The 227,527-nt window shown below is 66.5% G+C and carries 208 protein-coding genes, 11 pseudogenes and 2 CRISPR repeat arrays (1 of these 221 cut by a window edge); of the genes and pseudogenes, 125 read left to right on the forward strand and 94 right to left on the reverse strand.

Annotated elements, in window-relative coordinates:
• The first annotated feature begins 51 nt into the window (after positions 1-51).
• Positions 52-1,003: direct repeats of the CRISPR family, unit length 30 nt; unit sequence GTTTCAGACGAACCCTTGTTGGGTTGAAGT.
• A gap of 103 nt (positions 1,004-1,106) precedes the next feature.
• A CRISPR array of direct repeats spans positions 1,107-1,731; the repeat unit is 30 nt; unit sequence GTTTCAGACGAACCCTTGTTGGGTTGAAGT.
• A 103-nt stretch (positions 1,732-1,834) separates the two neighbouring features.
• Entirely contained in the window at positions 1,835-2,893 is a 1,059-nt protein-coding gene (locus tag C441_RS17035; protein WP_007276204.1) for a glycosyltransferase family 4 protein, read from the reverse strand.
• 182 nt (positions 2,894-3,075) lie between these two features.
• A complete protein-coding gene (locus tag C441_RS17040; protein ID WP_007276205.1) occupies positions 3,076-4,155 on the reverse strand; it encodes a DUF354 domain-containing protein in 1,080 nt (359 codons plus the stop codon).
• A gap of 475 nt (positions 4,156-4,630) precedes the next feature.
• On the opposite strand from C441_RS17040, the gene C441_RS17045 reads away from it, so the two are divergent.
• The 10 genes from C441_RS17045 (at position 4,631) to C441_RS17090 (ending at position 15,560) form a co-directional block, all read left to right on the forward strand.
• Complete coding sequence (locus tag C441_RS17045; RefSeq protein WP_004967751.1) at positions 4,631-5,218, forward strand: metal-dependent hydrolase; 588 nt, start codon at positions 4,631-4,633, stop codon at positions 5,216-5,218.
• A 182-nt stretch (positions 5,219-5,400) separates the two neighbouring features.
• Positions 5,401-5,976 carry an acyltransferase gene (locus C441_RS17050; protein WP_007276206.1) on the forward strand — a complete coding sequence of 192 codons (576 nt, stop codon included), beginning with the start codon at positions 5,401-5,403 and terminating at the stop codon, positions 5,974-5,976.
• Positions 5,973-7,076, forward strand: coding sequence for a DegT/DnrJ/EryC1/StrS family aminotransferase (locus C441_RS17055; RefSeq protein WP_007276207.1), 1,104 nt, complete (start codon positions 5,973-5,975; stop codon positions 7,074-7,076). Before C441_RS17050 ends, C441_RS17055 begins: the two co-directional genes overlap by 4 nt.
• The gene (locus C441_RS17060; RefSeq protein ID WP_007276208.1) at positions 7,073-8,140 is read left to right on the forward strand and encodes a Gfo/Idh/MocA family protein; all 1,068 of its coding nucleotides are present in this window, start codon (positions 7,073-7,075) and stop codon (positions 8,138-8,140) included. Before C441_RS17055 ends, C441_RS17060 begins: the two co-directional genes overlap by 4 nt.
• Complete coding sequence (locus C441_RS17065; protein WP_007276209.1) at positions 8,137-9,567, forward strand: nucleotide sugar dehydrogenase; 1,431 nt, start codon at positions 8,137-8,139, stop codon at positions 9,565-9,567. The genes C441_RS17060 and C441_RS17065 overlap by 4 nt, the downstream gene beginning before the upstream one ends.
• On the forward strand, positions 9,564-10,649 hold the full coding sequence (wecB, locus tag C441_RS17070) for a non-hydrolyzing UDP-N-acetylglucosamine 2-epimerase (protein ID WP_007276210.1): 1,086 nt from the start codon (positions 9,564-9,566) through the stop codon (positions 10,647-10,649). Before C441_RS17065 ends, wecB begins: the two co-directional genes overlap by 4 nt.
• A gap of 37 nt (positions 10,650-10,686) precedes the next feature.
• Positions 10,687-11,652, forward strand: coding sequence for a polysaccharide deacetylase family protein (locus C441_RS17075; RefSeq protein WP_007276211.1), 966 nt, complete (start codon positions 10,687-10,689; stop codon positions 11,650-11,652).
• Positions 11,653-11,748: 96 nt separating this feature from the next.
• The gene (locus tag C441_RS17080) at positions 11,749-13,062 is read left to right on the forward strand and encodes a hypothetical protein (protein WP_007276212.1); all 1,314 of its coding nucleotides are present in this window, start codon (positions 11,749-11,751) and stop codon (positions 13,060-13,062) included.
• A gap of 295 nt (positions 13,063-13,357) precedes the next feature.
• Entirely contained in the window at positions 13,358-14,446 is a 1,089-nt protein-coding gene (locus C441_RS17085) for a lipid II:glycine glycyltransferase FemX (RefSeq protein WP_007276213.1), read from the forward strand.
• Positions 14,447-14,522: 76 nt separating this feature from the next.
• Positions 14,523-15,560 (forward strand): lipid II:glycine glycyltransferase FemX, encoded by a 1,038-nt coding sequence (locus tag C441_RS17090; RefSeq protein WP_007276214.1) that lies wholly within the window; start codon positions 14,523-14,525, stop codon positions 15,558-15,560.
• Positions 15,561-15,599: 39 nt separating this feature from the next.
• Here the strand turns inward: C441_RS17090 and C441_RS17095 are convergent, their stop codons facing one another.
• Together C441_RS17095 and C441_RS19745 are read right to left on the reverse strand one after the other, a co-directional pair.
• Entirely contained in the window at positions 15,600-15,896 is a 297-nt protein-coding gene (locus C441_RS17095; RefSeq protein ID WP_007276215.1) for a winged helix-turn-helix domain-containing protein, read from the reverse strand.
• Positions 15,893-16,171, reverse strand: coding sequence for a hypothetical protein (locus tag C441_RS19745; protein ID WP_161618827.1), 279 nt, complete (start codon positions 16,169-16,171; stop codon positions 15,893-15,895). Before C441_RS19745 ends, C441_RS17095 begins: the two co-directional genes overlap by 4 nt.
• A gap of 165 nt (positions 16,172-16,336) precedes the next feature.
• Here C441_RS19745 and C441_RS17100 point away from each other — a divergent pair, with 165 nt between their 5' ends.
• Entirely contained in the window at positions 16,337-17,263 is a 927-nt protein-coding gene (locus C441_RS17100; RefSeq protein WP_007276216.1) for a DUF6920 family protein, read from the forward strand.
• A gap of 30 nt (positions 17,264-17,293) precedes the next feature.
• A complete protein-coding gene (gene surE / locus C441_RS17105) occupies positions 17,294-18,169 on the forward strand; it encodes a 5'/3'-nucleotidase SurE (protein WP_007276217.1) in 876 nt (291 codons plus the stop codon).
• A gap of 26 nt (positions 18,170-18,195) precedes the next feature.
• Here the strand turns inward: surE and C441_RS17110 are convergent, their stop codons facing one another.
• Complete coding sequence (locus C441_RS17110) at positions 18,196-18,600, reverse strand: CBS domain-containing protein (RefSeq protein WP_004967766.1); 405 nt, start codon at positions 18,598-18,600, stop codon at positions 18,196-18,198.
• 185 nt (positions 18,601-18,785) lie between these two features.
• On the opposite strand from C441_RS17110, the gene msrA reads away from it, so the two are divergent.
• The 3 genes from msrA to C441_RS17125 all read left to right on the forward strand — a co-directional run bounded on the left by msrA (position 18,786) and on the right by C441_RS17125 (position 21,404).
• Entirely contained in the window at positions 18,786-19,319 is a 534-nt protein-coding gene (gene msrA, locus C441_RS17115) for a peptide-methionine (S)-S-oxide reductase MsrA (RefSeq protein ID WP_007276218.1), read from the forward strand.
• Positions 19,320-20,005: 686 nt separating this feature from the next.
• Positions 20,006-20,830: a ParA family protein gene (locus C441_RS17120; RefSeq protein WP_007276219.1), complete on the forward strand. Its 825-nt coding sequence runs from the start codon at positions 20,006-20,008 to the stop codon at positions 20,828-20,830.
• Complete coding sequence (locus tag C441_RS17125) at positions 20,823-21,404, forward strand: hypothetical protein (RefSeq protein WP_007276220.1); 582 nt, start codon at positions 20,823-20,825, stop codon at positions 21,402-21,404. The genes C441_RS17120 and C441_RS17125 overlap by 8 nt, the downstream gene beginning before the upstream one ends.
• A 665-nt stretch (positions 21,405-22,069) precedes the next feature.
• Here the strand turns inward: C441_RS17125 and C441_RS17130 are convergent.
• On the reverse strand, positions 22,070-23,320 hold the full coding sequence (locus tag C441_RS17130) for an orc1/cdc6 family replication initiation protein (RefSeq protein ID WP_007276221.1): 1,251 nt from the start codon (positions 23,318-23,320) through the stop codon (positions 22,070-22,072).
• Between the two features lie 972 nt (positions 23,321-24,292).
• Here C441_RS17130 and eif1A point away from each other — a divergent pair.
• Positions 24,293-24,577 carry a translation initiation factor eIF-1A gene (eif1A, locus tag C441_RS17135; protein WP_013035036.1) on the forward strand — a complete coding sequence of 95 codons (285 nt, stop codon included), beginning with the start codon at positions 24,293-24,295 and terminating at the stop codon, positions 24,575-24,577.
• A gap of 246 nt (positions 24,578-24,823) precedes the next feature.
• Here the strand turns inward: eif1A and C441_RS17140 are convergent, their stop codons facing one another.
• From C441_RS17140 to C441_RS17165, 6 genes are all read right to left on the reverse strand, one after another.
• Positions 24,824-25,300, reverse strand: coding sequence for a YbaK/EbsC family protein (locus C441_RS17140; protein WP_007276222.1), 477 nt, complete (start codon positions 25,298-25,300; stop codon positions 24,824-24,826).
• Between the two features lie 62 nt (positions 25,301-25,362).
• On the reverse strand, positions 25,363-26,478 hold the full coding sequence (locus C441_RS17145) for an aminotransferase class V-fold PLP-dependent enzyme (RefSeq protein WP_007276223.1): 1,116 nt from the start codon (positions 26,476-26,478) through the stop codon (positions 25,363-25,365).
• 9 nt (positions 26,479-26,487) lie between these two features.
• Positions 26,488-27,837 carry a M20 family metallopeptidase gene (locus C441_RS17150; protein ID WP_007276224.1) on the reverse strand — a complete coding sequence of 450 codons (1,350 nt, stop codon included), beginning with the start codon at positions 27,835-27,837 and terminating at the stop codon, positions 26,488-26,490.
• Between the two features lie 158 nt (positions 27,838-27,995).
• The gene (locus C441_RS17155) at positions 27,996-28,433 is read right to left on the reverse strand and encodes a type IV pilin (protein WP_007276225.1); all 438 of its coding nucleotides are present in this window, start codon (positions 28,431-28,433) and stop codon (positions 27,996-27,998) included.
• A gap of 239 nt (positions 28,434-28,672) precedes the next feature.
• Complete coding sequence (locus tag C441_RS17160) at positions 28,673-29,104, reverse strand: type IV pilin (protein ID WP_007276226.1); 432 nt, start codon at positions 29,102-29,104, stop codon at positions 28,673-28,675.
• Between the two features lie 431 nt (positions 29,105-29,535).
• A complete protein-coding gene (locus C441_RS17165) occupies positions 29,536-29,904 on the reverse strand; it encodes a hypothetical protein (RefSeq protein ID WP_007276227.1) in 369 nt (122 codons plus the stop codon).
• A gap of 182 nt (positions 29,905-30,086) precedes the next feature.
• Between C441_RS17165 and C441_RS17170 the strand changes: the two genes are divergently transcribed.
• Positions 30,087-30,503 (forward strand): VOC family protein, encoded by a 417-nt coding sequence (locus tag C441_RS17170; protein WP_007276228.1) that lies wholly within the window; start codon positions 30,087-30,089, stop codon positions 30,501-30,503.
• A 79-nt stretch (positions 30,504-30,582) separates the two neighbouring features.
• On the opposite strand, the gene C441_RS17175 is transcribed toward C441_RS17170, so the two are convergent.
• The gene (locus C441_RS17175; protein WP_007276229.1) at positions 30,583-32,238 is read right to left on the reverse strand and encodes a PAS domain-containing sensor histidine kinase; all 1,656 of its coding nucleotides are present in this window, start codon (positions 32,236-32,238) and stop codon (positions 30,583-30,585) included.
• A 191-nt stretch (positions 32,239-32,429) separates the two neighbouring features.
• On the opposite strand from C441_RS17175, the gene C441_RS17180 reads away from it, so the two are divergent.
• From C441_RS17180 to C441_RS17200, 5 genes are all read left to right on the forward strand, one after another.
• Positions 32,430-33,494, forward strand: a complete 1,065-nt coding sequence (locus C441_RS17180; RefSeq protein WP_007276230.1) for a DUF7350 domain-containing protein — start codon at positions 32,430-32,432, stop codon at positions 33,492-33,494.
• Positions 33,495-33,592: 98 nt separating this feature from the next.
• Positions 33,593-33,850, forward strand: coding sequence for a hypothetical protein (locus tag C441_RS17185; RefSeq protein WP_049920693.1), 258 nt, complete (start codon positions 33,593-33,595; stop codon positions 33,848-33,850).
• Entirely contained in the window at positions 33,847-35,256 is a 1,410-nt protein-coding gene (locus tag C441_RS17190; protein ID WP_007276232.1) for a hypothetical protein, read from the forward strand. The genes C441_RS17185 and C441_RS17190 overlap by 4 nt, the downstream gene beginning before the upstream one ends.
• Before the next feature lie 95 nt (positions 35,257-35,351).
• Positions 35,352-38,027 (forward strand): heavy metal translocating P-type ATPase, encoded by a 2,676-nt coding sequence (locus tag C441_RS17195; RefSeq protein ID WP_007276233.1) that lies wholly within the window; start codon positions 35,352-35,354, stop codon positions 38,025-38,027.
• Positions 38,028-38,192: 165 nt separating this feature from the next.
• Positions 38,193-38,669: a high-potential iron-sulfur protein gene (locus tag C441_RS17200; protein ID WP_007276234.1), complete on the forward strand. Its 477-nt coding sequence runs from the start codon at positions 38,193-38,195 to the stop codon at positions 38,667-38,669.
• Positions 38,670-38,703: 34 nt separating this feature from the next.
• Here C441_RS17200 and C441_RS17205 read toward each other — a convergent pair whose 3' ends face one another.
• Positions 38,704-39,162: a hypothetical protein gene (locus C441_RS17205; protein WP_007276235.1), complete on the reverse strand. Its 459-nt coding sequence runs from the start codon at positions 39,160-39,162 to the stop codon at positions 38,704-38,706.
• A gap of 38 nt (positions 39,163-39,200) precedes the next feature.
• Complete coding sequence (locus tag C441_RS17210) at positions 39,201-39,773, reverse strand: hypothetical protein (protein WP_007276236.1); 573 nt, start codon at positions 39,771-39,773, stop codon at positions 39,201-39,203.
• Between the two features lie 110 nt (positions 39,774-39,883).
• Here C441_RS17210 and C441_RS17215 point away from each other — a divergent pair, with 110 nt between their 5' ends.
• The 8 genes from C441_RS17215 (at position 39,884) to C441_RS17250 (ending at position 46,780) form a co-directional block, all read left to right on the forward strand.
• The gene (locus C441_RS17215; RefSeq protein WP_049920676.1) at positions 39,884-40,495 is read left to right on the forward strand and encodes a hypothetical protein; all 612 of its coding nucleotides are present in this window, start codon (positions 39,884-39,886) and stop codon (positions 40,493-40,495) included.
• A 1-nt stretch (position 40,496) separates the two neighbouring features.
• The gene (locus C441_RS17220) at positions 40,497-41,855 is read left to right on the forward strand and encodes a hypothetical protein (RefSeq protein ID WP_007276238.1); all 1,359 of its coding nucleotides are present in this window, start codon (positions 40,497-40,499) and stop codon (positions 41,853-41,855) included.
• Positions 41,856-41,987: 132 nt separating this feature from the next.
• Entirely contained in the window at positions 41,988-43,415 is a 1,428-nt protein-coding gene (locus tag C441_RS17225; protein WP_007276239.1) for an FAD-dependent oxidoreductase, read from the forward strand.
• Positions 43,416-43,655: 240 nt separating this feature from the next.
• Entirely contained in the window at positions 43,656-44,573 is a 918-nt protein-coding gene (locus C441_RS17230) for a DMT family transporter (protein WP_049920694.1), read from the forward strand.
• A gap of 211 nt (positions 44,574-44,784) precedes the next feature.
• Complete coding sequence (locus tag C441_RS17235) at positions 44,785-45,096, forward strand: hypothetical protein (protein WP_007276241.1); 312 nt, start codon at positions 44,785-44,787, stop codon at positions 45,094-45,096.
• Positions 45,086-45,961 (forward strand): FAD:protein FMN transferase, encoded by an 876-nt coding sequence (locus C441_RS17240; protein ID WP_007276242.1) that lies wholly within the window; start codon positions 45,086-45,088, stop codon positions 45,959-45,961. Before C441_RS17235 ends, C441_RS17240 begins: the two co-directional genes overlap by 11 nt.
• Positions 45,951-46,241, forward strand: coding sequence for a hypothetical protein (locus C441_RS17245; protein WP_007276243.1), 291 nt, complete (start codon positions 45,951-45,953; stop codon positions 46,239-46,241). The genes C441_RS17240 and C441_RS17245 overlap by 11 nt, the downstream gene beginning before the upstream one ends.
• Positions 46,241-46,780, forward strand: a complete 540-nt coding sequence (locus C441_RS17250) for a hypothetical protein (protein ID WP_007276244.1) — start codon at positions 46,241-46,243, stop codon at positions 46,778-46,780. Before C441_RS17245 ends, C441_RS17250 begins: the two co-directional genes overlap by 1 nt.
• A gap of 49 nt (positions 46,781-46,829) precedes the next feature.
• Here the strand turns inward: C441_RS17250 and C441_RS17255 are convergent, their stop codons facing one another.
• Together C441_RS17255 and C441_RS17260 are read right to left on the reverse strand one after the other, a co-directional pair.
• The gene (locus C441_RS17255; RefSeq protein ID WP_004967794.1) at positions 46,830-47,345 is read right to left on the reverse strand and encodes a winged helix-turn-helix transcriptional regulator; all 516 of its coding nucleotides are present in this window, start codon (positions 47,343-47,345) and stop codon (positions 46,830-46,832) included.
• 3 nt (positions 47,346-47,348) lie between these two features.
• Entirely contained in the window at positions 47,349-47,645 is a 297-nt protein-coding gene (locus C441_RS17260; protein ID WP_049917719.1) for a hypothetical protein, read from the reverse strand.
• Positions 47,646-47,955: 310 nt separating this feature from the next.
• Between C441_RS17260 and C441_RS17265 the strand changes: the two genes are divergently transcribed.
• The 11 genes and pseudogenes from C441_RS17265 (at position 47,956) to C441_RS17315 (ending at position 57,894) form a co-directional block, all read left to right on the forward strand.
• The gene (locus C441_RS17265) at positions 47,956-48,162 is read left to right on the forward strand and encodes a cold-shock protein (protein ID WP_004040969.1); all 207 of its coding nucleotides are present in this window, start codon (positions 47,956-47,958) and stop codon (positions 48,160-48,162) included.
• Positions 48,163-48,413: 251 nt separating this feature from the next.
• Positions 48,414-49,454, forward strand: coding sequence for a metal ABC transporter substrate-binding protein (locus tag C441_RS17270; RefSeq protein ID WP_007276246.1), 1,041 nt, complete (start codon positions 48,414-48,416; stop codon positions 49,452-49,454).
• Positions 49,451-50,248, forward strand: coding sequence for a metal ABC transporter ATP-binding protein (locus C441_RS17275; protein WP_007276247.1), 798 nt, complete (start codon positions 49,451-49,453; stop codon positions 50,246-50,248). Before C441_RS17270 ends, C441_RS17275 begins: the two co-directional genes overlap by 4 nt.
• A complete protein-coding gene (locus C441_RS17280; protein ID WP_007276248.1) occupies positions 50,245-51,231 on the forward strand; it encodes a metal ABC transporter permease in 987 nt (328 codons plus the stop codon). Before C441_RS17275 ends, C441_RS17280 begins: the two co-directional genes overlap by 4 nt.
• A 290-nt stretch (positions 51,232-51,521) precedes the next feature.
• Positions 51,522-52,565: a methyl-accepting chemotaxis protein gene (locus tag C441_RS17285; protein WP_007276249.1), complete on the forward strand. Its 1,044-nt coding sequence runs from the start codon at positions 51,522-51,524 to the stop codon at positions 52,563-52,565.
• Positions 52,566-53,003: a chemotaxis protein CheW gene (locus tag C441_RS17290; RefSeq protein ID WP_007276250.1), complete on the forward strand. Its 438-nt coding sequence runs from the start codon at positions 52,566-52,568 to the stop codon at positions 53,001-53,003.
• Between the two features lie 67 nt (positions 53,004-53,070).
• Positions 53,071-54,381 (forward strand): MFS transporter, encoded by a 1,311-nt coding sequence (locus tag C441_RS17295; RefSeq protein ID WP_007276251.1) that lies wholly within the window; start codon positions 53,071-53,073, stop codon positions 54,379-54,381.
• Positions 54,382-54,528: 147 nt separating this feature from the next.
• Positions 54,529-55,170, forward strand: a pseudogene (locus tag C441_RS17300) (NADPH-dependent F420 reductase).
• Positions 55,171-55,346: 176 nt separating this feature from the next.
• Positions 55,347-55,661, forward strand: a complete 315-nt coding sequence (locus C441_RS17305; RefSeq protein ID WP_007276252.1) for a HalOD1 output domain-containing protein — start codon at positions 55,347-55,349, stop codon at positions 55,659-55,661.
• Positions 55,662-55,839: 178 nt separating this feature from the next.
• A complete protein-coding gene (gene glmM, locus C441_RS17310) occupies positions 55,840-57,165 on the forward strand; it encodes a phosphoglucosamine mutase (RefSeq protein ID WP_049920677.1) in 1,326 nt (441 codons plus the stop codon).
• 117 nt (positions 57,166-57,282) lie between these two features.
• Positions 57,283-57,894, forward strand: coding sequence for a nitrous oxide reductase accessory protein NosL (locus C441_RS17315; RefSeq protein WP_007276254.1), 612 nt, complete (start codon positions 57,283-57,285; stop codon positions 57,892-57,894).
• Between the two features lie 54 nt (positions 57,895-57,948).
• On the opposite strand, the gene C441_RS17320 is transcribed toward C441_RS17315, so the two are convergent.
• Positions 57,949-58,368 (reverse strand): hypothetical protein, encoded by a 420-nt coding sequence (locus C441_RS17320; protein WP_007276255.1) that lies wholly within the window; start codon positions 58,366-58,368, stop codon positions 57,949-57,951.
• 575 nt (positions 58,369-58,943) lie between these two features.
• Complete coding sequence (locus C441_RS17325; RefSeq protein ID WP_004967808.1) at positions 58,944-59,222, reverse strand: PadR family transcriptional regulator; 279 nt, start codon at positions 59,220-59,222, stop codon at positions 58,944-58,946.
• Between the two features lie 347 nt (positions 59,223-59,569).
• On the opposite strand from C441_RS17325, the gene C441_RS17330 reads away from it, so the two are divergent.
• From C441_RS17330 to C441_RS17350, 5 genes are all read left to right on the forward strand, one after another.
• Entirely contained in the window at positions 59,570-60,103 is a 534-nt protein-coding gene (locus C441_RS17330; protein WP_007276256.1) for a DUF7344 domain-containing protein, read from the forward strand.
• Positions 60,104-60,574: 471 nt separating this feature from the next.
• Positions 60,575-61,222 (forward strand): DUF7344 domain-containing protein, encoded by a 648-nt coding sequence (locus C441_RS17335; protein ID WP_007276257.1) that lies wholly within the window; start codon positions 60,575-60,577, stop codon positions 61,220-61,222.
• Positions 61,223-61,661: 439 nt separating this feature from the next.
• A complete protein-coding gene (locus tag C441_RS17340; protein WP_004967814.1) occupies positions 61,662-62,831 on the forward strand; it encodes a sugar phosphate nucleotidyltransferase in 1,170 nt (389 codons plus the stop codon).
• Positions 62,831-64,648 (forward strand): glutamine--fructose-6-phosphate transaminase (isomerizing), encoded by a 1,818-nt coding sequence (glmS, locus tag C441_RS17345; RefSeq protein WP_007276258.1) that lies wholly within the window; start codon positions 62,831-62,833, stop codon positions 64,646-64,648. Before C441_RS17340 ends, glmS begins: the two co-directional genes overlap by 1 nt.
• Before the next feature lie 192 nt (positions 64,649-64,840).
• Complete coding sequence (locus tag C441_RS17350) at positions 64,841-65,401, forward strand: helix-turn-helix domain-containing protein (RefSeq protein WP_004967816.1); 561 nt, start codon at positions 64,841-64,843, stop codon at positions 65,399-65,401.
• A 39-nt stretch (positions 65,402-65,440) separates the two neighbouring features.
• On the opposite strand, the gene C441_RS17355 is transcribed toward C441_RS17350, so the two are convergent.
• Complete coding sequence (locus C441_RS17355; RefSeq protein ID WP_007276259.1) at positions 65,441-65,674, reverse strand: hypothetical protein; 234 nt, start codon at positions 65,672-65,674, stop codon at positions 65,441-65,443.
• A gap of 162 nt (positions 65,675-65,836) precedes the next feature.
• Here C441_RS17355 and C441_RS17360 point away from each other — a divergent pair, with 162 nt between their 5' ends.
• The 3 genes from C441_RS17360 (at position 65,837) to C441_RS17370 (ending at position 67,563) form a co-directional block, all read left to right on the forward strand.
• Entirely contained in the window at positions 65,837-66,616 is a 780-nt protein-coding gene (locus C441_RS17360; protein WP_007276260.1) for a DICT sensory domain-containing protein, read from the forward strand.
• A gap of 90 nt (positions 66,617-66,706) precedes the next feature.
• Entirely contained in the window at positions 66,707-67,063 is a 357-nt protein-coding gene (locus C441_RS17365) for a hypothetical protein (protein ID WP_004967819.1), read from the forward strand.
• A gap of 128 nt (positions 67,064-67,191) precedes the next feature.
• On the forward strand, positions 67,192-67,563 hold the full coding sequence (locus C441_RS17370) for a winged helix-turn-helix transcriptional regulator (protein WP_049917703.1): 372 nt from the start codon (positions 67,192-67,194) through the stop codon (positions 67,561-67,563).
• Positions 67,564-67,588: 25 nt separating this feature from the next.
• Here the strand turns inward: C441_RS17370 and C441_RS17375 are convergent, their stop codons facing one another.
• The 3 genes from C441_RS17375 to glmU all read right to left on the reverse strand — a co-directional run bounded on the left by C441_RS17375 (position 67,589) and on the right by glmU (position 71,132).
• Positions 67,589-68,032, reverse strand: a complete 444-nt coding sequence (locus C441_RS17375) for an Rrf2 family transcriptional regulator (RefSeq protein WP_007276261.1) — start codon at positions 68,030-68,032, stop codon at positions 67,589-67,591.
• A gap of 212 nt (positions 68,033-68,244) precedes the next feature.
• Entirely contained in the window at positions 68,245-69,756 is a 1,512-nt protein-coding gene (locus C441_RS17380) for a response regulator (RefSeq protein ID WP_007276262.1), read from the reverse strand.
• Positions 69,757-69,851: 95 nt separating this feature from the next.
• Positions 69,852-71,132, reverse strand: coding sequence for a bifunctional sugar-1-phosphate nucleotidylyltransferase/acetyltransferase (gene glmU / locus C441_RS17385; RefSeq protein ID WP_007276263.1), 1,281 nt, complete (start codon positions 71,130-71,132; stop codon positions 69,852-69,854).
• A gap of 418 nt (positions 71,133-71,550) precedes the next feature.
• Here glmU and C441_RS17390 point away from each other — a divergent pair, with 418 nt between their 5' ends.
• The gene (locus C441_RS17390) at positions 71,551-72,639 is read left to right on the forward strand and encodes a guanosine monophosphate reductase (RefSeq protein ID WP_083874951.1); all 1,089 of its coding nucleotides are present in this window, start codon (positions 71,551-71,553) and stop codon (positions 72,637-72,639) included.
• Between the two features lie 695 nt (positions 72,640-73,334).
• On the opposite strand, the gene C441_RS17395 is transcribed toward C441_RS17390, so the two are convergent.
• The 9 genes and pseudogenes from C441_RS17395 to C441_RS17435 form a co-directional block, all read right to left on the reverse strand.
• Entirely contained in the window at positions 73,335-74,105 is a 771-nt protein-coding gene (locus C441_RS17395) for an IclR family transcriptional regulator (protein ID WP_007276265.1), read from the reverse strand.
• A gap of 69 nt (positions 74,106-74,174) precedes the next feature.
• Positions 74,175-75,548: an MmgE/PrpD family protein gene (locus tag C441_RS17400; RefSeq protein ID WP_049920678.1), complete on the reverse strand. Its 1,374-nt coding sequence runs from the start codon at positions 75,546-75,548 to the stop codon at positions 74,175-74,177.
• 42 nt (positions 75,549-75,590) lie between these two features.
• Positions 75,591-76,918: pseudogene (locus C441_RS17405) on the reverse strand (MmgE/PrpD family protein).
• A gap of 1 nt (position 76,919) precedes the next feature.
• Positions 76,920-77,624, reverse strand: coding sequence for an ABC transporter ATP-binding protein (locus C441_RS17410; protein ID WP_007276268.1), 705 nt, complete (start codon positions 77,622-77,624; stop codon positions 76,920-76,922).
• Positions 77,617-78,408, reverse strand: a complete 792-nt coding sequence (locus tag C441_RS17415; RefSeq protein ID WP_007276269.1) for an ABC transporter ATP-binding protein — start codon at positions 78,406-78,408, stop codon at positions 77,617-77,619. The genes C441_RS17410 and C441_RS17415 overlap by 8 nt, the downstream gene beginning before the upstream one ends.
• A complete protein-coding gene (locus tag C441_RS17420; protein ID WP_007276270.1) occupies positions 78,408-79,484 on the reverse strand; it encodes a branched-chain amino acid ABC transporter permease in 1,077 nt (358 codons plus the stop codon). The genes C441_RS17415 and C441_RS17420 overlap by 1 nt, the downstream gene beginning before the upstream one ends.
• Complete coding sequence (locus tag C441_RS17425) at positions 79,481-80,446, reverse strand: branched-chain amino acid ABC transporter permease (RefSeq protein ID WP_007276271.1); 966 nt, start codon at positions 80,444-80,446, stop codon at positions 79,481-79,483. Before C441_RS17425 ends, C441_RS17420 begins: the two co-directional genes overlap by 4 nt.
• Before the next feature lie 94 nt (positions 80,447-80,540).
• A complete protein-coding gene (locus tag C441_RS17430; RefSeq protein ID WP_049920679.1) occupies positions 80,541-81,863 on the reverse strand; it encodes an ABC transporter substrate-binding protein in 1,323 nt (440 codons plus the stop codon).
• A gap of 162 nt (positions 81,864-82,025) precedes the next feature.
• Positions 82,026-83,459 carry an FAD-dependent oxidoreductase gene (locus C441_RS17435; protein ID WP_007276273.1) on the reverse strand — a complete coding sequence of 478 codons (1,434 nt, stop codon included), beginning with the start codon at positions 83,457-83,459 and terminating at the stop codon, positions 82,026-82,028.
• A 233-nt stretch (positions 83,460-83,692) separates the two neighbouring features.
• Here C441_RS17435 and C441_RS17440 point away from each other — a divergent pair, with 233 nt between their 5' ends.
• The 8 genes from C441_RS17440 (at position 83,693) to C441_RS17475 (ending at position 91,352) form a co-directional block, all read left to right on the forward strand.
• Entirely contained in the window at positions 83,693-84,100 is a 408-nt protein-coding gene (locus C441_RS17440) for a nuclear transport factor 2 family protein (protein ID WP_007276274.1), read from the forward strand.
• A complete protein-coding gene (locus C441_RS17445; RefSeq protein WP_007276275.1) occupies positions 84,097-85,074 on the forward strand; it encodes an LLM class flavin-dependent oxidoreductase in 978 nt (325 codons plus the stop codon). The genes C441_RS17440 and C441_RS17445 overlap by 4 nt, the downstream gene beginning before the upstream one ends.
• 66 nt (positions 85,075-85,140) lie before the next feature.
• Complete coding sequence (locus tag C441_RS17450; protein WP_004967836.1) at positions 85,141-85,800, forward strand: isochorismatase family protein; 660 nt, start codon at positions 85,141-85,143, stop codon at positions 85,798-85,800.
• Positions 85,797-87,203 (forward strand): dihydroorotase, encoded by a 1,407-nt coding sequence (locus C441_RS17455; RefSeq protein ID WP_007276276.1) that lies wholly within the window; start codon positions 85,797-85,799, stop codon positions 87,201-87,203. Before C441_RS17450 ends, C441_RS17455 begins: the two co-directional genes overlap by 4 nt.
• 142 nt (positions 87,204-87,345) lie before the next feature.
• A complete protein-coding gene (locus tag C441_RS17460; protein ID WP_004967838.1) occupies positions 87,346-88,551 on the forward strand; it encodes a CaiB/BaiF CoA transferase family protein in 1,206 nt (401 codons plus the stop codon).
• A complete protein-coding gene (locus C441_RS17465; protein ID WP_007276277.1) occupies positions 88,548-89,507 on the forward strand; it encodes a hydroxymethylglutaryl-CoA lyase in 960 nt (319 codons plus the stop codon). Before C441_RS17460 ends, C441_RS17465 begins: the two co-directional genes overlap by 4 nt.
• Before the next feature lies 1 nt (position 89,508).
• The gene (locus C441_RS17470) at positions 89,509-90,822 is read left to right on the forward strand and encodes a 3-isopropylmalate dehydratase large subunit (protein ID WP_007276278.1); all 1,314 of its coding nucleotides are present in this window, start codon (positions 89,509-89,511) and stop codon (positions 90,820-90,822) included.
• Positions 90,819-91,352: a 3-isopropylmalate dehydratase small subunit gene (locus C441_RS17475; RefSeq protein ID WP_007276279.1), complete on the forward strand. Its 534-nt coding sequence runs from the start codon at positions 90,819-90,821 to the stop codon at positions 91,350-91,352. Before C441_RS17470 ends, C441_RS17475 begins: the two co-directional genes overlap by 4 nt.
• Positions 91,353-91,449: 97 nt before the next feature.
• Here C441_RS17475 and C441_RS17480 read toward each other — a convergent pair whose 3' ends face one another.
• A complete protein-coding gene (locus tag C441_RS17480; RefSeq protein WP_049920680.1) occupies positions 91,450-92,583 on the reverse strand; it encodes an MFS transporter in 1,134 nt (377 codons plus the stop codon).
• Positions 92,584-92,952: 369 nt separating this feature from the next.
• On the opposite strand from C441_RS17480, the gene C441_RS17485 reads away from it, so the two are divergent.
• Positions 92,953-93,354 carry a VOC family protein gene (locus C441_RS17485; RefSeq protein ID WP_007276281.1) on the forward strand — a complete coding sequence of 134 codons (402 nt, stop codon included), beginning with the start codon at positions 92,953-92,955 and terminating at the stop codon, positions 93,352-93,354.
• Between the two features lie 7 nt (positions 93,355-93,361).
• On the opposite strand, the gene C441_RS17490 is transcribed toward C441_RS17485, so the two are convergent.
• A complete protein-coding gene (locus C441_RS17490; RefSeq protein ID WP_007276282.1) occupies positions 93,362-94,012 on the reverse strand; it encodes a helix-turn-helix domain-containing protein in 651 nt (216 codons plus the stop codon).
• A gap of 88 nt (positions 94,013-94,100) precedes the next feature.
• Between C441_RS17490 and hutU the strand changes: the two genes are divergently transcribed.
• Genes hutU through hutH form a run of 3 tightly spaced genes read left to right on the forward strand, consistent with a single transcriptional unit; the run spans position 94,101 to position 98,672 of the window.
• Complete coding sequence (gene hutU / locus C441_RS17495) at positions 94,101-95,855, forward strand: urocanate hydratase (RefSeq protein WP_007276283.1); 1,755 nt, start codon at positions 94,101-94,103, stop codon at positions 95,853-95,855.
• Positions 95,852-97,093, forward strand: a complete 1,242-nt coding sequence (gene hutI, locus C441_RS17500; protein WP_007276284.1) for an imidazolonepropionase — start codon at positions 95,852-95,854, stop codon at positions 97,091-97,093. The genes hutU and hutI overlap by 4 nt, the downstream gene beginning before the upstream one ends.
• Positions 97,086-98,672 (forward strand): histidine ammonia-lyase, encoded by a 1,587-nt coding sequence (hutH, locus tag C441_RS17505; RefSeq protein ID WP_007276285.1) that lies wholly within the window; start codon positions 97,086-97,088, stop codon positions 98,670-98,672. The genes hutI and hutH overlap by 8 nt, the downstream gene beginning before the upstream one ends.
• Positions 98,673-98,723: 51 nt before the next feature.
• Here hutH and C441_RS17510 read toward each other — a convergent pair whose 3' ends face one another.
• On the reverse strand, positions 98,724-99,959 hold the full coding sequence (locus C441_RS17510) for an ABC transporter substrate-binding protein (RefSeq protein WP_007276286.1): 1,236 nt from the start codon (positions 99,957-99,959) through the stop codon (positions 98,724-98,726).
• Between the two features lie 95 nt (positions 99,960-100,054).
• On the opposite strand from C441_RS17510, the gene C441_RS17515 reads away from it, so the two are divergent.
• Positions 100,055-101,311, forward strand: a complete 1,257-nt coding sequence (locus tag C441_RS17515) for an ABC transporter substrate-binding protein (RefSeq protein ID WP_007276287.1) — start codon at positions 100,055-100,057, stop codon at positions 101,309-101,311.
• A 25-nt stretch (positions 101,312-101,336) separates the two neighbouring features.
• Here the strand turns inward: C441_RS17515 and C441_RS20080 are convergent, their stop codons facing one another.
• From C441_RS20080 to C441_RS17525, 3 genes are all read right to left on the reverse strand, one after another.
• Entirely contained in the window at positions 101,337-101,480 is a 144-nt protein-coding gene (locus C441_RS20080) for an HVO_A0556 family zinc finger protein (RefSeq protein WP_007276288.1), read from the reverse strand.
• 255 nt (positions 101,481-101,735) lie between these two features.
• Positions 101,736-102,392 carry a lactate utilization protein gene (locus C441_RS17520; RefSeq protein WP_007276289.1) on the reverse strand — a complete coding sequence of 219 codons (657 nt, stop codon included), beginning with the start codon at positions 102,390-102,392 and terminating at the stop codon, positions 101,736-101,738.
• 105 nt (positions 102,393-102,497) lie between these two features.
• Positions 102,498-104,090: a cobyric acid synthase gene (locus tag C441_RS17525; RefSeq protein WP_007276290.1), complete on the reverse strand. Its 1,593-nt coding sequence runs from the start codon at positions 104,088-104,090 to the stop codon at positions 102,498-102,500.
• 192 nt (positions 104,091-104,282) lie between these two features.
• Between C441_RS17525 and C441_RS17530 the strand changes: the two genes are divergently transcribed.
• From C441_RS17530 to C441_RS17545, 4 genes are all read left to right on the forward strand, one after another.
• Positions 104,283-105,899 (forward strand): long-chain-fatty-acid--CoA ligase, encoded by a 1,617-nt coding sequence (locus C441_RS17530; RefSeq protein WP_007276291.1) that lies wholly within the window; start codon positions 104,283-104,285, stop codon positions 105,897-105,899.
• Between the two features lie 166 nt (positions 105,900-106,065).
• Complete coding sequence (locus C441_RS17535) at positions 106,066-108,717, forward strand: PAS domain-containing protein (RefSeq protein ID WP_007276292.1); 2,652 nt, start codon at positions 106,066-106,068, stop codon at positions 108,715-108,717.
• 163 nt (positions 108,718-108,880) lie between these two features.
• Positions 108,881-109,468 carry a nitrous oxide reductase accessory protein NosL gene (locus C441_RS17540; protein ID WP_007276293.1) on the forward strand — a complete coding sequence of 196 codons (588 nt, stop codon included), beginning with the start codon at positions 108,881-108,883 and terminating at the stop codon, positions 109,466-109,468.
• A gap of 145 nt (positions 109,469-109,613) precedes the next feature.
• Positions 109,614-110,102: a TQO small subunit DoxD gene (locus C441_RS17545; protein ID WP_007276294.1), complete on the forward strand. Its 489-nt coding sequence runs from the start codon at positions 109,614-109,616 to the stop codon at positions 110,100-110,102.
• A gap of 121 nt (positions 110,103-110,223) precedes the next feature.
• On the opposite strand, the gene C441_RS17550 is transcribed toward C441_RS17545, so the two are convergent.
• A complete protein-coding gene (locus C441_RS17550; protein WP_007276295.1) occupies positions 110,224-111,207 on the reverse strand; it encodes a DUF1028 domain-containing protein in 984 nt (327 codons plus the stop codon).
• Positions 111,208-111,270: 63 nt separating this feature from the next.
• Positions 111,271-111,870 (reverse strand): TetR/AcrR family transcriptional regulator, encoded by a 600-nt coding sequence (locus tag C441_RS17555; RefSeq protein WP_049920695.1) that lies wholly within the window; start codon positions 111,868-111,870, stop codon positions 111,271-111,273.
• A gap of 109 nt (positions 111,871-111,979) precedes the next feature.
• Between C441_RS17555 and C441_RS17560 the strand changes: the two genes are divergently transcribed.
• From C441_RS17560 to C441_RS17585, 6 genes are all read left to right on the forward strand, one after another.
• Positions 111,980-113,260: an ABC transporter substrate-binding protein gene (locus C441_RS17560; protein WP_007276297.1), complete on the forward strand. Its 1,281-nt coding sequence runs from the start codon at positions 111,980-111,982 to the stop codon at positions 113,258-113,260.
• Positions 113,261-113,427: 167 nt separating this feature from the next.
• Positions 113,428-115,641: a PAS domain S-box protein gene (locus C441_RS17565; RefSeq protein ID WP_007276298.1), complete on the forward strand. Its 2,214-nt coding sequence runs from the start codon at positions 113,428-113,430 to the stop codon at positions 115,639-115,641.
• Positions 115,642-115,771: 130 nt separating this feature from the next.
• Complete coding sequence (locus C441_RS17570) at positions 115,772-116,317, forward strand: ribbon-helix-helix protein, CopG family (protein ID WP_007276299.1); 546 nt, start codon at positions 115,772-115,774, stop codon at positions 116,315-116,317.
• Between the two features lie 186 nt (positions 116,318-116,503).
• Positions 116,504-117,721 (forward strand): Nramp family divalent metal transporter, encoded by a 1,218-nt coding sequence (locus C441_RS17575; RefSeq protein WP_049920681.1) that lies wholly within the window; start codon positions 116,504-116,506, stop codon positions 117,719-117,721.
• Positions 117,721-119,736: a hydantoinase/oxoprolinase family protein gene (locus tag C441_RS17580; protein ID WP_007276301.1), complete on the forward strand. Its 2,016-nt coding sequence runs from the start codon at positions 117,721-117,723 to the stop codon at positions 119,734-119,736. Before C441_RS17575 ends, C441_RS17580 begins: the two co-directional genes overlap by 1 nt.
• Positions 119,733-121,340: a hydantoinase B/oxoprolinase family protein gene (locus tag C441_RS17585; RefSeq protein WP_007276302.1), complete on the forward strand. Its 1,608-nt coding sequence runs from the start codon at positions 119,733-119,735 to the stop codon at positions 121,338-121,340. The genes C441_RS17580 and C441_RS17585 overlap by 4 nt, the downstream gene beginning before the upstream one ends.
• A 102-nt stretch (positions 121,341-121,442) precedes the next feature.
• Here C441_RS17585 and C441_RS17590 read toward each other — a convergent pair whose 3' ends face one another.
• Together C441_RS17590 and C441_RS17595 are read right to left on the reverse strand one after the other, a co-directional pair.
• Positions 121,443-122,378 carry a hypothetical protein gene (locus tag C441_RS17590; protein ID WP_167321015.1) on the reverse strand — a complete coding sequence of 312 codons (936 nt, stop codon included), beginning with the start codon at positions 122,376-122,378 and terminating at the stop codon, positions 121,443-121,445.
• Positions 122,379-122,488: 110 nt separating this feature from the next.
• On the reverse strand, positions 122,489-123,103 hold the full coding sequence (locus C441_RS17595) for a class I SAM-dependent methyltransferase (protein ID WP_007276304.1): 615 nt from the start codon (positions 123,101-123,103) through the stop codon (positions 122,489-122,491).
• Positions 123,104-123,205: 102 nt separating this feature from the next.
• On the opposite strand from C441_RS17595, the gene C441_RS17600 reads away from it, so the two are divergent.
• Together C441_RS17600 and C441_RS17605 are read left to right on the forward strand one after the other, a co-directional pair.
• Positions 123,206-123,574 (forward strand): rhodanese-like domain-containing protein, encoded by a 369-nt coding sequence (locus C441_RS17600; RefSeq protein WP_007276305.1) that lies wholly within the window; start codon positions 123,206-123,208, stop codon positions 123,572-123,574.
• Between the two features lie 111 nt (positions 123,575-123,685).
• Positions 123,686-124,153 (forward strand): FKBP-type peptidyl-prolyl cis-trans isomerase, encoded by a 468-nt coding sequence (locus C441_RS17605; RefSeq protein WP_007276306.1) that lies wholly within the window; start codon positions 123,686-123,688, stop codon positions 124,151-124,153.
• A 51-nt stretch (positions 124,154-124,204) separates the two neighbouring features.
• Here C441_RS17605 and C441_RS17610 read toward each other — a convergent pair whose 3' ends face one another.
• The 3 genes from C441_RS17610 to C441_RS17620 all read right to left on the reverse strand — a co-directional run bounded on the left by C441_RS17610 (position 124,205) and on the right by C441_RS17620 (position 126,989).
• Positions 124,205-124,978, reverse strand: a complete 774-nt coding sequence (locus C441_RS17610; RefSeq protein ID WP_007276307.1) for a hypothetical protein — start codon at positions 124,976-124,978, stop codon at positions 124,205-124,207.
• Positions 124,979-125,039: 61 nt separating this feature from the next.
• The gene (locus tag C441_RS17615; RefSeq protein ID WP_007276308.1) at positions 125,040-126,179 is read right to left on the reverse strand and encodes a DUF7118 family protein; all 1,140 of its coding nucleotides are present in this window, start codon (positions 126,177-126,179) and stop codon (positions 125,040-125,042) included.
• Between the two features lie 123 nt (positions 126,180-126,302).
• Positions 126,303-126,989: a hypothetical protein gene (locus C441_RS17620; RefSeq protein WP_007276309.1), complete on the reverse strand. Its 687-nt coding sequence runs from the start codon at positions 126,987-126,989 to the stop codon at positions 126,303-126,305.
• Positions 126,990-127,113: 124 nt separating this feature from the next.
• On the opposite strand from C441_RS17620, the gene C441_RS17625 reads away from it, so the two are divergent.
• The 8 genes from C441_RS17625 (at position 127,114) to C441_RS17660 (ending at position 135,627) form a co-directional block, all read left to right on the forward strand.
• Entirely contained in the window at positions 127,114-127,986 is an 873-nt protein-coding gene (locus C441_RS17625) for a universal stress protein (protein ID WP_007276310.1), read from the forward strand.
• Between the two features lie 141 nt (positions 127,987-128,127).
• A complete protein-coding gene (locus tag C441_RS17630; RefSeq protein ID WP_007276311.1) occupies positions 128,128-128,766 on the forward strand; it encodes a helix-turn-helix domain-containing protein in 639 nt (212 codons plus the stop codon).
• A 323-nt stretch (positions 128,767-129,089) separates the two neighbouring features.
• Positions 129,090-130,328: an ABC transporter substrate-binding protein gene (locus C441_RS17635; protein ID WP_049920696.1), complete on the forward strand. Its 1,239-nt coding sequence runs from the start codon at positions 129,090-129,092 to the stop codon at positions 130,326-130,328.
• A complete protein-coding gene (locus C441_RS17640) occupies positions 130,325-131,254 on the forward strand; it encodes a carbohydrate ABC transporter permease (RefSeq protein WP_007276313.1) in 930 nt (309 codons plus the stop codon). Before C441_RS17635 ends, C441_RS17640 begins: the two co-directional genes overlap by 4 nt.
• Before the next feature lies 1 nt (position 131,255).
• Positions 131,256-132,122, forward strand: a complete 867-nt coding sequence (locus C441_RS17645; RefSeq protein WP_007276314.1) for a carbohydrate ABC transporter permease — start codon at positions 131,256-131,258, stop codon at positions 132,120-132,122.
• Positions 132,122-133,273: an ABC transporter ATP-binding protein gene (locus tag C441_RS17650; protein ID WP_007276315.1), complete on the forward strand. Its 1,152-nt coding sequence runs from the start codon at positions 132,122-132,124 to the stop codon at positions 133,271-133,273. The genes C441_RS17645 and C441_RS17650 overlap by 1 nt, the downstream gene beginning before the upstream one ends.
• Entirely contained in the window at positions 133,270-134,535 is a 1,266-nt protein-coding gene (locus C441_RS17655) for a CaiB/BaiF CoA transferase family protein (RefSeq protein ID WP_007276316.1), read from the forward strand. The genes C441_RS17650 and C441_RS17655 overlap by 4 nt, the downstream gene beginning before the upstream one ends.
• On the forward strand, positions 134,536-135,627 hold the full coding sequence (locus C441_RS17660; RefSeq protein ID WP_007276317.1) for a LeuA family protein: 1,092 nt from the start codon (positions 134,536-134,538) through the stop codon (positions 135,625-135,627).
• 53 nt (positions 135,628-135,680) lie between these two features.
• Here C441_RS17660 and C441_RS17665 read toward each other — a convergent pair whose 3' ends face one another.
• The 3 genes from C441_RS17665 to C441_RS17675 form a co-directional block, all read right to left on the reverse strand.
• Positions 135,681-136,409: a cob(I)yrinic acid a,c-diamide adenosyltransferase gene (locus C441_RS17665; RefSeq protein ID WP_007276318.1), complete on the reverse strand. Its 729-nt coding sequence runs from the start codon at positions 136,407-136,409 to the stop codon at positions 135,681-135,683.
• Between the two features lie 69 nt (positions 136,410-136,478).
• Positions 136,479-137,807: a cobyrinic acid a,c-diamide synthase gene (locus tag C441_RS17670; protein ID WP_007276319.1), complete on the reverse strand. Its 1,329-nt coding sequence runs from the start codon at positions 137,805-137,807 to the stop codon at positions 136,479-136,481.
• Between the two features lie 168 nt (positions 137,808-137,975).
• On the reverse strand, positions 137,976-138,989 hold the full coding sequence (locus C441_RS17675; protein WP_007276320.1) for an AIR synthase family protein: 1,014 nt from the start codon (positions 138,987-138,989) through the stop codon (positions 137,976-137,978).
• A gap of 90 nt (positions 138,990-139,079) precedes the next feature.
• Between C441_RS17675 and C441_RS17680 the strand changes: the two genes are divergently transcribed.
• Entirely contained in the window at positions 139,080-140,135 is a 1,056-nt protein-coding gene (locus C441_RS17680) for a pyridoxal-phosphate-dependent aminotransferase family protein (RefSeq protein WP_007276321.1), read from the forward strand.
• Positions 140,136-140,451: 316 nt separating this feature from the next.
• Here C441_RS17680 and C441_RS17685 read toward each other — a convergent pair whose 3' ends face one another.
• Entirely contained in the window at positions 140,452-143,382 is a 2,931-nt protein-coding gene (locus C441_RS17685; protein ID WP_239640854.1) for a GLUG motif-containing protein, read from the reverse strand.
• 368 nt (positions 143,383-143,750) lie between these two features.
• Between C441_RS17685 and C441_RS17690 the strand changes: the two genes are divergently transcribed.
• Both C441_RS17690 and C441_RS17695 read left to right on the forward strand, forming a co-directional pair.
• Positions 143,751-144,512: a helix-turn-helix transcriptional regulator gene (locus C441_RS17690; protein ID WP_152420745.1), complete on the forward strand. Its 762-nt coding sequence runs from the start codon at positions 143,751-143,753 to the stop codon at positions 144,510-144,512.
• 42 nt (positions 144,513-144,554) lie between these two features.
• Positions 144,555-145,196 carry a hypothetical protein gene (locus C441_RS17695; RefSeq protein ID WP_007276324.1) on the forward strand — a complete coding sequence of 214 codons (642 nt, stop codon included), beginning with the start codon at positions 144,555-144,557 and terminating at the stop codon, positions 145,194-145,196.
• Between the two features lie 273 nt (positions 145,197-145,469).
• On the opposite strand, the pseudogene C441_RS20715 reads toward C441_RS17695, so the two are convergent.
• A pseudogene (locus C441_RS20715) lies at positions 145,470-145,679 on the reverse strand (site-specific integrase); the annotation flags it as partial.
• Between the two features lie 7 nt (positions 145,680-145,686).
• Positions 145,687-146,217: pseudogene (locus C441_RS20375) on the reverse strand (site-specific integrase); the annotation flags it as partial.
• Between the two features lie 26 nt (positions 146,218-146,243).
• On the opposite strand from C441_RS20375, the pseudogene C441_RS19275 reads away from it, so the two are divergent.
• Together C441_RS19275 and kdgK2 are read left to right on the forward strand one after the other, a co-directional pair.
• Positions 146,244-146,402 (forward strand): annotated as a pseudogene (locus tag C441_RS19275) (IS6 family transposase); the annotation flags it as partial.
• A gap of 208 nt (positions 146,403-146,610) precedes the next feature.
• Positions 146,611-147,147: pseudogene (gene kdgK2 / locus C441_RS19280) on the forward strand (2-dehydro-3-deoxygalactonokinase KdgK2); the annotation flags it as partial.
• Between the two features lie 41 nt (positions 147,148-147,188).
• On the opposite strand, the gene C441_RS17700 reads toward kdgK2, so the two are convergent.
• From C441_RS17700 to C441_RS17710, 3 genes are all read right to left on the reverse strand, one after another.
• Positions 147,189-147,917 (reverse strand): alpha/beta hydrolase, encoded by a 729-nt coding sequence (locus tag C441_RS17700; RefSeq protein WP_007276326.1) that lies wholly within the window; start codon positions 147,915-147,917, stop codon positions 147,189-147,191.
• Entirely contained in the window at positions 147,917-148,915 is a 999-nt protein-coding gene (locus C441_RS17705) for a ring-cleaving dioxygenase (RefSeq protein WP_007276327.1), read from the reverse strand. Before C441_RS17705 ends, C441_RS17700 begins: the two co-directional genes overlap by 1 nt.
• 86 nt (positions 148,916-149,001) lie before the next feature.
• A complete protein-coding gene (locus C441_RS17710; RefSeq protein ID WP_007276328.1) occupies positions 149,002-149,754 on the reverse strand; it encodes a pirin family protein in 753 nt (250 codons plus the stop codon).
• 209 nt (positions 149,755-149,963) lie between these two features.
• On the opposite strand from C441_RS17710, the gene C441_RS17715 reads away from it, so the two are divergent.
• Complete coding sequence (locus C441_RS17715; RefSeq protein ID WP_007276329.1) at positions 149,964-150,185, forward strand: hypothetical protein; 222 nt, start codon at positions 149,964-149,966, stop codon at positions 150,183-150,185.
• Positions 150,186-150,222: 37 nt separating this feature from the next.
• On the opposite strand, the gene C441_RS17720 is transcribed toward C441_RS17715, so the two are convergent.
• The 4 genes and pseudogenes from C441_RS17720 to C441_RS19750 form a co-directional block, all read right to left on the reverse strand.
• Complete coding sequence (locus tag C441_RS17720; RefSeq protein ID WP_007276330.1) at positions 150,223-150,912, reverse strand: hypothetical protein; 690 nt, start codon at positions 150,910-150,912, stop codon at positions 150,223-150,225.
• An 880-nt stretch (positions 150,913-151,792) separates the two neighbouring features.
• A pseudogene (locus C441_RS20640) lies at positions 151,793-151,966 on the reverse strand (oxidoreductase); the annotation flags it as partial.
• A pseudogene (locus C441_RS20645) lies at positions 151,949-152,254 on the reverse strand (alpha/beta hydrolase); the annotation flags it as partial. The pseudogenes C441_RS20645 and C441_RS20640, both read right to left, overlap by 18 nt.
• Before the next feature lie 46 nt (positions 152,255-152,300).
• Positions 152,301-152,438 (reverse strand): hypothetical protein, encoded by a 138-nt coding sequence (locus C441_RS19750; RefSeq protein WP_161618828.1) that lies wholly within the window; start codon positions 152,436-152,438, stop codon positions 152,301-152,303.
• Positions 152,439-152,707: 269 nt separating this feature from the next.
• On the opposite strand from C441_RS19750, the gene C441_RS17730 reads away from it, so the two are divergent.
• Positions 152,708-153,049, forward strand: coding sequence for a hypothetical protein (locus C441_RS17730; protein ID WP_007276332.1), 342 nt, complete (start codon positions 152,708-152,710; stop codon positions 153,047-153,049).
• Here C441_RS17730 and C441_RS17735 read toward each other — a convergent pair.
• Complete coding sequence (locus tag C441_RS17735) at positions 153,043-154,272, reverse strand: FAD-dependent monooxygenase (protein ID WP_083874952.1); 1,230 nt, start codon at positions 154,270-154,272, stop codon at positions 153,043-153,045. The two genes, C441_RS17730 and C441_RS17735, sit on opposite strands and share 7 nt — an antisense overlap.
• Before the next feature lie 215 nt (positions 154,273-154,487).
• Between C441_RS17735 and C441_RS17740 the strand changes: the two genes are divergently transcribed.
• Together C441_RS17740 and C441_RS17745 are read left to right on the forward strand one after the other, a co-directional pair.
• Complete coding sequence (locus C441_RS17740) at positions 154,488-155,213, forward strand: ABC transporter ATP-binding protein (protein WP_083874953.1); 726 nt, start codon at positions 154,488-154,490, stop codon at positions 155,211-155,213.
• A complete protein-coding gene (locus C441_RS17745; protein ID WP_004967914.1) occupies positions 155,210-155,902 on the forward strand; it encodes an ABC transporter ATP-binding protein in 693 nt (230 codons plus the stop codon). The genes C441_RS17740 and C441_RS17745 overlap by 4 nt, the downstream gene beginning before the upstream one ends.
• Positions 155,903-156,077: 175 nt before the next feature.
• Here C441_RS17745 and C441_RS17750 read toward each other — a convergent pair whose 3' ends face one another.
• The 3 genes from C441_RS17750 to C441_RS17760 form a co-directional block, all read right to left on the reverse strand.
• A complete protein-coding gene (locus tag C441_RS17750) occupies positions 156,078-157,103 on the reverse strand; it encodes a branched-chain amino acid ABC transporter permease (RefSeq protein WP_007276334.1) in 1,026 nt (341 codons plus the stop codon).
• The gene (locus tag C441_RS17755) at positions 157,100-157,960 is read right to left on the reverse strand and encodes a branched-chain amino acid ABC transporter permease (protein WP_007276335.1); all 861 of its coding nucleotides are present in this window, start codon (positions 157,958-157,960) and stop codon (positions 157,100-157,102) included. The genes C441_RS17750 and C441_RS17755 overlap by 4 nt, the downstream gene beginning before the upstream one ends.
• A gap of 85 nt (positions 157,961-158,045) precedes the next feature.
• Positions 158,046-159,329, reverse strand: coding sequence for an ABC transporter substrate-binding protein (locus tag C441_RS17760; protein WP_007276336.1), 1,284 nt, complete (start codon positions 159,327-159,329; stop codon positions 158,046-158,048).
• 283 nt (positions 159,330-159,612) lie between these two features.
• Here C441_RS17760 and C441_RS17765 point away from each other — a divergent pair, with 283 nt between their 5' ends.
• From C441_RS17765 to C441_RS17775, 3 genes are all read left to right on the forward strand, one after another.
• Entirely contained in the window at positions 159,613-160,074 is a 462-nt protein-coding gene (locus tag C441_RS17765) for a MaoC family dehydratase (RefSeq protein ID WP_007276337.1), read from the forward strand.
• 59 nt (positions 160,075-160,133) lie between these two features.
• Positions 160,134-160,979, forward strand: a complete 846-nt coding sequence (locus C441_RS17770; RefSeq protein WP_007276338.1) for a thioesterase family protein — start codon at positions 160,134-160,136, stop codon at positions 160,977-160,979.
• A gap of 139 nt (positions 160,980-161,118) precedes the next feature.
• On the forward strand, positions 161,119-162,759 hold the full coding sequence (locus C441_RS17775) for an acyl-CoA synthetase (RefSeq protein WP_188424349.1): 1,641 nt from the start codon (positions 161,119-161,121) through the stop codon (positions 162,757-162,759).
• Positions 162,760-162,837: 78 nt separating this feature from the next.
• On the opposite strand, the gene C441_RS17780 is transcribed toward C441_RS17775, so the two are convergent.
• The 4 genes from C441_RS17780 to C441_RS17795 form a co-directional block, all read right to left on the reverse strand.
• Positions 162,838-163,617, reverse strand: a complete 780-nt coding sequence (locus C441_RS17780) for an SDR family NAD(P)-dependent oxidoreductase (RefSeq protein ID WP_007276340.1) — start codon at positions 163,615-163,617, stop codon at positions 162,838-162,840.
• 4 nt (positions 163,618-163,621) lie between these two features.
• On the reverse strand, positions 163,622-164,443 hold the full coding sequence (locus tag C441_RS17785) for an enoyl-CoA hydratase/isomerase family protein (protein ID WP_007276341.1): 822 nt from the start codon (positions 164,441-164,443) through the stop codon (positions 163,622-163,624).
• A gap of 438 nt (positions 164,444-164,881) precedes the next feature.
• Complete coding sequence (locus C441_RS17790; protein WP_007276342.1) at positions 164,882-165,166, reverse strand: 2Fe-2S iron-sulfur cluster-binding protein; 285 nt, start codon at positions 165,164-165,166, stop codon at positions 164,882-164,884.
• 1 nt (position 165,167) lies between these two features.
• Positions 165,168-165,653 (reverse strand): GNAT family N-acetyltransferase, encoded by a 486-nt coding sequence (locus C441_RS17795; protein ID WP_007276343.1) that lies wholly within the window; start codon positions 165,651-165,653, stop codon positions 165,168-165,170.
• Positions 165,654-165,852: 199 nt separating this feature from the next.
• Here C441_RS17795 and C441_RS17800 point away from each other — a divergent pair, with 199 nt between their 5' ends.
• The 5 genes from C441_RS17800 to C441_RS17820 are packed head-to-tail and all read left to right on the forward strand — an operon-like array spanning position 165,853 to position 168,340.
• Entirely contained in the window at positions 165,853-166,728 is an 876-nt protein-coding gene (locus C441_RS17800; protein ID WP_007276344.1) for a Phenylacetic acid catabolic protein, read from the forward strand.
• Between the two features lies 1 nt (position 166,729).
• Positions 166,730-167,104, forward strand: coding sequence for a metal-sulfur cluster assembly factor (locus C441_RS17805; protein WP_007276345.1), 375 nt, complete (start codon positions 166,730-166,732; stop codon positions 167,102-167,104).
• Positions 167,105-167,142: 38 nt separating this feature from the next.
• Positions 167,143-167,304: a phenylacetic acid degradation PaaB family protein gene (locus C441_RS17810; RefSeq protein ID WP_229722690.1), complete on the forward strand. Its 162-nt coding sequence runs from the start codon at positions 167,143-167,145 to the stop codon at positions 167,302-167,304.
• On the forward strand, positions 167,301-168,080 hold the full coding sequence (locus C441_RS17815; RefSeq protein WP_007276347.1) for a Phenylacetic acid catabolic protein: 780 nt from the start codon (positions 167,301-167,303) through the stop codon (positions 168,078-168,080). The genes C441_RS17810 and C441_RS17815 overlap by 4 nt, the downstream gene beginning before the upstream one ends.
• A complete protein-coding gene (locus C441_RS17820) occupies positions 168,077-168,340 on the forward strand; it encodes a PaaD-like zinc ribbon domain-containing protein (protein ID WP_007276348.1) in 264 nt (87 codons plus the stop codon). The genes C441_RS17815 and C441_RS17820 overlap by 4 nt, the downstream gene beginning before the upstream one ends.
• A 36-nt stretch (positions 168,341-168,376) precedes the next feature.
• On the opposite strand, the gene C441_RS17825 is transcribed toward C441_RS17820, so the two are convergent.
• The 7 genes from C441_RS17825 to C441_RS20545 form a co-directional block, all read right to left on the reverse strand.
• On the reverse strand, positions 168,377-168,808 hold the full coding sequence (locus C441_RS17825) for a pyridoxamine 5'-phosphate oxidase family protein (protein WP_004967931.1): 432 nt from the start codon (positions 168,806-168,808) through the stop codon (positions 168,377-168,379).
• Positions 168,809-168,817: 9 nt separating this feature from the next.
• Positions 168,818-169,972 (reverse strand): acyl-CoA dehydrogenase family protein, encoded by a 1,155-nt coding sequence (locus C441_RS17830; RefSeq protein WP_007276349.1) that lies wholly within the window; start codon positions 169,970-169,972, stop codon positions 168,818-168,820.
• 56 nt (positions 169,973-170,028) lie between these two features.
• Entirely contained in the window at positions 170,029-171,006 is a 978-nt protein-coding gene (locus C441_RS17835) for an MBL fold metallo-hydrolase (protein ID WP_007276350.1), read from the reverse strand.
• Positions 171,003-172,508: a UbiD family decarboxylase domain-containing protein gene (locus tag C441_RS17840; RefSeq protein WP_049920683.1), complete on the reverse strand. Its 1,506-nt coding sequence runs from the start codon at positions 172,506-172,508 to the stop codon at positions 171,003-171,005. Before C441_RS17840 ends, C441_RS17835 begins: the two co-directional genes overlap by 4 nt.
• Complete coding sequence (locus C441_RS17845) at positions 172,508-174,019, reverse strand: UbiD family decarboxylase (RefSeq protein WP_007276352.1); 1,512 nt, start codon at positions 174,017-174,019, stop codon at positions 172,508-172,510. Before C441_RS17845 ends, C441_RS17840 begins: the two co-directional genes overlap by 1 nt.
• A complete protein-coding gene (locus C441_RS17850; RefSeq protein ID WP_007276353.1) occupies positions 174,016-174,519 on the reverse strand; it encodes a hypothetical protein in 504 nt (167 codons plus the stop codon). The genes C441_RS17845 and C441_RS17850 overlap by 4 nt, the downstream gene beginning before the upstream one ends.
• Before the next feature lie 341 nt (positions 174,520-174,860).
• Positions 174,861-175,370, reverse strand: a complete 510-nt coding sequence (locus C441_RS20545; RefSeq protein WP_007276354.1) for a gamma carbonic anhydrase family protein — start codon at positions 175,368-175,370, stop codon at positions 174,861-174,863.
• 116 nt (positions 175,371-175,486) lie between these two features.
• Between C441_RS20545 and C441_RS17860 the strand changes: the two genes are divergently transcribed.
• The 7 genes from C441_RS17860 (at position 175,487) to gdoA (ending at position 183,836) form a co-directional block, all read left to right on the forward strand.
• Positions 175,487-176,365, forward strand: coding sequence for a fumarylacetoacetate hydrolase family protein (locus C441_RS17860; RefSeq protein ID WP_007276355.1), 879 nt, complete (start codon positions 175,487-175,489; stop codon positions 176,363-176,365).
• A 398-nt stretch (positions 176,366-176,763) separates the two neighbouring features.
• Entirely contained in the window at positions 176,764-179,790 is a 3,027-nt protein-coding gene (locus C441_RS17870) for an FAD-binding and (Fe-S)-binding domain-containing protein (protein ID WP_007276357.1), read from the forward strand.
• Positions 179,791-179,878: 88 nt separating this feature from the next.
• Positions 179,879-181,294 (forward strand): acetate--CoA ligase family protein, encoded by a 1,416-nt coding sequence (locus tag C441_RS17875; protein ID WP_007276358.1) that lies wholly within the window; start codon positions 179,879-179,881, stop codon positions 181,292-181,294.
• Entirely contained in the window at positions 181,287-181,988 is a 702-nt protein-coding gene (locus tag C441_RS17880) for an acetate--CoA ligase family protein (protein WP_007276359.1), read from the forward strand. The genes C441_RS17875 and C441_RS17880 overlap by 8 nt, the downstream gene beginning before the upstream one ends.
• Positions 181,985-182,395: an acyl-CoA thioesterase gene (locus C441_RS17885; RefSeq protein ID WP_007276360.1), complete on the forward strand. Its 411-nt coding sequence runs from the start codon at positions 181,985-181,987 to the stop codon at positions 182,393-182,395. Before C441_RS17880 ends, C441_RS17885 begins: the two co-directional genes overlap by 4 nt.
• 70 nt (positions 182,396-182,465) lie before the next feature.
• The gene (locus tag C441_RS20085) at positions 182,466-182,642 is read left to right on the forward strand and encodes a hypothetical protein (protein WP_007276361.1); all 177 of its coding nucleotides are present in this window, start codon (positions 182,466-182,468) and stop codon (positions 182,640-182,642) included.
• A 117-nt stretch (positions 182,643-182,759) separates the two neighbouring features.
• Positions 182,760-183,836 carry a gentisate 1,2-dioxygenase gene (gene gdoA / locus C441_RS17890; protein WP_188424359.1) on the forward strand — a complete coding sequence of 359 codons (1,077 nt, stop codon included), beginning with the start codon at positions 182,760-182,762 and terminating at the stop codon, positions 183,834-183,836.
• A 98-nt stretch (positions 183,837-183,934) separates the two neighbouring features.
• Here the strand turns inward: gdoA and C441_RS17895 are convergent, their stop codons facing one another.
• The 6 genes from C441_RS17895 to C441_RS17920 all read right to left on the reverse strand — a co-directional run bounded on the left by C441_RS17895 (position 183,935) and on the right by C441_RS17920 (position 189,541).
• Entirely contained in the window at positions 183,935-184,456 is a 522-nt protein-coding gene (locus C441_RS17895) for a helix-turn-helix domain-containing protein (RefSeq protein ID WP_049920684.1), read from the reverse strand.
• Positions 184,457-184,606: 150 nt separating this feature from the next.
• Positions 184,607-185,314, reverse strand: coding sequence for an ABC transporter ATP-binding protein (locus C441_RS17900; protein ID WP_007276364.1), 708 nt, complete (start codon positions 185,312-185,314; stop codon positions 184,607-184,609).
• Positions 185,311-186,093 (reverse strand): ABC transporter ATP-binding protein, encoded by a 783-nt coding sequence (locus tag C441_RS17905; RefSeq protein WP_007276365.1) that lies wholly within the window; start codon positions 186,091-186,093, stop codon positions 185,311-185,313. Before C441_RS17905 ends, C441_RS17900 begins: the two co-directional genes overlap by 4 nt.
• Positions 186,094-186,129: 36 nt before the next feature.
• Complete coding sequence (locus tag C441_RS17910) at positions 186,130-187,257, reverse strand: branched-chain amino acid ABC transporter permease (protein WP_007276366.1); 1,128 nt, start codon at positions 187,255-187,257, stop codon at positions 186,130-186,132.
• Positions 187,254-188,276, reverse strand: a complete 1,023-nt coding sequence (locus C441_RS17915) for a branched-chain amino acid ABC transporter permease (RefSeq protein WP_007276367.1) — start codon at positions 188,274-188,276, stop codon at positions 187,254-187,256. Before C441_RS17915 ends, C441_RS17910 begins: the two co-directional genes overlap by 4 nt.
• A gap of 5 nt (positions 188,277-188,281) precedes the next feature.
• Positions 188,282-189,541, reverse strand: a complete 1,260-nt coding sequence (locus tag C441_RS17920) for an ABC transporter substrate-binding protein (protein WP_083874954.1) — start codon at positions 189,539-189,541, stop codon at positions 188,282-188,284.
• 361 nt (positions 189,542-189,902) lie between these two features.
• Between C441_RS17920 and C441_RS17925 the strand changes: the two genes are divergently transcribed.
• Genes C441_RS17925 through C441_RS17935 form a run of 3 tightly spaced genes read left to right on the forward strand, consistent with a single transcriptional unit; the run spans position 189,903 to position 193,560 of the window.
• Complete coding sequence (locus C441_RS17925; RefSeq protein ID WP_049920685.1) at positions 189,903-191,849, forward strand: 3-hydroxyacyl-CoA dehydrogenase/enoyl-CoA hydratase family protein; 1,947 nt, start codon at positions 189,903-189,905, stop codon at positions 191,847-191,849.
• 2 nt (positions 191,850-191,851) lie between these two features.
• Complete coding sequence (locus C441_RS17930) at positions 191,852-193,048, forward strand: thiolase family protein (RefSeq protein WP_007276370.1); 1,197 nt, start codon at positions 191,852-191,854, stop codon at positions 193,046-193,048.
• Positions 193,045-193,560, forward strand: a complete 516-nt coding sequence (locus C441_RS17935; RefSeq protein ID WP_007276371.1) for a Zn-ribbon domain-containing OB-fold protein — start codon at positions 193,045-193,047, stop codon at positions 193,558-193,560. The genes C441_RS17930 and C441_RS17935 overlap by 4 nt, the downstream gene beginning before the upstream one ends.
• 131 nt (positions 193,561-193,691) lie before the next feature.
• On the opposite strand, the gene C441_RS17940 is transcribed toward C441_RS17935, so the two are convergent.
• From C441_RS17940 to C441_RS17950, 3 genes are all read right to left on the reverse strand, one after another.
• Positions 193,692-194,579 carry a haloalkane dehalogenase gene (locus C441_RS17940; RefSeq protein WP_007276372.1) on the reverse strand — a complete coding sequence of 296 codons (888 nt, stop codon included), beginning with the start codon at positions 194,577-194,579 and terminating at the stop codon, positions 193,692-193,694.
• 1 nt (position 194,580) lies between these two features.
• Positions 194,581-196,179, reverse strand: coding sequence for a long-chain-fatty-acid--CoA ligase (locus C441_RS17945; protein WP_049920686.1), 1,599 nt, complete (start codon positions 196,177-196,179; stop codon positions 194,581-194,583).
• Between the two features lie 233 nt (positions 196,180-196,412).
• Positions 196,413-196,898 carry a VOC family protein gene (locus C441_RS17950; RefSeq protein ID WP_007276374.1) on the reverse strand — a complete coding sequence of 162 codons (486 nt, stop codon included), beginning with the start codon at positions 196,896-196,898 and terminating at the stop codon, positions 196,413-196,415.
• Positions 196,899-197,016: 118 nt separating this feature from the next.
• Between C441_RS17950 and C441_RS17955 the strand changes: the two genes are divergently transcribed.
• From C441_RS17955 to C441_RS17970, 4 genes are all read left to right on the forward strand, one after another.
• Positions 197,017-198,153 (forward strand): acyl-CoA dehydrogenase family protein, encoded by a 1,137-nt coding sequence (locus C441_RS17955; protein ID WP_007276375.1) that lies wholly within the window; start codon positions 197,017-197,019, stop codon positions 198,151-198,153.
• 440 nt (positions 198,154-198,593) lie between these two features.
• Positions 198,594-199,463, forward strand: coding sequence for an SDR family oxidoreductase (locus tag C441_RS17960; protein WP_007276376.1), 870 nt, complete (start codon positions 198,594-198,596; stop codon positions 199,461-199,463).
• 304 nt (positions 199,464-199,767) lie between these two features.
• Positions 199,768-200,325 (forward strand): iron-containing alcohol dehydrogenase, encoded by a 558-nt coding sequence (locus C441_RS17965; RefSeq protein ID WP_083874955.1) that lies wholly within the window; start codon positions 199,768-199,770, stop codon positions 200,323-200,325.
• Between the two features lie 448 nt (positions 200,326-200,773).
• Positions 200,774-201,637 carry an MBL fold metallo-hydrolase gene (locus C441_RS17970; protein ID WP_007276378.1) on the forward strand — a complete coding sequence of 288 codons (864 nt, stop codon included), beginning with the start codon at positions 200,774-200,776 and terminating at the stop codon, positions 201,635-201,637.
• 255 nt (positions 201,638-201,892) lie between these two features.
• Here the strand turns inward: C441_RS17970 and C441_RS19285 are convergent, their stop codons facing one another.
• The gene (locus tag C441_RS19285; RefSeq protein ID WP_007276379.1) at positions 201,893-202,294 is read right to left on the reverse strand and encodes a VOC family protein; all 402 of its coding nucleotides are present in this window, start codon (positions 202,292-202,294) and stop codon (positions 201,893-201,895) included.
• Between the two features lie 153 nt (positions 202,295-202,447).
• On the opposite strand from C441_RS19285, the gene C441_RS17980 reads away from it, so the two are divergent.
• The 4 genes from C441_RS17980 (at position 202,448) to C441_RS17995 (ending at position 207,404) form a co-directional block, all read left to right on the forward strand.
• On the forward strand, positions 202,448-203,836 hold the full coding sequence (locus tag C441_RS17980) for a sugar ABC transporter substrate-binding protein (protein WP_239640855.1): 1,389 nt from the start codon (positions 202,448-202,450) through the stop codon (positions 203,834-203,836).
• 132 nt (positions 203,837-203,968) lie between these two features.
• Positions 203,969-205,507: a sugar ABC transporter ATP-binding protein gene (locus C441_RS17985; protein WP_007276381.1), complete on the forward strand. Its 1,539-nt coding sequence runs from the start codon at positions 203,969-203,971 to the stop codon at positions 205,505-205,507.
• Between the two features lie 103 nt (positions 205,508-205,610).
• Positions 205,611-206,516 carry an ABC transporter permease gene (locus C441_RS17990; protein WP_007276382.1) on the forward strand — a complete coding sequence of 302 codons (906 nt, stop codon included), beginning with the start codon at positions 205,611-205,613 and terminating at the stop codon, positions 206,514-206,516.
• Between the two features lie 168 nt (positions 206,517-206,684).
• On the forward strand, positions 206,685-207,404 hold the full coding sequence (locus C441_RS17995; RefSeq protein WP_007276383.1) for a cyclase family protein: 720 nt from the start codon (positions 206,685-206,687) through the stop codon (positions 207,402-207,404).
• 438 nt (positions 207,405-207,842) lie between these two features.
• Here C441_RS17995 and C441_RS18000 read toward each other — a convergent pair whose 3' ends face one another.
• The 4 genes and pseudogenes from C441_RS18000 to C441_RS18005 form a co-directional block, all read right to left on the reverse strand.
• Complete coding sequence (locus C441_RS18000) at positions 207,843-209,297, reverse strand: amidase (protein WP_049920698.1); 1,455 nt, start codon at positions 209,295-209,297, stop codon at positions 207,843-207,845.
• Between the two features lie 512 nt (positions 209,298-209,809).
• Positions 209,810-210,013: pseudogene (locus C441_RS19290) on the reverse strand (transcription initiation factor IIB family protein); the annotation flags it as partial.
• Positions 209,989-210,294 (reverse strand): SWIM zinc finger family protein, encoded by a 306-nt coding sequence (locus tag C441_RS19295; protein ID WP_338041848.1) that lies wholly within the window; start codon positions 210,292-210,294, stop codon positions 209,989-209,991. The gene C441_RS19295 and the pseudogene C441_RS19290, both read right to left, overlap by 25 nt.
• A 148-nt stretch (positions 210,295-210,442) precedes the next feature.
• Complete coding sequence (locus C441_RS18005; RefSeq protein ID WP_007276385.1) at positions 210,443-211,054, reverse strand: HD domain-containing protein; 612 nt, start codon at positions 211,052-211,054, stop codon at positions 210,443-210,445.
• A 204-nt stretch (positions 211,055-211,258) separates the two neighbouring features.
• Here C441_RS18005 and C441_RS19300 point away from each other — a divergent pair.
• From C441_RS19300 to C441_RS18015, 3 genes and pseudogenes are all read left to right on the forward strand, one after another.
• Positions 211,259-211,557: pseudogene (locus C441_RS19300) on the forward strand (helix-turn-helix domain-containing protein); the annotation flags it as partial.
• A gap of 85 nt (positions 211,558-211,642) precedes the next feature.
• Positions 211,643-212,527 (forward strand): annotated as a pseudogene (locus C441_RS18010) (aldo/keto reductase).
• An 83-nt stretch (positions 212,528-212,610) separates the two neighbouring features.
• Positions 212,611-213,207, forward strand: a complete 597-nt coding sequence (locus C441_RS18015; RefSeq protein ID WP_007276388.1) for a SprT-like domain-containing protein — start codon at positions 212,611-212,613, stop codon at positions 213,205-213,207.
• Between the two features lie 32 nt (positions 213,208-213,239).
• On the opposite strand, the gene C441_RS18020 is transcribed toward C441_RS18015, so the two are convergent.
• Positions 213,240-213,434, reverse strand: a complete 195-nt coding sequence (locus C441_RS18020) for a hypothetical protein (RefSeq protein ID WP_007276389.1) — start codon at positions 213,432-213,434, stop codon at positions 213,240-213,242.
• 374 nt (positions 213,435-213,808) lie between these two features.
• On the opposite strand from C441_RS18020, the gene C441_RS18025 reads away from it, so the two are divergent.
• On the forward strand, positions 213,809-214,498 hold the full coding sequence (locus C441_RS18025; protein WP_007276390.1) for a DUF1028 domain-containing protein: 690 nt from the start codon (positions 213,809-213,811) through the stop codon (positions 214,496-214,498).
• Positions 214,499-214,538: 40 nt separating this feature from the next.
• Here the strand turns inward: C441_RS18025 and C441_RS18030 are convergent, their stop codons facing one another.
• From C441_RS18030 to C441_RS18045, 4 genes are read right to left on the reverse strand one after another with little or no spacing between them, the layout of a single operon-like run.
• Entirely contained in the window at positions 214,539-216,692 is a 2,154-nt protein-coding gene (locus C441_RS18030; protein ID WP_007276391.1) for a dipeptide ABC transporter ATP-binding protein, read from the reverse strand.
• On the reverse strand, positions 216,689-217,588 hold the full coding sequence (locus C441_RS18035; protein WP_007276392.1) for an ABC transporter permease: 900 nt from the start codon (positions 217,586-217,588) through the stop codon (positions 216,689-216,691). Before C441_RS18035 ends, C441_RS18030 begins: the two co-directional genes overlap by 4 nt.
• The gene (locus C441_RS18040) at positions 217,588-218,547 is read right to left on the reverse strand and encodes an ABC transporter permease (RefSeq protein ID WP_007276393.1); all 960 of its coding nucleotides are present in this window, start codon (positions 218,545-218,547) and stop codon (positions 217,588-217,590) included. The genes C441_RS18035 and C441_RS18040 overlap by 1 nt, the downstream gene beginning before the upstream one ends.
• 15 nt (positions 218,548-218,562) lie before the next feature.
• Positions 218,563-220,236 (reverse strand): ABC transporter substrate-binding protein, encoded by a 1,674-nt coding sequence (locus C441_RS18045; RefSeq protein ID WP_007276394.1) that lies wholly within the window; start codon positions 220,234-220,236, stop codon positions 218,563-218,565.
• Positions 220,237-220,565: 329 nt separating this feature from the next.
• Here C441_RS18045 and C441_RS18050 point away from each other — a divergent pair, with 329 nt between their 5' ends.
• Both C441_RS18050 and C441_RS18055 read left to right on the forward strand, forming a co-directional pair.
• Positions 220,566-221,813 (forward strand): Zn-dependent hydrolase, encoded by a 1,248-nt coding sequence (locus C441_RS18050; RefSeq protein WP_007276395.1) that lies wholly within the window; start codon positions 220,566-220,568, stop codon positions 221,811-221,813.
• Positions 221,814-222,245: 432 nt separating this feature from the next.
• Positions 222,246-223,061: an IclR family transcriptional regulator gene (locus tag C441_RS18055; protein WP_007276396.1), complete on the forward strand. Its 816-nt coding sequence runs from the start codon at positions 222,246-222,248 to the stop codon at positions 223,059-223,061.
• A gap of 902 nt (positions 223,062-223,963) precedes the next feature.
• Here the strand turns inward: C441_RS18055 and C441_RS18060 are convergent.
• Positions 223,964-224,728, reverse strand: a complete 765-nt coding sequence (locus C441_RS18060) for a universal stress protein (protein WP_049920688.1) — start codon at positions 224,726-224,728, stop codon at positions 223,964-223,966.
• On the reverse strand, positions 224,721-226,190 hold the full coding sequence (locus C441_RS18065) for an APC family permease (RefSeq protein ID WP_007276398.1): 1,470 nt from the start codon (positions 226,188-226,190) through the stop codon (positions 224,721-224,723). Before C441_RS18065 ends, C441_RS18060 begins: the two co-directional genes overlap by 8 nt.
• Before the next feature lie 207 nt (positions 226,191-226,397).
• Here C441_RS18065 and C441_RS18070 point away from each other — a divergent pair, with 207 nt between their 5' ends.
• Positions 226,398-227,527, forward strand: the 5' portion of a protein-coding gene (locus C441_RS18070) for a tyrosine-type recombinase/integrase (RefSeq protein ID WP_007276399.1). The gene runs 121 nt beyond the window's last position; only the first 1,130 of its 1,251 coding nucleotides appear in the window; its start codon is at positions 226,398-226,400; the stop codon falls past the right edge of the window.

Genomic DNA, 227,527 nt, shown 5'->3' on the forward strand with positions numbered 1-227,527 from the left:
TTGTTGGGTTGAAGTGATCCGGAGCTGACCGTCGACGAGCACCGCGACCTCGTTTCAGACGAACCCTTGTTGGGTTGAAGTCGCTCGGCCGCGAGGTCCGACAGGACGCCAGCGGTGTGTTTCAGACGAACCCTTGTTGGGTTGAAGTGAGTTGCTCGCCTTCGGCGTTGAGGCCGCCCGTGTGTTTCAGACGAACCCTTGTTGGGTTGAAGTGACGTGTCGTGAACGGGAACGTTGTGACGCTCGCAGTTTCAGACGAACCCTTGTTGGGTTGAAGTTGCTCGCGCGACGGCGTCTCGAACTCGGACCCGCCAGTTTCAGACGAACCCTTGTTGGGTTGAAGTTCATGTCACTCACGCAGACCACACAGAGTGCCGACCGTTTCAGACGAACCCTTGTTGGGTTGAAGTCTGGAGCGATGCTCGCAGCGACGACCGGACGTTCTTGTTTCAGACGAACCCTTGTTGGGTTGAAGTGCGTCACCGCTGGGAGCCGTGGTGGTAGTCTGGCTGGTTTCAGACGAACCCTTGTTGGGTTGAAGTTGAGCGAGGTTGATGCCTTCGAGGACCTCGACCGCGTTTCAGACGAACCCTTGTTGGGTTGAAGTAGGATCTCCAGTTCGAGGCCGGTGGCGGTCTCGACAGTTTCAGACGAACCCTTGTTGGGTTGAAGTTGCGGCTGGCCACTGGGAAGCCGTCGAGATCGAAGGTTTCAGACGAACCCTTGTTGGGTTGAAGTGACTGACCGCGCGGCGAACGTCATCGGCACCTGCGTTGTTTCAGACGAACCCTTGTTGGGTTGAAGTATCACGGAGGACTAACATGAGCGAAGCCACCACGAGTTTCAGACGAACCCTTGTTGGGTTGAAGTCTCCCACGTCTCCGACGGTACGAACCGGTACACGTGTTTCAGACGAACCCTTGTTGGGTTGAAGTGACTACCTCGTCGCTGACCTCCTCGACGTCACGGGCGGTTTCAGACGAACCCTTGTTGGGTTGAAGTCCATTGCGACACGAGCTTTATGGGCGTGGTCATCGGCGTTTCAGACGAACCCCTTGTTGGGTTGAAGTTTTGATGCTCAACTCCGAGTCGCTTCTGTAACTCAAGTTTCAGACGAACCCTTGTTGGGTTGAAGTTGTTATCCGACCTAACGCTTCGTAACGGAGTGAGCAAGTTTCAGACGAACCCTTGTTGGGTTGAAGTGGACAACACGCTCTACGAGGTACTGGAGCGCGATAGTTTCAGACGAACCCTTGTTGGGTTGAAGTACGGTCGGGTCGCCGCGGCCGGTCTCAACCAATCCGAGTTTCAGACGAACCCTTGTTGGGTTGAAGTACGGAAGACAACACAAACGAGGAGCTCAAGATCAAGGTTTCAGACGAACCCTTGTTGGGTTGAAGTCGCCTCTGTCTTGGGACTCCCCAAGCCGGGCGGCGGCGTTTCAGACGAACCCTTGTTGGGTTGAAGTCCGTAATTCGGACGCCCGAACATCGTCCCGATGAACGGTTTCAGACGAACCCTTGTTGGGTTGAAGTAGTTGCGTGACCGTCCCACTATCAACACGCTGGAGTTTCAGACGAACCCTTGTTGGGTTGAAGTCTGGTTACTCTCGTCGTGGCGTTCGCTGCGTCCGATAGTTTCAGACGAACCCTTGTTGGGTTGAAGGCCCGGCCACCAACTCCCGAAGGAAATCAAGCACTATTTTCAGACGAACCCTTGTGGGATTGAAGCGTCAGCTGAGCTACCGTCCGCTTGAACCGAGCGCGACTCAAACAATCGGGGCGGTCGACGGTCAGCGGCGAAAAAACCGACGCGAAAGAAACAGACCCCGACGCTACGCCGCCTCGGCGTACATCGCCACCAGCTCGTCCGCGTTCGACTGCCACGAGTAGCGCTCTTCGATGGCCGCCCGGTTCGTCCGACCCATGCGGACGGCTTCCTCGGGGTCGGAGACGAGTCGCGCGAGCGCCCGCGCCAGTTCCTCGGCGTCGCCGGGCGTGACGAGAATCCCGCGGTCGTCGGTGATGACCTCGGGGATACTGCCGACGGGCGTGGTCACGATGGCGTTTCCGCCGGCCATGCCTTCGAGCATGGCGATGGGAAGCCCCTCGGCGTAGGTCGGGAGGACGAACACGGTGCCGCGGCTGAGGAGGTCGCGCTTGTCTTCCTCGGAGAGGAAGCCGAGGTACGAGACGTTGTCGTGGGCGGCGGCGACCGCCTCGGCGCGGTCGGCGTGGGGGCCGCGGCCGCCGATGCTCACTTCGAAGTCGAGCCCCGGCGTCGATTCGAGTCTCTCGACGGCGTCGAGGAACTCGCGGATTCCCTTGCGCTCGATGAGGTTCGAGACGAAGACGAGGTGGACGGGGTCGGTCGGGTACGTCGGGTCGTACTCCGCGGGTTCGACGGCGTTGGCCATGACGTGGACCTTCTCCTCGCCGGCGAGGCGGGAGACGAGGCCGCGCCAGTACTCCGAGAGGACGACCACGTCGTCGACGGCGTCGAAGACGAGCGACTGGAGTCGGCGGACGACCCGCGAGTCGGTGGCGAGGAAGTCGTCGAACGACGAGCCGTGGATGTGGAAGACGACGGGGACGCCCCAGACGTACTTCGAGAACAGGGCGAAGAACGCCGCGCGGTAGAACGAGTAGGTGTGCGACGAGTGGACGTGGACGATGTCCGGGCGTCGCTGGAAGGGAAACAGCGCGATTGCGACGAGCGACGAAAGGAGCATTCGCGCGGCGAGTTCGAGTCCCTCGCCCTTCGGCGCGGTGTAGCGCGTGTAGACGCGCACGTCCATCCGGTCTTCGAGGTAGCGGCGCTGTTCGGTGATGTATCGGTCGATGCCGCCGGTGCCTTTCGGGCCGACGATGAGGAGTGTTTGCTTGGGCTTCATGTGTTGGTTTTCGGGTCGTGGTCGGGAATCGCGGGCCGGGGAATCGCGGCTTCCGAGTCGCGGGACGCGTCGAGGCGGGCGCGCGCTCGCGCCGGTCGATACGCGAAAATTGGGCGGTTCGGCGGTTAGTTATGGGTCGATTGACCGTCTTCGGGGGAGAGGGGAGTGCCGAGCGGCATCGACTACGCCGGCACGGTGTGTCGCGTCAGCGAGTCGACCCTCTCGACGGAGCCGTAGTTCAGCGCCACCTGGACGATGACGTCGGTGAGGTTGACTTTGTCCGCGAGGAACGCGTCGCGCTTGTCGGCCCAGCGGGCCTTCGCGCCGTCGTCGGCGAGGAGTTCCTCGGCGCGGGCCATCACGTCGTCGAACGACTTGAGGTTGGAGATGAGCCCCTGCCGTTCGAGTTCGACGAAGTTGCCCATGTCGTCGTCGCCGACGAAGGAGTTCGACCGGATGGCGGGCGTCCCGAGGAGCGCCGCCTCGGTCACCATGGTCTGGGTGTCGGCGACGAGCAGGCTCGCCTCGGCGAGCACGTCGTGGACGAGCGCGGGGTGGAAGTCGAACGGCCGGGTGTCGAGGTCGCCGTCGCGGCGCTCCTCGCTCTCGTCGAGGACGAAGACGGTCGCGCGCTCGCCCAGCATCTCGATGAGTTCGCGGCGGCGCTCGGGGGTAAAGCCGCCGTGGCCCACGTCGTGGTGCGAGCCGAACGCGTTGAACCGGACGACGACGAACTGCTCGTCGGGGTCGAGGCCGAGTTCGGCCCGGATATCGACCGAGGGCTCGTACACGTCGGGGTGGAGATACGCCGTCTCTTTGAACCCGCGGAACTGGTAGTGGTTGTCCGCGAGGTCCTTCCCGAAGGTGTGGGGCGTCAGAATCGCCTTGGCGAACGGTCGGGAGACGACGTGGTCCAGCGAGGTCGGCTCGGAGTCGAGGAGAAGGACCACGGGCGTCCGCGAGACGGCCCCCGCGTGGGCCGCGTAGCCGCCCATCCCGAAGATGAGGTCGGGCTTGAACCGCCGCACGGCCCGGAAGATGTTGACGTAGTGGAACGGGAGCGACTTGAAAAGCGAGTACTTGGTCGTCCCGCAGGAGCCGTAAATCTCGTGCGGGAGGTCGTAGTATTCGAGGAGGTCTTTGGTACAGCCGTAGTCGCGGCCGAGGACGAGCACGTCGTGGCCCATCGCCTGAAGCTCTCTGACGGCGTACTTGTAGAGGTGCACGTGCGCGGGCGTGTTGGTGAAGAACAGGTATCGCATACTCTCTGGCGATTCCACGCGCCCCGCGAGAGTAGTTATACGGCGTCTACCCGACTCGTTCGGTCGAATCGACGCCCGTTCCCGGCCGCGAAAATCGCCCCGGAGCCGTTACGGTCGCCATAACAAAACCCGGACGAGCACTCGGGTTCCCTGACCGGGCGCTCGCGCGCCGTTTCGCCTACCTCCGCACCCGACGCGGACAGAACATCCGCACCCGACGCGGACAGAACATCCGCACCCGACGCGGGAGGACGTCTCACCCTCCACGACCGACCGCGACGCGCCCCACAAACCAGATGTCCCAGACGCCTATCCCCACACTCACCCCGCGACGACGGCCCGCCGACACGGACGCGACGACGCGGGGTCACTCGACCGGAGCGACGAGCCACCGACACGCGACGGCGGCTCGACCGACCGCAACGATGGCTCGACTGACCGCAACGACGAGCCGACCGACCGGGAGCGACCGCTGATGTTCCCGTGGGAACACGCCGCCGTCGGCTACATCCTCGTCTCGCTGTGGGCGCGGGTGACCGGCCGGAAACTCGATGGCTGGGCCGCGCTGGCGGTGCTCGTCGGAACGCAGTTCCCCGACCTCGTCGACAAGCCGCTGGCGTGGTCGTTCGGCGTCCTCCCGAGCGGTATCTCGATGGCGCACTCGATTCTCGTCTCGGTTCCGTTCTCGATAGTCGTCGTGGCCGTCGCGCGGCGCTACGGGGCGACGACGGTCGGGGTCGCGTTCGCCCTCGGCTACCTCTCGCACATCCCCGCGGACCTGCTGTACAACGGCTTTTTCTTCGGGAACTACGACGTGATTCGGGCGTTCCTCTGGCCGCTGTCCCACGGGAGCGAGTCGTCGATGGGCGGCTTCTTCGCCCAGACGTGGTTCTACCTGCGGCGCTTCGTCGTGTTCCTCCGCCGGCCCGAGGCGTGGATTCTGGTCGCGTTCGAACTCGCGTTGCTCGGGAGCGCCGTCTGGCTCTGGCTCGGCGACGGCGCGCCCGGCGTGGGGCTTCTCAAGCGGTCCGTGACCGGAATCCGCCGCGGCGTTACGAAGTGACTGCGACCGGAATCCGGGCGGCAATCACTCCATAACAAAGCCCTCACCGAGACTGAATTTCGCTAAGGCAGGCAGACTCCCCGCCGACATGATATGAGATTCCAAATTTTCCAGTCGACCCGGCCGACCGCCGAGTCGACACGGACGGCCGACGGAGCGCGACCGACGCGAGGTGGAAGCAGATGAGCGCCGAGGTGGGCGTCGAGTCCCACGTCGACGACGGCGTCACCATCGGCTACGGCGACGGCGACGACCCGGTCATCGGCGACCGGGCGCGAATCCGCGCCGGCACCATCGTCTACGACGACGTGACCATCGGCGACGACTTCGTCACCGGCCACAACGTCCTCGTCCGCGAGCACACGACCATCGGCGACCAGGTGCTCCTCGGGACCGAGACGGTCGTCGACGGCACCACGACCATCGGGTCGCGCGTGAGCATCCAGACGAACGTCTACATCCCCACCAACACCCGCATCGGCGACGACGTGTTCGTCGGGCCGGGCGTGGTGATGACGAACGACCCCTATCCGGTCCGCACCGACGCGGAACTGGTCGGGCCGATAATCGAGAACCACGCCTCAATCGGCGCGAACGCGACGCTCCTCCCCGGCGTGACCGTCGGCGAGGGCGCGTTCGTCGCCGCGGGCGCGCTCGTCGTGAACGACGTGCCGCCGCGGACCCTCGCCGTGGGCGTCCCCGCCGTCCACCGCGACCTTCCGGAACAACTGCGGGGAGAAAACAGGATACGACGATGAGTTCAGACCACATCCCCATCGCCGCGCCCCAGCTCGGCGCGGCCGAACGGGACCGAGTTGCCGCCGTCCTCGAAAGCGGCATGATAGCCGACGGCCCCGAGGTTCGGGGCTTCGAACGGGAGTTCGCCGACTACTGCGGGGCCGACCACGGCGTCGCCACCTCGAACGGGACGACGGCACTCCACGCCGCGCTCCACGCGCTCGGCGTCGGCCCCGGCGACCGCGTCCTGACGACGCCCTTCACGTTCATCGCGACGGCCAACGCCGTCGCCTTCGCGGGCGCGGAGGTGGACTTCGTCGACATCGACCCGCGGACGTACAACATCGACCCCGACGCGCTCGAAGCGCGACTCAGAGCCGGCGAACGGGTGGACGCGGTCATCGCGGTCCATCTCTACGGCCTCCCGGCGGACATGACCCGACTCGCGGAACTCGCCGAGGAGTACGACTTCCTGCTCGTCGAGGACGCCGCGCAGGCCCACGGCGCGGACGTCGAGGGGCGGCGCGTCGGCTCCCTCGGCGACGCCGCGTGCTTCTCGTTCTACCCGACGAAGAACATGACCACGAGCGAGGGCGGCATGATTACGACCACCCGCGCGGACGTCGCCGAGCGCGCCGCCCGGTTCGTGGACCACGGCCGCGTCTCCGGCTACGAGCACGCCGAGGTCGGCCACAACTTCCGCATGACGAGCATCGCCGCGGCCATCGGCCGGGTCCAGCTCGAACGCCTCCCCGAGTTCACTCGCGCGAGACAGGCCAACGCCGCCGCGCTCACCGAGTACCTCGAAGACTCGCCGGTCACGACGCCCTACACGCCGCCGGACCGAACTCACGTCTTCCACCAGTACACCGTCGCATGCGACGGTATCGAGCGCGACGCCCTCAAGTCGTATCTCGACGCGAAGGGCATCGCCACGGGCGTCTACTACCCGAAGCCCGTCCACGAGCAACCCGCGTACGAACACCTCGCGGTGTCGGCCCCCGTCGCTGAGGAAGCCGCGGAACGGGTGCTGTCGCTCCCGGTCCATCCCGGACTCAGCGAGGCCGACGTGGAGCGCGTCGGGACTGCGGTCGCCAACTACGCGGAGGTGGCGAGGTGAGCCGAGAACCCGCCGGACTCCGCACCGACGGCGGCCGCGAGCGCCCGGTCCGCGCAGGCGTCATCGGCGTCGGGTCGATGGGGACCAACCACGCGCGAGTGTACGCGGAGCTTCGCGGCGTCGAACTGGTCGGCGTCGCCGACGCGGACGTAGACCGCGCCGCAGAGGTCGCCGCCGACTTCGGCACCGACGCGTACGGCATCGAGGACCTGCTCGACCGCGTGGACGTGGTGACGGTCGCGGTGCCGACGCCCTACCACGCGTCGGTCGCCCGGCAGTGCATCGACGCCGGCGTCCACGCGCTCGTCGAGAAGCCCTTCGTCGACGACCTCGACGCGGGCGCGGAGTTGGCCGCGCTCGCCGCAGAGCGCGGCGTCGTGCTCCAAGTGGGCCACATCGAGCGGTTCAACCCGGCCGTCCGCGCCCTGCCCGACCTCCTCGACGGCGTCGACCCCATCGCCATCACCGCGAACCGGCTCGGCCCGCCGCTGAACCGCGAGATGGGCGACGGCGTCGTCATGGACCTCATGATTCACGACATCGACGTGGTGCTGTCGCTGGTGGGCGCGGAGGTCGACCGCGTGGCCGCGACCGCCACGCCCGACGAGCAGTACGCGACGGCGCAGTTGACCTTCGAGAACGGCGTCATCGCCTCGCTCACGGCGAGTCGGCTCACCCAGCAGAAGACGCGGACGCTCGATATCACCGCGCGCGACCGACTCATCCGGGTCGACTACCTGAACCAGTCTGTCCAGATTTTCCGCCAGTCGCGGCCGGACTACCTCCGGGACAACGGGGGCGTCCGCTACCGCCACGAGGTGGTCATGGAACAGCCGATGATTTCCACCGGCGAGCCGCTGAAGCGCGAGCTACAGGCGTTCGTCGACGCCGCCACCGACGGCGGCCCGGTCCTCGTCTCGCCGGCCGACGGCCTGCGCGCCATCGACCTCGCCCGGCGCATCGAGGCCGACGCCGAATCGACGGTTCGGAGCGTCGAGACCGCTGAGAACGCGGAGGCTGCGGAGACCGCGGAGACCACGGACTCCTCGGAGGGCCGGCAATGAGCCGCGAGCGACCCGGGCTGTACGGCTCCGACCGCTCGCCCGACGAACAGACGCGGGCCCTGCGCGCCGGCGAGGTCCCCGTCGCGGTGTACGGCCTCGGCAAGATGGGCCTCCCGCTGGCGGCCGTCTACGCCCGCGCGACGGGCAACGTCACCGGCGTCGACATCAGCGAGGACGTGGTCCGCGGCGTCAACGACGGCGAGTGCCACGTGGCGAAGGAACCGGGACTGCCCGAACTAGTCGCCGAGCAAGCCGAACGCGGCGCGCTCCGGGCGACCACCGACGGCGTCGCCGCGGCCGAATCCGCGGCGATTCACGTCATCATCGTCCCGACCCCGCTGACCGACGACCGCGAGCCCGACCTCGCGGCGTTCGAGGCCGTCCTCGACAGCATCGCGCAGGGACTCGCTCCCGGCGACCTCGTCGTCGTCGAGTGCACCGTCCCGCCGGGGACGAGCAAAGACCTCGTGGTCCCGTACCTCGCGGACCGAAGCGGCCTCTCGGCCGGCGAGTTCGGCGTGGCGTTCTGCCCCGAACGGACCTCGTCGGGCCGGGCGCTCCGCGACATCACCGAGTCGCACCCGAAAATCGTCGGCGGCGTCGACGCCGAGAGCACCCGCGTCGCGGCGCTCGTCTACGGCGAGCTAACCTCGAACGAGGTGATTCCCGTGCGCGACGCGACGACCGCGGAGGCCGTGAAGCTGTTCGAGGGCGTCTACCGCGACGTGAACATCGCGCTCGCCAACGAACTCGCGCGGCTCCGCGACGACCTCGGCATCGACGTGGCCGAGGCCATCGACGCGGCCAACACCCAGCCGTACTGCGACATCCACGCGCCCGGCCCGGGCGTCGGCGGCCACTGCATCCCGTGGTACCCGTACTTCATCACGAGCCGAGTCGAGGCCGAGACGCCCCTGCTCCTGACCGCCCGCGAGGTCAACGACAGCATGCCGGCGTTCACCGCCGACAAGCTCCGCGACGAGTTGGCCGCGGCGGGCCGAGAGATTCGGGGCGCGACCGTCGCCGTCCTCGGCGTCACCTACCGCCCCGGCGTCGCCGAGACGCGCGCGACGCCCGCCGCGGGCGTCATCGACCGGCTGAACGAACTCGGCGCGACCGTCCTCGCGGTCGACCCGATGCTCTCCGACGAGGTGGTCGCCTCGTTCGGTGCGACCCCCGTCTCGCTCGCCGACCTGCCGGCCCGCGCTATCGACGCGGCCGTGGTCGTCACGCCGCACGAGGAGTTCGACGACATCGACTGGGCCGCCTTCGACGACCTCGTCGTCGTCGACGGCCGCGGCACCCTCGGCGACATCGGCCACCGCGTGTACGAAATCGGCGGCGGACCGCGGGGCGAGTCGTCGGCCGACGCCGACGCCGGCCCCGAGGTGGCGGCCGACGCGCCGCACGGAGGGCCGAACCGATGAGCCGCCTCAAGGTGCTCTCGGTCGTCGGCGCGCGCCCGCAGTTCATCAAGGCGTTCCCCGTCTCCGACGCGCTCAGACGCGACCACGACGAGGTGCTCGTCCACACCGGCCAGCACTACGACGAGTCGATGTCGGGCGTGTTCTTCGACGAACTCGACATCCCGGAACCGGACTACAACCTCGGCGTCGGCTCGGGCGGCCACGCCGCCCAGACCGCCGAGATGATGACCCGGCTGGACGCCGTCGTCGCCGACGAGGCCCCCGACGTGGTGCTCGTCTACGGCGACACCAACTCCACGCTCGCGGCGGCGCTCGTGGCCGCGAAGCGCGACCCCGCGCTGGCGCACGTCGAGGCCGGCCTGCGGAGCCACAACTGGGAGATGCCCGAAGAGGTCAACCGCGTGCTCACCGACCACTGCTCGGACCTGCTTTTCGCGCCCTCCGAGTCTGCCGCCGAGACGCTGGCGGCCGAGGGCATCCGCGACGGCGTCTCCGTGACCGGCGACGTGCAGTACGACGCCGTCCTCCGGGTCCGCGAGGCCGCCCGCGAGCGGTCGACGATACTCGACGGACTCGACCTCCGAGACGGCGAGTACGTCCTCGCGACGGTCCACCGCGCCGCCAACACCGACGACCGCGGCCGCCTCGAAGGCATCGTGGAGGGGCTGGCGTCGTCGGAGCTTCCGGTCGTCTTCCCGGTCCACCCGCGGACCGAGGGGGCGCTCGAAGCAAGCGGCCTCTGGTCGCGGCTCGCCGACGCCGAGAACGTCGTCCTCGTGGAGCCGGTCGGCTACCTCGATTTCGTCCGCCTGCTCGACGGCGCGGAGCGCGTCGCCACCGACTCCGGCGGCGTCCAGAAGGAGGCGTTCTACCTCGACACCCGGTGTCTCACGCTCCGCGACGAGACCGAGTGGACCGAGACCGTCGACGCCGGCTGGAACACCCTCGTCGGCGCGGACGCGACCGCGATTCGAGCGGCGCTGGCCGACGACGACCCGCTCCCGGAGAAGCCCTCGCTGTACGGCGACGGGAGCGCCGCCGAGCGAATCGTCGCCGCGCTCTCGGAGTACGAGCATGCGTGAGAGGAAGGAAGATGCGGATGCGCGAGATGACTTCCGTGTGACCGCCGGAGAGCCGAGCGAGTCCGGCGAACCCGGCCCCGGCTTCGCGGTCTGTCTGACCCACGACGTGGACCGCCCGTACAAGACGTATCAGGGGCTGTACTACGCGGCGAAGTCGAATCCGGGCTACCACCTCCGGACGCTCCTCCGGCGGGAGAACCCCTACTGGCAGTTCGAGGACATCATGGCGCTGGAACGCGACCTCGGCGTGCGCTCGTCGTTCTACTTCCTCAACGAGCCGAGCCTCCTCGAAACGGGGTCGCTGTCGGACTGGCTCGAACCGAAGAACTGGGTCGAACACCTCGGACGGTACGACCTCGATTCGGCGTCGATAGCCGACGCCGTCCGCGACCTCGACGGGGGCGGCTGGGAGGTCGGCATCCACGGCTCGTTCCGGTCGTGCGACGACTTCGACCGCCTCCGGACCGAAAAGCGCGAACTCGAAGCGGTGCTCGGCCACGAGGTCGTCGGCGGCCGCCAGCACCACCTCAAACTCGGGCCGAACACGTGGCGCTACCACCGCGAACTCGGCTTAAAATACGACGCCAGTCCCGGGTCGAGTTCGGAAAACGGCTTCCAGCACGGCTACCGGCCGTTCAGACCCTTCGGCGACGACTTCGTCGTCTTCCCGCTGACGCTGATGGAAGTGTCGCTTCCCGACCCCGGGTCGGCGTTCGACGAGGCGTGGGCCGAATGCGAGCGCCTCCTGGACGAGGCCGAGGCGAACGACGCCGTGATGACGGTGCTGTGGCACCCGCGGTACTTCAACGAAGACGAGTTCCCCGGCTATCGCCGGCTCTACCGCCGCATCGTCGAGCGGGCGCTCGACCGCGGCGCGTGGGTCGGCCCCGTCGCCGACTACTACCGGACGTTCCTGGCCGAGCGCGATTCCGGTGAGGAATCGAGCGAGACGGAGACCGAAAGCGCGACCGCCGGCGGCGCGGGTCGCTCGCCGTCGCCGTAGAATCCGGCGTCGTCGGTCGGTATCGGCCCCATAACAAAGCCGCCAGCGGGCTTCCTCTCGGACAGCCAATACCCCTCAGAGAGGCTATTCTGTATCATGAATCCATCACCGAAGCAGTATCACCGCGACGGCGACGCCGACACGGAGCGACTCCAACGGTACGTCGACGTGCTCGACGACGTGCTCGACTACGCCCGCGAACGCGACTACAAGGGCTGGGACTACGGCGACGGCATGAGTAGCAGACTCTTGCTTTCGGTCCCCATCGACAACCGCTGGTTCAACCTCGCGGTCCAGGAGTTCATCAAGCGCTCGCCCGTCAACGTCCGCCCGCTGTTCCTCGTCGAACAGCGCCGGAACTTCAAGGGCATCACGCTGTTCGCCATGGCGAACCGGACCCGCGCCCAGTTGGCCGAGTGGTTCGACGGCGACCGCCCGGCGGAGACGTACCGCGACGACGCGGCGGCGCTGACGGAGTGGCTCGTCGAGAACCAGGCGAAGGGCTACAGCGGCTTCGCCGGCAGTCACCGCCACGTCATCCAGCACATCTCCGGTCGCAACGGCCCGCGGTCGGGGATTCCCCACTCGCCGAACATCGTCTCGACGTCCTACGGCGTCAAGGCGCTCCTCGCCGGCCGGGAGTTCGACCCGGACTACCCGGACATCGCCAAGACCGCCGTGGACGTGATGCTCGAGGACCTCAACTACCGGCCGAAGGACGACGGCGCGGTCATGGACTACTACCTCTCGCACCCGAAGGACAGCTACACGCTCAACGCGCTGGCCATCGGGGCGCGGCTGTTCGTCGAGCTGTACGACCACTTCGGCGACGAGGAACTGCTCGAACGCGCCGAGAAGGTGTACGACTTCGTCGCGTCGAAGCAGACCGACCGCGGCGGCTGGTACTACCGCGAGCCCGCGAGCGCCTCGCACCTCTCGATGGACAACCACCACAACGGCTTCATCGTCGAGTGCTTCCAACGCTACGAGCAGGTCGTCGGCAGTGGCCGGTACGACGAGACGCTCGAACGCGGCCTCGACTTCTACGCCCGCGAGCTGTTCGACGAGGACGGCGCGCCGAACTTCGACGAGGAAAACCCCTACCCGCGTGACATCCACGCGACGGCGCAGGGCATCCTCGTGTTCACCTACGCGGGGCAGTACGACCGCGCCGAGCGCGCCATCGACTGGGCGCTGGCGAACATGTACGTCCCGTCGGAGGGTCGGTTCTACTTCCGCAAACACCGCTTTTACACCAAGCGCATGACGCTCATGCGGTGGTGTCAGGCGTGGATGGCCTACGCCATCGCCGAGTACGTCGCCACCAGAATCGCCGGGGAACCGACCCACGGCTACGGCATCGACGCCGACGGTATCGAGCGCCTACGGGCGGCGGCAGAGACTCCCTGAACGGCGGGCAGGCCGGCGCGAACGCCGGCTAGTCGCTTCATAACAAATCCCCGTCCTCCCGTCACAGTAGTTCGAGAATGTCTTTTCGAATGATACACGCCGACGCGGCCCGACCGGACCGCGGGTCGATTTACGGGGCCGCCGCGTCGGCCGGGGAATCAGCTGATTTCGGGCTGTTCGAGCGGTTTGAACGGGGAATCGGAAGCAGTCGAGTCGAGCGAGACGGTCGGGCCAGCCCCGCACCGTGTTGTCGAGGGTCACGGACGCAGTACGAACACCTGACGGCCCCCAGCCCATGACCATCGAAATCGCCGAGTTCGACCACCGCGACCGCGACGAGTGGGACACGTACGTCGAGCGGTCGAGTCAGGCCAGCCTCTTTCACCAGTACGAGGCGCTTCGGCTCCAGGCGAAGTACTCGAACTCGAAGCTCCACCTGCTGGTCGGCTACAAGACCGAAGAGCCGGTCGGCCTGTTCCCCGTCTTCGAGATTCGAAAGGGGCTGGTCAAGACGGCGTTCTCGCCGCCGCCGCACATCGGCGTCCCCTATCTCGGACCGGTGATGCTCGACGCCGGCAACATCAAGAGCCGCAAGTTCGAGCGCCGCCGCAACCAGTTCATCGACGGCTGTACCGAGTGGATAGGCGAACACATCGGTCCCAACTACACGCACGTCCGCGTGGGCGACTACTACACCGACATGCGGACGTTCCTCTGGGGCGGCTGTGACGTGTCGCCGAAGTACACCTACAACGTCGACCTGACCCGCGGCGAGGAGGACCTCCTCATGTCGTTCAGCCGGAGCGCCCGGCGGAACATCCGCGACGGGCGAAAGCTCGTCTCGGGAATCGAGGAGGGCGACCGCGACGACATCTGTTCGATTCTCACGCTGGTCGAAAACCGCTACGAGGAACAGGACATGTCGTTCGACGTGCCGCCGCAGTTCGTCATGGACCTGTACGACTCGCTCCCGGCGGGGCAGGTCCGCCCCTACGTCTTCCGGTACGACGGAACGTTCGTGAGCGGGATTCTCGTCCTCCAGTACGGGGACACGCTCTACCGCTGGCTCGGCGGCGTCCGCCCCCAGCGGGACTTCGGCATCGACGTCAACGACCTGCTGGACTGGCGCATCATGCGCGACGGGATGGACGCCGGGATGCGCCGCTACGACCTCGTCGGCGCGAACAACCGCCGGCTCAACCGCTACAAGAGCAAGTACAACCCCGAACTCGTCACGTTCTACCAAATCGAACACGGCGCGCTCCCGGTCAGAACCATCGCGCACCTGTACAAGAGCCGACTCGGCCCCGGCATCGAGATGCTGTCCCGGGGAAACGGGACGAGCTTCCCGTCGCGGCTCGTCTCGGGGTTCCTCCACCGATGACGACCCGCCCGCCGCGCCGACCGACGCACCGACCGATGCACCGACCGACGACCACCCAACCACACGACCACGACACATGTCACAACTCCGTATCGAACCCCTGAGCCTCGACGAGTGGGGAGCCGCGCTCCCCCCGTCGGGAACCGAAGTCTTCCACACCCCCGCAGTGCTCGCCGCAATCGACGAGCACTTCGACGGCGAAATGCACCTATTCGGCGTCTTCAAGGGCCAAGAGCCTGTCGCGCTGTTCCCGACGTTCGTCCGCCGGAACCCCCTCGGACGGGTCGTCGTCTCCCCGCCGCCGTCGATGGCGATTCCATACATCGGCCCGGTGATGATGCCGAACAGCCCGAAACAGAGCGCCTACGAGTCGGTGAACCGCGAGTTCGCCGACCTCGTGGTCGAGGAACTCGGCATCCGCTCGAACCGGACGTTCGTCCGCCTGCTCTGCTCGCCGGCGTATCTCGACCCCCGCCCGTTCGAGTGGACCGGCTTCGCGGTCAAGCCCTCCTTTACCTACCGGCTCGACCTCGACGGGCGCTCGCTCGACGAGATACAGGCCCAGTTCAGTAGCAGTCTCCGCCGCGAGATTCGGCAGGCCAGCGACCTCGACATCACCATCGCGGACGAGGGGCTCGACGGCGCTCGCGTCGTCTACGACGACGTGGTCTCGCGGTACGACGAGCAGGACGAACCGTTCGGGATGCCGTGGGAGTTCGTCGAGTCGCTGGTCGAGAACCTCGGCGACCGGTGTCGGGTGTACGTCGCCCGCGACCCCGACGGCGAGTACCTCAGCGGGATGATCGTCCCCTTCTCCGCCGAGGTGGGCTACTTCTGGCTCGGCGGCGCGCGCGGGGAGTACGACGGCGTCAGCATCAACAGCCTGCTCCACTGGACCATCATCGAAGACATCGTCGAAGACGAGGCGCTCGCGTCTGTCACGAAGTACGACCTCGTCGGCGCGAACACGGAGCGGCTCTGCAACTACAAATCGAAGTTCGGCGGCGAGCTCGTCCCGTACTACGTCGTCGAGTCGACCGGCGTCGGGATGAACCTCGCCAAGCGGACCTACCAGCTCCTGAGCAAGGGGTCCGAGCGAATCGCCACGAAGTGAGTCGTCCGGGTCGGCTCATCGGCCGCGAGACGACCGCAGTCACGCCATCTGCTGTGTTTGGATGACGTGCCAGATGTTCTCGGCGTCGTCGGTGATGCCGTACACCCGCCCTTTTCGGCGCTGTTCCGGGACGAGGAGTTCCACGAGCGAGCGGTCTCTGAGTTCCTGGAGCGCCCGCGAGACGTGGGCGACCGCGCTCTCCGAATCGGTGGCGATCTGCGTCGGCGTCGCCGGGCCCTCGGAGAGCCGCTCAAGCACGGAGACGCGGTAGCGAGAGCTGATGACGAAGCCCACGTCGTCCCACGGCACGTCGTCGCCCCCGTCGACGGAGCTCACGCAACGCCCACCTCGCTCGCGGAGACGGGTCGGAGCGCAATCGAGTCGGAGCGTTCTCTCGGGGCCGTTCGGCGGCGAGCGGAGACGGCGGCCCGGTGGCGGCGGTCCGTATCGCCCGCGGCGGTCGCGGCGGTCGCGGCGGTCGCGGCGGTCGGCGACGGGAGGACCACCGACGGTGGCGGAGACGTATCTTCCGAAAACAGGCGCATTAACGGGAGATTAACCGCGATGTCGGCGGGTGCCCGGCGTGCCGGCCGCATCGGTTCGGTGCGCATTCGTTCGTTAGTACGAACTTAATTACATAAAGTCGTCGTTTGAATTATATTCACGCGTTCGTGAGAGTCTCGGATGTTTGAACGTCTCGTTGACAGGAGTTTGGTCGATACCGACTCGCGAGAACGACGACGAGGCTCATATCCGTCTCACTCGTATCGGCCGGTATGGAACGGAATCGAACGCTCGGACGACTCGGCATCGCGGTTGCCGGCGGCGCACTCGCCGTCGGCGTTCTCCTCGCCGCAGTCCGGGTCCTGACCGACGACACGGCCGCCCGACTGCTGGATACGCTCCGGCGGGAGCGCGCCGAATCGGCCTCGGACGTCGCCGGGACGGGGGCTGACACACCGGATACCACCGACCTTCCCGCCCCAGTCCGGCGGTATCTCGAACGCGTGCTTCCCGACAAACCTCCGCTCGTTCGGTCGGTTCGGCTCCGTCAGACGGGCGAGTTCAGACTCGGCGACGCGGACTCGCCGTGGAAGCCGATGACGGCGACCCAGCACTACACGGTCGACCCGCCGGGGTTCGTCTGGGACGCCCGAATCGACCTCGTGCCGTTCCTGTCGGTTCGAGTCGCCGACGCGTTCGTCGGTGGCGCGGGGACGCTCGAAGCGACGCTCTTCTCGGTGGTCACCGTCGCGGACGCCCCGCGGTCGCCCGAGTTGGACGAGGGCGAACTCTCCCGATACCTCGCCGAGATGGTCTGGTTTCCGACCGCGTTTCTCCCCGGCCACGGCGTCAGCTGGGAGCCGAGAGACGACCGTTCGGCCCGCGCGACGCTCTCCCACGGCGGGTCGACCGCGACCGTCGTGTTCCACTTCGACGAGATCGACGAGATAGCGCGGGTCACCGCGGACCGGTGGCGCGAGACGGGGCACGGCGAGTACGAGCGGCGTCCGTGGACGGGACGGTTCCGCGACTACCGCGAAGTGAACGGGATTCGGGTCCCCGCGGCGGCCGAAGTGGCGTGGACCCTCCCGACGGGCGACCTGCCGTACTGGCGGGCGACCATCGACGACGTGGAGTACGACCCGTTTGCGACGGCGGGACGGGAGTCGGCGACGCCGTCGGCTCAGAATCCGGAATAGCTACGGCGACCGGCGGAAATTCACGACCCGATGACCGACTCCCCGTCTCCGCTTCGAATCCTCCTCACCAACGACGACGGCATCGACGCGCCCGGCATCGCCGCCATGCGCGAGGAACTCAGCGCCGTCGGCGACGTGACCGTCGTCGCGCCCGCCGAGAACCAAAGCGGGGTCGGCCGCGCCAGAAACGAACGCGCGGTCCGCCGCGACCACCCGTGGGGGTACGCCCTCGAAGGCACCCCCGCGGACTGCGTCGCCTACGGCCTTCGCGGCCTCGACGCGGACTTCGATATCGTCGTCTCCGGTATCAACGACGGCCCGAACGCGGGCAACTACGTCGTCGGCCGGTCGGGCACCGTCGGCGCGGGCGTCGAGGCCGCGTTCCTCGGGACGCCGGCCATCGCCGTCTCCAGCTACCACGCGCGGGACTTCTTCTGCCACCCGCCCGAGGAGTACGACTTCTCCCGCCCGGCGCGAGTCGCCCGCGCCCTGACCGAGCGCGTCTTCGGCACCGACGTGTTCGACGAGGTCGACCTCCTGAACGTCAACGCCCCGGCAGACGTGCCGAGCCCCCGGATGCGCGTGACCCGACCCTTCGCGGACTACGACCAGCAGGTCGACCACCACGCCGACGCCGCCGCGCTCCCGGACGGCGACCGCGAACACGACCTCGACGACGGCGAAGTCTACGTCCGACTGCAGGACATCTCGTGGCCGGACGCCGTCGGCTTCGAGAACCCGTTCCCGCTCGACGACGAACACCGCGACCGCTATCCGGTCGGGAGCGACCGCCGCGCGATGGTCGACGGCGAGGTGAGTGTCTCGCCCCTCGCGGTCCACCACGGCCACGCGACGGACCCGCGGCTGGCGAGCATCGTCGAGAGCCTCTCCGAGCAGGTGGAGTAGCGCGGAGTCAGGCAGAAGAGACTGCGTTACGACCGCGCCAACTGTCCGGTCTGCGAGAGGTACGCGGCGAGGTCCGACGTGGCTATCATCCCGATGACGCCTTCCTCCTCGTCGACGACGGGCATGTGGTGAAAGCCGTGTTCGGTCATCGACTCCGCGACGGAGAGAATGGAGTCCTGTGCGCCCGCGGTAATCACGTCGGTGGTCATGTACCGCTCGACGGTCGTCTGCGCTTTCGGCTGGCTCTTGGCGACGATGTCGACGAAGTCGGTCGTCGTCAGGATGCCTTCGAGCCGGTTGTCCTCGTCGACGACGATGACCGAACTGATGTTGTTGTCGAGAATCAACTGCGCCGCGTCTTCGACGAGCGTGTCTGGGGTGACCGTGTGGAGGTTCGTGGACATGAGCCTCGCGACGAATACGTCTTCCATGGTAATTGCTGACAGACAGAGCGGATAAATGTTGGCTTCGCGTACAGTTTGGTCGGGAAAACTCGCGTACGTGTCCGGGACTCGCTCGTCAACCACCGCTGGGTTCGCGGTCGTCGGCGAGGGCGGGCCCCGGCCGCGACTGCCCCCGCCGCGGGGCTTAATTCCTCGGCGGCGTAACCGGGGCTATGGGAAGCACACAGACTGCGACGTTCGGCGGCGGCTGTTTCTGGTGCGTCGAGGCCGCGTTCAAGGAACTCGACGGCATCAGCGAGGTCACGTCGGGCTACGCCGGCGGCGAGACGGAGAACCCGAGCTACGAACAGGTCTGTTCGGGGAACACCGGCCACGCCGAAGTCGTGCAGGTCGAGTACGACCGCGCAGTCGTCGGCTACGACGAACTGCTCGACGTGTTTTTCGCGGTCCACGACCCGACGCAACTCAACCGACAGGGGCCGGACGTGGGGACGCAGTACCGCTCTATCGTCCTGTTCCACGACGACGAACAGGAGCGGCAGGCGTCGGCCTACATCGAGGCGCTCGACGAGGAGTACGACGACGACGTCGTCACGGAGTTGGTCCCGCTGGGGACGTTCTACGAGGCCGAAGAGTACCACCAGGACTACTTCGAGAAGAACCCCAACGACGCGTACTGCCAGTTCCACGCGAGCCCGAAAGTCGAGAAGGTCCGCGAGAAGTTCGCCGACAAACTCGCCAACTGAGTCGGACGCGACCGCCGAGAGGTACACCACTATGTCCGCAGTATCCTCGGTCGAGCGACACTGAATACCCATTTTCTTCGGTGCCGGGCGAATCGGATACCGGCCGGCGACGACGTCCGAACAGTGGAAACCGGACGGACTGTGAGGGCGGCGCGGACAGTCAACGCAGTCTCGACAGTCAGAGCAGTTCAGACGGCGCGAACAGCGGAGGCAGTCGAAACCGCCCACGCGGCGTGCACCGCTCGCGAGGTTCGCACGGTTCCCGAGTTTTAGAATCCACAGACATTCTGCAAATTGTAGAAATTGTGGAATCTATAGACGGTCTGTACCGCGAGAGATTCGTGCACTGCGAGAACATCAAAGAGTTCTGACGATGTTCGAGAATCGGACACGTCGAACGAAGCGGAGACTGTTCAGGTCGGAACGGAGACGAGTCACTGGGCGTGAATAGGCGGTTTTACAATTTTTAGAAATTTTGAAAATTATAGAATGTATAGAATGTAGAAGCAGTCCTAACGGTTCAAAAGTCGTGGATAAAATTATGTGGCACGCCGCGGAAGGTCAGTTCGAGCCCTCAAATGTCCGCACAGCTCGCAATTCAAACGGAGTTTGCACCGCTCAGACAGCAGACACAGCGTACACTGTGTACAATTTGTGGAAATCGCTCCTCGACGGGGGGCCGATAAGTGTCGCGAGCCGTGAGCGTCTCCCTCCAGAAGGGAGGGGTTGGAAAGACGACGATTGCCATCAACCTCGCGGACGCGCTCGCCGCGCGGGGCAACGACGTGCTGTTGGTCGACCTCGACCAGCAGGGGAACGCGACCGAGGGCGTCGGACTGAAAGACGCCTACGAGTCGTCGGAGCCGAACATCGGCGACGTGCTGACCGACGACGACCCCATCGACGTACACGAGGTGATACGCGACCGCGAGAGCTTCGACGTGCTTCCCTCGCACGTCGACCTCGACGACATCGAAGACCGCGTTCGGAACTCGACGTTCGGCGTGCTCTGGGTCCGCCGCCGAATCGTCGACCCGCTTCTCGGCGACGACTACGACTACATCGTCATCGACTCGCCACCGAGCCTCGGCCCGCTGTCCGACGCGGCGCTCATCGGGACCGGGAACGTCGTCGTCCCGCTCCTCATGAGCGAACCGAGCGTGAGCGGCTTCGAGCGGATGTTCGAACAGCAGATCGGGCCGATTCGCCGCGAGGTCGACCTCGACATCCTCGCCATCGTCCCGAACGACCTCACGGGGAACAACGAGGAAAAACGCATCATCCGCGACCTCGAAGACTCCCCCTTCGAGCGGTTCATCCCGCCGTTCGCCCACTCGGACCTGTTCGACGACCCCGACTCGAAGGGACCGGGAATCAGACACCGAATCGCGTTCAGTCGCGCCTGGCGCGACGGGAAGACGCTCCGGGAGTACGACCCGTCGAACGACATGTTGGACCGACTCGACCAGCTCGCGGAAATCGTCGAGCGCGGAGGGACGAACGATGCCTAAGGAGAACCGATTCGCCGGCCTCGGCGAGGCGATGGAATCTGAGTCAGAGTCCGACGACGAGGAGATTCCGGACGAAACCGCGTCCGACGCGCCCGAGACGTCAGATGCCGAACCGGTGGTCGAGTCTGAGACCGCGGACGAATCCGAGTCGGAAGGCGCGAGCGAGGAATCGGATGGCGGCGACGAGAAGCAGGGTGACGGCGAAAGTGACGAAGGCGAAGAGCCAGACGAAAGCGACGAACTAGGCGAAAGCGAGAAACTCGACGAGGCCAAGGAAGCGGCCGAGTCGGACACGGGAGAAGAGAGCGCAGTCGCCGACGAGACGAAACAAGCGACGAAAGCGGAGGGCGGCCCGGCGTTCGAGTTCGAGGCGACGACCGCAAAGAGCATCTACGTCCGAACCGCGACGCTCGACCGACTGGACGACGCCGAGTTCGAAGTCGAGTCGCTCCTCCGCCGGGAACACGACGTGCGCGACCTGACCGGCCGCGAGTTCCACGACGCACTCGTCCGCGTCGCCGCCGAGTACCCCGAGGAAATCGCCGACGCCGTCCTCGAAACCCGCGACGAGTGACGCGCGGCGGCCCAGCGAGCGAGACGGGTAAACGGGGAACGGTTCGGGGCAACGATTCCGCGCGCGAAGAGCGCGAGGAAGGAAAGCCGAGTAGCTGTTCGAACACCCGAAGAACAGCGGACAACGTGGTGTTCCAGACGGGAGGCTCCGACCGAGTATCGGGACAGTCGGTGACGAGTGAGTTCGGAGCTGAGACGAACGACAGTCGAACACCGTCGCGTCCGCTGTTGTCGCAAACGCGATTTCACGGGCAGATTACGCGCGTCGAAAGGCGCGACGCCGAACACCAGCATGTCCGCTGTTATCCCGATAGAAGCCACGAATAGAGGCGCTATCGCTGAGATAGGACGTCGTGGACGGATTGGTACACCACAATGTCCGCTGTTCTAGTAAGCGGCGAAAATAGCCGATTACCGCGGACATGGTGGTGTTCAAAGCGGTCGGAAACTGGTCTCAAAGAGAACTCGGCGCGTCCGACGAACGCTCGTTTCGAGACGCGCGTTACGAGAGTTACTCAATTAGTAGTCAGTTCCGCGCGGAACAGGCAGTGTCACAACGCGGGGGAGAACCGTTTTGTCAGTCCGTAACGCGCAGGAGAGCACCGCTCCGGCGACCGGACGCGAAACCGACACCACGATGTCCGCAGTAATCGCAGTCGATGTCGCCTACTGCTCGATGAAGTCGTCGAGCGTGCTCGTCTTCTCTCCGTCGAGGAAGGGTTCGACCGTCTCGTGGACGCCCACGAGTTCGATGGTATCGCGCATGGCCGAGACGATGAGCCCGACGTCCATATCGAGGGCGTACTCGCGGTACGTTCCGCCGCGACGGCCCTCGTTTCGCTCGGTGACCGAGACGATGCCGAGCATCGCGAGTTCGCTGAGGTGGTCGCGCATCCGTCGCGGGACGAGCGGGTCGCGGTTGGCGAGTTCGGTAAAGCGGGTGTAGCGGGGGCGAACGTCGCGGGAGCGAATCGGCGTCTCGTCTTCCAGTTCGAGCGTCAAAAGCGAGTAGAGGACGAGATGGCCGTGTTCGGTCAGACCGTTGATGCCCTCTTTGATGCGGCCGCGTTCGAGGGCGCGCCGACCGCGCTTGACGTGTTCTTCCTCGATGCGGTCGGTGTCGTCGTCGCGGGCCAAGTCGCCGGCTTTCATCAACAGGTCGATGGACTGGCGGGCGTCACCGGCGTCTTTCGCGCCGTAGGCGGCACAGAGCGGAATCACCTCGTCGGCGAGCACGCCCTCGCGGAACGCCACTCTGGCGCGCTGTTCGAGGATGGCGCGGAGGTTCTTCGCGTTGTACGCGGGGAAGTGAATCTCCTGTTCGCACAGGGAGCTTTTGACCTTCGGCGAGAGGTCGTCGCGGAACGAGAAGTCGTTGGAGATACCGATGAGGCCGACCTTCGCCGCGTCGAGGTTCCCGTTAGCCCGCGCTCGCGGGAGTTGATAGAGGATGCTGTCGTCGTTGACGTGGTCGATTTCGTCGAGGACGATGATTATCGTCCCGCCGCAGTCGTCGAGTTCCTGCCAGAGCATCTCGTAGACGGAGCCGAGCGGGTAGCCCGTCGTGCTGATCTGGTTCGACTCCGACCGGAACTCGTTGACGAGTCGAGTGGCGATCTGATACGAGCTCGTGAGTCCGTCGCAGTTCAGAAAGACGACGGTGAGGTGGATGTCGTCGTAGTGGCTCGCGTCCTCGCGGAGGTGACCGAGTAGGTACCGCGACGCGGCGGTCTTGCCGACGCCGGTCTTCCCGTAGAGGAAGATGTTGTTGGGCTGTTCGCCGTTGATGACCGGCTGGAGTGCGGCCTGAAACGTGCGGAGTTCTTCGTCACGCCCCACGAGTTCCTCGGGCTGGTAGTCCTCCCGGAGGGCGTCCCTGTCCCGATAAATCTCGGTGTCCCGCTCGAATAGGGGCATACAACCACGGTTCGACCACTTCATTGATAAAACCACCGCGTCCGCAGTGTCCGCTGTTCTCGTCCTTTATATAGATTGGCGGAGACACACCCCCTCCACTTTGTCCGCTGTTCTGGGAGACGAGGGTGACAAGTGGTTCAACTGGACGCTTCCGCTTGTTTTTAATTAGAGAAAGATTTATTATACTATAATTTAAACTAAGTCCGTAATACGGGCAATTATTATAGTTGTATGGGGGCTGTCTGCGGACCGCTCTTTTCGTTCACGGCTTCAGAGCTATAAACTAACCCGACTGGTCGGAACCCGACGGTAGAGAACCGACTCACGACGATGGGGGGTACCGCCCCTCACCGAGAACAGCGGACAAAGTGGTGTGAGTGTTCCTCGTCTCACGCCGTCTCGTCCCCTCGTTCACACTCGCCGAGAACAGCGGACAACATGGTGTCTGTGTCAACACTCACCGAACGCTTCTCGACCGCTCGTTGACACGGGCCGTCACACAACCGCGCGGTTAGTCTCGTCCGGTCGAGTCGATCGACTTCTTCGCTCGCCTTCGACTCCCGACGGAATCTGTTCTCCGTGACTCTGCGAAACTCTGTGAATCGGTGAAAGCGCCTTCTCAGGAGATGAGACGTCGAATAACTGCGGACAAAGTGGTGTTGTAGGGGAACCATCGAGACTCTCGTCGCACCCGCCCTCGCTCTCAGCGACGACCCAGCGATGCCCGACCTCTAACATGACTACCCTCACATGGCTCTCCGCTAACATGATTCGCCACGAACGAGACCTCCAACGGAACTCGGACGACCCGTGTGGGTTGTACCCATGAACCACTCTCCCTGCTACCGGCCAATCTGTCGAAAAACAGCGGACAACGTGGTGTTCGAAACTACAGTCTCCCAGTTTCAACGCCGTGACATTTGGTATCACGAGTATCCGATAAGTTATCCGTCTCCGTCCCCGAGCAAGACTGTGAGTGAAAATCAAGGGCGTCGAAACCTTCGAATGCCCAACGACAACGAGCTGTTCGCAGTCGTCACAGAGCACAACGGTGGCAACCACGTCCGAATCCGCTGTGAAGACGGAAAGAACCGAATGGGCCGCATCCCCGGCCGCATGAAGTACCGCACGTGGATTAACGAGGGCGACGTCGTGCTCGTCGAACCGTGGGACTGGCAGGACGAGAAAGCCAACATCGAATGGCGTTACACCGGCGAGGACGCGGACCAGCTTCGGCGCGAAGGCCACATCCAGTAATCATTTTCTCCGAAAGGAGAGTTTATCTTACTCGACGCACCAGCCGCGGCGCTCCGGTCGTCTCGCAGTAGTTCTGCGGCAGTTTCACCGTTTCTCTCCGGCGATGCGAACTCCGTTCCGACGGTGAAGAACAGCGGACATAGTGGTGTTGTGCTCGTCGCGGTCGGTGGTGGAACGTGCCGGGTGTCGGCCTTGATACCGCTCCTGTCTCGGAAGTACGGCTGGATGCCGCATGCCGCTCTTGTCTCACTCGAACACGTCGATGAACCGCGGTTCGGAGAGCGCTCGTAGGTCGTCCGGCGTGAGCCGGAACACCGCCTCGGGCGTCCCCGCGGCGGCCCAAATCCGGTCGAACGACTCGAACGTCGGGTCCGCGAGGACGGGACAGTCCGTCGCGTGGCAGGTCGGCGGTACGCCGCCGATGCTCCAGCCGGTCGCCTCTTTCACTTCGTCGGGGTTGGCGCTTCGAACCGAGCCCTGTTCGACGCCGAACTCGGAGCCGAGCGAGCCTTCGTCGACGCGGTTCGCACCGCTCGTGAGGACGACGACCGTCTCGTCGCCCACGCGCATCACGATGCTCTTGACGATTTGGGCGACGTCACAGCCGACAGCCGCCGCCGCGTCATCGGCCGTCTTGGTTCCCTCGGGGAACTCCTCGATGGTCGCTTCGAAGCCGTGAGAATCGCGTATTTGGTCGGCGAACTTGCGTGCCGTGGGATGCATGCCCAGGGCTTCCGCGTCGGTGGATATGAACGTTTACCGCCGTGGCAGATACTGCGCTGAACCTACCACTCCCCGTCGAGTCCGTCGCGAAGCGCCGCCACGTCTGACTCGTCGTTGAAGTTGTGGAACGACGCGCGGACCGCCGTCGGCTCGGGAAGCGTCCGGACGACCACTCCCGCCGACTTGAGGCGTTCGACCGTTCCCTCCGGGTCGGAGACTTCGAACGAGACGAGCCCCGATTCGGGGTCGTGCGGACTCAACAGCCTGCCCTCGGGGACGGTTTCGATAAACTGGCTCGCGAGGTCGCGAACGTGTTCTTCGGTCCGGTCGAGGCCGAGGCGCTCGGCGATATCGATAGCCTCCCTGAGCGCGACGTGCGGCGCGGGATTGGTGGTCCCGACCTCGAAGCGCTTGGCCCCCGGCGCGAAGTCGAGGCCGTCGGCGTTCGGCTCCGTGACGCCGCGGTAGCCGACGGCGTGGGGTTCGATGTCTTCTGCGACCTCGCGTCGGACGTAGAGGAAGCCCGCGCCCCACGGTCCGAGTAGCCATTTGTGACCCGCGCCGGCGACGATGTCTGCCCCCCAGTCCTCCACGTCGACGGGGTACTGGCCGAACGACTGGACCGCGTCGACCACCGACAGCGCGCCGGCGTCGCGGGCGATATCGGCGAGTTCGGCCACGGGGAGTCGCGTCCCGTAGTTCCACGTCAGAGCGCTGAAACAGACGAGTTTGGCGTCGGCGACGGCCTCGGCGTACTGGTCCATATCGAGCCGCCCCGCCTCGCTCTCGACGACGCGGACCTCGACGCCCTCGCGTTCGAGTCGTCGCCACGGGAGGATGCCCGCCGGGTGTTCGAGGTCGGTCCGGACGACCACGTCGCCCGGCTCCCAGTCGAGTGCGGTGGCGATGCGGTTGATGCCGTCGGTGGTGCTCTGGGTCAGCGCCACCTCTTCGGTCTCGGCACCGATGAACGCGGCCACGTCCTCGCGGACGGCCTCGTAGGCGTCGAACGCGGCCGGGTAGGGACCGTCGTCGCCCGGCGACTCGTACTCGTGGTATTCGAGGAACTCGGTCGCGCGCTCCACGATGGGGCGCGGACTCGGGCCGTGCGCGCCGGTGTTGAGATACGTGACGTCGTCGAGGGCCGGAATCGTCGTTCGGAGTTCGTCGGGTGTCATGGTGAATTATCAGGTGTTTGTGGAGTTATCTTCTCGTCGGTCCCACCGCGAAGGAGTCGTGTCTGCTGGTGTCGCGTCCGTCGAATCAAACGTTCCGGTACCACTATCGAATTGCCGCAATAGCTCGTCGGGCAGGCGGGCGTACACCTCGGCGTTGCCGACGAGCGCGTCGACCGTGGTGAACTCGTCGGCCGCGTGGGCCGTCTCGGTCCCGAGTCCGAACTCGACGGTCGGAACGCCGGCGTTCCGCATCCGTTTCGCGTCGCCGCCGCCGGTCGCGCTCCGGCGGTAGACGCGCCCGCCGGTGACGCTCTCGGCGACCGAGACCACGGCGTTCGCCAGCGGCCCATCGGGGTCTTCGAACGTCCCGACCGACCAGTCGGCGTCCGAAATCTCGACGCCGTCGTGACCGGCGACCACGTCCCGAACGGCGTCGAGCACCGCCGCCGTCTCGACGCCCGCCGTCACGCGAATATCGAGGTTCGCCCGCGCCGCGGCGGGAACGACGTTCACCCGGTCGCCGCCCGAGAGGACGCCCAGATTGGCCGACGGCCGCTCGAACAGCTCTCGCGCCGCGTCCGCGCCGAACCGCGGCGCGTAGTACTCGACGGACTCGTCGACGAGCGCCCGCACCGCGGGGTCGAGGTCGAACCGGACGTCGGCGAGCGTCGATTCGATGTCGCTCACGGCGCGGTAGAGTCGGTGAATCGCGTTCTCGCCGAGCATCGGCCGGGAGCCGTGGGCGGCGGTCCCCGTCGCTTCGAGTTCCAGCCAGATGCTCCCCCGGTCGGCGACGGTCACCGAGTGGCGGTCGCTCTCGCAGGTCGTCTCGCCGATGACGCAGGCGTCCGCGTCGAGCCCGCGCCGGTCGAGAAGCGTCGGCATCCCCGCGCTCCCGGCGACTTCCTCGTCGCTCACGAACGCGAACACGAGGGTCGTCGCCGGCACCGTGTCGGTTTCGACGTACGCCTTCGCCACCGCGAGCATCGCGGCGACTGCCCCTTTCATGTCGGTCGCGCCGCGCCCGTAGAGCCGGTCGCCCTCCCGCTCGCCGAGCGGGTCGCGCGTCCACTCGCCAGCCTCGAACGGGACCGTATCGAGGTGCCCCAGCAGGACGAGCGTCCGGTCTGTCGCACCGGGGAGCGTCGCCACGAGATTCGGCTTCGTCGGGGCCGAGGCGACGCGCTCGGTCTCGATGCCGAGCTCCGAAAAGAACGATTCGACCCACGACGCGAGTTCCCGCGTGTCTCCCGGCGGGTTCTGCGTGTCGTGGCCGACGAGCCTCGACGCGAGGTCGACGACGTCCTCGCGGTGCTCGCGGAGGGAGGCGACGACGGCTGTCGGCTCTGGTTCGGACATGGGAGTTCTATCCGAACGTACGTACCGCGGACGAATAAGTTTGTGCTAAAAATACAATACTGATGGGAGATGCGGATCTCCTCTGTAGCGTGGTTCCGAAAGAAATCAGTGCTCCGGGCCGGGGTTGATAGAGTTCGTTGCCGATTCTGCCATCCGGCTTAGGCGTTGTAGGTCCACCGCTGGAGGGTCGCGGAGTTGGAGCCGGATTCGGAGGTCCAGACGACGCGGACGGTTTCACCAGATTCGAACGAGTCACCTGTCGCTCCAACGGTAACCGAGCTCCCTGCCGATATCTCAGTCGCAGTCGTATCGATTTCGTTCCAGGCGTCTCCGTCTTCATCGATCGGTCCTGCGATGGTCACGCGAGCCGGGTCGATTGAAGCGCCGCTCTCGTGGGTGATGACGAGATCCCCATTGCTACTGTTGTGGGCGAACGCGAAGCTCACCTGCGGAGCGGTGTCGCCGACTTGGTCGCCGAGACCGAGGACGAAGGTGCCGATGACGGCCGCGAGGATGACGGTGATGGCGACCATGAGGATGACGCCGATGACCGGCGAGACTGCGCGGGACTCCGTGAACATTGTCTTGATTTGCATAGTTGTGTTTCTCCTAGGTGTGCCGGACGAGAGGCGACCGTTGAGAAAAATTCGAATCGGTCCTCCAACGCCTGCGTTCTAACCTAACAGATAGTCTGACGTTCTCCGAAGCTATAAACTAGTACTGAGAAGGTGTTTCACGTCTCATGCGTGTTCCGTACCACCATCGGAGCGCGCTGTCGCTCTCGGGGGAACGTCCGGAAAAATCGAGGTTCGGTTGGCTGTGTCGCCGCGGACCTTCAGCGCGTGTACGTCTGCAGGGTCGCGGAGTTCGAGCCGGACTCGGAGGTCCAGACGAGGCGCACTTCGTCGCCGTCGTCGAGGGTTTCACCGGTGTCGAGTTCGACAACGATGGTCTCACCGGCGTTCATGTTGTCGTCGGAGCCATCATTCTTCGAGATGACTGGCGTCGATAAGTCCGACGGGATGACGACGCTCAGTTGGTCGCTGGCGATGGAGTCACCGCTTTCGTGCGTGATTGTGATTTCCTGTGCACCGTCGTAGTCGAAGCTGAAACTCGCCTGCGGGGCGGTGTCGCCGACTTGGTCGCCGAGACCGAGGACGAAGGTGCCGATGACGGCCGCGAGGATGACGGTAATCGCGACCATGAGGATGACGCCGATGACCGGCGAGACTGCGCGTGATTCGCTAAGGAATTTCTTGATATCCATTGTTCTACCCAGGACCGGCCTCAGACCCACCTCGTGCCCACCTGCACGGGACCGCGAGCGGCCACATGTTCCGGCTCCTGTTGGCCTTCCGTATGTTCCGGATATATTTAATTTCGCAGTGGCTTACCGGTCTATTCGAGGGGTTAGGACGCTCCTAACGCCCGAATTCTGGATTTAAGCCATTCCATCCCATCTGCGTACCACCGGGGGATGCGGTCGGTGGCGAATCGGTCCGTTGGCGCTCGATACCCCGAATCAGACTCTCCCGCCCGCGTGACACGCCGGTTCGAACCGTCACGCCTCGGGTTTCTGCGGACACGGTGGTGTGGGGTGCGGGCGGGTCGTCGGCCGCGGCGGCGCGCACGCGCGTTTCACACGCGCCGCTCACGGAGTTGGGACCGTCGAACCGGCCGAAAGAGCCGCCTGTGCCCCTATTGCGAGGCGTTCCAGAACCGCGGCGTCGACTCGAAGTCTATCTCCGCGTCGGAGGGCGCGCGCTCGTAGAGCGCGTCGTGGACGGCCTCGTAGGCCGCCCGCGGGCCTTCCTGTGCGAGTTTCGGGTGCTCGCGGGTGTCGAAGACGACGCGCCACGTGCCGTTCGTGAGGTGAAGTCCGAGGATGTACTTCCCGCGGACGTTCACGACCAGTTGGTAGGCGTGTTGCACCGTCTCGCCGTCGCGTTCGAGGTTGTAACCGCGGACGGCGACGGCCTGCTGAATCGCCTCTTTCGTTTCGAGCTCGGCGACGAACGACTTGGGGACCGCCCGTCCGGGGAGCGATTCGACGAACGGTTCGCTCACGGTCGCACCACCTCGCGTCGCGCACCTCTCGGTTCCATCGTATACCTACGTGGGCGGCCGAGCGGGTATATGCGATACGGTCTCCGGCGGCGGCGCGGAATCGGACGTTCCGTCGACGCCGCCGCCCCGCGTCCCGCGTTCCGAGCGAAGCGCCTTTGAGGCTCTGCGCGCGCAGACGAACCGTGAACACCAACGCCCACCACGTCGGCATCACCGTTTCAGACCTCGATTCGACGCTCGCGTTCTACCGCGACGCGCTCGACCTGCCGGTCGTCTCCCGCTTCGAAGTCGGCGGCGAGGAGTTCGCCACCGCCGTCTCCGTCGACGGCGCGTCGGCGCGGTTCGCCCACCTCGACGGCGGCGACGTGCGCGTCGAACTCGTCGAGTACGACCCGGTCGGCACCGACGCCGACGAACCGACGCTCAACCGTCCCGGCGCGACCCACCTCGGACTCTCGGTGGACGACGTCGACGCCGCGGTCGCCGAACTCCCGTCGGACGCCGAGACGCTCAGCGAACCGCAGACGACCGAAAGCGGCACGCGAATCGCGTTCGTCCGCGACCCCGAGGGGAACCTCGTCGAACTCCTCGACGCCTGACGCGGCCACTCCGCTCGACGGGCGTCACCGCTCGGAGTTCGACGTTGGGATTGTTCTGACATCGCAATACCGGCGGTGGTCAATCGTCGTTCGGGAACCACGCCCGCGGCCGCTCCGACCCGACCGGAAGCTTCAGCATCACGGCCGTCCCCCCGAGGGAAGACGGTTCCAACTCCATGCTCCCGCCCGCTTTCTTGACGACCCAGTGGACCAGCCACAGGCCCATCCCGGTCCCGTGTTCGAGCGGCGTCTCCTCGCCGCGCTTGATAACTCGCCACTCCTCGTCGGGGATGCCCGGCCCGTCGTCGGCGACTCGCACGATGAGTTTGGAGTCGTCGTCTTCGGCTCGACACACGTCGATGTGAACGGTCTCGCCCCCGTGTTTGAGCGCGTTCGCGATTAGCTCGTCGAGCGCCGCGCCGACGCGGCTGTCGACTCGCTCGCGGAGCCCCGTCTCGATGTCCGTCCGCATCGTCGCCTCCGGATACGCCGATTCGGCTCTCGACACGGCGTCCTCGACGAGCGTCGAGACGCGCCGCGGCGACCCCTCGGATTCGAGGGCGTCCGAGACCGTCTGTGCCTTCTCGGAGAGCGACGCGAGGTCGCCCGCCGCCTCGACGATGGCCTCGGCGGCATCGGCGAGTTCCTCGTCGGCGACCGCGGCCTCGTTCTGGCGAATCAGCTCCGCGTAGCCCTCGATGACGTTCATCCGGTTTCGGAGGTTGTGCCGGAACATCCGGTTGAGGACGCCGAGCCGCTGTCTGGTCAGCTCCGACTCGGTGACGTCGGACTGGATGGCGACGTAGCCGTCGATGTCGCCGTTGCTCTCGATGGGCGCGATAGTCTGTATCGCGGTGTAGAGCTCGCCGCCCTTCCGTCGGTCGATGATTCGCTCCTGCCACGTCTCGCCGGACTGGACGGCCCGCCACAGCCGCTCGTAGTACGTCTCGGGCATCTCGCCCGAACTGAGTATCGACGCCGGTTCGCCGATGACCTCCGCGGCGTCGTAGCCGGTCGTCTCCTCGAACGCCGGGTTGACGTACGTAATCTCTCCGTCCGGCGTGGTGAGGTAAATCGCGTGGCCCGCCTGCTCGACGGCCTGCTCGAACTCGCGGAGTCGCCGCTCCCGGCGCTGTTGTGCCGTCACGTCGACCAAGACGCCGACGATTTCGGAAACCTCGCCGTCGGCGTCGCGGATGACCGCCGTCGAGAGGCGGAACTCTCCGTGGTCGCCGTTCGCGCGTCGTCGCTCGACCGCGACGTTCGAGAGGCCGTCTTCGGCGATGGTCCGCCGGATAATCTCCTCGACGCTTTCGCTGTTCTCACCGCCTTCGCTCGCGCCGTAGGGGATTAGCTCGCCGAGCACCTCCTCGCGTTCCCAGCCGAACGTCTCCGTGGCGGCGTCGTTCCACCTCGTTACGCGCCCCTCGGGCGTGACCGCGGTAATCGGCACCGGCGACGCGGCGACCACGGTTCGAAGGTGCTCCAGCGACGACCGAACTGACGCCTGTTGGCGTTCGATTCGGCGGTCCTTCCGGGCGACGAGCGCCCAGACGAACGCGGTGGAGACGGCGACGAAGGACAGCCCGCCGACGACCTTGGCCGCGGGAGTCGGGGTCGAACCCAACACGGTCGACAGCAGTAACTCGCCGCCGAGGATGCCGGCGGTCCCGAAGCCGAGGTACGCCAGCGCGATGGCGCGGGCGTCGAGACCGTCGAGCGGCGAGTCGTTCATCGTTCGAACGGAGTGCGAGCGGAGATATAAACGTGATGCGGCGAACCGGCAGTTGATAACGACGACACGCCCCTCGAAAGCCGAGCGGGAAGCGCAACCGACATTGGCACCGGGCCGCTAGCGGAGCCAATCACCGTCTCGCGGGTTCCGCGCGGCGGCACGCCACACGGGCCGACGAGGTCCGAGATACCATGAAACGACGAGACGCAATCAAGACGCTCGGAATCGGAACCCTCGCGGCGACCGCGGGGTGTCTCGGCGGGTTCGAACGACAGTCGGCGTGGCGCGACCCGCCGCTCGTCGAAGACCGGCCGGCCGCGGTCTATCTGCCCGCCATCACCGAGGGGATGAAGATGTACGGGGAGACGACTGCCGGACCGTACGGCGTCGCGCTCACCTACTCGTATCCCCACCGCTTCTGGACGGCCGCCGGTTCGGAGCTTCAGAAGACCGTCGTCGAGGCCGACGACTCGATTCACCTCATGGCGTCGCTGTGGGACGCCGAGACGGGGACCGTCCTCCCGCTGGATGCCGGCGTCTCAATCGAGATTCTCCGCGACGGCGACCTCGTGAGCGAGGAGGTCGCCTACCCGATGCTCTCCCAGCAGATGGGGATGCACTACGGCTCGAACTACGTCCTCGACGGCGAGGGCGACTACGAGGCCCGCGTCCACGTCGGCGGCACCTCGCTTTCCCGGACCGGCTCGTTCGCCGGGCGGTTCGAGTCGGCCGAGACGGCGACGTTCGAGTTCGCGTTCGAGACCGACGACCTCTACGACGTGGAACTGCGGCGCCTCGGCGACGAGGCCGGGTCGCGCGGCGCGGTCCCCGCGATGGAGATGATGGGCGTCCCGACCGGGAAAGCGCCCGCAGTCGCCGACCTCCCCGGTCGCCACATCGGCCGGCAGACGAGCGCGGACGCCCTGTTCGACGCCTTCGTCGTCGACGACGGCTCCCGGTTCGGCGTCGACGGCGCGTACCTCTACGTCTCGGCGCGGACGCCGCACAACGAGTTCGTCCTGCCGATGATGGGCGTCAGAGCCACGCTCGACCGCGACGGAACGACGGTCCTCGACGGCGCGCGACTCGCCCGGACGCTCGACCCCGACCTCAGCTACCACTACGGCGCGGGCGTCGAGGGCGTCGAATCCGGCGACGCGCTGACGCTCTCGGTGGACGTGCCGCCGCAGGTCGCCCGCCACGACGGCTACGAGACGGCGTTCATGACGTTCGAGCCGATGCGGTTCGAGGTCTGAGACGGCGCTTCGATGTTTTCGACCCTCACCGCCCGACGCGGACGCCCGCGATGGAAACGTTCAGAAGCCAACCCCTCCGAACTTCGAGTGACTATCGGATGACCACGGACACAGACGCGACGCGCGACCGCCACACCTGCACAGCGTGCGGCGAGGCGTATCCGACCGAGCGACTGCTGGTCCTCCATCGGGGCGCGAGACACCCCGACGACCTCGACGCCGCGGAGGTCGAGGCGTATCGAGAGGCGTACTACGAGGAGGAAGGCGAACTCAAGTCGTTCCGAATCCGGGCGCTCGGCGTCCTCGTCCTGCTGTACTTCGGATTCCTCATGCTGTTTATCGTCTTCGCATCATGACCCGACTCCGACCCACCACTCTCAGGCGATTCGGTCTCGGCCTCCTCGTGGCGAGTCTGCTGTCGCTCCTCGCCGACCCGGCGGCCGCGAGCAACGCCGCGGTCGGCCTCGCGGGCGCGTCGCAGGACAACCTCGCTGTCCCGCGGTGGCTCTATCTCGCCACCGGCGGCGCGACCGTCGGTGCGTCCGCGCTCCTCGCCAGTTTCGTCACCGACCGCCGGTTCATCGAGCGCGTCCACCTGTGGCAGACCGGCCCCGAAGCGGGCGTCTCCGACGGCGTCCTGCGCGCGCTCCGGGTCGCGGGCGGCGTCCTCGGCCTCGCGGTCCTCGCGCTTGCGGTCTACCTGGGCTACGCCGGCCCGCAGATTCCGACCGTCAGCTTCGCCGTCATCGTCGTCTTCGCCGGACTCCGCGCCGGCTACACGATGCTCTCGTACCTCGTCGCCGACACGTGGCGCGCGCTGAACCCGTGGCGAACCGTCGTCTCGGCGGTTCCGAACGGCTTCGTCTCGTACCCCGAGCGGCTCGGCCGCTGGCCGGCAGTCGTGGGGATTCTCACGCTCGTCTGGGTCGAGACCGCGACCGCCGTCACGACTCGGCCGTCGGTCCTCGCGACGGCGCTCGTGGTCTACTCGGTCGTCACCCTCGTCGGCGCGGTCGTCGTCGGCGCGGACGCGTGGTTCGACAACGTCGACCCCGTCTCCGTCTTCCTGCACTTCTACGGCCGGGTCGCGCCGGTTCGCCTCGACGGCGACGGCCTCTCGTTCCGCCTGCCGGGGATGCGACTCGTCACCGACGACGACCTGACGGACCTCGGCGACGTGGCCGTCGCGGTCGTCCTCGTCTGGGAACTCACCTTCAGCGGCTTCGTCACGACCGAGCAGGGCGCGGCGGCCGTCCGGTCGCTGGCGGGTGTCGGTCTCCCGCCGCTTTTCGTCTACGGCCTGCTCTACCTCGGCGGCTTCGGGGTCTTCCTGGGACTCTACGTCCTCGCGGCGCGGGTGACCGCCAGCCGCATCGACACCTTCGAGACGCCGCTCGACCTCGCGGTCAAATTCGCCCCCCCGCTTCTCGCCATCGCCGCCGGCTACCACCTCGCGCACTACTTCGGCTTCTTCGTCTCGCTGTCGCCGATGCTCGTCCACGCGCTGTCGTCGCCGCTGTCGTCGCCGGCGAACCCGGTCGTGCTCACGCTCCCCGCGTGGTTCGGCGGTCTGAACGTCGGGTTCGTCCTCCTCGGCCACCTGCTCGCGGTGTGGGTGGCGCACTCGCAGGCCTACCGGACCTTCCCCAGCAGACTGCAGGCCGTCCGGAGTCAGTTCCCCTTCGTCGCGGTGATGATTCTGTACACGATTCTCAGCCTGTGGCTCATCTCGCTGCCGACCGCGTCCCCGCCGTTCCTCTGATTAATAACTAATCGCCTCCAATTTGTGAATTTACAATATCAAACCCCCCGTTTCTAACAGGTGGATTATTAATCCGTCACCGGCTACTGCCGAGTATGAGCGAACACGACGGGCGCGACCCCGACTCCGACCTCGATGAGGGTGCGGACGCGTCCACGGACTCGCAGGAGGGCGACGAATGCGGGTGCGGCGACGCCTGCGAGGTCGAGTCCGCGTCGGCGTCGGGAGCGCCCGGCGAGACGGGCACCGGCGACCCCATCGGCGGGTCCGACGGTTCGGCCCGCGCGGAGTTCGGCGTCCCGGAGATGGACTGCGCCTCCTGTGCGAGCAAGGTCGAAACGAGCGTCCGGAAACTCGACGGCATCGGCGACGTCGACCCGCGGGTGACGACCGGCCGGCTCGTCGTCGACTACGACCCCGACCGGACCACGACCGATGACATCCGGGGAAACATCGAGGGCGCGGGCTACGCCGTCGAAGGCGGCCCCTCGACGCGCGAGGTGTCGCTTTCCGTCCCGGACATGGACTGCGCCTCCTGCGCCGGGAAGGTCGAGAACGCGCTCCGGGGCGCGCCGGGCGTGCTGTCGTACGAGACGCGCCCGACGACCGGGACTGCGCTCGTCACGCTCGCGGCCGACGCGGACCTCGATTCGGTCGTCTCGGCCGTCGAATCCGCCGGCTACGAGGTCACCAGGACCGACGCCGACGACGGCAACGAGGGTCACGGTCACTCTCACGGCGGTTCCGACGCGGACCGCGAGAGCGTCTGGCGCAGTACGCGCGCGGTCAAAACGTGGGTGAGCGGCGGCTTCCTCGCGGCGGGCATCGCCGCCGAGTACCTGCTCGGGCTGGAACTCGTCGTCGCCAGCGTTCTCGGCGTCTCGTTCACGGTCGCCGAACTGCTGTACGTCCTCGGGGCCGCGGTCGGCGGGCAGGCCATCCTCCGCAACGGCTACTACTCGGCGAAGAACCGCAGTCTCGACATCGACTTCCTCATGTCGGCGGCGATTCTCAGCGCCGTGGCCGCGAGCCTCATCTCCGGGCCGACGAGCCTCTACTTCGAGGCGGCGACGCTCGCGTTCCTCTTCAGCGTCTCCGAACTCCTCGAACGCTACTCGATGGACCGCACGCGCGACTCCCTCCGCGAACTGATGGACCTCTCGCCCGACGAGGCGACGGTCCTCCGCGACGGCGTCGAGACGGTCGTTCCCGTCGAAGAACTCGAAATCGGCGACGTGGTCGCCGTCAAGCCCGGCGAGAAGATACCCGTCGACGGGACGGTGGTCACGGGCGACAGCGCGGTCAATCAGGCCCCCATCACCGGCGAGTCCGTCCCGGTCGACAAGACCGCGGGCGACGAGGTGTTCGCGGGCACCGTCAACGAGGCTGGCTACCTCGAAGTCCGCGTCGAGTCCGCCGCGGGCGACGACACCCTCTCGCGCATCGTCTCGATGGTCGAGGACGCTCAGTCCAACAAGACCGAACGCGAGCAGTTCGTCGAGCGCTTCTCGTCGTACTACACCCCCGTCATGGTCGTCGTCGCGGTCGCGGTCGCGGCGATACCGCCACTCGCGTTCGGCCTCGACTGGGTGACGTGGTTCGTCTACGGCATCACGATGCTCGTGCTCGCCTGCCCCTGCGCCTTCGTCATCTCGACGCCCGTCTCGGTCGTCTCGGGCATCACGTCGGCCGCGAAAAACGGCGTGCTCATCAAGGGCGGCACGCACCTCGAAGCGATGGGCTCGGTCGAGGCCATCGCCGTGGACAAGACGGGCACGCTCACGAAAGGCGAACTCACCGTCACCGACGTGGTTCCGCTCAACGGCAACTCCGAAGAGGACGTGCTCCGGTGCGCCCGCGGCCTCGAATCCCGGAGCGAACACCCCATCGGCGAGGCCATCGTCTCCCACGCCGAGGGGACGGGCGTCGCCGGCCGCGAGGTCGACGACTTCGAGAGCGTCACCGGCAAGGGCGTCCGCGCCGACCTCGACGGCGTCCCGCACTTCGCCGGCAAGCCCGGCTTCTTCGAGGAGCTCGGCTTCGACCTCGAACACGTCCACGTCACCGGCCCCGGCGAGGAGCTTTCGGCGGACGTCCGAGAGCTCTGTGACCGCCACGGCTGTCTCAACCTCGTCGAGGACACGATTCCGCGCCTCCAGTCCGAGGGCAAGACGGTCGTCGTCGTCGGCACCGAAGACGACCTCGAAGGCCTCGTCGCCGTCGCCGACGAGGTCCGCCCCGACGCCCGCGAGACGGTCGCGAAGCTCCGGGAGGCCGGCCTCTCGGTCGTCATGCTCACCGGCGACAACGAGGGGACCGCCCGCGCCATCGCCGAGCAGGTCGGCGTCGACGACGTCCGCGCGGGCCTCCTCCCGGAGGACAAGGTCGCCGCCGTCGAGGGACTGCTCGACGAGTACGGCTCGGTCGCCATGGTCGGCGACGGCATCAACGACGCCCCGGCGCTCGCCACCGCCACCGTCGGCGTCGCCATGGGCGCGGCCGGCACCGACACCGCCCTCGAAACGGCCGATATCGCCCTCATGGCCGACGACCTCTCGAAGCTCCCGTACCTCTACGAACTCTCCCACCGGGCCAACGGCGTCATCCGGCAGAACATCTGGGCGTCGCTCGCAATCAAGGCCGTCCTCGCGGTCGGCGTGCCCTTCGGCTACGTCTCGGTCGCGCTCGCGGTCCTCGCGGGCGACGCCGGGATGACCATGGGCGTGACGGGCAACGCGATGCGACTCGCACGGATTCGCCCGGACGAGTGAGGTTCACGGGGCTCGTCACCTCTCACTTCCCGATTTTCGCTCTCTCGCGGCCCGATTCGCGCATCCGTGTTACTTAGTGGCGTGACACCATCAACGCGTCCGCAATTCTTGCCACGCGAGAAACGGCTGGCTCGGTTTTCCCGACGCCGCGCGTCAGAGACTGGCATGGCAGATGACGAGCGGACGCCACGCCGTGACGCGACCGACCGACCGGACCGACCGACGCGCGGTCGGGACGCCGGCGAGACCGCCGAGACCGACGCGGGACGCACCCGGAGACGGTTCATCTGGCTCACCGGGACCGCCGCGATGGCGGGGCTGGCCGGCTGTTCCGGCGGCGGTGGCGGCGCGGCCGAGACGACCGCGACCGCGACGACGACGCAGTCGTCGGGGTCGACCGGGGGCGTCCCCGCGGAGTACGCGACCGCCACGTCCCTCGGCGGCACCCAGCGCAACCCCGATAGCCTCTCGTCGCAGGAGGCCGTCTCGTATCAAGAGGAGCCGAGCGAGGGCAGGCAGTGTTCGACCTGCCGGTACTACATCGAGGACAAAAACGGGGACGGCGTGGGCGCGTGCGCCATCGTCGCGGGCGAGATTTCGCCCGAGGGCTACTGCGTCTCCTACGTGGAGTACGAGGGGTAGCGCTCGGGGACGGCTCTCGTGGGCGGCTCTCCGGTCAGGAGTCGTCGCCGGTCGGCCCGACGGCGGTCTGTATCCGACAGCGGATGGACTCCTCGACGCCGTCGCGCTCGACCGGAATCACCCATTTCTCCCCGCAACCGAGGACGGTCACCAGCTCGCCGTCCTGTCGGTGTTTCACCGAGACGAACACCTCGCCGCGCTCGGGGTCGTAGTCCACGAGCTCGACGAGCACGTCCTCGCCGGCGATGAGGAGGTTCTTCGCGCCGTTCAACTCGGTGACGTACGACTCGGTGTGCCCGGTCGGGTCGGTGACGAACAGTTCGACCACCGGCACGTCCTCGCCGTCGGGGTAGCTCGCCTCGACTTCGATTGCCCCGTCTTCGAGCCGGATGCCGTGTATCTCCACGAGCGACGCCGCGACGCCGAAGCTGTCAGCGACCTGCTGACGGAGGTCCCCCAACGGGATTCGAACCGACTCTCGAATCGTTCCCATGCCCGCCCCTACGAACGGGGGGTGTATGAGCGTGTCCGCTAGTCGTCGCCCCAGAGGGCGTCAGCGAGGCGCGACCCCGACGGGACGGCCTCGCGGAAGGCGACCGAGTCGAACGCGAGCGGCCCGTTGAGAGAAAGGAAGCCGAGTTCGCCCTCGGGCGCGCGGTCGAGATTCGTCAGAAAGGCCACCTTGCGGACGGCCTCGACGCCCTCGACGGTCGCCTCGGGGTCGACCGACTCGTACAGGGCGGCGTGTTCGCGGACGTGCTCGACACAGCGCCTCGTCGGCGCGAACAGCAACAGCGCGTGGACGCCCGGCCCCTCGCGGCCGAGTTTCGTCCGGATGGCGTGTTCGTCGTCCTTGTAGAAGTAGCGCTCCATGCGGCGGTACTGGCGGAGTATCTCGTTCGCGCCGGTGGCGTGGCGGACGGCGGCGTCGGCCTTGAGTTCGATGAGGTAATCCACCGGCTCGGGCGTCCGCACCCGGACGTACACGTCGGCGACGCCGCGGTTCCCGTAGTGGTCGTACGGCTCTTCGAGGTGAATCTCCACGTCGTCGAAGGCCGCCCGGAAGTGCTCGACCACCCGCGTCGCCAACTCGTCCTCGCGCATCTGTCGGTCGAGACGAGGCGACCGTCGGGGAAATGTCCCGCGGTTCGGCCGGCGGCGACCCGGTGTATCGGAACACCCATACCGCCGGCGTTCGGTTGGAAAATCGACACATGTCCCTGCCGACTCGCAGACAGGTCCTCCGCGCCGGCGGCGCGTCGCTCGTCGCCGCGCTCGCCGGGTGTTCCGGCGAGGGGTCCAGTTATAGTTCGGACGTGCCGTCCGGTCCCTCCCCGGACGAACTCGTCACCGACTACGACCACCTCCAACTCCGCAACGACGCCGAGAGCGCGATTTTCCGGAACGCCGCCCGCGACGACGAACAGACGGAGTCGTCGTATCCCGACGATTTCCTCGTCACCACCGACGAGGAACGCGCCGACGTCGAGTTCGCGGCCGAACCCGACGGCGTCGACGAGGCCCGCGCGTTCATCGACCAGACGGACTTCGACGAACAGACGCTCGTCATCACCCAGCACCGGACGGACGCCTGTCACCGCGTGAAACTGCTGTACGTCACGCACCCGCCGGACAGCGTCGTCCATCTCGACTTCTGTCGCTCGCTGCGCGCCGCGTCGGTCGAGTGCTCCGTCGAGGACCGCCACGTCGTCGCCTCGCTGGTGCGACTGCCCTACTCCTCGGAAGGCGAATCGAGTTGGGGACACGGCGGCGGAAGCAGTTGTCGCCTCCCGCCGTCGCTCCGAACCGAGACGGAGGACGCCTGAGATGCCCCGGACGCGACGCGACGTGCTCGCCTCGCTCGCCGGGGTCGGCGTCGCCGGACTCGCGGGCTGTACCGCGCTCGATTCGAGCGGGTCCGACTCCGATAGTCCGACGCTCGACCCGGCGACGCTCCGAGCGGTCATGGAACTCGGGTCGCCGGCGTTCCCCGCCCGCGTCCCGGCCCCGATTTTCGAGTCGTTCCTCGAACGGGGCCGCGCTCGCGCCCGCGAACTCCTCGATTCCTGTCCCGAGACGATGTCCCCGGAAGAAGTCCCGAACGAGGCGGTCCGGGAAATCTACGCCGAGGCGTACGCGGACGCCGCAGAGGCCCTCGCCCCCTCGGACACCGACGAGTCGCCCTTCGAGACGCTTCGGGGACTGCGCTACGCCCGCGGGGCCGCGGCGATGGCGAAGGGGACCTACGACGCCGCCGTCGGCGACCTCACCGAGGCCGACGTGCGCGACGAGGCCGCGGCGGTCCGCGCCGATATCGAGTCGTTCAGGCTCGGCACGCGCTACCTCGGCGACGAACCCGACCGGGCGCTCGTCGTGTACGACGCCGTCGAGGACTTCGTCGCGGGTGCGGCCCGGCGTCTCGACAACGCCGACGAGTACGGTCGCTACGCCGACAGCGCCCCGCGAGTCGGCGAACTGCTCGACGCGGTGGAGTCGGCGCGGGCGTCGCTCGACGGCGCGCGCCACGTCCGCGACCGCTATCTGGCGTCGATTCACGACCCGGTGGACTTCACCGACGCGTTCGAGTCGACCGCGTCCTCGCTCGGCGCGGTCGTCGAGGACCGCCGGGCCGAGTACCCCGAGGAGGGCGGGCTCGAAGCCGTCATCGAGGGCGAGGGGTTCGACACCGAGGAACTCGAATCCACGCCGGCCAAAGACCTGCTGGTGGAGACGTTCGTCGAAGTCGAAAGCGGGCTTCGGGACGCCCGCGAAGCTCTCCGAAGCGGGCGATTCGCCACCGCGCTCGTGGGCTCGCACACCGCCGAGACGCACCGCCGCGCGTTCGAGGAGGCAGTCACGGCGGTCAAGCGAGGCCGGTACGAGTCGGTCGAGTCCGCGGCCGCGGTCAGAGACGCGAAACTCGGCGCGCTCGAAGCCCTCGAAGCCGCCCGCTCGGACGAATCGAACCCGCACCTGACGCGGCGCGCGCTGGTCGATATCGCCTATATGGTGGGCAACGGGGACGACTACCTCGGCGACGACTACTACGAGGACGGCGACCCTCGGTCCGCGCGAAACGCGGTCTCGGAGTACGCGACCGCCGAGTTCGCCGCGCGCGAGACGCCCGCCGTGAGCGCGTGGGTGCTCGGGACGCTCGCGGCCGAGCGCGGCGGCGTCGGCCACTGACGGGCCGGTTCGCTCGTTTTCGCCTCGCTTCCGGCCGCCGTCGCCGGCCCCTCGACCGTCCCCGGCGCGTCCGTGCGCCCCCTCCGTCCGGCCGGGGAAATTACGTGTCGGCGGGCGTACCACTCTCTCACGATGTCTGCCGAACCATTCGTCGTCGTCGGCGGCGACGCCGCCGGACTCTCCGCCGCGAGCAAGTTCGCCCGCGCCGACACCAACCGCGACGTCGTCGTCTTCGAGAGGGGCCGGTGGGTCTCCTACGCCCACTGCGGCACGCCCTACTTCGTCAAAGGCGAGGTCGAGAAACTCACCGACATGCTCTCGCTGTCGCCCGAGGCGGCCGCCGACCGCGGTATCGACCTCCGGCGCGAACACGAGGTCGTCGCCGTCGACACCGACGAGCGGGTCGTCACGGTCGAGGGCCCCGAGGGGACGTTCGAACAGCCCTACGGCGACCTCCTCGTCGCCACCGGCGCGCGGGCGCTCCGCGAGCCGATAGACGGCATCGACCTCGACGGCGCGTTCACGCTCCACGGGCTGGACGACGCGGCGGCGATTCGGTCGTTCCTCACTGACCCGGACGAGGCGTCGGTGGCCGACCTCGGCGGGGGCGGGTTCGTCGACGAGGCGCGCGCGGCCCGCTTCGGCGCGATGGAACCGCCCGAGTCGGTCGCCATCGTCGGCGGCGGCTTCGTCGGCGTCGAGATGGCGGAGGCGTTCACCGCCCACGGACTCGACGTGCACCTGTTCCAGCGGTCCGGCCACGTCCTCGGCACCTTCGGCGAGGCGGTCGGCGAGCGAGTCGAGGAACACCTCGAAGCCCACGGCGTCACGCTCCACCTCGGCGCGTCGGTCGAGCGACTCCGCGGCGGCGACGCGGGCCGGGTGGAGGCCGTCGTCTGCGAGGACGGCGACCTCGCGGTCGACGCGGCGATGGTCGGCATCGGTCTCCGGCCCAACTCGGACCTCGTCGCCGACGCGGTCGACCTCGGCGAGACGGGCGCTATCGCGGTCGACGACTACGGGCGGACGAGCGCCGACGGCGTCTACGCCGCGGGCGACTGCGCCGAAATCGACCACGTCGTCACCGGCGAGCCGACGTGGAACACGCTCGGCCTGCCCGCGAACCGCGCCGGGCGCGCCATCGGTCAGACCGTCGCCGGCGACCCCGAACCCATCGGGACCGTCGCCGACACCTCGGTCGTGAAGGCGTTCGACCTCGAGTGCGGCCGCGCCGGCGTGACCGACCTCGACGTGGCGCGCGACGCGGGCTTCGACCCCGTCTCGGAGACCATCACCGCCGGCTCGCGGTCGGGCTACTACCCCGGCTCCGCCGAGACGACCGTCACGCTCGTCGCCGACCGCGACACCGGGCGACTGCTCGGCGGGACCATCGTCGGGGCCGACCGCGCCGCCGTCAGAATCGACACCGTGGCGACCGCGCTCGCTTCCGAGTTGACGGTCGCCGAGGTGGAGCGACTCGACCTCGGCTACGCGCCGCCCTTTAGCCCCGTCTGGGACCCGATTCTGACCGCGGCGAAGGTCCTCCGCGGCTCGCTATAAGCCGCGAGCGGTTCGAAATTCGAACCGAACAAAACGACTATTATCGATTGTGTGGTAACGATACGCTCACGTGCTGGATATTACTGCAACTGAACGCGGACGTCTCGAATCCGGGCCGGCGGGGCCGGAACGGCTGACGCGGCCTAAACGGCTGACGGGGCCGGAACGGTCGGCGGAATCGATGGAGCCGCCGAGTCGGACGCGGTCGCATCGGCGGCCGCCGAGCGGAGCGTGGTGTCGGTGAACGGCCGGGTCGCCGCCGGGCTGTTCGTGCTTCTGGGACTCCTCTGGGGGAGTTCGTTCGTCGCCATCGAAATCGGCCTCGCGTACTTCCCGCCGCTCCAGTTCGCGGCGCTTCGGTTCTTTCTCGCGGGACTCATCGTCCTCGGCTACGCCGCCGTCTCGACCGACTACTGGCGGCCGCACAGCCGGACCGACTGGACGCTCGTCGGCGTCTCCGGCGGTCTCCTCATCGGCGCTCATCACGCGTTTCTCTACCTCGGACAGGAGCACGTCCCCGGCGCGGTGGCGGCCATCGTCATCAGCCTCGGGCCGGTCCTGACCGCGCTGTTCGCGACGGGCATCCTCGGCGACCGCATCTCCCCGCTCGGCGTCCTCGGCTTCGGCTTCGGCTTCCTCGGCGTCGGTCTCGTCGCCCGACCGGACCCGAACGCGCTCCTCTCCAGCGACGTGGTCGGCGTCGCCACCGTCCTCGTCGCCTCGGCGTGTTTCGCCCTCGGTGCCGTCCTGACGCGGCCCTTCTCGTCGGACATCCCGGCGCGAACGCTTCAGGCGTGGGCGATGCTGTTCGGGGCCGCGCTCCTGTCGGTCGCGGGCGTCGCCACCGGCGAATCGCTCGCGGCAATCGAGTGGTCCGGCGTCGCCGTCGGCTCCCTGCTGTATCTCGCCGTCGTCAGCGGCGCGGGCGCGTTCCTCATCTACTTCGAACTGCTCGGTCGCTTCGGCCCGACGCAGATAAACCTCATCGGCTACCTCGAACCCGTCTCCGCGACGCTCCTCAGTTGGGCGTTCCTCGGCCAGCTCATCGACGCCGTGACCGCGCTCGGCTTCGTCTCCATCTTCGCCGGCTTCGCGCTCATCAAGCGCCGGGCCCTCGGCGAGTCGGTCGCGAAAGCGCGCGGCGGAGCGGCAGACTGAGGCGAGGGCGCTCGTCCCGCCGCGTCCCGGCCAGCCTCAGTCCCAGCCCGGTCAGCCCCGGTCAGCTCCAGCCCGCCCCAGCCAGCCCCGACCCGTTTGGTGCCCCCGCGAGCCGACGATTCGACGATTGGACGAACATTCGATGATTGACCGAGTATTCGAGCGTTGGACGCGAACCCGTTTATCCGCCCTCCGCGACCGCTTCGACACGATGCGAATCCCGCTTCCGAAACACACCCTCGTCGCGCTGGCGCTCGTCGGCGCGCTCCTGACGACCGTCGTCGCGGCGGGGCTGGTCTCGCCGACGCTCCTCCCCGGAACCGACACGCAGACGCCGACCGACCACGCCGCGACGGCGTCCGCCGACGATGCGCCGACGCCGAACCCGGACTTCACGCCCGCGGTCCAGTCGAACGGCGACGGCGACGGTGACGAGGAACACGAGGAATACGATGGCGACGAGGAGCACGGGGAGTACGACGACGAGGAACACGAGTACGAACACGAGGGCGATGACGACTGACCTCGCCTCGCGGGCCCGCTCGGCGCTCGGCGAGTCGACGGTGACGTTCGACTGCTGTGACACGGCGTTTCTGGTCCGCGCGGCGGGTCGGAACGCGTCCGCGGCGACCCGTCGCGCCCGCGACACCGCCCTCGACCTCGAACGCGTGCTCGACGCCTTCGACTCCCGAAGCGCCGTCTCCCGGCTCAACCGGACCGGCCGAATCGACGACGCGACCGTCGCGGCGGTCGTCCGTCGCGGCCTCGAATACCGCGAGCGAACCGACGGCGCGTTCGATATCGGTGCCGGCGCGACCGAGGCCCGAGTCAAGGAGTACATCGCCGGCGAGTCCGACGCCCGCCCCCGCGGTGCCGACCCCACCCAATCGGCGCGGGTCGCCGTCGACGGGACGACGGTCGAGACCGACGGGCGACTCGACCTCAACGGGCTCGCTAAGGGGTTCATCGTGGACCGGGCCGCCGCGGAACTCGACGGCTTCGCCCGGACCGGCTTCGTCGACGGCGGCGGCGACATCAGCGCTCCGACCGGCCCCGTCGCCGTCGAGAGCCCGTTCGGCGGCGACCGCCCGCTCCGCGTCCTCGACACCTCGTGGAACGTCGCGACCTCGTCGGGACACCGGCGAGGCCGCGGCGGCGTCGACCACATCTACGACCCGCGGGGCGGGCGCGTCGGGGCGCGACACGACCTCGTCACGGTCGTCGCCCGGCGCGACTGCACCGAGGCCGACGCGCTGGCGACGACGCTCGGGGCCCTGCCGCTCGCGGACGCGCTCTCGCTCGCCGAGGACTGGTCGGGGCTCGAAGCGTTCGTCGTCCACGACGGCGTGTTCCACGCGACGACGGGGTTCTCAGACCATGTCGCGTAGGGAGCGGACGAACCGCCTCGTCGCGCTCGCGGCGGTGTTCGTCCTCGTCGCGTCGATGGCGGCGGTCTGGGCCGTCGCCGACGCCCGCGCCGACCTCGAATCGCCGACCGTCGCGGACCACCCGGCCGCCTCGGTCGTAGAGCGACAGGCCCCCGCGGATTACGACGGCGACGGCCTCGCCGACGACGCCGACGCGTGCCCGACTCGCCCCGAGACGCAGAACGGCTTCCAGGACGGTGACGGCTGTCCCGACGCGGTCGCGACGACGAGGGCCTCCTGATGGCGCTCGTCTGGTATCTCGACCGGGCGCTGGCGCTCGTCTCGTACCCGGCGCTGTACCTCGCCGTCCTGACCGGCATCCTGTACAACGCGGAGGCGTTCGGCCCGCTCCGGGACGCCGCGAGGCGAATCCACGTCGAGGTGTCCGCGTTCGCGATGATGCTCGTCGTCGCCCACGGCGTCGTCGGTATCGCGGACGTGTGGAGCGTTGTCGACGGTGCCGCGCCGGTCCCCGACTACGGCCTGCCGTACCTGCTCGCGGGGTCGGCCGTCGGCGTCGGTGCGCTCGTCGTGCTCGTCGTCGCGGTTCTCGGGTTCCTCGACCCGCGGCGGTTCGCCCGCCCGTGGTCGCCCCGCGTCGTCCACGCGTTCGCCTACGCCGGCTTCGGCTTCGCGACCCTCCACGCCGCCGCGGTCGGGACCGACCTCGCGGGGTTCGCCGTCCCCGGACTGGTCGCGCTGGTCGGCTTCCTCGCGTACGTGCTGGCGCTCAGAGCCCTCAGCCACGCGTCGGCGCGAGTGACCGCCCGAGAGTCCTGAGTCGGGGCGGACCGGGTCGGACGGGGTCGGACGGGGTCGAACCTCGGTCTCAGTAGGCGTCCCACAACCCGAGCAGTCGGTCGACCACGCCGTCGGTGAAGCTCCGCCGGTGAACCACGTACAGGTAGCGGACGCGGTCGGGGTCTCGAACCGCGTAGTAGACGCGTTGGCCGTCGCGCCGCCGGCTGACGAGGTCAGCGTCGTCCAGTTTCGACAGGTGCCACGATATCGTCGAGGCCGACCGTTCGAGGCGGTCGCTCAGCTCTGACGTTGTGAGCGGGCCGTCGGCGAGGAGGTGCGCGATGATGCGCCGGGAGTACTCTCGCCGGAGCGCGTTCATCCGGCGCTGGTCCTCGTCGTCGAACTCGCCGGCGGGGTAGTAGCGGGTGAACTTCCCGTCGTCGGAGACGTCCACGAGGCCGGCGTCCGCGAGCTCCCGAAGGTGGTACTGGAGCGTTCCCTGCGCGACGTCGAGCCGGTCCAACAGCCCGCGGAAGTGGACTCCGGGCCGGTCGGCGACCGCGGCGTAGATGTCTCGCCGGGAGTCGAGTTCGAACTCGTCCATGCGTCAGTCCCGCGAGAGCGCGGCGAAGAAGCCGGCCAGCCCGACGAGGATGAGCGCCGCCGACCCGTGTTCGAGGAGTTCGACGGTCGCCGCGGTCGCCACCCCCCAGTCGATGAGATGGTATTCGAGAAACACGGCGAGCCCGTACAGCGAGAACATCGCGTAGGACGCCGAGACGATGGCCATCCGCGTGTCGCGCTCCCGCCGCCACGCGAGCAGACTGAGCACCGCGAGCGTGGTTCCGAGGAGGAAGATTCCGAGACTCGTCGCCTGCTCGACCTGTTGTGCGAGGGTGGCCATGATGGAGTGTCCCGCGGGCGACCGCCCGACGGTGTCGGGACGACGGGCCGTTCGGACAAAGCCGTTTTCGTACACCAGTCGAATCGTCGTCGCCGTCGCGGAACTTCGCTCCCGCGCGCCGCACAACGAGACGCTCTGCGGACCACTGCTCAGGCTGGACGCCACAGTTTCGGCGTCATCGCCGACTGCCGTCCGGTCCGGCACATTCCCGCCGAATTGGGCGTTGGTAGTGGACGAACGTCTGCCGAAGGGTCGTGGTACCTCGACCCTCGGAAGGGTTATCCGTCGCCCGACTCTCGATCTGTACGTAATGGCACACGGCAAAGTTGATTTCTTCAACGACACTGGCGGCTACGGTTTCATCTCTACTGACGACGGCGACCTCGACGACGACGAAGACGTGTTCTTCCACATGGAAGACGTCGGCGGCGACGACCTCACGGAAGGTACCGAAGTCGAGTTCGACATCGAGTCCTCGCCCAAGGGCCCCCGCGCGGCGAACGTCGTCCGACAGTAACACCGAGACGCGACTGCTGTTTATCGCGGCAGACACCATCTCGACTTTTCAGACAGTTGCCCGCTGAGCCGCGGCGCTCCGTATTCACCGCGCGTCTCGGGTCGACGCTTCCGTCCGCAGAGCGATATCACGGCTCTCCGCATATCTTCGGGGTCGACGGCGCTCCCCGGCGACCGCGACGCCACCACGAAATAATAAAAAACACATTCAAAATAACAGCACTTATTATCTCGAACAAACTTTCTATTAACATGCGAACGAAGACCCGACGCAGGTTCCTCGCGACAGTCGCCGGAAGCGCCGCCGTCGGCCTCGCGGGTTGTCTCGGCGGTGACGACTCGTCCGATTCGACCGGCTCGACCGACTCGTCGGCCGACTCGGAAACGACGGCGACGGCCTCCTTTTTCGTCTTCGGCGACGTAGCGCGCCACGTCGCTGGCGACGCCGCCTCCGTCGACACGCTCGTCCCCATCGGCCAGCACGGCCACGGCTGGGAGCCGGGTCCGGACGTGCAGGGCCGGGTGCTCGAATCCGACCTGTTCGTCCACGGGATGCCCGGTTTCCAGCCGTGGGCCGACGACATCCGCGCCTCGCTCGACGCCGACGACTCGGGTGTCGCCGAAGTCGACGCGTCCGCCGACGTGGAACTCCACGAAATCGGCGCTGACGGCCACGTCCACGACGACGAGTCTCACGACGAGACGGAACAACACGACGAGGAGACGCACGCAGACGAGACAGAACAGCACGACGGCGAACTCGACCCGCACTTCTGGCTGGACCCCACGCGGGTCGCCACCGCCACCGGGACGCTCCGCGACGCCTTCCAGTCGGTCGATTCCGCGAACGCCGACGCCTACGCCGCGAACGCCGAGTCCTACCGCGAGACGCTCTCGGACCTCGACGCGGCGTTCGAAGACGGCCTCGCGGACCGCGAGCGCGACGTGCTTCTCGTCGCCGGCCACGACGCCTACGGCTATCTCGCCGACCGCTACGACCTCGAAATCGTCGCGCTCACCGGTATCTCACCCGACGAGGAGCCGTCGCCGCGGGACATAGAGCGGGCGCAGGCGACCATCGCGGAACACGACATCCGACACGTCCTCGCCGACCCGCTTGAGTCCGACCGCGCCGCACAGCAACTCGTCGCCGAGACGGACGCCGAGGACGTGCTTCCGCTCACGCCGCTTCCGGGCGTCATGACCGAGTGGGAGGAAAACGACTGGGGCTACGTGGACATCATGCGCGAGGTGAACCTCCCGTCGCTCCGGACGGCGCTCGGTGCGCAATGACGGCCGTCTCGCTGTCCGACGTGGCCTTCTCGTACGGCGACGTGCCCGTCATCGACGGGATTTCGCTCGACGTGCCCGAAGGCGAGTTCCTCGGCCTCGTCGGTCCGAACGGGTCGGGAAAGAGCACGCTCCTGACGCTGATGCTCGGTCTCCAGCGACCGACGCGCGGCGAGGTGCGGCTGTTCGACCGGCCCGCCCACGACTTCGCCGACGGCGAGCGCGTCGCCTACGTCGCACAGGACGTGACGAAGACCGCTCGCGACATGCCCGTCACCGTCCGCGAAGTCGTCCGGATGGGTCGCTACCCGCGGAACCTGTTCGGCCGCTTCTCCGCAGACGACCGCGAGGCGGTCGCCGCGGCGCTCGACCGAGTCGGCATCGCGGACCTCGCCGACCGCCGGGTCGGGGCGCTCTCCGGCGGCCAGCGCCAGCGGGTCTTCGTCGCCCGCGCGCTCGCGGCCGAAGCCGACCTGCTCGCGCTCGACGAACCGACGGTCGCCCTCGACGCCGAGTCCCGCGAGGCGTTCTACGACCTCCTCGGCGACCTGAACGACGGGGGGATGACGGTCGTCCTCGTCGAACACGACATCGGCGTCGTCACGGCTCGCGCGTCCCGAATCGCCTGTCTCAACAAGCGGCTGTACTTCCACGGCTCTCCCGACGACTTCGCCGACAGCGACGCGCTCGCCGCGGCCTACGGCGCGAATCAGCGCGTGCTGGACCACGACCACCAGCACGGCCGCCACGCGGGGTCTCACGGGCGCGCCCGCGACGAACCGGAGGACGAGCAGTGACCGGTCCCGTCGCGCTCGCGGCGACCGACCTCTTCGCGGTCGGTTTCTCCGCGGCCGACTCCCTCGCGCCGCTCCTCGTGGTCGACGCGTTCACGGGGGTTTTCGACTGGTTCCTGACGGCGGTCGTCGGCGGCGCGTTCTCGTGGCTCGCCGGCGTCACCGGCCTCGACTTCCTCGGCTACCCCTACATGCAACGGGCGTACGTCTCGGTGCTGTGCATCGGCGTCGTCGGCCCGCTCGTCGGGTCCTTTCTCGTCTATCGCGACCTCTCGATGGTCGGCGACACGCTCGCCCACACCGCCTTTACCGGGGTCGCACTCGCGCTCTTTCTCGACGCGACGCTCGGCCTCGCAGTTCCGCCGCTCTTGGGCGCGCTCGTCGTCGCGGTCGTCGCCGCGCTCGTCGTGCAGGCGCTCATCGAGTACACCGACGCCCGGAGCGACGCCGCGCTGGCGATGGTCTTGACCGGTGGGTTCGCCCTCGGGAGCGTGCTCATCTCGCTGACCGGCGGCGGCATCTCGGTCGGTATCAACCAGTACCTGTTCGGCTCGCTGGCGACCGTCTCGCGGGCCGACGTGGGACTTCTCGTCTCGATGGGGCTCGTCGTCGTCGGCTCGGTCGCGGTCGCCTACCGGCCGCTCGTGTACGTCACGTTCGACGAGACCGCCGCCCGCGCGTCGCGGCTCCACGTCCGCGCGGTCAACACGCTCCTGTCGGTCCTCACCGCGTTCGTCGTCGTCAGCGCGATGCGAATCATGGGCGTCATCCTCGTCGCGGCCCTGCTCGTCGTCCCTGTCGTCACCGCGTCACGGCTCGGCCGGAGCTTCAAGCAGTCGCTCCTCTACGGCGTCCTCGCGGGCGAACTCGCCGGTATCGTCGGCGTCACCGTCGCATATCTCTACGGGCTCGCCGCCGGCGGCTCCATCGTCCTCGTCGCGCTCGCGGGCTTCGTCGCCGTCGCCGCCGGCCGCCGACTGGCCTGAACGCGCCCCGTTTCGGCCCTCCCATCGAACCCCGGCCGCGGCGACTCCGGAGCGACTCCGGAGCGACGCCGGGGAGAAGCCGTCGCGACCGCGACCTTGACCGGACAAGTGGTTTTTAAACGACCCGATGATTTCCGGCTCTGTCGGCGTCGGTAGTATGGTATCTATCCTGCAATATCTACTCCGAATCGCTTATTTCTGGCCGTTTCGAAGCGAATACCGGCAATCTGTAGTTATTTATTTTGATATTCTCCACGAATACTTATCACTTTACTCCCACACTCGTTCGTATGGCAATCGAGCGAAACAAACGGGACCCGACGCCCGGTGACGGCGGTACCTCCCGACAGCACGACGCGTATTCCGGTCCCGGTGCCGCCGGCGCGGCGGCCGACGAGGTCCTCGACGACGTGGACGACGTCGACGACGCGACCGACGAAATCGGCACGGCGGTCGCCGAACTCTCCAACGCCTCCGAGAGCGTCGCCGTCAGCGCACAGGAGATAAGCGACCTCGCGGGCGACCAGTCGACCAACATGCAGGAGGTCGCCGGCGAGGTGTCGAACCTGAGCGCCAGCGTCGAGCAGATAGCCTCCAGCGCCGACCAGACGAAGGCGATGAGCGACCAGGCGCGCGATCTCGCCGCCGAGGGTCGAAGCTCCGCCGACAACGCCGCGGACGCGATGGAGACCGTCGACGACGTGACCACCGACGTGTACGACGAAATCACCGACCTCCGCGCGAAAGTCGACCAGATCGACAACGTCGTCGAGGTCATCAACGACATCGCCGACCAGACGAACCTGCTCGCGCTCAACGCCTCCATCGAGGCCGCCCGCGCCGGCGAGGCGGGTGCCGGCTTCGCCGTCGTCGCCGACGAGGTCAAGAGCCTCGCCGAGCAGTCCCGCGACAGCGTCTCCGAAATCGAGGCGGTCGTCGGCGACATCCAGGAGACGACCGAGACCACCGTCGGCAACATCGAGGAGGCCAACGAGGAGGTCAACGACGGCATCTCGGAGGTCGACGCGGCGGTCTCCGCGCTCCGGAACATCGACGCCGCGGTCGGCGAGGCCGCCGCCGGCGCGGAGGAGGTCGCCCGCGCGACCGACCAGCAGGCCGCGAGCACCGAGGAGGTGGCGAGCCTCGTCGACGAGACCGCTCGGGGCGCGGAGGAAGTCGCCGGCGAAATCGACCAGGTCGCCGCGGCTACCGAAGAGCAGACGGCGAACATCTCGGAGGTCGCGCTCCTCGTCGACCACATCGACGACGAGGTGGACGACCTCGAAGACGGACTCGACGCGGCCGAAGACGGGCTCCCCGCCCGGGGCGCGTAGATGTCGCTCACCGACGCGCCCGACGGCGCGCTCGCGGAGCCGACGCAGGTGCTCGAATTCGAACTCGGCGAGGAACGTTACTGCGTCGTCCTCGACGCCGTCACCGAGATTATCGACCGCAAGTCGGCGCGCTCGCTCCCGGACACGCCGCCGCACGTCGTCGGCGCGATGGACTACCGGGGCGCGACGACGATGCTCGTCGACACGGCCTCGCTCCTCGGCGTGGGCTCGAACCCCGACGCCTCCCGCGTCGTCGTCTTCGACGCCGCCGACGAGGACGCGACCGTGTTCGGCTGGCTGGTCGACGAGGTCGACCGCGTGACGGAGGTCGACCCCGAGACCGTCGACGACGCGCCGTTCGGCGACGAGCTCACCCGCGGCATCGTCAGGGCCGACGACGGCCTCGTCGTCTGGGTCGACCCGCCGGTCGACGCGTAGGCCGACCGCCCCGCGGTGGCCCGACCGCTCCGTACTTTCTTGGGCGCTCCCGCGAACCACTCGGACGATGGATACGCGTCGGGACGCCGTCGACAGCTTCGATTCCTTTCGGCAGTTCATCGGACTCGAACGCGACGTGCTCGTCCTCTCGGTGGCGATGTTCGCGTTCAGCCTCTCGTTCCAGATGACCGGCCGGTACGTCCCGGAGTACCTGCGGGTGCTCGGCGCGGGCGCGACCGTCGTCGGCCTCTACGGGAGCGTCGGTAACCTCATCGGGGCCTTGTACCCGTATCCGGGCGGCGCGCTCTCCGATCGACTCGGCTCGCGCCTCTCGCTCACGCTGTTCGGAACCGTCTCCTCTGCGGGCTTTCTCTTCTGGTTCGTCGCCCCGCAAGTGCCCGAGGTGACGCTCGCGGGCGTCTCGCTCGAACCGTGGCTCTGGATTTTCGTCGGCCTCTTTCTCACGCAGGCGTGGAAGTCGTTCGGCCTCGGCGCGACGTTCGCCATCGTCAAACAGAGCGTCCCGCCGGAGCGGCTGGCGATGGGCTTCGCCAGCACCGAGATTTTCCGCCGCGTCGGCTTCCTCCTCGGGCCGCTCATCGCGGCCGCGCTGTTGGCGGCGACGGCGACGTTCGTCGAGGGCTTCCGGTACGTCCTCGTCGTCGCCGCGGCCTTCGGCATCGTCGCCACCGTCGCCCAACACGTCCTCTACGACGCGCGCGAGGACTCGCTGGGCAAGTCGTTCGAGGGGCTCGCACAGCTCCGCGACGACCTCCGGTCGCTCCCACCGACGCTTCGGCCGCTCCTCGTCGCGGACACGCTCGTCCGGTTCGCCAACGGGATGGTGTACGTCTTTTTCGTCATCGTCGTCACGGAGTTCCTCGCCGTCGGCTTCACCGGCTTCGGCGTCTCGCTCCGCCCGGACGCCTTCTTCGGCGTCCTCCTCGGCGTCGAGATGGTCGTCGCCCTCCTGACGAAGCTCCCCGTTTCGAAGCTCGCCGAGCGGACCGGACTCAAGCCGGTCGTCGGACTCGGATTCGCGGTGTACGCCGTCTTCCCGGTCCTCCTCATCTTCGCGCCGGCGGACCAGTGGGTCGTCGTCGCCCTCTTCGCCTTCTCCGGGCTCCGGTTCGCCGGCCTGCCCGCGCACAAGGCGCTCATCGTCGGCCCGGCGGAGCGCAACGCCGGCGGGAGGGTGACGGGCGCGTACTACCTCCTGCGGAACACCGTCGTCATCCCGAGCGCGGCGCTCGGCGGCTGGCTCTACGCGAGAGACCCGACGCTCGCGTTCTCGGTCGCGTCGCTCGTCGGGGCTGTCGGCGTGGCCTACTTCGCCCTGCGCGGCAAGGAGTTCGCGGCGTACGCCGGCGGGGCCTGACGCGAAATCACCGGGAGAAATCCGAGATAGAGGCGTCCTTCTCCGTGAATACGGCATTTAACGGCATTGTAACCCGTCTGGCTGGTGGCCGGTCGCCTCGCCGCCGACCACGCAAAGATTCAACTTGAATAACATACATCTTTGTTCATGGACATAGGGATACTCGGCGCTGGCCGACTCGGTGGGACGTTGGCCCAACTCCTCGTGGAGGCGGACCATGAGGTGGCGATAGCCAACGACAGCGGGGTCGAGTCGATGGCAGACCTCTCTGAGACGCTCGGCCCGCAACTGCGCCCGGTGGAACCGTCGCGTGCGATTCGGTTCGGCGACGTGGTCTTCCTTGCGATTCCGTTCCGAAAGCGCGACTCGCTTCCCGACGCGGACCAGTTCGCGGAGAAGGTTGTCGTCGACGCGATGAACCCCTACACGGAGAACTTCCACGTCATCGACCTCGGCGACGACACCTCTTCGGAGCTCGTCGCGACCCAACTCCCGGACGCGAAGCTGGTCAAGTCGTTCAACACCATCCACTAGGAGACGCTCCGTGACCTCGGGCACCCGGACCTCCCCGAATCGGAGCGCCTCGCGGTGTTCCTCGCCGGCGACGACTCGGACGCCAAAGCGCGCGTCGCCGGCCTCATCCGTGATATCGGTTTCGGTCCCGTCGACGTCGGCGGCCTCGTCTCCGGCGGCGAACTGCTGGAACCCGGTTCGGCGCTCTACAAGCGCGAAATCACGGTCGACGAGGCGCGAGAGACCGTCCGAACGCTTCGTGCCCGACGGGGCTGACCGTCGTCTCCACACAATCATCACGGTTTTTGATTTTGTATGTCCGGTACCAGATTGCGCTCGCGGAGTACCACGGCCGTACCCGTCCGTTTCCGTGACGTTCACGGATTACGACTGTTCACAAATAGCATGGATTTAAGGGCCACCGTCGCACACAGACGGCTGTTAAGGCACCCATGATGGCACAGACGAACGACTGGAAGGACTCGCACGTGACGTACGACGAGGCGACTGGGTCGTACCGTGTCGACCGCGATTCTTCCGAGCTTCTAAGCACGAACGTTGTATTGAGTATTGCGGCGATCGAGGGCGTCCGACCGACGCAACTCCCGCCGCTCGCACAGACCATCGACCCCGACGCCCTCGAAACGGTGTTCGGCTGTTCTGAAGACGCGATTCTTTCTTTTTCGTACGCGGGCTACCGCGTGACGCTCGACGCGCTCGGTTCTATCGAAGTGGTCCCCATCGGCGACACCCAGCCCCTCCAGTGAGGCGACGCGCCGCCTAACTATCGACCACTCTCCGCCCACTCGTCCCGTCGAGTGGCGACGCGGCGAGAACGCCGACGCGGTCCGCGGTTCGTTCGCGCTCCCAGTAGGTGCCGCCTGACTCCCCGTTCGTGACAGTAGGCCAAACATACCAAAACGTCCCGTCACCCTCTCCCACGGTATGTTCGGAACGAGTGGAATCAGAGGTCCGGTTGGCCGAACCGTGACCGCCGAACTCGCCCTTCGAATCGGCCGCGCGGTCGGCTGTGACGCCTGCACCGTCGTCGTCGGACAGGACGCGCGACTCAGCGGCGACGTCCTCGCGGACGCCGTGAGCGCCGGCGTCCGCGAGTGCGGCGCGAACGTGGTCCGACTCGGCGTCGCCTCGACTCCCACGGTCGCCCGCGCGGTCGGTTGGACCGGCGCGGACGCCGGTATCGGCATCACCGCGTCTCACAACCCCGCCTCGGACAACGGCCTGAAGCTCTGGACGCCGAGCGGCCGTGCCTTCGACAAGGCCCAGACGCGCGACATCGTCCACCGGCTCAACCGCGACGAGGTGTCGCTCGCCGCGTGGGACGAACACGGCGAAGAGCGCGAGTGGCCCGACGCCGCGGCCCGCCACGTGAGCCACCTCGTCTCGTCGTTCGACGACCTCGACGACGTCTCCGTCGCGTTCGACCTCGGCAACGGGACGGGCCGCGTCTCGGTCGACGCGCTCTACGAACTCGGGGCGACGGTCAACACAATCGACGGCCAGCAGGACGGTCGGTTCCCCGCGCGAAAGAGCGAGCCGAACGCCGAGACGCTCACGGCGCTCCGCCGGACCGTCCCCGCGCTCGGCGCGGACGTGGGCCTCGCTCACGACGGCGACGCCGACCGGCTCGTCGCCGTCGACGAGACCGGCGCGTACGTCCCCGGCGACGCGCTCCTCGCGCTGTTCGCGCGGGACGCCGTCTCCCCGGGCGACGCCGTCGCCGTCCCCGTCGACACGAGCCTGCTCGTACAGGACGTGGTCGAGGCCGCCGGCGGGCGCGTCACCTACACCCCGGTCGGCGACGTCCACGTCGCCGAGGCGGTCGCCGAACCCGGCTACGTCTTCGGTGGGGAGCCCTCCGGCGCGTGGATTTGGCCCGACGAGACGCTCGCGCCCGACGGCCACTACGCGGCGCTCACGCTCGCCGACCTCGTGGCCCGCGGCGAACCGCTGTCCGAACAGGTCGCCGACCTCGGCGGGGCGGGCTACGCCACCCGCCGCGCGAGCCTCTCGTTCGACGACAAACACCAGGCGATGGACCGCATCGCCCGCGACATCCACGCCGCCTACGACGACGTCGACACCATCGACGGCATCCGCGTCGACACCGACGACGGCTGGTTCCTCGTCCGCGCCAGCGGGACCGAACCGCTGGTCCGAATCACCGCCGAAGCCCGCGACGAAGACGACGCCGACCGCCTGTTCGAGGACGTCCGCTCGCTCGTCGAGGGCGCGCGGGTCGTCGCCTGAAGCACTCGCTTTTGCGACCCATCCGCCTCCTCGTCGGAGGGTAGTTCAGTTCGCGCACGCGAGCGACCGTTCTCACGGTTTATGTACCATGACGCCCGACCCCCGCGTAGAGCGACGATGCACGACGACTCTCCGCCGGGCGACTCCCCGCCGGTCGCGCTCACGCGCCGCGCCGCGACGAAAGCCGCTTCTCTCGGCGCCCTCGCGGCCCTCGCGGGCTGTCTCGGCGGCGGTTCTCGACGGGAACGGGTGCCCGACCCGGTCGACCTCTCGGGCGGAAAGGAGGACGACCGAGGCGGGATGGTCATCGGCCTCCACGCCGGTCCGAACGGACAGATTTTCTACCGCGACAACGCCCCCGAGGGCCGCGACAACCCGGCGTGGTTCCACACGCTCGGCATGGGGCTGTTCCCGTACCACTTCGAACGTCGAGAGCTGGGCTGGGAGGCGACGGCGGTGTACGTCACCGACTACTCGACCGTCGACTACGAGCTCTCGACCGAGGACGGCGACACGTTCATCTCGACGCACACCGCCGCGGACACGTTCGGCGACGCCGCCGAGATGGCCTACGTCGTCGGAAGCGAGGTGCTCGGTGGGATGGGACGGGACCTGATTCCGTTTTCGTCAGACGCCGACGCCGACGGGTTCGTCGCCGAACACGGCGGGGAACTCGTGTCGTTCGACGACGTGACGCCCGAGTGGCTCCGCGGCTACATGCGCTCGTAGCACTCCCGTGTCGCCACTGCCGGTCGGGTGAAAACGACGAACGCTCGGCGGCGCTCAGAAGGAGTCGCCGGGGACGCGGACGCCGTCGACGTACACCGACACCGCGTCTGTCGACTGGAAGTTGGTGACGTCGCCCGCGAACTGGTAGCGCCGCGAGTCGTCGCTGACGGTCCCCTCGGCGGCGGGGCCGACCGTCCCGGTCGTGCTGAGCGCACCGTTCGGCTGGAGTGGTGAGATGGACCCGCTGACCGTCACTTCGAACGACGAGACGGAGCCGGTGCCTGCGACGACGAGCGTGTGCCCGTCGGCGTCGGCTGACTCGTCTGCCTGTTCTGTCGCCGAGCCGACCCCAGAGAACCCCGCGAGCGCACCGGCGGCCGATACCGACCCGCACAGCGCGAGGTACTTGCGTCTACCGACGTCGTCGTCAGTCGTCGTCTCTGGGTCCTGCCCGGTGGACCGTTCTCTTACCATGTCTCAGGGGTTGCGGATTATCCCCATAAATGTTGCGATAATTACATTAGTAGGAATACATGAATGTCTATCGATGATATTATTGCCGCCGTTACTGTTCGAATTCTCGACGAGTCCCCGTCGTTCAGTGAACGCACAAAAACGCAAGACAGCACCTACTTATTCTCGAATTAATCCGTTTCTTATGGGTGCATTAATCTCGGGTTCGAAGCGCCGACTCGACTATCTTGAATCTGATATTTTTGACGGCTCTTGAGTGTACCGACATCTGATATGATTCCCGACGGTGTGCGCCGCGACCCTCCTGTCCACGGCCCACACGTCGGCTCATGCTTCGAAACCCGGACGGACCAGACGGGACGCTCGGTGCCGAGCGCGGTCGGCTTCCGGTTCAGCGCCGATGCGGTCGCTCGGGTCGAATCGTCGGCGGAAGGAGGAGGGGCCGAACGAGACCGCGGGGACCGATGCGGCCACCAGCGACGAGTCGTTCTCGCCTTCGGCTTTCCCGGGGCGAGCGTCCCACTCGCGCCCGCGGGGTGTTCGAACGGACGATGCGTCTCTCCGTCAGAGTGATGCTATCCGAGGAACTCGACGCGCCGGTCTTCCCACTCTCGGCGTTCGACGATGGATTCGCGGCCCTTTTCGGACATCTCGTAGAAGTTCGTTCGACGGTCGTGTTGTCCCTTGTTGACGTACCCCTGTTCGACGAGGGCGTCGAGGTTCGGGTAGAGGCGACCGTGATTCACCTCCCCGACGTCTTTGCTGATCATCTCTTTAATCTCCTGCCCGGACGGGCGCTCTGCCCCGGCGATCACGTACAGCAGGTCGCGCTGGAAGCCAGTCAGTTCGAACATGTAGTCTCGAATCTAAGTATCGCCGTCATCGGGTATTGTTAGCCACCTCTATACTGGACAATTGGGTTCCTTACCGCCGTTGCCGCGAGTTTGCTCCCGTTTCGCCCCGAGGGTTTTTCTCGAAACTGCTGAGATGTGGAATCATCTCTGAGACCGAGATAACTCCCTCCCGCTGACGGTCTGTGCCCCGGTGACAATCGCGTGAAGATGAGCTTAATATCCGGTAGCGACCGACTCGGTGCCTCCCGGAAACGTCACGATAACAAAGGTCGGGTGTGGTGTAGTACGACCCAACCGGGTCGGGTCCCTCTTTCACACCGCGTGCGGGACCACCCCCGCACACGACGATGACAACGCTATCAAAAGACGAGCTATTCCGAATCCTCAGCAACTCCCGGCGGAGGCAGATTCTCTACTTCCTCCATCGGGCGGGCGAGGCGATCTCGCTGAAAGAACTCGCGGCGATGGTCGCCGCGCGGGAGAACGGAACGGCGGTCGAGGACGTGACCGACGAAGAGCGACAGCGGGTGTACATCTCGCTGTACCAGACGCATCTCCCGAAACTCGAGAGCGCCGGACTGGTCGATTACGACGACGAAGAGCGGTCCGTCGAGCTCGTTTCGAACGTCGCAAAGCGGGGGTTCTTCTGGATGCAATCCGAGACGAACGAGCCGTGGAGCCGGTATTACGCGCTCCTCGGCGCGCTCAGTTGGGCGCTCATTCTCGGCCTGTGGGCGGGCCTCCCCGGGTTCGCGCTCGTCTCGTGGAGCGCCGTCGCGGTGTTCGTCTCCGCGGCGCTCCTCGTGTTGGTGTTCGCGCAGTACCGCTCCGAGCGGCGGGCGGGGACATCGGCCGACGCCTTCGAAGCGCTCGTGGAATAACCGCGGAATAATTCGTCTCCTCGCGGCCGTCGCAAACACCCGCTCCGAAGCGCTCGCGTATTCTCAACGGATGCTACTGCTGAATCGACGTATCCGTGAACCTAACTACCAACTGTGTTTTATATATTTCTCAGAACCGAGATAAATGAGAGTGAAAACGGCGTCCCTCGCGGCTCTCTGGTAGGGTTCTCTTACTGTCGGAACTATTGAAAGTCTGAGTTAGTATAGATTGTTACAGTCACTTTACTCGCAGATTTTGCAACCCTAACAGTCGGAGAAATCAGAGTGTGGGATTGTCAGACAAGTATATATCCTCGTTTAACCTATTAGCTCACTGACCCTCTGTATCTGGGGCGCGCTTGGTGGGGCGCATCCAAAGGTTGTGGTCTGTGCAAACGCCTCGTGGTCTTCCCTCTCGACCGACCACGTGACACGGTAGCACCCGACCACACAGTGGGGGAGGAAGGAACAATGGTTACCGATTCACTACAAGCCGATACCGGCGTTGTCGACCAGACGACGAATGAACAGCCCGCGGAGACGACTGGTGGGTCTCACGCGCTCGCAGAACAGCAACAACAACCCGAAATCGAAGCGCTCTCGAAGGACGTCGTCTTCGAGATTCTGAAGAACCAACGCCGGCGCGACGCGCTCCGGTACCTCAAGGAGAACGACGGCGAGGCGAAGCTCGGCGACATGGCCGAGTTCATCGCCGCGAAGGAAAACGGCATCGAGATCAAGGCGCTGTCGTCGAGTCAACGAAAGCGCGTGTACATCGGTCTGTACCAGTGTCACCTGCCGAAGATGGACTCGGCGGGCATCGTCGACTTCGAGAAGAACCGCGGTGACATCACGCTTCTCGACACCGCGAAACAGCTCGACCAGTACCTCGACGGCGACATCGTCAGCACCGAGGACGACGAGCAGTCGGCGTCGCTCGCCGCGGCGCCGAAGCGGAACCTCGCTATCGCCGCCGGCGTGGCCGCGACCGTCTCCGCCGGACTGCTCGGCGTCCCCGGACTCGAACAGGTCCCGGCCGCCGGCTGGGCCGTGTTGAGCACCGCGACGCTCATGGCCATCACCGCGATGGAGTCGTACAAGAACCGCCTCGACCTCTGAGTCGGTCGGTTCTCACGCGTCCGCGACGATACCGATTTCCAACGACTGCACCCGGATTTTACTTCGCTCCGCTTTCGAACAGCCGCGGCACTCGGTCCCTCCCTTCTTTCCGCCCGCCGGCATCTGCTCTCCTCGGCTCCTCCACCGAGGTCCGTTCTCACCCCGCGGTGTGGTTCGCAGTCCGTGCGACCGACGCGGCGGCTTCGCCGCGCCGCGACACTGTCGGGGGAGCGCCCCCCGATTAGGCGCGTCCGAACCGTCTACTCCGCCGATTTCGGACTGCGGTCTCCGCTTGCAACAGTCTCACACGCGACCCTAACGCGAGACCGGTTCGGGGAACGCGCTGTATAACAATCCCCGTCGCCCTCCCTGTTTCCTTCATGACTTACATACCGTCACGGTCACGTTCCGAACGCCTGTCGCTCGCGGGAGGGCGCGAATGAACGACCGCATCACCGAGGCGGTCGTCCTCGCGGGCGGAGAGGGGCGACGGCTTCGCCCGCTCACCACCTTCCAACCGAAGCCGATGCTCCCGGTCGCCAACCGGCCGGTGGTCGAGTACGTCCTCGACGCGCTGTTCGAGTCGGGCATCGAGCGCGCGGTCGTCGTCGTCGGCCACCGCGCCGACCGCATCCAGTCGCACCTCTCTGCGACGTACCCCGACGCGAACATCGAGTTCGTCCACCAGGACGCCCGACTCGGAAGCGGGCACGCGCTCCTCCTCGCCGAGGAACTCGTCTCCGGCCCGTTCGTCGTCTGCAACGGCGACAACGTCATCGACGCCGACATCGTCACGACAGTGCTCGAACGCTTCTCGACGACCGACTCGGTGGCGACCGTCGCGGTCGCCGAGTCGGACACGCCCGAGGAGTACGGCGTCGTCGTCGAGGACAACGGCCGCATCGCCGACATCGACGAACACGCCGTCGACAGCGAGGGCTACCTCGTCAACGCGGGCGTCTACGTCTTCGACGACGCGGTGTTCGAGGCGCTCCGGCTCACCCCGCCGCACGACGGCGAGACGCGGCTTCCCGACGTGATTCACTACCTCGACGGGAACGTCACGTCCGTCCTCGTCAACGGCGGCTGGCTCGACCCCTCGCACCCGTGGGGACTCCTCTCCGTGACGGAGACGCTCCTCGCGCGCAGGCACGGCTCGGCCGTCGCCGGTTCGGCGCGAATCCACGAGCGCGCGGTCGTCGGCGACCACGTGGTCGTCGGCGACGACTGCGACGTGGGACCGGGCGCGGTCATCAGCGCCGGCTCGTGCCTCCAGAACAACGTCTCGGTCGGCGCGAACAGCGTCATCGAGCGCTCCATCCTCTCGACCGACGCGCGGGTCGGCGCGGGCGTCGTCCTCCGGGACTCCGTCGTCGGCCCCGGCGCGACCGTCGGCGACGGCGTCGTCTCACCCGGCGGCCGGGCGGACGTCATCCTCGAAGGCCGGCTGTACACCGACCGCCGCCTCGGGAGCATCATCGGCGACCGCGCCGAGGTGGGCGCGAACGTGACGCTCACGGCGGGCAGTCGCGTCGGCGCTGAGGCCGTCGTCGGGGCCGGCACGGTCTTACACGGCGACGTCCGCGAGCGCGTGGAGGTGACCCACTGATGTGCGGAATCACCGCCTGCATCGGCGCGGACAACTCGGTCGATTCGCTCGTCGAGGGACTCCAGCGGCTGGAGTACCGCGGCTACGACTCGGCCGGTATCGCCGTGAAAAACGGGTCGGGCATCTCGCTGACGAAGCGCGTCGGCGAGGTCTCCGAACTCGTCGCGGCCGTCGAGCGGGACCCCATCGCCGGCGACTACGGCATCGGTCACACCCGCTGGGCGACCCACGGCGGCGTCACCGACGGCAACGCCCACCCCCACACCGACGAGTCGGGCCGTATCGCCGTCGTCCACAACGGCATCATCTCGAACTTCCAGTCGCTCCGGAGCGACCTCGAAGCCCGCGGTCACGTCTTCAGTAGCGAGACCGACACCGAGGTCGTCCCGCACCTCATCGAGGAGAACCTCCGCGACGGCGCGACCCCCGAGGAGGCCTTCCGCGCCGCGGTCGGCAGTCTTTCGGGGAGCTACGCCCTCGCGGCCATCATCGGCGACGAGGAGGCCATCTTCGCGACCCGCTCGGGGTCGCCGTTGGTCCTCGGCGTCGGTGACGGCGAGTACTACCTCGCCAGCGACGTGCCCGCGTTCATCCAGCACACGGCGCGCGTCGTCTACCTCCACGACGGCGACTTCGTCGTCACTCGCTCGGACGGCTACGAAATCACGGACTCGGCCGGCCGCGCGGTCGACCGTCCCGTCGAACGCGTCGAGTGGGACCCCGAGACGGCGACGAAGGGCGGCTACGAGCACTACATGTACAAGGAGATTCACGAACAGCCCGGCGCGCTCCGGCGGACCACCCAGAGCCGGCTGAACACCCACGCCGGCGGCGTCGAATTAGAGGAGTTCCCGCCGGAGTCGTTCGCCGACGTGAAGCAGGTCCACCTCCTCGCCATGGGCACCTCGCACCACGCCGGGATGTACGCGGCGTCGTTGCTCAACTCCCGGGGCATCCCCGCCTACGCGTTCATGGCCGGCGAGTACTCGGTCATCAAGCCGCCGGTGACGCCGGACACGCTCGTCGTCGCGGTCAGCCAGTCGGGCGAGACCGCAGACACCCTCGACGCGGTGCGCCGCGCCCGCGCCGCCGGCGCGCGGACCCTCGCGGTCACGAACGTCGTCGGCTCGTCGATAACCCGCGAGTGCGACGACGAACTGCTCATCCGCGCCGGCCCGGAAATCGGCGTCGCGGCCACCAAGACGTTCTCGTCGCAGGTGACGGCGCTGACGCTCCTCACCGAGCGCCTCGTTGAGGACGTGACCGGCGCGAAGTCGCCCGAAGCGCGCACCCTGATGGAGGCGCTGTCGCGGCTCCCCGGCGACGTACAGGAGGTGCTCGACACCTCGATGGCCCGCGAAATCGCCATCGAGTACGAGGGGAGCGACGCCTACTTCTTCATCGGCCGCGGGGTCGCCCACCCCGTCGCCCTCGAAGGCGCGCTGAAGTTCAAGGAGATATCCTACGAGCACGCCGAGGGCTTCGCCGCCTCGGAGCTCAAACACGGCCCGCTGGCGCTCGTCACACCCCTGTCGCCCGTGTTCGCCATCTTCACCGGCCACGAGGACGAGGCGACGCTGAGCAACGTCAAAGAGGTGCAGGCCCGCGGCGCGCCGGTCATCGCCATCACGAGCGACCGCACCGGCGAGGTGACCGAGTTCGCGGACCACGTGCTCAGGATTCCGGACACCCATCCCGACATCGCCGGCGTCCTCGCCAACGTCCAGCTCCAGCTCGTCGCGTACCACGCGGCGGACCTGCTCGAACGACCCATCGACAAGCCGCGCAACCTCGCCAAGTGCGTCACCGTCGAGTGAGCGTGAGCGAGCGCCGCGGTGGGTCTCACCGCCGCGTTCCGACGTTTCGCACCCGTTAATTCGCCGCGGTCGTTCGGTTTCGGTCCGAGGGCCGCCGTTTTTCGGGGATTCGAGACTGTTCGGAGGTAATCGAAGATTATCTCGATTGTAGGCACCGATTACATATTACCCGCCCGCGTCAGGTAACACGCGATGACCCGACGCGACCTCGTGGACGACGTTCTCTCGGCCTCGGACGAGCCTCCCGGACCGCTGACCGACGAGAGCGCCGCCGCCGAGACGACGGACGAGACCGATATCCCCCCGGAGTCGTCCGACGACGACCTCCTCGACGCGCTCGGAGACGACGTCTCCCGGGACGTACTGCTGGCGTGCAACCGCGCGCCGATGACCGCCGAGGAGCTCGCCGAGACCTGCGACGTCTCCGAATCGACCATCTACCGCCGGCTCGAAACGCTGTCGAGCCTCGGGCTGGTCGAACGGACCCAGCGGGTCGACGCGCCGAGCAAGACGTGCTACGAGACGGCCGTCGACGGGCTCTCGATTCACCTCGGCGACAGCCTCCGCGTCGAGGCGGGGTCGAGCAACTACGTCGTCGACGCGATGCGCACGCTTCTGGCCGCCATCGACGTCCAACAGCTCGCGTACGACCGCGAGCAAAACAGCGTGGACGTTCGGTTCCGACTGGCTCCGCACCTGCTCGACTCGCTCGTGGAACTGTACGTCAGAGACACGAGCTCCCGCGAGAAGTAGTCCGTCGGCCGTCGATTCGGTGGCGCTCGTCGCGCCGTCTCACCGCCGCCACGACTCGTCGACTTCGCCGAGGACGAGCGCGAGCGCGTCTCTTGCGCGGCCGACCGCGATGAGTTCGCGCGCGGTCGCGGCGGTGAGGGGACCGATGGACTGCGAGGACGCGAGCCCTTCGACGATGTCGGGCACCTCGGTGGCGAACCACGAACTGGCGTCAGTCCCGGATTCGTCGTCGACCCCCGCGGACGACCGAGAGTGGGGTGCGTCGGAAATCATACTGAATGTACACGCTCGCGGGGCATAGTTAGGAATCTGAACACCTTCGGTAACGACCTCCTTACTCGTCGGAGTCTCGGGGTCACGAGCCGATTGCCGGCTCTCTCATACCACATTATTGCAAAGAATAATAACCCGCTGGAGCGTTCCGTGTAACCGGTAATGTCTCTCAGCGAACTCATTTCCGGCGTCGCCGCCGCGGAGCGAACGCTGACGGTGTTCAATCCGACGCCCGGCGTCGCCGAGCGACTCGCCGAGCACTTCGCGGACCGAAACGTCTCGGTGGAGTCTGCGAGTTCCGACGAGGGTCCCTCGAACTACGCGGTGTTGGGTACCGGCGACACGTTCCACACGGCCGTCTCGATAGACGACCTCCTCAGACGTCCCGAGGACGTCGAACCGGGCTTCGAACGCGACTCGTACGCGCCGATTCTCGACCATCTCGACGAGACGCTGTTTACCTCCTACGACCGCCGGCAGATGCTCAACGCCACCCGCGAAATCGAAGACCGCGCGTGGCGCGTCGGCGCGGGCGAACTCCACTCGGGCTTTCAGTCCGGCGGGAACCTCCGCCCGCAACTCGCCGCGTACCGCCGCCTCGGCGGCCGCGACGACCTCTCGGTCCACGCGTACATCTATCCGAACGGCGAGGTCCCGCAGGCGGACCAGTTCCAACTCCACCTCGCGCGCACCGACGAGATTCGCCGCTCCTGGTTCGTCGCCTACGACGGCAACGGCGTCGGCGACTACAAGTGCGCGCTCGTCGCCGAGGAGCCCGAACCGGGGTTCGGCTTCACCGGCTTCTGGACGTACGACCCCTCGACGGTCGACTACATCGTCAACCACCTCGTCTCGTCGTACCCGATTATCGAACCCGATGGCTCGGGCGACGACGCGGACGGCCGCCGCCGGATGACCGTCCGACCGAAAGGCTGTCGCTGACGCGGCTCTCCTCGTCGGCGCGCCGCTCGCAGAATCAATTCGGAGAACCGGGCGCGAATACTTAGGAACGCCCGCCCGGAACCGTGCGGTATGGTTGACGGAATCCTCCTCGACGCCTCGCACCTGAAGGGCAAAGTCAAGGGCGGCCGCGCCGGGGCCGAAATCGCCGGGATGAGCTACATCGGCTACGAACTCGCGGTCACGGAGCGGAGCATCCACGTCTACGGCGACCACTGTAACGCCGACATCCAAGACGAGGAGTACCGCTATCTCGTCGTCCCCCTCGACTCGGTCCGGGGCATCGAACTGAAGGACCTGTCCGACCGCGGTCGGTGCCTGCAGATTCACGCACTCGACGACGAGGTGGTGCTGTTCTCGGAGAACCAGACGAGCCTCTCGAAGAACCTCAAGCGCGTGTTCCTCCTCCTCTCGCGTCTCCTCGCCTGAGCGGACCGGCGCTCAGGTCGGCGACTGGTCGGCCGGTCGGTCCGTCGGCCCGGATCCGAATCAGGTAACGTTTCGAAAGCAGGTGTACTAACCGAACCGCTAAAGAGGGACGGAGCCGATATGGGGGTATGGCCACGGATATGAACCTCGACGACGCCCCCTGTCCCATCATCGACTCGCTGAAGCAGATCGGGTCACAGTGGCGTCTCATCGTCCTCCACGACCTCCAAGACGGTGAAAAGCGGTTCAACGAGCTGAAGCGCTCGACCGGCGCGAGTTCGCGGACGCTCTCTCGCGTCCTCGACGACCTGCAGGAACACGGCTTCGTCGACCGCCGGATGGAGGAGGACGCGCCGGTCGCGACGTACTACTCGCTGACCGACAAGGGCGTCTCGCTGTGCCCGGTGTTCGACGAGATACAGGAGTGGGCCACCGAGTGGCTCGACGCTGAACACGACGAGGACGCGGCCGAGGCCGAGACGGTGCAGTCGACGGTCTGAACGCGCTCTACGGTGCGGTGCCGCGCTACGCTTCGAGCGGGTCGCCGTCCGCCGTCTCGACGATTTCCGCGTGGACGTCCGCGACGGTGACCGAGTCGAGTTCGTCGAGCATCGCCTGAATCGCCGGTTCGAGCAGTTCGACGAGCACCGGCTGGATGTGTTCGCCGACGGTGCACTCGTCGTTCGGTTCGTTCGTGTGGAAACAGAACGGCTCGGCGTCCTCCACCGCCTCGTAGATGTCGCGAAGCGTGATGGCGTCCGGCTCGCGGGACAGCGTGAAGCCGCCGGTCGGGCCGCGCTTGGAATCGACGAGGCCCGCCTCGCGGAGCGAACACAGGAGCTGACGGATGACCACCGGGTTCGTGTTGACGCTCCACGCGAGACGGTCGGAAGACAGCCGCTCGTCGCTCTGCACCGCCAAGTGAGTCAACACGTGCGTCGCGACGACGAATCGGCTGCTGTTCGACATACACGTTCTTTGGTGCTACGGGCATTTTAGATTTCACGGTGATGCGCCGATTTCGCCGGATTCCCGCGGAACTGCCGTTTTTCAACTCCCGGCTCGGAACGGGGGTTCGGTGTCCGAATCAGATGGCGAGAACCGACCGGATGGGGTTCGGAACGGCCGAAAAGTAGACTCCAGATTGAGCAGGTCGGCCGCGGCGACGCGCCCCGACCGATTCACTCCTCGCTTTGCTCCGCCCGCGGTTCCGCGCGGCTCCCTCGTCGCTCCTCTCTCGGTCGCGTTCCGTCTCCGCGCTCGTTTCCTTCGGAGTCGCCCGTTTTCGCGTCGCCCACTCCCGTATCGTCCGCTTCCGCGTCGCTTGCTTCCGCATCGCCCGTCTCGTTCCCGCCGGCGCGCGCCGGGAGCGCCTCGACGTCGGTCGCCCGCATGAGCGCGATGACCACGTTGTCGGCGACCTCCGCGGCGAACCTGCGCTCGTCGGTCCGCCACTGTCGCGGCTCGCCGACGTGTTCGTGACAGACGACGCCGACGACCTCGCCGCCCGACCTGACCGTCGCGTCGAGCATCGACGCGATGCCCTTCGGCCCGAGGTAGCCGTCCCGAAGCTCGGCGGTCGCCGGGTCGGTCCGAACGTCGTCGACGCCGAGCGACCGGTTCGCCGCCAGCGCCTCGAAGTACGACGGGTAGTTCGACGCGGTCAGCGTCGTCCCGGCGTTGTGCTCGCCCGACGACCGGTCGTACTGGTCGACACAGCGGAGCGTCTCGGCGTCGTCGAACAGCCAGACGCTCGCCCGCTCGACGTTCAGCACCGTCGCCATCGTCTCCGTGATTCGCGGCAGTGCGTCCTCGAACGACCCCCCGATGACCGCCTCGTCGGTCGCGAGGCCGACGAGCGCCCGCTGTTGGCGCTCGCGTCGCTCCCGCTCGCGGTAGGCCTCGGTCACGTCGCGGAAGACGGCGACGACGCCTTCGACCGCCCCGTCGTCGGTCCTGATGGGCGACATGCTGTCTTCGATGTAGCGCTCGCCGCCGTCGCTGGTGACGAGTTTCGTTCCCGCGGCGAGTTCGACCGGCCCGTCCGCCTCGGCGACGCGGCGCATCGGGTCGATGCGTTCGCCGGTCTCGCCGTCGACGAGGACGAGCACGTCCGAAAGCGGCTCGCCGACGGCGGCGTCGGCGTCGTAGCCGGTTATCTCCTCGGCGGTTCGGTTCAGTTGGACGACCGTCCCGTCGGCGTCGGTGGCGACGACGCCCTCGGCGATGGAGTTGAGGGTGACGCGGAGGTACGCCTCGCGCTCGCGGAGTCGCCGTTCCGCGCGCCGGTGGTCCGTGATGCGGACGAGCGTCTGTCGGAGGACGCCGTACTGCGTCGTCGGGTCGCCGCCCTTCTGGAGATAGCTGTCGGCGCCGAGGTTCAGCGCCTCGATGGCGACTTCCTCGCGGCTCCGCCCGGTGAAGATGACGAACGGCACGTCGGAGCCGCGCTCCTCTCGGAGCACCGACAGCAGTTCGAGTCCGGACATCTCCGGCATCTGGTAGTCGGAGACGACCGCGTCGAACGACTCCGACGCGAGCAGTGCCAGCGCCCGCCGCGGCGAGTCGGTCGTCACGACCTCGATTTCGTCGTCCGTCGATTCGAGAAACCGCTTTGTCAGCGCCAACAGCCCCTCGTCGTCGTCGACGTAGAGCACGCGCCTCGACGCCGACTCCCCCTCGCTCACGTCCATGTACTGTCGTGCCGATTCGCCTTGTGTCTGATAACTGTTTGGTAGGTTAACTGTCGTCAACGTGATGCGTGTCGCGGGTCGAGGCGGCCCTCGCGTCAGTCCTCGCCGGCGGTCGCCTCGTCGTCGGTCGCCGCGTGGCCGGTCGCCCCGTGGTCGCTCGCTTCGTCGCCCGCGTCGGTCTCGTCCACGCGGTCGTAGAGGACGGACTCGCCGGGTTTGACCGTCCCGCCGGTCGGGATTCTGACGCCCGCGTTCAGCGAGGCGTTGATGCCGGTCTTCACCCCGTCACCGAGGACGACGCCGTACTTCCGACGACCCGACGAGACGAGTTCGCCTTTGAGCATCTGCCGGACGGGCTCGCCGTCGTGTCGGAGGTTCGCCACTTTTGTCCCCGCGCCGAAGTTCACGTCGCGGCCGAGGAGGCTATCGCCGACGTACGAGAGGTGGCCGACCGTCGCGCCCTCCATCAGGACGCTGTTTTTCACCTCGACGGCGTGGCCGACCTTGGCGTGCTCGCCGACGAGCGTGTGCCCGCGGACGTAGGCGTTCGGGCCGACGGTGGCCCCGCTCCGGACGAGCACCGGCCCCTCGATGACCACGCCGGAGCGGACCGTCGCGCCCGCCTCGACGACGACCGGCCCGTCGAGTTCGGCCCGCTCGGACACGTCGCCGTCGATTCGCGGTTCGAGTTCGCCGAGCTTCCACTCGTTGGCTTCGAGGAGTTCCCACGGCCGCCCCACGTCGAGCCAGCGCTCGAAGGCGACGCCGCGCACGTCGTAGGCCTCGCAGGTCGCCGCGAGCACGTCGGTCAGTTCGAGTTCGCCGCGGTCGCTCTCGTCCACGTCGAGCCAGTCGTGGGCCTCGGCCGGGAAGACGTACGCGCCGGCGTTGACGAGGTCAGACGGCGGGTCCGCGGGCTTCTCGACGACGCCGGTGACGAAGCCCTCGTCGTCGGTGTCGAGGACGCCGTAGGAACTCGGGTCGTCGACGCGGAACGACCCGACCGCGGGCGTCCCCTCGTACAGCGTCGACAGCGTCGGCACGTCGTACAGCGCGTCGCCGTTGAGGACGACGAACGGCTCGTCGGGGTCGAGATGGGGGGCCGCGGCGCGGACGGCGTCGGCCGTCCCGCGCTGTTCCGACTGGACGGCGAACTCGACGGGGACGCCCCCGCGCTCGTCGCCGAAGTAGTCGCGCACGTCTCCGGCCTCGTAGCCGACGACGAGAGTGATGTCCGTCGCGCCCGCCTCGATGGCCGCGTCGGCGGTGTGTGCGACGAGCGGCCGGTCGGCCACGGGGAGCATCGGCTTCGGTCGGCGGTCCGTGAGCGGACGCATCCGGGTGCCGCGGCCGGCGGCGAGAATGACAGTCTGCATACCTCCCTAAGGGACTGCGCGGAAGAAATTTCTTCGGTCCGGACGATATCGAGGCGGGGACCAATCGTCGTGCTGTGGGTTGCCTCTGATCCACCTACCGATACCGACTCGAGGTGGGACGGCCGGCACGGCAACTATCTGTCAATATCAGTCTGACAAAACGCTTGCGAACTCCGCGCCGGATTCGACTCCGAGACTCCGCCGTCGCGCGGCGCGGTCGCTCCGGGGCGGTTCGAACCACACGGCCCGCGAACGGCGAGTACGTTGGGGTTACGATGGGTTGGAGATTCGCACGAGACGCGGCGCCGTGTGTTAGTGAACGGACGAACGCCAGCGTGTAATAGTTTCGTTCCGCGGCGACGCGAACCGCGTTCGTGGGCGTTATTACCATCCCACCCTTCGGCTGTGGAGGGTTACGATGGAGATTCGCACAGGACTCTCTTACGGAGACGTATTGCTGGTTCCACAGCGCTCGCCGGTCGACAGCCGGAGCGACGTGGACCTCTCGACCAACGTGACGCCCGACTTGCGCCTCGACACGCCGCTCGTCAGCGCGGCCATGGACACCGTCACCGAAGCGGACCTCGCGGCGACGCTCTCGGGCCTCGGCGGCCTCGGCGTCGTCCACCGCTTCCTCGACGTGGACGAGCAGGCCGAACAGGTCCGCCGCGTCGCCGAGGCGGGCGGGACCGTCTCGGGCGCGGTCGGCATCAACGAGGACTACCTCGACCGGACCGAGGCGCTCCTCGACGCCGGCGCGGACGCTATCGTGATGGACATCGCTCACGGCCACATGGAGCGGTGTCTCGACGCCGTCGAACGGATTCGCGACGAGTTCGACCCCGAAATCGTCGCGGGCAACGTCGTCACGCCGGCGGCCGTCGAAGACCTCTGGGAGGCCGGCGCGGGCTGTGTGAAAGTCGGTGTCGGGCCGGGTTCGCACTGCACGACCCGCGAGGTTGCGGGCGCGGGCTATCCGCAGCTCACGGCCGTCTCGGAGTGCGCCGAGCGGGCGCACGACCTCGGCATCCACGTCATGGCCGACGGGGGGATTCGGACCTCCGGCGACGCCGCGAAGGCGCTCATGGCCGGCGCGGACACCGTCATGATGGGGAGCTTCTTCGCCGGGACCGACGAGGCACCGGGCCGGGTCGTCGAGGTCGACGGCGAGACGTACAAGCGCTCCCGCGGGATGGCCTCCACGGAGGCCGCAGACGACCGCGAGGACAAACAGAGCGACGTGGACGCCGGTGAGGGCGTCGAGGCGCTCACGCCCTACAAGGGGCCGGTCGAACCGCTCGTCGAGGAGTTCCTCGGCGGGGTTCGCTCCGGGGTGAGCTACTGCGGCGGTCACACGCTCGCCGACGCCCGCGAGAAGGCCTCGTTCGTCCGCGTCGCGGCGAGCGCGAAGGAGCGAGAAGGCGCACACGGCGTCGTCTTCGCCGAGGGCCCCGTCGAGGTCGACGAGGAGGCCGAACGCGAGTTGCAGGCTCCGATGGCCGACTGACTCCGAGGTCGGGGAACCGACTCCCGACGCGACACCGCGCGGTGACTCACGACGCGACGCGAGACGACGCGGACCGCCACGCCGGCGACCGCGCCCTCGCCGAGCGACGGCGTTCGCGCTGACACACCGGCGTCATCGCGCTCGAATAACATCTCAGATTCGATAGTATTCGACTGTTATTTTTGAATATTGGTAGTTATTTAGTTCGAGCACATGGCTTCGATTCGAGTTCGAACACTCGGCAATCGGGTCCACAGCGAGCCGACTGATCGATTTCTCTCGTCACCCCTAACACCGAAATTTCGCTCGAATAGCGCGTCAATCGCGCGAAAAACGCACCGTTCGTCCGCTTTGAATCGCCGCGCCGCGCTCGCATCTCGGACGGAGGAACTCGGCCACCGAATCGAGTTCGTCGCGCTCGTGACCCTCTCCGACGATGACTTATCAAGCCAGATTAGAACTATATATACTGATACGTTTGCCGACGGACACCGCCGAACTCGACCGGCTCGCCTGACAACCGTATCTGTGTCACGAGTCGCGGAAGTCGACTCGCCCCATCCGTGACAAACATAATTCTGTAATCTCTTTGGTGTCGGCCGGCTCGCGTCCGAACGACTCCGGGAACGGGCCGTCCGGCGTCAAACATCCGCGAAATACAGCTATGCCGAACCGTTGTTTTGCATCACTGGAGACTACGAGTAGGTCGCGCGGATGCCGATGACCCGAGCGGCCTGCGTCACCATCTCGGGGACCTCCGTGTGGTACCACTCGCCTTTCATCCGGGTGGTTGGACCGGAGACGCTAATCGCGCCGAGGATGGTCTCGTCGTCGGAGAGAATCGGCGCGCCGACCGCTCGCATCCCGGTGATGCGCTCTTCGTCGTTGAAGGCGTAGCCGCGCTCGCGAATCGTCGCCAACTCGGCTTCGAGGGCGTCGCGGTCGTCTATCGTCTTCGTCGTCAGCCGCGTCAGTTCGCCGTCGAGAATCTCCCTTCGGCGCTCCTCGTCGCAGAACGCGAGGTAGGACTTGCCGACCGACGTGGTGTGGAGGTCGACGGTCGTGCCGATGTGCGAGTCGGTCTGGGGGCCCTGTTCGGATTTCACCTGATAGATGTAGACGCCGCGGCCGTTCTCCTCGACCATCACTTGTCCGCGCTCGCCGACGGCCTCGACGAGGTCGTCCATCTCGCCGATGGAGGCGTGGTACAGCGCGTGTCGCGTCCGGGCGTGGTCGCCGAGGTCGAGGAACTTCAGGCCCAGCGCGTACTCGTCGCCCTGCCTGACGACGTAGCCGAGTTCCGCGAGCGTCTTGAGGTGGTTGTGGGCCGTGCTCTTCGAGATGCCGAGGTCGTTCGCTATCTCCGACACCCCGCTCGCGTCGTGGTCCCTGATGTGTTCGACGATGCCGAACGACGTTTTCGTAGCGCCGATTGTTCCCGTCGCATCGTTCCCGTTCGTGTTCATAGTTAGCAATCAGGCAGTGAGGTAATAATTGTTGGCGTTTTGTTCGGGTAAGCCGAACGAGTGTTCGCCTCAGTACCGAGTCAGCGCGGCGACGGTCTCGCGGACCGGCCTCGAACCGACCGCCGAGAGCGCGTCGAGCGCCGCGTCCGCGGCGTCCTCGCCGAGACCGAACGCGAGCAGGTCGCGGTTGCGCGAGTCGAGGTCGGCCGCCGACAGCGGGTCGCGGTAGTCGCCGCGGGGGTACTCGCGCTCGCCGACGTAGCGGCTCCCGTCGCGGGCGGTCACCTCGACGCGCGCCCCCCAATCGTCGGGGAACGCCCGCTCGAACGCCTCGTCCGCGTGGAGGTGGACGCGCTCCGAGAGCCCCTGCACGGCCTCGTCGCCGAGCGCGTCGTCGAGGAAGTCGTCGAGTTCGACGCTCCCGTCTGCGACCCAGCGGGCGAGGACGTACGGCGTCGAGAACTTCGCCGCGGTGAGCGTCTCGGGTCGCGCGTGGCTCATGTCGACGCCGTTGCGGTAGGTGTACACGTCGATTCGGTCCACGTCGCCGGGCGCGAGGTCGTCCGCGCCGGCGTCTCGTAGGGCGTCGAGCGGGGCGTGGGTGTAGCGACACGACGGATACGGCTTCTGGTAGGCCTCGGAAATCCACCAGTCGTCGCCGAGCGAATCGAACAGGGCGTCGAACTCGCCGTCGCCGAGGAGCGTTTCGAACGGGTCGTAGACGGCCTCCATCGCCGCGGGCGACCCGCGGAGGCCGGCGGCGGTCAGCGTCGCGGCGCTCACGCCGGCCTGCGCGGAGAACCCGGCGGTGACGTTCCGCGACGGCGCGCCCTCTGCGAAGGGGTCGTGCATGGAGGCGACCGCGAGGTTCAGCGCGGTCCGGACCGTCTCGCGCACCCCGTCGGGCGACTGTCCCGCGCAGACGGCGGCTGTCAGCGCCGGCCCGAGCGTCGTCCACGTCGAGTGCGGGTCGCGGACGAGCCACGGAATCGCCTCGTTCATCCGGGCCTTCATCGCGAAGATGGCGTACTCGAAGCGCGCGCACAGCTCGTAGGAGCGGACGCAGGCGTCTACGAACGTCTCGCCGTCCACGTCGTTGGCCTCGGCGACGCCGACCGCGCCCGCGACGACGCTCGCGCCGACGTGGCCGCCGCGGTTGTGGCCCTCCTCTATCTCCTGTGTTATCGCCGCCGTCGCGTTCAACAGCGCCGCCTGCGACGGGTCGACCCGGCGGTCGGTCCCGAGGACGGACGCCGGGCCGTCGGCCAGTTTCGCGTCGCGGAAGACGCCCGCGTGCTGTGGCGCGGCCGCCCCCGCGACGGTCGCCGCGAGCACGTCCGCGACGATTCGCGCCCCGTCGGCGCGCACGTCGTCGGGTATCTCGTCGGTCAGAAAGCCGTACACCTGTCGTTCCCAGTCTCTGACTGGCTCGTGTGAAATCATGGTCTCAGTGGTCTCAGTGGTCTCGGTGAGTGTCGGGGGTGCTCAGGCCCGAGTGAGGGCGCAGAGCACGCGGGGGCGGCGGGTTCGGTCGCCGCGGTCCAGAGGCCGTCGACGCCGCCGTCGCCGATGACGGGCGCGACGAGTCGGTCGAACTTCGCTCGGAGTTCCGATTCGGTGAACGGGTCGCGTTCGCCGCCGCGGGCGGCGCGCACCTCGCGGGCGTACCGCTCGCCGTCGCCCGTCTCGACGGTGACGCGCGCGCCGCGCTCGTCGGGGGCGCGGGCCGCGAACTCCTCGGTGGCGACCACGTCCACGCGGCGGGCGAACCCGAGGGCGGTCTTCGTCAGCGCCTCGTCGGTGAACGCCTCCTTGCCGGTCTCGCCGGTCGTCAGCGCCGAGGCGACGGCGAAGGGAATCGAGAACTTCGCCTGCAGGGCGTTGGCGGGCGCGGGTTCCGACAGCGCCGCGGCCGCGGGGTACGTCTCGACGCTAACCGACTCGATGTCGGCCGCGTCGACGCCCGTCTCGTCGACGAGGAGCGCCACGGCGTCGAGGGCGGCGTGGGTGTAGCGGCAGGCCGCGTGGACCTTGAAGTAGCCGCGCTCGAGTTCCCAGCGCTCGCCGAGTTCGTCGGCGAGGGCGCTCCGGTCGGGGCCGTCCGCGGCCACGGGTTCGAGGTGTCGCGCCACGCCGTCGTCGAGGCCGGTGAACCCCGACTCGGCCTGGTCGACCGCGAGGAGGCCCGAGAGGTTACTCATCCCCACGTAGCCGTTTCTGACGGTCGCGCCCTCGGTCGCCGCCTCGAACCGGGTGTGCTGGGCGTAGTTCGCCGCCATGCGCATCGCGTCGAGCGTCGTCTCGGCGTCGAGGCCGCGGAGTCGGGCGACGGCCGCGGCGGTCCCGACGCCGCCCCACACGCCGTGGGGGTGGAGGCCGTCCGCGAGCGGGACCACCGTCTGGGCGGCGCGGACCGCCGCCTCGTAGCCGGCGACGAACGCCGTCAGGAACTCGTCGCCGCTCCGGTAGGCGGACTCGCCGTCCGCGAGGAGCGCGGGCAGGACGTGTATCGCGGGGTGGCCGGCCGCGAAGCGGTGGCCCTCGTCGAGTTCGAGGACGCTCCCGGCGGCCGCGTTGACGAACGCGGCGCGGTACGCGGTGGTCCGCTCGCCAGCCGTCCCCATGACGGTCGATTCGCCGCCGTTCTCGTCGGCCCACCGGCGCGCCAGCGCGGCGACCGCGGGGTCCGACGCGCCGCCCAGCACCGCGCCGATGGTGTCGGCGACGACGAGGGACGCGCGCTCGACGACCGACGCGGGGAGGTCGGCCCGGTCGAGGTCGGCGACGAACGACGCGAGCGCTTCGTCGGTCATCTCACACCCCGAGGTACGCCTCGACGACGCCCTCGTCTTCGAGGAGTTGGTCGCCGTCGGCGGTCATGCTGATGCGGCCGTTCTCCATGACGTAGCCCCGGTCGGCCAGCTTGAGCGTCTGTTGGACGTTCTGTTCGACCATGAGCACCGTCATGCCCTGCGCGTGGATGTCCTCGATGACGTCGAACACCTCTTGGACGAGGTGCGGCGCGAGCCCGATGGACGGCTCGTCGAGGATGAGCAGGTCGGGTTCGCCCATGAGTGCGCGGGCGAGCGTCAGCATCTGCTGTTCCCCGCCGGACATGGTGCCGGCGCGCTGGTTCTTGCGCTCCGCGAGCCGGGGGAACAGCTCCAGCATCTCGCCGAGGTTCCCCTCGCGGTTCGCCTTCGCCTCCTCGGTCTGCGCGCCGAGAAGCAGGTTGTCGATGACGGTCATGTTGGTGAACAGGTCGCGGTTCTCCGGGACCTGCACGATGCCGCGCTCGACGATTTCGTGGGACGCCTTCGAGTGAATCGCCTCGTCGCGGTAGGTTATCTCGCCGTGACTCGGCGAGAGGATGCCGCAGATGGTGCGCATCGTCGTGGTCTTGCCCGCGCCGTTCGAGCCGATGAGCGCGACGATTTCGCCCTCGTCGACGCGCATGTCGACGCCGTGGAGCACCTCGATGTCGTCGTAGCCGGCGCGGACGCCGCGAAGTTCAAGCATCGACGTCGAACCCCCCGATGTAGGCCTCGATGACGCGGTCGTCTTCGACCACCGTCTCCGGCGCGCCGAAGGCGATGCCCTTCCCCTGGTCCAGCACTTTCACGTAGTCCGAGATGTTCATGATGGCTTTCATGTCGTGTTCGATGATGAGCAGGCTCGTCCCGCGCTCGCGCAGTTGGCGGAACAGGTCGAGCATCTGCTTCGACTCCGACGGGGTGAGCCCCGCCATAATCTCGTCGAGAAGCAGGATTTCCGGGCGCGTCGAGACCGCGCGGGCGAGTTCGAGGCGCTTCTGTGCGCCCACGGTGAGTTCGCCCGCCTCCTCTTCGGCCTTGTCCGCGAGCCCGACGAATTCGAGGGTCTCCATGGCGATTTCGCGCGCCTCGCCCCGGCGGCGCGTGTGGATGTGCGCGCCGACCATCGCGTTCTCGACGACGGTCAGCTCCTCCAGCGGGCGCGTGATCTGGAACGTCCGCGCCAGCCCCGCCCGCGCGATTTTGTGCGCCGGGAGGCCGGAGATGACCTCGCCGTCGAGTCGGACGGTCCCGCTCGTCGGCGGGAACGCGCCGCTGATGCAGTTGAACAGCGTGGTCTTGCCCGCGCCGTTCGGCCCGATGAGGCCGATAATCTCGCCGCGGTTGACGGTCATGTCCACGTCGTCGAGCGCCTGCAGGCCGGAGAAGCGCTTGCCGACGCCCTCGACCGACAGAATCCGCTCGCCGTCGCGGTCGATGTCCGCGTCCGGGTCGTCGACGCTCTGTGCGGTCGTCTCGTCTGCCGACATCACTCGCTCACCTCCTCGTCGCCGCGGACGCGGTTCCAGAGGGCGCGGGCCTGACTCGGCCAGCTCACCACGCCGCGCGGCGAGTAGATGACGATGGCCACGAGGAACGCGCCGTAGATGATGCGGTCGAGGCCGTTGATGTCGGAGAACGTCGTCCGCGCGATTTCGCTGACCGGCGTGACGATGAACGAGCCGACGATGGGGCCCAGAAGCGTCCCCGGCCCCCCGACGACGGCGGGCAGGAGCAGTTCGACGTTCTTGAACAGCGCGAACACGGTGTCGGGGCGGATGGTGTTGAAGTACATCGACCAGTAGGCACCGCCGAGGGCGGTGAAGAAGGCGCTGACGGCGACGCCGATGAGCTTGTACCGGAAGCTCGGCACGCCGACGCTGGCGGCGGCCCGTTCGTCCTCGCGGATGGCGAAGAAGTACAGTCCGACCCACGAGTTCTTGATGACCCACGAGACGAGCGTCACGACCAGCAGGAAGCCGACGATGAGGTAGTAGTACGGCAGGTCGCTCTGGAACTGGAAGGCGGCGAGGCCGTACTCAGCGCCGTAGTCGCGCGGGAACGGCTTGAAGTAGCCGTTGGCCCCGTGGAGTTCGGACATGTTGGTGACGACGAAGCGGAGCAGTTCCGCGAACGCCAGCGTCGCCAGCGCGAAGTAGTGGCCCTGTAAGTTGAAACGGAACGAGAGCGCGCCGATGACGAGGCCGTACCCAGCCGCGAGCACGCCGCCGACGAGCATGCCAATCCACGGGTTCACCGCGAAGTCGACGACGAGCGCCTGCGTGGCGTACGCGCCGACGCCGAAGAACGCCGCGTGCCCGAACGAGAACTGCCCGGTGTAGCCGGACATGATGTTCCACGCCTGCGCCGTGTAGGCGTAGATGACCGTGAGGATGAGCATCCGAAGGCTCAGCGTCGCCGCGAGTTCCATCCCGGCGACGTCGATTTCGATGAGCGTCGGGAGCGCCGCGAGCAGGCCGAACAGCGCGACGCCCTTCACAAGCGGGGCGTACCGCCGGTCGTCGAACGTCCGGTAGCGGTCGCGGACGGACTCGATTGCGCTCACGCCTCAGCACCTCCGAAGAGGCCCTCGGGCTTGACGAGGAGCGTCCCGATGAAAAGCAGGAAGATGAGCACCTGCGCGGTGGTCCCGGGGAGGTAGTAGCCGCCGAACACCTGAATCAGCCCGACGATGAGGCCGCCGACGAACGCGCCGGGGAACGAGCCGAGGCCGCCGAGGATGACGATGACGAAGGCGTTGATGAGGTACGTCTCGCCGGTGAAGGGGTCGAACCGCTGGAACAGCGCGATGGAGCCGCCGGCGACGCCGGCCAGCGCCGCGCCGATACCGAAGGTGAGGTAGTTGATGCGGCGGACGTTGATGCCGACGTAGCGCGCGCCGTCGCGGTTGTCGGCGGTGCCGCGAATCTTCCGGCCGAGGTCGGTCCGGTTCAGGAACGCCCGCACGGCGAGCATCGTCCCGAGCGCGATGACGAGCGCGTAGAACTGCCCGAGCGGGATGAAGACGTCGCCGACCTGCACCGACCCGAGCGAGAGTTCGACCTGCTGGGGGTCGGGCGTGAACAGGATTTCGACGGCCGACTGGATGATGAAGAGAACGCCCAGCGTGGCGATGAGCTGGTTCTGCTGGGGTGCCTCGATGATGGGCTCGACCGTGAGAATATGGACCACCACCCCGAGGGCGAACAGCACCGCGGCGGCGATGGGTATCCCGAGGAACGGGCTGATGCCGGCCGTCTCGGAGACCAACCACACCGAGTACATCCCGACGACGAGGAAGATGCCGTGGGCGAAGTTGATGACGTCCATCACGCCGAATATCATCGTCAGCCCGAGCGCCGTCAGCGCGTAGACCCCCCCGAGCAGGAGGCCGAACGCGAGCAACTGTAGGAGGACGGGCTCCAGATTGGTGATGTCGGTCAGGAACTGTGCGAACGGGTCGATGAATCGGCCGAGGCCACCGCCCTGTAGCGGCAGGGGCGCGACCGATGTGACTAGGTGTCCCATGCGGTTTCTACGCTCGGGAATTGTTGTCAACCCCCATAAAAGGTGGCTATCGTTCGAGACGGTTCGTTGACGTGACGGCGCGCGCGGGTAGCGGTTAGACCTGCGGTTCGGCCTCCGCGTACTCCTCGGGGTAGACGACTTTGACCGAGAGGTCCTGGACCTGGTTCACCGGTCCGAGCGCGTTGACGTTCTCGCCTTGGTCGTCGAACTCGATTGCGCCCATCGCGGAGATGTGGTCCTCGTAGCTGAGGCCCTTGAGCGCCTCGTTGATGTCGTCGGGGTCGACGCTTCCGGCCTCCTCGACCGCCTGAATGATGACCTCCGCCGCGGTGTAGGACATCCCGACCGACGCCGAGAACTCCTGGTCGTAGTTGTCGAGGAACTGCGAGCGCACCTCGGCGGTCTTGTCGACCGTCGGGTTCAGCGCGTAGTTGTTGTCCAGCACGCCGTTCGCGAACTCGCCGATGTCGCTGACTGCGTCGTCGTCGGTGAACGTCGCGGACGCCGAGGCGGTCAGGTACGGCGGCCGGTAGTCCTGGTCCTGCAACGCCTGTGCGAGCAGGACGCCGCCGGCGACGTACGTCGTGGCGATGATGGTGTCGGGGTCGGCGCTCCGGAGCCGCGACACCTGCGTGTTGGCGTTCGACGCGCCGAACTCGATGGCCGTCTCCTCGACGATTTCGACGTTCTGCTCGGGGAGGAACTCGCGGAGGCTGTCGCGAATCGCCTGCCCGTAGCTGTTGTTGATGTAGAACAGGCCCGCCGTGTCGATGGTGCCGCCGCCGTCGCGGATGACCGAGGGAACGAGGTCCGCGTAGTCGCTCGCCAGCCGGCGCGCCGGGGGCTGGGGCCGGTAGACGTAGTTGAAGTCGCGGCCCTGCAGGATGTTGTCCGCCGCCGCGATGGAGATGACGAAGGGGACGCCCTGTCGCTCCGCGACCTGCGTCGCCGCCGTCGTCACCGGCGAGGAGTAACAGCCGGTGAGGACGTCCGCGCCCTCGCTGAGCAGTTCCTCGCTGACCTGTCCGCCGAGCTCCTGTGCGCCCTGGTTGTCGCCCTCGATGACGGTCACTTCCGCGCCGTCGAGCGATTCGATGCCGCCCTCCTCGTTTTTCCGCATCGCGGCGAGTTTGATGGCGTTGCTCATCCCGACGCCCGTCGCGGCGAGACTCCCCGAAAGCGGGTGGTTCGACCCGATGATGACCTCGTCGACGGACTGCTCGGGCGTCCCCGTCGTGGTGCCCGTGTCGCCGCCGGACCCGCCCGAGTCGCCGCCGGAGTCACCGCCCGAATCACCGCCGCCGTTCCCGGCGTCGTCGCTCGCACAGCCGGCCAGTGTCAATGCCGCGACGCTCGCGCCCGTTGCTTTGAGGAAGCGCCGCCTGTTGCTCGTCGAAGACTTGAGAGTCTTACCCATGGCAATCGGTATCGAGGTTAGTGCCTACTGTAATAAATCCTCCCGTACTCGTGTTGTCACGTTCTGCGGATATTCCTGCAACGAATCGGTTCTGGTCGGCGAACTGCGTCGAAAACGAGTAGTTTCGGTGCCCTACTCCGGGGCCGTGACCTCGCCGCGGCGTCAGTCGAGCGACTCGCGGGCGTGGATGCCGGCGAGGCGGCCGTAACCGAGGGCGGTCGTCAGCCCGTTGCCGGAGAGGTAGCCGCCCGCGCCGTGGCCGCTGATGCCGCAGGCGGTGCCGCCGCCGGCGTAGAGGTTTTCCACGGTGCTCCCGTCGGTTCGGAGGACGCGCCCGTGTTCGTCGACGACGAGGCCGCCCTGCGTGTGGAAGAGCGCGCCGGTGACTTTGGCCCCGTAGAAGGGCGCTTCCAGCGGATTCGCGCCGTCGACGCGACCGACCTCGTCCGGCTCGCCCGCCGCGGCGGCCTCGTTGTAGTCGGCGACCGTCTCGGCGGCGGCCTCGCCGTCTGCACCGAGTCGCTCCGCGAGGGCCGCGACCGAGTCGGCGGTGTGGTAGGTCCCCCGCTCGATGGCCTCGTCGAAGTCCTCGAACTGCCCGCGGAGCTTCTCGAAGATGCGCTCGTCGAACAGCTGAATCGCCTGTTCGCCGGGCTGTTTCAGCACCGAGATGGCGAACTCGCTGTAGCCGGCGGACTCGTCGCCGAACCGCTCGCCGTCCCGATTCACGAGGATGCCCCCGTTCATCGTGACCGCGTAGGTCGAGAGCATCCCCGTCTGGCTCGCCACCGTCGCGTGGCCCTGATAGGCGTCCATGCAGGCGAGTTCGCCGCCGAGTTCCGCGCCGAAGCGGACGCCGTCGCCGGTGTTGCCGTCCGCGCCGAAGTACAGCGCCCGCTCGACGTCCGCCTCGCAGTAGTCGGTGACCATCTCGCGGTTGCCGGCGAAGCCGTCGGTGGCGAGGATGACCTTCTCGGCCTCGATGGCCTCGTCGTGGCCGAGGCCGGCGACGACCCCCCGGACCGCGCCGTCGCCGGCGACGAGTTTCTTCACGGGCGCGTTCGTCAGGAGTTCGATGTTCGGCGTCGACTCGACGCGCTCGACCAGTTCGGCGACGAGGTTCTCGCCGTTTCGGCCCTCCGGGGCGTGCATCCGGTACTCGGAGTGTTTGGGGTACTTGAAGTCGTCCACGATGTGGAGCGTGACGTCCCAGTCGTCGACGAGCCAGTGGATGAGATTCGCGCTCTCCTCGCAGAGGTACTGCACGCGCTCCTCGTCGGCCTCGTAGTCGTTTTTCTCCAAGATGTCGCGGGCCATGTCCGCGGGCGTCTCCTCGATGCCGGCCTCGCGCTGGAGGCGCGTCCCCGCCGCGGGGACCATCCCGGTCGAAAGCGACGTGTTGCCGCCGCACTCGGGCGCTTTCTCCAGCACCGTCACGCGAACGTCGGGGTCCTCGCTGGCCGCGAGCGCGGCGACGAGGCCGGTGCCGCCGCCGCCCGCGACGAGCACGTCCGTGTCGATGTCCCACTCGATGTCGTCGACCGAGACGACTTCGGCGACGCCGTCGCTGGGCGTCCGCCGGGCTAGTTCGTCCATGCACTCTGCTAGGGAGACTCTATCGTAAAACTACCGCCTCCGGCGGCGTCGGCGTCGCCGCGGCCCTCTCGCGTCGTCGCCGTGTCCGTCGCTTTCGTGGGCGCACGTGAGAACAATTCCCCCGTCGCTCCTGCGGCCGCGTCCGCCGTCGCGCCGACTCGAACGTTCAGGAACGGCAGACAGTCCGAAACGTCGGAGTGAAAAACTATGTGTGTCGAGAACACCCATACCGCATGGACTCGCCACGAGACATCGTCGAGGAGTTCTTCGACCGCATGGAAGACGACCGCAGGAACACCGTCGGCGACCTGTTCGCCGAGGACGCCGTCATCTCCCTGCCGGGGGCGACCTTCGAGGGACCGACCGCGGCCTACGACTTCCTCGCCCATCTCGAACCGCGCTACGAGTGGGCGGCCAAGGAGTTCGACCGCTGGCTGGAGGCGGGCGACACCGTCGTGAGCGTCGGGTCGCTCTACGGCGTCGACAACGACGGCGCGGACTTCTCGGACGTTCGCTACGTCGATATCTACGTCGTCCGCCGGGGGCTCATCGAGCGCCTCGACATCTGGAACGACCTCGCCGCCGACGGCGTCGTCCCGGTCCCGGCCGACGACGCGCCCGCGGTTCCGGCGGAGGAATGAGCGAGCGAACCGCGGTCCTGTTCGCGCTCCGCGACGACCCGTCGCTCGTCGTCCGCGCCGAGGAACTCGGCTACGAGTCGGCGTGGGCCGCCGAGGGACAGGGCAAGACCGCCTTCGGCAAACTCGAACGCTGGGCCGTCCACACCGACGAAATCGGCCTCGCGACGGGCATCGTCAACGTGTTCTCGCGGACGCCCGCGGCGCTCGCGGCGGCCGCGGCGACCCTCGACGACCACTCCGGCGGCCGCGCGATTCTCGGCCTCGGCGTCGCCCACCCCGGCGTGGTCGAGGCGTTCCACGGCGTCCCCTTCGACCGCCCGCTGTCGCGACTCCACGAGTACGTCGAACTCGTGCGGCGCTACCTCCGCGGCGAGGCCGACTCGTTCGACGGGGAGTTCTTCTCACCCGAGCGCACGAGCTTCTGGAACGCCTTCGACCCCGTCCGCGAGGAGATACCCATCTACAACGGCGCGCTCGGGCCGGCGAACGTCCGACTCACCGGGCAGGTCGCCGACGGCTGGCTTCCGAACCTCTACCCGCGCCCGCAGTTCGAGGAGGCGCTGGAGTGGCTCGACACCGGGGCGGCCCGCGCCGGCCGCGACGCGAGCGACGTGGACGTGGCGATGTACGTCCTCACTTCCGTCCACGACGACGCCGACGAGGCGCGGCGGGCGGCGGCCGAACACGTCGCCTACTACCTGCGCGACGTGCCGGGCTACTACGACCGCGCGGCCGAGCAGGCCGGCTTCGCCGACGAGGTCGAGGCCGTCCGGGCCGCGCCGACGACCGAGGCCGGGGCGCGCGAACTCTCGGCGGAGTTCCTCGACCTCGTGGCGCTGGTCGGCACGCCCGACGACGTGCGGGGGCGACTCGGCGAACTCCGCGAGATGGGCGTCGACCTCCCGGTCGTCCGCGCGCCCGCCGGCGTCGACCGCGAGTGGGTGGCGCGGACGCTGGAGGTGTTCGCCCCGTAACATGACGCCGGCGAACCGTGCCGTACTTTTATGCCGGATGCCACCGCATCTCAGGCGAAGCGAGTCATGACAGACCGTATCTGGGAGGACCTGCTATCCGAACAGGATAAACAGGTCATCACGAAGGCTGGTTACGACAAGGAAGGCGCCTCGTCGTGGGAGTCCCGCGGCATGGGCGAGAACCCGATGGTTCTCGTCATCGACATGCAGCGGCTCATCGTCGGCGAGAACGTCCCCATCCTCGACGCCATCGAGGAGTACCGCACCGCGATGGGCGACATCGCGTGGGACGCCATCGAACACATCGACCCGTTCCTCGACTTCGCGCGGGAGCAGGGGCTTCCGGTGACGTACACGCGGGTCGTCCCGTCGAGCTACGACGACCCCGACCACCCCGACCTCGACATCGTCGACCCGGTCGCGCCCGAGGAGGGCGACACCGTCGTCGACAAGTCCTACGCGTCGGCGTTCTACGGGACCGACCTGCTCTCGCGGCTCGTCCGCGGGGGCCACGACTCGGTCATCATCGTCGGCAACTCCACGAGCGGGTGCGTCCGCGCCACCGCGGTCGACGCCAAGCAGAACGGCCTCAGCGTCGTCCTGCCGCAGGAGTGCATCTTCGACCGCATCGAGGCGTCGCACAAAATCGGCCTCCTCGACCTGTGGATGAAGTACGCCGAGGTGCTGGAGACCGAGGCGGTCGAAGAGTGGGTCGAGACGCTATGACCCACGACCACGACCTCGTCATCTCGAACGGCACCGTCGTCACGCCCGAACACGGCACCTTCGAGGCCGACGTCGCGGCCGACGGCGAGACCATCTCCGCCGTCGCCGCGCCCGGGACGCTCTCGGGCGAGACGGAAATCGACGCGACGGGCAAGCACGTGCTCCCGGGCGCAATCGACCCGCACACCCACCACGGTATCTACCGCGGACTGGAGGCGGACGCCGAGTCCGAGTCCAAGTCGGACCTCGTCGGCGGCGTGACCACCATCGGGAACTACTTCCGCCGGGCCGGGGCCTACGAGGAGATTATGCCGGGCTACTTCGACGAGGCTGAGCCGAACTACTACCACGATTACTTCTTCTCGCTCGGCCTGCTCTCGATGGAACACGTCGAGGAGATTCCGACCATCATCGACGAGTTCGGCATCACGACGTTCAAGTGGTACATGAACTACAAGGACGCCGCCCGCGAGAAGTTCGGCGTCGACTGCGATATGCACGACGACTTCGGCGATGCGTTCGTCCGGAAACTCGCCGAACAGGACGTGCCGACGACGCTCGGCTACCACTCCGAGAACGTCGAAATCACGAACGCGCTCGCCGGCGGCAACGTCTACGTCACCTCGGAGTCCGACGACACCGACGCCGACGCCGACGAGGGCTACGAGGTGATGGTCGAGGAGTTCCCCGGCTACGCCGAGACCCAGAGCATGGTCGCCGGGGCCGCGCTCGCCAAGGTCCACGGCTACGACGACCGCTTCTACGCGGTCCACATCTCCGCCGGGGGGACGGCCGACGAACTCGCCGCACTCCACGACGCGGGCTACCGGGCGTGGGGCGAGACGTGTATCCACTATCTCGCGCTCACCACCGAGGAGTGCGACGAGCGCATGAAAGTCAACCCGCCGGTCCGGTCGAAAGCCGACCAAGAGACGCTCTGGGAGCGCCTCGCCGACGGAACCATCTCGACTATCGGGACCGACCACTGCGCCAACCTCGCGGAGAACAAGTTCGGCGAGGGCATCCGCGACAGCCTGCTCGGCTTCCCCTCGACGCCCGTGATGCTCCCGCTCATCCTCTCGGAGGGCGTCAACGAGGGCCGCATCTCGCTGGAGCGCGCCGTCGAGGTGACGAGCACCAACGCGGCGAAGGCGTTCAATCTCTACCCCAAGAAGGGGACGGTCCGGGTCGGAAGCGACGCCGACCTCGCCGTCGTCGACCTCGACGAGACGAAGACGGTCACGCCGGAACTGTTACACAGCGTCAGCGGCTACTCCCCCTACGAGGGCCGAGAGGTCACCGGCTGGCCGACTCAGACCGTCGTGAAGGGCGAACTCGCCTACGACGACGGCGAAATCGTCGGCACGAAAGGGCACGGAACCCACATCGACCGCCCGGTGTGAGCCGGCGGCGACCGAACCGAGCCACGAACGCGGACTGACCGGCCACGCGGAACCGGGCACACGTCCCGACGGGCACGCGGACGCGCACACGCATCACCACACGACCACCACACGCGACACAGAACGAGAAGACACACACGACATGACGAACGACACGAACGGACCACTCGACGGCCTCGTCGTCCTCGAAGCCGGGTCGATGATATCCGGCCCGACCGTCGGCCGCTTCCTGGCCGACTTCGGGGCGACGGTCATCAAAATCGAACACCCGGCGTTCGGCGACCACATCCGCCGCTTCGGTCCACAGAAAGACGGCGTCGGCCTCTGGCACAAGTACCTCTCGCGGAACAAGCAGTCTATCACCCTGAACATCTCCACCGACGAGGGCGCGGCGGTGTTCGAGGACCTCGTGGGCGAGGCCGACCTCCTCATCGAGAACTTCCGGCCCGGCACGCTCGAACGCTGGAACGTCGGCTGGGAGCGCCTCTCCGAGGTCAACGACGACCTCGTGATGCTTCGGATGTCCGGCTTCGGTCAGACCGGCCCGTACGCCGAGCGCCCCGGCTTCGGGACGCTCGCGGAGGCGATGTCCGGCTTCGCCTACCTCAACGGCTTCCCCGACTCGCCTCCGTTGCTCCCGCCGACCGGCCTCGCCGACAACATCGCGGCGCTGTTTTCGACGTTCGCGGTGATGTTCGCGCTCTACCACCGCGACGTCCACGGCGGCGGCGGCCAGTACATCGACACGAGCCTCATCGAACCCATCTTCGGCCTGCTCGGCCCGCAACCGCTCCGCTACGACCAACTCGGCGAAATCGAGTCGCGGTCGGGCAACCGCTCGACCTCGTCGGCCCCGCGGAATGTCTACCGGACGGGCGACGACCGCTGGGTCGCCATCTCCGCGAGCGCCCAACCGCTCGCCGAGCGCACGTTCGACGCCATCGACCGCCCCGACCTGAAAGACGACCCGCGGTTCGAGACCAACGAGGACCGACTGGAACACGTCGACGAACTCGACGCCATCATCCAAGACTGGATGGACGACCACAGCCGCGAGGAGGTTCTCGACGCGTTCGAGGCGGCCGACGCGACGCTCGCGCCCGTCTACAACGTCGAGGACATCCTCAACGACGAGCACTACGCGGCGCGCGAGGCGTTCCTGACGGTCGACGACCCCGACCTCGGCGAGGCGGTCGTCCAGAACGCCTTCCCGAAGTTCTCGGAGACGCCGGGGCGGGTCGACCACCTCGGTCCGTCGCTCGGTGAACACAACGACGCGGTCTACCGCGACCGACTCGGCTACGACGAGTCGGTGCTTTCGGACCTCGAAGCGGAGGACGTGATATGAGCCTCCTCGACTCGCTTCCCGAGCGCGTCCACGTCGTCGAGATGCTCCCCCGCGACGGGTTCCAGCGCCTCGACGAGTTCGTCCCGACCGACGAGAAAGTCGAGATAATCGACGCCCTCTCGGACACCGGCGTCGACGAAATCGAACTCTCCTCTTTCACCCACCCGAAGGCCGTCCCGACCCTGCGGGACGCCGACGAGGTGGCGACGCGAATCACCCGCCGCGACGGCGTGACCTACCGGGCGCTCGTCCCCAACCTCCGGGGCATGGAGCGCGCCGTCGAGGCCGAGGTGGACAAAGTGAACGCGCTCGTCACGGTGAGCGAGACGTACACCGCGAAAAACCAGAACCGCACCCGCGAGGAGGTGCTCGCGGAGATGGACGACATCGTCGACCTCGCCCACGACCACGGCATCGAGGTCGAAGCCGGGATGGGCACGAGCTTCTACTGCCCCTACGAGGGCGCAATCGACCCGGCGGAGACCCTCGCGGTCGTCGACAGCGTCGTCGACTCCGGCGTCGACGAGGTGACGCTGGCGACGACGATGGGCCTCGCGAACCCGGTCGAAATCACGGAGCGGTTCACCGCCGCGTTCGAGGCCCACCCCGGCCTCGACATGGGCCTGCACCTCCACGACACGAACGGGATGAGCCTCGCCAACACGCTGGCCGCGATGGCGGTCGGCGTCGACCGCTTCGACGCCTCGGTCTGCGGGCTCGGCGGCGGCGTCGTCCTCCCGGGCGACATGTCCGGCGTCGGCAACACGCCGACCGAGGACCTCGTCCAGATGCTCGAACGCATGGGAGTCGGCCACGGCGTCGACTTCGGCCGCATTGAGGCGGCCGCCCACGACGTGTCCGACCGCTTGGGCCTCGGCCTGACGAGCCACGTCCTCGCGGGCGGCACCGTCGAGGGCGTCCTCGACACCGTCGCCGCCGACGGGGAGGAGGACTGAGATGTCCGGCAAGACCCTCGCGGAGAAACTGCTCTCGGAGAAATCGGGCACCGACGCCCGCGCCGGCGACTACGTCGAAGCCGACGTGGACGTGGCGATGGCCCACGACATCACCGGGCCGCTCGCGTTCCAGACGTTCGACGAGGTGACGGGCGACGACGGCGAGCTGTTCGCGCCCGACCGGACCGTCTTCACCATCGACCACCACGCCCCCGCCGACGGGGTGCAGGCCGCGAACAACCACAACGCGGTCCGCGAGTTCGCGGCGGAACACGGCGCACACCAGTTCGACGTGGGCGACGGCATCTGCCACGCCGTGCTCGTCGAGGAGGGGTTCGTCGGCCCCGGCGACCTCGTCATCGGCGCGGACTCCCACTCGACGACCTACGGCGGCATCGGCGCGTTCGGGACCGGCGTCGGCTCGACCGACCTCGGGACCGCACTCGCCACGGGCGAACTCTGGTTCCGCGTCCCGAAGACGCTCCGCTTCGAGGTCGACGGCGACCTCCAGGACGGCGTCTACGCGAAGGACCTCATCCTGCGATTCATCGGCGACGTGGGCTTCGACGGCTGTACCTACATGGCCGCCGAGTACGCCGGGAGCGCCGTCGAGTCGCTCCCGATCCACGAGCGCCTCGTCCTCTCGAACATGGCCATCGAGATGGGCGGCAAGGCCGGCCTCGTCGCGCCCGACGAGCGGACCGAGTCGTACCTCGAACGCCAGACCGGGAACGAAATCGACCTCGGCGACGCGTTCGTCTCCGACGACGACGCCGACTACGAGGCGATTCACACGTACGACGCGGCCGCCCTCGCCCCGCAGGTCTCGAAGCCGTCGAACCCCGAGAACGCGGTCGACGTGACCGAGGTCGCGGGCACCGAAATCGACCAACTGTTCGTCGGCACCTGCACGAACGGCCGGTACGAGGACATCAAAGTCGTCGCCGACATCCTCGACGGCGAGACCATCGCCCCGAACGTCCGGATGGTCGTCGTCCCCGCCTCGAAGTCCGTCTATCAGCACATGCTCGGGACGGGCGTCTTCCAGACGCTCACCGACGCCGGCGCGGTCATCCAGAGCGCCGGCTGTGGGCCCTGTGCGGGCTACCACCAGGGCGTCCTCGGCGACGGCGACGTCTGTCTCGCCACGGCGAACCGGAACTTCCCCGGCCGCGAGGGGTCGATGGAGTCGTCGGTCTACCTGTCGAGTCCGGCGACCGTCGGCGCGAGCGCGCTGTACGGCGAAATCACCGACCCCCGCGAGGTCGAGACGAACCGCTACGACGACACGGTGTTCGCGGAGGTGCTCCCATGACGGGAGCCGCCGACGGCACCGGCGACGGCCGCCCCGACCCGGCCGACCCCGGCCGCGCGTGGGTCTTCGGCGACAACGTCGACACCGACCAGATAACACCGTCGCGTTTCATCGTCTCGTCGGACCCCGACGAACTCGCCAGCCACGCCTTCGAGGACCTCAGACCCGAGTTCTCGGAGTCGGTCGAGACCGGCGACTTCGTCGTCGCCGGCGAGAACTTCGGGAGCGGGTCGTCGCGGGAGCACTCGCCGCTGTCGCTCGTCGGTGCGGGCGTCTCGGCGGTCGTCGCGCAGTCGTTCGCGCGCATCTTCTTCCGCAACGCCATCAACCTCGGCCTGCCGGTGCTCATCTGCCCCGGCGCGGACGCCATCGAGGACGGCGACGAGATTCACGTCGACCTCGACGCGGGCGTCGTGACGAACCACACGCGAGACGAGACGTACGAGGCGGAGGCGCTCCCCGAGTTCCTCCAGTCGCTCGTCGAACAGGGAGGGCTGAAAGCCTACACGAAGGCGAAACTCGACGGCTGAGCGGGCACTCGGCTCACGGCATACGGCTTGACGACTCGGTTGACGACCGCACAGAGGCACCCGCGAACGCCGTTCCGAGACGGCTGTTTTACTTTCCTCACCGCTTTCGCGCGTCCCAGTAGAGGAGTCCGGCCGCGACGACGAGACAGACCGCGAGCCCCGCGAACGCGGCGACGTAGCTCGCGTAGGTGGCGACGATGCCGACGTACGCCGGTCCCAACGCGTTCGCGCCGAGGAACAGCGCCCGCGCGCCCCCGAGGTCGGCCCCGCGGTCGGCGTCGGGCGCGTTGTCCATGATGATGGCGTCCGCGAGCGGGAACTCCGTCTTGTAGCCGGCCGCGAGCGCGACGACGGAGACGTAGATGAGCGGGCGCGCCTCCACGGCCGAGAGGACGGCGAGCGCGCCGGCGGCCACGAGCATCCCGACGACGGCGATTGACTCGCGGCGGAACCGGTCGCTCAGGCCGCCGGCGACGGGCTTGATGGTGATGCCGACGGCGAAGACGATGGCGAACGTCGCGCTCGCCAACTGCTGGTCGAACCCCTTCGCCTCGATGAGGTAGGTCGGAAAGAAGTTGATGACGCCGCCGACCATGAAGTAGAACAGTCCGAACGCGAGGAGCGTCCGGCGCTGTTCCGCGCTGGCGAAGAGGCGACGGAGCGTCCCCGAGACGTGGAGTTCGGGCGACCCCACGGCGTAGCCTTCTCTCGACCAGAACGCGTAGAGGACGGTGAGCCCCGCGAGGACGACGGCGACCGGGAGAAACGGCGTCCGCCACGTCGCGTAGGTCAACGCGAGGATGGCGAGCCCCGAGGAGACGAGGCCGCCGAGGTCGGTGCCGGCGGCGTAGAGGCCGAGCGCCCGGCCGCGGCGTTCGACGAACAGGTCAGAGAGGAGCGCCCGCGAGGGGATGGCGAACAGCCCCTTCCCGAGTCCCGTGATGACCGCCGCGGCGACGAAGCCCGCGAGGCCGCCGGCGAGGCCGAACGTGGCGAAGCCGAGGACGAGGATGCCCAGTCCGGGGACGATGAGCGTCGCCCGCGTCCACCGGTCGGAGTACTCGCCGCCGGGGTACTGGGTGACGGCGTAGACGCCCTGAAACAGCGCCAGCGCGATGCCGGCGGTCGCCTCCGTTATCTGGAGTTCCTCGATGATAGTCGGCAACAAAGGCGACAAGAGAAATCGGCCCGTCTGGAGGACCGCCCACGCCAGCGACACCGTGACTAACATCCGACCCGGGTAGCCCGCAAGCAAACGCTCGTCGGATGTCGGCTGTTGGTTCACACCCTCCGTACATCGACCTGCTACCAATGGGTTACGATTTCGAAACGTTGGTTCCGGGTGTTGGGGCCGCGGTCCCGAAGGCAAGGGTAGACAAAATAAACAATAATTAGTTTATCACTCAGTCTTCAAAAGAGTCGGCGCTCCGTCATAGATCCTTCATATGCCGTTTAAAATCTACAATTTTTACAATTTTTACAAATTCCAAAATTTTTACAATTCTAAACTTCATAGAGTTTATTCACTCTGGTCCGGGTGTCCCTGTCTTCGATGGCCGGCGCACAAATTTTTACCACCCGCGGCCGCGACAGTGCGGGCATGGACGCGACGGCAATCGACCACGTGAACCTCCGCATCCCCGCCGACGGCCTCGACGCCGCGGTCGAGTTCTACCGCGACGCGCTCGGCTTCGACATCGAGAACCGCGACCGCTACGAGTCGGGCGAAAAGCCCTTCTTCTCCGTGCGACTCACTCCGGTGAGCGTCATCCACCTCCGGCCGGCCGAGAACTTCGAACCGCCGACGGAGACCGCCTTCGACCACGTCGCCGTCGAGTTCGCCCACGACATCGACGAACTCCGCGGCCACCTCGACGCCGCGGGCGTCGACATCGACCGCCAGCTCGAACCCCTCGGGGCGACGGGCGTCGCACCCGCGGTGTACGTCACCGACCCGTTCGGCTACACGCTCGAACTGAAGGCCGCGACCGACGACGACTGAGCCACATCTAGAGCACGTACTGAGCGACGGCCGTCATCACTTTCCGCTCCGCCCGACGGAGGTGTTCCTCGGCGGTCCGCCGGGAGACGCCCATCTCGTCGGCGATGGTCCCGGTCTCGATGCCGCGGGGGAACTCGTAGTAACCGCCGCGGAACGCCAGTTCGAACGCCTCGCGCTGGCGACCGGTGAGCTCCGGCATCGCGTCGGCGGGGGCCAACAGCGGACCGCTCCCGCTGGCGAACGACACCGACCGCTTGGACTCGACGCTCACGTCGAAGCCGCTGTCCACGAGGTCGCGGAAGCACGCGGTCAGGTCGTCGGCCGAGACGGCGAGCAGGCGACACACTTTGGCCCCGTCGCGGTAGCGAAGCGGCGGCACGAGGAGGAGACCGTGTTTCTGCACGTAGCCCTCGATGTGGTCGATTTCGTGGTGTCGGAGGCAGTCGGCGGTGACGACGACGAGTTCGTCGCCGCGCTCGACCGACGCCGCCACACCGACGGTGTCGCGGACGCGTTCGAGGACGTCGGACCCGACGCCGCCGCTCACGTTGAGCATGTCGCAGTGGTCGTTGCACCACAACTCGACGGTCGCGGCGCTGTCGGCGGTCGCCGCCGCGTAGGCGCTGTCGTCGCGTATCCGAAGGCTCGCCTCGTACACGAGTACGCGATTGTTCCGTCATCCGTATATAAATGTCCCACCGTGAGGTGGGGAAATCGCTACTCGGCTTCCGCCCGAAGGTATCGGTATGAACGACCAGCAATCGTCGGCACAGCGGGACCGACTCGGCGACCCGAGCGACGAGTGGCTCGCGTACCAGGGCGCGCCCACCGGGACGGACATCGAGTGTAAGGGGTGGCGACAGGAGGCGGCGCTCCGGATGCTCAACAACAACCTCGACCCCGAGGTGGGAGAGCGCCCCGAGGACCTCGTCGTCTACGGCGGGACCGGTCGCGCCGCCCGCTCGTGGGACGCCTACGACGCCATCCTCGCCGAACTCCGCGACCTCGCCGACGACGAGACGCTCCTCGTCCAGTCGGGCAAGCCGGTCGGGCGCTTTCCGACCCACGAGCGCGCTCCGCGGGTCCTCATCGCCAACTCGAACCTCGTCGGTCACTGGGACGACTGGGAGCACTTCCACGAACTGGAGGCCGAGGGAAAAATCATGTACGGCCAGATGACCGCCGGGTCGTGGGCGTACATCGGCACGCAGGGCATCATTCAGGGGACGTTCGAGACGCTGGCCGAACTCGCCCGCCAGCACTACGACGCCGACCTACGGGGGAAGCTCGTCGTCACCGGCGGCCTCGGCGGGATGAGCGGCGCACAGCCCCTCGCGGTGACGATGAACCACGGGGTTTGCATCGCCGCCGAGGTGCAGGCCGACCGCATCGAGCGCCGGGTCGAGACGGACTACCTGATGGAGTCCGCCGACTCGCTGGACGAGGCGCTCGAAAACGCCAAGGCGGCCATCGACGCGGGTGAGCCCTACAGCGTCGGCGTCCAGATGAACGCCGCGGACATGCTCGAAGAACTGCTCGCGCGCGACGAGATTCCGGACGTCGTCACCGACCAGACCAGCGCCCACGACGAACTCGAAGGCTACTACCCGAGCGGCTACACCGTCGAGGAAGCCGACCGGCTCCGCGAAGACGACCCCGAGGCCTACGTCGACGCCAGCCTCGAAACGATGGAGCGCCACGTGCAGGCCATCCTCGACTTACAGGACGCGGGGGCAATCGCCTTCGAGTACGGCAACAACATCCGCGGGCAGGTCCAGAACCACCGCGGGATGGAACACGCCTTCGACTTCCCGGGCTTCGTTCCGGCGTACATCCGCCCGATGTTCTGCCGCGGGCGCGGGCCGTTCCGGTGGGCCGCGCTCTCCGGCGACCCCGCCGACATCCACCGCACCGACGAGGCGATTCGAGCGCTGTTCCCCGAAAACGAGTCGCTCATGCGCTGGATAGACCTCGCACAGGAGCAGGTGTCGTTCCAGGGGCTCCCCTCGCGCGTCTGCTGGCTCGGCTACGCCACCGACGACGAGGGGCTCACCGAGCGCGCCCGCTTCGCCCTGAAAATCAACGACCTCGTCGCCTCGGGTGAGGTCTCTGCGCCGGTCGTCGTCACCCGCGACCACCTCGACGCCGGGTCGGTCGCCAGCCCGTACCGCGAGACCGAGGCGATGCGCGACGGCACCGACGCGGTCGCCGACTGGCCCATCCTGAACGCGCTTCTCAACACCGCCGCGGGCGCGGACATCGTGAGCGTCCACGACGGCGGCGGCGTCGGCATCGGCAACTCCCTGCACGCGAACAACCACGTCGTCCTCGACGGCTCGGACCTCGCGGCGGAGAAGGCCCGCGCCGTCTTCACCACCGACCCCGGCATGGGCGTCATCCGCCACGCCGACGCCGGCTACGAGGACGCGCTGGACGAGGCGACCCGGTCGAACGTCCGAATCCCGATGCGGGACCACGACGCGGTCGGTGATGGCGAATGAGTCACGCGTCACAGGAACCGTCGGGCCTGACCCTCGTCCACGGCGCGGCCGAACTGGTCGTCGGCCCCGACGAGGGAACCGCCGTCGTCGTCCTCGAAGACGCCGCGTTCGCCGCGCTCGACGGCGAGGTCGTCGCCGTCGGGCCGACGGACGAAGTCCTCGACGAATACCCGGTTGCAGACGCCGAAACGGTCATCGACGCGACCGGCAAGACGGTCCTGCCGGGCTTCGTCGACCCGCACACCCACGCGCTGTTCGCGGGCGACCGCTCCGACGAGTTCGCGGCGAAGTTACGGGGCGCGACCTACGAGGAGATTCTCGCCGACGGCGGCGGCATCCTCCGCACCGTCGACGCGGTCCGCGAAGCTTCCGACGAGGAGTTGGCGGCGAATCTCACCGGACATCTCGATGCGATGCTCGCCCACGGGACGACGACGGTCGAGGTGAAGACCGGCTACGGCCTCGACACCGAGACCGAACTGCGGATGCTCTCGGCCATCGACGCGGCCGGGTCGGACCACCCGGTAGACGTGATTCCGACGTTCATGGGCGCGCACGCCGTCCCGCGCGGGATGGACGCCGAGGCGTACACCGAGTCGGTCGTCTCCGACCAACTCCCCGCGGTCGCCGAGCAGGGCGTCGCCGAGTTCTGCGACGTGTTCTGCGAGCGCGGGGTGTTCACCGCCGAGCAGTCCCGCCGAATTCTGGAGGCGGGCCGCGACCACGGTCTCACGCCGAAGATTCACGCCGACGAGTTCGCCGCCATCGGCGGCACCGACGTGGCGGCCGCGGTCGGCGCGGCCAGCGCGGACCACCTGCTCCACACCGACGACGAGGGCCGAGACGTACTCGTCGAAGCCGGCGTCACGCCGGTCATGCTCCCCGGCACGGCGTTCGGTCTCGGAGCCGACTACGCCGACGCCCGCGCCTTCCTCGACGCGGGCCACGAGGTCGCGCTCGCCACTGATTTCAACCCGAACTGCTTCGCTCGAAGCATGAGCTTCGTCGCCACCCTCGCCAGCGTCGGCATGCGAATGACGCCCCACGAGGCGATTCGGGGCGTCACGAGCGCCGCCGCGGGCGCGCTCGACCTCGACGACGGCACGGGCACGCTCCGCGCCGGAAGCCCGGCCGACGCCGTCGTGCTCGACGTGCCGACCGCGTCGCACCTCTCGTACCGGTTCGACACGAATCCCGTTTCGACCGTGCTGAAATCGGGGGTGGTCGCCTGTGAGTGACCCCGCGTCGCTTCCCGAGTCGGTCACGCTTGACGGCACGTCGCTGACGCCGGAAGACGTGGCCTCCGTCGCCCGCCACGACGCCCCGGTCGAACTCGCCGCCGAGTCGCGCGAGCGGATGCGCGAGTCGCGCGAGCGCGTCGAGTCCGTCCTCGACTCCGGCGAGCCGGTGTACGGCGTCAACACCGGCTTCGGACACCTCGTGGAGACCCACATCGACCGCGAGGACATCGAGCGCCTCCAGACCAACCTCGTCCGCAGTCACGCCGCCGGCGCGGGCCGCGAACTCACCCGCGAGGAGGTCAGGTCGATGATGGTCAGCCGGGCCAACACGCTCGCTAAGGGCTTTTCGGGCATTCGACCCTCGGTGGTCGACCTGCTCGTCTCGATGCTCGACGAGGGGGTTCAGCCGGTCGTCCGCTCCCGCGGGAGCCTCGGCGCGAGCGGCGACCTCGCGCCTCTCGCGCACATGGCGCTCGTCCTCATCGGCGAGGGCGAGGCCCGCGTCGACGGCGAGCGACTGCCGGGCGACGAGGCCCTGCGCGCCGCCGGCTTGGAGCCGGTGACGCTCGCCTCCAAGGAGGGCCTCGCGCTCATCAACGGGACGCAACTCACCGTCGGCCTCGCCGCGCTGTTCGTCGTCGACGCCGAGCGAACCGTCGAGGCCGCCGACGCCGCCGGCGCGCTCGCGACCGAGGTCACGATGGGCACCACGGCGAACTGCGACCCCGCCATCCACGAGATTCGTCCCCACCCCGGCCAGCGGGAGAGCGCGGCCGAGATTCGCCGCCTCACCGCCGACTCGACCGTCCTCGAATCGCACAAGGACTGCGAGCGCGTGCAGGACGCCTACTCGATTCGCTGTCTCCCGCAGGTCCACGGCGCGGTCAGAGACGCCGTCTCGCACCTCCGCGAGGCGGTCGAGGTCGAACTCAACAGCGTCACCGACAACCCGCTCGTCTTCCCGGCGGGCGCGGTTGACGAGCGCGCGCCCGGCACCGACGCGGCCGCCGTCGTCTCCGCGGGCAACTTCCACGGCGAACCGCTGGCGCTCCGCCTCGACTACGCCGCCGGCGCGCTGACCGAACTCGCGGCCATCTCCGAGCGCCGGACCGACCGGATGCTCAACCCGGACGTACAGGAGGCGTATCTCCCGCCGTTCCTGACCGAACACAGCGGCCTCCGGTCGGGGTACATGATTGCGCAGTACACCGCCGCGGCGCTCCTCAACGAGTGCCGGTCGCTCGGTCGCCCCTCCATCGACTCGACGCCCGTCAGCGGCGGGCAGGAAGACCACGTGAGTATGAGCGGCCAGAGCGCTCTCAACGCCCGCACGGTCGCCGAGAACGTCGCGACCATCGTCGGCGTCGAACTCCTCTGTGGCTCGCAGGCCGCGGAGTTCCTCGGCGACGGCCTCGAACTCGGCACCGGAACGGGTGCCGTCCGCGACGCGGTTCGGTCCGTGGTTCCGCCGCTGGACGAGGACCGCCGCCTCGACGGCGAACTGGAGACCGCGGCCGACCTCGTCCGGTTCGGCGCGATTCGCGCGGCTATCGCGGACGCCGGGCTCTCCGACTGAGCGGTCGCGTCGGTACTGCGGCGACCGCGGCCACTGTCGGCCGCCTCCGACTCAGAGGTCGCCGTTGATGATGTCGGCGACGCGGTGTCGGTCGAACAGCTGTTCTTCTTCGGGAATCTCGGGGGACGGTCCTTCGCTGTACTGGGGCCACGCGCCGAACTGGTCCGGGTAGAGCTGTTTCGCGGTCATCTCCAACTGGAACAGATTGAGTATCGGACCCTGATAGCGGCCCCCCTGCGCGTAGACGCGCTCGTTTTTCACGGCCGAAATCTCGGCTCCGACGGGGTCGTCGCGGAGGCCCGCGCGGATGTCGGGCATGCTCGTGTTCGGGTGCATCCCGCCGAGCGTGAGAATCACGTCGGGGTCGGCTTCGAGGAGCGTCTCGAAGTCGACGGTCGAGCCGGACTCCACGTCGTCGCCGAACGCGCTCACCGGCTTCAGCGGGCGGGTGTGGGCGGTCAGGAAGCCCGGCGTGCTCAGGTTGTAGGCGTAGATTGACTCCAGGTCGCTCGGGCCGAGGAGCACCGCGGTCGGCCGGTCCTCTTCCGCGGGGAGGTCTGCCGCGAGCGTCGCGAGCAACTCCTCGCGGACCGCCGCGAGCGCCTCGTACTTCGCCTCCTCTCGGAGCACCTGTGCGACCTTGGCGAATATCTCCCAGAGGCCGTAGTACTCGTAGGCGTCGGCCCATTCGGTCGGCGGCTCCTGGTGTCGCGCGCTGAACGTGTTGCCGAACCACGGGCCGACGTTCTCCTCGATTTCGTCGAGGTCGGCCTGACTCCAACTGCCGAGCGCGGAGACGCTGGCGGGGTCGGCGAGGTGCACGTCGCTGTCGAGTTCGTAGAGCCGCTCTTTCGACGGCTCCCACGACGAGTACAGGCCGCTCCAGTCGAGTTCGACCCCGGGGAGTCGCGGCGTGAACTGATTCCACAGCGCGTCGTAGTAGTCGGGAGCGTGCATCGCGTTGACGGCGTCGCCGTGGCCGAGCGCGAACGCCATCCCCGCGTGGTGGGTCAGCCGCGTGAAGATGCGTTCGGGAACGCCCTCGAACGTCACCTCGCCCATCGGTGCCATCGACACCGTGTACGAACTGCCGTCGGTCGTCGACTCCGCGGTCGACTCGCTCGTCGCCGTCGATTCGGCGGTCGCGGTGGCGTCCGCCGCGGCCGCGTCCGTCGCCGTCGCGTCCGACTCGGACGAACCCGTACAGCCGGCGAGCAGTCCGCCGACCGCGACCGAGCCACCGTAGGTCAAGAACTTCCTGCGCGTCGGTTCGTCGCTGTCTGCCATCGTATGTTTAGGCCGGCCTAATCCATATATGCGTACCGATTTAGGCTCCCCGAAACTTTCGAAACGCATTTATTCGTTTAGGGGTGCCTAAAACTATGGGCGAAGACCTCATCGACCGGGTGACCCCCACGCGGCGCGCGTATCTCAAGCGCGGCGGCGCGCTGTTCGCGGGCGGCCTGCTGGCCGGCTGTGCCGGACGGAGCGACGCGGATTCCTCGACGGAGGCGGCGGACGCCACCGCGACGACCACGACCGAAGCGGCCTCCGACGCGGAGACTGCGGCCGACGGCGACGCCGCCGGATACACGGTGTCGATGTCGCCGGCCGGCGACGTGGCGTTCGAATCGGTCCCCGAGGACGTGATGGTGTACAACCTCGTCTACGCCGACGCGGCGGTCGCCTTCGGCCACGGCGACGCGGTGAACTCCCTCGGCTTCGACAGCGACGCCGGCGGCCGGACGCTCGACGCCTACTACGAGCGCCTCGACGGCGTCTCGTTCGACCGGAGCGACCTCGCGCAACTCAACTCGGGGTCGGGGAGCGTCAACATCGACAAGGAACTCGTCTACGAACTGGACTCCGACCTGCACCTCGTCGACCCGGCGCTCGTGGCCAGCTTCGACGGCTGGGACCAGTCGGACGTCGAGGAGATTCGCGAGCAGGTCGGACCGTGGTTCGGTAACGCCTACAGCCGCACGCACGCCCGGCCGCCCGAGCCGTACGCCGACGACTACGAGTACTACACGCTCTGGGAAATCGTCGGGAACGTCGGGCAGGTGTTCCGGGAGGAAGACCGATTCGCGGCGCTCGAAGCGGTCCACGCCGACCTCCTCAGCATCGTTCAGTCGGAGCTCCCGCCCGAGCCGGAGCGGCCGACCGTCGGCGCCGTCGTCTACATGGACGAGACGTTCTACCCGACGAAAATCGACGCACCCGGGTTCGCGACCTCGCACATCCGCCCGCTCGGGGTCACCGACGCCTTCGCGGCCGGCGACGTGACGTTCGAGACGTCCTACGACTTCGAGACGATGCTCGAAATCGACCCCGACGTACTGCTCCACAGCTACGGTATCGACTCGTACTACGACGTGGCGTCGATTCGCCAGCGCCTCGAAGACCACCCCGTCGGGAGCGAACTCAGCGCGGTCCGGAACGACCGCGTCTATCCCTCGGGGACGCCGGTGCAGGGGCCGATTATGAACCTGTTCCAGCTGGAGATGACGGCGAAACAGCTCTACCCCGACCGGTTCGGCGCGTGGCCGGCGTACACCGGTGGTGCGTATCCCGAGATTCCCGAGGACGAACAGCTGTTCGACCGCGACCGCGTCGCCGACATCGTCACCGGCGACTGAGGCGACCGGCGCTTCGGCGGCCCCCTTACCAGAGTTGGACCGCGGGCGTCCCGCAGTCGTCACAGACGATGGCGTCGTTGTCTTTGTAGCTCCCCGTCACGAGGTCGCCGTCGCAGTAGGTGCAGTCCTCTTCGTCGAACGAATCGAGCAGGTACGCAGATTCGGGCATATCTGACGATTTGGCTCCAGTGGTAAGAACATTTCTACGGTTCGATATATCGCCCGCCGTGACACTCCGGCGGGCGACCGGGTTCGCGGCGTCGACTCGTCGGCGACAGTCGTGACTCGCGGCACGAGACACGCAAAACGGGGGATTGGGGAATGGTGGTGGGTCCCCGGGGAAGCGGTGGTGATGGATTGTCCGGGCGCAGGAAGCTTCCCCGGCCGAGCGTGGGGACGCGTCGAGGGGAACGACGAGTCGGACTTAGTAGCCCAGTTGCTCGCGGATGAGGACGACGGTGGTGCGGCCCTCCTCGACTTCCTGCCGGAAGATGAGCTGTTTCGCAATCATGGATTCGACGCCGTAGGCCTCCTTCGCGCGCTCGTTTTCGAGCGGGTACGCGACTGCTTCGAGCCGGTCCAGCGCGTCGTCGAGCGTCGGGACGATTTTGTTGATACCGCTGACGATGACGACGTTGCTGGCGGCGAAGGGGTACGCGCCGATGCGGCTCCCGGAGAGGTCCGCGGCGACGAGGTCGCCGGTCTGGGCGATGGCGTTGATGCCGCCGAGGAAGTAGTCGGCGGTCTGGGAGTCGCGGCGGGCGGCCTGTCGCTCCGCGTCGTCGTCGATGCTCCAAATCTGGTCCGGCAGGCTCTCCCACTCGTGGTCGCCCTCGCTCAGGTAGTCGTCGAACCCGATTTCTTCGAGGGTCGTCGAGTGGCCGTTCATCACGGAGACGCCCGCGGGGATGTGCGACTGCAGGGTTTCGAGCGCCTCGTCGGCCGTGTCGACGACGACGACGTCGAACCCGCTCGCTTCGAGGTTCTCGACGGTCGCTTCGACGGCCTCGTCGTCTGGAAGCTGGTCGAGTTCGGCGTCGATGTCGGCGTCGTCTACGTAGTCGGATTTCTGTTGAGACATGTGTGAGTGTGGTGGTGGAGTTCGGTGGGTGCTCCGACGACCAACTGTAGCGCCTATCGGGTGTTAAACGCTCGCTGACGGCGGTGTCAGGTGGTTACGCGCGTGTCACCGGCCGGTCCGCCGGGTCGCCTCGACCCCCCGATACGCCACCCCGAGCGCGTCGCAGAGCGCCGCCACGTCGAGGTTGTCGGCGACGAGTGCGGCGGCGCGGTCGTAGGGGTCGCCCGCCGCGCCGGCGTCCGCGTCGGTTTCTGCCGCTCCCGCCGTCCCGCTTGTTTCGGCTCCTGTCGCTCCCGCCGCCGGTCGGTCGCGCCCGGCCGACTCGTACACGGCGTTCACGAACGCGTTCCGCGGCGCGTCGTTGGCGAACAGGTCGTGGATGTACGTCCCTGCGACGCTCCCGAGCGCCGCGCCGTCGCCCGAAACCGTCGTCGCGTCGCCGACGATGCGGCTGTCGCCCATGTGTATCTCGTAGCCGTCGACGGTCCCCGTCGCGCCGGCCAGCGGTCCCGCGCCGTCGAACTCGACGGCGACGGGTTCGACTCGCTTGTCGTGGGAGAACCGCGTGACTACCGGCAGAAGGCCGAGCCCGTCGACCGTCTCGTCGTCTCCCGAGCCCTCGATGTCGGCGTTCTCGATGGTCTCGCCGAGCAGTTGGTAGCCGCCGCAGATGCCGACGACCGGACCGTCGAAGGCGGCGAGTTCGTCGCCGAAGCCGGCGTCGCGGAGCGCGAGCAGGTCGTCGACCGTGTTCTTGCTTCCGGGGAGGACTACCCCGTCGATTCCGTCGAGCGTCGCGTCGAGCGGGAGGTACGCGACCCGGACGCCCGGCGTCTCGGAAAGCGGGCCGAAGTCCGTCGCGTTCGAGATGCGCGGGAGTCGCGGCACGCCGATGGTGACCGCGTTCTCGGCCGCGACGCCGTCGTCGTCGCCGACGGTGGCGCGCTCGCCTTCCGCCGGGAGCGCGAGGCTGTCTTCCTCCGGGAGGCCGGGGTCGTCGTACGGGAGGACGCCGAGGACGGGCACGCCGGTCCGCTCTTCGATTTCGTCGAGCCCCGGTTCGAGGAGGCTCGGGTCGCCGCGGAACTTCGTGATGACCGCGCCGACGACCCGCTCGCGCACGTCTTCGGGCAGGAGTTCGAGCGTTCCCAGCAGGCTGGCGAAGACGCCGCCGCGCTCGATGTCGGCCGCGATGAGGACGTCGGCGTCGGCGAAGCGGGCGGTCTCGACGTTCGCCAAGTCGCGGTCGTGGAGGTTTATCTCGGCGATGGAGCCGGCCCCCTCGGCGACGACCACGTCCGCCTCGCTCGCCAGCCGACGGTGTGATTCGACCGCCGCCTTGCGGGCGTCCTCCCAGTGGGTCGCGTAGTAGTCGCCGGCGGCGTTGAGCCCGACCGCCCGGCCGTGGACGACCAGTTGCGAGGTGCCGTCGCCGTGGGGCTTGAGCAGGACCGGGTTGTGGTCGGTCGTCGGCGCGACCCGCGCGGCGCGAGCCTGTACGTACTGCGAGACGCCGATTTCGCCGAAATCGTCGCCGTCGGCGGTCGCCACCGCGCGGGCGTTGTTGCTCATGTTCTGGGCCTTGAACGGCGCGACCGAGAGGCCGCGGTCGGCGAACAGGCGACAGAGCCCGGCCGCGACGGTGCTCTTGCCCACGTGGCTCGCGGTCCCCGCGACGAGGAGGGTCGGCGTCGTCATCTGCCGGGAGTCAGGGCCGCTCGGTTCAAAGGTGTTCGTTTCGGCGTCGGGCGGATGCGCCCCCGTCGCGTCCGGCGGCGCGTTCGAACCCTTCCGCGACCTTCCCCGTCATACTGAGGCGGTTACGTCGGACGTGTGAAATGTTGCCGGAAGTGGTGCGTTTAGTTCGCTCGCCCGCTCGGTCTATCATGAATGAAAAAACAGTTACTCGTGACGGACTTCCTCGACCGGGCCCGGACGTACTACGGCGATTACGAGGCTGTCGTCGGCGTCGACGGCGAGCGTTTCACCTACGCGGAGTTCGGCGAGCGGGTGGACAGGTTTTCGGCGGCGTTGCAATCGCGCGGCGTCGAGAAGGGCGACCGGGTCGCGGTGCTCGACCCCAACACGCACTACCACCTCGAAGCCGCCTACGGGTCGATGCAGTGCGGCGCGCTCCACGTCCCGCTGAACTACCGGCTCACCACCGAGGACTACGAGTACCTGCTTTCGGACTCCGGCGCGAGCGTGGTCTACGCCGACTACCAGTACGCGGGGAAAATCGAGGCCGTCCGCGACGACGTGCCCGCCGAGGTGTTCGTGACGAACGACCCCGCGGCCGTCGACGGCGATTGGCTCGACTTCGAGACGTTCCTCGACGAGGCCGACGCCGACGACTACGAGCGCCCCGAGATGTCCGAGGACGAACTCATCACCATCAACTACACGTCGGGGACGACCGGCGACCCGAAGGGCGTCTGCCGCACCCACCGAACCGAGTCGCTCCACGCCCAACTGGTGACGATTCACCACCACATCGCCGACGACGACGTCTATCTGTGGACGCTCCCGATGTTCCACGTCAACGGCTGGGGCCACATCTACGCCGTCACCGGCCGCGGCGCGAAGCACGTCTGCACCCGCGGGGTCGACGCCGAGCGGGTGTTCGACGCCATCACCGGGGAAGACGTGTCCTTCTTCTGCTGTGCGCCGACCGTGCTGTCCATCCTCCGGGAGTACGCCGAGGAACACGACCCGGCGTACGCCGGCGACAACCCGGTTCGCGTGACCGCCGCAGGGAGCGCCGCCCCGAGCGCGACGATTCGCCACACCGAATCGGAGTTCGGCTGGGAGTTCACCCAGCTGTACGGCGCGACCGAGACCGGCCCGCTCATCGCCACCTCGGACGCGAACCGGCTCATCCCCGACGAGGGCGGCCTGCGCTTCTCGCTCAAACAGCGGCAGGGCGTCGCCCCGCTCGGGACCGACCTGCGCGTCGTCGACGACGACGGCGAGCAGGTCCCGCGCGACGACGCCACCATCGGCGAGGTGGTCGTCCGCGGCAATCAGGTGATGGAGAAGTACTGGAACAAGCCCGACGAGACCCACGATGCGTTCAACGACCGCCTCGAAGGCTGGTACCACACCGGCGACCTCGCGGTCGTCAACGAGGACGGCATGATAGCGATTCAGGACCGCAAGAAGGACATCATCATCTCCGGCGGCGAGAACATCTCCTCGGTCGAACTGGAGGACGCGCTGTTCGACCACGACGCCGTCGGCGACGTGGCGGTCATCCCCGCGCCGTCCGAGAAGTGGGGCGAGACGCCGAAGGCGTTCGTCGTCCCCGCCAACGGCGACGTGGAGAACCCCGGCGTCACCGCCGAGGACCTGACCGAGTACACCCGCGACCGCCTCGCGGGATACAAGGCCATCCGCGAGTTCGAGTTCGTCGAGGAGATTCCCAAGACCGCGACGGGCAAGATTCAGAAGTACGAACTCCGCAAGCGCGAGTGGGACGACGAAGAGCGGATGGTCGGACAGGGGTAGTCGTCGCCAGCGATTCGGCGACCGACGACCCGGCGATTCGGCGACCCGGCGACCGATGACCGATGACCGTCTCCTCTCCTCGCCGCCTCTCCCTATCGCCGTTTCCTCTGGCGGTCCGCCCGCTCGCCCGCAAGATTATTGACTCTCTGAATATCTCGTATCTAACATGTTTCCCCCGAGTTCTGGGAGCACCTCCGTCGGCGCGATTCTCTGTGTCGCGGCCGACGGCGCTGTCTCCGATTCGGCCGTCTCGGCGCTTCGGGACGCCTTCGAGCGCCCGGTCGAGCGCGCCGAGAGCGCCGCGGCCGCGCGCTCGGCGCTCGCCGACCGCGCCGTCTCCTGTCTCGTCGCCGCCGCGGACCTCCCCGACGGGCTCGACCTCGACGCGCTCGTCACCGCCGCCGACGCTCGCGCCGGGCCTCCGGTGGTCGTCTACGCCGCCGCCGGCGACGAGGCGCTCGCCGCCCGCGCCGTCTCGCTCGGCGTCGACGACTACCTGGTCCGCGACGAGGCCGACGACTCCCACGCGGCCCTCGTCGAGTCGGTCCGGACGCTCTTCGAGCGGGACGCCGACGACCGCTCCCCCGAAACCAGAAGCTACCGCGTCATCGTCGAGGCGATGGAAGACGGTGCGTTCGTCCTCGACGAGAACCGACGTGTGGAGTACGTGAACCCCCGAATCGAGGCGATAACGGGGTGCGCATCCGAGACGCTCCGAGGCGAGCGGTTCGAGTCGCTCGTCGACGCCGGGCTGTTCCCCGCCGACGAGTACGAGCGCTACCGCGACGCCGTCTCGCGGGTCCTCTCGAAGGGCGTCACCGAGCGCCTCGACGTTCGGTTCGTCGACGCCGACGGCGTCTCGCGGCTGTTCGAACTCTCGCTTTCGCCCGTCGGCGACGGCGAGCGGGTGACCGGCGTCGTCGGCATCCCGCGGGACGTGACCGACCGCGAGACGGCCACCACCCAGCGCGGCGAACTGCTCGAACGCATGACGGACGCCTTCTTCGCGCTCGACGCCGACTGGCGCTTCGTCTACCTCAACGACCGCGCGCGAGACGTCTTCGGCGAGGTCAGAGAGCCCGACCTCGGCGAGCGCATCTGGGACCTGGTCCCGTCGCCCGACGGCGCCGAACTGTACGAGAAGTACCACGAGGCGATGCGGACCCAGGAGTCGGTGACGTTCGAGACGTACTCCGAACCGTACGACGGCTGGTTCGAGGTCCGCGCGTACCCCTCGCCGTCGGGGCTGTCGGTCTACTTCCGCGACGTGACGACGCGAAAGCGCTACCTCCACGCCCTCGAATCGACCAATCAACGCCTCGAAACGGTGTTGCAGAACCTGCCGGTCATCCTCTCGGCGTTCGACGCCGAGGGCGTGTTCACCATGTCCGAAGGGGCCGGGCTGGAGTCGCTCGACCGCGAACCCGGCGAGGCCGTCGGTCGCTCCGCCTTCGACCTGTACGACGACACGCCCGCGGCCACCGACGCCATCGCCCGCGGCCTGTCGGGCGAGGCGGTCGACGCCAGAATCGAGTACCGCGGCGCGGTGTACGACGCGTGGTACCGCCCCGTCTTCGACGACGGCGAGGTGTCGGAACTCCTCGGCGTCGCCATCGACGTCACGAACCGCGCGCGGCTCGAAGCCGGCCTCCGGTCCCTGCAAGCGGTCACGCAGGACTTCATCCTGACCGAGAGCGTCGAGGAGGTCGCGGCGCTCGCGGTCGAGGTCGTCCCCGAACTCGTGCCCGACGCCGACGCCGCCGTCTGGCTCGCCGACGACCGCGGTGGCCTGTCGCCGGCCGCTTCGAACGCGGGCAAGTTCGACTCGGGGGCACGAATCGAGGCGTCTCCGAGCGGCTTCGAGTCCGAGGCCGTCACCCGAGTCGACGCGGCGGCGGTCGACGACCGGCTTCTGTCCCCCGACTCCGACGCGGCGTCGGTCCTGCGCGTCCCGCTCGGGAGCCACAGTCTCCTCGTCGCCTCGACCCCCGACGCGTTCCTCGACGTCGACGAGGACCTGCTCGAACTCCTCGGGTCGACGGTCACCTCCGCGCTCTCGGGGACCGTCCGCGAACAGGAGCTTCGCAACCGCGAGGCCGACCTCGCGGCGGCCAACGAGCGGCTCGACGACTTCGTCTCCATCGTCGCCCACGACCTCCGTAACCCGCTCGCGATAGCCACCGGCTATCTCGACCTCGGGATGGAGTCGGGCGAGCGGGCGCACCTCGAACGCGCCGCCAACGCGGTCGACCGGATGTCCGAACTGGTCGAGGAGGTCCTCGACCTCGCCCGCCAGCGGACGCCCGTCGTCGACGCCACGCCCGTCGACCTCGCCCGCGTCGTCGACCACGCGTGGCGGTTCGTCGACACCGGCGACGCGACGCTCGTCCGCGAGGAACTGTTCACCGTCGACGGCGACGACGGCCGCCTGCTCAGGCTCTTCGAGAACCTGTTTCGGAATGCTGTGGAACACGGCTCGACGAGCCGCCGGGACACCCCCGACGACCCCGCGGAGCGCGACACACCGCCCGACGAACCGCTCACTGTTCGCGTCGGTACGCTCGACGACCGCACCGGATTCTACGTCGCGGACAACGGCGTCGGCATCCCCGAGAACATCCGAGAGCGGGTGTTCGACCACGGCTACACCACGACGGCGCGGGGCACCGGATTCGGTCTCGCAATCGTCGACGACATCGCCGACGCCCACGGCTGGTCCGTCTCGCTCGCCGGGTCGGCCGAGGGGGGCGCGCGGTTCGAGTTCGTGACGCAGTCGGAGGGGCTGGCGGCGACCGGGTCGGCGGGGACCGACGAATGACGCACGCGATTCCTGTCGCCGAGGGCGCGGCCTCGATACCGGCCGTGCCGAGCCACGCCCGCCCTCGATTCGACAGACAGCTGACGACTCGGCCGCACGGTGCGGCGCTCGGTTCGCGTTCCGCACCAATCACCATTTGAGCGCCCCCCGACTAGCTTGGCGTATGTGCCACGACTGCGACCGGACCGTCGCTCGTCGAACCGTGTTGTCCGCGGTCGGTGCCGCGGGCGTCGCCGCCACGGCGGGATGTCTGGGCGGCGTCGGAACCGACGGCGGCGGCGACGCTCCCGAGGCACTCGCACTGACCGGCGGCGAGCAGTGCGACGCCTGCGGGATGGTCATCGACCAGCACCCCGGCCCCGCCGGGCAACTGTTCTACGCCGACCACAGCCCCGAGGGCCACGACAACCCGGCGCGGTTCTGTAGCGCCTGGGAGACGTTCTCCTACGCGCTCGACCGCGAGGACGACGGGTGGCGGCTGGCCGGCGGCTACCTCACGGACTACAGCACTGTCGAGTACGACCTGTTCGACGACGGCGGGAAGACGTTCATCTCCGCGCACCTCGACGCCGACGCGTTCGCGCCGATGGACGACCTCGTCTACGTCGTCGGCACCGACGTCAACGGGTCGATGGGCCGCGATTTCGTCCCGTTTTCCGACGACGGCGACGCCGAGGCCTTCGCCGACGCGCACGACGGAACTGTCTACGAGCGCGACGAGATATCTCGCGACCTCATCGCCCGGCGCTGAGGTCTCAGACTCTCTTTTTCGGTCGTTCTCGATTCCTTAGATTCGGAAATCACGCTCCCTTTATATGCTCTCGGCGGTCGTCCGTTCATCTGTTAGGTGAAAGACAATGGCCGCTAACTCACAAATCGAGATGCTGGGGAACAGAATGGACTTCGACTACTCGCAGGGCGTCACGGGCTACGTGCTCGTGTTGACCCGCCTCATCACCGGCTACTGGTTCTTCCACGCCGGCGTGACGAAAATCGTCGGCGAGCCGTTCAGCGCCGCGGGCTACCTCGCGAACGCCCCCGCCGCCTCGCCCCTACAGGGCTTCTTCGCGTGGACCGCCGCGACCCCGTGGCTCCTCGACTTCACGAACTTCATGATTCCGTGGGGTGAGGCCCTCATCGGTCTCGGACTCCTCGTGGGTGCACTCGTCCGGCTCGCCGCCTTCTTCGGCGGCGTCCTGATGGTGTTCTTCTACCTGGGGAACGCCGACTGGGCCCACGGCGTGGTCAACGGCGACCTGTTCGGGCTGATGATGTTCGCCATCGTCGGGACGCTCGCGGCGGGCCGCATCCTCGGCCTCGACGCCATCATCGAGAAGATGGAGTTCGTCCGCCAGCGCCCCGCGCTCAAGTACCTCCTCGGCTGAGTGGGATATCCTTCCCCCTCGCGGCCGTGTCGGTGCGCCGCGGTGACCCACCAACGCCACCGCACCCGGCGCGCTTCGGCGAACGAACGAACACTACGAACGACGAGACTGATTTTCCCGGCTACTTCCTATCGAGCCTGCTGAGCCCCCGCCAAATCGCCTCGATGAGCCGCGCTTCTCCGTCGAGCTCGCTCGTCTCGTCGTCCCCATCCGCAGAACTGCCCTGTTTCGCCGCTTCCGCACCGTCGACGTCGTCCCAGCCGCGGGCGATGGCGTCTTCGAGGACCGAAAGCGAGTGGTTCTCGAAGTTGTTCATGCCCCGGAACGATTCGAGCGCCGCCGCGGCCTCGTCGTCGAACTCGCCGCTCGGCGTTCCGTCGTAGAAGCCGAGGTCCGACAGCGTTTCGAGGACCGCCTCGGCCGTCTCGCCCGACAGCGACCGAGTATCTTCGGGCGCTTCGCGCTCCAAGAGCGTGATGTCGTACAGCTTGAACACGCGTTCGAGTTCGTCTATCGGGTGGTCGTGGTCGTCGACGCGCACGTCGATCCAGCGGTCGTTGCCGCCGTCGTAGCCGCCCTCGGGCTTGGCGATGTACATCGCCGCGGACTGCTCGCCGCGCTTGTCGCCGCCGGCGTCGTTGCCGGCGTGGAGCGCCGCAAGGAGGCGCTCGGGGAGGCCGCCGTCGGTCGTCTCGAACGCCTCGGCCATCGCGTCCAGCGTCGCCTCGTTTTCGAGGATGTTCCCCTGAACGGTGTAGTGCTCTCCTTGGATGTCGCCGGCCACGTCGAAACAGTCGTCTCCGGTGAAGGCCGCGACGCTCCCGTCGGCCCCCACGACGCCGACCTGTCTGCTCGGGGCCTCGTCGTCGGCGTCGGTCAGTTCGGAAACGACTTCCTCGGCCGAGCGCCCCTCGCGCAGGAGGTCCAATCCGTCGGGGCCGTAGGCGACGTTCGCGAAGCTCTGGGTGGCGATTGCGCCGGCGTCCGCGCTGACGAACGGGACGACGGAGCCGACGCTCACGAACTTCGATTGGACGGCCACGCCGACGGCGTCCTGTTCGGGCTCGCGGGCGACGATGGAGAAGGTCGACGGTCGCGGTGTCATGGGCGGAACCGACGGACTCCGGGCGAATAAGGATTCAGGTGTTCGGGAGAGAGCGCCCGCCCGTCACGCCGAGATGCGGTCGATGTGGGCGTCGATGGCCGCCCGGAGCGACCCGATTGGCTCGTCGGGCTCGAACACCGTCACCCGGCGGGCGCGCGCCCCGGTCAGAATCGAGAGGAACAACTCGGCCTCGGCGTCGGGGTCGATTGCCTCGAACTCGCTGGCCTCGATTCCGCGTTCGAGGATGTCCCGAAGGTGCGCCGTGAGTTCGTCGTCGATGTGTCGGTACTCCTCCCGGTAGGCCTCGTCGTGCCGGGCGTTCATCCGAAGTTCGAACATGGACAGTTGGAGCCGGTAGGCCTCCTCGGAGAGCGTCTCGGGGAGGAGAGCGTCGACCAGCGTTTCGAGTTCCTCTCTGGGCGTGCGGTCCCCCCGCGGGAGGCCGTCGAGGAACTCCGCGAGGACGTAGTCGAGGAAGTCGATCAGTAACTCGTCTTTCCCCTCGTAATGGTAGTACAGGAGCGCCTTGCTGTTCTCGAACTCGTCGGCGATGTCCTGCGTCGTCAGGTTGCCGTAGCCGTGTTTCCGGAGCGCCCTGTAGGTCGCCTCCATGATGCGCCGCTTCGCCGGCTCCAACTCCTCAGCCGGTCCCTCCCGTGCCATGTTCCGCCGGTTCTCGTTCGACGGACGTGTCGCTTTCGGCTCGTCGCGGGCGACTCCCGACGACCCCGGCGTCCGAAGCAACTTTATAACTTTAGGCCAGCCTAAAAATATGGCAGAAGACGACAGTCACCGTTCCGAACTGACGCGGCGGCAGTACCTCACGTACGGGAGCGCGGTCGTCGCGGGCGGACTGGTCGCCGGGTGCGCGAGCGAGTCGACGGATTCGACGGCGACAGCGACTGCGGACGAGTCGGGAGACGCGACGGGGACGACGCCGACCGACGTACCGGAGTCTACGACCGAAGCCGAGGCGGACGATAGCTCGTACTCGGTGTCGATGGCTCCGGTCGGCGAAGTCGAGTTCGACGCCGTGCCGACGAGCGCCCTGACCTACTATCCGGTCTCGGCCGACGCGGCGGTCGCCTTCGGTCACGGCGACGCCATCACCGGCATCGGCTACGACAAGGAGCTGTTCGGCAACACGGTCGACTACTACTACGACGCGCTCGACGGCGTGGAGTTCGAGTGGGAGGACCTCGGCCGCGTCACGCCGGCGTCGAACCCGAACGCCCTCGACAGAGAACTGTTCTACGAACTGGACAGCGACGTTCACTTCCTCGACCCGTGTCTCCTCCGGAGTCCCTCGTTCGACTGGACCGAAGACGAGGTTGCGTCAATCGCGGCCGACGTGGGGCCGTGGTTCGGCAACTACTACAGCCGGACGAACGCCGACCCGCCGGAGCCTTGCCGCGACCGCTACGAGCACTACACGCTCTGGGAGTACCTCGGTCACATCGCGGCGGTGTTCCGGGAAGGAGAGCGCTACCGGGCGTTCAAGTCGCTCCGGGACGACCTCGTCGCCCGGATACGGGCCGACCTCCCGCCGGCGTCCGAGCGGCCGTCGCTCGCGGTCGTCGCCTACACCGGCGGGACGTTCTGGCCGTACGACTTCACGGGGGACGGCTACCTCTGGGCGCACCTCCGCCCGTTCGGGATGCGGAACGCCTTCGCGGCGACCGACGCCCAGACCGGGTCGGACGGTTCGTACGACTACGAGGCGATGGTCGAGACCGCGCCCGACGTCGTCCTCCGGTACTGGGGGACCGCGCTCGGCGACTCGTTCCGCTCGAACCGCGAGGAGGTGCTCTCGGACCCCCTCGCTGACGAGGTGCCCGCGTTCCGCGACGGCCGGTACCACCCGTCCGGAAACGGGATGCAGGGGCCGATTATGAACCTGTTCCAGCTGGAGATGACCGCCAAACAGCTCTTCCCCGAGCGGTTCGGCGCGTGGCCCGGCTACGGCGACGGCGAGTCGTACCCCGAGATTCCCGACGACGAACGGCTGTTCGACCGCGAGCGCGTCGCCGACATCGTCGCCGGCGAGTTCTGACGGGCGGCCGAGCGAGGGCCGGTCCAACTCGGTCGCCCAACTCGGTCGCCCCCGTCGCGCCGTCGTTCCCGTTATTAGATTCGAAACTAGCGGCGTCGATTCCCGGTCCCTAACTATAGAGGTCGAACTTATGTATCGCCGCGAATGTTATTATTTGGTAACTATCGATGACGACCTCGGAATCCCCCCATATCGTCTACGTCGACGACGATGCGGCGCTCTTGGACCTCGGCGAGACGTACCTTCGAAAACTCTCTTCGTTCGAGGTGACGACCTGCTCGGACCCGACGGCCGCGCTCGATATCGTTCGTGATTCCGATATCGACTGCGTCGTCAGCGACTACGACATGCCGGCGATGACCGGCGTCGAACTCCTCGAAACGGTCCGCGAGGAACACGGCTCGCTTCCCTTCATCCTCTTTACGGGCAAGGGGAGCGAGGAAGTCGCGAGCGACGCCATCTCCGCGGGCGTCACCGACTACCTCCAGAAACAGCCCTCCTCCGAGCAGTACGAACTCCTCGTCAACCGCATCGAAAACAGCGTCTCCGAGCACCGGGCGACCCGCCGGGCGGAGCGCTACGAGACCGTTCTCGAAGCGCTCGGCTACCCGGTGTACGTCGTCGACGAGCGCGGCCGCTTCACCTACGTCAACGACGCCTTCGCGGACCTCTCGGGCTACGCGGTCGACGAGATTCTCGGGAGCGGCCCGGAGCTCGTGAAAGACGACGCGGACGTGCAGAAGGCGGCCAGCGAACTCGGGGGGGTTCTCTCGTCGAGCGGTCCCGACACGACCCAGTTCGAAATCGAACTCCGGACCGCCGACGGCGAGGCGGTGCCGTGCCGCGACCACATGGGCTATCTCCCCTACGAGGGCGAGGCGTTCCGCGGCTCGGTCGGTATCCTCCGGAACATCTCCGGCGAGCGGGCCCGACGGGACGAACTCGCCCGCGACGAGCACATCATCCGCGCCGCGGGCGACCCGGTCTACTCCCTCGACGCCGACGACCGCTTCGAGTACGTCAACGACGCCTTCGTCGAGCTCGTCGGCCACGACCGCGACCGCGTCCTCGGGTCGCATCTCTCGTCGTACCTGCCCGACGCGGACTACGAGACCTACGAGTCGCTCCGGGCGTCGCTCGGCGACGGCGCGGAGACCGACCGGCTCACCTTCGAGACGCAACTCCTCGCGGCGGACGGCGACGGCCGCGACCGCGTGCCCATGGAGTGTCACCTCACGCTCCTCCACGACGACGGCTGTGAGGTCGTCGGCACGACGGGAATCCTCCGGGACATCTCCGAGCGACTGGCCCAGGAGGCCGAACTGTCGCTGATGCGCCGCGCCATCGACGAGGCCTCGGTCGGCATCACCATCACCGGTCCGAGCGAGGACGACTGCCCCATCGTCTACGCGAACGCCGCCTTCGAGGAGCTCACCGGCTACGACGCCGACGAGATTCTCGGCGAGAACCACCGCGTCCTGCAGGGGCCGGACACCGACGAGGAAGAGTGCGAGCGGTTCCGCGAGGCCATCGCCGACGAGGAGCCGTGCAGTATCGAACTCCTCAACTACCGCCGCGACGGGACGCCGTTTTGGAACCACTGCGAGATAACGCCGGTCCACGGCGACGACGGGCGCGTCGCGAACTACATCGGCTTCCAGCGCGAGGTGACAGAGCGCAACGCCCGCCAGCGCCTGCTCGAACGGCAGAACGAGCGCCTCAGCGAGTTCACGCGGGTCGTCTCGCACGACCTCCGGACGCCGCTGACGACCGCTCGCGGCTACTTCGACATCGTCGCCGAGTCGCCCGGCGACGCGGACGCCGAGGACCTCCGAAAGCTCGGTCGGAGCCTCGACCGCGTCGAGGAGTTGCTCTCGGACCTGACGACGCTCGCCACGCAGGGCGAGACGGTCGTCGAGACGGAGCCGTTGGACTTCCGGCGCGCGGCCGAGCGGGCGTGGGAGACCGTCCCGACCGACGACGCCGAACTCCGGTTCGACCGGACGGCCGGCGGCGCGTCGCGGACGATAGCGGCCGACGAGAGTCGGCTCCGACAGCTCCTCGAGAACCTGTTCGAGAACGCAGTCGCCCACGGCGGACCCGAGGTGACGGTGACCATCGGCCGGACGCGAAACGGCTTTTTCGTCGAGGACGACGGCGACGGCTTCCCGGCCGACCGCTCGCCCGCGGAGTGCTTCGAAGCCGGCGTGAGCGAGCGTCGCGGCGGCGGCCTCGGCCTCGCCATCGTCAAGCGAATCGCGGCCGCCCACGACTGGACGCCGACCGCGGAGCGCGGTTCGGCCGGCGGCGCGCGGTTCGTCTTCACCGAGTCGGCGACGGCCGCGGGACCGCCCGCCCGGCGACAGCGGAGCGACGACTAACGCCCGCGTCACCCGTACAATTTCTAAAATTTTCACACTTTTTGACGGTCCCGCTCGATTCGTCACTCTCGTTCGGCTCGCGGCGGTCGTCTGCACATCGCTTAAGAACTCCACCGAGAGTTAGGGTCTCATGGTCACGAATCGCATCACGGTGTCGCTCGACGAGGACGCCCAGTCGGCGCTCGACGGGCTCGCCGGCCGGACCGACAAGGCCCAAAGCGAGCTCGTCCGCGAGGCGCTCGTCTTCTACGCGGCCAACTTCGAGGCGGCGACGACCGACGCCGGGCCGAACCTCGAAGCCTACCACCAGATGCTGTCGAGCGGCGAGCACGTCCTCCTCGACGTGGACTTCCTGCACACGTTTCTCGACTACGTGGAGGACGACGACGGCGACCCGGACCCCGCGTTCCTCGACGCCGTCGACCGGGTCGCGGCGTTCCACGCCCACGAGTACCGCGACCGGTTCGAGTCGCTGGGCGAACTCCTCGACTGGCTGTCGTTCTGCGGCTTTCTCACGGTCCGCGCCTCCGAGGGCGACACCTTCCACGTCGTCTTCCCCACCGAGTCTGTCAAGTGGTTCATGTCGCGGTTCATCGCGCTCAGCACCGAGCAGTCGCCGTTCGACATCGAGGTCGAAGAGGGCGTCTCGAAGGTGCTTCTCACCGAGGTCCGGTGAGGGTCGCGCCCGGCGCGGACCGTCGACCGGTTCGCCGGTCGCCCGAACCGGTTGAGGGCCACGCCCGGCGCGGACTTCACACTCGTTCATACTCCTTCACACGCGCTCTTCCCGCCGTAAACGGCGTTCTCAACCGGGATTTATCACTCAGAGTTTGATACGTCAATTCACCTCACAGGAAGAACCATGAACATCATCCAACGTCTGAAATCTATCGGTCCGGGTGCGATGGTCGCCGCCGCGTTCATCGGTCCCGGCACGGTCACGACCGCGAGCGTGACGGGCGCGCGATTCGGCTACGCGCTCGTCTGGACCATCGCCTTCTCGATAGTCGCCACTATCGTGCTTCAGGAGATGAGCGCCCGACTCGGCCTCGTCTCCCGCGAGGGCCTCGGCGAGGCGCTCCGCGAGCAGTTCGACAACCCCGCGCTGTCGGGGCTGAGCATCGCCCTCGTCGTGAGCGCCATCGGCATCGGGACGGCCGCCTACGAGACCGGGAACATCCTCGGCGGCGCGGCCGGACTGGAGGGCCTGACCGGCATCAGCGCCAACCTCTGGGGGCCCGCGATGGGCCTCGTCGCCGGCGTCCTCCTGTGGTCCGGCAAGTACAAACTCATCGAGAAAGCGCTCGTCGGTCTCGTCTCCATCATGGCCGTCTCCTTCCTCATCGACGCCGTCCTCATCGGCCCCGACCTCGGCGCGCTCGCCCGCGGGTTCGTCCCGAGCGTCCCGCAGGGGTCTGCGTTCCTCATCACCGGCCTCATCGGGACGACCGTCGTCGGCTACAACCTCTTTCTCCACGCCGGGAGCGTCCAAGAGCGGTGGGCCGGCCCCGAGGAGTTGCACGAGTCGCGGGCCGACACGGTCCTGTCTATCGTCCTCGGCGGCTTCATCACCATCTCGATTCTCGTCACCGCCGCGGCGGCGTTCCCCGTCGGGACGAACATCCAGAACGTGAGCACGATGGCCGAACAGCTCGAACCCCTCGTCGGCACGCAGGCGAAGGTGTTCTTCGGCATCGGGCTGTTCGCCGCGGGCTTCACCAGCGCGACGACCGCCCCGCTGGCCGGCGCGTACGCGACGGCGGGGGCGCTCGGCTGGGACACCGACCTCCAGTCCACGAAGTTCCGCGCCGTCTGGGGCTCGATTCTGCTCGTCGGCATCGTCTTCTCCGCGGTCGGCTACAGCCCCGTGCAGGCCATCGTCTTCGCGCAGGTCGCAAACGGCGTCCTGCTTCCCATCGTCGCCGTCTTCCTCATCTACGTGATGAACGACCGCGACATCCTCGGGTCGTACGCCAACTCCACGCTCCAGAACGTCGTCGGCGGGCTGGTGACGCTCGTTGTCGTCTGGCTCGGCCTCCGAACGCTCTATACGGTCGCCGCCGATATGGGGGTGTTCTGATGGACACAGAAACGCGAATCGGCGTCGACGTCGGCGGCACCTTCACCGACGTGGCGCTTCTGACTCCCGAGGGCCGCCTCGTCACCGCGAAGGTCCCGAGCACGGACGACCAGAGCGTCGGCGTCGTCCGCGGCATCGAGAAGGCCTGCGACGACGCCGGTATCGACCTGGCCGAGGTCGACGCGTTCACCCACGCGATGACCGTCTCGGTCAACGCCCTCCTCGAAGACGACGGCGCGACGACCGCGCTCGTCACCACCGAGGGGTTCCGCGACGTGCTCGAAATCGGCCGACAGGCCCGCCCCGACCTCTACGACGTGACCGCCGACAAGCCCGCCCCGCTCGTCCCGCGCCGCCGCCGATTCGAGGTGACCGAGCGGGCGACCGTCGAGGGCATCCAGACCGAAGTCGACGAGTCGGAGGTCCGCGCGCTCGCCGACGACATCCGCGACGCCGGCGCGGAGAGCGTCGCCGTCTCGCTGTTGCACGCCTACCAGCACCCCGAAAACGAGCGCGTCGTCGCCGGCGTGCTCCGCGAGGAACTCGACGCGCCCGTCTCCGCCTCCCACGAGGTGCTCGCCGAGTTCCGCGAGTTCGAGCGCACCTCGACCACCGCTGTCGACGCCTACGTGACGCCGGCCATCGACAGCTACCTCGGCCGCCTCGAATCCCGCGCGGCCGACCTCGGCGTCCCGGTCCCGAAAATCATGCAGGCCAACGGGGGCATCGCCCCGGCGTCGACCGTGCGCGAACACGCCGTGACGACCACGATGTCCGGGCCGGCGGCGGGCGTCGTCGGCGCGGCGGAGACCGCCACCGACTCCGGCGACGACCTCGCCGGCCTCGTCACCTTCGACATGGGCGGCACCTCCAGCGACGTGAGCCTCGTCCGCGACGGCGAGGTCGAGCGGACCACCGACGCCGAAATCAACGGCCGGCCCATCAAGACGCCGATGGTGGACGTGAACACCGTCGGCGCGGGCGGCGGCTCCATCGCGTGGGTCGACTCGGGCAACGCGCTCCGGGTCGGGCCGCGGTCGTCGGGCGCGAACCCCGGTCCGGCCTGCTACGGCCGCGGCGGCACCGACCCGACCGTGACGGACGCGAACGTCGTCCTCGGCTACATCGGCGGCAGTTCCGCCCTCGGCGGCGAACTCTCACTCGACGTGGACGCCGCCCGCGACGCGCTCGCCGGCCTCGCCGACGAGGCCGGACTGGACGACGCGCTCGCGGCCGCCCGCGGGGTCTACCGCGTCGCCAACGCCAACATGACGCGGGCGATTCGCGCCGTGACCGTCGAGCGCGGCCACGACCCGCGGCGGTTCGGCCTCGTCGCCTTCGGCGGTGCCGGCCCGATGCACGCCGCCGCGCTCGCCGAGAGCCTCGACATCGAGACCGTGGTCGTTCCGCGGGCCTGCGGCGTCCTCTCGGCGTACGGCCTGCTCGCGGCCGACCAGAAACACGACTCGGTGCGGACGCTCCGCCGACCCCTGTCCGGCCTCGACGCCGCGGCGGTCGAATCCGCCTATGCCGACCTCGAAGCCGACACGCTCGACGACGTGACCGACCCCGACGACGCGGCGGTCCGGCGCGCCGCCGACCTCCGGTACGTCGGCCAGAGCTTCGAACTGACCGTGCCCGTCGGCGAGACGTTCGACGCCGCGGCGGTCGAAGCGCGGTTCCACGAGGCCCACGAGAGCGCCTACGGCTACCGCCTCGACGACCCGGTCGAACTCGTCAACGTCCGGGCGACCGCCGTGGTCGAACGCGACTCCCTCGACGTGACCTACCGCGGCGACGGCGACGCCCGCAAAGACACCCGCGAGGCGTTCTTCGACGGCGCGTTCCGCGAGACGCCCGTCTACGACCGCGACGGTCTCGGCGCGGGAGCGACCGTCGAGGGGCCGGCGATCCTCGAACAGCACGAGAGCACCGTCGTCGTGCCCCCGGCGTGGGGCGGGACGGTCGGGGCCGACGGGACGCTCGTCCTGACCAGCGGGGGTGACGGCGAATGAGCGACCGCGAGGTCGACCCCGTGACGCTCGAAATCATGCGCAACCAGTTCGAGAGCGTCGCCGAGGAGATGGGGCAGGTGCTCATCACCTCGTCGTACTCGCCGAACATCAAGGAGCGCCGCGACTGCTCGACGGCGCTGTTCGACGCCGAGGGCCGCCTCGTCGCGCAGGCCGAACACATCCCGGTCCACCTCGGCGCGATGCCCGAGGCCGTGGACACGGTCCTCGACTACGACCCGGAACCGGGCGACGTGTTCGTCCTCAACGACCCCTTCGAGGGCGGCACGCACCTCCCCGACGTGACGATGGTGTCGCCGCTCGCGGTCGACGGCGAGGTGCTCGGCTACGCCGTCTCGCGGGCGCACCACGCCGACGTGGGCGGGATGACGCCCGGCAGTATGCCCGCCGGCGCGCGCGAAATCTATCAGGAGGGGCTCCGACTCCCGCCGGTCAGGCTCGTCGCCGGCGGCGAGACCAACGACGACGTGCTGTCGCTCCTCCTCGCCAACGTCCGCAACCCCGGCGAGCGCCGCGCCGACGTCCGCGCGCAACTCGCGGCCAACGAGCGCGCCGAGGAGCGACTGGCCGACCTCGTCGGGGAACACGGCCGGTCCCGCGTCCTCGCGGCGTTCGACGCCGTGATGGACTACTCCCGGAACCGCGTCACCGCGGAACTGCGCGACCTGCCCGACGGCGAGTACCGCGCCCGCGACGTGCTCGAAGGCGACGGCGTGACCGACGAGGACATCCCCATCGAGGTGACCGCGACGGTCGACGGCGACACCGTCGCGTTCGACTTCGACGGCACGGCCGACCAGGTCGCCGGCAACGTCAACGCCCCGCTCGCGGTCGCCAAGAGCGCGGTGTACTTCGTCGTTCGATGCGTCACTGACCCCGAAATACCGCCGAATCAAGGCTGTTACGACCCCATCTCGGTCGAGGTCCCCGAGGGGTCGCTCCTCAACCCCGACGCCCCCGCGGCGGTCGTCGGCGGCAACGTCGAGACGAGCCAGCGCGTGACCGACGTGGTCTTTTCGGCGCTCGCTGATGCCGCCCCCGAGCGCGTCCCCGCGCAGGGACAGGGGACGATGAACAACCTCACCATCGGCAGTCGCGCCGGCGGCTCGGACGGCTTCACCTACTACGAGACCATCGGCGGCGGGTTCGGCGGCCGCGCCGGCGGCGACGGCATGGACGGCGTGCAGGTCGGGATGACCAACACGCTCAACACGCCGGTCGAGGCGCTGGAAGCCGAGTACCCGCTTTTCGTCGAGGCGTACGGCCTCCGCGAGGGAAGCGGCGGCCGCGGCGAGTTCCGCGGCGGCCTCGGCATCGTCCGGTCGGTCACGGTCGAGGCCGACGCGACTGTCTCGCTTCTCACCGAGCGCCGGCGGGTCGCCCCCCGCGGCATCGCCGGCGGCGAGGACGGGGCGACGGGACAGAACCTCGTGGACGGCGAGGCGGTCCCGTCGAAGACGACCCGCGACGTGCCCGCCGGCACGACCGTCACGGTTCGGACGCCGGGCGGCGGCGGCTACGGCGACCCCAACGACCGAGACGACGACGCGGCCCGTCGTGACCGCGAGGACGAAAAGACGGAGTAGCGTCGACCGCCATCTCGGCCTACACAGTCCACAATTTGCACAATTTGTAAACCGCTCGGACGGTCGTCGTCCGTGCGTCACGCGATTGGTCGGACCCGTCGCTCAGTCGTCGTCCCGGTCCGACGACGCCTCTTCGTCTTTTTCCTCGTCGTCGAACGCCTGCATCCGCGGGTCTATCGCCGGGTCGCGCTGTTGCTTTCGCGCCCGGCGCTTCGCCGCGCCGACGAGCGAGTCGTCGCTCGACTGGGACTCCACGAACGTCTCGTCGCCGATGGCGCTCTCGGCGATGTCTCGAAGCGCCCCGAGGCGCTCGCGGTCGCTCGGCGACTGACTCCGCTCCCGCCCCCGACCGCCCCGGCGTCCCGACCCGCGGGCGTCGCGGTCGTCGTCCGGCGGAGAGCGCTGTGTGAACTGCGTCGCGTCCGTTATCAGCAACTGCACCTGGTCTTTCGCGCGGTAGTGGTGGTCCTTCGCGCCGGCGAACTCGAACCGCGCGCCCTCGCCGAGGTACGGGTGGCTCACGCCGTCGGGGACGACGAACACGACGCCGTTCGGCGCGCTCTCGTCGGTGAGGTGGCCGATGATGTCCGGCGTGCCGGGGTCGTTCTTGTCCACCCAATCGACCGACTCGACCGTCGCCTCCACGGTCACGTACGCCCCGCTCCCGGTGAGTTCCGAGAGCGTTCGCGTCGACTCCGCGCTCCCCGCGTCGTTCGACGCCGCCTCTGATTCCGACGCCGACGCCGATTCGGTCGCCGATTCGGCCGTCGATTCCGGGCCGTCGGAACCCAAACCTGACTGGTCCGCTCCGACCGAGGCGAAGAGGTAGTCCACGTCACTGCCGCGTCCCGCCATGTAGTTCGAGACGGTGATACTCACTCGCGTCGGTCCCGATGAATCGGCGGGTTCGTCGCCGTCATCGAAGATGCATTTCACGTCGGAATCGGTTTCGGGCGACTGGAGAAACCACGCGCCGTCGCGTCTCTCGACGGTCACCGTCCCCGTCGACCCCGACTGAGTGAACCAATCCGTTGACATACAGTTTGTTCGAGTTCGACGTGTGATATGTGTTTCTCAGGTTAGAGAACTGAATGGCGAACTCGCGGTCGAGAGTCGAGTCGAACGGGCGGAACAGCCGCGCCGCGCCGTCACGCGTCCCGTCCCGTCAGCCTGCGCCGCGGATACGACTGCGCCCCGCCCCGCGTGTTCCGCGCGATAATCGTCGCCGTCGCGGACTGCCGGTCGTCGCGGGGTTCGGTCGTCTCGTCGTAGTAGAGCACGGTGAGGTCGAGACAGGCGCGGAGCAGTTCGTTCGAGTCGAAGCGGTATCTGTCGGTGCTCGGCCCCACCGTCGCCGGCGGGTCGGCCCGCAGGTGGTGCTGGTAGAACAGCACGCCGCCGGGCTTCAGCACCGCCTTGACGTCGGCGAGGCGGTCCAGCGTCCGGAAGTAGCTGATGGTGACGAGGTCGTACCTCGACTCGGGGAACTCGTGGGTCGTCGCGTCGGCCCGAATCGTCTCCACGCGGTCGGCGAACCCGCGGGAACGGGCGCGCTCGTCGACGATGCTCAGCCCCTCGCCGGACTGGTCGAGCGCGTCCACCCGGTAGCCGTTCGCGGCGAGAAACAGCGCGTTGCGACCGTTGCCGGCCGCCACGTCGAGCGCGCGGCCGTCGGGCAGTTCGTCGAGGTACGCCCGGAGCACCGGCGACGGCTCCGGGTCGGTCGGGTACGTTCCGGTCCGGTAGCGTTCGTCCCACTCCATACGGGCGCTACGCGGACCGCCGTGTTCAAGCTACGGCGTCGGTCTCGGCGGGCGGGCCGCGGAAGCGCCAGCGCTTTCCGCGCCAGCGACGTGGTGGTAGCCGTGCCCTCGATTCGCCCCGACGAACTCGCCGCCCGCCTCGACGACGGGGACGGCCCCTTCGTCCTCGATGTCCGCCCGGAGTCGAACTACCGACGCGGCGCAATCGACGGGAGCCGAAACGTCCCCGTCTACGACGACCTCCGGTCGGGCGACGACGCCTCGCTTCGGCGCCGGCTGGACGAGATTCCGCGGGACCGCGACGTGGTCGTCGTCTGTAAGATGGGCGTCGTCGCAAAGCGGGCGACGGGGCTCCTCCGCGAGGAGGGGTACGACGCGGCGACGCTCGCGGGCGGGATGAGCGGGTGGAACGGTTACCAGCGCGGGTCGCTGAGCTACAAACTCCGGTCTTTCGTCTGGCGGCTGTTCTGAGTCTCCGCTCGCGGCGCGCCGAGCGCGTGGGCGATCGCCCGATATGACAAAGAGCCAATACTCTCACCGGCAGTACGGCCACTTATCCGTCTCCGGCAGAGAGTACGCGGTATGACGATTGAAACCGGCGACTCCGTTTCGCTCGAATACGTCGGACAGCTCCCTGACGGCACGATTTTCGACACGTCGCGTCAGGACGTGGCCGAGGCCGAGGGTCTCGCGGAGGCCCAGCCCGACCGCGACTACGAGCCGCTCGCGGTCGAGGTCGGCGCGGGAACCGTCATCGAGGGGCTCGACGAGGCGCTCGTCGGCATGTCCGTCGGCGACGAGGAGAGCATCGAAATCCCGCCGGAGAAGGCCTACGGCGAGCACGACGAGGACCTCGTCCGCGAGCACGAGACCGAACAGCTCCGCGAGGTGCTCGGCGACGAGCCCGAGGAAGGCCTGTACGTCCAGACCCAGCAGGGCGGCCTCGGCGAAATCGTCCACGCCGACGACGACGTGGTCCGCATCGACTTCAACCACGAACTCGCCGGCGAGACGCTCGTCTTCGACGTCGAAATCCTCGACGCGAACTGAGCTGAACTGAACTGAGCCGCCGTCTCGCGGCTCGGTGCGTTTTTTCTCCCGCTACTCGCGCCACCGCGCGATAGCGTACACCGCTCCTCCGACGAGAAGCAGGACCGCGCCGACGCCCGCGACGCCGAGGCCGACGACGAGCGCGGCCCCGAAGCCGAAGTCGTCGACGTGCGTGTAGGCGGTGATGCTGTAGAGCGTCCCCTCCTTCTCGACGAGCGCCGGGAGGCGGTCCACGAAGGCGTCGTTCACCCGCGGTCGGTAGCCGAGGTCGTCCGAGGAGTTCCGGAGGATTCTGTCGACTGTCTCTCTCGCTTCCGGCGAGAGGTTCGCGTAGCTGTACGCGCCCCGCTCGACGGTGGTGTTGGCGACGCGCTGGAGCGTGGCGTTTCGCGCGGTGACGACCGAGCCGTTTTCGCGCACGCTGAACCGGTAGTACTGGTCGCGCTCGCCGTAGGCGTCGTGGACGTACGTGTTGTTCCGCGCGATGGCGCGGAGGTCGGCTCTCGCGCCCGCCGCCGTCGTTCGGGCGGTGCCGTTCCGCATCGCCGCCTCCAGCGCCTCGCGGGTTTCGTTCGGCACGCGGTACTCGCCGGCCGAGTACCGCTGGCTCACCTGATGCACCGAAATCGAGACCGACCGGCCGTGACGGCGCACGATGTGCTCGATGTCCGAGTGGTTCGCGAGCGTGACCGGCTCGGCCCGGTACGACTGCGAGGTTTGCGGCGGCGGCGACGTCGCGTCCGCGAGCGCGGGCAGATACACCGGCGCGGGGAGGCAGACGAGACCGACCACCGCGAGGAGGAGAGCGAGTTTCCGGAGACGCATTATCGGGCGTTCCGCCGAGTCGGGTAAGTGCTTTTTCCCCGGCTCGGGGGTTCGTCGGCCCCTACTCGTCCAGCGGCGGGTTCGCGTCGAGGCAGTCTTCGACCCGCTCGCGCTCCTCGCGGGCCGCGGCCAGCTCGTCTGCGACGACGCCCCGCCGGAGGCGGTCGCGCTGGTCTTCGGTGAGTTCCGCGCGGGCGACCGCGGCGTCGCGGAGGCGGTCGTAGGACTCCTCGTACGTCAGTTCGTGGACTTCCCGGGCGCGGGCGACCGTCTCGTCGTCGGCGAATCGACTCCCGACGGCGACGAGTTCCTTCGTCCGCCAGCGGAGTTCCGAGGCGGACGCCGGCGGCCACGACACGGTCAGCGAGTCGGCGTCGAGCGTCTCCAGAAACCGTTTGTTCGTCCCGACGGCCGCGGAGAACCGCTTGGGGTCCTCGACGTAGTGGTCGAGCTTCGACCGCGAGTAGCCGGCGTACTCGACGAGCGTCGGAATCGGCTCGTCGCCGATGGCGGCGGTTTCGAGGTACTCGCGCAGTCGCTCGGGGGGACTGGGCGTCTCGACCAGCGGGTACGACTCGGCGGCCGCCAGCCACGCGAGCACCCCGCGGGCCGACGACTCGGCGCGGAACCGGTCGAACGCCTCGGTGACGGCGTCGTCGTATCGCTCGATGGGGTCGCGGAGTTCGTCCACCGGCGCGTCGATGTCGGCCTCGCCGAGTTCCCGCACGCGTTCGAGGCGGTCGACTCGCGCGTCGAGTTCGTCTGCCCGCTCCCGCAGTCGCCGGCGGGCGCTCCGGTAGTCGTCTCTCGCCTCGTCCAGTTCGCCGAGGAGCGCCGCCTCCTCGCGGGCGGGGGCCAACTCGCGTCTGGCCTGCTCGAAGTCGGACGCCGACAGCGACGAGGTGATGCCGGTCGTGAGCGACTCGTTGGCGTCGATGAAGGCGTCGCTGTGGCGCACGTCCGCGGGGACCTCCTCCAACCGGTCCGACAGCGCCTCGCGGAACGCGACGTAGCCTTCGAGGTCGTCGGTCGCGCGCTCCTCGTATCGGTCGAGAATCCCGGTCACGTCGCGGACGGCGGACGCGAGCGTTCGAAGCTCCTCGCGGCCGATTTCGTCGACCGCCTCGCGTCGGTCGCGGAGGGTTTCGGCCGCCGTGCGGAGCGCCGCCACGGGGTCGTCGGCGAGCGCGGCGTCAGCCACGTCGCGGCACCTCGGGCGGGCGTTCCGTTCGCGGAATCGGTGTCATGCCCGACGAGTCGGTGCGCGAGGGTTGAAAACTTGATGCCCGCGGACGGCGGCGAGACGACCGCGAACGAGAGGCCGTCAGCGACGGTCTCGGCCGGTCACCACGTCGAACGCGCAGGCGGTCGCGACCGCGAGCACGCAGAGCGCGACCGACGGCGCGAGGGAAAACAGGTCGACCGCGCCGGGGAACGCGGCCACCACGAGGAGCGAGACGGCGTAGTAGGCACCGGCGGCCGCGGCCGACGCACGGGCCGGCGCGGCCCGCAGTCGTGGGAGCGCGAGCATCGCACAGAGCGCGACGCCGCCGGCGACGACGACAGAGCCGGCGAGTCCCGCGCCGACGAGGTCGGCCCGCGCGCCGAGGAACGTCCCGAGGCCGAGCGTCGCGTTCAGGTAGGCCGCCCGTCGGACGAGGGCTCCGTAGCCCGCGTCGGGGCCGAGACCGAGTTCGCTGTCCTCGATGCGGTGCCACGGCGCGCCGACAGAGACGGCGCCCAACCGGAGCGCGCCGATGGCGAGGCAGGCGACAGACAGCGAGACGACGGCCGCGGTCGTGACCGCAACGGGCGTCGAGACGGTCATGAAGGCGACCCAGAGCATCGGAAGCGCGAGGAGCAGGTGCTGTCCGAGCCCGAAGTAGACCGTCGCGTCGAGCCACGCGTCAATGCCACCCTCGCCGTCGTCGCCGCGCTGTCGGCGTCGGTTCCGGCGGCGGCGTCGCGGCCGCGTTTCGCCGCCGCGGGACGACTCGTTTCTCGGTGCCATGGTCGTCCCGTTGTGACTGCTGTCTGATAACTGTGTGGCGCGCCGGGGTCGTGCCGCCGGAGACGGGGGTCCGCGGACGCCGTCCGGCGAAAGGACTTACCGGCGACCGGGTGTATGACAAGCCATGTACGAGCGCATCCTCCTGCCGGTCGACGAGAGCACGTCGTCGAGCGCGGTCCTCCACCACGCCAGCGAACTCGCCCACTGGGACGACGCGGAGATTCGACTGCTCTTCGTCGCCGACACGACCCGCGACAGCGTCACCGTCGTCGACAACGAAGTGGTCGACGCGCTCGAACGCGAGGGCGAGAGCGTCGTCGAGGAGGCGGCGCAGACGCTCAAGAATCTCGGCGTCGACTACTCGACGGACGTGGTGCAGGGCAACCCCGCGCCGACCATCGTCCAGTACGCCGAGGAGTACGACTACGACCTCATCGTAATGCCGACCCACGGGCGGGAGGGCATCTCCCGACAGCTTCGCGGGAGCGTCACGGAGAAGGTCGTCCGCCTGTCTGACCGTCCGGTTCTCACCGCCCGCATGAAGCCCGACGAAGAGCTGACGTTCCCCTACGAGCGCATCCTCATCCCGACCGACGGCAGTCGCTCCGCGAAGCGGGCGACGAGCCACGGCCTCGAGCTCGCGGCCGAACTCGACGCGACGGTCCACGTGCTGTCGGTCGTCGACGACTCGGCGCTCGGGTTCGACGTGCGGTCGATGCTCTCCGGCGAGGAGAGCGAGCGCGGGGCGAACGAGGCGATTTCGCAGGTCGTCGAGGAGGCGAACGAACACGGCGTCACGAAGCTCGCCGAGACCATCGAACACGGCTCGCCGAGCGAGGCGATTCGGGAGTACGTCGCGGACAACGACATCCACGCCGTCGTCATGGGGACGACCGGGCGGAGCGGCGTCGACCGCATCCTCCTCGGGAGCGTCGCCGAGGAGACGGTCCGGAGCGTTCCGGTTCCCGTCATCACGGTGTCGCCGGCGGAGGAGTAACCCGACCGGGCCGCTGACGGCGGGTCGTCCGACTCGGGATACAGCTATTACCCGCGGGCGACGTATCGGCGCAGTAGCCGTGGCCGAACCGGACCGTCTCGGACGCCCGTCTATCCCCGACAGCCGGAGGTCTCGATAGCGATGCTCCGCGCGACCATCCTCCTCGAACTGAACGAGGACTACGTGCTGTCGCACGTGAGCGACCTCGTCGACGGCCCGGTCGTCGTGACGAACTGCGAGGTGCTCGGCGAGACGGACATCCGCTTCGTCGTCGACGCCGGCGAGCACCGCGACGAGATGGCCGAGCGGCTCGCCGCCAGCGAGGTCGTCAGCGACCTCGAACTCGTCGGCGACGACCAACTGCTCATCACGAAGCGGTCGTCCGGCGCGCTCCCGATCATCCGCGAGAACCACGGGATGCTCCAGCGGATGAGCCAGTTCTACGGGCGCTCGCGCGTCTTCGACGTGGTCGTGTTCCGGCGGGCCGACCTCAAGGCAATCATCTCGGGACTCCGGTCGCTCGGGACCGTCGAACTCCGGCGGCTGAAACCCTTCGTCGGCCCCTCCACGCGGCTCTCGAAGCGGCAGGCCGAGGTCGTCGGCTACGCGCTCGAACGCGGCTACTACGACTGGCCGCGGGGCGTCACGGTCGAGGAAATCGCGGCGGCGTTCGAGGTGAGCAGGCCGACCGTGTTGGAACACCTCCGCCGGGCCGAAAAGAAACTCCTCAGCGACGCGCTCGCCGACGCGACGACGCCCGCGAACCCCGACAGCACCTGACCTCCGACTCCTCCCGGCTCCTCTCGACTCCTTCCGGTTCCTCTGGACTCCTCCCGGTTCCTCCCCGACTCCCACCGGTTCGGCCCCCAGCGCGCCGCGAGCCGGCTTTTAAGCGCCTAGTACACCTGAAATACGTCACCATACCTCCGAAAACCATTATAAAGAGCCAACAGGGGTAGGCACTACTCCCGTGCCCTCTACCAGTGTACGTATTGTTTGCAATTACCATGATAAATGGGAATCACTCACGCGGTGGCGACGGGCGGAAAACGCGCGGGTCGTCGCGCCGGACGTTCCTCGCGGCGGTCGGAAGCGCGGCGGCGGTGACGACGGCTGGCTGTCTGGGCGGCGGCGGTGGCGGCGGCTCCAACGAGCCGATTCGATACCTCTCGGACCGCGGCGACTCGAAGGACGTGATGGACGAGATTATCGCCGAGTTCGAAGAAGAGACAGACCACACGGTCGAGATGATTTACACGGCGAAGGGGACCTCCTCGGACGCCGAGATGCAGAAGATGGTCGCCGCGGGCAACCCGCCGGACCTGCTTTTCGACACCTCGACGGACGCGTATCGGCTCCAGCGAGACGGCGTCCTCGCGCCGGTCACGGGGGCCGTCCAAGATAACGACCTGCCCGACCCGGTCAACGTCGGCGGCGAGTCGTACTTCGCGGCCGCGATGGTCGAACCGCTCATGGGCTGGTACCGAAACGACGTGTACTCGGAGATGCCCGCGTCGTGGAGCGAGTGGATCGAGGCCGCCGGCGAGGTGTCGGCAAACGAGTCGATGGAGGGCTACGTCATCCAGTCGGGCCAGACGAACAACGCCGACACCCAGATGACGCAGTATCTCTGGCAGAACGACGTGGAGATTTACGGCGGCCCCTCCGACGGTATCGAGGTCAGACTCGACGACGGTGACAACCGCCAGGCGGCCGTCGAGACGTTCGAGTGGGTCCAGTCGATGGCCGAGTACTCGCCGAACGGCTCGGGGTGGGCGTGGGGCGACGCCATCGGCGCGCTCCAACAGGAGAACGCCGCGGCCATCGCCAGCGTCGGCGGCCTCCCCATCCTCACGATTCAGGCCAACCGCCCCGACCTCGTCGAGAACCTCAGTCCGATGCCCTTCCCCGTGCCGAGCGGGGCGGCACAGGACAAGTGGTGGTCGTACATGGAGGGCCACCTCGTCCGCAACGACGGCCAGAACACCGAGGGCGCGCAGGCGTTCGTGGACTTCTTCACGAGTTCGTCGCGCTTCTTCGACTTCGTGCTCTCCGCGCCGCTGTTCCAGTTCCCGCCGACGCGGGAGCAACTCGACGCCCCCGAGGTGACCGAAAACGAGGTCATCCAACAGCACCCCGACGTGATGGACCTCGTCCGCGACAACTGGGACGCCTTCACGAGCGTCCTCGCGACGGGCGACGACGGCGCGCCGAACATCGTCGCGGCCGACGCCTACAGCGAACAGCTCTTCGGACAGGCGGCTGACCAGCTTCTCGTCGGCGGGCTCACGCCCGACGAGACGGTCGACTGGCTGGCCGACCAGCTCCGCGGATTGCAATGAGTACGGCCCTCAAATCGCGGTTGGCGGCCGCCGGGTCGGCCATCCGGGAGCGCGACGTGGACGGCACGACGCTCCTGTTGGCGGCGTGTTTCGTCCCGATGCTCGCGTTCTTCGTCGTGGTCTGGGTCATCCCCATCGTCTACGCGCTCGGGATGAGCCTGCTCGCGTCGCCCGTGCGGAACCCCGCGTTCGTCGGCCTCGGCAACTACGCCGAACTGCTGGGCAACGGCGCGTTCTGGGGCTTCCTCTGGAACAGCGTCGTCTACGCGGTGGCGACGACGGGGCTGAGCCTCGTCATCGGGCTGGGGCTCGCGCTCGTCATCAACCAGCGCATCCGCGGCGGCGACGCCCTGCGGACGCTGATGATTTTCCCGTACCTCCTGCCGACGCTCGTTGTCATCTTCATGTGGAAGTTCATCCTCGACCCCAACATCGGGATTCTGAACCAGTTCCTCGTCGACGCCGGGCTCATCGACAAGCCGATAGCGTTCTTCTCGACGCTGGAGTTCGCCATGCCGGCGGTCGTCGTCACGAGCGTCTGGAAGTTCGCCAGCTTCGCCTTCTTCATCCTGCTCGCGCGCCTGCAAGCCATCGACCCCGACCTCTACGAGCGGGCGCGGGTCGAGGGCGCGACGACGTGGCAGGCGTTCCGCGACATCACGTTCCCGCACCTCCGCGGCGCGATTCTCATCATCCTCCTCGTCAGGGGCATCTGGATGTTCAACAAGTTCGACATCATCTACCTCTCGACCCGCGGCGGCCCGCTCCAGCAGACGACGACGCTCCCGATTCGCGTCTACCAACTCGCGTTCAGCGAGGTGAACTTCGGCATGGCGACGGCGCTTGCCGGCGTCATGTTCTTCCTCCTCGCCGGCGTCGCGGTGGTCTACTTCCGGGCGTTCGCGCCCGAACAGGAGGTGGCGTGAGATGGTGACGTCTTCCGGTCGCGGCCTCGTCTCCCACGACACCCAGAAGCGCCTCCAGCGGATCGCCGTCTACCTGACGGCGCTTCTCATCTCGGTGTTCACCGTCATCCCGGTGTACGTGATGGTGGTCATCGCCATCCAGTCGCCGGCGACGACGTTCGCCGGCGGGCGGGTGAACCTGCTTCCCACCGAGCCGTCGCTCCGGAACTTCCTCGTGCTCTTCGGGTCGACCGACACGGTCCGGTACTTCGTCAACAGCCTCGTGGTCACCCTCGGTTCGACCGTCCTCTCGACGACCATCGCGGTCGCGGCGGGCTACGGCCTGACGCGCTTCGACTTCACCGGGAAGTCGCTGGCGGCGCGGGCGGTGCTGTTCTCGTACATGTTCAGCCCCATCGTCCTCGCCATCCCGCTGTACGTCGTCTTCTCGACGCTCGGCCTGCTCAACAGCCACTTCGCGCTCACCCTCGCGCTGACGGCCATCTCCGCGCCGTTCTGCATCTGGCTGATGTGGCAGTACTTCCAGACCGTTCCCATCGCGCTCGAAGAGTCCGCGTGGGTCCGCGGCGCGAGTCGCTGGCGCACCGTCAGAGACGTTGTCCTGCCGGTCGCCCGGCCCGGCTACATCTCTGCGGCCATCTTCGCGTTCGCCGTCGCGTGGAACGACTTCACCATGGCGCGCGTCGTGATGAGCCGCGACGAGATGTACACCATCACCGTCGGCGCGTCGCTGTTCTTGGACCGCGTCAGCATCGGCTGGGGCGAGACGATGGCCGTCTCGCTTCTCATCTCGATTCCGCCGTTCCTCATCGCACTGTTCCTGCAACGATACCTCCTCCAGGGCTTCAGCGTTGGAGGCCTCGAATAATGGCAACCAGCATCCACCTCGACACCGTCAGAAAGGAGTTTCGCACCCTCGGAAACACGCACGTCGCCGTCGACGACCTCAGCCTCGACATCCCCGAAGGCTCGTTCACGACTTTCGTCGGCCCCTCCGGCTGCGGGAAGACGACGACCCTGCGCATGTTGGCCGGGCTTGAGACGCCCACCTCGGGCACCGTCTCGTTCGGCGACGAGGACGTGACCGACCTCCCGCCGCAGGAGCGCAACGTCTCGATGGTGTTCCAGTCCATCGCGCTCTACCCGCACATGTCCGTCCGCGAGAACATCGGCTACGGCCTGAAGATTCACGGCGTCCCGAAGGCCGAGCGCGACGAGCGCATCGACGAGGCCGCCGCAGTCCTCCAAATCGAAGCGCAGTTGGAGAAGATGCCCGCCGAGCTCTCCGGCGGCCAACAACAGCGCGTCGCCCTCGGCGGCGCGTTCGTGCAGGACCCCGACGTACTGCTTCTGGACGAGCCGATGTCCGACCTCGACGCGAAGCTCAAGTCCGACCTCCGCGTCGAGATTCAGCGACTCCACCAGGAACTCGACACGACCGTCGTCTACGTCACCCACGACCAGACCGAGGCGATGACGATGAGCGACCAAGTGGTCCTCCTCCGCGACGGCGAACTCGCGCAGGTCGACCCGCCGAAACGGCTGTTCGACTACCCGAACTCGGAGTACGTCGCGCAGTTCATCGGCATGCCCTCGACCAACGTCGTCGACTGCGCGGTCGAGGCCGGAGACGGCGGAACTGCGCTCGTCGGCCCCGGGTTCGAGCTTTCGCTTCCGGCCGGCGTCGACGTCCCGGCCGCCGGTCGCGTCAGGCTCGGCATCCGGCCGCAGTACCTCGACGTGGGCTCCGAGGGGGCGTGTCGGCTCTCGGTCGACGTGGAGGTCGTCGAGACCCTCGGGACCGAGTCCGTGGTCCACGGCCGCCTCGAAGACGGCACCCCCTTCGACGTGGTGAGCGACGCCGTCGACGACGCGGTCGCCGGCGACCGACTCGACGTGTCGTTCGACCTCGCCGACGCGTTCGTCTTCGGCGAGGACGGCGCGACGGTACTCTTCGGCTCCGAGCGCGCCGGCGAGCGTTCGTCGTCGCCGGCGGGGACGGGGGGCGTCACTCCATGAGCGGCGACAGCGCCGAGCGCGCCAAGAGCGCCAGCGCCGAGACTGCCGCGGACGCGACCGGCTCTGCGACCGCGTCGGAGACGTCCGGGCTCCCGCTCGACGGCGTGCGCGTCCTCGAACTCGGCCACATCATCGCCGGGCCGTTCTGCTCGATGCTCCTCGCCGACCTCGGCGCGGACGTCATCAAGGTTGAACACCCGAAGGGCGGCGACCTCATCCGCGGGTCGTCGCCGGTCGGAAACAGCTCGTTCAACTACGTCAACCGGGACAAGCGGAGCCTCACGCTCGACCTCAAGTCCGACGCGGCGCTCGACGCGTTCTTCGACCTGCTCGACGAGACCGACGTGGTCGTCGAGAACTACGCGCCGGGAACCGCCGAGCGACTCGGCATCGGCTACGAGCAGTTGCGAGAGACGCATCCGGGGCTCGTCTACTGCTCCATCAAGGGGTTCAACCCCGGCCCCTACGAGTCGTACCCCGCGCTCGACCCCATCGCGGAGGCGCTGTCGGGGCTGATGAGCGTCACCGGCCACGAGGGGATGCCCCCGGTTCGGTCGGGCACGAGCATCGCCGACATGGCCGCGTCGTTCTACGGCGCGATAGCGGTCCTCGGGGCGCTCTACCGCCGCGACCGGACCGGCGAGGGGTCGAAGGTGACCGCGCCGCTGTTCGAGTCCACCGTCTCGATGATGGGCTACTGGCTCGCGTACACCGAGGCCTACGACGACGTGCCGGGGCCGATGGGCGCGTCGCACCCCAACTGGGCACCCTACGACGTGTTCGAGACGGCCGACGACGAGTGGGTGTTCATCGGTCCCTCGGGCGAGCGCCAGTGGGCGGCGCTCTGCGAGGCGCTCGGGCTCGACCTCCACGAGGACGACCGGTTCGACACGCTCCCGGACCGCCGGGAGAACCTCGACGAACTCATGGACCTGCTCCGCGCCGAGTGCGAGACGCTCCCCGCGGCCGACCTCGTCGCCGGCCTGCGGGAGGTCGGCGTCCCCGTCGCCAAGGTGAACTCGATGGACGAGGTCGCGGAGGACCCCCACCTGCGGGCGACCGACTTCTTCACCGAGGTCGAGACCGCCGAGGGAACGTCGCGGTCGGTCAGCGTCCCGCGGTTCCCCGTCGTCGCCAGCGGCTTCGACCGCCCCGACTCGACCGACCCGCCGAAGCTCGGCGAGCACACCGAGGCCATCCTCTCGTCGCTCGGCTACGACGACGCCGACATCGACGCGCTCCGGCGCGCGGGAGGTGTCTGAATGGCCGCCGCGGAGCCAGTCCTCCTCGACGTGACCTGCCGCGAGGGCGAACAGCGGCCCGGCGCGTCCTACACGACGGAGCAGAAAGTCGCGGCCGTCCGCGCCCTCGACGACCTCGGCGTCGACTACGTGCAGGTCGGCTTCCCGATTGCGGGCGCACGGACCGGCGAGGTCTGCGACGCGGTCGACGTGGAGACGAAGCTGACGGGCATCGCCCGCGCCGTCCCGAAAGACGTCGAGGCCGCGGTCGACGCCGGCGTCGACGTCATCGACGTGTTCGCGCCGACCAGCGAGCGACAGCGGACCGAACTGCTCGGGAAGGACGAGGACGAACTGCGCTCGCTCGTCGGCGAGACGGTCGACGCCGCGGCCGAGACCGGGCTGGAAGTCCACTTCACCGCGATGGACGGCTTCCGGACCGACCCCGCGTTCCTCGGCGGCCTGTTCGACTCGATAGACGCGACGTACCTCACTATCGCGGACACCGTGGGCTCGAAGACGCCGTTCGAGGTGTCGTCGTTCCTCCACGACCTCGACGCCGACCCGACCCGCCTCGGCGTCCACTTCCACGACGACCTCGGCGTCGCCACGGCCAACGCGCTCACCGCGGTCGCCCACGACGTGCAGAAGGTGGACGTGTCGGTCGCCGGCATCGGCGAGCGCGCCGGCAACGTCCCCGTCGAGGAGTTCGTCGTCGCGGCCGAGACGAGTCGCGCCGTGAACCGCCCCGCGCTCGACCCCTCGACGCTCATCCCCCGGGCGAACGACGTGTTGACGGCGCTCGGCGAGTCGGTGCCGGCGGAGAAATCGGTGCTCGGGTCGGACGTGTTCTCTCACGAGTCCGGACTCCACACGGCGGCGATGCTGGACGACCCGGCGACGTTCGAGCCGTTCGACCCGGCGGCCTTCGGCGGGTCGCGGACGCTCTACTTCGGCCCGCAGAGCGGGACCGGCGCGGCCCGGCGGCTCTTGGAGCGCGTCGGCGACGACGACCCCGACGAGACGCGGGTCGCGGCGCTCGTCGAGACGTTACGGGCGCTGGACGAACCGGTTCCGACCGACGAGGCGCTGGACATCGCCCGTCGGCTCTGAGTCGGCGCTGTTTCGGCGCTCAGTCCGACGCTACGTCGGACCGGTCGACGCCCTCAGTACTCGGTCCCTTTTCTCGCGCGCTGGCCGGCGTCGATGGGGTGTTTCCCCTTTCGGACGTCGGTCACGAGGTCCGCGGCGTCGTAGATATAGGTCGGCTCCTCGTGGCTCCCGGTCAACACGAGTTCGAGATGCTCGGGCTTGCGCTCCACGAGGTCGAGCACGTCGGCCTCGTCGAGCAGTCCCATCGCCACGGCGTAGAGCATCTCGTCGATGATGAGGAGGTGAACGCCCGCTTCCGGCGGGCCGTCGAGGTCGAGCGGTGCCGAGAGGTCGGCGTCGGCCGCGGCGTCGACGACTTCGCGCGCCCGGTCGAGGCCGGCGGCGACCTGCGCCTCGTGGTCTGCGTCGTCGCTCCCGTCGGCCATGCCGGCCCAGCCGTAGTGGCCGAGGTTCTCGAAGGAGAAACCGGGCATCGCGTCGATGGCGTTGTACTCGCCGCGGACGGCCTCGACGGAGTCCGCGCCGCCCTTCAGGAACTGGAGCATGTGGACGCGGTAGCCGTGGCCGGCGGCGCGGAAACCCATGCCCATCGCGGCCGTGGTCTTGCCCTTGCCGTCGCCCCACCACACCTGCACGAGGCCGAAGTCGTCGGGCGCGGCGGGTTCGATGGCGGCCGCCTCGGGGCGGACGCCGCGGCCGGGCGTGTTCGCCCGGACCGAGTCGGGGGTGGTCTCGTCGTCTGTCTCGGGGGTTCCGTCGGGTGTGTCGGATGCGTCGGTCATCGTTGGGTTCGAAGTCGGGTGTCGCAGTCGGGTCGAAGTTGGTCGGTCGTCGGTCGGTGCTCGTCGCAGTCAGTCCGTCAGCCGCGAGACGAAGCGGTCGAACGCCCCGCTTTCGGGGTGGACGTGGGCGTAGGTTCCCAGCGTCCGGTACTCGGTGAGCCCCTCGCGGCCGTCGATACCGGTCCCGCGTTCCACGTCGAAGGCGAAGCGGGCGTCGGTCGCCGGGTCAGCCGACGAGTAGTGGAACTCGTGGCCGCGGAGCGTCTCGCCCGCGTCGGCGGTCAGCGTCCCGTCGGTCGCGCGGAGTTCGACGTGGTCGAGCGCTTGATAGCGCTCCCGCATCGTCACGTCGGCCGGGAGGATTCCGGCCATCTCGTGGGTGTCGCCGTCGGTCGTCGTCAGCGACTCGGCGAGCGCCATCAGGCCGCCGCACTCGCCGAACACCGGCAGGCCGTCGGCCGCGCGGTCGGCGAGCGCGGAGAGCGTCGGAGACGACGCGAGTTCCGCGGCGAACCGCTCTGGGTAGCCGCCGGGGAGGTAGACGCCGTCGCAGTCGGGGAGGTCGTCGCCGCCGACCGGCGAGACGTACGAGACTGCGCCGAGTGATTCCAGCCTGTCGAGGGTCGAGGGGTAGACGAAACAGAACGCCTCGTCGCGGGCGACGGCGACCGTCGGGCCGTCGGAATCCGTCGCTTGGGCCGCCTCGGCCCGAACGCCAACTTCGAACTCCTCGGTGTCCCAGCCGGGTTCCCGAGCCACCTCCGCGAGCGCGTCGGCGCGAATCCCGTCGGCCGCGGCGTCGAGCGCCTCGTCGGACAGCGGTGCCTCGTCGCCGAGGTGGAGGCCGAGGTGGCGCTCCGGGATTTCGAGGTCGCCGCTCGGCGGGATTCGGCCGAGATACGGCAGTTCCTCGGGGAGCGCGTCGCGGATACCCTCGGCGTGGCGGCCGCCGTGGGCGCGGGAGGCGATGACGCCGGCCACGTCGGCGTCGATGCCCATCCGGTCCGCGTAGGCCCGAAAGCCGTAGGCCGTCGCCGCGACGCTCTGCATCCCGGCTCTCGCGTCCGCGACGAGGACGACGGGGAGGTCGAGGAGAGCGGCGACGCGGGCGGTCGAGGTGTCGCCGTCGTACAGGCCCATCATACCCTCGACGACGCAGATGTCGCCCTCGCCGCGGGCGTAGGTCCGGCGCATGCCGTCGTCGCCTTCGAGCCACGGGTCGAGACTCCGCGACGGTTTCCCGACGACGGCGGCGTGATGCGAGGGGTCGATGAAGTCGGGGCCGGCCTTGGCGGGTTGGACCTCGTACCCCTCGCGTTCGAGCGCGCGGCACACCGCGAGCGTCGTGACGGTCTTCCCGACGCCGGAGGCCGTGCCGGCGACGACGACGCCTCTCATCTCGCCACCGCGGTCCGGGTCGCGGACGGCGCTTCCGAGGGGTCGCTCGCGGGGCGAGACGGGGGTTCGGCAGTCATATCAACAAGTGGAATTTCAGTAGTCAAAGTTGTATTGGGTTCAGCTGGGTCACCGCCGGCACCGTTCGGCGACTCGCGTCTCGCGTCTCGCTCAGTTCCAGAGGTCGTACATGTCGTCTTCGACGCCGTCGGCGTGGTGGGTTCCGTCGTAGACGACGCCCGGGTCCGCGTCCGGGGCTGTCTCCGCCTCAGCGCCCGCGTTCGTGCCGTCGCCCGCCGCTTCGACGGTTCCGACGACCGTCGCCTCGATGGCCTCGCGTTCGAGCGCGGCGAGCACGTTGTCGGCCTCGTCCTCGGGGACCGCCGCGAGGAGCGCGCCGGAGCCGAGAATCCGCATCGGGTCGACGCCCATCGCGTCGCAGAGCGCCCGCGTCTCGGGGCGGACGGGCACGTCGTCGCCGTCGACCTCGATGCGGACGCCGGAAGCGCAGGCGAGTTCGACCAGTCCGTTGAGGACGCCGCCCTCGGTCGGGTCGTGCATCGCGGTGGCGACGGGCGCGAGCACGGCGGACTCGGGCAGGACGCTGATGTCGTCGAAGAACCCCGCGGCGCGGTCGATGGCCGCGGCGTCGACGCCGGCGGCATCGAGGTCGGCGCGGAAGTCGGTGGCGAGGACGGCGGTGCCCTCGACCCCGGCCCCCTTGGTGAGAATCACCGCGTCGCCGGGTTCCGCGCCGCTCGTCGGGACGTACCGTTCGGTCGGCCCCATGCAGGTGAGCGAGAGGAGCGGACGCGAGAGCCCGGCGACCGTCTCGGTGTGGCCGCCGATGATGCTGATTCCGAGTCTGCTGGCCTCCGCGTCGAGTTGGGCGGTGATGTCGTCGAGGAGGTCCACGTCCGGTTCGGGGAGGAGGACGGTGCTCACGAGCCACTCGGGGACGCCCCCGCAGGCGGCCACGTCGTTGCTGGCGATGGCGACGCCGAGCGTGCCGATGCGCTCGGCGGCGAGCGAGATGGGGTCGGTGCTGACGACCATCGTCCCCTCGCCGGTGGCGACGGCGGCGGCGTCCTCGCCGTAGCCGGCCCCGACGAGCAGGTCGTCGTTGGGTGCCCCCGTCCGCGAGAAGACGTAGCGGTCGAGGTCCGCAGGTGAGAGTTTGCCCATACACGTGGCTGACGGCGAGGGCGCTTTTGTGCCTTCCCGTCCGCCGGCGGATGCCGTACTGCTAAGACGCTCTGTTCGTAACCGCAATCCATGCTGATGACACCCGGCCCCACGGCCGTTCCGCCGCGGGTCCGCGACCGACTGAGCGAGCCGATGCCGAACCCCGACATCGAGCAGTCCTTCTTCGACACCTACGACGGGGTCTGCGAGAAGCTTCAGCGCGTCTACGACACCGACGACGACGTGGTCGTCATGGGCGGCGAGGGAATCCTCGGCCTCGAAGCCGCCATCGCCTCGACGGTCGCCCCCGGCGACGACGTGCTCTGCGTCTCGAACGGCCTCTACGGCGACGGTTTCGCCGACTTCGTCGAGAGCTACGGCGGCGAGCCGACGCTCGTCGGTGCCGACTACACCGACCCGCTCGACGTGGCTGGCGTCGAAGCCGCGCTCGACGACGGCGGGTTCGACGTCGCCACGATGGTCCACTGCGAGACGCCGACGGGCACGCTCAACGACATCGCGCCGGTGCTCGAACTCTGCCACGACCACGGCGTGCTGACCGTCGTCGACGCCGTCTCCTCGCTCGGCGGGACGCCCGTTCCGAGCGAGCACATCGACATCAACCTCGGCGCGTCCCAGAAGGCGTTTAGCTCGCCGCCGGGGCTGACGACGGCCGCCGTCAGCGACCGCGCGTGGGAGGTCGTCGAGGAGCGCGACCCCGACTCCCTCTACACGAACCTCCTCCCGTGGCGCGACACGAGCGAGGGCTTCCCGTACACCCACCTCGGCGCGAACGTCGCCGCCCTCGACGAGTCGCTGTCGATGCTCCTCGAAGAAGGGCTCGACGTCGTCTACGAGCGCCACGAGGCGGCCGCCGCGCACTGCCGCGAGCGCGGGGCCGACCTCGGCCTCGACCTCTACCCCGACGCCGAGCGGAGCGCCCCGACGGTGACGGCGTTCCACCTCCCCGGCGAGGCAAAGCGCGTCCAAGCGGAACTCGAAACCGACCACGACATCGTCGTCGCCACCGGGCTCGCCGACCTCGCCGACGATATCCTGCGCGTCGGCCACATGGGCTACAACGCCGACGTGGAGAAAGTCGACCGCGTGATGGACGCGCTCGAACAGACGGACACCGCGAGATAAGGGACAGTTCGTACGCAGCGGAACTGCTCAGTTACGCGGACCCAGTCGGTAGGGTAGGGTCGCTTCCGGTGCTGCTCGTCGTTCTCGGGGCAGTCGTCGCCACCGAGAGCCTCTCGGCGTACACGAGGGCGCTCGTTTGATGACGGGGAGGGGGAATTGAGGCGGCGGTACTGCGTGAACTCGAGAGCAGTCTGGCGATTCGCCGGAGCCGAGTGTTCCGCTTGAGCCCTCTCTTGCTGGCTCAGACCGGAACCAACGCCCAAGTCGGTTCCACACCGCAGCGTCTCGTCCGGGATTACAACGGCAGAGCACCGGCTCACGGTGAATCGGAGTCCTCTTTCGACCGGCTTCTAGCTCGTCGGACGACGACGGTCCCAATCAGCATCGCGAGTGCGGCAAGTCCAGCGCCGAACCCGGGTGCGTCACTGGATGTCGTGGCTGGCCCGTCGGTTGTGTCTATCGTGTTCGTCGTGTTCGATTCGGTCGTCGTGGTCGGCTCGTCAGTCGTGACCGCCGTGTCCGTCGTAGTCGTGACTGCGACTGGCGTCGCTCCGAGCACGAACGTCGACAGTCCTGGCGATGTGGCCTCCACCGTATACCGCGAATCGGTCTCCTCGACGACGGTTGTCGGTAGTTGGTTCCACTGCGTCGTCTCGTCGCGGTACAGCGCGACGGAGTCGGGGTCGAGGCCCGAGTCGGCGAGCCGTGATTTGCGGAGATTCACGGTGAATGTCACGTCTTCGATATCTTCGTCGGCAATCGTGTGGTCGACGGTAATCGCCCCCATCGACCGCGCTCCCGTTTCGGCGGTGAACGACTGCTCGGTCTCGCCGCTGCCGGCGTCGCCGGTCGTGATGTCGAGTTCGAAATCCGCGTCGTCGTCGATGTTCAGGTGCAGGGCGGTGAGCGATAGGTCGCGTTCGGTCTCGTCAGCACTGGTCTCGCCGAGTGAGATTTCGACCGGTTCGTCGGTCGAGGGGTCCGAGACGGCGACGCGCCACGTCCCCTCACTTCCCTCGGCTCCGGCGGTCACGCGAACGTCGGGGTCAGCACTGGACGACGAGGACGATGAAGACCACGAGCCACGGGCGTCGCCGACGCCGGTAACGGTGACCGTGATGGTTCCTGTGGCCAAGTCACCGCCGGCATCCGAAACGGTGTAGGTGAAGTTGTCTGTCGCGTTCTCCCCGTCATCGAGGGATTCGAACCGCCCGTTCGGGTCGTACCTCCAGCTTCCGTTCCCGTAGACGGTGAGTTTCGCTCCCGAGCCGAGCGTGAGGACTGTCCCGTCGCTGAACGTCGTGCCGTTGACCGCCGTCAGTGAGTTGCCAGCGCCGGTTGCGGTCCCGAGTTCGAGGAGGTCGACGCTCTCGCCGTCGGCAATCGAAAGCACGGTGTCCTCGCGAGTCGTTCGTGAGCCGTTGTCGGGTGCGAGTCGGGGTTCGGCAGCATCGACCACGGTGACGGTGATTGTCTCGGTGGTGGCGATACCGACCGCATCAGCCGCCTGCACGTCGACCACGTACTCGTTGTCTCCGTCGGCATCGGTCGCGTTCTCGAAGTCCGGTGTGCTGTCGAACGAGAGGACGCCGGAGGTGGCGTCGGCGCTGAATGCCGACCGGTCCGCCCCACCGACAAGCGAGTAGGTGACGCCGGTGTCGTTGCCGCGTCCGTCGGTGGCGTTCACGTCGGCTGCGATGACGGTGTTTTCGGCGACGGTCCAGTTCTCACCGGAGGCGAACGCCGGCGCGGTGTTGTCGATGGCGAACGATTCGCCGCCCGTATAGCTCCCGTCGGGACTCCCGGTTGCTCCGCCCTCGACCAGCGCGTTCCCGTCGGCGTCGGTGATACTGTCGTCGTCGACGAGGTCGACCCGGAGGTCGCCCGTGCCCGAGACGGTGTCGACGCTGACGGTGTAGCGGCCGTCAGCGCCGGTAACCGAGATGTCGCCGTCCCCGTTGGCCGTTGTCGCAGTCCCAGTCGTCGCAAGCGTGAAATCGCCGGCATCGACGCCGGTGACCGGCTCCGAGAACGTCACGGTGAAGTTCACGCGTTCGGCGGCGGTTGCCCGATCGTCCGGGTCGCGTCGGGTAATGGACTCGACGGCCGGCTTTGCGATACCCTGCGCTCGAAGCTGTGCCGTCCGGTCGAGACCCCGCAGTATCGGATAGCCATCCGTCGCCGCGTCCGTATCCTCGCTCTCGACCATCTCCCACGTGGTGGTGAAGTCGAGAGCCGACATGTTCGTCTCCGCGCTCTCACCCTGCATCTCGGGAGCGGGGGCGGTATCGGCCGTCGCTCCGAAGCCGTCGACTTCGGTCACCGTTATTGGGTCCCAGCCATTTCCATGGTTCACACTCGACTCGTTCGTCGTTCCCACGTCCCAATAGGACCGCTCCACGGTAACAGGACTAACAGCGGTGCCACCGACGATGCCACCGATACCCTGTGTCTCGTCGCCGATACTGAGTGCCCCGGTGGCGTACGAACGCTGAACCGTCCCCCCGGAGGCCATCTGGTAGGCCCCGAGCACCCCACCGACGTACCAGCTTCCGGAAACCGCGCCAGTGGCGTAGGAATCCGCTATCGTTCCGGTGGTGACGCCGACGAGCCCACCAACAGAAGCGCCATCGAAGCCGCCCCCCTCTCCGACGACGGCTCTCGCCGCGAAGGAGCGAGTAACCGTCCCCCGGTTGTAACCGACCAGTCCGCCGACCCAGTCGTCTGCACTACTGCGGTCCCCGTTGGCGTAGGAGCGACGAATCGTCCCGTCGTTCCGGCCGACTAAGCCGCCAACCCGCTCCCCCCCGGTGACCTCACCGGTGGCGTGGGAGTCCTCGACCGTCCCATTGTTAAACCCGGCGAGCTGTCCGACCCTTCTAGTGCCGGTGACGAACCCGCCCTCGAGGCCAACCGCTCTGACCGTTCCTCCCGGACCGACCTCGCTGAACAGGCCAACGGAGTATGCCCCGCCTCGGTTGATAGTCAGCCCCGAAATCGTGTGGTTGTCACCGTCGAAGATGCCCGTGAACTCATTGCTTTTGTTGCCAATCGGGTCGAACCCGTTGTTGCTGTCCCACGTCGAGGTCTCGCTCGCGTCGATATCTCGGGTCAAGATGTAGTTGTTCCCGAGGCCTCTGTCCTCGATACACTGGAGTTTGTCCAGCGTGTCGACCTCGTAGTACGGTTGCCCCGAAACGGTCTGAGCGGTCCACGAGATAGCGCTACACTGCGAGCCGTCCGGCATATCGGCGGCTGCGGCCCCGGAAAAGATCGTGACGCCGATACCCAACGAAACGACGAGGAGTGTTATCCCCACGAGTACGCGCCGACTGCCCGTCGCGCCCATCAGAGGCTCACTCCGTCCAACCCTCGACTGCGGCGACCGCGGTCGACGGCCGCCCGCAACGCGCTTTCATTCATATATTCAGTACGGCACAAATCGCAATTATAGTCATTGCCTGAGATGGTGTCTCACGGAGTGAGATTTCTGTCACTCGGGGAACCTTAATCGTGGCCGTAGACACGCGGCGGCGACGCCGGCATTCCGGCCGAGAGGCGTGATTCACCCGGAGAGGACGAAATACGTATCATTCACAACCGCGTGAGAGTCGTATGGATAGCTACAGTCGTGACCCCTCCCGACTGTTGAATCACCACCCGCTGTTGGCCGCGACCCGCGACCGGTCGGTCAGCCGGTCGACGCTGGAAACCGAACTCGGCGTGTCCAGAGCGACCGTCTACCGTCAGACCGCCGCGCTGGTCGACGAGGGATTGCTCGAACGGACCAGTCGGGGCTACCGGACGACCGGCGCGGGAGCGGCGGTTCTCGACGCCACCGACCGCTTCGAGCGCTCGCTGGCGGCGGCCGACCGGTTGAAGGCGCTGCTCGAACACCTCTCGCCGCCCGTCCTCACCGAAAACCTCCATCTGTTCGCCGACGCCACGGTGATGGCGGCCGACTCCGAGTCCCCATACGCCATCGAGCAACACCTCGAATCCGTCATCGGCGACGCCGACGAGCGAATCTACGGGGCCGCAACGAGCTTCGGGTCGCCGGTGACGCTCGCTCGGACCGTCGACCGCGTCGAGGCGGGAGTCGACTTCGAGTGGGCCCTGCCGCAGGCGGTCTTGACCCGTCTCAAACGCCAACACGGCGAGCTACACGAGACGGTGCGGGCCCACGACAACACCGCCGTCTACGTCACCGAGGACGTCATCGACCTCTCGTTGTACGACGACACGCTCGTCCTCACCGGGTTCGACGCCGACCGCGGGACGCTGGCGGCCGTCGCCACGACCGACGCCCCCGCGGCCGTCGAATGGGCCCGCGACGTCTTCGAGACCCACCGCGAGCGCGGCGAGCGGCTGATATAAGCACCGTGTCAACGCTTTTCTATAACCCCGACGACAGTCCCGATGAGAACGACCGTGACCGAGACGAGCGATTCGGCGGGAGGGCGACGGCGGCGACCGGACGACGGAATCAGATACGCAATCGTCGTCGTGTTCCTGACGGGACTTCGCCGCCGCAACCCGGCCGCGATGGTGAACGCCGCGTTCGCACTCGCGGGCACGTACCTCCCCGACGCCTTCGAGCGACTGGTCGGCGTCGAGTTCCGCCCGTGGCAACGCGTCTACGTCGAGTCGGCCATGCTGACCCACTCGGTCGGGATGCTCGGTCCCTACGACGACGTGTGGTGGTGGGACCACCTGACCCACGCCCACTCCGCGACGATTCTCGGCGGGGTCGTCCACGTGCTCTCCCGTCGCCGCGGCCGCGACCCCCCGACCCGCGTGCTCGCGGTCGTCGTCTGCGCCGGCGTGCTCTGGGAACTCGCCGAGTACGCCATCCACCTCGGGGCCGACGCGCTCGGTATCGACCCCGTGCTCGTCTCCTACGGCCGAACTGACACCGCGCTCGACCTCGCGTTCAACCTCGTCGGCGCGGCGCTCGTCGTCCTGTTCGGCGACCGCGCCCTGACGAATCTCGTCCCACCGACGGAGGCGGAGGAGGAAACGGGTTCGGGACCCCCCGACTCGGTCCCCCGCGGTCGATAGCGGGCGGGTCAACGGGTCGCGTCGCAAGCGGAAACTGACCCGGCACCCCCATCGTATCAATAAACTAGTAGCCAACTGCCCGAAAATTCACCATGTGATCTCATGATGATGGGGTGGTCCCGACGGAGCGTCGGGTGACGAGACAGTACGAGTGATTCAAGCCACACAGCGGACCCACGCGGCGATGGAGAACGGACAACGACCCGGCGCAGAGTGCTTCAGGGACTCGGCGCTGTCGGGCTCGGCAGTTTTCGCAGGGCTTGGCACGGCACGCTCTGGTGCGGGCGTATCCCCCATCAACAACCCCGTCAGTACTATCAGCCAGCTGTTTGAATCGACGAAGTATCGTACTTATTATGATTTCTTCATAGACGATGAGCGGGACGGGAACAGGTACCTGTCCCACGTCTCACGGTCGGAAAACGCATCAATCCGGTCAGCGACGACGTCCACGCCGTACAACAGCGTCACCTCACAAGGGCCGTACCTCCCAGCAAGCAAGCGCAACGACGAGTAACTTCGCTTCGAGTAGCGTCTCCCTCGCCGTAGATTCGACGCACCTGCGGCGCCGACAACGCCTGTGGGTCTGGTTTGCTGGCCTCCCGACCGAACTCTTTGTCGGCCTCTGAAAGTGGATTGTACTTCGCGTACTTCCGACCCTTCACGAACCGTACCACGCTCTTGCGACGTGCAGATATTCGGGCTCTGACCGGTCAGTCGATAGTTCCTCGTCAACTATCTCGAGAACCGCGGGACAGCGTCCGAACTCCCGCGGCTGTTGGTCTAACTCGGACAGTGGTTCGAGCAATGCATCGGCCCATGTAGTTCTCGATACGTCCGAACCCACTTCGCCAACCTCGTCCGGTGGCCACGACGACACTTTCTGTCCGACCATCCGAGTTTGTATCGATTTAAAGTATATTTATAGAATTTGATATATATTCGTCTTCGACATCCTACCCCCACTCCTCAGATTCCTCACTTCGAGACCGACGAGGTCGACGAAGAACTGCTTGGATGTGTTGTTTTATCAACTATCTGATTGAATTTCAGACGTTCAAAATGAAGGTCGGCCGTTTCCACAACTCACAGGTGAGCAGTCGTCTGCGCGTCCGCCGGTGGCTTGTCGTGTTCGTTCAGTACTGTAACTTTCAGCGACCACATCAATCGCGGGACGGTCGAACGCCAGCTCAGGAGGTTACTTAGGCGTGCCTTTCGGTGTCTGAGCACTGGCTGATACCCGCCAATCGAGTCCTGTCGCACCAAGCCTGCCGTCACAAATTTCGGACCCACCGCCCGTACTTATGTACCACTGCGAGAGACAGTCGTGCGAACATATGCACGGCTCAACTGTAGGTCTGGACGCCCCCGACATCGAACGCGAGACTCGGTCGCAAACCGCCGAGGGGCGTCGATGACGGCTGAGCTCGTCACGTTCGGCGAGACGATGATTCGGCTGAGCCCGCCGGAGGGCGAGCGAATCGAGACCGCCCAGTCCCTCGAATTCCGGACCGCCGGTGCGGAAAGCAACGTCGCGGTCGCCGCCTCCCGTCTCGGATGCTCCGCCGCGTGGCTCTCGAAGCTTCCGGACTCGCCGCTCGGTCGGCGCGTCACCACGGAACTCCGGACACACGGCGTCGAGCCGTACGTACGCTGGGACGACGACGCTCGCCAAGGGGCGTACTACATCGAACAGGGGCGCTCGCCGCGTCCGACGAACGTCATATACGACCGCGCCGACGCGGCAGTCACGACCGCGCGGCCGGACGAACTCGCTGTCGAAGCCGTGGAAGACGCGGCAGTGTTCTACACGAGCGGCATCACGCCGGCGCTCTCCGAGACGCTTCGAGAGACGACCGGCGAGCTTCTGCAAACGGCGACCGAGGCGGGGACGACGACCGCGTTCGACCTCAACTACCGGTCGAAGCTCTGGTCGCCGTCCGACGCACGCTCGTTTTTTCTTCGCCGACCCCCCGAGACCCGTCTGTCCGGTCAGTCGAGTCGCTCGATGAACGAGTCGATAACCCGGATTTCGTCGTCGTTGATAGCGTGGCCAAGTCCCTCGTACAGCCGACTCGTCGCGTCGGCCCCGAGCGCCGAGAAGGCTCGGGCCGACGCCTCGACGCGGTCGGGGTCCACGCGGGGGTCGTCGCGGCCGCTTCCGAAGAAGACCGGCGTGCCGTCGAGGTCGGCGTCGCCGACGTAACCGTCGCGGTCGTGGTCGCTGTCGCGGTCGTCGTCACGGTCGCCGTCGCCGCCGCGGATTCGACTTCCGATGTCGGGTCCGAGGAGGCTCCCCGAGAGCGCGACGAGGCCGCCGTACCGCCGGGGGTTCCGAACCGCGAACTCGGCGGCGAGGCACGCGCCCTGCGAGAACCCGAAGCAGACGACTCGCTCGGGCGGAATCCCGGCGTCGGCGGCGATGTCGAGTGCGGCCGACACCCGGCCGAGCGCCGAGGAGAGCCACGGCTCGTTTCGGTCGATGGGACCGGCGGCCGGGGCCGGATACCACGAACTCCCGGCGGCCTGCGGCGCGAGGTACATCACGCCGCGGTGGAGGAACTCGTCGACGAGCGTGAGGGCGTGCCGCGCCTTCGACCCGCGGCCGTGGAGCACGACGACGGCCGCGTCGGCGACCTGCGGCGGCGCCCCAGCGGTCGCAATCTCCTGTCCCTCGTGGGGGTCGGTCGCGGAACGGGGCGTGGTCGGGCGGGGAGACATCAGTTCGGCCCGTCGGCCCCGCTTCTTTCGTCGGCTTCGCTCTCTTCGTCCCCGTTCCCATTCTCGCCGCCTGCCGGCAGGTCCAGCGGACGCAGTTGGCTCTGTATCATCTCGCGGTCCTCCTCCAGCCACGGCGGCAGGTACAGCGACTCCCCGAGCGTTTCCACGTCCACGTCGAAGGTGAGCCCGGGACCGTCGGTCGCCAGTTCGAACAGGATACCGCCGGGTTCGCGGACGTACAGCGAGTGAAAGACGTGTCTGTCTTTCACCCGCGACACGTCGTAGCCGCGCTCGCGGAACAGGTCGTGCCACTCGTACAACTGGGCTTCATCCTCGACCCGGACCGCGACGTGGTGGATGCTCCCCGCGCCCTCGCGGCCGAACTCGCCGTCCCGGTCGAGGAGGTCGACGACGGTCGCCCGGTCGCCCGGCGCTCGGTAACGGACCCGGTCGCCCTCCTGTGCGACGAGGTCGAACCCGAGCGTGTCGAGCACGCTGGCGGTCACGAAGGGGTTCGTCGAGTGGAGCGTGACGCCGTGGATGCCGCGAATCGCGCGCTCTGCGGGGACCGGGCCGTCGGTCCACGGTTCGACCGACGTCTCGCCGGTGACGAGTTCGAGTTCGGTCCCGTCGGGGTCCGAAATCCGAAGGACGGTCTCGTCGAACCGCTCGAACGGGCTGTCGACCTCGACGCCGCGGTCGGCGAGGCGGTCGGTCCAGTAGTCGACGGCCTCGGGGGGAATCACCAGCGACGCGGTCCGAATCTGCGGCGTGCCGGGCCGCCCTGGCTCCTCGGCGGGGTACGGGAAGAACGTCAGGGCCGTCCCGGGCGACCCCGTCTCGTCGCCGTAAAACAGGTGGCGCGTGAACTTCTCGTTGAAGTTCACCGTCTGCTTGACGAGGCGCAGGCCGAGCGTCGTCGCGTAGAAGTCGACGTTCGCCTGCGCGTCGCGGACGATTCCCGTGACGTGGTGGATTCCGGCGGTGTCTGTGAGCATCGAGTTGGGTGAGTCGGTTTGCACGATGGGCGGGTGTGGCGGGGACGGTTCGGCGGCGGAGACGTGTCGGTGGCGGCGATGCCGCGTCAGCGACTGATAGTCCCCCGTCGAGTGACGGGCGCGTCGGGGTCGACGAGGAAGGCGACGACGGTGGCGTCCTCCTCGGCGGTGAGCGTCAGTCCGGCGTCGTCGACGAGCAGGCCGCTTTCGGTCTTCCCGAAGCGCGTGCCCGCGGCCTCGACCGCGCCGTCGAACACGTAGAAGTACGCGTCTCGACCCTCGATTTCGGGGAGGTCGGCGCTCGACCCGGCGTCGAGGCGGAGGTCGAAGAGGTCCACTTCGTTGCGGACGAAAAGCGGCGCGTCGGACTCCTCGGGGCCGAACAGATGCCGCCACTCGCCCTCGACGGGGGCGTCGATGGGTTCGTGTTGGACGTTCGGCTCCAGCCCGAGGCTGTGGGGCCGGACGAACATCTGGAGCATGCGGAGCGGCGAGTCGTCAGCGCGGGTGAACTCCTCGTGCCAGAACGTCTCGCCCGCGTTCATCACCATCAGGTGGTCGGCGTCGGTGACGAGGTCGTTGCCGTCTTGGTCGCCGTGGCGCATCACGCCGGCTGGCACCCACGAGATGATTTCCTCGTCGCGGTGGGGGTGCATCGCGATGTGGGTGTCGGGGTCCATGAACGACTCGACGATGGTCGCGAGCGGGCCGTAGCCGTGGTCCGCGTGGTCCGGGAGGGCGCGCCCGGGGAAGTTGAAGTGGGTCCGGAACTTCCCCTGATTCTGGGAGACGTCGGTTCGCTCCGCCTTGTAGAGCTTCGTCTCGGAGCCGACTTTCATTACGCACGCACCTACGCGTCGAATCTATATACCTTCTCGGCGACGTGACCGAAAGCAGGTGACATCGGTGTCACTGGGCTCGGGAATCGGGACCGTTGCCGAATGCCCGGCCGCGAGTCGGCGGAACTCACGAGACGGCGAGGGTCCGGTTCCGCATCGACCGCTCAGTGACAACGGTTTTGTTCGTGACAACCGACAGGGTAGTCGACATGGAGACGAGTCGGTTGACGCCACGGCAAAGCTGGCTGTTCGTCGTGCTGAGCGGCATCGTCGCGGCGGGAGTGGTCTACGTGTTCGGCCCGGCCGACGCTGGCGTCCCCGCGTCGGTGGCCGTCGGGGGCGTGGTCAGTCTCATGTTCGCGGTCGGCTACGCGGTCTCCAACGAGCGGGTGAAACAGGTGCTCCTCGATTTGCTGTCGCTTCTGCCCTGAGACCGCCCTCCTGAGCGGCCCTGAGCGCCCCACGCCGTCACCACCCCTGTCGAAGCACGAAGGCGGCGTGCCCGAACACGGCCAGCAGGAAGGGAACCGAACCGGCGGGCCAGACGACGACCGTGCCGAGCGGAATCGCACCGAAAAAGAGCGCGGTCACGGCGAACCGAACCCACACCCAATCAGCCGATTTCGGCGTCGAATCCGACCGAATCGACACGTCGTGTCGTCGGAGCGTTTCGCGGAACCGGGATTCGACCCCGTCCGGAACGAGAAACATCGAGGGCTTGTTGACGACCGATTTCCCGTAGTACAACCGGGCCGCAGTCCGGTTGCCGAGCGTCACGAATCTGGCGGCTTCGACGTCCGCGAGCGACGTGGTCACGTCCTCGTCGCTCCGAAACAGCGAGGGGTCGCCCATGTGGTAGGTGCTTTCGAGCTCGCCGGCGTCCCCGTCGACCGTGACGCTCGTGCGGACGAACCGCTCCGAACTCTGGAGGACTGCCGTCAGTATCACCGCGCAGTACATACTGTACACGAACGGGGCGCTGTCACCGGCGAGCGCCCCGAAAATCAGTAACGCGAGGGGAGCAACGGCGAACACGCCCCACCACAACACGCGGCCGAAGTCGACGCCGTTGAACGCGATTCGCATCGGGAGACCCCGCAGTCCGCTCACGTCCGCGGTCCACGCTATCTCGGGTTCGGTCTCGTTGGAATCGCTCACTCGTCATCGGATTGCGCGCGCTGGTATAACCCCCGCGGTACTCTCGTGGTGCCACTTCCGCGACCGTAGTTCGTCCGGCACTCTGCGCGCCCTCCAACGACATCATTCTGATATATTTTATATAGTATTGTATACCTAATTCGTTCTACGAACCATCGACTGACGTTCCATACACGCGAACCGGGGCGCTAACGCTTCGTGATATCTTGGGGAATAAGCCGTCTCACGGCCGAATATCGGACGATTCTGTCTGATCGGGACGCTCTCGACCGCGACAGAGTGCCTATCACTGTCACCGACGAGCGACACGACTCTTGACAGACGAGAGCTCAGAAATCCGGTGAGAGAGTGATTCTACCTGTGTTTTTCGTATCTAGCGTATCTTTTGATGGAGATAACTCTGCTCAGATATTATTGCTTTAAACACACAATACTAATCTAACAGTTCAGATACTAATCTGTCGGTGGACCGACCACGTCGGACCGGACCGCCGCTTCGTCCGCGGACGCGCCATCGATGCTGTTGGCTTCGACCGCCGTGACGTCGTCGCCACCCTCGACCGCCCTCCGTTCGAGACTCGAAAGTCACTGAATTACAGATGAATCTGTGTAATATCGCACATCTGTGTGGGTAGATACTGGTATTGTTTCTGTTTTGGTAGTAGATTCCAGCTCCGGTTCTGGAAGTCTCACTTCGATCGTCGAACACGCGGCGTGATGGACCTTCGCGGGCGATTAACCTGGCCGGTCGACGACGCGTTCGAACCGAACGGAGGCTCTATTCAGGCCCGAGAAAAGAGACGTCCGGGCGTGTCGAGCATCCCCGCAGTGTCGCCGCGCCGTCGAAACGCGGCCCCGAGGGGGAGCTGTTCGAAGCCGATTAGGGCTGGACCTGGTCGAGGGGACGGATGAGAACTTCGTTGATATCGACGCGCGCGGGCTGGGTGACGACGAACGTGATCGTCCGCGCGATGTCTTCGGGCGCGAGCGCGTCCATCGTGCCGACGTAGTCTTTGACGTTCTTTTGGACCTCGTCGTCGGGGATGTGGTCGGGGAAACTCCCTCTTGGCGTCGGATTCGACGGGTCGTACATCCCTTCGAGACTCGACCCGGCGGGGACCTCTTGGAGCCGGTAACTGACGCTGGCGATAGCGCAGTCCCACTCGGCGGCGTACCGCTCCGGCGTCGGGACGTTCGCGCGCGTCTCCGCTACCCATCCGCCGCCGTGGACGTAGACGACGAGCGGCGGGTCCTCGCGCTCCGGCACGTAGAGGTCGAGCTTCATCGCTCCCTCGGGACGCTCCGCGTAGGTGACGCCCTCGTAGACGGTGATGTCGTTCATGTCTGCCACGAATAAGGTCGAGGCGACTACAAAAAGATGCGTGAGTTCACGCCCGATTCCGCGGACCGAGGGAGGGGAAGACTACCCCCTTCAGGCCGTTGAGGACGAACCCGCGGACGTCGTACTGTTGCACCGAGACGAACGGCACGACCATCGGAATCCGCGTCGGTGTCGTGGCGGCCATCATCGGTGCCCAGAGCGCGCTGACCTGCCCCTGAAAGTATTCCCTCCGCGACCGGACAGTTGTACAGTCTGCCAATCGTACGTGGCGAAATGTCATTTGAATGTGTTCGCAACGACGAACCGCTACGCGGGACACCTCGCGCGGACGACCGACCTCGAAACCAGATGTCGGTCTCGGGTTGTCGAACCAGACCCGCACTTCGGGCCACCACACTCGCGCGAACACGCACGAGCGGGTGGTTTTAGGTACCTCTGGAACGAGCGTTCGGTATGTCGTTCGAATCCGACCTTGAAGCGACTGCCGAGGCCGCAGACGACCTCCCCGATGCGGAGGACATCGTACAGGACCGCGACGAGATTCCGATTCGGGAACTGTTCGATGCGGCGTTCATGACCGCCCACACCGACTTCGACAGCTTCGACGAGATGGTCGAGGCCAGTCCGTCGGACGCGACCACCGCCGACGACCTGTCGTTGGTTCCGGACGGGACGTGGGACGAGTTCGTCGCCGAGACGACGGTGTTCGACGACGAAAAGGAGATGGTGTTCGCGGTCCGCGACCACTGGGTCGCAGAACAACTCGGGCTCGACGAGTCGCTGTCCAGTCAGTAGTTCCCGGTCGTGACAATCGGCGGCGGCGTGTGGGGACCGTACGGCGCGTCGTCGAGATACTCGCCGGCCGGCTCGAAGTACGCGGCGAGCGACGCCGCGGCCTCTTTTCGGAGCACCGTCACCGGGTCGTCACCCTGCAGATAGTCGAGGGCCTGACCCGCGGCGTCGAGGTTGTACTCCGCCGCCTTCTCGCGGCGAGCGGCGAACAGCTCCACCTCGTCGCGGGCGACTGCGTCGCTGTGCGCCCGGTAGCCGACCGCGATAGCGGACGCCGCCTCGTCCGCGTCGGCGACCCCGGAGTTCATTCCCCGCGCGCCGAACGGTGCGAGCAGGTGCGCCGCCTCGCCCACCAAGAGAACGCGGCGATGCTCGTCGACGAAGCTGTCGGCCATCACCTGCAGGAACCGATAGGTGGACACCCACTCGATGTTGTCCGCGTACTTCTCACCCATGACCGCCGCGACGAATTCCCGCATCCGCTCGTCGCTGGTGAGCTCTTCGGGGTCGTCTCCCTCGATGCACTGGATGTCGAGCCGCCAGCCGCCGGTAAACGGGACGAGGAGGACGTTCCGGTCGCCGACGGCCGGGTCAGCGTAGTGAAACAGCCGTTCGAACGGAAGCGGGTCGTCTTCGACCTCGTCGACGTCGGCGATGATAAAGGAGTTCTCCGACTGGTCGCCTTCGAACTGTGCGCCGATTTCCGACCGGACGGTCGACCCCCCGCCGTCGGCTCCGACGAGATACGGCGTCTCCCACGTCTGTCCGTCCGCCGTCTCGACGCGGACGCCGTCGGGACTCGATTCGACGGTCTCGACCGCCGCGTCCCAGTGGATGTCGATGCCGGCTTCGGCGAGCGCCTCGTGCATGTACGCCTCGGTCGTCACCTGCGGAATGCTCGTGAAATGGGGGATGTCGCCCGACCCGCCGGGGCTGTCGTACGTCCGCGAGAACACCTCCCTGCCGTGATAGAGCGTCCGCCGAGTCGGCCAGACGAGGCCTTCCTCGACGAGGTCCGTCCCGAGTCCGGGATGCACGCGTTCGAGGGTTCGGAGCGTCGCACCGTGCACGTAAATCGCCCGACTCCCCGAGCGGTCGCGGTCTTCGGACTCCGCTTCGACAATCGTGACGGGCACCCCGCGGGCGTGTAGCGCGAGCGCCGTGGTCATGCCGACGGGGCCGGCTCCCGCGACTAACACTGGTGATTCCGTGTCATCGTTCGTCATAGATAATATGATATCACGATACGACTGGCATATACGTTGTGGTCAGCGCAGTCATCCCCGTCGTCGGACGGGTGGTCCGACGGCGTACTGACCGGGTCGCACGTCGCGTTCAACTGACCGCTCGTCACGAGACCGGTCACCGACTCGTCTTGTGGTCGTTGGCGGTTCCGCGCGCACGAGAAAACGTTATAACGGTTGCCCAATCTTAATGAACTATGTTAACAGTGGCCGATCTCCGCAAGGAATTCGGTGGATTAGTCGCGGTCGACGATGTGAACTTCGAAATCGGCTCCGGGGAAATCGTCGGGCTCATCGGTCCGAACGGGGCCGGCAAGACCACGTTGTTCAACAGCATCACGGGCGTTCTCCAGCCGGAAAACGGGTCGCAAGTCACGTTCGACGGGACCGACATCGTGGCGTTGGAGACCCACGACATCGCACGGCGGGGCCTGGTTCGGACGTTCCAAATCGTCCGCGTCTTCGACGAGATGACCGTCTTCGAGAACGTGATGACGGGGGCGCTGTTCGGCACCGACGAGTCGATTTCACAGGAAGAGGCCGAAGAACGCGCCCACGACGCGCTGGCGTTCATCGGCCTCACGGAGAAAGCGGAGCTGACGACCGGCAACCTCCCAATCGCGCAGAAAAAGCAACTTGAACTGGCGCGCGCGCTCGCCTCTCGGCCGAACTTACTGCTCTTAGACGAAATCGCGAGCGGGCTCACGCCCGGCGAGATTGCCGACCTCACCGACACGATACGGCGACTCCGCGACGAACGCGGTATCTCCGTCTTCTGGATTGAACACATCATGGACGCCATCATGGGCGTCGCAGACCGCATTATCGTCCTGAACAGCGGGCGGAAGCTCGCGGAGGGGACGCCCGCCGAAATCAGGGACAATCAGGCCGTCGTCGAGGCCTACCTGGGGGACGAAGCATGATCGAAGTCGACGAGATAGACGTGTCCTACGGCAACATTCAGGTGCTGTGGGACCTGTCGTTCACCGTCTCCGAAGACGACCGCGTCGTGTCCATCGTCGGGCCGAACGGCGCGGGGAAATCGACGCTCCTTCGGGTCATGTCGGGTCTCCACCCGGTCGACGACGGCCGCGTGACCGCGTGGGGCGACGACGTGGCGGGCCTGGAGCCCTCCGATATCGTCAAGCGCGGGTTCGTCCACGTCTCCGAGGAGCGGAACCTGTTCGGCGACATGAGCGTCCGCGAGAACCTTGAGATGGGCGCGTACACCCAGCGGGGGTCGCTCGACGAGACGATGCAGGAGGTGTTCGAGCTCTTCCCGATTCTCGAAGAGCGACAGGACCAACGTGCGGCCTCGATGAGCGGGGGCCAACAGCAGATGCTCGCTATCGGTCGCGGACTGATGGCGAGGCCGAAGATTCTGGCGCTCGACGAACCCTCGGAGGGGCTCGCGCCGAAGATAACGAACCGGGTGTTCGAGAAAATCGAGGAAATCAGCGATAACGTGACCGTGCTCCTCGTCGAACAGCACGTCCACAAGGCGCTGGGGCTGGCCGACCGGGCGTACCTCCTGGAGAACGGCGAGATAATCACGGAAGACACGGGACCGTCGCTCTTGGAGTCCGACCACATCAAAGAGGCGTACCTGTAGCGCTGACGTGTAGCGCCGACGCGGTTCTGGTTCTCACGGGACGGTCGCTTTTCTGCGGGCTGTCGGGCTGTCACTCTCGGTCGTTGGAGAGGTGAGCCGTCGCTGTAGTGGTGTGAGAACCGACGGCCTGCGTTAGAATGAAGACAGGAAGGAATCCGAATCCGAACGAACCGAGTCAGCGGCTTTCGACGTCCGTGCCACCCCCCTCAGGTTCGTCAGTGAGACCGAGGTCGCTCAGCACGTCTCGGGCGGAGCGAACGACGCCCTGTCGGAAGTAGAGGAACAGCACGATGAGGAGCGCGCCGAAGATGGCGGACCGCCACGTCTGGAGGCTCTGGGCCGAACTCAGGAACTCCTCGATACCGACGATGATGGTCGCGCCGACGATGGGCCCCATCGTGGTCCGCAGGCCGCCGACGACGAGGACGATGAGGACGATGACGTCGACGGCGATGAAGGTGAAGCCACCCGGGAGGATGTACCCCGACTCGCGGGCGAAGAACGCGCCGACCAAGCCGATGAGGAACGCGGCGACGAACCCCGCGATGGTCTTGTACCGGACGACGTCGATGCCGATGGATTCGGCCGCGACCTCGTCTTCCCTGATGGCGTCGAACGCGATGCCGTACTTCGAGTGGACGAGCCGGAGGTAAAACCCGAGCGTCGCCACGAGCAGGAGCAACACGAGGTAGTAGAGCACGAGCTTCGTCTCGATGCCGACCGCGTCGGCGACGACCTCGAGGCCGAAGTACTCGTACGGGAATCCGGTCGACCCGCCGGTGATGCCCCGCGCGCCGACGAATATCTCGCTGAACACGAGTTGGAGGTTCAGCGTGAGAATGGAGATGAGGACGACGGTGAAGTTGCGTTTGGCGGAGACGTAACTGACGAGGAGGCCGACGAGGCCGCACGCCAGCGCCGCCACGGGGAGCGTGACCCACGCGGAGATGGCCAACGCGTCGGCCAAAATCGCCGTCGTGTAGGCGCCGAACCCCGCCAGCCCGCCCATGAACAGGAACAGTTGGTCCGTGTGTCCGAAGACGATGTTGAGCGCGACCGCGAACAGCGCGATGAGCAGGAGGTGGGCGAGGACGCTCTCGTAGTAACTGCTCCCGAGGACCGCGAGCGGTGCGAGCGCGAACACGACCGCCACGATGGCGACGTTTCGCACCTCGGTGCCGAGCGACGGTCTGGAGCTCATGATATCGCCTCCGGTCGGGCGAGGAGCACGACAATGGCGGTCGCGAACAGGATGATGGTCGCGACGTACGACCCGACGAAGAAGTTGGCGAACTGGTTGACGAGCCCGAGGAAGACGCCGGCGCTAATCGCGCCGACGAGACTCCGGACGCCGCCGACGATGGAGATGATGAGCGCGAACGTCGTGAACTCGAACCCGTTCGACACCGCGACCGCGGAGCCGGCGGCGAACACCAGCCCGCCGAGTCCGGCCACCGCGGCCGAGAGGACGAAGATGAGCGTCCGAATGCGCCGCGGGTTGACCCCGACGAGACGCGCGCCGCGTTCGTCCTGAAACACGGTCCGGGTGGCCTTCCCCAGGAACGTGCCGCGTAAGAACCCGAACAGGACCGCGAGGACGACGGTGCCGATGGCGACGATGATGAGCGAACTCCCGGTGAGCGCCGCGCCGCCGACGGAGACGGTGCCCACGTCTAACGGGAGCGTGTACCGCGACGGGAAGTAGTTGATGAGGACGCCGTCGAGGAAGACGGTCAACCCGAGCGTCGTGAAGATGCCGAGGAGGATGCGTTCCTCGCCGTCCGACCGGTAGACGAGCGAGAGAATCGTCCGGTCGACGACCAGTCCGAACAGCGCGACCGCGACGAGCGCGACCGCGCCGGCGACGACGAGCCCCATCCCGCTGTTGACGACGAGCGTCGCGACGAGCACCGCGAGGACGGCGAACGTGCCGATAGCGAGGTTGAGAACCTCGCCGAGTCCGAACACGAGGGTGATGCCCACGCCGAGCAGGGCGAGGAACACGCCGAAGGCGAGGCCGTCCATGGCGACGCCGAGGAGCGTGCTCGCCGTCACCATACGGGACACCTCCCGTCCCGAGTCGTCGTCGCTCCGCTCCGAGCGGCGAATCGGGCGACGGCGGTACCCCGACCGAATCGCGCCATCATTGGTCGGCGGGGAGTGCGGGCAGTGCGTCGGTCCGGAACTGCTCTTCGAAGCCGAAGTTCCCCTCGGGGAAGTACGACGGCGCTTCCGACGTCAGTTGGCTGTATATCTGCACCTGGTTTTTCAGCTCGCCGTTCTCCGTGTACTCGATGGGGTTCGCGAACAGGGTGTCGAACTTGATGTTCCGAATGGCGTCGGCGATGGCCGTCGAGTCCGTCGACCCGGCGTCTTCGATGGCCTGTGCCAGCATCTTCCCCGAGACGTAGCCGTAGGCGGTGTGGGTGTCGAACTGGTTCCCCGTCGCCTCGCCGAAGCGCCGCGCCACCTCCGCGAACTCGTCGCTGTACACGTCGGTGTTGTGGACGTGAGTGAACCCGCCTTCGAAGGCGAGGTCGCCGAGCGCGCCCGCGATGACGCCCGGCGGGAAGCTCGGGCCGGTGACGACCTCCGGCGAGTAGCCGAGTTCGTTCAGCTGGCCCGCGATGCTGAGCGACCCCGGCGGGTGGCCCGTCGCGACCATCATCTCGAGGTCCTGCGGATATCTCCGGATGAACGACCTGAAGTCGCTCGCGCCGACCGGCGCGGCCTGCACGTTCACGTCCACGTCGAAGTGCTGTTGAATCCCCGCCTCGACGGAGCGGCCCCACGCGTAGTCACCGATGATTGCGCCGACGTTCGAGTAGCCGGCCTCGGCGACGAGGCTCGCCTGGGCCTGCATCGTCGTGGCCGCCGGAAGCAACCCGACTCGGAACGTGTAGGTCGTCTCCGGGGTGATTGCCTGGTTCGTCCCGGACATGTGGAGGAGCATCGGGACTTCGAGTTCCTGTGCGGTGCGTGCGGTTCGGATACCGACGTCTGACGAGACGGGACCGACCGTCGCCACCGCGTTCTCCTGTTCGACGAACCGGCGGAAGATGGTGTCCGCCTGTCCGGCGTCGCTCTGTGTGTCCGACTCGACGATTTCCAACTGCCGGCCCAGGACGCCGCCGGCCTCGTTGACTTCTTGGATCGCGAACGCGAGCCCGGCGCGGTGGGCGTTCCCCCACGGGGTGAACGACCCCGAAAGCGGCTGGAGCGAGCCGATGACGATGGGCTCGCCGGAGCCGCCTCCGGAGCTGTCGGTCTGTCCCGTCGTCCCGCCGCCTCCGGTTTCGCCTTCAGTGGTCCCTGCCCCGTCTTCCGTGCCGGACCCACCACCGGCACATCCCGCCAGCAGTCCGACGCCCGCAACACCGCTCAGTTTCACGAAGTTCCGTCTGCGAATTGGGTTTTTCCCGACCATGAATGTCATCATTGATTAGTGGGGTTAAATAACTTTGTGGTGTGTTGTCGTCCGCCTAGACTGGCTGACACCTCTGCGGTCGCTTGCCAGCGAACGGTGGGTTTGGCGGGAGACGCGGTAGATGTGTGTCGGTCAATGGTGGGGTAGATGTGTGTCGGTCGATGATGGTGGACAGGTTCCCGTGTTCGGGACGCGCGCGAGCCGCGGTCTGATCGCGCGCCCGCGAGAGAGCGGGGAGTCGGACACGAGCACTTATTACTTCGTTTGCGCGACTTACTGTTCGATGTCACAACGCTACTACGAAGACATCCCGGTCGGAGAGGTTCTCGACCTCGGCACCTACACGGCCGACCGAACCGAACTCCTGCGATTCGCCGAGCGCTACGACCCACAGCCGATTCACGCCGACCCGGAGGTCGCAGAGGAGACGATGTACGGCGGCATCATCGCCAGCGGCTGGCACACCGCGGGGTCGTGCATGCGCTTGCTGGTAGACGGATTCCTCGCAGAGACGGCGACGCTGGGGTCGTTCGGACTCGACGAACTCCGCTGGAAGACGCCCGTCTATCCGGGCGACACCATCCGCGTGGAGGCCCAAACGCTCGAAAAAACCGAGTCGAGCAGTCGAGACGACAGAGGCTACATCACGACCGAAGTCGAAGCGACGAACGAGGCCGCCGACGAGGTCATCTACTGGCGGGCGACGAACATCTTCCTGAAGCGGCCGACCGACGCGCCCCGGTGATACGCCACGTCCTTGCCGACATCTGAACCGTATTATAGAACGATAGTAAATGACACTCTATGCGTGTCATTGACGGCCACCAACTTCGCTTCGGCGAGATGGCCGGCCCGCTCGTCCACGGCGCGAAGTTCTTCGACTGGCAACTGATATCGACGCAGGTGTTCGCCCGCGAGGTCGGCTACTCGTTCGAGGACTTGGTCTCCGACGGGGCGATTCCCTACGCGCCCGTCGGCGTCGATACGACCGTGTATCGGTATCCCGCCTTCGGCGAAACGGTCTCGGTCGACGTCGAGGCGACTCACGTCGGCGACTCCAGTCTCGAACTGGTCTACGAGACGACCGACGGCGACGGCGAACCGCTCTCGACGGCCCGGATGACCCACGTGACGATTGCCCCGGAAGGGGGTGCGCTCTCGCTCCCGGCAGACGTCAAACAAACGCTGGCCGACCACCGGGTCGACCGGACGGTCGACGTCGGTCCCGGTGACGACCCCGAGAGCGACCCGAATCGGTATCCCACGTTCGAGGAGTCGTTCAGCGTGAACGCGCCGCACATCGAGTCGTCCGAGCTCGCGTACTTCGAGGAGTACCCGCGGTTCGCCGACGTCGCGCTGGAGTCGTTTCTCGCGGCGGACGGAGTGAGCCTGGCCGCGATATCGGGCGACCGACAGCCGTACCGCATCCGCGACTGGCACTGGGAGTTCAAATCGCCCGTCCGATTCAACTCGGAACTCGCGGTCGAAAGCGACGTTCGGGCGGTCGACGACGACGCGATTCGAGTCGAACACGCGTTCCGAACCGAGGGAACCGTTCGGATATCCGGCGTCACCGAGTACGGGTGTTTCGACCGAGCGGGGAACCCCACGACGTTCACTCCCGAGATGCAGGCTCCCTTCGAAGGCTAGCGAAATCACCCGTCGCTGTGCCGTTCGTCGGTATCTTCGCGTCAATCGCTCCGACGGCGGGTCCCCTCAGCATACAGGTGGTTATTACTGAACACACCGCAAGATATTTCGTGATTAATATTGATTATACAGCCAGCCCATGCAAGAGAAGATACCCGAGTCGTACCTACCAGACGTGGGACCGAACCTCGTTCACGCGCTACCGGAGCTCCACTACCCGGAGCACGTCAACGTAGTTACCGAACTGGTCGACCGTCACGTTTCGGAGGGTCGAGGGGACAACGTCGCCATCCGGTTCGAAGACGAGGAGATGACGTACGCCGAACTGCAACGACAGGTCAACCGCCTCGGGAACGGCCTCGTGAATCTGGGCGTCGAGCCCGGTGACCGCGTGGTCGTTCGGTTCACGAACCGCCCCGAGGCAATCGTCTCCTGTCTCGCCGCCCAGAAGATCGGTGCGGTGGCGCTCCCCTCGATGAAACTGCTCCGCGCGGCCGAGCTCGTCCACATCATCAACAACGCCGAGGCCTCGACGGTCGTCGTCTACGACGCGCTTCTCGACGAAATCGACGAGGCGCTCCCGCGGACCGACACGGTCGAGAACGTCGTCGTCGTCGAGCGAAACGGCGTCGAACACGACCACACGGACTACGACGAGCTGACTGCCGGAACCGACGACGACCTCGACGCCCACCAGACGACCCGCGACGACCTCGCGCTCATGCTCTACACCTCCGGGACGACGGGCGAGCCCAAGGGGGCGACACACACGCACAGACAGGTGCTGGCGACCGCGGACAGCTACGCCCGGTACTGTCTCAACCCCACCGAAGACGACGTGTTCGGCGGGAATCCGCCGCTCCCCTTCGCCTACGGCTACGGCGACTTGGTGACGATGCCGCTCCGGTTCGGCGCGACCACGAGCCTCGTCGAGAACGCGTCTCCCGGCGATCTGCTTCAGGCCGTCGAAGACCACGGAATCACGATTATCTGCTCGATACCGACCGCGTACAACCAGATTCTTCAGAAGTACCCCGACGGTCCCGAGGAGTACGACACCTCGTCGCTCCGGATGGCAATCAGCGCCGGCGAACCCCTGACGCCGAGCACGTTCAACAAGTTCAAAGACAGCTACGGCGTGGAGATTTACGACGGTATCGGCACCACGGAGATGCTCCACATCTTCGTGAGCCACCGGGAGGGCCAGGACATCGACCCCGGAGCGACGGGCTACCCGGTCCCCGGCTACGAGTGTAAGGTCATCGACCCCGACACCGGCGAGGAGCTTCCGCGCGGCGAGGCGGGTCTGCTCGCGGTTCGCGGGCCGACCGGCATCTCGTACTGGAACCGCCCGGAGAAACAGGAGAACGCGCTCGTCGACGGCTGGAGCCTCCCCGGCGACATCTACATCCACCGCGAGGACGGCCGCCTCGAATACAAGGCCCGAGAGGACGACCTCATCATCTCCAGCGGCTACAACATCCCCGGCCCGGAAGTCGAGGCAGTGCTACAAGAGCTCGACGAGGTGTCCGAGGTCGCCGTCGTCGGCGCGCCCGACGAGGAACGCGGCCAGGTGGTCAAGGCCTTCGTCATCCTCGCAGACGGATTCGACGCGAGCGACGAGCTGACCGAGTCGCTCCAGAACCACGTCAAGAACACGCTCGCGCCGTACAAGTATCCGCGTCGCGTCGAGTACGTCGACGAGCTTCCGCGGACCGAGACCGGTAAGATTCAGCGCGTGAAGCTCCGGGAACGCGAGCGCCAGCGGCAGGAAGCCTGAGAATCGGACGATCTGACGGTGGGACGGTGAGTCGTCGGGGCGGTTTCGCCCCGGGAGAATTCGGTCGAAGTCGAACGACTACCGCCGGACGTAGCCGCCGTCGACGTGAACCGTCTCGCCGGTGATCCAGCTCGCGGCGTCGCTGGCGAGGAACACCACCGCGTTGGCGACCTCTTGGGGGCGGCCGACCCGTTCGAGCGCGTACGACTGTCCCAGTTTCTCGCGGTACTTCTCGACGAACGCCTTGGTGGACGGCGTCTCGACGGTGCCCGGACAGACGCAGTTGACGCGGACGCCGGACCCGCCGACCTCCTTGGACATCGTCTTCGTAAACGAGCGGTTCGCGGCCTTCGCCGCGCCGTACACCGCCAGTCCGGGGTCGTTCCCCCGGTAGGACGAACTCGCGTAGTTGACGACGACGCCGTCGCCGCGCTCGACCATCCCGGGGAGCGCCGCGTGCGTGCAGTTGAGCGTCCCGTACAGCGAGACGCCGAGCTTCTCGTCCCAGTCGGCCGGCTCCGAGTCGAGGAACTTCTCGACGCCCGCCACCCCGGCGTTGTTGACGAGGACGTCGAGCGAGCCGAACTCCTCGACGGTCGCTTCGACCATCGCCACCGCCGCGTCGTACTCCGAGACGTCGGTTTCGAGGCCGACCGCGCGGACGCCGTGCGCGTCCGCGACCCGCTCCGCGACCGCCTCCGCGCCCGCGCCGTCGATGTCGGCGACGACGACGTTCGCTCCGAGGGCGGCGAAGGCCTCGGCGACGGCCTCGCCGATGCCCTGTGCGGCGCCGGTCACGCAGGCGGTTCGCCCCTCGAAGTCGAAGCTGTCTCTGATGTCCGGCGAGTCGGTCGTCACGGCTTTACTTCCCCTCGAATTCCGGTTGCTCGTCGCTTCCGAAGGCGTCGATCGCCTTCGCGTAGTCGTCGGACTGCGCGAGAGCGGGCCACGCGTGGCTGGCGTACTCGATGCCGGCGTCGTAGCCGACGTTGCGCGTGATGTTGACCGCCTGTTTGATAGAGCGGACCGCGAGCGGCGGTTTGCTCGCGAGCTTCGACACCAGCTCGTCGACGCGTTCGTCGAGTTCGTCGGTGTCGGCGACGACGTCCGTCAGGATACCGCTCTCGGCGGCTTCGGCGGCGCTGAGCTGATCGCCGGTCATCGTAATCTCCTTGGCTCGGCTGGCACCGACCATCGTGGTCAGCCGTTGCGCCGCGGCACCGCCGGGGAGGACGCCGAAGTTCACTTCGGGCTGGCCGAACGAGGCGGCCTCGACGGCGAACCGGAAGTCCGACGACATCACGATTTCGAACCCGCCGCCGAGACAGAGCCCGTCGACGGCGGCGACGACGGGCGCATCGTACTCTTCGAAGGCCGCACACATCTCACAGAAGAGGTCGGGGACGCGTTTTTTCTGGTGGTACGTCGAGAAGTCGCTCATCTCGCCGACGTCTAACCCCGAACAGAACGCCTTGTCGCCCGCGGAATCCACGATGACGGCCCTGACTGCGATGCCATCGGCCTCGTCGTCCAGCGCCTGGAAGGCGTCGAAGGCGTCGATGAGGTCGTGTTGCATCTGGATGTTAATCGCGTTCATCGCCTTCGGGCGGTCGAGCGTGATACGCCCCAGTCCGGTCTCCTCGTCGAACGACCAGTCGATGGTCTCGAAGTCGGTGTCTGACATCGACTGTCATTTCCATAGCGGGCTATTAATACTTAACGACGCGCACCCCCGCGTTCACAGCCGGCCTGTATACAGAACCGTATACGAATCGTCGGTTGACGCGCCACGCCGCGTGACGCCGGCTGTGGCGTCCAAATATTACAGATATACGACTGTAATGTCTTCTCGTAGAGACCGTCACCGAGTTCGACCGAATCGGCTTCGGACCGAACCGGGTACACCACCAATTACAGTCATATGGTTGTAACCTCCCTCAGAGGTACTTTCTCGAACGACCGTGATGAATCCCGGTCTAGAACTGTATACAGGTACGTATACACTGCCGTCGTTCGAGCGCCACGGTGGGGACTCGATGGGACGGTAATCTCGTCGTGGCGTTCGAGACGCGACTGCTCGAAGGTCGGTATCGCCAGCCAAAAACGGACGAAAGAATGGGTTTCAGGGGCCGCAGTTCGACCGAAGCTTCAGGTCCGACCGCGCTTTTGCGACGCAGGTCAGGACGTAGCCTTCCTCTTTTTCGGACTCCGAGAGGAACATCGCCTCCACTTGGTCGACCTCGCCCTCGACGACCCGGAGGGCCGAACAGACGCCGCAGACGCCCATTCGGCACTGGTACGGGAGGTCGACTCCGACCTCTTCGGCGGCCTCCAACACCGGCCGGTCGTCGGGAACCTGGATGGTGCGCCCTTCGTCGACGAACTCGACTTCGTAGTATTCGACCATGTTAGAGGCGTTCTTCGTAGACGAGTTCGACGGGGTCCAGCCCGTGGGACTCCAGCATCTTCGCGGCGGTGTCGTCGTCCGCTAACACGTCGATTCGATAGTAGTCGACCGCCCGCGGCTCTTCTTTGAACCACACGGCCGCCGCGTCGAGTAACTCGCCGGCGACGCCTGCGCCGCGGTGTTCCTCGCGCACGAAGAGGCCGTGGACGTATCCGTGGTTCGCGAGTCGAAAAATCGGATGGTCGCCCATCACGCGGGCTTCGAGGACGCCGACGGGGTCGTCCTCGCCGTCGACCTCGGCCAAGAGCACGGTGCCGTACTTCGAATCGACGAGCTGGTTCTCGAAGTAGCGGAGCCAGCGTTCGTCGGCCTGGTCGCTGTGGCCGTATCGGTCGTCGAACCGCGAGAGGTGGTCCGTGAACCCGTGCCAGAGCTCCAGTATGTCGCTTCCATCTTCGTTTTCAGCGTGACGTGTCTGAATACCCATACAACCGATACTGGACCCGACTGCCTAAAATATTCGTATCGAACTATATGTGGAGTTACATTACGGCCGGCGCGTCGTCGAGCGTCGGGGGTGGGACAGAGAAACATTCATAACGCTCGACTCTAATTGTTTGATGAGTTCGATTAGACAAGCCATGCCAACGGAAAAACAATTTAAGAACCAGCTACAGAACGGTCGGATGATCGAAGACGAGTCGGAGATGACCGAGGGGTACAAGAAGGCGTTGAAGGCGACCCTCAAGGTCTCGGCGGACACCGAACTCATGAGTGCGCCCGCGTACTACGAGATGTCGATGAACGCGCCGACGCTCGACTCGCGTGCGTCGTGTATCAGCGTCATCCAAGACGAACTCGGCCACGGTCACATCGCCTACCGACTGCTCGAAGACCTCGGCGAGGACCGCGAAGAGCTCATCTACGAGCGCGAGCCGCACGAGTTCCGCAACACCTACGGCTTCGACCAGCACCTCGAGACGTTCGCGGAACTCGTCTGCGGGCACGGTCTCTTCGACCGCGCCGGGATGGTGCTCCTGAGCGACATCGAGGCGAACACCTCGTACGCCCCGTGGAAACGCGCGCTCCGGAAGGTCGGAAAGGAAGAGCAGTTCCACCTCCGCCACGGCGAAACGTGGATGCGCCGGCTGGTCAACAACTCCGAGAAGACGAAACAGCGCGTGCAGGACGCGGTCGACTGGATGTTCCCGATGGGAATCGAGTGGTTCGGCATGCCGGACGGCAAGAAGCACAACACCGACCAACTCGACTACCGCATCAAGGGGAAGACCAACGACGAACTCCGACAGGAGTGGATGAGCCACACCGTTCCCCTCGCGAACGAACTGGACCTCGACGTGCCCGCGCACTTCGACGACGAGGCCGAGGAGTACGTCCTCGAATACGACATGCCGGTCGCGTTCGACGCCGACAACAAGGAGTGGCGCTTCGACGAGCCGATCGGCTGGGACGACGTCCTCGACCGATGGCGCTCGCGCGGCCCCGCCAACGAGAAGTACGTCAACATGCTCCAGTCCGGCAAGTTAGAGGTGGAAGTGTAGTATGAGCGCGAACACCGCAGGTATCGGAACGGCCGGATTCAGTGTCGGACCCGAAGAGGACGCCGACGAGTTCGAACAGGAGCTCTGGGCGACCGTCGACGAGGTGCCCGACCCGCACATCCCGGTCAGTCTGGTCGACATGGCGATGATTTACGACATCGAGGTCGACGCCGGCGAGGTCACCGTCACGATGACCTACCCCTGTATGGGCTGTCCGGCCTACGACATGATTCAGGACGACGTCCGCGCCGTCCTTCGGACCGTCCGCGGCGTCACCGACGTCACCATCGAGGTGACGTGGGACCCCGTCTGGTCGAAAGACATGCTCACCGACCGCGCGCGAGAAGAACTTCGAGACGCAGGAATCGGCTTATGAAGTACCACGTATTCACCCGCAACAGATCCGGAGACGACATGATACACGCAGGAACCGTTCAGGCGGACTCGGACCGCCTCGCGCGAATCTACGCCCACCGAACGTACGACGAGGAAGACTGGGACTTCATGGGCGTCGTCCGCGAGGAGGACCTGCTCGAAGTCGACGAAGAACCCATCAGCAGTCGGAGGGTCGCATGAGTGCAGACGCCGAGAGCCGCTGGCCCGAGGTCGCCCGCGACTACGTGCAGGCCATCGCCGACACGAAGTTGCTCCTCGGCCAGCGCTACGGGGAGTGGATGCTGAAGGGTCCGAACCTCGAAGACGACATCTCCGGCGCGTCCAACGGTCAGGACGAAATCGGCCAGGTCCGCCAACTGTTCCGCCTGCTCGAAAAGCAGGGTGTCGACCGCGACTGGCTCGAAACCGACCGCGAGCCGGCGGAGTACGCGAACGCGCAACCACTGGACGAGGAAGCCGAGGCGTGGCCGACGTTCATGGTTCAGGTGGCCCTCTCCGACCGGGCCGCGTGGCTCCTGCTCGACGCCATCCGACACGAGGACTTCACCGGCATGGTCCAGAAGATGGGCGAAGACGAGTACTTCCATCTCGAACACCACGACGCTCGCCTCGAGACGCTGGCGGTCGACCAGCCCGAGGCGGTCGAAGCCGCTCTCGAACGCTACTTCCCGGGCATCCTCGCGTTCATCGGTCCCGCGACCCACGGCGCGGGCGCGGACCCGCTCGTCGAGGCGGGCTTCACCGACCGCGCGGTCGCCGAGATTCGCGGCGCGTTCCGCGAGCACTACGTGGACCTGTTCGCGGGGACCGACGTCGCCGTCCCCGCGCTGACCGACGACGTGCCGGACCCCGACGAGTGGGACGAGAAACGACGCCGGAGCGGCGACGGTCACATCGACCAGCGCGTCGCCGACCAACTGCAGGGCGTCACGAACAGGGAGTACGTCATCGAATGAGTTCCACTGAGTCGTTCCGCGGCGGAAGCGGCGGCGCATCGGACCGCGGAGCCGACACGGACGACGGCGACGGTGACGGCAACCCCCCAGAGGCCGTCTGCCCGTTCTGCGGCTCCGGCGACACCGAACGAGAGTCGAGATTCGGCGGCGAAGTCTCGAAGAGCCAGTACTACTGCAACGGCTGTCGAACCGTCTTCGAGCGCATCAAGTACGACGGCGCGGTTCCGTCGACCGGCCGCGACCGAGACGGCACGCGCTGAACCGGAGCGCGCCCGTTCGCCCTCGTCCTATCCGACTTATCCGAGTTTTCGAAAGTCCCACGAGACGGTTCGCTCGGGCGTCAGCGCGATTTTGACGCGCTCGTGGCCGCTCGCGTCCGGGATGGACTTCACGGTGCCGAACAGCGCGCGCTCGATGTCCGCCACCTGTTCTGGGTCGTCGACGACGGCCGCCGGCCCGCGCCACTGAACGCCGCGATGCTCGGCGTATTCCGATTCCCCGGCGTCGACGACCGCCGCGGCGACGCCCGTCGACCTGATGTTTTCGACCTTGACCGAGTCCGCGTCGGTCTCGAAACAGAGGCGACCGTCGACGACCGCGGCGGCGACCGGCACGACGTGCGGCAGGCCGTCCGGGCCGACGGTGGCGACGCGGGCGACCGGCGCCTCCTCGATGAGCGCTACCTGCTCCGCCCGGGAGAGAGCGATTCTGTCGTAGTTCCGAACCATGGGCGACGCTCAGAGCCCCAGCGCCGCGCTCGCCACCGTGGTCTTTTGAATCTCGGTGGTGCCGCCGATAATCGCGAGGATGCGGGCGTCGCGGTAGTACCGTTCGAGGGGGTAGTCCGTCCGGTAGCCCTTCCCGCCGTACACCTGCATGGCGTTTCGGGCACAGAACTCCGCGGCCTCGCTCGCCGTGAACTTCGCCCGCGACGACACGCGGGTGTCCCCCTCTCCGTCGGCGATGCGGACCGCGGAGTCGTAGACGAGACCGCGGGCCGATTCGAGTCGGGAGTCCATCTCCGCGACGAGCACCTGCACGGCCTGATACTCGCCGACGGCCTTGCCGCCCTGTCGCCGGTCGCCGGCGTACGCGACCGCCTCGTCGAACGCGGCGCGGCCGATTCCACAACCGATGGCCCCGAGTCCCGTCCGGGCCATGTCGATAGTGCCCATCGCGATGCGGAAGCCCTGACCGACGGCTCCCAAGAGCGCGTCCGCGTCGACCGCGACGTCATCGAACGTCGAATCGCCGGTGACGTGCCCGTGCATGCCGAGGTACTCCCCTCGCTCGAACGAGAACCCGTCGACCTCGTCGGGACTGGGGACGAGAAAGACGCTCACACCGTGGGAGTCCTCGGGCTGTGGCCGTTTCCGCGCGACGACGAGATGGACGTCGGCGACGCCCGCGTTCGTCCCGAACGACTTCTCTCCGGAGATTCGGTAGCCGGTGTCGGTCGCCTCGGCGACCGTCCCGAGTTCCGTCGGCGACGACCCCGCGCCGGGCTCGGTCAACAGCATCGACCCGACGGCGTCGCCGGCGACCATGTCGGGAAGCAGTCGCTCGCGCTGTGCGTCGGTGCCGAAGTTCAACACGGGGAGCATCGCGAACGTGTGGCCCTGAATCGTCTCCGCCACCGCGCCGCTCTCCTCGGCGATGCGCTCTATCGCGAGGCAGTACGAGAGGAAGTCGCCGCCGAGGCCGCCGTACTCCTCGGGAACGAGAATCCCCAACAGCCCGGCGTCGCCCGCGGCCTCGACGACGTCGCGGGGGAACTCCCGACTTCGCTCGATTTCTTCGGCGCGGGGGGCGACCGACTCCGTCGCAAACGTTTCCGCGCGGTCCAGCACGTCGTGGTGCTCCTCGGAGAGAGCACGCTCCAGTAACGTCATACCCTCCCCTCGTGTGTCGAGGACCTTATCTGTAACGCGAAGCGGCGACCGCTCGGTCAGCAGTCGACGCCGTCGAACGACCGAGCGTCGCCCCTGACGTATCTGTCCGGCCCGACACCGACTCGTTCGGCCAGCCCGCGGTCGGCGGCGAACGCCAGATGCGCGGCGGCCTCGCCGGCCCCCATCTTCGCGTGGATACCGCGCATCTCGCCGAACAGCGAGCGCGCGACGGCCCACGGAGTCACCCCGTCACCGTCCCGGTCTGAAAGCTCCGCGACGGCGGTGCGGACCCGCTCGGTGTGGTGGGCGCGAATCGCGTCGATTCGGTCGAGGAGCTCGACCGACGAGCCGTGGCCGGGGAACGCGACCGGCTGGGCGTCGGCCTCGCGGGCGCGCTCTCGAATGCGGTCGAGCGTGTCGAGGTACGTCGCGAGCGCGTCGGTCAGTCTGGTGTCGGTGCCGCCGACGTTCGGCGTGTACGTCGGGAGGACCGCGTCACCGAGAAACAGGGCGTCTCCGGCGTCGAGCACGACGTGTCCCGCGGTGTGTCCCGGCGCGTGAACGACCTCGATACCCCCCACCGCCGCGCCGTCGGTGAGCGTGACGACGGGGTACTCGTGGGGCATCGGAGACGGCTCGTCGGCGTCCCGAAGCTCCGAAACGAGGGCGTCGGGAACCCCCCACTCGCGGAGGCGGCGGGCGTCTCGGTCCAGTCGGCGGTTCCGCTCGGCGGCGTACGCCGCGACTAACGGCGCGTCGGCTTCGTGCAGGGCGAGCGCCGCGTCGGCGGCCGCCGCGAGTCTGGGTGCCAACCCGGCGTGGTCGGCGTGCCAGTGGGTGACGACGACCGTCTCGACCCGCTCGACGGGGAGCCCCGCCGCCGACAACCCCGACCGCAGAACCTCCCACGACGCGTCTCCCGGCGGCCCCGGGTCGACGACGACGCCGCGGTCCGGGAGCACGTACGTGCTGTTTTCGCCTTCGGGGCTCGCGGCGGTGTGCGCGATGCGTTCCGTCGTCCCGGCGGGCCTCACTCGTCACCACCGTCCGTCGCGTCGCCTCGCTGTCCCCGCGGTTCGTGTTCGTCGCCGTGGTCGAACCCCATGTCGGCCCAGTCGGCCCGGACGGCCTCGCGGAGCGCCTCGGGATACATGGTCTCGAAGGTGACCCGCGGGGCGATGAACTCCTCGTCCCACCGGGGGTCCCACGCGGCGTTGACGTAGACGTTCGCGCCCGTCGCGCCGTCCTGTCGGTAGTACGGCGCGCTCGCCGCCGGCGCGGCGGAGTCGGAGAACTCCCAGTCGTTCGCCGGGTGCGCCTTCACCCAGATGTCGTCGAACGCCCGCGCGAGGTCCATCGGGCGGGTCTCGGTGTCGAGCACGACGATTTTGTCGAAGAGCCGCGAGAACGAAAACAGCGTGTTGGCGAGTTGCCACTCGAAGCCCGCGTACAGGATTTCGCTGGCGACGAGGCAGATGCCGAGTCCGGTCTCCGCGGGCAACGCGAGCCACTCGACCGGCGCGACGCCCCAGTAGTTGTTCACGCGGCCGTACAGGCGGGCGGACTCGATGACGGAGAGGAGCGCGCGGCCGTCGGCCATCGGCGCGCCGGTCGGCGAGAACGGGACGACCGGGTTCTCGCGGACGGTCACCCGTTCGGCGCGGGCCTCGACGGTCGCGGTCGCCATCGCGTCCTCCCACGGCTCCCGACGCGTCTCTGGCGCTCGACCCGCATCGTCGCCGTCGGCGCGACCCGTAATCGTCGCGTCCACGAGCACCTCGCTTTCCGCCGGGACGGCTCCCGCGGCCGTCGAGGCCACCGGAACCGACCCGAACGCGTTCGCGACGGCCGGCGCGCCGGCGACCTGCGTCTCGCCGACCCAGCGCATGATTGCGCCCACGAGCGCCGCCGGCGGCGTTCCGAGCGCGAACGAGACGGTCGTCCCTGGGGCGACGTCGGCGGCGAGGTCCGCCGGGACCGAGAGCCTGAGCCCGTTGCTCCCGCGGACGGACCCCCGAACCGGGAACCACTCGACTGCGTCGGTATCGACCGCGTCGGACGCCCGTTCGCTGTCGGCATCGCCCCCGTCGTCGGCCGTTTTCGAGTGTGCGCCGAGGCCGAGGGTGACCGCCGGGACGCCGGTGTCCGAGACCGCCGGGAGTCCCAGCGACCGAAGGTCGGACACCGTCTCGGTGGCGGCCGCGGGTTCCACCGCGGGTACGGGACCGCCGTGGCGGGCGGCGACCAGCGCGTCGAGCACGTCGAGGTAGCCCGCGTCGAAGCCGAGTCCCAGCGCCGCGCCGAGACGCGACCAGGGGTCGCGCGAACGCACTGCGAGCCGGTCGGGCCCGCCGAGTCCTCCGGCGAGGAGTCGCGCGTGGCCGCCGGCGTCCGTGAGGAGCACGGCCGGCCCGTTGGCCCGCGCCGCCTCGGCGCTCACCGCGAACGCGGTGTCCGCCCAGTGCGTCCGCTCGTCGATTCGGGCAAGGTCGTCGGCGTCGTCGAGCCGGTCGAGCAGGTCGCGAACGCCGAGCATCACAGGCTCCCTCCCTCGGTGCCGTCGACGGTGACACCGGCCGCAGAGAGGATTTCTCGGGCGCGTTCCCGGACGAAGTCGTCGTCGAGACCGGCATCGACCCGGTTCCCGTCATCGTCGCCCGAGGTGGCGTCGATGTACGCCTTCGTCGTCTTGGTCTTGGACGTGCCGGTCTCGCCGTCTCCCTTCTCCTCCGGCGTCTGGTAGATGTTCAGGGGGACTTTCGGCATCGCGACCGTGCCGAACTGGTGGAAGTCCGACTCCGGGTCGGCGTGGAGCGCGAGCGATTCGAGCACCTCCCGAATCGACAGCGGGTTCACGTCCGAGTCGACGAACACGAAGAAGTCGACGTGGAGCATCCCCCACGTGGTGAAGATGAAGTTCGCCAGTTCGTGGAGGTAGCCGGGGCGGGACACGTCGGTCGAAACGACGTAGACAGTCCGGGAGGTGAACCGCCACGGAACGCACTTCTCGACGTCGTAGCCCGCCGTTCGCAGACCGAGCGTGGCGTCGGGTCCGACGCACGCCACTTCGAGCGTCGCGCTCGTGTTCAGCGTGTGGCCGACGCCCGAGCCCTCGACGCAGAACGGTATCACGGGCCGTCGTCGGTGGGTAATCGCGTCCACCTGGAGGACCGGCATCGAGCGACGGGGGCCGTGCATGTAGCCGAAGTAGTCCCCGAACGGTCCCTCGTCCAATCGCTCGTTCGGCACGACGTGCCCCTCGACGACGATTTCGGCGTTCGCCGGCACCAGCAGGTCGTTCGTCTCGCACTCGACGAGTTCGACCGGCTCGCGCTTCAGCCCGCCGGCGAACCCGGCCTCGTCGCGCCCCGTGGGAATCCACATCGAGGAGGTCACCTGCGTCGCGGGCTCGCCGCCGATGACGAGCGCGACCGGCATTCGCTCCCCCCGACGTTCGTACTTGTAGTAGTAGATGTTCGGCGTCTGCTCGCCCGCGAGGAGAAGCAGGCTCGCGCGCTCGCCGTCCTGCACCATCGCCCGGTGGACCGACCAGTCTATCCACTCCGAGTCGGGGTCCTTGACGACCATCGTGTGGAGGTTGGAGTACCGCCCGCCGTCGCCGGCGTGGATGTACGGCCACGGGAGCGACAGCAGGTTGGCGTCCTCGCCGCGCCGAACGACCTCCTTGCAGGGCGCGTCGCCGCCGTCGACGGTTTCGGGAGCGATGGGTCGCTTGAGCCGGTCGATGACCGTCTCGTAGTACTCGTCGGCGGAAAGCCCCGGGTCCAGTCCGAGCGCGAGGGCGATTCGGTCCCACGGCCGCCGCCGACTGCCGCGGTACGGGTCGCCGACGAGTCGCGCGTCGATGTCCGTGTCCGCGACCGACTCGAAGAGCGGAATCCGGTCGTCGCGCTGGTTCGCGAGCATCGTTATCGCGCTCGCTTCGAGATCCCACGAGACCGACCGGTCGATTCGAGCGACGTCGCCCCGGCGTTCGAGACGCGAGACGTACTCGCGGAGACTCTCTGTGGGATGGTCGGCGTTCACGTCTCGTCACCGCCGGTGAGCCGCCGCGAGAGGTCGTCCTGTTCGAGGCGGACGCGCCGCTCGACGTAGCGGTCGAGGAGCAACGGCCGGGTCTCGGCGAGGTGTTGGGTCACGAACGTTCGGACCGCCTCGGAGACGGAGTCGTACTCTCCGGTCTCGACGAGGTACGTGACGAGGGCGCGGACGTCCTCGCTTCGCACCGTGACCACGTCGGACTGCGTTCGACTCTGCTCGATGCATCGGTCGAGGACCTGGTCGTCGACCGGGGCCCCGTCGAGGTCGGCCTCGATTATCTCGATATACCACTGCTCTTCGACGTTCTCGTGGGGGCCGCGGAGCACCGTCAGCGGCTCTGGGTCGTCGAGGTCGTGACTGTCCCGCGAGAGGCGCGCACGCGTCTGAAATATCTCCTTCGTCTCCTGATTCGTCACCTGAACCGTCACTTCTCCCCCCGTGTCTGCCGGCAGGTGGTCCTCGGACGTGATGTACTGCGGACTCATCCGACACACTCCCCTTCTCTGATTTCCAGCACCATTGGTGACACGCTCGTACTGCTGGTGCATAAAGTCATCGTGCCGATACCGGCGGCTATCCGGTCCGAGGGCGTAGAATACTTCACATGTATACTCGACAGTATACCGTCAATCGTACACGATTATTCGGGATATGAAAACGCGTCGAACACCGGTTCGGCGGAGCGATACCCGCCGAACCGCACGGTCGGGTTCGCATCGAACCCCCACTGCGGTCGGCACGTCACGCCGGTCCGTCTACGGTATTGTCTGAAAACCGGTGAGCTGTCGACTGCGTGGCCCCGCCGGGGTGGCGGTCGCGGTGGCGGTCACTCCACGTAGCGATGCGGCCCGGCTTCGACGAACTCCCGGCCGAGTTCGACGTAGTGGTCGCGCGTGTCGTCGATTTCGGCCAGTTGCGCGTCCGAAAGCGGTCGGGTTTCCGCGGGGACGCCGTACGCGAGATGGCCCGGCGGCACGGTCTGGTCGTGGGTGACGACGGCGTTCGCGGCGACGATGCTGTGGGACTCGACGGTCGCCCCGCCGAGGACGCGGCTTCCCATCCCGACGAGCGCGTCGTCCTCGACGGTCGCGAAATCGATGACCGCGCCGTGGCCGATGCTCACGCCGTCTCCGACCGTCGCGCCGTGGAGCATCGTGAACTCCTGTACGTTGGTGTCCGCGCCGACCGTCACGGCCCCCCGGTCGCCGCGGAGGCAGACGAACGGCCAGAGGCTCGCGCGGGGTCCGACTGCGACGTCTCCCACGAGGTAGGCCATCTCCGAGACGGACGCGCGCTCGTCTATCACCGGTTCCATCCCGTCGAACGTGTGTTGCATTACCCCACGATGCGACGCCGACCGGTATAGTGGTTCGTGTCACGGCGACGGGGCGGCGTTCCCAGTCTACCTGAACCGGTGTAATTTAAACACCTGCGGGTAAATCAACGAGTGTAATGAAGTTCGTTCGATTCAACCAGAGCCAACTCGGTCTGTTGACCGACGACGGCGAGGGTATCGTCGATTTGACCGACCGCCTCGGACTCACGAGCGACGAGCCGCTCGTCGAGTACATGGAAGGGGACTACGACGCGAGCGAGTATATCGACGCCGACGCCGATGTCGACGTGTCGGACGTCACGCTCGAAGCGCCGGTCGAACGCCCCGGGAAGGTCATCGCCGCGCCGCTCAACTACGAGAACCACATCGCGGAGGCCATCGCGGACAAGGACATCACGACCGACGAGTGGTTCTCCATCAAGGACAAGGGCTACTTCCTGAAGGCCCCGTCGAGCGTCATCGGCCCCTCGGAGAACATCGTCATCCCGTTTTCCGACCGCCGAATCGACCACGAAATCGAACTCGCGTTCGTCATGGGCGAGGAGTCGAAAGACGTCTCCAACGACGAGGCGTGGGAGAACATCTTCGGCTACACGATTCTCCTCGACATCTCCGTCCGCGGCGACCAGGACCGCTCGAACCGCAAGTCCTACGACACCTTCACCGTCGTCGGCCCCTGCGTCGTCACGCCCGACGAGGTCGGCGACCCCCAGTCTCTCGACCTCGAACTCGCCGTGAACGGCGAGGTCCGTCAGTCCGAAAACACCAGTGAGATGGTGTACACGTGCGCGGACGTCGTCCAGTACGCCTCCATCGGCGCGACGATAGAGGTCGGCGACGTCATCACGACCGGGACGCCGGAAGGCGTCGGCCCCCTCGCGGACGGCGACACCGTCGACGCGACAATCGAGAACATCGGTTCGATGACCGTCGGCGTCGAAGAACGCGACGTGTCGTTCGCCGACGTGGACGTCCAGAAGCACGGACAGAACTGACCCGCTCCGCGGTTTTTCTGCGGGCCGACTGACCGCCCACGCGTCAGTCCTCCGGTCGTCGGCAGTCCTGTCGATTCGGTCGCCCGGCGGTCCAGTCAGCCGCCGGTGCGACGAGCGACCGGATGACGTGTGGTAGCGTAAGTCACTAATACGATGACTCCGTCCGTTCGCGTGTACGAGAGTCAACGGCGACCGCCGCCGGTGTCGGTTCGGGGCTCTCCGAGACGGCAGTCCCATCGCGGACGAGCGGAACCGAGCCGACGCCGAGTTCGCCGACTTCGACCGGACCGGGGAGACGCCCAGTCACGCGCCGCCCGACCCACACCGGCGCTCGCCGGTCGGCGTCGGCCGACGCGACCACCGACCAAGACGTTGCGATTACTATCCGAGACCACCGCATGACGACGCGACAGACAGCCGCCACCGACCCGGCAGACGCATCGGACACGAACTACGACTACGTGAGCGACGAGGTCGACCGGCCCGACCTCCTCGCCGCGCTCGAACGGCGCGTCAGCGGCGACGTTCGCTTCGACTCCTACTCCCGCCAGCTCTATGCGACCGACGCCAGCGCCTACGAGGTGACGCCCATCGGGGTCGTCTTCCCGGCGGACACCGCGGACGTCGCGGCGGTCGTCGAATACTGCGCACGGGAGGACGTCCCCGTGCTCCCGCGCGGCGGCGGGACGAGCCTCGCCGGACAGACGGTGAACGAGGCGGTCGTCCTCGACTTCACGAGATACATGGACGCGCCGCTGTCGGTCGACCCCGAGGCGCGGACGGCGCGCGTCCAGCCGGGCGTCACGCTGTCGAAGCTCAACGAGAGGCTCGCGCCGCACGACCTGAAGTTCGCGCCCGACCCCGCCGCCGGGAACCGGAGCGTCATCGGCGGCGCAATCGGGAACAACTCGACGGGGTCGCACTCGCTGAAGTACGGCAAGACGGACGCCTACGTCGAGGAGGTCGAGGCCGTCCTCGCCGACGGGACGGTGACGACGTTCGGCGAGGTCACGCTCGACGAACTCGCCGCCGGTGCGGACCCCGACGGGAGCATCCGAGAGCGCGTCTACGCCGAAGTCCACCGCATCCTCGAATCGGAGTCGGACCTCGTCCGCGAGCGCTACCCCGACCTGAAGCGCAACGTCTCGGGCTACAACCTCGATTGGCTCGTCGACGAGGCCGAGTCGGGGTCGGTGAACCTCGCTCGCCTGCTCGCCGGCTCCGAGGGGACGCTCGCGCTCATCACCGAGGTCACCGTCTCGCTCGAACCCGTCCCGGAGACCAAAGCGGTCGCGCTTCTCACCTACGACGAGCTGATGACGGCGGTGAGAGACGTCGTGGCGGTCCTCGAACACGACCCGGCGGCGGTCGAGTTCATCGACGACACGCTCATCGACCTCGCCGGCGACACCTCGGAGTTCGAAGACGTCGTGGGGATGCTCCCCGACGGCACGCGGGCCGCGCTCCTCGTGGAGTTCTACGCCGAAGACGACGAGACCGGCCGCGAGAAGGTCGACGCGCTCGTCGCGGACCGCGTCGGCGAGAGCGCCGTCGACGCCATCGAGGCCCACGACGAGGCGGCGCGCGGTCGAGTCTGGAAGCTCAGGAAGGCCGGCAATCCGATTCTGCTCTCGCGGACGACCGACGAGAAACACCTCTCGTTCATCGAGGACTGCGCCGTCCCGGCCGAGCACCTGCCCGAGTTCGTCGGCGGGTTCCGCGACGTGCTCGACGACCTCGGGACGTTCGCGGCGTTCTACGGCCACGCGGGGCCGGGCGTCCTGCACGTCCGCCCGCTCGTCACCACGAAGACCGCAGAGGGCCTCGCGACGTACGAGGAGATTTCCGACCGCGTGACCGAACTCGTCGTCGACCTCGGCGGCTCCGTCTCGGGCGAACACGGCGACGGCCGGGCGCGGACCCAGTGGAACCGCAGGCTCTACGGGGACTCGCTGTGGCAGACGTTCCGAGAGCTGAAGACGGCGTACGACCCCGACTGGCTCCTCAATCCGGGGCAGGTCTGCGGCTACGAACCGGACGAGCCGCTCCCGGACGACGCCCCCGAGCGCGCCCGGCGCGTCTCGATGACCGAGCACTTGCGGTACGACCCCGACTACGAGTTCGACGCCGGCTTCGACCCCGCCTTGGAGTGGACGAACGACAACGGGTTCGAAGGGATGGCCGAACTCTGTCACGGCTGTGCCGGCTGTCGCGGCGACCAAGACACCACCGGCGGGGTGATGTGTCCGACCTACCGGGCGAGCGGCGAGGAGATACAGTCGACGCGTGGCCGCGCGAACCTCCTCCGGCAGGCGATGAGCGGCGACCTCTCGGCGGACGAGCAGTTCGACGTCGAGTTCATGCACGAGGTGCTCGACCTCTGTATCGGCTGTAAGGGCTGTTCGAACGACTGTCCGAGCGAGGTCGACATGGCGAAGCTGAAAGCCGAGGTGACCCACGAGTACCACCGCCGCGAGGGGGCGAGCCTCCGCGATAAGCTGTTCGCCAACGTCGACACGCTCTCGAGGGTGGGAAGCGCGTTCGCGCCCGTCTCGAACTGGGCGACGAAGCTCCCGGGCGCGCGGTCGCTGTTGGAGTCCACGGTCGGTATCACGTCCGAGGCGACGCTCCCGTCGTTCGAGCGCGAGACGCTCCACGACTGGTTCGAGGCCCGCGGCGGGTCGCGGGTCGCCCCGGCGGACGCCGAGCGGACGGCCGTCTTCTTCGTCGACACGTACACGAACTACAGTCACCCGGAACCCGGAAAAGCGGCCGTGCGCGTCCTCGAAGCGGCGGGCGTTCGCGTCGAACTCGCAGACCACACCGACAGCGGCCGGCCCGCGCATTCGAAGGGCTTTCTCGACGTCTCGCGGGACACGGCGCGCGAGAACGTCGCGGAACTCGCCCCGAAGGTCGAATCGGGACGCGACGTGGTGTTGGTCGAGCCCTCGGACGCGGTGATGCTCCAGTCCGACTACCTCGACCTCCTGTCGGGCCCCGCCGTCGAGCGGGTCGCTCGCAACACCTACGGCGTGATGGAGTACCTCGATTCGTTCCGCCTCGACGAGCGACTGGCGTTCGACGCGCCGGACGAGTCGCTCGCCTACCACGGCCACTGCCACCAGAAGTCCGTGAAGAAAGACCACCACGCGGTCGGCGTGCTCAGGCGCGCCGGCTACGCGGTGGACCCGCTCGACTCCGGCTGTTGCGGGATGGCCGGGAGCTTCGGCTACGAGGCCGAACACCGGTCGATGAGCGACGCTATCGGGGACATCCTCTTCGAGCAGGTGGCGGCGAGCGACGGACAGCGGGTCGTCGCACCGGGCGCGTCGTGCCGCACCCAACTCGGAGACCGCAACGACGACGCGGAACGCCCCCCGACCCCGATCGAGCAGGTAGCGCGGGCCGTCCGAACCGAACGGTAGACCGGACCGTTCGACCCCCGCCGAAGCCGGTCTGAGCGTCGGCCCGGTCCCCGCCGCGGCCGCGAAGTTCAGTCGGGGCGAAAGCACTATGCTCCTGTTCCGAATACGTGCTGACGTGACTCACCAATTCGAACTCGACAGACTCTTCGACCCGTCTTCTATCGCGGTCGTCGGGGCGTCGACGAAAGAGGGGAAAATCGGGTACGAGGCGATGGAGAACGTCCACGACTTCGGCGGGCGGGTCTATCCAGTCAACCCGTCCGCAGACGGCACCGCGTTCGGGGAGCCGTTCGTCGCGTCGGTGACCGACATCGACGACGACGTCGACCTCGCGTTGCTCTGTGTGCCCGCGCCGGTCGTGCCGGAGGTCATCGAGGAGTGCGGCGCGGCGGGCGTGGGTGCCGCGGTCATCTACTCCGGCGGCTTCGCCGAGGCCGGCGACGACGGCGCGGAGATACAGCGCCGACTCACCGAGACGGCAAACGAACACGGCATCGCCCTGCTCGGCCCGAACACGAGCGGCTTCGTCATCCCGCGGACGGGGTTGTACGGCTCGTTCGCCACCGGCGTCGAGAGCTTCCCGGCGGGCGACCTCGCAATCGTCGCCCAGAGCGGCGGCGTCGCCCACTCCATCGCGTTTCAGGCGACCCGCGAGCGACGCGGGCTCTCCGCGATGGTCGGGCTGGGCAACCGCGCGAACGTCGGCTTCGAGGAGGTCATCGAATACCTCGACGGCGACCCGGACACCGGCGCAATCGTGCTCCACGTCGAGGGGACCGACGACGCGCGCTCGCTCCTCGAAACCTGCTACGACGCGGAGACACCCATCTTCGCCTACAAGGTCGGCGAGGCGGACGTCGGCGACTTCGCCGAGTCGCACACCGGCGCGCTCACCGGCGACCACGCGCTCTATCAGGCCGGATTCGCACAGTACGGGGTTCCGACGGTCGATTCGACGAGTCAACTCCTCGACGCCGGGCACGTGGCGGCGACCGCACCCCTTCCGGACGGGACGAACGTCGGCGTCGTGACGGCGCAGGCCGGCCCCGGTATCATCATCGCGGACCGCCTGAAACGGGCCGGCGTCTCGCTCCCGCCGCTCGAAGACGAGACGACGGCGACGGTGAACGAGATTCTCCCCGGCATCACCTACTCGGCGAACCCCGTCGACACGGGGCGGCCGATGCCGGAGTTCGGCGAGGTCGTCCGCGCGGTCGCGGCCGACGAGAACGTCGACGCCGTCCTCGTGTACGAGCTTCACGAGGCCGCGCTCGGGTTCCCCACCGAGGACCTCGACGGGCTCGCTGAGTCCGTCGGAAAGCCGGTCGTGTTCGCGACGGCCGGCCCGGAATCGCTCCTCGAACCGGACCGCGAGGAGCTCGAATCCGTCGGCGTCCCCGTCTTCGAGTCGCCCGAGCGGGCCGCCGATACCGTCGCCGCGCTCGCCGAATACGCGCGCGTCACTGCGGACGCCGCGCCCGCGGAGGTGGTCGACAATGCGTGAGTCGGACCCCATCGAACGGGCTCGCGCCGACGGCCGGACGACGCTCACCGAGGCCGAGGCGAAGGGGCTTCTCGCCGACGCGGGCATCGAGACCCCCGCGTTCGAGGTCGCCTCGACGCCCGAGGACGCCGCCGCGGCGGCCGAGCGAATCGGCTTCCCGGTCGTGCTCAAAGTCTCCTCGCCGGCGGTGACCCACAAAAGCGAGTGGATGGGCGGACTGGGCGTGACTGTCGGCGTCGCGGACGCCGACGAGGCCGCGGCCGTCGCGGCGGACGTCTTCGACGCCGCCGCCGACAGCGGTATCGACGCCGACGTGCTGGTCGAAGCCGCCGCCGACGTCGACGCCGGAACCGAGGTCATCGTCGGCGGGCTTCGGGACCCCTCGTTCGGTCCCGTCGTGCTCACCGGACTCGGCGGCGTCTTCACCGAGATATTCGAAGACACCGCCCATCGGCTGGCCCCCGTCACGCAGGCGACCGCGCGGGCGGCGGTACAGGAGCTCAGGTCCGCGCCGCTTCTCGAAGGCTATCGAGGGAGCGACCCAGCGGACATCGACGCGCTCGCGGGGGTCGTCAAGCGCGTCGGCGACCTGCTCGTCGAGCGGGAGAAGATCGCCGAAATCGACGTGAACCCGGTGTTGGTGACGCCGAGCGGTGCGACCGCCCTCGACGCGCTCGTGGTGCTCGAAGAATGACCGGCTTCACGCGCACGTGGACGGTCCGGTTCTCCGACACGGACCCCTTCGGCATCGCGCACTACCCCCGCATCGTCGACACGCTCCACGAGAGTTCGGACATGTTCATGGAGGAGGTCGGCTTTCCGCTCTGGGAAATCTCTCTGGAATACGACTTCGGGCTCCCGCTCGTCGAAATCGACTTCGAGTTCGAGCGCCCGATGGAGGCCGGCGACAAAATCGAGATAACCATCACGCCGACGCTCGGCACCCGGAGCCTCCGCTTCGATTACGTCGCGCGCAACCAAGACGGCGAGGTGACGTTCACCGGCCACGAGACGCGCGTCTGTGCGAGCACGGACGACGTCAGTTCGCGCGACCTCCCGGCCGAACTCCGGGAGGCCATCGAACCGTACACCGAGGGGTGACTCACGCCGGCGTCGCCGCGGTCGAGGCGACCGACGGCATGTTTTTGTGACGTCCGAACCGTGTGGCCGTATGGCCGAGTTCGAAAACATCTACGCCAAATCGAACCCGTTCGTTCGGGCCCATTTCGACTGCCCGAACTGCGGCGGAAAGCTCTGGGAGTACGCCATTCAGGGGCAGATGGTCTGCGAGGACTGCCGCGAGCTGTACCCCTCGAAGGAGATATTCGACGCGCAGGTGAGCCAGTAGCGACCCGGGTGGCGGGTGGCGGGGGACGGGTGACGGGTGACGGTGTCCGCCCGTAGCGGCGCCACGCGACGAGAATAGACCCATACATTTATGAGGAATCCTCGGGAACTTTACACCATGGCTGAACAAGAGCCGAAGGAACTCCTAGAGATGAGTACCGACACGGAGCGTCTCCTCGAGGAGAACGACCTGCGACCTCTCTGGGAAGTCGAAAAGGACTTCGGAAACCAATTCGGCGGGTTCGAGGCGGACATCTGGAAGTGGGAAGACATCCAGGCGTCGATCGACGCCATCGAGCGGGACGTCCCCATCGCGGACCTCCCGCCGGGGTTCCAGCGACGCGTCGCCGTGCCCGTCAACACGGGATACCGAAACGCCATCTCGAACACGATTTACGTCGGCGTCCAGACCGTCTCGCCCGGCGAGACCGCGCCGGCACACCGACACGGGGCGAACGCGCTTCGGTTCACTATCGACGGGAGCGAGGACATGAAGACCGTCGTCGCGGGCGAGGAGTTCCCGATGCGGGACAACGACCTCATCACGACGCCGCAGTGGGAGTGGCACGACCACGTCAACGACGGCGACGAGACGGCGGCGTGGCTCGACGTGCTCGACCTCCCGCTCGTCCTCGACTCGCTCAACGCGCGCAACACCTTCGAGAACCACGAACTCGACCGCCAGCCCGTGACGAAGTCGCAGGGCTACTGGGAGTCGCAGTACGGACGCGCCCGCCCGTTCGAGGACACGAAGGAAGACGGGATTCCCGGACCCTTCGAGGGGAACTGCGCCGCGACGCCGCCGTACCGATTCAGCTGGAAAGACACCCTCCAGACCCTCCGACAGCGAGCCGAAAACGACGACCCGGACCCGCACGACGGCTACAGTCTCTCGTACGTCAACCCCGCGACCGGCCAGCCGCCGCTGTTTCCGACGATGTCGTTCCGCGCGCAGTTGCTTCAAGAAGAGACCGACCCGCACTTCCACAACGCCGTCGACGCGTACTTCGTCATCGAGGGCGAGGGCGCGACGCACGTCGGCGACGACGTGCTCGAATGGAGCGAACGCGACATCTTCGTGATTCCGCCGGACGAGATTCACCACCACGACCCCGACGGCGAAGCGATTCTCCTCGGGATGACCGACCGCCCGGTGTTCGAGGCGTTCAACTTCTACGCCGAGGCCGAACCGTAGGCGCGCGGGGTCCAGTTCCGGACCACTCTGTTCGCGCCTCGGCGGATACCGCCAGGCCGGGTAGGTACCACCGAACCGAGCGCGATTCCGACCGTCGGTCAGTCGTCGGCGTCCTCTTTGAGATGGTCGAACAGTTGCGGCTCGGTCCCGAACTTCAGCACGTTGGTCATCACCGAACTGCGGACGTTGTGCACCATCTTCCCGTGGTCCTTGTAGAAGTCGTGGAGCCAGCGGGACTGCACCTCTCGACTCGGGAACATCATGACCGCCTTCCACTGGTACTCGCCGTCGGAGAGGAAATAAAAGAGCGTGTACTGACTGTCGCGGAGGAACTCCATCGTCTCCCGCCAATGGTCCGCGAAGTTCTCCGGGTTGAACTTGAACTCCATCAGCGAGAACGTGAAGTAGTCTTCGTTCGGGATGATGGCCTCCCGAAACACGCCCGCGCTCCGCATGTCGCGAATCGATTTGCTGACCGTCACGTGCGAGACGTCGATGTCGTACTCCTCTTTGAGCACGGTCGTCAGCTCCCGAGCGGAGAGCTGTGGGTCGCGGCCGAGTTCGCGGAGAATGATGACATCGCGGTCTTTGAATTCCCAGTCGGGTCGTTTGTTGGTCATATCGACTCGATTTTCGGCGGCGAGGTATGATAGGTTTTCGGAGCCGTCTGCGGTTTGTGTCCCGCCGAGGAGACCCGTCCCGATGCGAAAGCCGCACCGAGTCCAGTCTCGCATCGACACGGTCGGTCGGCCCAACGCGAGCCGAACGCGTCAGACGCCGAGATACTCCTGTCGGAGGTCTTCGTCTTCTCTGAGCCGCGCTGTCGTCACCTCGTTGACGAGGTCGCCCTCCTCCAGTATGTAATGTCGGTCGGCGATTGCCATGGCCGCGGCGACGTTCTGTTCGACCATGAGCACCGTCACGCCGCGCTCTTCGTTTATCCGCCGAATGCCCTCTTCGACCTGCCGGACGATCGTCGGCGCGAGGCCCTCGCACGGCTCGTCGAGTAGCATCAACTCCGGGTTCGCGACGAGCGCGCGAGCGATGGAAACCATCTGCTGTTGGCCGCCGCTTAGGTTCTTCGCGTCGCGGTCGCGTATCTGGTCGAGTTCGGGGAAGAACTCGAACATCTCGGACTCGGGGAGGGGGTCGTCGACGGACGTCGCCGCCACGTGGATGTTCTCCGCGACGGTCAATCGCGGGAAACACCGCCGTTCCTCCGGAACGTAGCCGAGGCCGAGGTCGGCGATTTCGTGTGTCGGGCAGGCGAGGAGGTCCGTCCCCCGGAACGTTATCGACCCGTCGATTATGCGGGGCGTCTCAGCGCCGACAATCGAGCGAATGGTGGTCGTCTTCCCGGCGCCGTTTCGCCCTAACAGCGAGACCGTCTCGCCCTCGGAGATCTCCATGTCGATGCCGAACAGCACCTGTCCGGTCTCGTACCCGGCTTCGAGTCCGTCGACGCTCAAAAGCGTCATAGCTCCTCCCGCATACCGCCGAGGTACGCTTTCTGTACCGCGTCGTCGTCACGAATCGCGTCCGGTTCGCCCGTCGCGATTATCTTGCCACGGTCGAGGACGGAGATGCGGTCGCTCATCGAGAGCACGATGCTCATATCGTGTTCGATAAGCAGTAACGTGAGTCCCAACTCGGACTGGATAGACTGTATCATCTCAGCGGTCTCTTCCGTTTCGGTGGGCCCCATCCCGCTGGTCGGTTCGTCGAGAAGAAGCACGGACGGGTCCGTTGCGAGCGCCATCGCGATGCTGAGTCGCCGCTGGTCGCCGTGCGAGAGGTTCGTCGCCGTCTCTTCGGCAAGCGATGTGAGGCCGACCTGGTCGAGTATCCGGTAGGCCCGCTCTTCGGCCACGCGTCGGCCGTCGCGGAAGAAATCGAACGCGAACGACCCCTGTTCGATGGTCTGTGCGACTATCCGCACGTTTTCGAGCGTCGTCTTCGACTCGAAGAGCTGATTCGACTGGAACGACCGGACCAGCCCCATGTGGGGGCGTTCGTACTGGGGGACGTCCGTGATGTCGGTCCCGTCGTAGTACACCCGGCCCTCCGAGGGCGTGAGCGCGTTCGTGAGGACGTTGAAAAGCGTCGTCTTGCCCGCTCCGTTCGGCCCGATTATCGACCGAAGTTCGCCCTTCGAGACGGCCAAATCGACACGGTCGACCGCGACGTGGCCGCCGAACCGTCGGGTGAGGCCGTCTGTGCCTAACGCCGCTTCTTTCGGATCGGTATCTGTCTGCATAGTTACTGTCTCTCCGGCGGTGTTTCGGAATGCGACTCAGTCATTGGAACCCCGCTGTCGGAGCGCGTCGATGCCGTTCTGTACGCCGTTCCGGACGTAGCCCCAGACGCCGTTGCGAGGCGAGAGGAGGATGACGACGACGAAGGCCAACCCGAAGAAAAACCGCCAGTAGCCGAGGACGCCGCTCACTTCGATAGCGCCGACGACCGGGAGGCCCAGCACCTCGAACGACTGGAGATACTCCTGCACGCCGAACCAGCTGAGCGCGCCGACCAGCGGCCCGAAGAAGAAGTTCGCGCCGCCGAAGATGGTCATCAAGAGCACCTCCGCGCTGGTCTCCGGGCTGAAGTTCTCGATTGCGGCCCCGTAGTTACTGAGCATGAGCAACGCGCCGGCCAGCGCCGAGAACGCGCCGGAGATGGTGAACGCCCAGACCTTGTACCGGTTCACCGAGATGCCCATCGCCCGGGCGAGTTCCTCGTTGTCTCGAATCGCTACGAGCGTCTGTCCGAAAGGCGAGCGGATGAGTTGCCAAAGCAGGACCATCGCGACGACGAACACCACGGCCACGAAGTAGTAGTAGTTGGGTTGGAGCCCGAACGCACCGAGCAGGTCTGCGAACCACTGAACGTCGATGACGCGCTGACCTCTGAAACTGCCGATCCATTCGGGCGTCGTGCCCGAACGGAGCCCGTCGGACCCGCCGGTCAGCCCGTACGGGTTGGAGTTCACGATGAAGTGAACGCCCATCGCGAACGCCAGCGTGAGCATCGCGAAGTAAATCTCCCCGTACTGGACGATTATCCGGCAGATTCCGTAGGCGATTGCACCCGAAGCCACGATGGCGACGACCGTCATCAGCGAAAACGGGAGTCCGAACTCGGAGAGGCCGATGGCGGTCACGTAGACTCCCGTTCCGAGGAAAATCGCGTGCCCGAACGAGAGGAGTCCGACGTAGCCGAACAGGAGGTTGAACGCCGCGGCGAACAGCATCCAGATGAGGACGGTCGTCGCGATGTGCGGCGTGCCGAGAACGAGTTCGGAGCCGAGAACCGGGCGAAGCAGGAACGCGACCAACACGATTCCGAGTGGAATCTTGAGGTCGCGGACCGTGTCCAAACCCACGTCGCTCGTCAGTCGCTTGAGCCGAGCCGTGTAGCTCATTCGAGTAACCCCTCCTCGCCGAACAGCCCGCGCGGTCGGACCAAGAGGACGACGAGCATCACGATGTACGGGACGACGCCGCCGATTCCGGCGACGTTGAGCGCGTCAACGCCGGTCACGCTTGCGAGCGCCCGAGCCGTGACCGGGAGGATAAACACGCTGACACCGACCAGGAGGCCGCTTACGACGCTCCCAAAGATGCTCCCGACGCCGCCGATGATGACGATGACGAACGCGAGGAGGACGAACTCGAATCCCAGCGAGAGGTCCATGCCCGTCTCGGCGCCCCGGAGGACGCCGGCCAGCCCGGCGATGGCGGAGCCGAGAAAGAAGACGATGGTGAACCGCATCGGGATGTTGATGCCGATGAACTCGGCCATCTCCCTGTCCTGAAGCCCGGCTCGAATCGTGAGCCCGAAGTCGGTTCGGTACATGAGGCTGTAGATGCTGACGATGATGAACGCCGCGACGACGACAGTCAGCAGTCGTATCGTCGCAATCTGCCCCACGCCGAGGGGAATCGCGCCCTGTAGCGCCGGCGGGATTTCGAACGTGAGCGGCGTTCCGCCCCACCGTGCCCTCGTCGCCTCCTCTATCATCAAGAAGACGCCGAACGTTGCCAGCAGGCCGATAACGGGGTTTTTCCCGTAGAGTCGTCGGAGGACGCTCACCTCCATCGCGACGCCGAGTACGCCGACGGCAATCGGAACGACGACGAGCGCGGCCCAGAACGACAGCCCCTGAGTGACGACGATTTCGTAGGCACCGTACGCGCCCAACATGAACAGTCCGCCGTGAGCGAAGTTCACGACGCCGAGGAGACCGAGGATGAGCGCCAGCCCGAGCGCGATAATCGCCAAGACCATGCCGTAGGCGACGCCCCCGATGAGGTTCTGGACGAACAGGTCGGGGAACACGGCGAAGGTGAGCAAGAACAGCAGGGCCGACGCGATAACGACACCGACGGCGGGCGTCGAGCGCGACCCGGCTCCGAGTCGCCTGAGTGTAGAGGTAGCCATCTCAGTTAGAGCTCACACTCGTCGCTCGGTTCGGGCGACGCGTCGTCTCCGCTCATCGTGTCCGCGACGTCGAACCAGACCTTGTTCGGGTCGTTCTGCTGTTCTTCGACCGGACGACCGGACGTCATGTGGGTCGGCTGGACCAACTGGTGGTCGCCCTCGCGCCAGTAGATGGTGTCAGCGGAGGGCTGGAGGTCGTAAATGGTCTGGTTTTCGACCTCGTGTCCGGAGAGTTCGTCTCGGATGGCCGCGCCTTCGAGAGAGTCCGCGCGAACCGCGGCGCGGACGAGTTGGTCCACGGAGACGTACCCCATGTAGTGACGGACGAACGGGTCGTGGTCCGAGATCTCGCCGACCTCTTGGAGCCAGTCTTCCGGGACGTCGAGCGACGGGCTCCAGCCCTGACTGTTCACGTCCAAGAGCGCCGCGGCCTCCGGGTCGATGCCCCAGAGCCCGACGTCTTCGGTCTGGTGCATCATAAACGAGTAGTCGTCCTGCATCTCGCGGCTGAGTATCTGACTGGTCGAGGCCCGCTGGTCTAACCCCGCGACGAGTAACGCGATGCCGCCGGCGTCGGAGTTCGCCGCGCTGTTGAGGTAAGGGTTGTACTCCTGTGTGGGGAACGGGACTGCCTGACTGCCGACGACGTTGGCCCCCTCGGCTTCGAGCGCCTCGGAGTAGGCCTCGAAGGCCGTCTGCCCCCAGGTGTAGTCCGAGTACAGGATGTACCAGTCGTCTTCGAGGTCGGCCATCGCCGGCGCGACCGGCCCCAACTGCATTGTATTCGACATGTACGTGCTGAACATATACGGCGCACACTGCGAGCCCGTGATATCGTCGGACCCGCCGTGCACGCAGACGGGGACCTGGTTCTCCGACCCCCACGCCCCGACGGCGATGCCGACCGCGGAACTGACGCCGCCGAACGCCATGTGTGCGCCGTCGTCGACGACCATCCCCTCGATTTGACTCACCGCCTCGTTCGGGTCGGCGGCGGAGTCGCCGGTGATGATCTCGATGGAGACGTCGAACTCCTCTTCCAGATGTCGGGCGGCGAGCATCCCCCCGTCTCGTTCCGCCTCCCCATACGGGGCAAACGCCCCGCTCAGCGCCGTCGGACACGCAATCGTAATCTCCTCGCCGATGCCGCCACCGCCGCCGCCGCCCGAACCGCCGGTGCCGGTACACCCTGCGAGCCCCGAAGACGCGACGGCCGCTCCTGCCCCGGCTACTTTGACGAACTCCCGTCTGCTAAATGATCTCATGGTCCAATCAGTACTTGAATCACGGAGTTATATCCTTTTCGATGGTTAGGAATATTCGGACGAGGTTAACAGTTGAAAGCCTCCTCGGCGTAGACTGTACAGTCGCTCTCGCGCGGACGCGGTGTCGCATCGGAGTCGGGAAGGTTGAGCACGTCGAGGACCGACCGTCGCACGACAGTCCGAGATACCGACGGTTTCGGTGGGAGGGCCCGCGGCGAGTGTCCCCGGTTTCGGTAGCTCGATTTCCAATGTGTGTTATACATCGCATATTCGCATCTATCGTACTATCGAATCAGAGTAGAGCTAACAGTATGTATTCTTCCCGCAACATTGAATAGGCGGGTTAAGTACAGTATAGATGATGCACGAGAACGACATAGAGCGAGTCGCAGTCCTCGGAGCCGGCAGTATGGGCCACGGCATCGCAGAGGTGGCCGCGATTGCCGGGTACGAGGTCTCACTCCGAGACATCGAACAGGAGTTCGTGGACAACGGACTCGAGAGCATCGAGTGGAGTCTCGAAAAGCTCGCCGAGAAGCGTCAGATAGACGAGTCGGCGGAGGACGTCTTCTCCCGCGTCAGCGGGTTCGTGGACCTCGAACGCGCGGTCGAGGACGCGGACCTCGTCGTAGAGGCGGTTCCGGAGAAGATGGAGCTGAAGCGGGACACGTTCTCGGAAGTCGACCGGTACGCGCCCGACCACGCGATTCTCGCGAGCAACACGTCGGGGCTCTCGATAACGGAGATGGCGAACTCCACCGACCGACCCGAACAGGTCGTCGGGACTCACTACTTCAACCCGCCGGTGAAGATGTCGCTCGTCGAGGTCGTCCACGGCGAACAGACGAGCGAGGAGACGGTCGAAGCGATGCACACCTACGTCGAGTCCATCGGGAAGACGCCGATAGACGTCAGGAAAGACGTCCACGGATTCGTCGTGAACAACGTGCTCGTCCCGTTCATGGGAGAGGCGGCGTGGATGCTCGACGAGGGCGCGTGTACGGTCGAACAGGCGGACGCGGCGATGGTCTTCCAGCGCGGCTATCCGATGGGTCCGTTCGAACTCAACGATTACAGCGGTATCGACATCGGGTACGACTTCATCGACAGTTCCGCGTTCGACGTGCCCCCGCCGATTGCGGAGATGGTCGAAGGTGAGACGCTCGGCCGGAAGACGGGGTCGGGCTTCTACGAGTACGACGACGGCGACGGACCGACGTACGGCCCCGACGACGCCGGCGAGTTCGACACCCTCCGCATCGAAGCGCGGATGATAAACGAAGCCGCCAAGTTAGTCGGGGGCGGCGTCGCCACGCCGGAGGACATCGACCTCGGCGTCCGCCTCGGTGGACGGTTCCCGCTCGGGACCTGCCGTGTCGGCGACAAAATCGGTCTCGACGCCGTGCTCGAAAAGCTCGAATCGCTTCACGAAGCGACCGGAGCGGAGCGGTATCGACCCGCCGAGCACCTCCGAGAGCTCGTCGAAAACGGCGACACCGGCGAGGTCGCCGGCAAGGGGTTCTACGACTACACGGGGGAGTGGCCGTATCAGTTCCTCAACGTCGACCTCGACGAACGGGCCGTGCTCTCCATCGAGTTCGACCGCACCGAGCGCCTGAACTCGTTCTCCGAAGAGATGTTCGCCGAGGTCGACCGCGCGCTGTCGACCGCGGACACCGACGAGGTCTCGTGCGTGGTGTTCACCGGGGCCGGCGACCGCGCGTTCTCGGCCGGCGCGGACATCACGGGCTTTCTCACCAACGCCCCGACCGAGATTATGGACGTCGAGCAGTCCATCGAGCGCATCTACAACTTCGACCGACCGACGGTCGCGGCAATCGACGGCTTCTGTCTCGGCGCCGGCCTCGAACTCATGCTGGCGTGCGACATTCGGATTGCGACCGAGAACTCGACGTTCGGGAGCCCGGAAATCGACCTCGGGTTGATTCCCGGCGGCGGCGGCACCCAGCGACTCACCCGGCTCGTCGGGGAGCCGCGCGCGAAGGAACTGGTCTTCCGCGGGAACCACATCCCGGCCGAGCAGGCCGCCGACTGGGGGATTGTCAACCGGGCCGTCTCGCCCGACGAGTTCGACGACACCGTCGACGCGTTCGTCGACGACATCGCGGCCGGGCCGAAGACGGCGCTCAAGGTCGCAAAGCAGGTCATAAACGAGGGACAGGACGCCAGCCTCGACGCCGGACTGAAGTTGGAGAGCCAAGGGTTCGGACTCCTCACCAGCACCGACGACGTCGTCGAGGGCGTCCAGGCGTTCCGAAACGACCGCCAGCCGAACTTCGAGGACTGACGATGCCGCAGAACGCGGCCATCGTCGGCGGTGGCACGACCGAGTGGGGCGCACGCGACGCGACGTGGAAAGACCTCGCGCAGGAGGCCGGCAAGGCGACTTTCGACGATGTCGACGGCATCGAACCGGACGACGTCGAGGGACTGTTCGTCGGCGCCGTCCAGCCCGAGCGATTCGCGTTCCAGAGCCACGTCGCCCCGCTCACCGCGGAACTGCTGGGCATCAACGCCAACAAGATGATTGCGCGGACGGAGCTGGCGTGCGCCAGCGGGCAGGCCGCGCTCCGATACGCGTGGCTGGCGATTGCCGCGGGGCAACTGGACGTCGCGCTCGTCCTCGGCGTCGAGAAGATGAACCTCGGAAAGGAGTACATGCCCGAGATGCAGTCGAACATGACGAACGTCCTCGACAGGGAGTTCGACGGCGTCAACGGGCTCAACGGGCCGTCCCACTTCGCGCAGTTCGCACAGCGGCACATGCACGAACACGGGACGACGCGCGAACAGCTCGCGATGGTGAGCGTCAAGAACAAAAACCACGCCGCCGAGACCGACTTCGCGCAGTACAGAAAGAGGGTCGATGTCGACGACGTGCTCGATTCGTATCCGATTGCGCCCCCGCTGAACCTGCTCGACTGCAGTGGGATTACCGACGGCGCGACCGGACTCCTGCTCGTCAGCGAGGAGAAGGCCGACGAACTCGGGGCCGAGACCGCCGCGTACATCACTGGAAGCGGCCAGTCCTGTATGGCGGGGAACTCCATCAACAACCTCCCGTCGATGACGACGTGGCCGCAGGCCCGCGAGGCCTCGCAGGAGGCCTACGAACAGGCCGGCATCGACGACCCGCTTCGGGACATCGACGTCGCGGAAGTCCACGACTGCTTTTCGATTAGCGAGATAATCGAGTACGAACAACTCGGCTTCTGCGAGCCCGGAGAGGGCGGGCAGTTCGTCGAAGACGGGCGGAGTCAACTGGACGGCGACGTCGCGGTCAACCCCCGCGGCGGACTACTCGGCTGTGGACACCCGCTCGGTGCGACCGGCGTCTCGCAGGCACTGGAAATCTACCGCCAGTTCGCCGGCGCGGTGCCGTCCGCCCGCGCCGTCGCGGGCGACCCGGAGACGGGGCTGATTCACAACCTCAGCGGGAGCGGCTCAGTGCACAGCGTCATGACGCTCGCGAGGGACCCACAATGAGCGACCACCAATCGAACGACGAGACCGTACTGCCAGACGGCGGCGACGTGCCGCGGGAGACCGTCTCGATTCCGACCGAAATCGAACTGCCGCGACTCCTCGATTTCTACGAGCTACAGGACCCCGAACACACGCAGATTCACGAGTTCTACGAGAACCTCCGCGACGGCCGGTTCACGACCACGGAGTGTCGGGAGTGCGGCGAGCTACACTTCCCGCCGCGTATCGTCTGTCCCGAATGTACGAGCGACGACCTCGAATACGTCGACCTCCCGCACGAAGGCGAGATGTACTCCTTTACCGAGGTGCGCGGAACGTCCGCAATCGGGATGAACGGGGACACGCCGTTCGTCGCCGGCGTCGTCGACCTCGGCCCGATTCGACTCTCGGCGCGGGTCGACGACGCGTCGTACGAGGACCTCGAAATCGGGAGCGCGGTCCGGCTCAAAATCGTCGAGGTAGACGGCCCGACCGACCAAGACCGGGTCTTCTATCGGTTCACGCCCGTCTAGCGGGCGGTCGGATCTCCCGGTCGTCGGTCGGGACGGTCGGGGCAGTCGGGGCGACGAAGGTCACGAGGCTTGTTTTAACGCCGAGTTCGACTCGAAGCGTCCCCGCCGGGTCGGTCTCCGTGCAGTCCAGTCTACGTTCGGTCGACGAACGCGACGACGGCGTCGGCGAGTTCCTCGGGGGCGTCTTCCTGAAGGTAGTGTCCGGCGTCGGAGAGCCAGACGTCGGGCTGGCGACCGGCCGTTGGAAGCAGGTCGCGGAGTTCGTCCCGCGCGTAGTGAGTAATCGGGTCGCCGTCCGAAAAGAGGACGAACGCCGGCTTCCGCCACTCGCTCAGGGCGTCGCGGGCGGCGGCGGTCAGCGCCGAGCCGTCACCGCCCCCGCGACGAGGGACGAGGTCCGGCCACGCGTAGGCACCCGCCTTCTCGGAATCGCTTCGATAGGGGGCGTCGTACGCGGCCGCCTCGGCGTCTGAGAGACCGCGTTTCGTGCCGTTCCGAACGAGTCGTCCGACGTCGAGTTCGTCGGTCGATTCGACGAACTCGTGAAAGCGGTGCCACTCCGGAGACATCGTCTGGTCACCCGACGGGAGGTCGGTGTTCATCGGAACGAGGCGGGCGAAGCGCTCGGGGTGGTTCGCCGCGGCGGTCAGCCCGATGGCGCCGCCCCAGTCCTGACAGAGGAGGGTGACGTCGGTGAGGTCGAGCGCTTCGAGAAACGACACGAGCGCGTCGTAGTGGAGCCGAAAATCGTACTCGTCGCGTTCGGTGTACTTGTCCGACCGGCCGAAGCCGATGGCGTCCGGAACGATGACTCGCCCGCGGTCCGCGAGGCGGTCGACCAGCCCGCGGTACAGATATCCCCACGTCGGCTCGCCGTGGAGGCAGAGAAACGTCTCCGCCCCGTCGCCGGCGACGTCGACGTAGGCCATCTCGGGGTCGCCGACCGAGACGCGCCGGACCGGGTAGTCGTACCCCGGAAGGCCGTCGAACCGCGCGTCCGGCGTCGAGACGAGCGGCACGTCAGTTCACGCCTCGTTCCTCCTCCTGCCAGTGTTCCTGTCGAAGCTCGAACTTCTGAATCTTGCCCGTCGACGTCTCCGGAAGGTTGTCTCTGAACTCCACGACGGTCGGGCACTTGTAGTGCGCCAGTCGCTCGCGACAGAACTCGATGAGGCCCTCTTCGGTCAGGTCCGACCCCTCGCGCGTGACGACGAGCGCCTTCGGCGTCTCGCCCCACTTCTCGTGCGGAACCGCGATGACCGCGGCGCGAGACACGTCCGGGTGGTCGTAGATGGTGTCCTGCACTTCGATGCTGGAGATGTTCTCGCCGCCGGAGATGATGATGTCTTTCTTCCGGTCGACGATCGTAATCATGCGGTTTTCGTCCATCGTCGCGATGTCGCCGGTGTGGAACCAGCCCTCGACGCGGTCGTTGAACGCCTCGTCGGTGGCGTCGGGCTTGTTCCAGTACCGGTCCAGCACCTGATTGCCGCGAACGACGACCTCACCTTTCGTCCGGTCGTCGAGCGGGACGTCTTGGCCGTCCGTGTCGACGACCCGAATATCGGTGTTGAGCGTGGCGAAGCCGGGCTTGTTGATGATGCTGTATTTGTCGCCCTTCGCAATCTTGCGTTTCGAGTTGCTGGTCGTGATGATGGGGCCCGTCTCCGTGGCACCGTAGGCGTGGATGATACGCCAGCCGAGTTCGTCCTCCGTTCGTCGAATCGTCTTTTTCGGCGGGGGGCTCGCCGCGGTCTCCACGCGGACGGGGAGGTCACCGCGCGTGGGCACGTCGGCGTCTTCGTAGTACTCCAACAGCATGTTGAGCACGGTCGGTGCCCCACCGAGGAACGAGACGTCGTATTCTTCGATTCGGTCGAAGACTTTGGCGGGGTCGAAGTCGCGGAGGATGACGTGCTTCCCGCCGATGCCGGTCAGCCCGTAGATGTGACCCCAGCCGTTGATGTGGAACATCGGCGAGGTCCACAGCATCGTGTCGTTGTCTTCGAGTTCCGTGTGGTGGGCGTGGATGAGCGCGTGATAGTGCTGTATTCGGTGCGTGTGAACGACGCCTTTCGGGTCACCGGTCGTGCCGCTCGTGTAGAGAATCGTCGCGTCGTCGTCCTCGCGGAGGTCCGGGGTCGGGGGCTGTTCGGGCGATGCCTCGTCGAGAACCGTCTCGTAGTCGTGCCACTCGCCTTCGACGCTGTCGGCGTCGTACGCCACCCACTGCTCGACGCTGGTGTCGCCGGCCTCTTTCAGGTGTTGGAGTTTCTCGGCGTAGTCGTAATCGGCGATGAGGACGGTCGGTTCGCAGTCATTGACGAGGTAGTCGTACTCCTCGGGCTGGAGTCGGAAGTTCAACGGGACGTACAGCGCCCCCAACTGCATCGACGCGTAGAGCGTCTCGATGAAGTAGTGGGAGTTCGGCGACAGGAGGGCGACGCGGTCGCCTTTCTCGACGCCCCACTCCCGAAGCGCGTTCGAGAGGCGGTTGATGCGCTCACCGAGTTCGGCGTACGTGAACTCTGTCCCGTCGTCGGCGACCACACCGACCTCGTCCCCGTATAGTTTGACAGCCCGTTCCAAGAAGTCCGTAGTGAGTAGTGGTTTTTGCATATGTCTGGTGCGCACCGATTGCGAGTTCGTACGCGGTCGACGCGGCGTCGAGAGGGCCGTGGCCCGCGGACGTCCGAATTCGTGTGTGCTATCTCTTGTTACGCCTACAGATAGTAATTCTACACAATTTAAATTAATCTTCCGGTTGTTGTTACCAGTGTGTCCCATTCGGTGAGCGAAACCGCTCGCCGGCGCGGTGGTCTCGCCGACTGGGTCCGCGAAGTGAGCGTCGGTCAGTCTTCGTCGGAAGCGCTGAGTCGGGAGCCGGCAACGAACAGCTCTTCCGGGGGGTGCGGACGGTTACGCTCGTAGGCGTCGTGGTACTCCATGAGTTGGAACAGAGTTCCCGTCGGGTTCCGAGGCGAGACGAACGCCTCGGACCACTCGTCGCGGCGCTCGTAATCGACGACTGAGAACCCGTTCGCCTCCATCGCTTCGACGACGGCCCCGATGTCCGCGACTTCCAAGGTCACGTGGTGGAGGCCCGGACCGTTGGCGTCGAGATAGTTCGTGAGAAACGAGTCCGCTCCGGTCGGTTCGATCAGTTCGAGACGGGAGCCGTCCCCGAGTCGGTAGTACGCCCACCGGAACTGGTCGTCGACCGTGTCGTCGAGCAGTTTCTGACAGCCGAGCGCGACGAGAACCGGTTCCACGTCTCGGACCGATTCGACGGCGATGCCCACGTGTTCGACGTGTATCGGCGTGTTATGGTGCTTCACACGACACTCAGTCGCACGCGGCGGGTAAAATCTCTCCGGTCAGTCCAGCGGCAAAAAGTATTAACGTTGTCAGAGAATTGTCGAAGAATACTTACCACTGTATTCTAAAATTGAGATAATGGCTTACGAATTGACCGAGTCGAACGACGAGATTCGAGAACGCGTGCGCGCGTTCGGCGAAGAAGCGATTGCGCCCGTCGCACGGGAGTACGACCGAACCGCCGAGTATCCGGACGACATCATCGCCGAGGCGGCCAAATCGGGACTCGTCGGGGCGAACGTCCCCTCGGAGTACGGCGGGCTCGGCCTCGACCCGCTGGAGATGGCGATTTACACAGAGGAGCTCTGGCGGGCGGACCCCGGTATCGGACTGGCGATTCAGGCGCGAAGCTTCGGCTCGACGCTCCTGTTGGACCAAGCCGACGAACAGCTGTGCGAAACGTGGCTCCCGCGGATAACCGCCGGCGAAGTCGGAACGTGCATGGCGCTTACCGAACCGGACTACGGCTCCGACATGGCGGGCATTCAAACCCGCGCCGAGCGCGACGGCGACGAGTGGACGCTCACCGGGAAGAAAAAGTGGATTACCGGCGCGTCCGTCGCCGACGTCGCGATCATCATCGCTCGGACGACCCAAGACGCCGAGCATCGGGGGTTGACCGCGTTCCTCGTGCCGACGGACCGTGACGGGTTCGAGGCGACACCCATCACCGGCAAGTTGGGGATTCGCGCGGCGGACGTCGCGGGAATCGAGCTCGACGACGTCCGGATTCCGAAGGAGAACGTCGTCGGAGAGGTCGACCGGGGCTTCTATCACCTGCTCGAGTTCTTCGAGACCGAGCGGGTCAACGTGGCCGCACAGGCGGTCGGAGTCGCGCAGGCGGCCCTCGATGCGGCGACCGACTACGCGAACTCGCGCACGCAGGGTGAAAAACCGATTAAGGAGTATCAAGCCATCCAACACAAGATTGCGGAGATGGGCTCTGCGGTCGAGGCCGCTCGGTCGCTGACCTATCGCGCCGCCTCCGCGGGCGACCGCGGGGACGACGACGCGATGAAGCTCGCGAGTATGGCGAAGCAGTTCGCCAGCGAACGGGCCGTCGAGGTCGCTGACGAAGCCGTTCAGGTACACGGCGGACCGGGATACGTCGAGGACAACTTAGTCGAGAAGTACTACCGTGACGCCCGCATCACGAAGATATACGAGGGCACGAACGAGATACAGAAGAACATCATCGCCCGCGAACTCCTCTGACGGAGCGCCGCCGTACTCACGGCCGCCCCGCATTCCACCGTCCCGCCGTCACGCCGTCGGCGAGGACTGTGGGAATTGGTGTGTGCCGACCGATAGCATCGCATAGACTGTTCTCGGTGCCCGCTTCCTGCCCTACTGAGCCGGAACACCGCGAATCGAGTGAGTATACACAAACGTATACAGTCGCAATAACAGACAGATTCTGACACACACCATTACAACGCTATGCACGTAACGGACATAGACAGTAACGAACATACACGAAGGTTCATATTGAATAATTATATAATGTATACATCAATGTATATTCGTTTGGGTCGAGACGCGAGATACCCAGTCGCGTTCGCGGTCGCACCCAACGCCCGAGAGGCAACGACGGGTCGAAAGCGGGGCGAGACACCCGTATATCTTATAAGGGTCGATAGTACAGAACAGTACGAATGACGAACCTTCTCGACGGAAACGTGTACGTCGTCGCCGGCGGTGGCGGCGACCTCGGTCGAGCCACTGCTGAGGAGTTGGCCGCGAACGGTGCGACAGTCGTCGTCACCGACCTCGGAACGTCGCTCGCGGGCGAGGGCACCGCGGAAGACCCAGCCGCGACGACCGCCGAAGCAATCGAAGCCGACGGCGGCGAGGCGATGGCGCACGTCGGCGACATAACCAGCCTGGAGTACACGGAGACCCTCATCGAGGACACCCTCGAAGCGTACGGGCGAATCGACGGGGCGGTCAACTACGCCGGCATCCTCCGCGACTCGTATCTCACGAACATGACGGGTGAGGAGTGGGACGCCGTGATTCACGTTCATCTGCGCGGCCACTTCTCGCTCCTCCGGAACCTCGCTCGCCACTGGCGCGACCGCGACGAGGAGACCGAAGGCGGGCTCGCGTCGGAGCGGTCCTTCGTGAGCGTCACGAGTCCGTCGGCGCTCGGAAACGTCGGACAGGCGAACTACGGAGCGGCGAAGGCGGGCATCCTCGGACTCACGCGGACGGCGGCACGGGAACTCGCCGCGTCGAACGTCAGAGTGAACGCCCTGTTGCCCATCGCGTACACGCGGATGACCGAGGGTCTCCTCGACGACGAGTCGAAGTCGGCGGAGAAAATCGCGCCGGTCGTCGCCGCGCTGATGAGCGACGACGCGGCCGGTATCACCGGCCGGACGATACGCGCCGTCGGCGACTCCGTCAGCGTCCTCTCGGAGCCCGAGATCGAGCGAACCGCGATAAACGAAAACGGCTGGACGGTCGACCGCCTCACGTCGGTATTCCACGACGAACTGGGGCTCGGTGACGGCTCGGGGTAGCCGTCGGTCGAGACGCCACCGTTCGGACTGGGGAGGAATCGAGCACTTCGCCGGAGTCTCGCCTTCGAACGGGGGGATTCGACTCGCAATTAGCCTAGCCTCCGATGCCCGGGAGCCACCCGTGTCGAAGATTCTATATAGCGACATAAGGTTTGCCTGTTTGATTCTCCGTTTTCGTCAGATACCGCTTAAACTCATTGTCCATGCACGACAACGAGCTAATCAAAAATTCAGGGAATGTTTCATATCTGCGCTAACTACGAACAACCCAGTCCTTAGAATCAGCCTTCACGAAGCCGCTTAGTTGGGACGTGTCCCACAATTCCTAACAGCGTCGAAAGACACGCTAACTGGATCGAATCTCCGGCAGGCAGTTCACCAAGGCGCGGCCAACGACCAAGCACGCTACAATATGTGTTTCGCCGCGGCGACGCTCGCGGGTCAGGCGTTCGTAAATTCAGGCCTCGGCGCGGTTCACGCGTTGACCTATCCACTCGTCGTCGAACACGGTATCGGCCGCGGGTTAGCAAATGCGGTACTCCTCCCTCACGTTATGGAGTATGACGTTCCGTCTGAACCCGACCGGTTCGCCGAAATTGCGACCCTCCTCGGCCAGCGCGAGGGACCCCCCGGCGACACGACGCTAGACCTCGCGTACGAGAGCGTGGATGCGGTGAAACAGCTCAACGAAGACACCGGGACGTTGACGTTGTTGTCCGGATTCCGAAGCGAACCGATACTGTGGTATCTCCACATGGCCAGAACTCTATACATGTTTGTTCACTATCGTTGCACAAAAATCGATTCGGCTCAATTAGAATTACACAATTATGCTTGTAATTCTATGTTCGATACAATCTGAACTATCGCAAACTCGTTCACTCGTGTCGCACACTGAGTTTTTTGGAGCGTTTCTGCCTTCGCCAGATTGCAGTTCAGAAAATCCGTCACTCTGTCCTTCGAGACCGTTGTTCTACGAGGTGGTGACTTGTCTCCAATCTGCATCCACCCTCACGACCTTCCGACTCATTCGGTGATGACACTAACTTAGGGATTGTCATTCTTTAGAAACTCCGAAACGATTTGCAGAGAATGAGCCGCTCCGTCGACGCCCGTTCTGGTGCGATAATCTCTGGGATAGTCTTACAGAAACGAAACTCTACTCAGGGTCGGTCACTACCACGGCGCGCCTTCGTGCTCACCGAAACGCGTTCCTATTGGTATCCGGATACAAACATATCAATCCTTATACACTCCCGAAAGATTCAAACTCGTACGGGGTATCTCATCCGAACGAGTCGATTCTAGCTATGACAGAAGACACGATACATTCGACGTGGGGCGACTGGCTCGTCAGCGAAATCGAACAGACTTCCCCAGATGGCGTCTCGATATGGTACCTCGGTTGCAACGGCTTCGTCGTTCGTTCTGCGACGACTACACTCTACATCGACCCTTATTTCGCTGATGCCAGCCCACCGGGGCTCGTTCGGATGATTCCGGTACCCATGAACCCTATCGACGCAACGGAGTGTGACGGTGTCCTCACTACACATGAACACATCGACCATATGCACCCACCATCTTACGGCCCGTTGCTCGACGATGGCGGGATGCTCTACGCGCCAAGTGCTTGCTACGAGTCAGCCGACTACCATGGCGACCTGCGTGTCAACGAAGACCAGCGGGAGGTTATTGCCGCGGGTGACTCATTCACAGTTGGTGATTTTAAAGTGCACGTCCGTGGTGCTAACGACAGTGACGCCATCGAACCCGTATCATACGTCATCGAGCACGACACGGGAACATTCTTCCACGGCGGTGATAGCAAACCAGCTGCTGAATTCGAGGCTATCGGCGACGAGTTCGATATCGACCTCGGCGTTCTCGCGATTGGTACGGTTGGGCGGGTCTACCACGAGGCTGAAAACGAAACCCGTTCCACGAAGTGGTACATGACGACGAGCGAGTCTGTCGAGGCGGCGAACGCGCTCCAACTTGACCGCTTCCTGCCTTCTCACTACGATATGTGGAAAGGCGTGCTCGACGACCCGAAGTCCCTACACGAAGACGCGGCATCTTTCGAGTACCCCCGCAGTCTCGAAATTGTGCGTATCGGTGACCGTGTCGATCTGGATTCAACCGGTGTCGTTCCACCATCGTCCCATCGTTGAAATTACAACTGGCAACTCGCTTCTGGTCGGCCGAGTTCGGCGAAAGGCACGGATTCGGCGGTTAATAACTCGAACTCCGTCCAACTGTGCAGGGTACTAACGATGTTAACATCGGTCGAGAGCAAGACGACCCCCACACCCGACGGGACTCAAACCTGCGTGCACGCGTGAAGAATACGAGAGTTGAGTACGGCGTCTAGACTGTCGTCCACTATAGACGTCATGGAGAGGACGTGGCATCAATTATTGCCAAGCTCAGCCCGTGGGCGACTCGACGAGTTCGATTCGTGTATTATCGGGACCACTGCAGAAGGCGTACCGTGTTTCATCGAGTTCGAATGGCTCCATGAGAATCTCGTCGTCATTCCAGTCCTCGAGTGCGGTATCTATGTTGTCGACCTCGACTCCGTAGTGAGCAATACCGGGTTCGAGAGGTTCGACAAGTCCTGCGGCCTCGTAGGGTGTGGGGTGAACGACGAAAACTGTCTTGTCGGCGAGTTCGAGAGCAGCGTACTGAACATCACGTTCCCAGTCACCCTTTTTGATTCGACCCTGGTCCATGACGTTGACCCCTAAGAGGTCTTCTAGGGAAGCAACTGTGTTAGCGACATCAACCGTACGGAGACCGATGTGCGAGAACGTTTCTGGAACTACCATACGTTGTAGTGGACGACGAGGGACGAAAACGTTACTCAAATGCAACGGTGTGCGAATAGCCCCACTTCATCAGATGTCTCACACTCACTATCGTGTAATATAATCAACAACCATAAGGCTTTTGTGAGGTGGATACAAACCGAATTCTTGCATATGGCAAACCATAGCAGAGTCGAGGGAACCAACCAACAACGTCGCCGATACCTGAAGGCTGTCGGTGGGGTGGTTGGCGCGACAACGATAACTTCTCTCGCTGGGTGTACTGGCGGCTCTGACAACGGGGCAGGTAACGGTGGAACCGATACACCAACAGAATCAACGGCAGAAAGTGGGGACGACAACGGCTACAGTGAGACGATAGACAAGGCGTTCATGTCCCCTGACAGTCTCAAGATAGACCTCTGGAAGGCATTCCTCAACGGGATGAAGGAGGCGGCCGAGGACTTCGGCCTTTCTGCGAGCGCACAGGACCATGGTGGTCAACTGAGCAAGCAGATATCACAGATTGAAGGAGCGATTACCAGCGGCGCGGATATGATAGCCGCCACCGCACCGAGTGACTCGGGTGTTCGATCGCTCGCGGAGACTGCTGTGGACAACGGCGTCCCATTCTTTGAGTATTGGTCGATGGGCAAATGGCTGGTGCCATCTTCTGTGGGTCCGGAATTCGTCCAGTACCAGATTCCGGAGACGTTCCACGCCGGAGCGATTCCCGCCAAAATCCTTTTCGAGGAGATGGGTGGCTCGGGGAACGTCGTCGTCATCCTCGGCCCGAAGGGACACATCGGGTCCTATCGCTACGAGGGGTTCAAGCAGGCCGCAGAAGAATATCCCGATATCAACGTCCTCGCCCACCAGTACTCCGGTGGGTGGACCCGCAAGAAAGGACGCGAAGTGATGTCAGCGTTCGTCTCGAACTACGGCGACGACATCGACGGCGTCTACTGCAACAACGGCACACTCGGTCTCGGTGCGGCGTCGATTCTCTCCGAGAACGACATGGCGATTCCGTTCACCGGGTTCGATGGCGCGCTCTCGAACATCGAGTACATCCGCAATAACGGGCCGGACTCCGGTGAACCATACCAGGTCCAAGAGCAAGCAGCACCCCCGTTCTGGCAGGGCGGTTGGGCTGTCGCCAAGGCGTGGGACTGGCTCCACGGCTGGCGGCCCAAGGTTCCGGAGCGTATGCTGTGGGTGCGGACATTGACAGTTCTCAACCCGGAACTGGACCAGTCGAAGTTCAGTGACCTCGACACCCGCTTTGCCACGCCGGAGAAGTACATGTCCGTCGCTTACAGCGACGGGCACTCCCCGTACGACTGGAAGGCGATGTCCGTCCACGAAAGTGGGGACGACTGGGACCCCCAGCACCGCATTGTCCCCATTCGGAAGTCCGAGTGGGAGCAACTCAAGTGGACGGAGGACAACAAGCCTAGCAACCTGCAGATTCCGGATGCCTACGACGACGAGGCCCTCTTCAACCAAGTTGACGAGGACTACAAGCAACGAAATCAGAATGGGAAAAATCCGTACCTATAACCCTACTGTCACCAGTGACATCGAACAAAGAATGAACACCGCACAATCAACGTCCAAAGCCGGGGCGCTCAGAGTCATTCGATGAGTTCAAACGTCGATTCAGTCGAGCACGCCGCGCAAAATTCGGACTCGATGGTCCGTTTCCGAGTCGAAAACATCCGGAAAGAGTTCACCAACGTCGTCGCACTGGACAACGTCAACCTCGAGTTACGGACCGGTGAAGTAGTAGGACTCGTGGGTGAGAACGGCGCGGGTAAAAGCACCCTGCTGAACATCCTCAGTGGAATCTACCAGCAAGACCAGGGCCACATCTACGTCGACGGGGACAGAGTGTCAATCACGAACCCTCGGATGGCATCCCATCAGGGCGTCGCTATCGTCCACCAGGAACACAACGTCATCCCGAACCTATCAGGCTACGAGAACCTGTTCCTGGAGCAATTCCCGGACTACTCGACCGCTGGCGTCCTCGATTCTGACACCCTCAAACGCGAGGGTGCAGAGATTTTGAACTCACTCGGTATCGATCTGGACCTCGAGAAACGTGTCGCGAACTACTCGTTCAGCGACCGGCAGATGCTGAGCATCGCGAAGGCGTTCACCGAGACGGTCCACACCGACCACCCGATAATACTGCTTGACGAGCCGACTGCGGGCCTCGAGGAGGACGGCCGTGACCTGTTGTTCGACCGTATCGAGGACCTCCGAGACCAGGCCTCGTTCGTGTTCGTATCTCACGAACTCGACGAAGTCCTCGAGATCAGCGACCGCATCTACGTCCTTCGAGACGGCAAAATCGTCAACCATTTCGAGCAGGAAAACGCCACTGAGGACAAGCTCCAACAGAGCATGGTCGGCCGCGAGGTTTCGGAAGAGTACTACCAGGCCTCCGACCAGCGCGACGTCGAGAACAGCGAAGTAGCCCTCACAGTGTCGAATCTCGGCAACGAGGGACACTTCGAGGACGTCTCTTTCGACGTCCGCGAGGGCGAGATATTCGGGATCTGTGGCGTGATGGGAAGCGGGAAGAGCGCCCTCGGCCGCGTGCTCAGCGGGGTAGACGCCGCGGACACGGGCGAACTCGCCATCGACGGTACCACCGTCGAGACGGGTTCCGTCCACCGGATGGTCAACCAGGGTATCGGCTACGTCCCTAAAGAACGCCAGTCTGAGGGAACGTTGCTCTACCAGCCGTTGCGAGTCAACGTTTCGTTGCCGAGTATCGGTACTGACCTCGTCGCCGATCACGTGCCTGGGTTGGGAACTGTCCCTTGGCTCATCGACTTTGAGAAGGAAGATGAGATGGCAGAGGACATCGTTGAGCGGCTCAACGTCAAGACGCCCAGCATTGAGTCACCGCTCATCAATCTCAGCGGCGGCAACCAGCAGAAAGTTGTCCTCGGAAAGAACCTCCAACGCGAGGTTTCGGTCCTCGTGATGGACAACGTGACACGCGGTATCGACGTCGGCGCCAAAGAGGAGGTGTACCGCATACTCCGCCAACTCGCCGACGACGGTGTCTCGATGGTCTTCATCGCGGACGAACTCCCCGAACTCATCGGGATGAGCAACCGCATTGGCGTGATGCACGAGGGCGAGTTGGTCGACGTCGTCGACTCACCACCCGGAGATAAACCGATGGAGTCGGAACTAATCAGAAAAATGATCTAAAATGACAGAAGAAACCTCAGGCAATCCAGTTGCCGATTGGCTCGGAGAGTATCGAAAGAACCGCTCGGCCACAGACCTCCTCGTAGACTTGGGTCCGTTCCTGATGCTATTGATATTGATAGCAATCTTCACGGCCACGTCAGAAGTGTTTCTGACCTACGACAACCTGGTCGGGAACGTGATGATGAACAGCATGATTCTGCTGTTCGTCGCCTTGGCCGGTACCTTCCCCATCCTCCAGCAGAGCATCGACCTGTCGGTCGAATCGATCGTCTCGCTGTCGGGTGTCATCACGGCGATACTTATCAACGACTACCAACTCGGTATGCTCGCTCTCCTGCTTGGCGTCCTCGCAGGCACGGGCGTCGGCGTGCTGAACGGCGTCGTGTTCGCGAAGGGGAAGATTCCCTCTTTCCTCGTAACGCTCGGTTCGCTATCCATCTTCAGTGGGTCGGCCCTGTTGATGACCGGCGGCTACTCGGTGCCATTTAACGCGTCCGGCATCCGGCAGATTGCCATCGGCAACACCATCCCACAGGTTCCGAACCTCGTCGTCTGGGGCCTGCTCGTTTACGTGTTGGTGTCGCTGATGGCGTGGAAGACGACATTCGGGCGCTACACGTACGCCCTCGGAGAGAACGAACGGGTCGCTGACTTCTCGGGCGTGAATGTCGACCGGTACAAGATCGGCGCGTTCGTCGTCTCCGGGACGCTCTGTGGCCTTGCTGGTGTCCTGCTGACCGCACGCATCTCCTCGGCGACACCGGGCATGGGCAGCGGTCTGCTCCTACAGTCCATCGCGGCCATCGTGATGGGCGGTACCGCGCTGACCGGCGGCGTCGGCGGTCCGCACAGGACAATTCTCGGCGTCCTCGTCATCGGCGTACTGACGAACGGCATGAACCTCCTTGGTATCCAGTCGTTCGTTCAGGAGATCATCCTCGGGTTCGTCGTCATCCTCGCTGTCGCGATGTCGATGGACCGTGACAAGATCGACATCGTGAAATAATCCATCAAGCATCCTCCCGACCGGTCGGACGCGGCACGCCCGACCAATCGGGGACACTTCGAACCAGAGATAGCGTACTAACAACCGGACGAAACCAATGACACAGCTATTTACACAACACACTGAACCGAATAGAAAACGAACCGTACACTCGAATGGGGGACGACGATGAGCTACGAAGACGGACCGGTGGACGCGCTCAGCGCGCTTGCAGATGGTGAAGTCATTGACCTCTCCCAAACGCTCGAAGAAGGAATGCCCGTCGTTCCTACCCACGCGCGTTACAGTCACACACTCTATGAGTCCTACGAACGGGGGGATGTCGCCTGCCATTACCGATTGACACTCGGTGAACACACCGGAACGCACATCGACGCACCGCTCCACTTCATCGCAGAGGGCGACGCACACTGCGATATCGCGTCCATCGAACTGGAAAAATTAATCGGTCGAGCGGCCACAATCGACGTCGCCGATATTGAGCGAAATACCACAGTCCCTGTCGAACGCATCAAACAATGGGAAGCAGAACATGGGGACCTCAGGGAGGGTGACCGCGTCCTCTTCCGGTTTAACTGGGACCGCCACTGGGCTCCTGGCTCTGCCGGCACCCAGTACATGGCCGACTGGCCAGGACTCTCCGGAGAAGCAGCGGAATATCTCACTGACACTGGCGTCGCCCTCGTCGGCTGTGATACCGCCGCAATCGACGTGGCACACGACGAGTCGTTCCCGGCACACTACGAACTACTGGGGAACGAGACGTACATCGTAGAAAACCTCACGGCCCTAGACGCACTGCCACCGTTTTCCCTGTTGATTACCCTTCCTCTCAAAATCGAGGATGGCTCCGGATCGCCTATCCGCGCCGTCGCCATCGTCGACTGACCAGCCATCGTCCGCGGTAGATGGATCCGACGTTCACTTGTTCGACGGAACCGCCGAATCTGCCGACTACCTAAACTAAAGCAGCGAACCGCGACTCGGTTTCTTCGCTTCCGCGATGTTACTGTTTCGACGATGGATCCACCCGAGTTGGGTTTCCCAATCACCGAAGCCAGTCGGAAGCTCACTCGGAAGACAGTGTAACATTACTGCCACTGTTTGATTTTGTACCCCCACCACCAGTCCAGTCAGCTACTCTGGAATCCCATACACCTCCCGAGACCAGTCTCGTTCGAGTGTGTCGTAGACAGGTTGTTTCCGGTCGAGTTCGTCGATACGCCGTTGGTCTTCCGTCTCGAGTTCGATGCCGACGGGCAGTTCGTGACGGCTATCGAAACGTAATCATACCACACGTCGTCCAAAGTGGATGGGGACGTCCGCTTACGCGTCTCGTATCTTCTCGAACGAACGAGCGACGCGGAGGAGGTGAGCATCCTCGTACCGTCCGGCCAGGAACTGGACACCAACCGGGAGTCCATCGGAACCGTCTGGGACCGTCACAGCCGGGACGCCCGCGAGATTCGCTGGACGTGTGTTGTAGGCGAGCGGGACATCGAGTCCGTCGTCCGAGTCGTAACTATGTGGTTTGCGTTCGCCAATTTTCGGTGCGACGACCGGCATCGTCGGTGCGACGAGAGCGTCGTGGCCGTAGAGCGCGTCAGCGAACTCGTCGGCGAGAGTCGAACAGACGTTCCGCGCGCGGATGTAGTGGCGGCCGTCGTACCTGTCGAGAAGGACCGCACCGACCAGTGCACGTTCTCGGACGATGTCGCCGAATCCGACGCCACCAGTAGCTTGTCTCCCAGCGGCTGCGTCGAGTCGAGAGAGGTCGAACGGCCCAGGCCGTTCGAGTGGGAGTCCCGTTCGGCGCAGTGCCGCAGCAAACTCGACGTTGGTCACAGCATTCCAGACGAACACGGCATCGTCGACGGTCGGCAATCGGACTGACTCGACCGTTGCACCCGAGCTCTCCAGCGTCGCAATCGTCTCTTCGAATCGTTCTCTGACGTGGTCTGATACGTGTGTACTCAGGAGTTCGGCAGGCACCCCGAACGAGAGCTCCTCGGGGTCGGGAACGTCGGTCAGTCCGTCTGCACACGAGCCGACTGGAATATCTCGTGCGAGTGCCGAAGACGGGTCCCGGGCGTCGTAGCCACCGATTACATCGAACCCGAGAGCAGTCGTCTCGACGTCGGGTGCGAGGGTCCCGATGTGGTCGAGCGTAGGTGCTAAATCAACGAACCCGTCTCGCGGAACTGCCCCCCATGAAGGTTTGAAGCCGACCACGCCACAGAACGACGCGGGAATACGGACGGACCCACCGGTGTCGCTTCCGATGGCGAGGTTTGCCGAGCCTTCGGCGACGGCAGCAGCGCTCCCCGAAGACGACCCGCCCGCAACCCGTTCGTCGTCTGCCGGGTTCGTTACGACACCAAACGCGCTCGTTTCGCTCGTCGGGCCGTAGGCGAGTTCGTCCATGTTCGTCTTGCCCACGAGTCGAGCACCAGCATCTACGAGACGGGCGACGACGGTCGCATTGCGACGGGGGACGACGCCTTCGAAGACTCGTGACCCGCACGTCATCGGCACTCCAGCGACGGCGAGGTTGTCCTTGACGGCGACGTCTACGCCTCGTAGGGGGCCGTCGCCACCCTCGGTGGTGAAACTGGTGATGTAGGCGTTGTGTGGGTCGTCGTGCTCGTCGACATCGCGTATCGAGAGTGATTCGTCCGCGTCGGGTTTGGAGAGGGTGTCTAACGTCTCGTACCCATGGATCTCGTCGGATATCCTCTGAGCGAATCGCTCGGCATCGGCCTCAGAGAGGTCGAAGTCCATCGTCGTCCCAGCCTCGAGGATCCACCTCGCAGACACAGATGAGAGAGGCATCGGCATTACAGACACTTCCGGAGAAGGCGCCCTTGTGAGTGAGTAGAAGTCGTCATGTGTCTCCAAACCACGAGGGTGACGAGCATAATAGTTCGGTTAGCGAGCGTTTCCGTCCGAAAACAACGTCTACCAGAGTGGACAGACCACGATTAGAGGGGTTCCTCGGTACGCTGAGACGGGAGAGGGTTCGAGAGAGATAGTTCCGTGATTCTCAGATAGTTCTCGGGAGACTTCCTCGCATACGACGTCGCCACGAATATAAATTCGATTCGATAAGATAGAGATGATATAATTTAAATGTCAAATCACACTCTAACAGAAAATACATAATATACCAATAATCTGAAATAATATCCCATAATTCTCTAGCTATATCAAGAAAATTTTGATATATTAGTAATTATTTAACCATAGTAGATGAAGAAAAATTAATAGTATAATAACTATCGACATTCACTACATCATGCCTTTCTGGTATCACTCGCGGCCGCAACACGCGACTGTGTGAGTTTCCAGTCCCTCTCAGCCGTAGCGGTGTACAAACGCGATGCAGCGACTGCATGCGGATCCGCGCCACGGTGATCCCACTCGTCGCTTGATTCCTCAGCCAACGACCGTGCTCGTCGCCGAATCTGGTCCGTCACGTCAAGCCCATCTGCACGGCGAGTTCGAGTATTCGTGGGCGAATCGCGACCACAACCCGATGTTTACACGGACCGTCACCGCTCGCATCGGCGGGGCACGAACACGAATCGGGCTCGTCATTCCGAATTCGAACGCGGTACTCGTGCGCGGTCGGGTCGGCATAGCTCTCGTTGCGAACACGGACATCGCCGTCGAGGATTCGAACGCGAACGACTCGCACTGCGCCCGCTTGAGGACGCGTGCAGATGGGTCGGACTCTAGTATTACTGGAGTAATGATAGCTAGCGCGCACTGCGCGCACCGCTTCGGCGCATGAAAAACTACGCTGCCGAACAGAGTGACAGGTAAGACGAACTCAAGTAGGATTCTTTTCAGCAGCCCTGTCCTGATAGTCCTGCAGTCAATACAGGTGCTACACCGACCAAGCGAGTTGCGACTGAAAGACGTAGTCAGAGTTGGCAGGTTCGCCCGAGTTCCCGTTCGTACCGCGATTTAATTTGCTCGAACAAGTCCTGGCCGAGCTCTGTCCGGAAGCGGGGCGCGGCGGTAGCAAAGAACTCGTCCAGGTTCTCGAACTCGGCAAAGTGGTCGTTCGCCTCGGCTTCGTCGTACCGGCCTTGGCGCTCGTACTTGAGCGCCTGGAGACAGTTATCGATCAGATCCATGTCTTTGACGAACTGTGCCGTCGGGGTGTCACGGGCTTCGTACTCTTCCCAGAGCGACAGCAGTTCGGTGTCCGTGAACGGTCCGACGAGATCGGTTACTGCGCTCCGTTCAGCCGCCTCCTTCTCGGACGTGGGGATGGTCTGGCGTCCGTCCTCCGCACGGGTTGCGATATCGCCCGTTCGAGCTTCGCCGAGGTCGTGAATGAGTGCCATCGTCACTGCTTTCTGAGGGTCAACGTCTTCCTGCTCGGCATAGAGCAGACAAAGCGACGCTGTCCCCCACGTGTGGGCTGCGACCGATTCAGGCGAGTCGATATTCCGAAGCACCCATCCCGTCCGAAGTTCGTCCTTCAACTCGAACCATTCGAGCAAGGAGTCGAGTTCGTCGGTCATCATATCGGAGAGAAGGGAAGTGGCCAGTTCAAATTATCGAGACCATTCCGCGGGGTCGTCGACATTCAGGCAATAAATCCGCAGGAACAATGTACCAAGTATTCACCGCTGAGCCTGCGAAAACAACACCCCATAGAGCGTTCCATGACTCCCTCTGTTATAGACCAAATACATCTGACAAAGAGGCCTCACCGAAACCGCGACAGCCGAACCACAGATGAGAGACCTCAGGCCTCGTCGAGTGTCGAGAGAATCTCTATGACCTCCACTTCCAGTACATCAGACGACGCTCTCCCGTTTGGGTTGACTGAACGGCAATATGAGGCGTTGACGCTCGCGTTGTCTCGTGGCTACTACGAGAGCCCACGCCAGACATCGACGGAGGAGCTTGCCGAGGAGCTTGGTATCCCCCAACCTCGCTATCGAGACTCCTCAGGCGAGGTGAGCGTCAACTTCTCTCTTCGGCGCTCCGCTCACAGGGGCACTTAAACACGGTTTCCAATTAGCATCGTCCCTATCTCGCTGTAGTCCCTCTGATTTGGTAGACAGAGCCCCACCACGAAGACAGTTGAACTCAACAACGGCGTGGAGATGCCGATTCTCGGCTTCGGCACGTATCAAATCGACGACCTCGAAGAATGTGAGCGAAGCGTCACCGAAGCACTCCGGACAGGGTATCGCCTGATCGATACTGCGGCAGCGTACGGGAACGAGGAGGCGGTCGGTAGGGCAATCGAGAAGAGCGATGTGCCGAGAGACGAGGTGTTCGTCACCACGAAGCTCTGGGTAACGGACGCTGGCTACGAGAGCACGAAAGACGCGTTCGAGCGGTCGATGGATCGACTGGGTCTCGACTACCTGGACCTATATCTGATGCATTAGCCTTACGGCGATGTCCACGGCTCGTGGCGGGCGATGGAGGAACTCCACGAGGAAGGCAAAATCAGAGCGATCGGGGTCAGCAACTTCCATCCAGACCGCGTGATGGACCTCATGGTCCACAACGATGTCGTCCCGGCAGTGAATCAGATCGAGACCCACCCCTTCTACCAGCGAACCGACGATGCAGCGTTCCTCGATGAACACGATATTCAACACGAGTCATGGGGGCCGTTCGCCGAAGGTCAGAACAACATCTTCGAGCACGACGTGCTGACCACGATTGGAGACCGCTACGACAAGTCCGCTGCACAGGTGGTGCTTCGATGGCTCATTCAGCGCGAAATCGTCGCCATTCCGAAGTCGGTACACGATGAGCGCATCGCCGAGAACTTCGATGTCTTCGACTTCGAACTCATCTCGGCGGAAATGGAGACAATTTCGGAACTGGATGAAGGCGAGAGTATGCTGGGCGCTGGCCTGCCCGGACATCAGTCGTGCGCGTCCTCGTATGACCGTCGAAGGGACGCGCGAAACAGCTGTAAGCGGGGGCTCGTGGCCGGGAGAACGCGACGCTCGCCGCCTGAGCGCGCCTGACCGCACCCAGACGTCGAATCGGCGACCCGCCGCGGACGGGCAAAACACACATACCGACTCGCTCCGAATCGCGGCTCGGAATCGTGGGACACGAAGACGGGAGTCAGAGCGCGTACGACGCCGTCGAGACCGGCGACGAGTTGGTGAGTTGGTCGCGGGCGTACTGCCGCCGCGCGGCGAGCGACTACGACTTCGACGTGGACCTACACCGGGTCGAGTGGGAAGTGTCTACCCGCGCGAAGCGTCGAGCGGCCGCGGTGAAGACACCGACCGTCGACGACGCGACGGTCGGCGAGCCGAAGCAGTGGGACAGCGCGTCGTCGCATTCGAACCGGCTCGGCGGCCCGCCGACGTGCACCATGTCGCTGTCGTGGCGGGCGTTCGAGTCGTTCGACCGCGGGGAGTGGGCGGCGACGCTCCGACACGAGCTCGTCCACGTCGAGCAGTTTCAGGCGTTCGGCGCGACCGACCACGGGCCGGCGTTCAAGCGCCGCGCCGAGGCGGTCGACGCGCCGGTTCGCGTCCGTCGGTTCGCAGAGCCGAAGTACGTCCTCACCTGCGAGGACTGCGGCGCGGACGTGGCCTATCGGTACCGCGAGTGCAAACTGGTTCGCGAGTCGGCGGCCTATCGCTCCGCGTGTTGCGAAGCGCCGCTCGACTGCCGAAAACAGGAGGGATAGCGGGCGAAAGGGAGCGCCCGCGCCAAAACGGACTATCGACTCGGCGGGTGCGCCCGCGCCTCTCGAATCGCCACGACGGCGATGACGAGGACGAACACGAGCGCGAGGAAGAACTCGACGCCGGGGACGGACCCGGCGACGGCCCAAACGTACACGTCCTCCGCTCCGAGGATGACGAACAACACGACGAGAATCGCCACGCCGGTTCGACCGATACCGAGTCTCATATCTCGATTTTGCCACCGCGACACCATAAGCCTTGGAGGCGACTACCGCCGGACGGAACGCACCAGTATTGCTCACTATCTCGAATACTATACTGTCGGAGAACGCCGCACGGGTTAGGTTTTGGCTTCAGGTCGAATATAGGATGACAATGAACTGATTGTACACTGATTCTAAAACATGCAGAGACGACAGCTCGATAAATAAGATAGTATCGCAGACAATAATGTTACACATATACAATAGTGTTGGGAATTGAGATCGGGGGCGAGTGCGGACGCAGAACCCCACGAGCTGAGCTGTCACACCTCCCGTCGCGGCCCGCGAGAGGAGAGTATTTACCGTGCGAGCGTGACCAAAACGCAGTAACGAACCCATGCGACACGTTCCAGGAACCTTCTCGATAGCGGCGCGCGACCCGGAGGCGAACGTCTACGGCGCGGCGGTGACGACCGGCACCGTCGCCGTCGGCGCGACCTGTCCCTACGTGAGCGCCGGCGGCGCGGCGGTCACGCAGTCGTACACGAAGCCCGAACACGGCCGCGACGCGGTCGCCCGCGCGGAGGCCGGCGAGCGCATCGACGACGCTTTCGAGGCGCTTCTCGCCGCCGACGATCACGCCGCCTACCGGCAGGTCCACGGCGTCGGCGCGGGCGGCGAGTTCGCCTTCACCGGCGGCGAGTGCGTCTCGTGGGCCGGCCACCGCGCCGGCGACGACTACACCGTCGCGGGCAACATGCTCGCCGGCGAGGGGGTCGTCGAGGCGACCGCCGAGGCCTACGAATCCACCGACGGCGACATGGCCGACCGGCTCGTCTCGGCGCTCGAAGCCGGCGAGGCGGCGGGCGGCGACGACCGCGGCGAGCTGAGCGCCGCGGTGCTCGTCCACGCGCCGACGCCGGAGTTCTACCACAACCTCCGCGTCGACCTCTCCGACGAGCCGGTTGCCGACCTGCGCGACCTGCTCGCGGAGGCGCGGCGCGCGAAAGCACAGATTCGACGGGAGACGGACGCGCAGTTCGGCGACTATCCGGACGAGATTCTCGACTTCGGCGTCAAGTACTGAACCGGCTTCGGCGTCAAAAAAAGAGACCGCGCGGACGGCGTCAGTCCGAGTCGGCCGGACTGGTCTCCGCGCGCTTCGACGGCGTGATAAACGAGTCGCGCTGGCTCATCTCCTCCTCGGAGAGATGACAGGAGATGTAGTGGTCGCCGCCGTCGACGGCTTCGAGTTCCGGGAGGTCCTGCTCGCAGACGTCGCCGATTTTCTTCGGACAGCGCGTCTGGAACGGACAGCCCGACGGCGGGTTGATGGGACTCGGGACGCTCCCCTCGAGGAGGATGCGGTCCGTCTCGCGGTTCGGGTTCGCGTGGGGGACCGCGGACAGGAGGCTCTCCGTGTAGGGGTGGAACGGTGCCGAGAACACCTGCTCGATGCTCCCGAACTCCGCGATTTTCCCGAGGTACATCACGGCCACGCGGTCGCAGATGTGCCGGATGACGCCGATGTTGTGCGAGATGAACAGGAACGAGATGTTCTCGTCGTCCTGAATCTCGTTCAGGAGGTTGAGAATCTGCGCCTGCACGCTCACGTCGAGCGCCGACACCGGCTCGTCGCAGACGATGAGCTTCGGTTCGACCGCGAGCGCGTGCGCGATGGCGACGCGCTGTTGTTGGCCCCCGGAGAACTCGTGGGGGTACTTGCTCGCGGCGGCCCGCGAGAGGCCGACGCGTTCGAGCAGGTCGCCCACGCGCTCGCGCTTTTCCTCGCCGGTGGCGATGCCGTGTTTCTCCATCGCGCGGCCGACGATTTGGCCGACGGTCTTCCGCGGGTTGAGCGAGCTCTGGGGGTCCTGGAATATCATCTGCATCTCGCGGCGCAGACTCCGAATCTCCGAGGAGCCGAGCTCGTGGAGCGGCTGACCCTCGAAGTACACCTCGCCGTCGGTCGGTTCGAGGAGGCGGAGCGCGGTGCGAGCGACCGTGGACTTGCCACAGCCGGACTCGCCGACGAGCCCGACGGTCTCGCCGGGGTAGACGTCGAAGCTCACGTCGTCGACGGCCTTGACGTGCCGCCGCTCGACGGTCGGCAGGCCGCCGCCCGACCACGAGAGGTGGACGTTACCGAAGACGCCCTCGCCGGCGTTGAAGTACTTCTTCAGGTTCCGCACCTCGAACAGCGGCTCGCCGGTGCGGTCGATGTCGCGGCGACCGGCCCCGGCTTCGGAGACCGTGCTCTCCGAGAGGTCGAGGTCGTCGGCGTGGAGACACGCCGCGCGTGAGGAGCCGTCGCCGACGGCGTCAAGTGACGGGTCGCCGCCGGTCCGACACGCCTCGGTGGCGTGGGGACACCGCGGCGCGAAGTTACAGCCGCTCGGGAGGTCCCCGAGGTCGGGCATCGCGCCGTCGAGCGTCGGCAGTTCGTCGTAGTCGGTGTCGACCTCCGGGATGGAGTCGATGAGAGAGCGGGTGTAGGGGTGTCGCGGGCGGTCGAACAGGTCGCCGAGCTCGGCCGTCTCCACGAGGTTGCCGGCGTACATGACGCCGACGTGGTCGCACGTCTGGGCGACGACGCCGAGGTTGTGGGTGATCATCAGCACGGCCGTCCCCTCGCGCTCCTGCATCTCGTTGAGCAGGTCGAGAATCTTCGCCTGCGTCGTCACGTCGAGCGCGGTGGTCGGCTCGTCGGCGATGATGAGGTCCGGCTCGCAGGAGAAGCCGATGGCGACGAGGACGCGCTGGCGCATCCCCCCGGAGAACTCGTGGGGGTAGTCGTCGATGCGTTCTTCGGCGTCCGGGATGCCGACGTCGTCCATCGACTCGACGGCGAGCCGACGGGCCTCCGACTTCGAGACGTCCTGATGGCGACGAATCGTCTCCGTAATCTGCTCGCCGACGGTCATCACCGGGTTGAGCGACGACATCGGGTCCTGCGGAATCATGGCGATGCGGTTGCCGCGGATGTCGCGCATCTCGGCTTCCGTCTTCTGCAGGAGGTCTTCGCCGTCGAAGACGACCTGCCCGCCCGTGATTTCGCCGGGCGAGTCGATGAGGCGCATGAGCGACCGCGCCGTCACGGACTTGCCCGCGCCCGACTCGCCGACGAGACCCATGGTCTCGCCGCGGTCGAGCGAGAACGACACCTCGTTGGAGGCGACGATGGGGCCGCCCTCGGTGCGGAACTCGGTTCTGAGTCCGCGAACGTCGAGGAGCGGGCCGTCGTCGGCCTCGCGGTCGGTCGTGGTGGTGGATGCGCTCATTCTATCGCCTCCACTTTGGGGTCGAGCACGTCACGCAGTCCGTCGCCGAGCATGTTGAACCCGACGACGGCGATGCCGATAGCCAGCGCGGGGAACAGCAACATCCACGGCGCGGTCTCCATGAAGCCGCGACCGGTGTTAATCATCAGCCCCCACGACGGCCGCGGGGGTTGCGCGCCGAGGCCGAGGAACGACAGGCTCGCCTCCGCGAGGATGGCAAAGGAGACGTTCAGCGACCCCTGCACCAGCATGGGAGCCATGCAGTTCGGGAACACCTCGCTGAAGACGATGCGCGAGTCGCTCTCGCCGCGGGCGATGGCGGCCTCGACGTACGCCTCGTTGCGTTCGGCCAGCGCCGCGCTCCGCGAGACGCGGGCGATGTACGGCGTGTAGACGAACGCCAGCGCGATGATGACGTTACTCAAGTCCGGGCCGAGGACGACCAGAAGCGTGAGCGCGAGCAACACCGGCGGGAACGCCATCGCGGCGTCCATGACGCGCATCAGTATCTCGTCGGTCAGGCCGCCGGCGTAACCGGCGACGACGCCGACGACGGCTCCGACCGCGAGCGCGCCGGAGATAGCGCCGAAGCCGACGTACAGCGAGATGCGGCTCCCCATGACGACGCGGCTGAAGATGTCGCGGCCGAGGTCGTCGGTGCCGAACGGGTGTTCGACCGACGGGGCCTGCGAGCGGTCTTCGATGTTCGTCTGCTCGATGGGGTACGGCGCGATGAGCGGCGCGAAGACGGCGACGAGCACGAGCATCACCACGATGGAAAAGCCGAGCATCGCCTTCGTGTTGCTTCGGAACTTCCGGACGAACCGGGCGATGCGGTCGCGCTGTGACTGCGTGATGGTGAACCGACCGCGGTCGGTCTCCTGTTCGGTCGCCATCAGTCGTCACCTCCGTAGCGGATACGGGGGTCGAAGTACGCGTACAGCAGGTCTGCGGCGAAGTTCGAGAACATGTAGATGAGTGCGACCACGAGGATGCACCCCTGAATCAGGGGGATGTCGCGGCTCTGAATCGCGGTCAGCGTCAGCCGACCGATGCCGGGCCAGAAGAACACCTCTTCGAGCACGACGACCCCGCCGAACGCGTAGCTGAACTGGAACGCGATGACCGTGATGACGGGGATGATTGCGTTCTTGAGCGCGTGTCTGAGGACGATGACCCGCTGGCTCATCCCCTTCGCACGCGCGAGGTTGATGTACTCCTCGCTGAGCACCTCCAGCATCGACGACCGGGTCATCCGCATGATGTAGGCGGTGAGCGCGAAGCCCATCGCCCCCGTGGGGAGGACGAGTCGCGTGAGCGACCCGACGAGGTCCTCGCTCGGGGAGACGTACCCCCCGGTCGGAAAGAGGTTCAGCCAGACGGCGAACACCAAAATGAACACCAGTCCCCACAGGAAGATGGGCATCGAGATGCCGACGAAGGCGAACATCGAGGCGCTCACGTCCGGCGCTTCGTTCTGGTTGATGGCGGCGTAGACGCCGAGCGGAACCGACAGCACGACGGCGACGAGCGTCGCGGCGACCGCGAGCATCATCGACCGGGGAAGCCGCTCGGCGATGAGCTGTGCCACGGGCTCGCCGAACCGGAGCGATTCGCCCATGTTCCCCTGGAGGAGCCCGACGACCCAGTCGATGTACTGCACGTACAGCGGGCGGTTGAGTCCCAGTTGGGTTTGGAGCGCTTCGAGCGATTGGTCGGTCGCGTTGGGGCCCAAGATGAGCAGGGCCACGTCACCGGGCAGGATGTTGGTGACGGCGAAGGCGATGAGCGTGACGAAAAACAGCGTCACCGCCATGAACCCGACGCGCCGAACGACGTAGTTGTACATCGACATTGTGTGGAATCTGTGTTAGCGGTCGAGCCAGTTGTCGGCGAACTGGAGCGTCGACCCGTCGGGCGCGCCGATGTCGCCTTTGTACTGCGAGGCGGCCCCGTAGAGGCTCGGTTGCCACCACAGGAAGAGGTGACCGGCGCGGTCCTCGTGGAGAATCTCCGTCGCCTGGTGGTAGAGGTCGGCGCGCTCGTCTTCGTCGTAGATGGTGCGCGCCTCCTCGACGAGCGCGTTGTAGTCCTCGTTCACCCAGTTGGTGAAGAAGAACGCCCCGTTTGGGTGCAGGAACTTGTAGAACGACACGTCGGGGTACCAGAGCGCGAGGTAGGAGCTCGTCGTCGCCTGGAAGTCGCGGTTGGAGTAGACGTCCGAGAGCCACGTGCTCCACGTGATCTGCTGGATTTCGAGGTTGATGCCGACCTCGGCGGCGTCGGCGGCGATGACCTCCGCGGCCTGCACCTGCGTCGGGTAGGACTGCGGAATCTTGAACGTCGCCGTGAAGCCGTCGGACATGCCGGCGGCGTCGAGGTGTTCCTGCGCCTTTTCGAGGTCGCGTGGGCGCGGTTCGACGTCCGGGTTGACCCACGGACTGCCGGGCGTCGCCGGGGTCGCGGTGGTCTGGCCGGTGCCGTAGAGGGCCGCTTCGGCGACCTTCTCCTTGTCGATGGTGTAGTCGAGCGCGAGGCGGGCGTCCTTGTTGTCGAAGGGAGCCACGTCGCAGTTCAGGCCGAGGTAGACGAGCGATTTCGGGAACTGCTTTTCGAACCGGACGTCGGGGGCCTGCTCGACGCGGGAGACGTCCTTCGGCGCGATGCCGTTGATGAAATCGTACTCGTCGGCGAGGAACGACTGGAGGCGAACGCTCGGGTCGGGCACCTCGCTCTTGACGATGGTGTCGATGAACGGGCCGTCCTCGTCGGACGCGCCCCAGTAGTCCTCGTTGCGCGTCATCGTGAACGAGGTCTCGATTTCGCGGCTCTCGAACACGTACGGGCCGGTCCCGATGGGTTCTTCGACCATGTCCTTCTCGGCGTTCTCGGCGGGCATGACCGACAGTTCCGCCGTCGCCATCTTCGCGAGGAACGGCGCGAAGGGCTCGGTGAGCTGGACTTCGAAGGTGTAGTCGTCGGGGGCGCGAAGCTCCTCGACGTAGTCGAAAAAGCCGGTGGCGAGGTAGTCGCCGTTCTGGACGCGCTCGTAGCTCGCAAGCACGTCTTCGGAGGTCATCTCCTCGCCGTTGTGGAAGGTGACGCCCTCCCGGAGGTTGAACGTCAAGAGCGTGTTGTCGTCGGACTGCTCCATCGACTCGGCGAGATGCGGCTGGATGGAGTAGTCGTCCTGTAGCGCGACGACCTCCTCGTAGATGTTCTCCAGAACGCGCTTGGAGGCCGCGGAGGTGTCGATGTGCGGGTCGAGCCCCTGCACCGGCACCGCGCCGCCCCACTGGAGCGTGCCGCCCTGCTTCCCGCCGCTCGCGGCGGTCGTCTCGGTGCTTTCCGTGCCGTCACTGCCGCCGGAGGACCCCGACGCTTCGGTCGTGCCGTCGTCTGCGCCGCCGCCCGTACACCCTGCGAACGCCGCGGCGCCGGTCGCCGCCGCCGCCCCGAGGAACGTGCGGCGGTCGAAGCGACCGCGACGCGTCCCGTCGGCGGTGCTATCGGGAGAGTCGCTCTCCTTGCCATTCTCTTGCATACAGACCCTCAAATCCGCTACTGTGTGATAAAAATTGTGGTTGTGTGTGTACAATCACCATATCGAGACGGGGAAAAATGTCATACTGACTACGTATTCGGGCACCGAGCGCGGGAGAAGTTTCGGATGGCCACTTTCACGCCAATCGAATCGGAATTACTTCGAGAATGTCAACCGCGGGTCGGTCGGCGTTCCCGGCCGACCCGGCGTCGGCGGCGAAGCGCGGCGCGACGAACTCCCCCGCGTTCTCGCTTCATCCGTCAGCCAGTACTGTCACGTGTGACCGGATTCCAAACAATAAAATAGGGTTAGTCACGAATCCGGGAACCATGCGAGTCAACCAGCAGCGACTCCGCAGTGACATCGAGTCGAACGCGGAGTTCGGGGCCGTCCCGACGGACGAGGGTCGGGGGCGGACGGTCCTGACCGGCAGTGAGGCGGACCGGCGGGCGAGAGAGTTCTTCTGCGAGCGCCTCCGGGACGCCGGTCTCTCCATCACCATCGACGAGGTCGGCAACATCGTCGGGCGATGGGAGCCAGAGAGCGCGGACCCAGACGCGGCCCCGGTCGCGACGGGGAGCCACCTCGATTCGGTCCCCGAGGGCGGCATCTTCGACGGCCCGCTCGGCGTCTACGCGGGGCTGGAGAGCGTCCGCGCGATGCAGGACGCCGGCGTCGAACCGGTCCGCCCCGTCGAGGTCGTCAACTTCACCGAGGAGGAGGGCCAGCGGTTCGGCGGCGGCCTCATCGGGTCGGCGGTCGCCGTCGGCGAACTGGGCGTCGCGGAGGCGCTCGACATCGAGGACGCCGACGGGATTCCGCTCGGCGACGCCCTCGCGGACATCGGCTATCGAGGAGACGGGCGCGTCGACGCCGCGGACTGGAACGCGTGGATAGAGCTCCACATCGAGCAGTCAGAGCGCCTCGAAGACGCGGCGGTCCCGGCCGGCGTCGTCACGAGCATCGTCGGTCTCTCGCGCTGTGCCGTCGAAATCACGGGTGAGGCCGACCACGCCGGGTCGACGCTCATGGACGACCGCTCGGACGCGCTCGCCGCCGCCAGCGAGTTCGTCCTCGACGTGGAGCGAGCGACGAACGAGCGCGGCGAGGTCTCGGAGACCGCGGTCGGCACCGTCGGCAAACTCGAAGTCTCGCCGAACGCGCCCAACGTCATCGCAGGGAAAGTAGACCTGACAGTCGACGTCCGCGACGTGGCGTACGACTCCATCGAGTACGTCATCGACGAGGCGGAAGCGAGCCTCGACCGCATCGAGGCCGAGCGCCCGGTCGAGACCGCGCTCTCGCACCCGTGGGACCGCAAGCCCGTCGAGATGAGCGAGCGGTGCCGCGCCGCGCTCCACGACGCCGGGGGCGACGCCGACCTCGAAACCCTCGACCTCCACTCCGGCGCCGGCCACGACACCATGCACGTCGCGGCCGTCACTGACGCCGCGTTGCTCTTTGCCCCCTCCCGCAACGGCATCTCGCACAACCCCCGCGAGTGGACCGACTGGGCGGACTGCGCCGACGCGACCCGCGTGCTCGCCGGCGCGCTCGCCGACCTGGCGACCGAGTGACGAGACCGACACACTGACCAGACCGTCGCACTGACGACTGCCGTTCTCGTTTTCGTCCGCACCCGGGCCGTTCTCTCGTGGGTCGAGCCGACCAGCGCCCGCGTCACTGCGGCGACCGCGACGACCGCGACGACCGCGTAGTCGAACCGCTCGCTACCACCGGTCTCGGATCACCGGTTTGAGACGCTGAAGCTGTTGTTTATCGCGGTCCAGTTCGTATGCGCTCGCTCGAAACGCCGAATCGTTTGTACAATGAGAACGTAGTCACTCACAGAAGATTCCACCGGTATCACCACTTCAGAAGACAATATTCGGGAGAACTACCCCTCAGACCACGGAGTGTCGCGGCAATTCGTGCGATTACCGGTCCGTGTCAGAACTGAGCGTTTGTCAAATACAAACACCTATGCCGCGGGAGCTTCGAACTGGACTATGGCAGACGAACCCACGACCGGCTCGCCGCGGACCCTGAAAACGGTGTCGCGCGCGTTCGACGTCGTTCGTGCGCTCGAAGAGTTAGACGGCGCGCGGGTGACGGAGCTGGCGAACCACCTCGACCTCTCGAAGAGCGTCGTCTACAACTACCTGAGCACGCTTCGGGCCGAGAAGTTCGTCGTGAAGGAAGGAGACACCTACCAGCTGTCACTGCAGTTCCTCCTCGTGGGCGAGTACGTCCGGTACCAGAACATCCTCTACCGCATCGGCAAGCCCGAAATCGAGGAACTCGCGGAGAAGACCGGCGAGTACGCCCATTTGGCGACCGAACAGCACGGGCTGGGGGTCAACCTCTACAAGGTGAGCGGCGAGAAGGCCGTCGGGAGCGACTACCAGGTGAACAAACTCCAGCGCGCCGACTACCTCCACTTCTCGGCGACGGGGAAGGCAATTCTCGCGCACCTCCCGAGAGAGCGCGTCGAGTGGATTATCGACCAGTACGGCCTGCCGGGCAAGACCGAGGCGACCATCACGACCCGCGAGGAGCTCTTCGAGGAGTTGGAGACGATTCGCGACCGGGGTTACTCGCTCAACGACGAAGAGGAGATAAAGGGCCTGCAGGCCATCGGCGCGCCGGTGACGAACCGGCACGGCCGCGTCCTCGGCTCCATCAGCGTCTCCGGGCCCGTCCGCCGGATGAAACAGCCGGAGTACCACGAACAGCTCATCGAGAACGTCGTCAACACCGCCAACGTCATCGAAGTGAACGTCAACATGGAGGAGTCCGACGACGACTTTCCGACGTTCAGCTAGTCGGCCGCGTCGTCGCCGGGCATCACGCCAGAATCGTCGTCACGTCGACAGCACCCACTCGGTTCACAAACGGAGAACCGGCGGTCTCGGTCGGACCGCTTCGAGTCGGAGCCCCAATCGCCGCGAGCGCGCGACCGAACGACCCACATCCCCCAAACGTCGTTATCGCGGTTCCGAAGCCGCCTCCGGGTCGTATTCTGTCCGCCAATCGAGCCGAACGTCGGGGCGTCGCGCGCCCAGCGACGGCGTGAGACCGGACCACCAGAGAGCCGACAGACGACAACGACGACCCCAGATGGTTGACTAAATAAGAACACTGACCGATTTTCATCCGCCGAACGTCCAGCTATTCGACAGATTCTGCCGAGTCTATTTAGTTCATAATCTGTCGACGGAACGTCTGACCAACTGCGGCCAGCGACTGACACCTCCCGGACGGGTGTCGATTCCATTACACAGCTATTGGTGTAATTGGGTTGGCGGTCACGAATTGAATTGGCTGTCACGGTTCGACCGTCAGTCACGCGGGACTTGGGACCGAAACCGCGTCGACGAGCGGACACATCCGATTGACTGGGCGAGTCCAGACGGGAGTGTCCCCCTCCGAAAACGCGGTTTCGAGGCTATCCAATAGTGCGATTAAAAAGCAATATCGTCTCGGTTCGAACTGGTTTCCGATAGCATCCGGGAATTTCGAATAGACCGAATGACTCTGATATCCACAAGACAAGTGGTGATACGGATTTTTCAGCGCTTATCAGTTCACAATTTGTAAAATTTGAAGAAAGTGTGCCCAGTGTGAAAGTCGCCGGTCACGCTGTGTCCGAGGTTCGCACCACCTTTGTTGTTCTAAATACACAATAATATCGGACTCAATAGAGCGGGGCGAAGGCGAAGCGGCCTCACCCGGAGTCGTCGGTGTCGGCGTCGGCGTCGTCAGCCTCGGGGTCGAGCGGTCGCCGGACCACGAGCACCGGGCCGACCGTCTGCTCGGCGACGCGGTCGGAGGTCTCGCCGAACAGTCGGCCGCGGAGCGTGGGTTTCTCCTCCCCCATCACGACGACGTCGTGGTCGGCCGCGCCTTCGATGAGCGCCTGAAGCGGGTTCTGGGCGACGACGACGACGCGCGAGACGTGTTCGCGACAGACCCCGAGGACGGCCAGTTCGTTGGCGACCTCGTCGAGGAGTCGTTCGCCCTCGGCGACCGCGTCGTCCTCCTCGGCGGCGTGAAACAGCGTGAGTTCGATGTCCTCGCGTCTCCCGACGGCCGCGGCGACCTTGGTAATCGTTTCGAGGTTGATGTCCTCCTTTATCGGGACGATGACGCGGGCGATGGTCGGCGCGGGATTCGAGAGCAACACCGCGTCGCAGTCCGCCTCGGTGGCGATGCGCTCTGTCGTCTGGTCGGCGTCGTGGGTGAACACGAGTCGCGTCTCGACTGTCGCGCCCGCGGCTTCGAACGCCGAGACGAGCTCGTCGAGTTCGTCGCGGACCTTCGGTTCGAACTGTTCTCTGGCCTGTTCGGGAGCCGTCTGCTCGGGTATCTCGTGGTACGCGAGGAGGACGACCGTCGTCTCCGAGAGCAGGCGGGTCAGTTGGTCGGGTATCACCTGTCCTTCGAGCACCGCGACGGGGACGAGCACGCGAACGTCGTCGGGATTACGCATCAGAGCTCACCCCCTTCAGGCGCACGTCTCTGGCGTAGACGAAGTACCACGCCAGCGCCGCGAGCGCGACGACGACGCCGACAGCCTGCGAGAGCGGTTGCATGAACGCGACGAGACTGAAACTCGCCACCGCCCCGAGCACCGGGACGACCGGGTAACCGGGGACGCGGAACGACGGGTCGTACCACGCGGGGTTCGACCGGCGGAGCGCGACGAGCGCCACGCAGATGAGCCCGTAGGTGACGAGGTGCAGGAACGACGCGACCTCGGCGAGCACCTCCGTCCGGCCGACGGCGACGAGGACGACCGTCGGCCCGCCGACGAGCGCGAGCGCGACGTGGGGCGTCCCGTACCGGAGATTGATTCGCGCGAGTTGCGGCGGGACCAGCGCGTCGCGGCTGAGCGCGTAGAGCGCGCGCGACGAGCTGAGAATCGAGGCGTTCGCGCTCGACACCGTCGCGAAGAGCCCGGCGACGAGGATGGCGACCGCGCCGGGGAAGCCGAGGTACGAGCGGGCGACCTCGACGATTGCCGTCTCGCCGAAGGAGGCGAGTCGGGCGCTCCCGAACGCGCCGGTCGAGACGAGAATCGTCACGACGTACAGCACGCCGACGACGACCACGGAGCCGACCATCGCAAGCGGGAGGTTCCGCCCGGGTTTCGTTATCTCGCCGGCGACCGTCGCCACCTGCGCGAACCCGAGATACGAGGTGAACACGAGCGCCGCCGTGGTGAAGATGCTGAGCGTCCCGAAGGGCATGAACTCCTCGGGGACCGTCTGGCGGCCGAACAGCCCGAGCGTGTCGAGCGAGCCGTAGACGAGAAAGACGAGGAGGATGCCGAGGAGAAGGCTCACGATGCCGTTCTGGAGCTTCGTCGCGTTCTCGGTCCCGAACATGCTGAGCGCCGTCAACGCGAGGCCGAAGCCGACGCCGAGCGTCGCCACGAGCGGCAGGTCGGCGACCATCGACGCCGCGCCCAACTCCGCCAGCACGGCGATGGCGTACTGCGCGAAGCCGACGAGGTAGAACGCCGAGGCGAAGACGAGCCCCAGCCAGAGCCCGATGCCGACGACCGCGCCGAACGCCGACCCCATCCCGCGGGAGATGAAGTAGTACGCGCCGCCGCTTTTCGGCATCGCCGTCGCCAACTCGGAGGTCGGGAGCGCGACCAACAGCGCGATGACCGCACCGAGCGCGAACGAGAGCGCGGCCGCGGGGCCCGCCTGCCCGGCGGCGAGGCCGGGGAAGACGAAGATACCCGCGCCGACCATCGTCCCGATACCGATTGCCAACCCACCGCGGAGGCCGATTGTCCGCTCTAACTCGGTCCCGCTTTCGAGGACCGTCACCTCGTCGGCCGCCTCCCCGACGTCGACCGCCGGATCCGACGAGCCGACCACTGCCCCGTCGCCGGGGGGGTCGACCCCGAGCACCGAACCGCCGTCGTTTCCGTCTGCCATTGTACTGCCCTGTTATCGCGTCTCCCAGATATATCTAGCACCCGTCATATAGAGGGTGCCGGGGCGGCCGGTGGACGCGCCCCCGGCGGCCCGCCACCGACCACCGGCGACGAGAGAAAGCGTTAATCCGTCCGCGGCACGCCCTGCATACGGAACGATGGCGCACGGAACGCGACGCGGCGGGCAGGTCGGGCGGGGGGAGCCGCGGTGAACTGGTCGCGGAAGTCGCTCGACGAGCTCGAAGCGTTCTACTGGGAGACGATAGCGCCCGCGATGGACCGCGACGGGATGGACCCGACGCGGGACGTGCCGACCTACGCGTGGCTGACCGAACGCGGCTGGTCGGGCATCGCCTACGCGCTCCGCGAGAAGCACGGCCTCACGCCGCGGCAGTTCTTCGTCGAGGTCGTCGGCCTCGGCGACGACGACGCCGACGGGGGCTACGACTGGGGCATCGACGACGACCGCACCGTCGAGGCGTTCGAGTCCTACCTCGACATGCTCGAATCGCGGCGCGGCCTCGCGGACTCGACACTGCCGACCCGCCGGACCCACCTCGCTCGGTTCGCCCGAATCTACCGCGACCGATACGGCTCGGCGGACCTGCTTTCCCGACTCGACGACCGCGACGCCGAGCCCGACGAGATAGACCGCTGTCTCGCTGTCCTCGACGAGTTCGACGCCGAACTCGCCACCGACGGGACGAAGCTCAAATACCTCCAGACGGTCCGGTCGTTCTACGAGTACCTCGTCGACTTCCGGCGCGCGCGGTACAACCCCGTCGAGAACGCGGCGAAGCAGTTCCGCTGGGAGCAGGGCCAACCCGACAACCGCACGATGACGGCCGACCAGGTCGGAGACGTGTACGCCGTCGCCGACGACCTCGAAGACCGGCTTCTCGTCCTCGGGCTCGCCGGGTGGGGGCTCCGCCCGAACGAGCTCGCGTCGCTCCGCGCCTCCCAGCTCGTCCTCACCGGCGACGACCCCCACATCGAGTTCGAGGAGCGCAAAAACGGGCCGGGGACCGTCGCGCTCCTCTACGGCGTCGACGCCGTCGCCGCGCGCATCGACGCGCTCGCCGCGGACGACGACTGGAACGGCGCGCTGTTTCCCTCCTCGCGGGCCGCCTCGGGACACATCGCCCGCGAGACGGTCAACCGCCGGTTCAAGCGCCTCGCCGACGAGGCCGGCGTGACCGTCGACGGCGAGGTCCCGACCGCGAAGCTCTGTCGGCGCTTCTGGTACACCGCATATCAGGAAGCGGTCGACGAGATGCTCGCCCAGTTGGAGGGCGTCGCCGCCGACCAAGGGTCGAAAAGCGCCGGCGTCGTCATGTC

Origin of the sequence: Haloferax sulfurifontis ATCC BAA-897 (assembly GCF_000337835.1) — an archaeon.
Lineage (GTDB): Archaea > Halobacteriota > Halobacteria > Halobacteriales > Haloferacaceae > Haloferax > Haloferax denitrificans.

What these genes read in the sequence shown, in the direction of transcription:
- C441_RS17035 (WP_007276204.1), bottom strand. Translation starts at nt 2,893, where the DNA reads ATGAAGCCCAAGCAAACACTCCTCATCGTCGGCCCGAAAGGCACCGGC.
- C441_RS17040 (WP_007276205.1), bottom strand. Translation starts at nt 4,155, where the DNA reads ATGCGATACCTGTTCTTCACCAACACGCCCGCGCACGTGCACCTCTAC.
- C441_RS17045 (WP_004967751.1), top strand. Translation starts at nt 4,631, where the DNA reads ATGTTCCCGTGGGAACACGCCGCCGTCGGCTACATCCTCGTCTCGCTG.
- C441_RS17050 (WP_007276206.1), top strand. Translation starts at nt 5,401, where the DNA reads ATGAGCGCCGAGGTGGGCGTCGAGTCCCACGTCGACGACGGCGTCACC.
- C441_RS17055 (WP_007276207.1), top strand. Translation starts at nt 5,973, where the DNA reads ATGAGTTCAGACCACATCCCCATCGCCGCGCCCCAGCTCGGCGCGGCC.
- C441_RS17065 (WP_007276209.1), top strand. Translation starts at nt 8,137, where the DNA reads ATGAGCCGCGAGCGACCCGGGCTGTACGGCTCCGACCGCTCGCCCGAC.
- wecB (WP_007276210.1), top strand. Translation starts at nt 9,564, where the DNA reads ATGAGCCGCCTCAAGGTGCTCTCGGTCGTCGGCGCGCGCCCGCAGTTC.
- C441_RS17080 (WP_007276212.1), top strand. Translation starts at nt 11,749, where the DNA reads ATGAATCCATCACCGAAGCAGTATCACCGCGACGGCGACGCCGACACG.
- C441_RS17085 (WP_007276213.1), top strand. Translation starts at nt 13,358, where the DNA reads ATGACCATCGAAATCGCCGAGTTCGACCACCGCGACCGCGACGAGTGG.
- C441_RS17090 (WP_007276214.1), top strand. Translation starts at nt 14,523, where the DNA reads ATGTCACAACTCCGTATCGAACCCCTGAGCCTCGACGAGTGGGGAGCC.
- C441_RS19745 (WP_161618827.1), bottom strand. Translation starts at nt 16,171, where the DNA reads ATGCGCACCGAACCGATGCGGCCGGCACGCCGGGCACCCGCCGACATC.
- C441_RS17100 (WP_007276216.1), top strand. Translation starts at nt 16,337, where the DNA reads ATGGAACGGAATCGAACGCTCGGACGACTCGGCATCGCGGTTGCCGGC.
- surE (WP_007276217.1), top strand. Translation starts at nt 17,294, where the DNA reads ATGACCGACTCCCCGTCTCCGCTTCGAATCCTCCTCACCAACGACGAC.
- C441_RS17110 (WP_004967766.1), bottom strand. Translation starts at nt 18,600, where the DNA reads ATGGAAGACGTATTCGTCGCGAGGCTCATGTCCACGAACCTCCACACG.
- msrA (WP_007276218.1), top strand. Translation starts at nt 18,786, where the DNA reads ATGGGAAGCACACAGACTGCGACGTTCGGCGGCGGCTGTTTCTGGTGC.
- C441_RS17125 (WP_007276220.1), top strand. Translation starts at nt 20,823, where the DNA reads ATGCCTAAGGAGAACCGATTCGCCGGCCTCGGCGAGGCGATGGAATCT.
- C441_RS17130 (WP_007276221.1), bottom strand. Translation starts at nt 23,320, where the DNA reads ATGCCCCTATTCGAGCGGGACACCGAGATTTATCGGGACAGGGACGCC.
- C441_RS17140 (WP_007276222.1), bottom strand. Translation starts at nt 25,300, where the DNA reads ATGCATCCCACGGCACGCAAGTTCGCCGACCAAATACGCGATTCTCAC.
- C441_RS17145 (WP_007276223.1), bottom strand. Translation starts at nt 26,478, where the DNA reads ATGACACCCGACGAACTCCGAACGACGATTCCGGCCCTCGACGACGTC.
- C441_RS17150 (WP_007276224.1), bottom strand. Translation starts at nt 27,837, where the DNA reads ATGTCCGAACCAGAGCCGACAGCCGTCGTCGCCTCCCTCCGCGAGCAC.
- C441_RS17155 (WP_007276225.1), bottom strand. Translation starts at nt 28,433, where the DNA reads ATGCAAATCAAGACAATGTTCACGGAGTCCCGCGCAGTCTCGCCGGTC.
- C441_RS17160 (WP_007276226.1), bottom strand. Translation starts at nt 29,104, where the DNA reads ATGGATATCAAGAAATTCCTTAGCGAATCACGCGCAGTCTCGCCGGTC.
- C441_RS17175 (WP_007276229.1), bottom strand. Translation starts at nt 32,238, where the DNA reads ATGAACGACTCGCCGCTCGACGGTCTCGACGCCCGCGCCATCGCGCTG.
- C441_RS17180 (WP_007276230.1), top strand. Translation starts at nt 32,430, where the DNA reads ATGAAACGACGAGACGCAATCAAGACGCTCGGAATCGGAACCCTCGCG.
- C441_RS17185 (WP_049920693.1), top strand. Translation starts at nt 33,593, where the DNA reads ATGACCACGGACACAGACGCGACGCGCGACCGCCACACCTGCACAGCG.
- C441_RS17190 (WP_007276232.1), top strand. Translation starts at nt 33,847, where the DNA reads ATGACCCGACTCCGACCCACCACTCTCAGGCGATTCGGTCTCGGCCTC.
- C441_RS17195 (WP_007276233.1), top strand. Translation starts at nt 35,352, where the DNA reads ATGAGCGAACACGACGGGCGCGACCCCGACTCCGACCTCGATGAGGGT.
- C441_RS17200 (WP_007276234.1), top strand. Translation starts at nt 38,193, where the DNA reads ATGGCAGATGACGAGCGGACGCCACGCCGTGACGCGACCGACCGACCG.
- C441_RS17205 (WP_007276235.1), bottom strand. Translation starts at nt 39,162, where the DNA reads ATGGGAACGATTCGAGAGTCGGTTCGAATCCCGTTGGGGGACCTCCGT.
- C441_RS17210 (WP_007276236.1), bottom strand. Translation starts at nt 39,773, where the DNA reads ATGCGCGAGGACGAGTTGGCGACGCGGGTGGTCGAGCACTTCCGGGCG.
- C441_RS17215 (WP_049920676.1), top strand. Translation starts at nt 39,884, where the DNA reads ATGTCCCTGCCGACTCGCAGACAGGTCCTCCGCGCCGGCGGCGCGTCG.
- C441_RS17220 (WP_007276238.1), top strand. Translation starts at nt 40,497, where the DNA reads ATGCCCCGGACGCGACGCGACGTGCTCGCCTCGCTCGCCGGGGTCGGC.
- C441_RS17225 (WP_007276239.1), top strand. Translation starts at nt 41,988, where the DNA reads ATGTCTGCCGAACCATTCGTCGTCGTCGGCGGCGACGCCGCCGGACTC.
- C441_RS17235 (WP_007276241.1), top strand. Translation starts at nt 44,785, where the DNA reads ATGCGAATCCCGCTTCCGAAACACACCCTCGTCGCGCTGGCGCTCGTC.
- C441_RS17240 (WP_007276242.1), top strand. Translation starts at nt 45,086, where the DNA reads ATGACGACTGACCTCGCCTCGCGGGCCCGCTCGGCGCTCGGCGAGTCG.
- C441_RS17245 (WP_007276243.1), top strand. Translation starts at nt 45,951, where the DNA reads ATGTCGCGTAGGGAGCGGACGAACCGCCTCGTCGCGCTCGCGGCGGTG.
- C441_RS17250 (WP_007276244.1), top strand. Translation starts at nt 46,241, where the DNA reads ATGGCGCTCGTCTGGTATCTCGACCGGGCGCTGGCGCTCGTCTCGTAC.
- C441_RS17255 (WP_004967794.1), bottom strand. Translation starts at nt 47,345, where the DNA reads ATGGACGAGTTCGAACTCGACTCCCGGCGAGACATCTACGCCGCGGTC.
- C441_RS17260 (WP_049917719.1), bottom strand. Translation starts at nt 47,645, where the DNA reads ATGGCCACCCTCGCACAACAGGTCGAGCAGGCGACGAGTCTCGGAATC.
- C441_RS17265 (WP_004040969.1), top strand. Translation starts at nt 47,956, where the DNA reads ATGGCACACGGCAAAGTTGATTTCTTCAACGACACTGGCGGCTACGGT.
- C441_RS17270 (WP_007276246.1), top strand. Translation starts at nt 48,414, where the DNA reads ATGCGAACGAAGACCCGACGCAGGTTCCTCGCGACAGTCGCCGGAAGC.
- C441_RS17275 (WP_007276247.1), top strand. Translation starts at nt 49,451, where the DNA reads ATGACGGCCGTCTCGCTGTCCGACGTGGCCTTCTCGTACGGCGACGTG.
- C441_RS17285 (WP_007276249.1), top strand. Translation starts at nt 51,522, where the DNA reads ATGGCAATCGAGCGAAACAAACGGGACCCGACGCCCGGTGACGGCGGT.
- C441_RS17290 (WP_007276250.1), top strand. Translation starts at nt 52,566, where the DNA reads ATGTCGCTCACCGACGCGCCCGACGGCGCGCTCGCGGAGCCGACGCAG.
- C441_RS17295 (WP_007276251.1), top strand. Translation starts at nt 53,071, where the DNA reads ATGGATACGCGTCGGGACGCCGTCGACAGCTTCGATTCCTTTCGGCAG.
- C441_RS17305 (WP_007276252.1), top strand. Translation starts at nt 55,347, where the DNA reads ATGATGGCACAGACGAACGACTGGAAGGACTCGCACGTGACGTACGAC.
- glmM (WP_049920677.1), top strand. Translation starts at nt 55,840, where the DNA reads ATGTTCGGAACGAGTGGAATCAGAGGTCCGGTTGGCCGAACCGTGACC.
- C441_RS17315 (WP_007276254.1), top strand. Translation starts at nt 57,283, where the DNA reads ATGCACGACGACTCTCCGCCGGGCGACTCCCCGCCGGTCGCGCTCACG.
- C441_RS17320 (WP_007276255.1), bottom strand. Translation starts at nt 58,368, where the DNA reads ATGGTAAGAGAACGGTCCACCGGGCAGGACCCAGAGACGACGACTGAC.
- C441_RS17325 (WP_004967808.1), bottom strand. Translation starts at nt 59,222, where the DNA reads ATGTTCGAACTGACTGGCTTCCAGCGCGACCTGCTGTACGTGATCGCC.
- C441_RS17330 (WP_007276256.1), top strand. Translation starts at nt 59,570, where the DNA reads ATGACAACGCTATCAAAAGACGAGCTATTCCGAATCCTCAGCAACTCC.
- C441_RS17335 (WP_007276257.1), top strand. Translation starts at nt 60,575, where the DNA reads ATGGTTACCGATTCACTACAAGCCGATACCGGCGTTGTCGACCAGACG.
- C441_RS17340 (WP_004967814.1), top strand. Translation starts at nt 61,662, where the DNA reads ATGAACGACCGCATCACCGAGGCGGTCGTCCTCGCGGGCGGAGAGGGG.
- glmS (WP_007276258.1), top strand. Translation starts at nt 62,831, where the DNA reads ATGTGCGGAATCACCGCCTGCATCGGCGCGGACAACTCGGTCGATTCG.
- C441_RS17350 (WP_004967816.1), top strand. Translation starts at nt 64,841, where the DNA reads ATGACCCGACGCGACCTCGTGGACGACGTTCTCTCGGCCTCGGACGAG.
- C441_RS17355 (WP_007276259.1), bottom strand. Translation starts at nt 65,674, where the DNA reads ATGATTTCCGACGCACCCCACTCTCGGTCGTCCGCGGGGGTCGACGAC.
- C441_RS17360 (WP_007276260.1), top strand. Translation starts at nt 65,837, where the DNA reads ATGTCTCTCAGCGAACTCATTTCCGGCGTCGCCGCCGCGGAGCGAACG.
- C441_RS17365 (WP_004967819.1), top strand. Translation starts at nt 66,707, where the DNA reads ATGGTTGACGGAATCCTCCTCGACGCCTCGCACCTGAAGGGCAAAGTC.
- C441_RS17370 (WP_049917703.1), top strand. Translation starts at nt 67,192, where the DNA reads ATGGCCACGGATATGAACCTCGACGACGCCCCCTGTCCCATCATCGAC.
- C441_RS17375 (WP_007276261.1), bottom strand. Translation starts at nt 68,032, where the DNA reads ATGTCGAACAGCAGCCGATTCGTCGTCGCGACGCACGTGTTGACTCAC.
- C441_RS17380 (WP_007276262.1), bottom strand. Translation starts at nt 69,756, where the DNA reads ATGGACGTGAGCGAGGGGGAGTCGGCGTCGAGGCGCGTGCTCTACGTC.
- glmU (WP_007276263.1), bottom strand. Translation starts at nt 71,132, where the DNA reads ATGCAGACTGTCATTCTCGCCGCCGGCCGCGGCACCCGGATGCGTCCG.
- C441_RS17390 (WP_083874951.1), top strand. Translation starts at nt 71,551, where the DNA reads ATGGAGATTCGCACAGGACTCTCTTACGGAGACGTATTGCTGGTTCCA.
- C441_RS17395 (WP_007276265.1), bottom strand. Translation starts at nt 74,105, where the DNA reads ATGAACACGAACGGGAACGATGCGACGGGAACAATCGGCGCTACGAAA.
- C441_RS17400 (WP_049920678.1), bottom strand. Translation starts at nt 75,548, where the DNA reads ATGATTTCACACGAGCCAGTCAGAGACTGGGAACGACAGGTGTACGGC.
- C441_RS17410 (WP_007276268.1), bottom strand. Translation starts at nt 77,624, where the DNA reads ATGCTTGAACTTCGCGGCGTCCGCGCCGGCTACGACGACATCGAGGTG.
- C441_RS17415 (WP_007276269.1), bottom strand. Translation starts at nt 78,408, where the DNA reads ATGTCGGCAGACGAGACGACCGCACAGAGCGTCGACGACCCGGACGCG.
- C441_RS17425 (WP_007276271.1), bottom strand. Translation starts at nt 80,446, where the DNA reads ATGGGACACCTAGTCACATCGGTCGCGCCCCTGCCGCTACAGGGCGGT.
- C441_RS17430 (WP_049920679.1), bottom strand. Translation starts at nt 81,863, where the DNA reads ATGGGTAAGACTCTCAAGTCTTCGACGAGCAACAGGCGGCGCTTCCTC.
- C441_RS17435 (WP_007276273.1), bottom strand. Translation starts at nt 83,459, where the DNA reads ATGGACGAACTAGCCCGGCGGACGCCCAGCGACGGCGTCGCCGAAGTC.
- C441_RS17440 (WP_007276274.1), top strand. Translation starts at nt 83,693, where the DNA reads ATGGACTCGCCACGAGACATCGTCGAGGAGTTCTTCGACCGCATGGAA.
- C441_RS17445 (WP_007276275.1), top strand. Translation starts at nt 84,097, where the DNA reads ATGAGCGAGCGAACCGCGGTCCTGTTCGCGCTCCGCGACGACCCGTCG.
- C441_RS17450 (WP_004967836.1), top strand. Translation starts at nt 85,141, where the DNA reads ATGACAGACCGTATCTGGGAGGACCTGCTATCCGAACAGGATAAACAG.
- C441_RS17455 (WP_007276276.1), top strand. Translation starts at nt 85,797, where the DNA reads ATGACCCACGACCACGACCTCGTCATCTCGAACGGCACCGTCGTCACG.
- C441_RS17460 (WP_004967838.1), top strand. Translation starts at nt 87,346, where the DNA reads ATGACGAACGACACGAACGGACCACTCGACGGCCTCGTCGTCCTCGAA.
- C441_RS17465 (WP_007276277.1), top strand. Translation starts at nt 88,548, where the DNA reads ATGAGCCTCCTCGACTCGCTTCCCGAGCGCGTCCACGTCGTCGAGATG.
- C441_RS17470 (WP_007276278.1), top strand. Translation starts at nt 89,509, where the DNA reads ATGTCCGGCAAGACCCTCGCGGAGAAACTGCTCTCGGAGAAATCGGGC.
- C441_RS17475 (WP_007276279.1), top strand. Translation starts at nt 90,819, where the DNA reads ATGACGGGAGCCGCCGACGGCACCGGCGACGGCCGCCCCGACCCGGCC.
- C441_RS17480 (WP_049920680.1), bottom strand. Translation starts at nt 92,583, where the DNA reads ATGTTAGTCACGGTGTCGCTGGCGTGGGCGGTCCTCCAGACGGGCCGA.
- C441_RS17485 (WP_007276281.1), top strand. Translation starts at nt 92,953, where the DNA reads ATGGACGCGACGGCAATCGACCACGTGAACCTCCGCATCCCCGCCGAC.
- hutU (WP_007276283.1), top strand. Translation starts at nt 94,101, where the DNA reads ATGAACGACCAGCAATCGTCGGCACAGCGGGACCGACTCGGCGACCCG.
- hutI (WP_007276284.1), top strand. Translation starts at nt 95,852, where the DNA reads ATGAGTCACGCGTCACAGGAACCGTCGGGCCTGACCCTCGTCCACGGC.
- C441_RS17510 (WP_007276286.1), bottom strand. Translation starts at nt 99,959, where the DNA reads ATGGCAGACAGCGACGAACCGACGCGCAGGAAGTTCTTGACCTACGGT.
- C441_RS17515 (WP_007276287.1), top strand. Translation starts at nt 100,055, where the DNA reads ATGGGCGAAGACCTCATCGACCGGGTGACCCCCACGCGGCGCGCGTAT.
- C441_RS20080 (WP_007276288.1), bottom strand. Translation starts at nt 101,480, where the DNA reads ATGCCCGAATCTGCGTACCTGCTCGATTCGTTCGACGAAGAGGACTGC.
- C441_RS17520 (WP_007276289.1), bottom strand. Translation starts at nt 102,392, where the DNA reads ATGTCTCAACAGAAATCCGACTACGTAGACGACGCCGACATCGACGCC.
- C441_RS17525 (WP_007276290.1), bottom strand. Translation starts at nt 104,090, where the DNA reads ATGACGACGCCGACCCTCCTCGTCGCGGGGACCGCGAGCCACGTGGGC.
- C441_RS17530 (WP_007276291.1), top strand. Translation starts at nt 104,283, where the DNA reads ATGAAAAAACAGTTACTCGTGACGGACTTCCTCGACCGGGCCCGGACG.
- C441_RS17535 (WP_007276292.1), top strand. Translation starts at nt 106,066, where the DNA reads ATGTTTCCCCCGAGTTCTGGGAGCACCTCCGTCGGCGCGATTCTCTGT.
- C441_RS17540 (WP_007276293.1), top strand. Translation starts at nt 108,881, where the DNA reads ATGTGCCACGACTGCGACCGGACCGTCGCTCGTCGAACCGTGTTGTCC.
- C441_RS17545 (WP_007276294.1), top strand. Translation starts at nt 109,614, where the DNA reads ATGGACTTCGACTACTCGCAGGGCGTCACGGGCTACGTGCTCGTGTTG.
- C441_RS17550 (WP_007276295.1), bottom strand. Translation starts at nt 111,207, where the DNA reads ATGACACCGCGACCGTCGACCTTCTCCATCGTCGCCCGCGAGCCCGAA.
- C441_RS17555 (WP_049920695.1), bottom strand. Translation starts at nt 111,870, where the DNA reads ATGGCACGGGAGGGACCGGCTGAGGAGTTGGAGCCGGCGAAGCGGCGC.
- C441_RS17560 (WP_007276297.1), top strand. Translation starts at nt 111,980, where the DNA reads ATGGCAGAAGACGACAGTCACCGTTCCGAACTGACGCGGCGGCAGTAC.
- C441_RS17565 (WP_007276298.1), top strand. Translation starts at nt 113,428, where the DNA reads ATGACGACCTCGGAATCCCCCCATATCGTCTACGTCGACGACGATGCG.
- C441_RS17570 (WP_007276299.1), top strand. Translation starts at nt 115,772, where the DNA reads ATGGTCACGAATCGCATCACGGTGTCGCTCGACGAGGACGCCCAGTCG.
- C441_RS17575 (WP_049920681.1), top strand. Translation starts at nt 116,504, where the DNA reads ATGAACATCATCCAACGTCTGAAATCTATCGGTCCGGGTGCGATGGTC.
- C441_RS17580 (WP_007276301.1), top strand. Translation starts at nt 117,721, where the DNA reads ATGGACACAGAAACGCGAATCGGCGTCGACGTCGGCGGCACCTTCACC.
- C441_RS17585 (WP_007276302.1), top strand. Translation starts at nt 119,733, where the DNA reads ATGAGCGACCGCGAGGTCGACCCCGTGACGCTCGAAATCATGCGCAAC.
- C441_RS17590 (WP_167321015.1), bottom strand. Translation starts at nt 122,378, where the DNA reads ATGTCAACGGATTGGTTCACTCAGTCGGGGTCGACGGGGACGGTGACC.
- C441_RS17595 (WP_007276304.1), bottom strand. Translation starts at nt 123,103, where the DNA reads ATGGAGTGGGACGAACGCTACCGGACCGGAACGTACCCGACCGACCCG.
- C441_RS17605 (WP_007276306.1), top strand. Translation starts at nt 123,686, where the DNA reads ATGACGATTGAAACCGGCGACTCCGTTTCGCTCGAATACGTCGGACAG.
- C441_RS17610 (WP_007276307.1), bottom strand. Translation starts at nt 124,978, where the DNA reads ATGCGTCTCCGGAAACTCGCTCTCCTCCTCGCGGTGGTCGGTCTCGTC.
- C441_RS17620 (WP_007276309.1), bottom strand. Translation starts at nt 126,989, where the DNA reads ATGGCACCGAGAAACGAGTCGTCCCGCGGCGGCGAAACGCGGCCGCGA.
- C441_RS17625 (WP_007276310.1), top strand. Translation starts at nt 127,114, where the DNA reads ATGTACGAGCGCATCCTCCTGCCGGTCGACGAGAGCACGTCGTCGAGC.
- C441_RS17630 (WP_007276311.1), top strand. Translation starts at nt 128,128, where the DNA reads ATGCTCCGCGCGACCATCCTCCTCGAACTGAACGAGGACTACGTGCTG.
- C441_RS17640 (WP_007276313.1), top strand. Translation starts at nt 130,325, where the DNA reads ATGAGTACGGCCCTCAAATCGCGGTTGGCGGCCGCCGGGTCGGCCATC.
- C441_RS17645 (WP_007276314.1), top strand. Translation starts at nt 131,256, where the DNA reads ATGGTGACGTCTTCCGGTCGCGGCCTCGTCTCCCACGACACCCAGAAG.
- C441_RS17650 (WP_007276315.1), top strand. Translation starts at nt 132,122, where the DNA reads ATGGCAACCAGCATCCACCTCGACACCGTCAGAAAGGAGTTTCGCACC.
- C441_RS17655 (WP_007276316.1), top strand. Translation starts at nt 133,270, where the DNA reads ATGAGCGGCGACAGCGCCGAGCGCGCCAAGAGCGCCAGCGCCGAGACT.
- C441_RS17660 (WP_007276317.1), top strand. Translation starts at nt 134,536, where the DNA reads ATGGCCGCCGCGGAGCCAGTCCTCCTCGACGTGACCTGCCGCGAGGGC.
- C441_RS17665 (WP_007276318.1), bottom strand. Translation starts at nt 136,409, where the DNA reads ATGACCGACGCATCCGACACACCCGACGGAACCCCCGAGACAGACGAC.
- C441_RS17670 (WP_007276319.1), bottom strand. Translation starts at nt 137,807, where the DNA reads ATGAGAGGCGTCGTCGTCGCCGGCACGGCCTCCGGCGTCGGGAAGACC.
- C441_RS17675 (WP_007276320.1), bottom strand. Translation starts at nt 138,989, where the DNA reads ATGGGCAAACTCTCACCTGCGGACCTCGACCGCTACGTCTTCTCGCGG.
- C441_RS17680 (WP_007276321.1), top strand. Translation starts at nt 139,080, where the DNA reads ATGCTGATGACACCCGGCCCCACGGCCGTTCCGCCGCGGGTCCGCGAC.
- C441_RS17685 (WP_239640854.1), bottom strand. Translation starts at nt 143,382, where the DNA reads ATGCCGGACGGCTCGCAGTGTAGCGCTATCTCGTGGACCGCTCAGACC.
- C441_RS17690 (WP_152420745.1), top strand. Translation starts at nt 143,751, where the DNA reads ATGGATAGCTACAGTCGTGACCCCTCCCGACTGTTGAATCACCACCCG.
- C441_RS17695 (WP_007276324.1), top strand. Translation starts at nt 144,555, where the DNA reads ATGAGAACGACCGTGACCGAGACGAGCGATTCGGCGGGAGGGCGACGG.
- C441_RS17700 (WP_007276326.1), bottom strand. Translation starts at nt 147,917, where the DNA reads ATGTCTCCCCGCCCGACCACGCCCCGTTCCGCGACCGACCCCCACGAG.
- C441_RS17705 (WP_007276327.1), bottom strand. Translation starts at nt 148,915, where the DNA reads ATGCTCACAGACACCGCCGGAATCCACCACGTCACGGGAATCGTCCGC.
- C441_RS17710 (WP_007276328.1), bottom strand. Translation starts at nt 149,754, where the DNA reads ATGAAAGTCGGCTCCGAGACGAAGCTCTACAAGGCGGAGCGAACCGAC.
- C441_RS17715 (WP_007276329.1), top strand. Translation starts at nt 149,964, where the DNA reads ATGGAGACGAGTCGGTTGACGCCACGGCAAAGCTGGCTGTTCGTCGTG.
- C441_RS19750 (WP_161618828.1), bottom strand. Translation starts at nt 152,438, where the DNA reads ATGGCCGCCACGACACCGACGCGGATTCCGATGGTCGTGCCGTTCGTC.
- C441_RS17730 (WP_007276332.1), top strand. Translation starts at nt 152,708, where the DNA reads ATGTCGTTCGAATCCGACCTTGAAGCGACTGCCGAGGCCGCAGACGAC.
- C441_RS17735 (WP_083874952.1), bottom strand. Translation starts at nt 154,272, where the DNA reads ATGACGAACGATGACACGGAATCACCAGTGTTAGTCGCGGGAGCCGGC.
- C441_RS17740 (WP_083874953.1), top strand. Translation starts at nt 154,488, where the DNA reads ATGTTAACAGTGGCCGATCTCCGCAAGGAATTCGGTGGATTAGTCGCG.
- C441_RS17745 (WP_004967914.1), top strand. Translation starts at nt 155,210, where the DNA reads ATGATCGAAGTCGACGAGATAGACGTGTCCTACGGCAACATTCAGGTG.
- C441_RS17750 (WP_007276334.1), bottom strand. Translation starts at nt 157,103, where the DNA reads ATGAGCTCCAGACCGTCGCTCGGCACCGAGGTGCGAAACGTCGCCATC.
- C441_RS17755 (WP_007276335.1), bottom strand. Translation starts at nt 157,960, where the DNA reads ATGGTGACGGCGAGCACGCTCCTCGGCGTCGCCATGGACGGCCTCGCC.
- C441_RS17760 (WP_007276336.1), bottom strand. Translation starts at nt 159,329, where the DNA reads ATGGTCGGGAAAAACCCAATTCGCAGACGGAACTTCGTGAAACTGAGC.
- C441_RS17765 (WP_007276337.1), top strand. Translation starts at nt 159,613, where the DNA reads ATGTCACAACGCTACTACGAAGACATCCCGGTCGGAGAGGTTCTCGAC.
- C441_RS17770 (WP_007276338.1), top strand. Translation starts at nt 160,134, where the DNA reads ATGCGTGTCATTGACGGCCACCAACTTCGCTTCGGCGAGATGGCCGGC.
- C441_RS17775 (WP_188424349.1), top strand. Translation starts at nt 161,119, where the DNA reads ATGCAAGAGAAGATACCCGAGTCGTACCTACCAGACGTGGGACCGAAC.
- C441_RS17785 (WP_007276341.1), bottom strand. Translation starts at nt 164,443, where the DNA reads ATGTCAGACACCGACTTCGAGACCATCGACTGGTCGTTCGACGAGGAG.
- C441_RS17790 (WP_007276342.1), bottom strand. Translation starts at nt 165,166, where the DNA reads ATGGTCGAATACTACGAAGTCGAGTTCGTCGACGAAGGGCGCACCATC.
- C441_RS17795 (WP_007276343.1), bottom strand. Translation starts at nt 165,653, where the DNA reads ATGGGTATTCAGACACGTCACGCTGAAAACGAAGATGGAAGCGACATA.
- C441_RS17800 (WP_007276344.1), top strand. Translation starts at nt 165,853, where the DNA reads ATGATCGAAGACGAGTCGGAGATGACCGAGGGGTACAAGAAGGCGTTG.
- C441_RS17805 (WP_007276345.1), top strand. Translation starts at nt 166,730, where the DNA reads ATGAGCGCGAACACCGCAGGTATCGGAACGGCCGGATTCAGTGTCGGA.
- C441_RS17810 (WP_229722690.1), top strand. Translation starts at nt 167,143, where the DNA reads ATGATACACGCAGGAACCGTTCAGGCGGACTCGGACCGCCTCGCGCGA.
- C441_RS17815 (WP_007276347.1), top strand. Translation starts at nt 167,301, where the DNA reads ATGAGTGCAGACGCCGAGAGCCGCTGGCCCGAGGTCGCCCGCGACTAC.
- C441_RS17820 (WP_007276348.1), top strand. Translation starts at nt 168,077, where the DNA reads ATGAGTTCCACTGAGTCGTTCCGCGGCGGAAGCGGCGGCGCATCGGAC.
- C441_RS17825 (WP_004967931.1), bottom strand. Translation starts at nt 168,808, where the DNA reads ATGGTTCGGAACTACGACAGAATCGCTCTCTCCCGGGCGGAGCAGGTA.
- C441_RS17830 (WP_007276349.1), bottom strand. Translation starts at nt 169,972, where the DNA reads ATGACGTTACTGGAGCGTGCTCTCTCCGAGGAGCACCACGACGTGCTG.
- C441_RS17840 (WP_049920683.1), bottom strand. Translation starts at nt 172,508, where the DNA reads ATGCTCGGCGTTCGCGACCTGCTCGACCGGCTCGACGACGCCGACGAC.
- C441_RS17850 (WP_007276353.1), bottom strand. Translation starts at nt 174,519, where the DNA reads ATGAGTCCGCAGTACATCACGTCCGAGGACCACCTGCCGGCAGACACG.
- C441_RS20545 (WP_007276354.1), bottom strand. Translation starts at nt 175,370, where the DNA reads ATGCAACACACGTTCGACGGGATGGAACCGGTGATAGACGAGCGCGCG.
- C441_RS17860 (WP_007276355.1), top strand. Translation starts at nt 175,487, where the DNA reads ATGAAGTTCGTTCGATTCAACCAGAGCCAACTCGGTCTGTTGACCGAC.
- C441_RS17870 (WP_007276357.1), top strand. Translation starts at nt 176,764, where the DNA reads ATGACGACGCGACAGACAGCCGCCACCGACCCGGCAGACGCATCGGAC.
- C441_RS17875 (WP_007276358.1), top strand. Translation starts at nt 179,879, where the DNA reads ATGCTCCTGTTCCGAATACGTGCTGACGTGACTCACCAATTCGAACTC.
- C441_RS17880 (WP_007276359.1), top strand. Translation starts at nt 181,287, where the DNA reads ATGCGTGAGTCGGACCCCATCGAACGGGCTCGCGCCGACGGCCGGACG.
- C441_RS17885 (WP_007276360.1), top strand. Translation starts at nt 181,985, where the DNA reads ATGACCGGCTTCACGCGCACGTGGACGGTCCGGTTCTCCGACACGGAC.
- C441_RS20085 (WP_007276361.1), top strand. Translation starts at nt 182,466, where the DNA reads ATGGCCGAGTTCGAAAACATCTACGCCAAATCGAACCCGTTCGTTCGG.
- gdoA (WP_188424359.1), top strand. Translation starts at nt 182,760, where the DNA reads ATGGCTGAACAAGAGCCGAAGGAACTCCTAGAGATGAGTACCGACACG.
- C441_RS17895 (WP_049920684.1), bottom strand. Translation starts at nt 184,456, where the DNA reads ATGACCAACAAACGACCCGACTGGGAATTCAAAGACCGCGATGTCATC.
- C441_RS17900 (WP_007276364.1), bottom strand. Translation starts at nt 185,314, where the DNA reads ATGACGCTTTTGAGCGTCGACGGACTCGAAGCCGGGTACGAGACCGGA.
- C441_RS17905 (WP_007276365.1), bottom strand. Translation starts at nt 186,093, where the DNA reads ATGCAGACAGATACCGATCCGAAAGAAGCGGCGTTAGGCACAGACGGC.
- C441_RS17910 (WP_007276366.1), bottom strand. Translation starts at nt 187,257, where the DNA reads ATGAGCTACACGGCTCGGCTCAAGCGACTGACGAGCGACGTGGGTTTG.
- C441_RS17915 (WP_007276367.1), bottom strand. Translation starts at nt 188,276, where the DNA reads ATGGCTACCTCTACACTCAGGCGACTCGGAGCCGGGTCGCGCTCGACG.
- C441_RS17920 (WP_083874954.1), bottom strand. Translation starts at nt 189,541, where the DNA reads ATGAGATCATTTAGCAGACGGGAGTTCGTCAAAGTAGCCGGGGCAGGA.
- C441_RS17925 (WP_049920685.1), top strand. Translation starts at nt 189,903, where the DNA reads ATGCACGAGAACGACATAGAGCGAGTCGCAGTCCTCGGAGCCGGCAGT.
- C441_RS17930 (WP_007276370.1), top strand. Translation starts at nt 191,852, where the DNA reads ATGCCGCAGAACGCGGCCATCGTCGGCGGTGGCACGACCGAGTGGGGC.
- C441_RS17935 (WP_007276371.1), top strand. Translation starts at nt 193,045, where the DNA reads ATGAGCGACCACCAATCGAACGACGAGACCGTACTGCCAGACGGCGGC.
- C441_RS17945 (WP_049920686.1), bottom strand. Translation starts at nt 196,179, where the DNA reads ATGCAAAAACCACTACTCACTACGGACTTCTTGGAACGGGCTGTCAAA.
- C441_RS17955 (WP_007276375.1), top strand. Translation starts at nt 197,017, where the DNA reads ATGGCTTACGAATTGACCGAGTCGAACGACGAGATTCGAGAACGCGTG.
- C441_RS17960 (WP_007276376.1), top strand. Translation starts at nt 198,594, where the DNA reads ATGACGAACCTTCTCGACGGAAACGTGTACGTCGTCGCCGGCGGTGGC.
- C441_RS17970 (WP_007276378.1), top strand. Translation starts at nt 200,774, where the DNA reads ATGACAGAAGACACGATACATTCGACGTGGGGCGACTGGCTCGTCAGC.
- C441_RS19285 (WP_007276379.1), bottom strand. Translation starts at nt 202,294, where the DNA reads ATGGTAGTTCCAGAAACGTTCTCGCACATCGGTCTCCGTACGGTTGAT.
- C441_RS17980 (WP_239640855.1), top strand. Translation starts at nt 202,448, where the DNA reads ATGGCAAACCATAGCAGAGTCGAGGGAACCAACCAACAACGTCGCCGA.
- C441_RS17985 (WP_007276381.1), top strand. Translation starts at nt 203,969, where the DNA reads ATGGTCCGTTTCCGAGTCGAAAACATCCGGAAAGAGTTCACCAACGTC.
- C441_RS17990 (WP_007276382.1), top strand. Translation starts at nt 205,611, where the DNA reads ATGCTATTGATATTGATAGCAATCTTCACGGCCACGTCAGAAGTGTTT.
- C441_RS17995 (WP_007276383.1), top strand. Translation starts at nt 206,685, where the DNA reads ATGAGCTACGAAGACGGACCGGTGGACGCGCTCAGCGCGCTTGCAGAT.
- C441_RS18000 (WP_049920698.1), bottom strand. Translation starts at nt 209,297, where the DNA reads ATGGACTTCGACCTCTCTGAGGCCGATGCCGAGCGATTCGCTCAGAGG.
- C441_RS18005 (WP_007276385.1), bottom strand. Translation starts at nt 211,054, where the DNA reads ATGATGACCGACGAACTCGACTCCTTGCTCGAATGGTTCGAGTTGAAG.
- C441_RS18020 (WP_007276389.1), bottom strand. Translation starts at nt 213,434, where the DNA reads ATGAGACTCGGTATCGGTCGAACCGGCGTGGCGATTCTCGTCGTGTTG.
- C441_RS18025 (WP_007276390.1), top strand. Translation starts at nt 213,809, where the DNA reads ATGCGACACGTTCCAGGAACCTTCTCGATAGCGGCGCGCGACCCGGAG.
- C441_RS18030 (WP_007276391.1), bottom strand. Translation starts at nt 216,692, where the DNA reads ATGAGCGCATCCACCACCACGACCGACCGCGAGGCCGACGACGGCCCG.
- C441_RS18035 (WP_007276392.1), bottom strand. Translation starts at nt 217,588, where the DNA reads ATGGCGACCGAACAGGAGACCGACCGCGGTCGGTTCACCATCACGCAG.
- C441_RS18040 (WP_007276393.1), bottom strand. Translation starts at nt 218,547, where the DNA reads ATGTCGATGTACAACTACGTCGTTCGGCGCGTCGGGTTCATGGCGGTG.
- C441_RS18045 (WP_007276394.1), bottom strand. Translation starts at nt 220,236, where the DNA reads ATGCAAGAGAATGGCAAGGAGAGCGACTCTCCCGATAGCACCGCCGAC.
- C441_RS18050 (WP_007276395.1), top strand. Translation starts at nt 220,566, where the DNA reads ATGCGAGTCAACCAGCAGCGACTCCGCAGTGACATCGAGTCGAACGCG.
- C441_RS18055 (WP_007276396.1), top strand. Translation starts at nt 222,246, where the DNA reads ATGGCAGACGAACCCACGACCGGCTCGCCGCGGACCCTGAAAACGGTG.
- C441_RS18060 (WP_049920688.1), bottom strand. Translation starts at nt 224,728, where the DNA reads ATGCGTAATCCCGACGACGTTCGCGTGCTCGTCCCCGTCGCGGTGCTC.
- C441_RS18065 (WP_007276398.1), bottom strand. Translation starts at nt 226,190, where the DNA reads ATGGCAGACGGAAACGACGGCGGTTCGGTGCTCGGGGTCGACCCCCCC.